The 230,686-nt window shown below is 48.4% G+C and carries 227 protein-coding genes, 1 pseudogene, 4 riboswitches and 1 other annotated feature (1 of these 233 cut by a window edge); of the genes and pseudogenes, 62 read left to right on the forward strand and 166 right to left on the reverse strand.

Going from position 1 to position 230,686, the window contains the following annotated elements:
- The coding region (locus KTG14_RS06585) for an ATP-binding cassette domain-containing protein (RefSeq protein ID WP_216970176.1) at positions 1–420 on the forward strand (420 nt) is incomplete at its 5' end.
- A 1,242-nt stretch (positions 421–1,662) separates the two neighbouring features.
- Here KTG14_RS06585 and KTG14_RS06590 read toward each other — a convergent pair.
- The 3 genes from KTG14_RS06590 to KTG14_RS06600 form a co-directional block, all read right to left on the reverse strand.
- Positions 1,663–3,111, reverse strand: a complete 1,449-nt coding sequence (locus KTG14_RS06590; protein ID WP_254178028.1) for a phospholipase D-like domain-containing protein — start codon at positions 3,109–3,111, stop codon at positions 1,663–1,665.
- Positions 3,112–3,221: 110 nt separating this feature from the next.
- Complete coding sequence (locus tag KTG14_RS06595) at positions 3,222–3,758, reverse strand: RNA polymerase sigma factor (RefSeq protein WP_216970177.1); 537 nt, start codon at positions 3,756–3,758, stop codon at positions 3,222–3,224.
- A gap of 138 nt (positions 3,759–3,896) precedes the next feature.
- Positions 3,897–5,171, reverse strand: coding sequence for a hemolysin family protein (locus KTG14_RS06600; RefSeq protein ID WP_216970178.1), 1,275 nt, complete (start codon positions 5,169–5,171; stop codon positions 3,897–3,899).
- Positions 5,172–5,321: 150 nt separating this feature from the next.
- Between KTG14_RS06600 and KTG14_RS06605 the strand changes: the two genes are divergently transcribed.
- The 4 genes from KTG14_RS06605 to KTG14_RS06620 all read left to right on the forward strand — a co-directional run bounded on the left by KTG14_RS06605 (position 5,322) and on the right by KTG14_RS06620 (position 9,434).
- Positions 5,322–6,701, forward strand: coding sequence for a dipeptidase (locus KTG14_RS06605; RefSeq protein ID WP_216970179.1), 1,380 nt, complete (start codon positions 5,322–5,324; stop codon positions 6,699–6,701).
- Between the two features lie 72 nt (positions 6,702–6,773).
- Entirely contained in the window at positions 6,774–7,349 is a 576-nt protein-coding gene (locus KTG14_RS06610; RefSeq protein ID WP_216970180.1) for a glycerol-3-phosphate acyltransferase, read from the forward strand.
- 102 nt (positions 7,350–7,451) lie between these two features.
- Positions 7,452–8,315, forward strand: coding sequence for a DegV family protein (locus KTG14_RS06615; protein WP_216970181.1), 864 nt, complete (start codon positions 7,452–7,454; stop codon positions 8,313–8,315).
- A gap of 99 nt (positions 8,316–8,414) precedes the next feature.
- Complete coding sequence (locus tag KTG14_RS06620; RefSeq protein ID WP_216970182.1) at positions 8,415–9,434, forward strand: DUF2804 domain-containing protein; 1,020 nt, start codon at positions 8,415–8,417, stop codon at positions 9,432–9,434.
- A gap of 59 nt (positions 9,435–9,493) precedes the next feature.
- On the opposite strand, the gene KTG14_RS06625 is transcribed toward KTG14_RS06620, so the two are convergent.
- Genes KTG14_RS06625 through kynA form a run of 3 tightly spaced genes read right to left on the reverse strand, consistent with a single transcriptional unit; the run spans position 9,494 to position 11,237 of the window.
- Complete coding sequence (locus tag KTG14_RS06625; protein WP_216970183.1) at positions 9,494–9,658, reverse strand: hypothetical protein; 165 nt, start codon at positions 9,656–9,658, stop codon at positions 9,494–9,496.
- Positions 9,655–10,365 carry a glycerophosphodiester phosphodiesterase family protein gene (locus KTG14_RS06630; protein WP_216970184.1) on the reverse strand — a complete coding sequence of 237 codons (711 nt, stop codon included), beginning with the start codon at positions 10,363–10,365 and terminating at the stop codon, positions 9,655–9,657. The genes KTG14_RS06625 and KTG14_RS06630 overlap by 4 nt, the downstream gene beginning before the upstream one ends.
- A 17-nt stretch (positions 10,366–10,382) precedes the next feature.
- The gene (gene kynA / locus KTG14_RS06635) at positions 10,383–11,237 is read right to left on the reverse strand and encodes a tryptophan 2,3-dioxygenase (RefSeq protein ID WP_216970185.1); all 855 of its coding nucleotides are present in this window, start codon (positions 11,235–11,237) and stop codon (positions 10,383–10,385) included.
- 148 nt (positions 11,238–11,385) lie between these two features.
- On the opposite strand from kynA, the gene KTG14_RS06640 reads away from it, so the two are divergent.
- Positions 11,386–11,904, forward strand: coding sequence for a YusW family protein (locus KTG14_RS06640; RefSeq protein WP_216970186.1), 519 nt, complete (start codon positions 11,386–11,388; stop codon positions 11,902–11,904).
- A gap of 46 nt (positions 11,905–11,950) precedes the next feature.
- On the opposite strand, the gene KTG14_RS06645 is transcribed toward KTG14_RS06640, so the two are convergent.
- From KTG14_RS06645 to KTG14_RS06660, 4 genes are all read right to left on the reverse strand, one after another.
- Entirely contained in the window at positions 11,951–12,799 is an 849-nt protein-coding gene (locus KTG14_RS06645) for a GNAT family N-acetyltransferase (protein ID WP_216970187.1), read from the reverse strand.
- A gap of 150 nt (positions 12,800–12,949) precedes the next feature.
- A complete protein-coding gene (locus KTG14_RS06650; RefSeq protein ID WP_216970188.1) occupies positions 12,950–14,773 on the reverse strand; it encodes an ABC transporter ATP-binding protein in 1,824 nt (607 codons plus the stop codon).
- Entirely contained in the window at positions 14,766–16,490 is a 1,725-nt protein-coding gene (locus KTG14_RS06655) for an ABC transporter ATP-binding protein (protein WP_216970189.1), read from the reverse strand. The genes KTG14_RS06650 and KTG14_RS06655 overlap by 8 nt, the downstream gene beginning before the upstream one ends.
- A gap of 165 nt (positions 16,491–16,655) precedes the next feature.
- Positions 16,656–17,567: a DMT family transporter gene (locus tag KTG14_RS06660; protein ID WP_216970190.1), complete on the reverse strand. Its 912-nt coding sequence runs from the start codon at positions 17,565–17,567 to the stop codon at positions 16,656–16,658.
- 267 nt (positions 17,568–17,834) lie between these two features.
- Here KTG14_RS06660 and KTG14_RS06665 point away from each other — a divergent pair, with 267 nt between their 5' ends.
- Positions 17,835–19,841, forward strand: a complete 2,007-nt coding sequence (locus tag KTG14_RS06665; RefSeq protein WP_216970191.1) for a sensor domain-containing protein — start codon at positions 17,835–17,837, stop codon at positions 19,839–19,841.
- 331 nt (positions 19,842–20,172) lie between these two features.
- On the opposite strand, the gene KTG14_RS06670 is transcribed toward KTG14_RS06665, so the two are convergent.
- The 5 genes from KTG14_RS06670 to KTG14_RS06690 form a co-directional block, all read right to left on the reverse strand.
- Positions 20,173–20,640, reverse strand: a complete 468-nt coding sequence (locus KTG14_RS06670) for a threonine/serine exporter family protein (RefSeq protein WP_216970192.1) — start codon at positions 20,638–20,640, stop codon at positions 20,173–20,175.
- A 12-nt stretch (positions 20,641–20,652) separates the two neighbouring features.
- Positions 20,653–21,408 (reverse strand): threonine/serine exporter family protein, encoded by a 756-nt coding sequence (locus tag KTG14_RS06675; RefSeq protein ID WP_216970193.1) that lies wholly within the window; start codon positions 21,406–21,408, stop codon positions 20,653–20,655.
- A gap of 93 nt (positions 21,409–21,501) precedes the next feature.
- A complete protein-coding gene (locus tag KTG14_RS06680) occupies positions 21,502–22,641 on the reverse strand; it encodes a zinc-dependent alcohol dehydrogenase (protein WP_216970194.1) in 1,140 nt (379 codons plus the stop codon).
- Positions 22,642–22,785: 144 nt separating this feature from the next.
- Positions 22,786–24,924, reverse strand: a complete 2,139-nt coding sequence (locus tag KTG14_RS06685; protein ID WP_308461971.1) for a beta-propeller domain-containing protein — start codon at positions 24,922–24,924, stop codon at positions 22,786–22,788.
- Positions 24,925–24,994: 70 nt separating this feature from the next.
- The gene (locus KTG14_RS06690) at positions 24,995–26,173 is read right to left on the reverse strand and encodes an alanyl-tRNA editing protein (protein WP_216970196.1); all 1,179 of its coding nucleotides are present in this window, start codon (positions 26,171–26,173) and stop codon (positions 24,995–24,997) included.
- Between the two features lie 94 nt (positions 26,174–26,267).
- On the opposite strand from KTG14_RS06690, the gene KTG14_RS06695 reads away from it, so the two are divergent.
- Positions 26,268–27,179 (forward strand): diacylglycerol/lipid kinase family protein, encoded by a 912-nt coding sequence (locus KTG14_RS06695; protein WP_216970197.1) that lies wholly within the window; start codon positions 26,268–26,270, stop codon positions 27,177–27,179.
- A 105-nt stretch (positions 27,180–27,284) separates the two neighbouring features.
- Here KTG14_RS06695 and KTG14_RS06700 read toward each other — a convergent pair whose 3' ends face one another.
- From KTG14_RS06700 to KTG14_RS06710, 3 genes are read right to left on the reverse strand one after another with little or no spacing between them, the layout of a single operon-like run.
- Positions 27,285–28,475 carry an acyl-CoA dehydrogenase family protein gene (locus KTG14_RS06700; RefSeq protein WP_216970198.1) on the reverse strand — a complete coding sequence of 397 codons (1,191 nt, stop codon included), beginning with the start codon at positions 28,473–28,475 and terminating at the stop codon, positions 27,285–27,287.
- A gap of 16 nt (positions 28,476–28,491) precedes the next feature.
- Entirely contained in the window at positions 28,492–29,658 is a 1,167-nt protein-coding gene (locus KTG14_RS06705; protein WP_216970199.1) for a saccharopine dehydrogenase family protein, read from the reverse strand.
- Between the two features lie 15 nt (positions 29,659–29,673).
- Positions 29,674–31,155 carry an aldehyde dehydrogenase family protein gene (locus tag KTG14_RS06710; RefSeq protein WP_216970200.1) on the reverse strand — a complete coding sequence of 494 codons (1,482 nt, stop codon included), beginning with the start codon at positions 31,153–31,155 and terminating at the stop codon, positions 29,674–29,676.
- Positions 31,156–31,360: 205 nt separating this feature from the next.
- Here KTG14_RS06710 and KTG14_RS06715 point away from each other — a divergent pair, with 205 nt between their 5' ends.
- Both KTG14_RS06715 and KTG14_RS17930 read left to right on the forward strand, forming a co-directional pair.
- Complete coding sequence (locus tag KTG14_RS06715) at positions 31,361–32,155, forward strand: MerR family transcriptional regulator (protein WP_216970201.1); 795 nt, start codon at positions 31,361–31,363, stop codon at positions 32,153–32,155.
- Complete coding sequence (locus KTG14_RS17930) at positions 32,148–32,276, forward strand: hypothetical protein (RefSeq protein WP_257785553.1); 129 nt, start codon at positions 32,148–32,150, stop codon at positions 32,274–32,276. Before KTG14_RS06715 ends, KTG14_RS17930 begins: the two co-directional genes overlap by 8 nt.
- Before the next feature lie 50 nt (positions 32,277–32,326).
- On the opposite strand, the gene trhO is transcribed toward KTG14_RS17930, so the two are convergent.
- The 13 genes from trhO to KTG14_RS06780 all read right to left on the reverse strand — a co-directional run bounded on the left by trhO (position 32,327) and on the right by KTG14_RS06780 (position 45,074).
- Positions 32,327–33,289, reverse strand: coding sequence for an oxygen-dependent tRNA uridine(34) hydroxylase TrhO (trhO, locus tag KTG14_RS06720; RefSeq protein ID WP_216970202.1), 963 nt, complete (start codon positions 33,287–33,289; stop codon positions 32,327–32,329).
- 155 nt (positions 33,290–33,444) lie between these two features.
- Complete coding sequence (locus KTG14_RS06725; RefSeq protein WP_216970203.1) at positions 33,445–34,395, reverse strand: 2-hydroxyacid dehydrogenase; 951 nt, start codon at positions 34,393–34,395, stop codon at positions 33,445–33,447.
- A gap of 46 nt (positions 34,396–34,441) precedes the next feature.
- Entirely contained in the window at positions 34,442–35,053 is a 612-nt protein-coding gene (locus tag KTG14_RS06730; protein WP_216970204.1) for a DedA family protein, read from the reverse strand.
- Between the two features lie 128 nt (positions 35,054–35,181).
- Positions 35,182–36,753 carry an acyl-CoA synthetase MbcS gene (mbcS, locus tag KTG14_RS06735; RefSeq protein ID WP_216970205.1) on the reverse strand — a complete coding sequence of 524 codons (1,572 nt, stop codon included), beginning with the start codon at positions 36,751–36,753 and terminating at the stop codon, positions 35,182–35,184.
- A gap of 21 nt (positions 36,754–36,774) precedes the next feature.
- Positions 36,775–37,329: a hypothetical protein gene (locus tag KTG14_RS06740; RefSeq protein ID WP_308461978.1), complete on the reverse strand. Its 555-nt coding sequence runs from the start codon at positions 37,327–37,329 to the stop codon at positions 36,775–36,777.
- Between the two features lie 12 nt (positions 37,330–37,341).
- Positions 37,342–38,988 carry a solute symporter family protein gene (locus KTG14_RS06745; protein ID WP_216970207.1) on the reverse strand — a complete coding sequence of 549 codons (1,647 nt, stop codon included), beginning with the start codon at positions 38,986–38,988 and terminating at the stop codon, positions 37,342–37,344.
- A gap of 3 nt (positions 38,989–38,991) precedes the next feature.
- The gene (locus KTG14_RS06750) at positions 38,992–39,261 is read right to left on the reverse strand and encodes a hypothetical protein (protein ID WP_216970208.1); all 270 of its coding nucleotides are present in this window, start codon (positions 39,259–39,261) and stop codon (positions 38,992–38,994) included.
- Between the two features lie 454 nt (positions 39,262–39,715).
- Positions 39,716–40,966: a mechanosensitive ion channel gene (locus tag KTG14_RS06755; RefSeq protein ID WP_216970209.1), complete on the reverse strand. Its 1,251-nt coding sequence runs from the start codon at positions 40,964–40,966 to the stop codon at positions 39,716–39,718.
- Positions 40,967–41,152: 186 nt separating this feature from the next.
- A complete protein-coding gene (locus KTG14_RS06760; protein WP_308461979.1) occupies positions 41,153–41,875 on the reverse strand; it encodes a sensor histidine kinase in 723 nt (240 codons plus the stop codon).
- Positions 41,876–41,884: 9 nt separating this feature from the next.
- Positions 41,885–43,300 carry a hypothetical protein gene (locus KTG14_RS06765; protein ID WP_216970211.1) on the reverse strand — a complete coding sequence of 472 codons (1,416 nt, stop codon included), beginning with the start codon at positions 43,298–43,300 and terminating at the stop codon, positions 41,885–41,887.
- Between the two features lies 1 nt (position 43,301).
- Positions 43,302–43,460 (reverse strand): hypothetical protein, encoded by a 159-nt coding sequence (locus KTG14_RS06770; RefSeq protein WP_216970212.1) that lies wholly within the window; start codon positions 43,458–43,460, stop codon positions 43,302–43,304.
- A complete protein-coding gene (locus KTG14_RS06775; RefSeq protein WP_216970213.1) occupies positions 43,438–44,130 on the reverse strand; it encodes a response regulator transcription factor in 693 nt (230 codons plus the stop codon). The genes KTG14_RS06770 and KTG14_RS06775 overlap by 23 nt, the downstream gene beginning before the upstream one ends.
- A gap of 80 nt (positions 44,131–44,210) precedes the next feature.
- Complete coding sequence (locus KTG14_RS06780; RefSeq protein ID WP_216970214.1) at positions 44,211–45,074, reverse strand: EamA family transporter; 864 nt, start codon at positions 45,072–45,074, stop codon at positions 44,211–44,213.
- A gap of 181 nt (positions 45,075–45,255) precedes the next feature.
- Here KTG14_RS06780 and KTG14_RS06785 point away from each other — a divergent pair, with 181 nt between their 5' ends.
- Positions 45,256–45,486: a MerR family transcriptional regulator gene (locus KTG14_RS06785; RefSeq protein WP_216970215.1), complete on the forward strand. Its 231-nt coding sequence runs from the start codon at positions 45,256–45,258 to the stop codon at positions 45,484–45,486.
- A 56-nt stretch (positions 45,487–45,542) separates the two neighbouring features.
- On the opposite strand, the gene metX is transcribed toward KTG14_RS06785, so the two are convergent.
- Positions 45,543–46,562 (reverse strand): homoserine O-acetyltransferase MetX, encoded by a 1,020-nt coding sequence (gene metX, locus KTG14_RS06790; protein WP_216970216.1) that lies wholly within the window; start codon positions 46,560–46,562, stop codon positions 45,543–45,545.
- A gap of 12 nt (positions 46,563–46,574) precedes the next feature.
- On the reverse strand, positions 46,575–47,864 hold the full coding sequence (locus tag KTG14_RS06795; protein ID WP_216970217.1) for an O-acetylhomoserine aminocarboxypropyltransferase/cysteine synthase family protein: 1,290 nt from the start codon (positions 47,862–47,864) through the stop codon (positions 46,575–46,577).
- Positions 47,865–47,964: 100 nt separating this feature from the next.
- Positions 47,965–48,079, reverse strand: a riboswitch (SAM riboswitch).
- Positions 48,080–48,265: 186 nt separating this feature from the next.
- Positions 48,266–48,378, forward strand: a riboswitch (SAM riboswitch).
- Between the two features lie 133 nt (positions 48,379–48,511).
- On the opposite strand from KTG14_RS06795, the gene KTG14_RS06800 reads away from it, so the two are divergent.
- The 5 genes from KTG14_RS06800 to pepT all read left to right on the forward strand — a co-directional run bounded on the left by KTG14_RS06800 (position 48,512) and on the right by pepT (position 53,660).
- The gene (locus KTG14_RS06800; RefSeq protein WP_216970218.1) at positions 48,512–49,543 is read left to right on the forward strand and encodes a methionine ABC transporter ATP-binding protein; all 1,032 of its coding nucleotides are present in this window, start codon (positions 48,512–48,514) and stop codon (positions 49,541–49,543) included.
- The gene (locus tag KTG14_RS06805; RefSeq protein WP_216970219.1) at positions 49,533–50,183 is read left to right on the forward strand and encodes a methionine ABC transporter permease; all 651 of its coding nucleotides are present in this window, start codon (positions 49,533–49,535) and stop codon (positions 50,181–50,183) included. The genes KTG14_RS06800 and KTG14_RS06805 overlap by 11 nt, the downstream gene beginning before the upstream one ends.
- Before the next feature lie 68 nt (positions 50,184–50,251).
- Positions 50,252–51,085 carry a MetQ/NlpA family ABC transporter substrate-binding protein gene (locus tag KTG14_RS06810; protein WP_216970220.1) on the forward strand — a complete coding sequence of 278 codons (834 nt, stop codon included), beginning with the start codon at positions 50,252–50,254 and terminating at the stop codon, positions 51,083–51,085.
- A 65-nt stretch (positions 51,086–51,150) separates the two neighbouring features.
- Entirely contained in the window at positions 51,151–52,356 is a 1,206-nt protein-coding gene (locus KTG14_RS06815) for a M20 family metallopeptidase (RefSeq protein ID WP_216970221.1), read from the forward strand.
- An 86-nt stretch (positions 52,357–52,442) separates the two neighbouring features.
- Positions 52,443–53,660, forward strand: a complete 1,218-nt coding sequence (gene pepT / locus KTG14_RS06820) for a peptidase T (RefSeq protein ID WP_216970222.1) — start codon at positions 52,443–52,445, stop codon at positions 53,658–53,660.
- 511 nt (positions 53,661–54,171) lie between these two features.
- Here the strand turns inward: pepT and KTG14_RS06825 are convergent.
- The 4 genes from KTG14_RS06825 to KTG14_RS06840 all read right to left on the reverse strand — a co-directional run bounded on the left by KTG14_RS06825 (position 54,172) and on the right by KTG14_RS06840 (position 57,845).
- Positions 54,172–54,594: a DUF4825 domain-containing protein gene (locus KTG14_RS06825; protein ID WP_216970223.1), complete on the reverse strand. Its 423-nt coding sequence runs from the start codon at positions 54,592–54,594 to the stop codon at positions 54,172–54,174.
- A gap of 114 nt (positions 54,595–54,708) precedes the next feature.
- Positions 54,709–55,653, reverse strand: coding sequence for a lipoyl synthase (lipA, locus tag KTG14_RS06830; RefSeq protein WP_121298558.1), 945 nt, complete (start codon positions 55,651–55,653; stop codon positions 54,709–54,711).
- Positions 55,650–56,489, reverse strand: coding sequence for a lipoate--protein ligase family protein (locus KTG14_RS06835; RefSeq protein WP_216970385.1), 840 nt, complete (start codon positions 56,487–56,489; stop codon positions 55,650–55,652). Before KTG14_RS06835 ends, lipA begins: the two co-directional genes overlap by 4 nt.
- Before the next feature lie 89 nt (positions 56,490–56,578).
- A riboswitch (TPP riboswitch) is annotated at positions 56,579–56,685 on the reverse strand.
- Between the two features lie 140 nt (positions 56,686–56,825).
- Positions 56,826–57,845 carry an STAS domain-containing protein gene (locus tag KTG14_RS06840; protein WP_216970224.1) on the reverse strand — a complete coding sequence of 340 codons (1,020 nt, stop codon included), beginning with the start codon at positions 57,843–57,845 and terminating at the stop codon, positions 56,826–56,828.
- A 134-nt stretch (positions 57,846–57,979) separates the two neighbouring features.
- Here KTG14_RS06840 and KTG14_RS06845 point away from each other — a divergent pair, with 134 nt between their 5' ends.
- The gene (locus KTG14_RS06845) at positions 57,980–58,210 is read left to right on the forward strand and encodes a hypothetical protein (RefSeq protein WP_216970225.1); all 231 of its coding nucleotides are present in this window, start codon (positions 57,980–57,982) and stop codon (positions 58,208–58,210) included.
- A gap of 67 nt (positions 58,211–58,277) precedes the next feature.
- Positions 58,278–58,700 carry a pyridoxamine 5'-phosphate oxidase family protein gene (locus KTG14_RS06850; RefSeq protein ID WP_211655137.1) on the forward strand — a complete coding sequence of 141 codons (423 nt, stop codon included), beginning with the start codon at positions 58,278–58,280 and terminating at the stop codon, positions 58,698–58,700.
- A 30-nt stretch (positions 58,701–58,730) separates the two neighbouring features.
- Here the strand turns inward: KTG14_RS06850 and KTG14_RS06855 are convergent, their stop codons facing one another.
- On the reverse strand, positions 58,731–59,165 hold the full coding sequence (locus KTG14_RS06855; protein WP_216970226.1) for an RrF2 family transcriptional regulator: 435 nt from the start codon (positions 59,163–59,165) through the stop codon (positions 58,731–58,733).
- A 216-nt stretch (positions 59,166–59,381) separates the two neighbouring features.
- Between KTG14_RS06855 and hmpA the strand changes: the two genes are divergently transcribed.
- Complete coding sequence (gene hmpA / locus KTG14_RS06860; protein ID WP_216970227.1) at positions 59,382–60,563, forward strand: NO-inducible flavohemoprotein; 1,182 nt, start codon at positions 59,382–59,384, stop codon at positions 60,561–60,563.
- Between the two features lie 98 nt (positions 60,564–60,661).
- Entirely contained in the window at positions 60,662–61,357 is a 696-nt protein-coding gene (locus KTG14_RS06865; RefSeq protein ID WP_254178030.1) for an IucA/IucC family C-terminal-domain containing protein, read from the forward strand.
- Positions 61,358–61,372: 15 nt separating this feature from the next.
- On the opposite strand, the gene KTG14_RS06870 is transcribed toward KTG14_RS06865, so the two are convergent.
- Complete coding sequence (locus KTG14_RS06870; RefSeq protein ID WP_216970228.1) at positions 61,373–62,236, reverse strand: VLRF1 family aeRF1-type release factor; 864 nt, start codon at positions 62,234–62,236, stop codon at positions 61,373–61,375.
- Between the two features lie 162 nt (positions 62,237–62,398).
- Here KTG14_RS06870 and KTG14_RS06875 point away from each other — a divergent pair, with 162 nt between their 5' ends.
- The gene (locus KTG14_RS06875) at positions 62,399–62,710 is read left to right on the forward strand and encodes a DUF3243 domain-containing protein (protein ID WP_216970229.1); all 312 of its coding nucleotides are present in this window, start codon (positions 62,399–62,401) and stop codon (positions 62,708–62,710) included.
- Between the two features lie 49 nt (positions 62,711–62,759).
- Here KTG14_RS06875 and KTG14_RS06880 read toward each other — a convergent pair whose 3' ends face one another.
- The 13 genes from KTG14_RS06880 to KTG14_RS06940 all read right to left on the reverse strand — a co-directional run bounded on the left by KTG14_RS06880 (position 62,760) and on the right by KTG14_RS06940 (position 75,326).
- Complete coding sequence (locus KTG14_RS06880) at positions 62,760–64,037, reverse strand: MDR family MFS transporter (protein ID WP_216970230.1); 1,278 nt, start codon at positions 64,035–64,037, stop codon at positions 62,760–62,762.
- Positions 64,038–64,068: 31 nt separating this feature from the next.
- Positions 64,069–66,198 (reverse strand): ATP-dependent helicase, encoded by a 2,130-nt coding sequence (locus KTG14_RS06885; RefSeq protein ID WP_216970231.1) that lies wholly within the window; start codon positions 66,196–66,198, stop codon positions 64,069–64,071.
- 77 nt (positions 66,199–66,275) lie between these two features.
- Positions 66,276–66,452, reverse strand: coding sequence for a hypothetical protein (locus KTG14_RS06890; protein WP_216970232.1), 177 nt, complete (start codon positions 66,450–66,452; stop codon positions 66,276–66,278).
- A 15-nt stretch (positions 66,453–66,467) separates the two neighbouring features.
- On the reverse strand, positions 66,468–66,668 hold the full coding sequence (locus KTG14_RS06895) for a YwbE family protein (RefSeq protein ID WP_211655146.1): 201 nt from the start codon (positions 66,666–66,668) through the stop codon (positions 66,468–66,470).
- Between the two features lie 93 nt (positions 66,669–66,761).
- The gene (locus tag KTG14_RS06900) at positions 66,762–67,886 is read right to left on the reverse strand and encodes a YsnF/AvaK domain-containing protein (protein WP_216970233.1); all 1,125 of its coding nucleotides are present in this window, start codon (positions 67,884–67,886) and stop codon (positions 66,762–66,764) included.
- A 123-nt stretch (positions 67,887–68,009) separates the two neighbouring features.
- A complete protein-coding gene (locus KTG14_RS06905; RefSeq protein WP_216970234.1) occupies positions 68,010–70,058 on the reverse strand; it encodes a catalase in 2,049 nt (682 codons plus the stop codon).
- 157 nt (positions 70,059–70,215) lie between these two features.
- Complete coding sequence (glsA, locus tag KTG14_RS06910) at positions 70,216–71,187, reverse strand: glutaminase A (RefSeq protein ID WP_216970235.1); 972 nt, start codon at positions 71,185–71,187, stop codon at positions 70,216–70,218.
- Between the two features lie 113 nt (positions 71,188–71,300).
- The gene (locus KTG14_RS06915; RefSeq protein ID WP_216970387.1) at positions 71,301–71,903 is read right to left on the reverse strand and encodes an alpha/beta hydrolase; all 603 of its coding nucleotides are present in this window, start codon (positions 71,901–71,903) and stop codon (positions 71,301–71,303) included.
- A gap of 121 nt (positions 71,904–72,024) precedes the next feature.
- Positions 72,025–72,894, reverse strand: coding sequence for an Hsp33 family molecular chaperone HslO (gene hslO, locus KTG14_RS06920; protein WP_216970236.1), 870 nt, complete (start codon positions 72,892–72,894; stop codon positions 72,025–72,027).
- 40 nt (positions 72,895–72,934) lie between these two features.
- Positions 72,935–73,144 (reverse strand): DUF896 domain-containing protein, encoded by a 210-nt coding sequence (locus tag KTG14_RS06925; protein WP_216970237.1) that lies wholly within the window; start codon positions 73,142–73,144, stop codon positions 72,935–72,937.
- A 149-nt stretch (positions 73,145–73,293) separates the two neighbouring features.
- Complete coding sequence (locus tag KTG14_RS06930) at positions 73,294–73,740, reverse strand: GNAT family N-acetyltransferase (protein WP_216970238.1); 447 nt, start codon at positions 73,738–73,740, stop codon at positions 73,294–73,296.
- A gap of 14 nt (positions 73,741–73,754) precedes the next feature.
- Positions 73,755–74,621, reverse strand: a complete 867-nt coding sequence (locus KTG14_RS06935) for a patatin-like phospholipase family protein (protein WP_216970239.1) — start codon at positions 74,619–74,621, stop codon at positions 73,755–73,757.
- 27 nt (positions 74,622–74,648) lie between these two features.
- Complete coding sequence (locus KTG14_RS06940; RefSeq protein WP_216970240.1) at positions 74,649–75,326, reverse strand: SOS response-associated peptidase; 678 nt, start codon at positions 75,324–75,326, stop codon at positions 74,649–74,651.
- A 164-nt stretch (positions 75,327–75,490) separates the two neighbouring features.
- Here KTG14_RS06940 and KTG14_RS06945 point away from each other — a divergent pair, with 164 nt between their 5' ends.
- The gene (locus KTG14_RS06945) at positions 75,491–75,922 is read left to right on the forward strand and encodes a hypothetical protein (RefSeq protein WP_216970241.1); all 432 of its coding nucleotides are present in this window, start codon (positions 75,491–75,493) and stop codon (positions 75,920–75,922) included.
- 119 nt (positions 75,923–76,041) lie between these two features.
- The gene (locus KTG14_RS06950) at positions 76,042–77,238 is read left to right on the forward strand and encodes an MFS transporter (RefSeq protein WP_216970242.1); all 1,197 of its coding nucleotides are present in this window, start codon (positions 76,042–76,044) and stop codon (positions 77,236–77,238) included.
- A 14-nt stretch (positions 77,239–77,252) separates the two neighbouring features.
- Here the strand turns inward: KTG14_RS06950 and KTG14_RS06955 are convergent, their stop codons facing one another.
- From KTG14_RS06955 to KTG14_RS06965, 3 genes are all read right to left on the reverse strand, one after another.
- On the reverse strand, positions 77,253–78,896 hold the full coding sequence (locus KTG14_RS06955) for an SLC13 family permease (protein ID WP_216970243.1): 1,644 nt from the start codon (positions 78,894–78,896) through the stop codon (positions 77,253–77,255).
- A 249-nt stretch (positions 78,897–79,145) separates the two neighbouring features.
- A complete protein-coding gene (locus tag KTG14_RS06960; protein ID WP_216970244.1) occupies positions 79,146–79,334 on the reverse strand; it encodes a hypothetical protein in 189 nt (62 codons plus the stop codon).
- 62 nt (positions 79,335–79,396) lie between these two features.
- Positions 79,397–79,873, reverse strand: coding sequence for a metal-dependent hydrolase (locus KTG14_RS06965; protein ID WP_216970245.1), 477 nt, complete (start codon positions 79,871–79,873; stop codon positions 79,397–79,399).
- A 104-nt stretch (positions 79,874–79,977) separates the two neighbouring features.
- On the opposite strand from KTG14_RS06965, the gene KTG14_RS06970 reads away from it, so the two are divergent.
- The 4 genes from KTG14_RS06970 (at position 79,978) to KTG14_RS06985 (ending at position 83,483) form a co-directional block, all read left to right on the forward strand.
- Positions 79,978–80,607 carry a YfbR-like 5'-deoxynucleotidase gene (locus KTG14_RS06970; RefSeq protein WP_216970246.1) on the forward strand — a complete coding sequence of 210 codons (630 nt, stop codon included), beginning with the start codon at positions 79,978–79,980 and terminating at the stop codon, positions 80,605–80,607.
- A gap of 84 nt (positions 80,608–80,691) precedes the next feature.
- Positions 80,692–82,008 carry a hemolysin family protein gene (locus tag KTG14_RS06975; RefSeq protein WP_254178031.1) on the forward strand — a complete coding sequence of 439 codons (1,317 nt, stop codon included), beginning with the start codon at positions 80,692–80,694 and terminating at the stop codon, positions 82,006–82,008.
- Between the two features lie 117 nt (positions 82,009–82,125).
- On the forward strand, positions 82,126–82,485 hold the full coding sequence (locus KTG14_RS06980) for a YolD-like family protein (protein ID WP_216970247.1): 360 nt from the start codon (positions 82,126–82,128) through the stop codon (positions 82,483–82,485).
- 107 nt (positions 82,486–82,592) lie between these two features.
- On the forward strand, positions 82,593–83,483 hold the full coding sequence (locus KTG14_RS06985; protein ID WP_216970248.1) for a YihY/virulence factor BrkB family protein: 891 nt from the start codon (positions 82,593–82,595) through the stop codon (positions 83,481–83,483).
- Between the two features lie 41 nt (positions 83,484–83,524).
- Here the strand turns inward: KTG14_RS06985 and KTG14_RS06990 are convergent, their stop codons facing one another.
- The 20 genes from KTG14_RS06990 to KTG14_RS07085 all read right to left on the reverse strand — a co-directional run bounded on the left by KTG14_RS06990 (position 83,525) and on the right by KTG14_RS07085 (position 102,037).
- A complete protein-coding gene (locus tag KTG14_RS06990; protein WP_216970249.1) occupies positions 83,525–84,496 on the reverse strand; it encodes a dipeptidase in 972 nt (323 codons plus the stop codon).
- Positions 84,496–84,858 carry a gamma-glutamyl-gamma-aminobutyrate hydrolase family protein gene (locus KTG14_RS06995; RefSeq protein ID WP_254178032.1) on the reverse strand — a complete coding sequence of 121 codons (363 nt, stop codon included), beginning with the start codon at positions 84,856–84,858 and terminating at the stop codon, positions 84,496–84,498. Before KTG14_RS06995 ends, KTG14_RS06990 begins: the two co-directional genes overlap by 1 nt.
- Positions 84,824–85,195 (reverse strand): hypothetical protein, encoded by a 372-nt coding sequence (locus KTG14_RS07000; protein ID WP_216970251.1) that lies wholly within the window; start codon positions 85,193–85,195, stop codon positions 84,824–84,826. The genes KTG14_RS06995 and KTG14_RS07000 overlap by 35 nt, the downstream gene beginning before the upstream one ends.
- 226 nt (positions 85,196–85,421) lie before the next feature.
- A complete protein-coding gene (rbsB, locus tag KTG14_RS07005) occupies positions 85,422–86,345 on the reverse strand; it encodes a ribose ABC transporter substrate-binding protein RbsB (RefSeq protein WP_216970252.1) in 924 nt (307 codons plus the stop codon).
- 12 nt (positions 86,346–86,357) lie between these two features.
- Entirely contained in the window at positions 86,358–87,302 is a 945-nt protein-coding gene (locus KTG14_RS07010; RefSeq protein ID WP_249222139.1) for an ABC transporter permease subunit, read from the reverse strand.
- On the reverse strand, positions 87,283–88,785 hold the full coding sequence (locus KTG14_RS07015) for a sugar ABC transporter ATP-binding protein (RefSeq protein WP_216970389.1): 1,503 nt from the start codon (positions 88,783–88,785) through the stop codon (positions 87,283–87,285). The genes KTG14_RS07010 and KTG14_RS07015 overlap by 20 nt, the downstream gene beginning before the upstream one ends.
- Before the next feature lie 26 nt (positions 88,786–88,811).
- Positions 88,812–89,198, reverse strand: a complete 387-nt coding sequence (gene rbsD / locus KTG14_RS07020) for a D-ribose pyranase (protein ID WP_216970254.1) — start codon at positions 89,196–89,198, stop codon at positions 88,812–88,814.
- Positions 89,195–90,070 (reverse strand): ribokinase, encoded by an 876-nt coding sequence (gene rbsK, locus KTG14_RS07025; RefSeq protein ID WP_216970255.1) that lies wholly within the window; start codon positions 90,068–90,070, stop codon positions 89,195–89,197. Before rbsK ends, rbsD begins: the two co-directional genes overlap by 4 nt.
- Entirely contained in the window at positions 90,070–91,050 is a 981-nt protein-coding gene (locus tag KTG14_RS07030; protein WP_216970256.1) for a LacI family DNA-binding transcriptional regulator, read from the reverse strand. The genes rbsK and KTG14_RS07030 overlap by 1 nt, the downstream gene beginning before the upstream one ends.
- 144 nt (positions 91,051–91,194) lie before the next feature.
- The gene (locus KTG14_RS07035; protein ID WP_216970257.1) at positions 91,195–91,563 is read right to left on the reverse strand and encodes a hypothetical protein; all 369 of its coding nucleotides are present in this window, start codon (positions 91,561–91,563) and stop codon (positions 91,195–91,197) included.
- A 78-nt stretch (positions 91,564–91,641) separates the two neighbouring features.
- Positions 91,642–93,054, reverse strand: coding sequence for an MBL fold metallo-hydrolase (locus KTG14_RS07040; protein WP_216970258.1), 1,413 nt, complete (start codon positions 93,052–93,054; stop codon positions 91,642–91,644).
- Positions 93,055–93,215: 161 nt separating this feature from the next.
- Entirely contained in the window at positions 93,216–94,037 is an 822-nt protein-coding gene (locus KTG14_RS07045) for an enoyl-CoA hydratase-related protein (RefSeq protein ID WP_254178033.1), read from the reverse strand.
- On the reverse strand, positions 94,015–94,917 hold the full coding sequence (locus KTG14_RS07050) for an NAD(P)H-dependent flavin oxidoreductase (RefSeq protein WP_216970260.1): 903 nt from the start codon (positions 94,915–94,917) through the stop codon (positions 94,015–94,017). The genes KTG14_RS07045 and KTG14_RS07050 overlap by 23 nt, the downstream gene beginning before the upstream one ends.
- Entirely contained in the window at positions 94,910–96,091 is a 1,182-nt protein-coding gene (locus KTG14_RS07055) for an acetyl-CoA C-acetyltransferase (protein WP_216970261.1), read from the reverse strand. The genes KTG14_RS07050 and KTG14_RS07055 overlap by 8 nt, the downstream gene beginning before the upstream one ends.
- A 122-nt stretch (positions 96,092–96,213) precedes the next feature.
- Positions 96,214–96,573 (reverse strand): MaoC/PaaZ C-terminal domain-containing protein, encoded by a 360-nt coding sequence (locus KTG14_RS07060; RefSeq protein WP_216970262.1) that lies wholly within the window; start codon positions 96,571–96,573, stop codon positions 96,214–96,216.
- Positions 96,545–96,997, reverse strand: coding sequence for an FAS1-like dehydratase domain-containing protein (locus KTG14_RS07065; protein WP_216970263.1), 453 nt, complete (start codon positions 96,995–96,997; stop codon positions 96,545–96,547). Before KTG14_RS07065 ends, KTG14_RS07060 begins: the two co-directional genes overlap by 29 nt.
- 44 nt (positions 96,998–97,041) lie before the next feature.
- Positions 97,042–98,094 carry a phosphotransferase family protein gene (locus KTG14_RS07070; protein WP_216970264.1) on the reverse strand — a complete coding sequence of 351 codons (1,053 nt, stop codon included), beginning with the start codon at positions 98,092–98,094 and terminating at the stop codon, positions 97,042–97,044.
- Between the two features lie 257 nt (positions 98,095–98,351).
- A complete protein-coding gene (locus KTG14_RS07075; RefSeq protein WP_216970265.1) occupies positions 98,352–99,578 on the reverse strand; it encodes an acyl-CoA dehydrogenase family protein in 1,227 nt (408 codons plus the stop codon).
- A gap of 447 nt (positions 99,579–100,025) precedes the next feature.
- The gene (locus tag KTG14_RS07080; protein ID WP_216970266.1) at positions 100,026–100,742 is read right to left on the reverse strand and encodes a YebC/PmpR family DNA-binding transcriptional regulator; all 717 of its coding nucleotides are present in this window, start codon (positions 100,740–100,742) and stop codon (positions 100,026–100,028) included.
- A 197-nt stretch (positions 100,743–100,939) separates the two neighbouring features.
- Positions 100,940–102,037, reverse strand: coding sequence for a nitric oxide synthase oxygenase (locus tag KTG14_RS07085; RefSeq protein WP_302054930.1), 1,098 nt, complete (start codon positions 102,035–102,037; stop codon positions 100,940–100,942).
- A gap of 322 nt (positions 102,038–102,359) precedes the next feature.
- Between KTG14_RS07085 and KTG14_RS07090 the strand changes: the two genes are divergently transcribed.
- Positions 102,360–103,160: an HAD family hydrolase gene (locus KTG14_RS07090; RefSeq protein WP_216970267.1), complete on the forward strand. Its 801-nt coding sequence runs from the start codon at positions 102,360–102,362 to the stop codon at positions 103,158–103,160.
- 53 nt (positions 103,161–103,213) lie between these two features.
- Here the strand turns inward: KTG14_RS07090 and serA are convergent, their stop codons facing one another.
- Both serA and KTG14_RS07100 read right to left on the reverse strand, forming a co-directional pair.
- Complete coding sequence (gene serA, locus KTG14_RS07095) at positions 103,214–104,800, reverse strand: phosphoglycerate dehydrogenase (protein ID WP_216970268.1); 1,587 nt, start codon at positions 104,798–104,800, stop codon at positions 103,214–103,216.
- Positions 104,800–105,957: a pyridoxal-phosphate-dependent aminotransferase family protein gene (locus KTG14_RS07100; protein WP_216970269.1), complete on the reverse strand. Its 1,158-nt coding sequence runs from the start codon at positions 105,955–105,957 to the stop codon at positions 104,800–104,802. The genes serA and KTG14_RS07100 overlap by 1 nt, the downstream gene beginning before the upstream one ends.
- A 78-nt stretch (positions 105,958–106,035) precedes the next feature.
- Positions 106,036–106,260: a binding site (T-box leader), on the reverse strand.
- 338 nt (positions 106,261–106,598) lie between these two features.
- Here KTG14_RS07100 and KTG14_RS07105 point away from each other — a divergent pair.
- The 6 genes from KTG14_RS07105 (at position 106,599) to KTG14_RS07130 (ending at position 112,790) form a co-directional block, all read left to right on the forward strand.
- Complete coding sequence (locus tag KTG14_RS07105; RefSeq protein WP_216970270.1) at positions 106,599–107,537, forward strand: glycosyltransferase family 2 protein; 939 nt, start codon at positions 106,599–106,601, stop codon at positions 107,535–107,537.
- Positions 107,527–107,922 carry a GtrA family protein gene (locus KTG14_RS07110; protein WP_216970271.1) on the forward strand — a complete coding sequence of 132 codons (396 nt, stop codon included), beginning with the start codon at positions 107,527–107,529 and terminating at the stop codon, positions 107,920–107,922. The genes KTG14_RS07105 and KTG14_RS07110 overlap by 11 nt, the downstream gene beginning before the upstream one ends.
- Positions 107,923–107,941: 19 nt before the next feature.
- Positions 107,942–110,557: a YfhO family protein gene (locus KTG14_RS07115; protein WP_216970272.1), complete on the forward strand. Its 2,616-nt coding sequence runs from the start codon at positions 107,942–107,944 to the stop codon at positions 110,555–110,557.
- A 70-nt stretch (positions 110,558–110,627) separates the two neighbouring features.
- On the forward strand, positions 110,628–111,293 hold the full coding sequence (locus KTG14_RS07120; RefSeq protein ID WP_216970273.1) for a superoxide dismutase family protein: 666 nt from the start codon (positions 110,628–110,630) through the stop codon (positions 111,291–111,293).
- Between the two features lie 143 nt (positions 111,294–111,436).
- Positions 111,437–112,312 (forward strand): SDR family oxidoreductase, encoded by an 876-nt coding sequence (locus KTG14_RS07125; protein WP_216970274.1) that lies wholly within the window; start codon positions 111,437–111,439, stop codon positions 112,310–112,312.
- 85 nt (positions 112,313–112,397) lie between these two features.
- Positions 112,398–112,790, forward strand: a complete 393-nt coding sequence (locus KTG14_RS07130) for a YndM family protein (RefSeq protein ID WP_216970275.1) — start codon at positions 112,398–112,400, stop codon at positions 112,788–112,790.
- Between the two features lie 39 nt (positions 112,791–112,829).
- Here KTG14_RS07130 and KTG14_RS07135 read toward each other — a convergent pair whose 3' ends face one another.
- The 4 genes from KTG14_RS07135 to ytvA form a co-directional block, all read right to left on the reverse strand.
- On the reverse strand, positions 112,830–113,522 hold the full coding sequence (locus tag KTG14_RS07135) for a YqjF family protein (protein WP_216970276.1): 693 nt from the start codon (positions 113,520–113,522) through the stop codon (positions 112,830–112,832).
- A gap of 70 nt (positions 113,523–113,592) precedes the next feature.
- The gene (locus tag KTG14_RS07140; protein WP_216970277.1) at positions 113,593–114,423 is read right to left on the reverse strand and encodes a manganese catalase; all 831 of its coding nucleotides are present in this window, start codon (positions 114,421–114,423) and stop codon (positions 113,593–113,595) included.
- A gap of 35 nt (positions 114,424–114,458) precedes the next feature.
- Positions 114,459–114,734, reverse strand: coding sequence for a hypothetical protein (locus KTG14_RS07145; RefSeq protein ID WP_216970278.1), 276 nt, complete (start codon positions 114,732–114,734; stop codon positions 114,459–114,461).
- Positions 114,735–114,954: 220 nt separating this feature from the next.
- Positions 114,955–115,728 carry a YtvA family blue-light photoreceptor gene (gene ytvA, locus KTG14_RS07150; protein WP_216970279.1) on the reverse strand — a complete coding sequence of 258 codons (774 nt, stop codon included), beginning with the start codon at positions 115,726–115,728 and terminating at the stop codon, positions 114,955–114,957.
- Positions 115,729–115,875: 147 nt separating this feature from the next.
- Here ytvA and KTG14_RS07155 point away from each other — a divergent pair, with 147 nt between their 5' ends.
- Positions 115,876–116,580 carry a type 1 glutamine amidotransferase domain-containing protein gene (locus tag KTG14_RS07155; protein ID WP_216970280.1) on the forward strand — a complete coding sequence of 235 codons (705 nt, stop codon included), beginning with the start codon at positions 115,876–115,878 and terminating at the stop codon, positions 116,578–116,580.
- A gap of 58 nt (positions 116,581–116,638) precedes the next feature.
- A complete protein-coding gene (locus KTG14_RS07160) occupies positions 116,639–116,866 on the forward strand; it encodes a hypothetical protein (protein WP_216970281.1) in 228 nt (75 codons plus the stop codon).
- 69 nt (positions 116,867–116,935) lie between these two features.
- Here KTG14_RS07160 and KTG14_RS07165 read toward each other — a convergent pair whose 3' ends face one another.
- The 4 genes from KTG14_RS07165 to KTG14_RS07180 form a co-directional block, all read right to left on the reverse strand.
- A complete protein-coding gene (locus KTG14_RS07165) occupies positions 116,936–118,108 on the reverse strand; it encodes a S1C family serine protease (protein WP_216970282.1) in 1,173 nt (390 codons plus the stop codon).
- 177 nt (positions 118,109–118,285) lie between these two features.
- Positions 118,286–119,689 carry a sensor histidine kinase gene (locus KTG14_RS07170; protein WP_254178043.1) on the reverse strand — a complete coding sequence of 468 codons (1,404 nt, stop codon included), beginning with the start codon at positions 119,687–119,689 and terminating at the stop codon, positions 118,286–118,288.
- Positions 119,679–120,359 carry a response regulator transcription factor gene (locus KTG14_RS07175; RefSeq protein ID WP_216970283.1) on the reverse strand — a complete coding sequence of 227 codons (681 nt, stop codon included), beginning with the start codon at positions 120,357–120,359 and terminating at the stop codon, positions 119,679–119,681. Before KTG14_RS07175 ends, KTG14_RS07170 begins: the two co-directional genes overlap by 11 nt.
- A 78-nt stretch (positions 120,360–120,437) precedes the next feature.
- Positions 120,438–121,451 (reverse strand): GTPase, encoded by a 1,014-nt coding sequence (locus KTG14_RS07180; RefSeq protein ID WP_101191574.1) that lies wholly within the window; start codon positions 121,449–121,451, stop codon positions 120,438–120,440.
- 148 nt (positions 121,452–121,599) lie between these two features.
- Here KTG14_RS07180 and KTG14_RS07185 point away from each other — a divergent pair, with 148 nt between their 5' ends.
- Positions 121,600–121,926, forward strand: a complete 327-nt coding sequence (locus KTG14_RS07185) for a CHY zinc finger protein (RefSeq protein WP_216970284.1) — start codon at positions 121,600–121,602, stop codon at positions 121,924–121,926.
- Between the two features lie 39 nt (positions 121,927–121,965).
- Here the strand turns inward: KTG14_RS07185 and KTG14_RS07190 are convergent, their stop codons facing one another.
- The 7 genes from KTG14_RS07190 to msrA all read right to left on the reverse strand — a co-directional run bounded on the left by KTG14_RS07190 (position 121,966) and on the right by msrA (position 126,788).
- Entirely contained in the window at positions 121,966–122,496 is a 531-nt protein-coding gene (locus KTG14_RS07190; RefSeq protein ID WP_216970285.1) for an RDD family protein, read from the reverse strand.
- A 108-nt stretch (positions 122,497–122,604) separates the two neighbouring features.
- Positions 122,605–123,084, reverse strand: a complete 480-nt coding sequence (locus tag KTG14_RS07195) for a GNAT family N-acetyltransferase (RefSeq protein WP_216970286.1) — start codon at positions 123,082–123,084, stop codon at positions 122,605–122,607.
- Positions 123,085–123,107: 23 nt separating this feature from the next.
- Positions 123,108–123,935 (reverse strand): metallophosphoesterase, encoded by an 828-nt coding sequence (locus tag KTG14_RS07200; RefSeq protein ID WP_216970287.1) that lies wholly within the window; start codon positions 123,933–123,935, stop codon positions 123,108–123,110.
- Between the two features lie 206 nt (positions 123,936–124,141).
- Positions 124,142–124,927, reverse strand: coding sequence for an ABC transporter permease (locus KTG14_RS07205; protein ID WP_216970288.1), 786 nt, complete (start codon positions 124,925–124,927; stop codon positions 124,142–124,144).
- Complete coding sequence (locus tag KTG14_RS07210; RefSeq protein WP_216970289.1) at positions 124,924–125,805, reverse strand: ABC transporter ATP-binding protein; 882 nt, start codon at positions 125,803–125,805, stop codon at positions 124,924–124,926. The genes KTG14_RS07205 and KTG14_RS07210 overlap by 4 nt, the downstream gene beginning before the upstream one ends.
- Positions 125,802–125,996 carry a PLD nuclease N-terminal domain-containing protein gene (locus tag KTG14_RS07215; protein WP_374939884.1) on the reverse strand — a complete coding sequence of 65 codons (195 nt, stop codon included), beginning with the start codon at positions 125,994–125,996 and terminating at the stop codon, positions 125,802–125,804. The genes KTG14_RS07210 and KTG14_RS07215 overlap by 4 nt, the downstream gene beginning before the upstream one ends.
- Positions 125,997–126,116: 120 nt before the next feature.
- The gene (gene msrA / locus KTG14_RS07220; protein WP_216970291.1) at positions 126,117–126,788 is read right to left on the reverse strand and encodes a peptide-methionine (S)-S-oxide reductase MsrA; all 672 of its coding nucleotides are present in this window, start codon (positions 126,786–126,788) and stop codon (positions 126,117–126,119) included.
- Between the two features lie 107 nt (positions 126,789–126,895).
- Here msrA and KTG14_RS07225 point away from each other — a divergent pair, with 107 nt between their 5' ends.
- Positions 126,896–127,480 (forward strand): protein-L-isoaspartate(D-aspartate) O-methyltransferase, encoded by a 585-nt coding sequence (locus KTG14_RS07225; RefSeq protein ID WP_216970292.1) that lies wholly within the window; start codon positions 126,896–126,898, stop codon positions 127,478–127,480.
- A gap of 20 nt (positions 127,481–127,500) precedes the next feature.
- On the opposite strand, the gene KTG14_RS07230 is transcribed toward KTG14_RS07225, so the two are convergent.
- Positions 127,501–127,986 carry a DUF2243 domain-containing protein gene (locus KTG14_RS07230; protein ID WP_216970293.1) on the reverse strand — a complete coding sequence of 162 codons (486 nt, stop codon included), beginning with the start codon at positions 127,984–127,986 and terminating at the stop codon, positions 127,501–127,503.
- A gap of 158 nt (positions 127,987–128,144) precedes the next feature.
- Between KTG14_RS07230 and KTG14_RS07235 the strand changes: the two genes are divergently transcribed.
- Positions 128,145–128,849 carry a Na-translocating system protein MpsC family protein gene (locus KTG14_RS07235; protein WP_216970294.1) on the forward strand — a complete coding sequence of 235 codons (705 nt, stop codon included), beginning with the start codon at positions 128,145–128,147 and terminating at the stop codon, positions 128,847–128,849.
- 43 nt (positions 128,850–128,892) lie between these two features.
- Here the strand turns inward: KTG14_RS07235 and KTG14_RS07240 are convergent, their stop codons facing one another.
- From KTG14_RS07240 to KTG14_RS07320, 17 genes are all read right to left on the reverse strand, one after another.
- Entirely contained in the window at positions 128,893–129,084 is a 192-nt protein-coding gene (locus tag KTG14_RS07240; protein WP_216970295.1) for a hypothetical protein, read from the reverse strand.
- Between the two features lie 165 nt (positions 129,085–129,249).
- The gene (locus tag KTG14_RS07245) at positions 129,250–129,459 is read right to left on the reverse strand and encodes a hypothetical protein (protein WP_216970296.1); all 210 of its coding nucleotides are present in this window, start codon (positions 129,457–129,459) and stop codon (positions 129,250–129,252) included.
- Positions 129,460–129,492: 33 nt separating this feature from the next.
- Complete coding sequence (locus KTG14_RS07250) at positions 129,493–131,601, reverse strand: type IA DNA topoisomerase (RefSeq protein ID WP_216970297.1); 2,109 nt, start codon at positions 131,599–131,601, stop codon at positions 129,493–129,495.
- Positions 131,602–132,278: 677 nt separating this feature from the next.
- On the reverse strand, positions 132,279–133,055 hold the full coding sequence (locus KTG14_RS07255; RefSeq protein ID WP_216970298.1) for a sulfite exporter TauE/SafE family protein: 777 nt from the start codon (positions 133,053–133,055) through the stop codon (positions 132,279–132,281).
- 60 nt (positions 133,056–133,115) lie between these two features.
- Positions 133,116–133,343 (reverse strand): sulfurtransferase TusA family protein, encoded by a 228-nt coding sequence (locus tag KTG14_RS07260; RefSeq protein WP_216970299.1) that lies wholly within the window; start codon positions 133,341–133,343, stop codon positions 133,116–133,118.
- Between the two features lie 52 nt (positions 133,344–133,395).
- The gene (locus tag KTG14_RS07265; protein WP_216970300.1) at positions 133,396–134,517 is read right to left on the reverse strand and encodes an MBL fold metallo-hydrolase; all 1,122 of its coding nucleotides are present in this window, start codon (positions 134,515–134,517) and stop codon (positions 133,396–133,398) included.
- 105 nt (positions 134,518–134,622) lie between these two features.
- On the reverse strand, positions 134,623–135,180 hold the full coding sequence (locus tag KTG14_RS07270) for a sulfurtransferase TusA family protein (protein ID WP_216970392.1): 558 nt from the start codon (positions 135,178–135,180) through the stop codon (positions 134,623–134,625).
- A gap of 44 nt (positions 135,181–135,224) precedes the next feature.
- Positions 135,225–135,521: a rhodanese-like domain-containing protein gene (locus tag KTG14_RS07275; RefSeq protein WP_216970301.1), complete on the reverse strand. Its 297-nt coding sequence runs from the start codon at positions 135,519–135,521 to the stop codon at positions 135,225–135,227.
- Between the two features lie 18 nt (positions 135,522–135,539).
- Positions 135,540–135,905 (reverse strand): rhodanese-like domain-containing protein, encoded by a 366-nt coding sequence (locus KTG14_RS07280; protein WP_216970302.1) that lies wholly within the window; start codon positions 135,903–135,905, stop codon positions 135,540–135,542.
- 29 nt (positions 135,906–135,934) lie between these two features.
- Positions 135,935–136,414 carry a DsrE/DsrF/DrsH-like family protein gene (locus KTG14_RS07285; RefSeq protein WP_216970303.1) on the reverse strand — a complete coding sequence of 160 codons (480 nt, stop codon included), beginning with the start codon at positions 136,412–136,414 and terminating at the stop codon, positions 135,935–135,937.
- A 160-nt stretch (positions 136,415–136,574) separates the two neighbouring features.
- On the reverse strand, positions 136,575–136,835 hold the full coding sequence (locus tag KTG14_RS07290; protein WP_216970304.1) for a metal-sensitive transcriptional regulator: 261 nt from the start codon (positions 136,833–136,835) through the stop codon (positions 136,575–136,577).
- A 172-nt stretch (positions 136,836–137,007) separates the two neighbouring features.
- Positions 137,008–138,126 (reverse strand): MBL fold metallo-hydrolase, encoded by a 1,119-nt coding sequence (locus KTG14_RS07295; protein ID WP_216970305.1) that lies wholly within the window; start codon positions 138,124–138,126, stop codon positions 137,008–137,010.
- A gap of 31 nt (positions 138,127–138,157) precedes the next feature.
- Positions 138,158–138,544 carry a DUF302 domain-containing protein gene (locus KTG14_RS07300; RefSeq protein ID WP_216970306.1) on the reverse strand — a complete coding sequence of 129 codons (387 nt, stop codon included), beginning with the start codon at positions 138,542–138,544 and terminating at the stop codon, positions 138,158–138,160.
- A gap of 139 nt (positions 138,545–138,683) precedes the next feature.
- Positions 138,684–140,063, reverse strand: a complete 1,380-nt coding sequence (locus KTG14_RS07305) for an SLC13 family permease (RefSeq protein ID WP_308461973.1) — start codon at positions 140,061–140,063, stop codon at positions 138,684–138,686.
- A gap of 11 nt (positions 140,064–140,074) precedes the next feature.
- Positions 140,075–141,577, reverse strand: coding sequence for a tripartite tricarboxylate transporter permease (locus tag KTG14_RS07310; protein WP_216970307.1), 1,503 nt, complete (start codon positions 141,575–141,577; stop codon positions 140,075–140,077).
- A 15-nt stretch (positions 141,578–141,592) separates the two neighbouring features.
- Positions 141,593–142,051: a tripartite tricarboxylate transporter TctB family protein gene (locus KTG14_RS07315; protein ID WP_216970308.1), complete on the reverse strand. Its 459-nt coding sequence runs from the start codon at positions 142,049–142,051 to the stop codon at positions 141,593–141,595.
- Positions 142,052–142,174: 123 nt separating this feature from the next.
- Positions 142,175–143,182, reverse strand: coding sequence for a tripartite tricarboxylate transporter substrate binding protein (locus tag KTG14_RS07320; RefSeq protein ID WP_216970309.1), 1,008 nt, complete (start codon positions 143,180–143,182; stop codon positions 142,175–142,177).
- Positions 143,183–143,406: 224 nt separating this feature from the next.
- On the opposite strand from KTG14_RS07320, the gene KTG14_RS07325 reads away from it, so the two are divergent.
- Positions 143,407–143,619: a hypothetical protein gene (locus tag KTG14_RS07325; RefSeq protein WP_216970310.1), complete on the forward strand. Its 213-nt coding sequence runs from the start codon at positions 143,407–143,409 to the stop codon at positions 143,617–143,619.
- Positions 143,620–143,759: 140 nt separating this feature from the next.
- Here KTG14_RS07325 and KTG14_RS07330 read toward each other — a convergent pair whose 3' ends face one another.
- The 6 genes and pseudogenes from KTG14_RS07330 to KTG14_RS07350 form a co-directional block, all read right to left on the reverse strand.
- A complete protein-coding gene (locus tag KTG14_RS07330; protein WP_216970311.1) occupies positions 143,760–144,428 on the reverse strand; it encodes a response regulator in 669 nt (222 codons plus the stop codon).
- Positions 144,428–146,020 (reverse strand): ATP-binding protein, encoded by a 1,593-nt coding sequence (locus tag KTG14_RS07335; RefSeq protein ID WP_216970312.1) that lies wholly within the window; start codon positions 146,018–146,020, stop codon positions 144,428–144,430. Before KTG14_RS07335 ends, KTG14_RS07330 begins: the two co-directional genes overlap by 1 nt.
- A gap of 150 nt (positions 146,021–146,170) precedes the next feature.
- On the reverse strand, positions 146,171–146,617 hold the full coding sequence (locus tag KTG14_RS07340) for an OsmC family protein (protein WP_216970313.1): 447 nt from the start codon (positions 146,615–146,617) through the stop codon (positions 146,171–146,173).
- Positions 146,618–146,634: 17 nt separating this feature from the next.
- Positions 146,635–147,573: a carbohydrate kinase family protein gene (locus KTG14_RS07345; protein WP_216970314.1), complete on the reverse strand. Its 939-nt coding sequence runs from the start codon at positions 147,571–147,573 to the stop codon at positions 146,635–146,637.
- A gap of 191 nt (positions 147,574–147,764) precedes the next feature.
- Positions 147,765–147,863: pseudogene (locus KTG14_RS18090) on the reverse strand (MetQ/NlpA family ABC transporter substrate-binding protein); the annotation flags it as partial.
- 15 nt (positions 147,864–147,878) lie between these two features.
- Positions 147,879–148,673 carry a carbon-nitrogen family hydrolase gene (locus KTG14_RS07350; RefSeq protein ID WP_216970315.1) on the reverse strand — a complete coding sequence of 265 codons (795 nt, stop codon included), beginning with the start codon at positions 148,671–148,673 and terminating at the stop codon, positions 147,879–147,881.
- 85 nt (positions 148,674–148,758) lie between these two features.
- Between KTG14_RS07350 and KTG14_RS07355 the strand changes: the two genes are divergently transcribed.
- A complete protein-coding gene (locus KTG14_RS07355) occupies positions 148,759–149,928 on the forward strand; it encodes a pyridoxal phosphate-dependent aminotransferase (protein ID WP_216970316.1) in 1,170 nt (389 codons plus the stop codon).
- 33 nt (positions 149,929–149,961) lie between these two features.
- Here the strand turns inward: KTG14_RS07355 and KTG14_RS07360 are convergent, their stop codons facing one another.
- Both KTG14_RS07360 and lepB read right to left on the reverse strand, forming a co-directional pair.
- A complete protein-coding gene (locus KTG14_RS07360; RefSeq protein WP_216970317.1) occupies positions 149,962–152,241 on the reverse strand; it encodes a purple acid phosphatase family protein in 2,280 nt (759 codons plus the stop codon).
- 268 nt (positions 152,242–152,509) lie between these two features.
- Complete coding sequence (gene lepB / locus KTG14_RS07365; protein ID WP_308461974.1) at positions 152,510–153,031, reverse strand: signal peptidase I; 522 nt, start codon at positions 153,029–153,031, stop codon at positions 152,510–152,512.
- A gap of 153 nt (positions 153,032–153,184) precedes the next feature.
- On the opposite strand from lepB, the gene KTG14_RS07370 reads away from it, so the two are divergent.
- From KTG14_RS07370 to KTG14_RS07380, 3 genes are all read left to right on the forward strand, one after another.
- Positions 153,185–154,087 (forward strand): acetamidase/formamidase family protein, encoded by a 903-nt coding sequence (locus tag KTG14_RS07370; protein ID WP_216970318.1) that lies wholly within the window; start codon positions 153,185–153,187, stop codon positions 154,085–154,087.
- A 107-nt stretch (positions 154,088–154,194) separates the two neighbouring features.
- Positions 154,195–155,214 (forward strand): SEC-C metal-binding domain-containing protein, encoded by a 1,020-nt coding sequence (locus KTG14_RS07375; RefSeq protein ID WP_216970319.1) that lies wholly within the window; start codon positions 154,195–154,197, stop codon positions 155,212–155,214.
- Between the two features lie 851 nt (positions 155,215–156,065).
- Positions 156,066–156,584: a DUF421 domain-containing protein gene (locus KTG14_RS07380; protein ID WP_211655231.1), complete on the forward strand. Its 519-nt coding sequence runs from the start codon at positions 156,066–156,068 to the stop codon at positions 156,582–156,584.
- Positions 156,585–156,592: 8 nt separating this feature from the next.
- On the opposite strand, the gene KTG14_RS07385 is transcribed toward KTG14_RS07380, so the two are convergent.
- Complete coding sequence (locus KTG14_RS07385) at positions 156,593–157,069, reverse strand: acyl-CoA thioesterase (protein ID WP_216970320.1); 477 nt, start codon at positions 157,067–157,069, stop codon at positions 156,593–156,595.
- A gap of 137 nt (positions 157,070–157,206) precedes the next feature.
- Between KTG14_RS07385 and KTG14_RS07390 the strand changes: the two genes are divergently transcribed.
- Entirely contained in the window at positions 157,207–158,025 is an 819-nt protein-coding gene (locus tag KTG14_RS07390; protein ID WP_216970321.1) for an AAC(3) family N-acetyltransferase, read from the forward strand.
- A gap of 74 nt (positions 158,026–158,099) precedes the next feature.
- Here the strand turns inward: KTG14_RS07390 and KTG14_RS07395 are convergent, their stop codons facing one another.
- From KTG14_RS07395 to adh, 4 genes are all read right to left on the reverse strand, one after another.
- A complete protein-coding gene (locus KTG14_RS07395; RefSeq protein ID WP_216970322.1) occupies positions 158,100–158,687 on the reverse strand; it encodes a Fic/DOC family protein in 588 nt (195 codons plus the stop codon).
- On the reverse strand, positions 158,680–158,868 hold the full coding sequence (locus KTG14_RS07400) for a hypothetical protein (protein WP_058382723.1): 189 nt from the start codon (positions 158,866–158,868) through the stop codon (positions 158,680–158,682). Before KTG14_RS07400 ends, KTG14_RS07395 begins: the two co-directional genes overlap by 8 nt.
- A 180-nt stretch (positions 158,869–159,048) precedes the next feature.
- The gene (locus tag KTG14_RS07405; protein ID WP_216970323.1) at positions 159,049–159,408 is read right to left on the reverse strand and encodes a DUF779 domain-containing protein; all 360 of its coding nucleotides are present in this window, start codon (positions 159,406–159,408) and stop codon (positions 159,049–159,051) included.
- 19 nt (positions 159,409–159,427) lie between these two features.
- A complete protein-coding gene (gene adh, locus KTG14_RS07410) occupies positions 159,428–160,948 on the reverse strand; it encodes an aldehyde dehydrogenase (protein ID WP_216970324.1) in 1,521 nt (506 codons plus the stop codon).
- 210 nt (positions 160,949–161,158) lie between these two features.
- Between adh and rluF the strand changes: the two genes are divergently transcribed.
- The gene (rluF, locus tag KTG14_RS07415) at positions 161,159–161,866 is read left to right on the forward strand and encodes a 23S rRNA pseudouridine(2604) synthase RluF (protein ID WP_216970325.1); all 708 of its coding nucleotides are present in this window, start codon (positions 161,159–161,161) and stop codon (positions 161,864–161,866) included.
- 11 nt (positions 161,867–161,877) lie between these two features.
- The gene (locus KTG14_RS07420) at positions 161,878–162,594 is read left to right on the forward strand and encodes a DUF6904 family protein (protein WP_216970326.1); all 717 of its coding nucleotides are present in this window, start codon (positions 161,878–161,880) and stop codon (positions 162,592–162,594) included.
- A gap of 87 nt (positions 162,595–162,681) precedes the next feature.
- Here the strand turns inward: KTG14_RS07420 and KTG14_RS07425 are convergent, their stop codons facing one another.
- The gene (locus tag KTG14_RS07425) at positions 162,682–163,107 is read right to left on the reverse strand and encodes a CBS domain-containing protein (RefSeq protein WP_216970327.1); all 426 of its coding nucleotides are present in this window, start codon (positions 163,105–163,107) and stop codon (positions 162,682–162,684) included.
- 194 nt (positions 163,108–163,301) lie between these two features.
- Here KTG14_RS07425 and KTG14_RS07430 point away from each other — a divergent pair, with 194 nt between their 5' ends.
- Positions 163,302–164,084 carry a SurA N-terminal domain-containing protein gene (locus KTG14_RS07430; protein ID WP_216970328.1) on the forward strand — a complete coding sequence of 261 codons (783 nt, stop codon included), beginning with the start codon at positions 163,302–163,304 and terminating at the stop codon, positions 164,082–164,084.
- An 81-nt stretch (positions 164,085–164,165) separates the two neighbouring features.
- On the opposite strand, the gene KTG14_RS07435 is transcribed toward KTG14_RS07430, so the two are convergent.
- The 4 genes from KTG14_RS07435 to KTG14_RS07450 form a co-directional block, all read right to left on the reverse strand.
- Positions 164,166–164,888, reverse strand: coding sequence for an amino acid ABC transporter ATP-binding protein (locus KTG14_RS07435; RefSeq protein WP_211655242.1), 723 nt, complete (start codon positions 164,886–164,888; stop codon positions 164,166–164,168).
- Positions 164,889–164,900: 12 nt separating this feature from the next.
- Positions 164,901–165,569, reverse strand: a complete 669-nt coding sequence (locus KTG14_RS07440) for an amino acid ABC transporter permease (protein WP_216970329.1) — start codon at positions 165,567–165,569, stop codon at positions 164,901–164,903.
- 31 nt (positions 165,570–165,600) lie between these two features.
- Positions 165,601–166,437, reverse strand: coding sequence for a transporter substrate-binding domain-containing protein (locus KTG14_RS07445; protein ID WP_216970330.1), 837 nt, complete (start codon positions 166,435–166,437; stop codon positions 165,601–165,603).
- A 73-nt stretch (positions 166,438–166,510) separates the two neighbouring features.
- The gene (locus KTG14_RS07450; RefSeq protein WP_216970331.1) at positions 166,511–167,350 is read right to left on the reverse strand and encodes a MurR/RpiR family transcriptional regulator; all 840 of its coding nucleotides are present in this window, start codon (positions 167,348–167,350) and stop codon (positions 166,511–166,513) included.
- Between the two features lie 268 nt (positions 167,351–167,618).
- On the opposite strand from KTG14_RS07450, the gene KTG14_RS07455 reads away from it, so the two are divergent.
- From KTG14_RS07455 to KTG14_RS07470, 4 genes are read left to right on the forward strand one after another with little or no spacing between them, the layout of a single operon-like run.
- Positions 167,619–168,371 (forward strand): carotenoid biosynthesis protein, encoded by a 753-nt coding sequence (locus tag KTG14_RS07455; RefSeq protein ID WP_308461975.1) that lies wholly within the window; start codon positions 167,619–167,621, stop codon positions 168,369–168,371.
- Complete coding sequence (locus tag KTG14_RS07460; protein WP_216970332.1) at positions 168,368–169,045, forward strand: lysophospholipid acyltransferase family protein; 678 nt, start codon at positions 168,368–168,370, stop codon at positions 169,043–169,045. Before KTG14_RS07455 ends, KTG14_RS07460 begins: the two co-directional genes overlap by 4 nt.
- Entirely contained in the window at positions 169,042–170,145 is a 1,104-nt protein-coding gene (locus tag KTG14_RS07465; protein ID WP_216970333.1) for a glycosyltransferase family 2 protein, read from the forward strand. Before KTG14_RS07460 ends, KTG14_RS07465 begins: the two co-directional genes overlap by 4 nt.
- The gene (locus KTG14_RS07470; protein WP_254178034.1) at positions 170,142–171,626 is read left to right on the forward strand and encodes a phytoene desaturase family protein; all 1,485 of its coding nucleotides are present in this window, start codon (positions 170,142–170,144) and stop codon (positions 171,624–171,626) included. The genes KTG14_RS07465 and KTG14_RS07470 overlap by 4 nt, the downstream gene beginning before the upstream one ends.
- Before the next feature lie 63 nt (positions 171,627–171,689).
- On the opposite strand, the gene KTG14_RS07475 is transcribed toward KTG14_RS07470, so the two are convergent.
- The 18 genes from KTG14_RS07475 to KTG14_RS07560 all read right to left on the reverse strand — a co-directional run bounded on the left by KTG14_RS07475 (position 171,690) and on the right by KTG14_RS07560 (position 196,437).
- Positions 171,690–172,523 (reverse strand): phytoene/squalene synthase family protein, encoded by an 834-nt coding sequence (locus KTG14_RS07475; protein WP_216970335.1) that lies wholly within the window; start codon positions 172,521–172,523, stop codon positions 171,690–171,692.
- Entirely contained in the window at positions 172,520–173,971 is a 1,452-nt protein-coding gene (locus KTG14_RS07480; RefSeq protein WP_216970336.1) for a phytoene desaturase family protein, read from the reverse strand. The genes KTG14_RS07475 and KTG14_RS07480 overlap by 4 nt, the downstream gene beginning before the upstream one ends.
- Entirely contained in the window at positions 173,968–175,494 is a 1,527-nt protein-coding gene (locus KTG14_RS07485; protein WP_216970337.1) for a phytoene desaturase family protein, read from the reverse strand. The genes KTG14_RS07480 and KTG14_RS07485 overlap by 4 nt, the downstream gene beginning before the upstream one ends.
- Before the next feature lie 1,048 nt (positions 175,495–176,542).
- Positions 176,543–177,106 carry a 3D domain-containing protein gene (locus KTG14_RS07490; RefSeq protein ID WP_374939885.1) on the reverse strand — a complete coding sequence of 188 codons (564 nt, stop codon included), beginning with the start codon at positions 177,104–177,106 and terminating at the stop codon, positions 176,543–176,545.
- Between the two features lie 232 nt (positions 177,107–177,338).
- Entirely contained in the window at positions 177,339–178,784 is a 1,446-nt protein-coding gene (locus tag KTG14_RS07495) for a DEAD/DEAH box helicase (RefSeq protein WP_216970338.1), read from the reverse strand.
- Positions 178,785–178,866: 82 nt separating this feature from the next.
- Positions 178,867–180,738 carry an alpha-E domain-containing protein gene (locus KTG14_RS07500; RefSeq protein ID WP_216970339.1) on the reverse strand — a complete coding sequence of 624 codons (1,872 nt, stop codon included), beginning with the start codon at positions 180,736–180,738 and terminating at the stop codon, positions 178,867–178,869.
- Positions 180,739–182,196, reverse strand: coding sequence for a circularly permuted type 2 ATP-grasp protein (locus KTG14_RS07505; RefSeq protein ID WP_216970340.1), 1,458 nt, complete (start codon positions 182,194–182,196; stop codon positions 180,739–180,741). It lies immediately after the preceding gene.
- Between the two features lie 140 nt (positions 182,197–182,336).
- A complete protein-coding gene (locus tag KTG14_RS07510; RefSeq protein ID WP_216970341.1) occupies positions 182,337–182,879 on the reverse strand; it encodes a hypothetical protein in 543 nt (180 codons plus the stop codon).
- A 118-nt stretch (positions 182,880–182,997) separates the two neighbouring features.
- Positions 182,998–183,912 (reverse strand): HD-GYP domain-containing protein, encoded by a 915-nt coding sequence (locus KTG14_RS07515; protein ID WP_216970342.1) that lies wholly within the window; start codon positions 183,910–183,912, stop codon positions 182,998–183,000.
- Positions 183,913–183,998: 86 nt separating this feature from the next.
- Positions 183,999–184,469, reverse strand: coding sequence for a hypothetical protein (locus KTG14_RS07520; protein ID WP_216970343.1), 471 nt, complete (start codon positions 184,467–184,469; stop codon positions 183,999–184,001).
- Positions 184,470–184,711: 242 nt separating this feature from the next.
- Entirely contained in the window at positions 184,712–186,199 is a 1,488-nt protein-coding gene (locus tag KTG14_RS07525; RefSeq protein WP_216970344.1) for a glutamate synthase subunit beta, read from the reverse strand.
- Positions 186,200–186,264: 65 nt separating this feature from the next.
- Positions 186,265–190,848 (reverse strand): glutamate synthase large subunit, encoded by a 4,584-nt coding sequence (gltB, locus tag KTG14_RS07530; RefSeq protein WP_216970345.1) that lies wholly within the window; start codon positions 190,846–190,848, stop codon positions 186,265–186,267.
- A gap of 467 nt (positions 190,849–191,315) precedes the next feature.
- A complete protein-coding gene (recQ, locus tag KTG14_RS07535; RefSeq protein ID WP_216970346.1) occupies positions 191,316–193,091 on the reverse strand; it encodes a DNA helicase RecQ in 1,776 nt (591 codons plus the stop codon).
- Between the two features lie 158 nt (positions 193,092–193,249).
- Positions 193,250–193,735, reverse strand: coding sequence for a DUF4334 domain-containing protein (locus KTG14_RS07540; RefSeq protein ID WP_216970347.1), 486 nt, complete (start codon positions 193,733–193,735; stop codon positions 193,250–193,252).
- 18 nt (positions 193,736–193,753) lie between these two features.
- Positions 193,754–194,539: an SDR family oxidoreductase gene (locus tag KTG14_RS07545; RefSeq protein WP_216970348.1), complete on the reverse strand. Its 786-nt coding sequence runs from the start codon at positions 194,537–194,539 to the stop codon at positions 193,754–193,756.
- A gap of 68 nt (positions 194,540–194,607) precedes the next feature.
- Positions 194,608–195,108 (reverse strand): hypothetical protein, encoded by a 501-nt coding sequence (locus tag KTG14_RS07550; RefSeq protein WP_216970349.1) that lies wholly within the window; start codon positions 195,106–195,108, stop codon positions 194,608–194,610.
- A gap of 158 nt (positions 195,109–195,266) precedes the next feature.
- Positions 195,267–195,620: a helix-turn-helix domain-containing protein gene (locus tag KTG14_RS07555; RefSeq protein WP_216970350.1), complete on the reverse strand. Its 354-nt coding sequence runs from the start codon at positions 195,618–195,620 to the stop codon at positions 195,267–195,269.
- A 187-nt stretch (positions 195,621–195,807) separates the two neighbouring features.
- Entirely contained in the window at positions 195,808–196,437 is a 630-nt protein-coding gene (locus tag KTG14_RS07560) for a pentapeptide repeat-containing protein (protein WP_216970351.1), read from the reverse strand.
- Between the two features lie 115 nt (positions 196,438–196,552).
- Between KTG14_RS07560 and KTG14_RS07565 the strand changes: the two genes are divergently transcribed.
- The 4 genes from KTG14_RS07565 (at position 196,553) to KTG14_RS07580 (ending at position 200,011) form a co-directional block, all read left to right on the forward strand.
- On the forward strand, positions 196,553–197,248 hold the full coding sequence (locus tag KTG14_RS07565; protein WP_216970352.1) for a DUF1538 domain-containing protein: 696 nt from the start codon (positions 196,553–196,555) through the stop codon (positions 197,246–197,248).
- A complete protein-coding gene (locus tag KTG14_RS07570; protein ID WP_216970353.1) occupies positions 197,245–197,988 on the forward strand; it encodes a DUF1538 domain-containing protein in 744 nt (247 codons plus the stop codon). Before KTG14_RS07565 ends, KTG14_RS07570 begins: the two co-directional genes overlap by 4 nt.
- On the forward strand, positions 197,972–198,661 hold the full coding sequence (locus KTG14_RS07575) for a P-II family nitrogen regulator (RefSeq protein WP_216970354.1): 690 nt from the start codon (positions 197,972–197,974) through the stop codon (positions 198,659–198,661). Before KTG14_RS07570 ends, KTG14_RS07575 begins: the two co-directional genes overlap by 17 nt.
- A gap of 201 nt (positions 198,662–198,862) precedes the next feature.
- A complete protein-coding gene (locus KTG14_RS07580; RefSeq protein WP_254178035.1) occupies positions 198,863–200,011 on the forward strand; it encodes a CDP-glycerol glycerophosphotransferase family protein in 1,149 nt (382 codons plus the stop codon).
- Between the two features lie 106 nt (positions 200,012–200,117).
- On the opposite strand, the gene KTG14_RS07585 is transcribed toward KTG14_RS07580, so the two are convergent.
- Entirely contained in the window at positions 200,118–200,882 is a 765-nt protein-coding gene (locus KTG14_RS07585; RefSeq protein WP_216970397.1) for an exodeoxyribonuclease III, read from the reverse strand.
- Positions 200,883–201,054: 172 nt separating this feature from the next.
- Here KTG14_RS07585 and KTG14_RS07590 point away from each other — a divergent pair, with 172 nt between their 5' ends.
- Positions 201,055–202,332 (forward strand): MFS transporter, encoded by a 1,278-nt coding sequence (locus tag KTG14_RS07590; protein WP_216970356.1) that lies wholly within the window; start codon positions 201,055–201,057, stop codon positions 202,330–202,332.
- A gap of 50 nt (positions 202,333–202,382) precedes the next feature.
- On the opposite strand, the gene KTG14_RS07595 is transcribed toward KTG14_RS07590, so the two are convergent.
- The 3 genes from KTG14_RS07595 to rlmN all read right to left on the reverse strand — a co-directional run bounded on the left by KTG14_RS07595 (position 202,383) and on the right by rlmN (position 206,223).
- Positions 202,383–203,141, reverse strand: coding sequence for a YkuS family protein (locus tag KTG14_RS07595; protein WP_216970357.1), 759 nt, complete (start codon positions 203,139–203,141; stop codon positions 202,383–202,385).
- Between the two features lie 595 nt (positions 203,142–203,736).
- Positions 203,737–204,861 carry an ABC transporter ATP-binding protein gene (locus KTG14_RS07600; protein WP_216970358.1) on the reverse strand — a complete coding sequence of 375 codons (1,125 nt, stop codon included), beginning with the start codon at positions 204,859–204,861 and terminating at the stop codon, positions 203,737–203,739.
- Positions 204,862–205,149: 288 nt separating this feature from the next.
- Entirely contained in the window at positions 205,150–206,223 is a 1,074-nt protein-coding gene (gene rlmN, locus KTG14_RS07605) for a dual-specificity RNA methyltransferase RlmN (RefSeq protein WP_068464943.1), read from the reverse strand.
- Positions 206,224–206,388: 165 nt separating this feature from the next.
- Between rlmN and KTG14_RS07610 the strand changes: the two genes are divergently transcribed.
- Complete coding sequence (locus KTG14_RS07610; protein WP_216970359.1) at positions 206,389–206,856, forward strand: VOC family protein; 468 nt, start codon at positions 206,389–206,391, stop codon at positions 206,854–206,856.
- A 42-nt stretch (positions 206,857–206,898) separates the two neighbouring features.
- On the opposite strand, the gene KTG14_RS07615 is transcribed toward KTG14_RS07610, so the two are convergent.
- The 3 genes from KTG14_RS07615 to KTG14_RS07625 all read right to left on the reverse strand — a co-directional run bounded on the left by KTG14_RS07615 (position 206,899) and on the right by KTG14_RS07625 (position 210,909).
- Positions 206,899–208,413 carry a succinyl-CoA:acetate CoA-transferase ScpC gene (locus KTG14_RS07615; protein WP_216970360.1) on the reverse strand — a complete coding sequence of 505 codons (1,515 nt, stop codon included), beginning with the start codon at positions 208,411–208,413 and terminating at the stop codon, positions 206,899–206,901.
- A gap of 245 nt (positions 208,414–208,658) precedes the next feature.
- A complete protein-coding gene (locus KTG14_RS07620) occupies positions 208,659–209,303 on the reverse strand; it encodes a LytTR family DNA-binding domain-containing protein (RefSeq protein WP_216970361.1) in 645 nt (214 codons plus the stop codon).
- Between the two features lie 100 nt (positions 209,304–209,403).
- Positions 209,404–210,909: a succinyl-CoA:acetate CoA-transferase ScpC gene (locus tag KTG14_RS07625; RefSeq protein WP_216970398.1), complete on the reverse strand. Its 1,506-nt coding sequence runs from the start codon at positions 210,907–210,909 to the stop codon at positions 209,404–209,406.
- A gap of 223 nt (positions 210,910–211,132) precedes the next feature.
- Between KTG14_RS07625 and KTG14_RS07630 the strand changes: the two genes are divergently transcribed.
- Together KTG14_RS07630 and KTG14_RS07635 are read left to right on the forward strand one after the other, a co-directional pair.
- Positions 211,133–212,338, forward strand: coding sequence for an MFS transporter (locus KTG14_RS07630; RefSeq protein ID WP_216970362.1), 1,206 nt, complete (start codon positions 211,133–211,135; stop codon positions 212,336–212,338).
- A 269-nt stretch (positions 212,339–212,607) separates the two neighbouring features.
- The gene (locus KTG14_RS07635) at positions 212,608–213,504 is read left to right on the forward strand and encodes a MerR family transcriptional regulator (protein WP_216970363.1); all 897 of its coding nucleotides are present in this window, start codon (positions 212,608–212,610) and stop codon (positions 213,502–213,504) included.
- A gap of 49 nt (positions 213,505–213,553) precedes the next feature.
- On the opposite strand, the gene KTG14_RS07640 is transcribed toward KTG14_RS07635, so the two are convergent.
- The 9 genes from KTG14_RS07640 to KTG14_RS07680 all read right to left on the reverse strand — a co-directional run bounded on the left by KTG14_RS07640 (position 213,554) and on the right by KTG14_RS07680 (position 225,012).
- Positions 213,554–213,739, reverse strand: coding sequence for a hypothetical protein (locus KTG14_RS07640; RefSeq protein ID WP_216970364.1), 186 nt, complete (start codon positions 213,737–213,739; stop codon positions 213,554–213,556).
- A gap of 450 nt (positions 213,740–214,189) precedes the next feature.
- Positions 214,190–215,488 carry an NCS2 family permease gene (locus tag KTG14_RS07645; RefSeq protein ID WP_216970365.1) on the reverse strand — a complete coding sequence of 433 codons (1,299 nt, stop codon included), beginning with the start codon at positions 215,486–215,488 and terminating at the stop codon, positions 214,190–214,192.
- A 267-nt stretch (positions 215,489–215,755) separates the two neighbouring features.
- On the reverse strand, positions 215,756–216,967 hold the full coding sequence (locus tag KTG14_RS07650) for a NupC/NupG family nucleoside CNT transporter (protein WP_216970366.1): 1,212 nt from the start codon (positions 216,965–216,967) through the stop codon (positions 215,756–215,758).
- 126 nt (positions 216,968–217,093) lie between these two features.
- Complete coding sequence (locus tag KTG14_RS07655) at positions 217,094–218,446, reverse strand: DHA2 family efflux MFS transporter permease subunit (protein WP_254178052.1); 1,353 nt, start codon at positions 218,444–218,446, stop codon at positions 217,094–217,096.
- 171 nt (positions 218,447–218,617) lie between these two features.
- Positions 218,618–221,716: an efflux RND transporter permease subunit gene (locus tag KTG14_RS07660; protein WP_216970367.1), complete on the reverse strand. Its 3,099-nt coding sequence runs from the start codon at positions 221,714–221,716 to the stop codon at positions 218,618–218,620.
- Between the two features lie 106 nt (positions 221,717–221,822).
- Entirely contained in the window at positions 221,823–222,068 is a 246-nt protein-coding gene (locus KTG14_RS07665) for a hypothetical protein (protein ID WP_211655283.1), read from the reverse strand.
- A 150-nt stretch (positions 222,069–222,218) separates the two neighbouring features.
- The gene (locus KTG14_RS07670; protein WP_216970400.1) at positions 222,219–223,385 is read right to left on the reverse strand and encodes a TraB/GumN family protein; all 1,167 of its coding nucleotides are present in this window, start codon (positions 223,383–223,385) and stop codon (positions 222,219–222,221) included.
- 127 nt (positions 223,386–223,512) lie between these two features.
- Positions 223,513–224,358 carry a KPN_02809 family neutral zinc metallopeptidase gene (ypfJ, locus tag KTG14_RS07675; RefSeq protein WP_216970368.1) on the reverse strand — a complete coding sequence of 282 codons (846 nt, stop codon included), beginning with the start codon at positions 224,356–224,358 and terminating at the stop codon, positions 223,513–223,515.
- A 57-nt stretch (positions 224,359–224,415) separates the two neighbouring features.
- Complete coding sequence (locus KTG14_RS07680; RefSeq protein WP_254178036.1) at positions 224,416–225,012, reverse strand: SAM-dependent methyltransferase; 597 nt, start codon at positions 225,010–225,012, stop codon at positions 224,416–224,418.
- Between the two features lie 148 nt (positions 225,013–225,160).
- A riboswitch (Lysine riboswitch) is annotated at positions 225,161–225,339 on the forward strand.
- Between the two features lie 126 nt (positions 225,340–225,465).
- On the opposite strand from KTG14_RS07680, the gene dapA reads away from it, so the two are divergent.
- Positions 225,466–226,356 (forward strand): 4-hydroxy-tetrahydrodipicolinate synthase, encoded by an 891-nt coding sequence (dapA, locus tag KTG14_RS07685; protein WP_216970369.1) that lies wholly within the window; start codon positions 225,466–225,468, stop codon positions 226,354–226,356.
- A gap of 41 nt (positions 226,357–226,397) precedes the next feature.
- Here the strand turns inward: dapA and KTG14_RS07690 are convergent, their stop codons facing one another.
- Complete coding sequence (locus KTG14_RS07690) at positions 226,398–227,234, reverse strand: STAS domain-containing protein (protein ID WP_216970370.1); 837 nt, start codon at positions 227,232–227,234, stop codon at positions 226,398–226,400.
- A gap of 132 nt (positions 227,235–227,366) precedes the next feature.
- Positions 227,367–228,374, reverse strand: coding sequence for a cell wall-binding repeat-containing protein (locus tag KTG14_RS07695; protein ID WP_216970371.1), 1,008 nt, complete (start codon positions 228,372–228,374; stop codon positions 227,367–227,369).
- 299 nt (positions 228,375–228,673) lie between these two features.
- Between KTG14_RS07695 and KTG14_RS07700 the strand changes: the two genes are divergently transcribed.
- Positions 228,674–229,504, forward strand: coding sequence for a DUF2382 domain-containing protein (locus KTG14_RS07700; protein WP_216970372.1), 831 nt, complete (start codon positions 228,674–228,676; stop codon positions 229,502–229,504).
- 49 nt (positions 229,505–229,553) lie between these two features.
- On the opposite strand, the gene KTG14_RS07705 is transcribed toward KTG14_RS07700, so the two are convergent.
- The gene (locus KTG14_RS07705; protein WP_216970373.1) at positions 229,554–230,192 is read right to left on the reverse strand and encodes a Yip1 family protein; all 639 of its coding nucleotides are present in this window, start codon (positions 230,190–230,192) and stop codon (positions 229,554–229,556) included.
- A 150-nt stretch (positions 230,193–230,342) separates the two neighbouring features.
- Positions 230,343–230,686 carry the end of an SDR family NAD(P)-dependent oxidoreductase gene (locus tag KTG14_RS07710; RefSeq protein WP_216970374.1) on the reverse strand. The gene runs 544 nt beyond the window's last position, so the window shows 344 of its 888 coding nt (coding positions 545–888); the start codon falls outside the window, past its right edge; it ends in the stop codon at positions 230,343–230,345.

The following is a 230,686-nucleotide window of genomic DNA, read 5'->3' on the forward strand; positions in this document are numbered from 1 at the left end:
AGATGGTGTATAAGAGACAGTAGCTATTTCGAGCAGGAAGTCAAAGCACCGACGCACCGCCCGATCGATGAAATCTGGGATGCGTATCCTTCGATGGATCAGGGGCAAGTGCGCGGCGCCCTTGCCCGCACTGGGTTGAAGAGCGAACACATCGGCCGCCCGATGAACCAATTGAGCGGCGGAGAGCAAGCGAAAGTGCGTTTATGTAAGTTGATGCTTGAAGAAAGCAACTGGCTGATCTTCGATGAACCGACGAATCACTTGGACATCGATGCGAAAGCCGAACTCAAGCGTGCGATGCAAGCTTATAAAGGCACGATCGTTCTCGTCAGCCACGAACCGGATTTCTACGACGGTCTTGCCACCAAAGTGTGGAACGTGGAAGACTGGATCGAAGCCGGCAAGCAAACTCAAGAGTAAACCAAACCAAAAACCCGCTGCACACATGAAATTATGTGTGCAGCGGGTTTTTTCATTGGATATAAACAGCTCATGGGAAACTCTGCGCGAATGAATGGCAGAAAAAAAGAGCGAGTATTTAATAGTAGAATCGTTCCCGCATTCTACTTTTGCTTCAGCTTACTAGTCGCCGCCCGGCTTTGGGTTGGCCTCTTACAATAAGCCAGGAAAAACGCCTGTCTTATTGCATCGGCTCACCCTTGGCGCTGGCCAGCTTGAAGATTTCATTGATTCAGATGCGTTTAAATAGATCTGCTTCTTTACCCGTTGCCGGCTAGCGGGGGAATCGCTTCCCTGGTCTAGTTTCGATTGAGATAATTGGAATTCGGTTGTGGAATCGTTCCGATGTTCCATTGGCGTTTCTTGCTAGTATTCACCGCCCGGCTTTGGGTTGGCCTCTTGTCGCAAGCCAGGAAGAACACCTGTCTTACGGCATCGGCTCACCCTTGGCGCATGGCAGCTTGGTGATTTCATTGTACGAAGACTGTTTAAGTAAATCTGCTTCTATACTCCGTTACCGGCTAGTGGGGGAATCGCTTCCCGAGTCTAGTTTCGATTAAGATGTTGGAATTTGATTGTGGAATCGTTCCCGCATTCTATCTTTACTTCGGCTCACTAATCGCCGGCCGGCTTGAAGATTTCATTGATTCAGGTGCGTTTAAATAGATCTGCTTCTTTACCCGTTGCCGGCTAGCGGGGGAATCGCTTCCCGGGATGCGGCATCTGATGATGTGATACTTGAATCAAAAACCTTACCGGAAGATTAGGCATGAAAGTTGTATTCTCTTTGATCCAAATGATATGAGCTATAAAATATGGCACAGTTTCACATTTATATTCAATGCATTGAAGAAATTATCCACTACTCTAAAACTAGAGACGGAGTGGAAGGGGTGAATGGATGGCGAGGGGAAGCTGAGTCCATTCATTTGCGACGCATCTGCGCAGCAGATGTTTTCGTGCGATGCCCGAACATAGTAAGGGTTGAGCAGATGTGGGAGCCACGCGTATCAAGCGATGCTCGAACACCGAGAAATTTGGCACATTGGCTAGGCACCCGCCCCATCTCCGGGCAGCTGAAAGCGCGACGTCCTGTCGCATCAGCTGCATGACTTGCATCCTACGAGCCCCAAGCGTGCCCCTGCAACGCAGTCGACTGGTGAGAGCTATTGCACTCGCTCTGTCATGTCTTTTTACTCCCCTTTAATAAGTCGTCAGCTTGAAGAGTTTTTGGAAGTTGTAGATGCCGCGCTGCCAGAAGGTGAACCCGTCTTGATATTCTTCTAGGTCGAGTGTGTACAAAGCGTCTTCATTGTTCCACAGCCGATCGAAATACGTATCCAGCTCGCCGACCAAATCGCTGTCGGTCGGTGCTTTGATCAGGATGTCCGACTCGAGGTTATAATCCATTAACGTCCGCTCGGTCATATTTGCGGACCCTCCCATAATAATCGTTTCTTCGCCGCTTTGAATCATGATGGTCTTCGTGTGGAATTGCCCGACTACCGGATTGTACCAACGGACTTCTAAGGAATCGCCCGCTGCATCGACCATGCCATTCACCGCCGGACGATTCGGCAAACCGGTCTTCTCATTGCCGAATGCATTTTCATTTGGATCGAGTACGAGCTGCACCTCGACACCGCGGTTCGATGCCTCTTCCAAGCTCTTGACTACACTCGTCTCAGATAAGTAGAACATAGCCATCTGAATGCTATCGCCTTTTTGAGTGCTGTCCAAGTGCTTTAACAGCTCCTCCAATATTTTCCTCTCGGTCAGGTATTGCACTTCATAATCGCCTGTTTTTTCGGGCATTTCTGCTCTTGGGAAATCAGGGCCTCCGGACAATTTCGAGACGGCTTCTTCGGCTTCTAGAATATCATCAAGCACGGGCCCACTAACACGAAATGCCATATTGCCGTGCAAACCGCTCGCATCGTGCGGATTGGCTGAACTGATGATTGCTTCCTGCTCTGAAACAACGGTCTTCCGGTGATTCGCCTTAATGTTCATCATTTGCATGTAAGACGAAAGCGTCATATCTGGTGCATCGCTCGACATGGCATTTGCTATCCAACCGTCCCCCGAATTATCGAACCTTTGAAAGATTACTCGGTACAAACCTGAATACAGCGGCATCGAATCGCGCAATTTATCGAGGTCGGTGATGATCACTTCAATCCCTTCTGCTTTCAGCGTTTCCAGCAGCAAACTTTCATAAGAGCCGTATCCAATATTCAACGGGTCGGTGATGAAATAGATCGGGAAATCGGGATCTTCTTTCTTTTTCTCGATTAAATGATCTGCCAAACGTTCTGCAATCGCTGGATACGCGGTTTCCGTATCGTTGTAATTATCGAATAAGAACAGATCAAGCACGAGAAATTCTTCCGCTTCATCGATCAGTTCATGGATTTCATCGAAAATCCGCAGTTCACTTTCTAAACCTGTGCCTTTCTTATCCTGTGCATAGCTGAGGTCATAAATCATCTCTACTTGATTGGCACTATGCATATCGCCCGCGAATGAAACCCCTTCCGGCAAAGGCTTAAATGTGTGCCAAATAATCACAATTATGTACATCGCAGCAAGCAACCCTATTACACCCATGATAATGCGCCGGCGCTTACTGTAATTCTTGATTCTTCTCATTAAACTTCCGCCCCTTTGCTTCATTATAAGCGGAAGATCTACAGAAAAATATAAGTTATTATTTCCCATATTAAAACCCCAACCAATGGATGGTCAGGGTTTTAAAAACATTAGGCAATGACTACATATTCACGCGTTCTTACATCTTCAATCAACATGTCTTTTAAGCGTTGCTTGCCGCGATGCAGACGGGATTTCACCGTGCCGATCGAGACTTTCATCGCCTCAGCGATTTCAACGAGTGAGTATTGATGCACGTAGAAGTAAACAATGGTCGTCCGGTAAATCGCATCCAGTTCCGAAATCTTGTGGCGAATCATGATAGAGACATCTTGTTTTTCCAGTAATTCAGCAGTCCCGGTCTCATCAGTCGGAATCAAATCCAACAGCGAGACATCGAGCCCTTCCGGCTGGTTGGCAATATGCTTGCTGCGGCGCACGTTCTTGCGGTAGCGGTCACGGAATGTATTCATGCAAATCGTTGTCAGCCATGCTTTGGCGTGATCGACTTGGGCGATCGATGATTCATAGCGCACGACTTTCAGCCATACTTCCTGCATTAAGTCTTCAGCTTCGGCTTTGTTGCGGGTAAGTTTCAGGCATAAATGATAGATATAGCGGTTATATTCGGCATATAGCTCTTCCATCGGTGTTACCTCCGTCCGGTGATCTTATGCCCTTATTGTGCCTGAGTTTAGGCTTACGCTCTATCGTTCCCTCTTTCAGTCTCCTTACAATGTTGTAAGAAACAAAAAAGCCGGCCCAGATTTCGGGCCGGCTTTTCGCTATTGCCTTTTGGCTGAGTTTTCGCTGAGCGTTTCCTGCTCTTCAGGAACAGCGATTTTCGTGATCGTTAACCGCTCGATGCGGTTTCTGTCCATTTCATTGACGACTACATGCAAATTCTCGTAAGTGAATTCCTCGCCGACTTCTGGCACATGGCCAAGCTGCTGCATGACGAATCCAGCAATCGTGTCATGGTCTTCCGGCACTTCGACTTCGAACATTTCATTGACATCTTCAATTTCCAGGCGGCCGTGGCAAGACAACTGGCTGTCGCTGATCTCAAAGACCAGTTCATCGTCTTCGTCGTCCGTCTCGTCTTCAATATCCTGCCCAATCATTTCCTCGATGATGTCCTCATGTGTGACGATGCCGAGCGTTCCTCCGTATTCATCCAAAATCACGGCCATGTGCTTTTTCTTTGCCATCATCAATTTGAATACTTTCTCGACGCTCACCGATTGTACAACGAATAACGGATTATCATCCATCAGTTCCGCTAAGGTCAAGTTCGGGTTCATCGACCATTCGATGAGCTTTTTGGAATAGAACAACCCGACGACATTATCCATGCTTTCTTCATAGACAGGATAGCGCGTATACGAGGAATCCAAGATCAAGTCACGGACTTCTTCATAGTTCAGGTCGATCGATATGCCGACTGTGTCCGTGCGGTGTGTCGACATGACATCTGATACGTCTTTATGCGGGAAATCGAGCACGCCTTTGATGCGTTCCGATTCGTCAGCTTCAAAGGTTCCTTCAGTCGATGCGATATCGACCATTGTCCGCAACTCTTCTTTGGTCATCGTCGCTTCTTTGACGCTGCCTTTGGAGATGATGCGGATGAAGATGTTCGTGAACTGGGCGAGCAGCCACGTCAATGGCTTAAAAAGTACGACTAGAAATCCGATGACCGGGGCTACGATATAAGCGATTTTATCCGCGAAAGTCGCAGCAATGGTCTTCGGCAGCACTTCTCCGAAAATAATCAGGACAACCGTCAAGATGGCTGTCGCCAATCCGACCTCCCACCCTTCCGTGATGGCGATGGTCGTGACAAGTGTAGGCAGCATGATATTGGAAATATTATTACCGATCAAAATAGTCGTGATCATCCGGTCCGGCTTCGCGATCAATTTTTCGAGCTTTTGGGCTTTAACATCCCCCTGCTCCGCGCGAAGATGGACCTTCATCCTATTAACTGCCGTGAGCGCCGTTTCGCTTCCCGACAGGAAAAACGACATGACCAGAAATAATGCCAATGCTATAAACAAATTTACTTCCTCCAGTAAAATACATATAAAATTTTTTCGTTCTGTTTCCGTATTATCCATAATACCACAGCAATTTTCCTCTTGTCGAAAAGGACAACTTAGCTATGCTATAATTTCCACATACTAAAAATATTGGAAAGCAGGGATTTTATGAACGCCACTCAAATCGATAAGTACTTCAAAGATCACCGCCAAGCCCATCTCGAAGAATTGAAAAGCTTTTTGCGCGTCCCATCGGTCAGCTCCCTTTCTGAACATAAAGCTGATATGCAAAAAGGTGCAGAATGGCTAGTCAAGTCCATGACAAAATCCGGGCTTGAAAACATCAGCATCGATGAAACCGACGGCCATCCCGTGGTCTACGCCGACTGGCTCCATGCTGAAGGCAAACCGACCATTCTCGTTTATGGCCATTATGATGTCCAGCCGGTCGACCCGCTCCACCTATGGGAAACGCCGCCTTTCGATCCGCATGTGCGCGACAATAAATTATACGCGCGCGGTGCCAGCGACGATAAAGGCCAAGTGTTCATGCATTTGAAAGCGGTGGAAGCTTTGCTTGATTTAAACGGCGAACTGCCCGTCAATATTAAATTCATCCTTGAAGGCGAAGAAGAAATCGGCAGCCCGAGCTTGCCGAAATACGTTGAAGACAACAAGGAAAAACTCGCTGCCGACATCATCGTCATTTCCGATACCGGCATGCAAGGCCAGGGACGCCCTGCAGTTTGCTACGGCTTGCGCGGGCTTGCGGGCATCCAGATCGACGTCAACGGCCCTAAAGGCGACTTGCACTCTGGCCTTTACGGCGGTGCTGTACAGAACCCACTCCACGCTATTGTGGGTATCCTTGAATCGTTCCGCGATAAAGAAGGCGTCATTCAAGTCGAAGGCTTCTACGACGATGTACGCCCCGTATCGGATGAGGAACGCGCGGAATTCGCCGCACTTGATTTTGATTTGGAAAATGAAAAGCAGGCAATCGGCATTACGGAAGATTTCGGCGAGAAAGGCTATTCGTTCGTCGAGCGGACATGGATCCGCCCAACACTCGAAGTCAACGGCATCACCGGCGGATTTTCCGGCGAAGGGATCAAAACCGTGTTGCCAGCTGAAGCCAGCTCGAAAATTACTTGCCGCCTCGTCCCTGACCAGGACCCGGACGACATCATTGCCAAGCTGAAAGCGCATGTTGAAGCGCATAAGCCAGCAGGTGTCACAGTCGACATTACCGAATTCGATAAAGGCAAGCCGTTCCTGACACCATATGACCATCCGGCTATCCAGGCAGCTGGCCGCTCATATGAAAAAGTCTACCAAGTGCCTACCGCCTTTACGCGCATGGGCGGCTCGATCCCGATCGTCGCTGCATTCGATGAAATTCTCGGATTCCCTGTCGTCTTGATGGGCTTCGGGCTTGCTTCTGAAAATTTCCATGCCCCTAATGAGCATTTTCATTTGGAGAACTTCGACAAAGGACTCCGCGTCATCAGCGATTACTTGTTCGAAGCATCAACATTAGGCCAATAATCTTCATAGCCTCCCCTGATTTGGGGAGGCTATTATTTTTATGAAATTGCAGTTATATGCTGGAGGGATACGATGGTTATTTTGTATTGGCTAGGCAGTTATTTACTTGGTACTGTTTTGACTGCACTATGGATAGGGAAAAGGAAAGATGTAGATTTGACTTCTTCAGGCAGCGGAAATCCCGGCGCCCGCAATGCGTTGGCTGTACTCGGGCGCAGGGCATCACTACTGGTGTTTCTCGGTGACTTCTTGAAAGGTTCGGTCGTCGTGTGGGCAGGGCTTTGGCTTGAATTCTCTTTATTGTCTGTCGCCATAGCTGGCTTACTTTCAGTCATTGGGCATATTTATCCGGTATGGCGCAAAGGCCGCGGCGGAAAAGGAATTTCGACATTTGCCGGTGTTGCATTTTGGCTGACGCCCGATCTATTTTTGGCGATGATCGTCTTGTCATTCGCTTTCTATCCGTGGCTGAAAAGCGCGACTTTGTCGATGCTCGCAGGGTTCAGTGCCTTTTTCGCCGTCGCTTTCGCGTTTCAGGTGCAATCAGTTGTCTGGCCGCTGTTTGTCGCCATTATTATTATTGTAATTCGCCACAACGTAGATATTAAAGTTTCGTTGGAAACACGTTTCCCTTCAAATAGAGCCTGAATGCACTGTATTTGCAGATTTTCATTCAAGAAAGCTAGGACTATATTATTATCCGTGTTATAGTTTTATTATTCAAAATACTTAATAGATAGGGGTTTTACGATGAAAAAGCCAATTGCGTGGATTATGGATACGACCGGGTATGTCACAGACCAATTCAAATCGCACCCCGATGTCTATATTGTGCCGTTGAATATCCATTTCGGCTCGGAAGAATTTATCGATGACGGCATCGATTTGTCGAACGATGAGCTCTATGCACATATGAAAAGTTCGAAGGATTTCCCGAAAACCTCCCAGCCTTCTGCAGGAAAGTTTGCGGAACTTTATGAAAAGTTGAAAGAGGAATACGAATGTGCCGTCGCAGTCCATGCCTCGGCCAAGTTGAGCGGCACGATCGCTTCTTCCATGACCGGTGCAGAAATGACGGATTTCAAAGTGTATACCGTCGATTCACTCGCTTTGTCATACGGGCTATCCGGGCTTCTTGAACGCGGGTTGGCGCTTCAAGATCAAGGCCTTTCCGCAGAAGAAATCACCCAGCGCCTCGAACAGGAAACCACAGATTTCCGCAATTTCATCCTGATCGGAAATTTAAGCCAATTGTATAAAGGCGGCCGGATGAGCGGTGCCCAGTATTATATCGGCAGTGTTTTGAAGATCAAGCCGATTGTCCAAATCACAGAGAAAGGCGAGCTCGAGCCGATCGACAAAGTACGCTCCCATAAGAAAGCGCTAGCATATTTGCTCGAGCGCGCCAAAACGGACCACGAACAATACGGCATCAATTATTTCCAAATCATGCATGGCCACATCCCTGAACAGGCCGAAGAATTGAAAGCGGAACTTTTGAAGTTCGCGCCTGAAGCGGAAGTGTTGATCGGCAACTTGAGTTCCTCTCTGGCCGTCCACGCTGGAGAAGGCACCTTAGCCTTTATGTGGAGACGGCCGCCTGCCCACGCATAAGAAAACGCTAGTCTTTGTGCCCATTTTGCAGCGTTTTTCCGAGGGAATCCGGGAATTTCTGATACAATAAGGGCATATGAAGACAGCGAGGTGGATTCGATGCAACACGTGGAACGGGAACTTACAGAGCACGTTAAATTATGTGATGCCAAAGGCCAATTGAATCCTAATGCCATCGGCTACGCAAAGAAGCCGCTCGTCGAATGCAATTTGAAAGGCAATTTTCTGCGCAAGAAAAAATGGAATTATTGGTGTGTGTTCGGTGATGAAATCGTTTTTTCGGCTACCATCTGTCATTTGGATTATGCTGCTGTCTGTATTGTTTATTTCCTTAATTATGAAACGCAGCGCTTTTTCGAAAAAATGGTCATGGTTCCGTATTCCAGGAATTTGCGTCTATCCGACAGTGTGTTGGACAATTCACTTTTCCACAATTCCGAAATATCGGTCCATTCCATCTATGAAGACGGCAAAACACGTTTGGCGGTAACCATCCCCGACTTTGAAGGGGAAAAATTACATGCCTCCCTGACAATCGCCCATCCGACGGAGATGGAGTCGCTGAATGTCGTCATTCCATGGAATCGCCAGACCTTCCAATTCACTTCAAAACATCATGCATTGCCGACAAATGGAATGGTTCAAATTGGGCCAAAGCGGTATGATTTTGACGAAATAGATAGCTTTTCCGTTTTGGATTACGGCCGGGGCATATGGCCGCGGACAGCCGTCTGGAATTGGGGAATGGCTTCCCAGCGTTCACTTGGAAAAGTGATCGGCTTAAATTTCGGTGGCCAATGGACGGACGGCACTGGCATGACGGAAAACGCTTTTTTCGTTAATGGCCACATGACCAAAATCAGCGAAGACGTCATTTTCCGTTATGATACGGAAGATTTTAAAAAACCGTGGCTGATTCACACAAAATTGACAGATGACGTAAAATTGACGTTCACCCCTTTTTACGAACGTGTAGCGAAATCGGATGCACGGCTCGTGAAATCGGAAATCCATCAATTGTTCGGCTATTATAATGGCTATGTCCGGTACGCAGACGGCAAGAAGCTAAAAATTCACCAATTGCTCGGTTCTACAGAAGAGCATTACGCAAAATGGTAATTAAAAACCAAATGAAAACCGCCTGATGGACGTCGCTGAGACTTCCATCGGGCGGTTTTCTATTTACGTTCGGCCGTTTTTCTTGCAAAACTTTCATACCAGGGCTTTCCGACGAAAAAGACAGGCAGCAGGATTAATCCTGTGATGAGCGGCCAACCTGTAGCGCCGGCAAACCCTAAAGTCAGTGCTGCAACCACCCAGATACTCAATGCAGCTAGTTTCATCCCAATTCCTCCATCATTTTTTTCGGATAATCAGTGAAGATGCCCGAGACGCCGATCTGCTGCAATTGTTTGGCGTGGTCCAATCGGTTGACTGTATAGACATAGACCTCGCAGCCTTTTTCGATCAGTTCGGTGCCGTGGCGAAGCGCATACGGCAGGGATAAATGAAGCCGTTTCGTCCCCACTGTCTCCGCGTAAGCAGCGATATCCACCAAAATATTGGAAGCCAAAATCGCTCCCGGCACGTGATGGCGATCCATCGCCAGCTTTACGTCCAGGTGGTTGAATGAAGAAATGACAAGCCGATGTTCCATGCCCTGTTCAGCCGCAAGCTTCACCACTTTTTCCACCGCCCCCGCATACGGGAAAACGTCTGTTTTCAGTTCCACATTCAGCACATGATGGGTGTTTTTAAATACCCCAAAGACTTCTGCCAATGTCGGAATTTCGGTTCCCGCCCATTCGCCTGCTTTCCAGCTTCCGGCGTCCAGTGTTTTCAGTTCGGCAAGCGTCATGTCTTTTACATAGCCTTTGCCGTTAGTGGTGCGGTTCACTTTTTCATCATGGATGACAACAAGTTCATCGTCTGTTGATAAATGCACGTCCAGTTCCACCCCGTGAACCGGCAAAGCTGCAGCTTCCATAAAAGCAGGCAGCGTGTTTTCCGGATGCGTGCCCGAACTTCCGCGATGCGCAAAAATTTCCATAAGCCAACCTCCTACTTTTAGACGTCTGTCCGGATTTGCCAAAGTTCCGGGAAGAAATATTGATCCAATACTTTCTTCAAATAATTGACGCCGGATGATCCGCCTGTCCCTTGTTTGAAACCGATGATCCGCTCAACCGTTTTCATGTGGCGGAAACGCCATTGCTGCAGCCAATCTTCAATGTCGACCAATTTCTCCGCCAATTGATACAGTTCCCAATGCTCATCGATATTGCGGTAAATTTCCTTCCACGCTTCCCGGACGCTGTCATTCGGTTCGTATACAGTGCTGACATCGCGCGATAGTACGCTTTCGTCAATCTTAAATCCGCTGCGCGCCAATTTTTGGATAGCAGCATCATACAAGCCCGGTGCGTGGAACGCTTCTGTTAATTGCTCGTGCAAGACTGGGTCTTTTTCATAGATGCTCAAGACATGCTTGGTTTTGTAGCCGAGCGCGAATTCGATCATGCGGTACTGATAGGACTGGAAGCCACTCGCATTGCCGAGGTCATCACGGAACTCCAAGTATTCGGCAGGCGTTAAAGTCGACAGCACATCCCAGCCTTGAATGATCTGAGATTGGATGCGCGATACGCGTGCCAATTGCTTGAACGCCGGCTGCAGGTCGTCTGCTTCAATATGGCGGATGGCCGCCGACAATTCGTGCAAGATCAACTTCATCCACAGTTCAGAAACTTGGTGGATGATGATGAAAAGCGATTCATCGTGGTGACCGCTGACCCCATCCTGTGCTGACAACAGCTTATCGAGATGCAAATAATCGCCGTACGTCATACTTTCCTTAAAATCGGTGCGGATATTCTGTTCGTTTGCAGCAGCGATATTCTGCCCGTTTTTGTATTTATCCATTTAAATGGCTCCATTCAAGCTCGGCTTGTGCTCGACTCTGCTATTGGTTCCTATCGTACAATATCTTTCTGCATTTTTCATTGCTTACTCCGCCTAATTTCGGGAATAGAACGGTAAACATTAAAAATTGAAAGGGAGTTTTCTCATTATGATTAACCACAAAAAAATGATCTTTCCAGTTTTGGTCATGTCCGCTACACTTGCCCTAGCTGCTTGTGGCGATGACGAGGAAGTCACGCAGCCTGTCACAGATGAGTCACCAGAAGAAACGACAGCACCGGAAGCGGAGTCGACTGAAGACGCTTCTCCAAGCGGCGGAACTGAAGTAACTACGGACGGTCAAACTTACGGATTTACTGACTTATCTGTTGAGGTCGATATGCCCGATCAGGATGACGCACTTGACATTAGCTACGAAGAAGAGCGTGGCCGAGTAGAAGCCGAATATGAGAATAAACCCGACGATGTTGACTTGACCGGCGATGACGCTTTCAATGAAATGGAACAAGGCTTGTCCCAGTTAAGCTTAACTCCTGACACACCGGATGATGAAGTCATCAGCCAAGTTGTCGAAGCTTTCGGCATAGACCCTGGCTTCAAGAAAATCGAAATTGAAATAGACTATGCGGACGGCTCCGATAAAAAATACGAACAAACAAATCAATAAGCGCTAAAACATAACTGTCCGGCTGAACCATCCGCCGGGCGGTTTTTTATTGCAGCGGGCGCTGCCAGTATGAAATCGTGTAGAGTTTTGAAAAACCAGCCTTTTCGTAAACCGGCCAGGCCCTATTTCCAGTTTCGACTTCAATCAACACGCGCGCTAAATCTTTTTCGTGTGCTGCATGCCTTGCCCACTGCAAAAAGAATTGCCCATTGCCTGAACGCTGTGCATCCGGGGAAACCGCAAGCGCCGTCAGCCACATGGCCTGATCTTCCATGCTCATTGTAGCTGTAGCTATAAGTTTTCCATTTTGGCGCATCACATAGACCTGGCGTTCCGGATCGGCGAGGTTATGCTCAAGGACCGGAAGAACCGACTCATCAAATGCCGCGCACAAAAGAACCTCTAACTCATCCAAATGCTTTTCTTCATATGGAATAACTTCCATTCCCTCAGCGAGTTCGTAAGCAGGAAGAGGGGCAGCTTCAAACTGTAACTCCTGGAAAGACCGTTTATATCCCAGGCTCATCAACCAAGCATCCGTTTCTTCATTTTCAGTAAAAGCCGCGAGTTCACTTTCCGCCCCGCGCTGTGCGAGAGAATGCTGCACGCCGTCAGCCAAAGCCGTCGCCAGCCCAAGCCGTCGGTAATCCGAAGAGACAAATGCAGACCATTCGTAATGGTGCACGCCGACCAAATCCGCTGCCGCCGCACAGGCCACCAGTTCCCCATTATTGGTATAGGCGAGCACCGCGAACCCTTTTGCGAAAGATTTTTGCCATAATTCATTTTGCAGCAATGTCCGGCATTCTTCCGGTTCGCTGGCAATTAACCGCTCCATTTCCCCGGCAGTCTCCGCGTCCAGCGGAAACGACGCAATCGACAGGGATAATTCCATTTCCATCCCGCCTTTCTTTTTCTTCTTATCATAACCGCCCAAAGCGCTGGCCGCCACCCAACCCCTAAAATTACAGTTCCCTTCACTGCCCTTTCATTAGAAATAAAAAAGCAGAAGTCGGGATCTCCCCCGCCTTCCGCTTAGGTTTCGCTATAATTTGGCATCTGCCAGCATGGTGGCATACAAGCCGCCTTTTGCCATCAATTCGTCCTGGCTGCCTGCTTCGACTAATTTGCCGAGCTCCATGACATAGACGAAATCCGCTTTCCTTACTGTATTCAAACGGTGGGCAATGACAAAACTCGTGCGCCCTTCCATGAGGCGTTCGAGCGCTTCCTGGATTTTCAGCTCCGTTACTGTATCGATCGAACTTGTCGCCTCGTCCAGCAGCAAAATGACCGGGTCTGCGATGAGCGCCCTTGCGATCGACAACAGTTGCTTCTGCCCTTGGCTGATCATCGAACCGTCGCCAGACAGCACCGTGTCGTAGCCTTCCGGCAGTTTGGAAATGAAATCATGGGCATTGGCTTGTTTCGCCGCCCCCACTACTTCTTCATCGCTCGCATCGAGCTTTCCGTAGCGGATGTTGTCGCTGACCGAAGCTTCGAACAGGAACGGATCCTGTAAGACGAACGCGATCTGCTTGCGCAAAGTTTCGCGCGGCATCGCCCCGATCGGCGTGCCGTCGATGCGGATCTCCCCTTCATCGACATCGTAAAATCTGGCGAGCAATTGCATGACCGTCGTTTTGCCGGCACCCGTCGCACCGACGAATGCCGCCGTCTGCCCAGTTTCCACTGTAAAGCTCAGATTACGGATGGTCCATTCTTCTTCCGCGCCTTCGTATTTGAAAGACACATGATCGAATTCGACTTTTCCTTCAAGCCGCTTTTCGGCGTTGTGTTTTGTATCATCGGCTTCTTCTGCTTCGTCCATGATGGCGAAGACACGTTCAGCCCCGGCAATGGCCGAGAGCACCGTATTGAATTGGTTCGCCAAATCGTTCAACGGCCGCGTGAACTGGCGGGAATACTCGGTGAAGATAACAATCACGCCGATTGTGACCGAGCCGTTCAAAGCAAGCAATCCGCCGACACCCGCCACGATTGCAAAACTGCCGTTGTTGAGGAAGTTCATCACTTTTGGGATAAAGCCGGCATAGGTCCAAGCCCAGAAACCGGTGCGGCGGAGGCGTTCACTTTTGACGAGGAACTCATCCATAACGCGGTCTTCCTGGGAAAAGGCTTTGACGATTTTCTGTCCCGAAATGGTTTCTTCGATCATGCCGTTCAGATCCCCGACCGCTTTTTGCTGTTCTTTATACAAACGGCCTGTGCGCTTCGTGATCCAACGAACGGACCAATACATGATTGGGATGATGATAAATGTCAAAACGGTGAGGATCGGGCTGAGAAACACCATGACTACTGCCGTCCCGACCAGTGTCAAAATACTAGAAAATACTTGAATGAACGAGGTGTTGAGTGTCGATGAAACGTTCTCGATATCGTTGGTCATGCGGCTCATCAATTCGCCATGCTGGCGTTTATCGAAAAACGACACCGGCAAGCGCTGAAAATGCCCAAACAGTCCCGCCCGCATTTGATAGATAACTTGCTGGGCGATGCCGACCATCCAGTAGTTTTGCAAGTAGAGAGTCACCGAATGGAGCACATAGACCACGATAAGCCAGCCGATGATCAAGCCCATGCCTTCGAATGCCCCCGGCACAATATACGTATCGATGATGTAACCGATCAAAAACGGCCCGAGCAGCGCCATTGCGGAACTGACGAACACAAGCGCCAAGACAATGATCAATAACGTGCGCTGTTCGTCCACCAGCTTCCAGACCCGCAGCAAGGTCGATTTCCAGTTTTTTGCGCGTTCATTATTCTTATCCGGTGATTTTTTCAAATCTTCCTTCGTCAATACCGGCTCGTAGCCAAAAGGCCGGCGGATTGCGTCAAACATATTCATCCACCTCCTCTGCTTGCTGGGACTGCGCGATCTCACGATACAAAGGAGACATTTCCAATAATTCGTCGTGTGTGCCATAAGCTGACGCGACGCCTTCCTCCAATAGCAGGATGCGATCTGCACGCATCGCCGTGCGCACTTTCTGCGTCACCAAGAGTGTGGTCGCTTGTTCTTTGTCGAGTTCCGCCCATAACGCAGATTCGGTCTTCACATCAAGCGCACTGGTACTGTCATCGAGAATCAAAATCGACGGTTTGCGGACCAATGCCCTTGCAATCGACAAGCGCTGCTTCTGGCCGCCGGATAAATTGACGCCTTTTTGGCCGACGCGCGTTTCATAGGCTTTCGGGAAGCGCTGGACCGTTTCGTCAATCTGGGCTTTTTCTGCGGCCTCTGTAAGTTCTAGAAGCTCCGCCCGCTCTTTGCCCCAAGCCAGGTTATTGGAAATGCTGCCGGTAAAGAGCATCGATTGTTGGGGCACAAGCCCGATCGTCTTGCGCAATTCCTGAAGGTCCCACTCACGAACGTCACGGCCGTGGACGGATACGCTTCCTTCTGTCGCTTCATAGAATCTCGGAATCAGCTGCAATAACGAGGTCTTTCCGGATCCCGTGGCGCCCATAATGGCGAGCTTTTCACGCGGTGCCAGTTCGAAGCTGATGTTTTCAAGCACTCTTCTTGAAGTGCCTGGATACTCAAAGGAAACATCGTCAAAACGGACGGCCCCTTCTCTAAGCGGCACAGTCGCCCCATTTACTGCCTCGCCGCCATCATCCGCCAAAAGCACTTCTTCGATACGGTCAGAAGATGCTTTGCCACGCGCAAAGGCCATGATAATGAACGAGAACATTGAAAATGCGCCGGTCATGCGCATTGCGTAATTGACGATGGCGACCAATTCACCGATTTGTGCGTCTCCACTCTGGATTTCAAAAGCCCCGAACCAGACAACCGCGAGTAGAGACACGTTCATGCCAAAAAGCAGAATTGGCAAAATAATTTCCATGATGCGGAACGCTTTGACCGTATCGGTCTTGAGCGCACCCGCCACTTCCGAGAAGCGGTTTGCTTCGTACTTGCCGCGCAAATATGCTTTGATCAGCCGAACCGCTTGCAGGTTTTCCTGCACCATTCGGTTGACTTTATCAAGCCGCCGCTGCACAAAGCTAAAATAGACCACGCCTTTTCTCACCATGACGTATAAAAACACCAGTAAAACCGGAAAGACAATGACCAAATAAATCGCCAATTGCGCATTGACGACAAACGCCATGATCATGCTGCCGATGACTATCAGCGGCGCGCGCAGCATGATGCGCAAACCCATATACAGCACTTGCTGAATCATCTGGACATCGCTTGTCAGCCGCGTGATGAGGCCTGATGCCGGAAACTTATTGAACATCGCAAGCGAGAACGACTGGACACGCTCATAGACTTGCCGCCTGACGTCAAACGAAAAGCTATGGGATACATGGGAAGCGAAATACGAATTGACAACGCCTGACATAAAGCCAATCAATGACAAGCCCATAAGCACAAGCCCCAAGCGAATGATCGTGTCCTGGTCTCCAGCCACGATCCCGTCATCGATGATGCTGGCAATGACCAATGGCTGCAGGAGCTCGACAACCAACTCCAAGAGCATCAGGAACAGCGCAACACCTATCAGGAAGGAATAGGGCTTGGTATAAGAGAAAACAGTTTTCATAAAGGTGCCTCCTGAACATTTCGAAACTCGAACTTTATTTAAAACTAGTATGCCATAATTTTCAGTTATCAGATAGAGATATCCCCTTTTTTTGTCATGCAAAAAAATGAATGCTTTTTGTGTTCGAATAAAAAAAGCATGCAGTATTTAGCTGCACGCCTGTACTCAAGAGCGGTCTTCGATGGGTTTGTCACTGCCTGCAAAAGATAGCCAAGTAACAAAGACCAGCATCAGCACAGCTCCCGCGATCTGCAATGGGGATAGAATATGGCCGAACCAGACAAGAGAGAGGGCCATTGCCGTCAATGGCTCTATCGCAGACAAAATGCTCGTCTCCACGGGTGAGATAAATCGCATGCTGCTAAGGAATAAAACAAACGCCATCGTACCAACCACAATAATAGCGATAATTGTCAAAATGAGCGTCGAATCTGCCAATAGCTTCCATTCATCCGACAGGAAAATCGGATTGAGGAGACCGAGAAAGATTCCGCCAAACAGCATGGACCAACCGACCACGAGCAGAACGCCCCACTCCTCCATCAGCCTAGCAGGATAAATTGTATAAAAAGTAAACGCCAAACCGACAAGGGCTCCCCAAAACAGCGCTTCACCACTGATGACCAAGGAATCTACTCGCCCGTCCGTCAATAATAAAAACAAGCCAGCCAGTGTGCCGAGCATGCCAAGCACTTGATAGACCGGTGGCCATTTGCGCAAGCGCATGGAAATGAAGACGATGACATAGACCGGCGCCAAAAATTGCATCAACGTGGCAAAGACGGCGTTGCTCGTATCGATTGCTGCGACAAAACTGTATTGGACGCCAAGCATGCCAGCCACTGAAAAGATCAACAAGGGGCGGGTCCATATCTTTTGCCGGAAAATCGATGTCACTTGCACCTTTTTCATTTTTAAAAACAACAGCAATGCGATGCCGGCCACAATAAGCCGGATGGTCAAAAGAAATGGCACAGAGATCGAGTAAACATCGAGTGTCCATTCCATAAGCGGCCCGGTCGCTCCCCAAAGCATTGCCCCTATCAGTACCATAGATACTCCTTTTAGACGTTCCATTCCCCATCACTCCTTGCAGATAAAAAAACCAATCTGTGACAAATTAGCTAATTCAGCTCTTTTTTTCACTACAAGCCTAGTAAATCGGGACAAATTAATCGATTTCCTCTATTTTCAACCGAATCATGTCTATTCTCTCATGAGGGGTAAAATAAAGGTAGTATGCTATCTGTGCTAAAATTCCCGTGTTATATTTTTGTAAAGTGGTGACGAAAGACCTTTTCTTCTTTATAATGAAAGTACAAAACGGTTAAGGAGCGTCAGTTAATGAGTGAAAAGCAGGATTTTTTGGCACAAACCCTAGCATATAACCATATTCCCTTCCCTATCATCATTTTCGATCAAGAAGGACTCATCACTTGGTTCAACGGGCACGCCGAACGCATCTTTCAACTAAATACAGAAACCGCTAAAGGCCAACCCTTTTCCTATATGAATCCAGAACAAGCCGCTTTCCATAAACAGCCCTGGGACATGTTGTTGGAAAGCACGAACCCTGTTCGATTCGAAAATATGGAAATCGGCCTTGGTAGCGGCGGACAAAACAATTCCACAGTCGTCACGAAAGCGTTCACATCGCATGGCGAACGTTTTCTTTTGACGATCTATGAGATCGATGACAGTTTAAGCGCTGATTCGGCGGCAAGAGAGTTGAGCCATCTCCGCCATGGGCTGGATGATTCGTTCATGATGACTTACTTCGATCAAGAGTTTCTTGTAACCTACGCGAATTCCCATTTCCTAAAACTTAGCAAATGGACCCCGAAACGCGTACTCGGCAAGCCTGTTTGGCAAATGTTCCACGACAGTGAAGAAGACCTTGAGTTTGTCGATTCGATTCTGGAAAGTTTGAAGAGTGGGCAAGTATGGAACGGCGAAGCAAAAAAAGCGACAAAAGACGGTGAAACTTATTGGGTTGACCTGACAGCGATTCCAATGCAACTATCAGAAGCAGACGCTTATTATATCTTCCTTGAAAAAGACATCACAGAAACGAAACACGCCCAAAAGCATCTTGAGGAAATTGCATTTATCGACCCGATTACAGGGCTAGAAAACCGCCATCGCCTTGAACAAGCTGTCGCGGAACACATCAAGGAAGGCCGCCATTTCTCTTTCCTGTTCCTCGATATCGACCGTTTCTACACCTTGCGTGACGTATCGGATACCGATACTGAAAATGAATTACTGATCGAATTCACCAAGCGTTTACGCATGTATTTCTCGGATTCATTGATCACAAGAGCGGGGCTTCATGAATTTGCGTTAATCACACCTTTGCCGAACTGGTTCATTGAGGGCTTCCTGCCTTATTTGCAGCAGCATCCAATCTATATCGGCAATGCAGCAGTTCCACTCACCGTCAGCGGCGCCATCACGAAATATCCGGAAGACCAGCAAAGCTTCGTCCACTTGATCAAAGCTTCCTATGCGACCATCAAGAAAGTCAAAGACCGCGGCGGCAGCGCCATTTCCACTTTGACAGCAGACGACCACGAACGCCTGAACCGGAAAGCACTCATTGAAAAACGCCTTGTCCATGCGTTGGACCGGAAAAACCTGCAGTTGCTTTATCAGCCGCAAGTGAAGCTCTCGACTGGCACTGTCGAAAGCGTAGAAGCACTCGTCCGTTGGAATGATGCTGAAGTCGGTATTGTGACGCCTGATGAACTTATCCCAATCGCGGAAGAGAATGGCATGATCCATGAAATTGGCAGCTTTGTTTTGGAGACCGCCTGTGCGCAACTGAAGGACTGGAAAGCGAAAGGAATCAATTTGCGCATCAGCATCAACTCATCCATCCGCGAATTTCGCGATAAGGACATGGCGAGCATGCTGATCGAGCAAATCAAGGCAAATAATTGTGATCCCCAATCTCTGACGATCGAAATCACAGAGAAGTTTGCGCTTGAAGCGGAAGCCGAACGCTCGATCATGCAACAAATGAACCGCTTGAACCAACAAGGCGTGCAATTTGCACTTGATGATTTCGGAACAGGTTATGCATCTTTCCGCTACATGCTGTTATTGCCAATTTCCTCGTTGAAGATCGATCAGACCATCATCCAATCGATTACAAAGCAGGAAAAAATGCAGAAAATGATCAACGGCATGATCCAGTTCGGTAAATCGCTTGATTTCCAAGTGGTCGCTGAAGGGGTCGAAACAAACGAACAGCTTGAATTGCTTCGAGTAATGGATTGCAATAGCATCCAAGGCTATATCGTCAGCCACCCGATGAACGCTCAGGAACTTGAGCAGTGGATTAAATAATCTTTCTTCCCAGACTGTGGAAATACTCCGCGGTCTGGTTTTTTTGTTGTGTGAGGGATCGATAAGTGGGAATTTATTATGGCATAACTGAGTTTTTGAAGTTGGCATCACGTGGCTACTCGCTGTCCTGCTTTGGGTTGGCCTTTAGCAGCTTGGACATTTCACTGACTATGGAGTGTTCACGGGCATTGGCTTTTTTACGAGTTGCCGGCTAGCGGGGAAATCGCTTCCCGGGATTAGTGGGAAATTGAGGCGTTATTGCCAGATCCTGCATACATTATTTTCAGAAAAAAAGGCTGCCCGTAAAGCTGGCAGCCTGTTGTTTAATCAATCATTCCTGAGTGAAGCCCATTTTTTTCTGTGTCCGTCTTGCTTGATACTTGAAATACAATTGCATGATGACTTCTGCGAAAACCAGGCCCATTGCGATGGCACCTGAAATCATCAATGCCTGCACGGCAAAATCGACTGCTTCCATGTAATCATTTTCCACGATATTGCGCATCGCATTATATGCACGACTTCCGGGAACGAGCGGAATGATACCAGCGACACTGAAGATGATCATTGGCATTTTAAAGGTCTTCGCCAAAATGTGTGCAACAATGGCGACAATAAAGGCGCCGGCAAATGTCGCTTGAATCGGATCATCAAACAAGAGGAAATAGCTCCGGTAGACAAGCCATCCGCTCATTCCGACAAGCCCGCAACTGATTAGTGTCTTTCTTGGAATGTTAAAAATGATGCCGAATGCGCCGGCTGCCAAAAAACTTAAAAATGCCTCCAAAGGCCAGTTCATTCGATCTCCTCCTTAAAATGACAATACGATGGCGATACCAGCCCCGATGGCGAATGCCGTAAGAAAAGCTTCCGCACCCATCGACAGCCCCGAGACAAAATGGCCTGCCATCATATCGCGTACAGCGTTGGTGATCAGCAAGCCGGGAACGAGCGGCATGACCGAACCAATGATGATGGTATCGGGATCATTGCCGAATCCGCTATACACCACTAATACCGCCAAAGTACCGATGGCGACTGCTCCGATAAATTCCGCGAAAAACTTGACCCTTGTTTTCACGAGTACCGTTTCCACAATATAAAATCCAATTCCCCCAATGAGAAAAGCGAATGGAATGTCCGCCCAGCCACCGCCCATCAAAATGAGGAAGCAGGCACTGGCAACTGCTGCTGCAAGTACTTGCAGCCACAAAGGGAACAAGTAATGGTTTTTTTCGATTTCCGTCATTTCTTCATACGCCTGCTGCAATGTCAGCTGTCCTGCTACGAGACGCCTTGAGACGGCATTGACGCGTGCTACCCGTTCGAGGTCGGTACGACGCCCGTGAATGCGTACAAAGCGCGTCGGTAAATCGTTGCTCGGGGAAAACATGATGCCCGCTGGAGTCACAAAGCAATGGGAATCCATCATATTTTGCGAAACCGCCATCCGGATCATCGTATCTTCCACCCGATATGTCTCCGCGCCGCTTTCCATCATGACTTTTCCGGCCAATAGAAAACAATCCAGCGCAAGTTCTCTTCTGACTTCCGATATTTCGGCCATCTGGTCTTCCCCCCTTTTTTCTTCTGTACCATCATACCGCAGGCAAGGCAAAAATAAAACGCTCCGGTTACCGGAGCGTTTCATCGGCATTTTTTAAGGTTTTAAAATGACTTTGGTGCATTCGTCTTCGTGGTCATTGAAAATCTGATAAGCCTTACTCGCTTGATCGAGCGGCACGATGTGGGAGATGATCTCACGCGGATCGAACTCCCCTTTTTCGATTTTATCGAACAACATTGGCATTAAATGAATAACCGGGGCTTGCCCCATCTTCATCGTCACGTTGCGCTCGAACAAATTGCCGAGTGGAAATTGATTATAGGTCAACCCATAGACGCCCGTCAATTGAATGGTCCCGAATTTACTGACGGCATCTTTGGCGATATCAATTGCGCTCAGCGTTCCGCCCTGTAGCATCAGCTTCTGCTGTACGGCTTCCGCAGTCGATTTCTTGCCGTCCATCCCTACACAATCAATGACGACTCGAGCTCCGCCTTGTGTGATTTCATGAATCAGTGCACCCGTGTTATCATGCTGGCTGAAGTCGACAATTTCTACATTGTTCATCTTTTTCGCTTTTTCCATCCGATACGGCAGTTCATCCACCGCAATAACCCGCGCTGCGCCTTTCATCCAGGCAAATTTCTGGGTCATGAGCCCGATTGGCCCACAGCCAAGAACAACAACCGTGTCGCCTTCTTTGACTCCGGCATGTTCAACGCTCCACCAAGCTGTCGGTAACACATCCGATAAGAAAAGTACTTGCTCATCTTCGAGCTCTGAAGATTCCGGAATGACAAATGGCACGAAGTTGGCATAAGGTACACGCAGATATTCAGCTTGGCCTCCTGAATAATCGCCATAGCGTTCCGTCAAACCGAAATAGGCACCTGTATCGAAATGAGGATTGCCGTTTGAGTTGTCGCATTGACTTTCCATTTCGTTCGAGCAATAGAAGCAATGCCCGCAGCTAATATTGAAGGGCAGGACGATGCGATCGCCTTTTTTCACTTTCGTGACATCCGGCCCTACCTCTTCAACAATACCCATCGGTTCATGGCCGATGACCGTATTCTTGGTAGTGGGCAATGCCCCTTGATAGATGTGCAAATCTGTTCCGCAAATGGCGGTAGAAGTGATTTTAACGATAATATCATCACGTTTTTGGATTTCCGGCGTTTTTACTTCTTTGACTTGCATATCTTTTGTTCCTTGAAATGTTACTGCCTTCATATTTTCCCCTCCCATTTAGTGATTTCAGAATATTTTTCTTATTCCCGTTTTCTGTCAGTGCAAACGTTCATTTTCCAATTATATTCCATCTGAAAAGCACAAATAGCGGATCTCCCTAAAGAGATCCGCTCACAGAAAACATATTCATTGCAGGGGTAACGTATCGAGTGGTTCGAAATCCGACAAACGATAGCTTCTGACTTCAGTATTAGCCACTGTATACAAAGCGTCTTTTGCATAAGCCAAGCGCTGGACCGATGTATTCCAGTCTTCATAAGGCTGGTCGGACGTTTGGGTTAAATCGGCTGATAGCTCAATTCCTTCTGGCGTGATCGAGTAAATTAAAGCCCCTTCTGCCTGAAATTCGATATATTCCATGCCGTCGCCCTCATAGATCGATACCGGGAAACCGAATAAGCTCTGCTGTTCATTACGGAATAAAGCCTTGTGGTCGTATTGCAAGGCAGAATAGGTTCCAGGGCCGCCGATGATTTCCGTATCGGTTTCCTTGGGGTCGCTCATATCGCTGACATCGAACAGCGATATTTTCATGCCGCCGGTCACGATCCGCGGCTCGCCGCCCCCTTTCGCTGGCTCGATTTTTGTATCGTAGCCAAAACCAATCAAATGCTTGTCATCAAGCGGATGCAAATAATTGGAAAATCCAGGTATTTTCAATTCACCTAACACTTCTGGAGCGGTAGGGTCTGAAACATCGATGGCAAACAACGGATCGGTCTCACGGAACGTCACCATATAGGCTTTACTGCCGATAAAGCGGACCGAATAGATGCGTTCACTCGGTGCCAAGTTTTCCACTGAACCGACTTGCTCCAATTGTTCATCTAAAATGAACAGATGATTTTTCGGCTCGGAAGCCGGTGTCCAGGCGGTTCCTTCTGTTGTCGCCAAACGAAAATACCCTTCGAATTCATCCATCGAAAATTGGTTCAACAAGGAACCTTTCACCCGAGCCGAAGCGATAAATTCTACCAAAGTGCCATCCAAGCCGAATTTGAAGATTTCCGTGTCCGCTTGCTGTGGCACCCAAAGCGCCGTATCTTCAAACTCCCCTTCAGCCGTCTCAAACGCAGAAGCCGTCAAATAGAGATGCTGTTCGTTCATATACAGCTGTTCATTGCCGCCCAAAAAGCCTTTTGTGGAAATTTTGTTTGACGCAGGCGCTTCCATGCTAACAGAGGTGATGACGCTATAGCTCCCTTCCATTGTCCCTGGCAAGATCGTCAGGTTTTCATAAGGCAAGGGTTCAAACTCTCCACCTTGCGCGGAATCGAATAGTGTTGGCCGCAATTCCATATCAGGCTGCTCCTCCAATATCCAGTAATTCAGAAACACATTACTGACATAATACAGGGTGCCATTTGATAGCCTCGCATTATTGAATGTGCCTTCATTGCCGAATTCGCGGATCAGCTCCGGCTTCTCAGGTGAAGTTATATCATAGAGAGAGACGACTGTGATACCGGAATAAGGCATAAAGCTTTCCACTTCCACATCTCCTTCGGTTCCCATGAGCGAAAAGCGGCTGGAAATGACAGCAAGCGTATCGCCGGATAAGAATAATTCCTCTGGATACGTTTCCCCGTCAAACTCCACCACTGCTGCAAGCTCCATGTTCCCCGGGTCTCTGATATCGGAAATCACCACACGCGACTCGCTGACGGAATATAAATATTCGCCGTCCGTTTGCACAATATCCCCTTCATCGATACCTTCGACCTGGTTATTTGTGGACGAATGGTCGCCGCCTCCCATTCCCCCTGACTCGCCTGAAGCGCTATCCTCCGCTTCCTCTACCCCTTCACCGAAGCCGCGATAAAACGGATTATCTTTTTGGAGATTCAGCAATCGCGTAAAATAAGTACGCAGTTCCTCTTCCCCGCTCAGGTTCTGGACTTCGTCTTGTATCGTGAACTCGAGTTGGTTTGTCGAAAAGCTTTTCAGGAAACTGCTCGATAAAGCGGCTTTGGTGACATGAAGCGTATAGTCTCCGCTAGCGATATCTGGGACTTCGAGCGTCTGCCCTCCATTCGCCAACCGCATATCGAGATCGAGCTTTCGGCCATCTGTGCTTGTGAGGTAAACGGCTCCTTTTTCAATCGCATCCGCATCGAGCGGTGCTGAGAAATTTGCCCGCCAGCCGGATTCTGAAAGGGCTGTGGAAGATCCACTGATGGCTACATTTTCCGTCAGCGTAATAAAAGCTATACCTGAAAACACCAAAAGAATCGCCGCTATCCACCACGCTCTGCTCCATTTCACAAACACCACGCCCTTTCCATGCCATTTCCCCATTAGACCCTTCACATCTTCAAAAGGTTACAGCTGATGTTCAGCCATTTGCATGAAGTTCGTTGAAAATTTCCCGGAAGTGTTCGAACGGTTTTTCGGTATTGCCGCCGCCCTGCGCAAGTGCAGGTGTTCCGCCTCCCTTGCCGTCTGTTTCTTGAAGCAAGCGTTTCAGGGTCTCTCTCATATCGGCAGAAGACTCTTTGCCTCTTGCACATACCAAGCGAATACCGCTTTGTGCCTGCGCTGCAAACAATAGGCAGACAGACGGGTATTCTTCAGTTATCAGGCGTGCCAGCTGCTGCAATTCCTTGACTGGCCGGTCACCGAAATTCCGGACCAAGATGCCATCTTCCGGCGACAAGGCTTTTGTTTCAGCTAGCAAAAGTTGTTTTTTCAATTCTACAATTTCTTTGTCGGCTGCAATTTTTTCTGACAGCAAAAGATCTGTAGCTTGCACCATTTCCGCAAGTGGGGCATTCAGCTTCCCGATCAATGCATCGCTCATGTCGCTCAACTTGCCGAAATGTTCGAGCGCTCGTTCTCCGCATAGAAAATAGAGCCGCGTGCCGCCTTTCGCTTTTTCTGTGCCAAGAATTTTCATAAGCCCGATTCCCGCTGTATTGTCCGGATGCGTGCCGCCGCAGGCATTCAAATCGGTCCCCTCTATTTCCACCAAGCGGATGTCGCCTGTGACAGCGGGCGGCTTCCGAAGAGCCAATTGCCCAAGCTGCTGTCCATTTACAAAACGGGTGCGGATCGGCAAATGCTGGCTAATGATCCGGTTGGCTTCAAGTTCCACTTGCTGCAATGTTTCACGGTCAATGGCCGCTTGATGCAAATCGATCGACACCCGCTCTTGGCCAAGATGGAAACTGGTGGTCTGGTAGCCATGACGATCTTCCAGTAAAGCGCTCAAAAGATGCTGGCCGGCATGTTGCTGCATATGGTCCCATCTTCTTTGCCAATCCAGCACCGCCTTGTATTCGCCTGGCTCCAGCTGCCGGTCCAAGTAATGGCGAATTTCCCCATCCTGATTTTGCACATCAAGCACTGCGGCCGGTCCAATCACTCCCTGGTCTGCTGACTGTCCGCCCCCTTCCGGATAAAAGCAGGTCTTGTCGAGGACTACATACTGCCCACTTTCGTCTACTGCCGAGTCAGCCACTTGAACTATTATTTCTTTTAAATGAGGATCTTCGTAATATAATTTTTTCGTCATATGAAATCTCCTTTTTACGGAATTCCGCTGATGCGTTTACTGCCTCTCCATAAGTGGAATGGTTGAGTAATGATGAAGAATGGAGGACTTACGCATGGCCGGATTCACACATTCCGTACTATTGTATAATGCTCAGGCAGGTGCGTCCACGTTAGATGCGGTAATGGGCTTGGCTGTACCGCAGCTCGCAGCATCTTCTAAAACATTGGAACTGATCAAAACCGATTCCCCGGAAGAAATGGAATCGCTCTGTCGTTCGGCCGCCGAACGCGCCGACGCATTGTTCGTCGCGGGCGGCGATGGCACCGTCCATCTAGCTGCACACGCACTCAGCTCAATCGACAACCCGCCTCCACTTGGCATCTTGCCGAGCGGAACGTGCAACGATTTTGCACGCACGATGAATATTCCGTTGTACCTGGACGAGGCAGCAAAAAGCTTAAGCCAAGGCACACTGCAACAAGTCGACACGGCTACTATCAACGAAGGGACTTTCCTGAACTTCGCAGGCATCGGATTAATCACGGATGCTTCCTTCAATATCGATCCCGACCTAAAAGAACGCTACGGTAAGCTCAGCTATTTCATGAGCGCAATGCAAACGATGAGACAAGCAGAGTCGTTTAATGTGTCACTGGTGATCGATGGGCAAGCATACGAAGAAGAAGCTGTCGTTGTGCTGGCCATGAACGGAAAATCCATCGGCACCCATTTATTTCCTATGCAAAGCATTGACCCTGCTGATGGGCTCTTGGATGTTTTCATCATCCAAAGTTCATCATTCGCCGCTATACGCGAATGGTTTTCATTGTCTAAACCCAATCTTACTGCAGAAGATCTCGAGCACATCATCCATTTGCAGGGACGAGAAATCGAAATCCAGACAGACGCGCCGATGGATATTGACACGGATGGCGAAATCTACATGAAGACTCCGGCATCGATTAGTGTTAAACCAGGAAAACTCAATTTGCTTGTGCCGAAAGAAGAAGATATTCTTACGTAAAAAAACTGCCGGATGCTACTCGGCAGTTGAAGGAACGGGCTCTACGCCTGTTCTTTTTTATTTACTTTGAATAGAGATCGATTCTTCTAGGCGTAGCATCCAACTTTACTCAAATGGCCAGGCAGGCAGCATGCGGTTCAATTCTTTGTCTTCCCGCTTGCCCAGCACATAATCCGCCTGCATGATTGTATGAATTTCCCGGGTGCCCTCGTAAATGACTGGCGCTTTGGAATTGCGCAGGTAGCGGGCGACCGGATAATCATCTGAATAGCCGTAAGCCCCGTGGATCTGCACCGCATCATCTGCCGCTTTATTGGCGAAGTTGCACGCCTGCCATTTAGCGAGTGAAGTTTCACGCGTATTGCGCTTGCCGCTGTTTTTCAATTCGCCCGCCCGATAGACGAGCAACCGGCTCATCTGATATCCCGCTTCCATATTGGCGAGCATTTGCTGCACCAGCTGATGCTCGCCAATCAACTTGCCGAAGGTCGTGCGGATCTTGCAGTAATCCAGGCTCGCTTCGAGGCAAGCCAACATCAAGCCGCATGCCCCGGCAGCGACCGTGAAACGGCCGTTATCGAGTGAAGCCATCGCAATCTTGAATCCTTCGCCTTCCTCCCCGAGCCGGTTGCTTGCCGGAATGCGTACATCTTCCATGAACAGTTCACCCGTATTGCCGGCCCGAATGCCGTATTTTCCTTTGATCGCCTTGGAGGAAAAACCTTCACGGTCACGTTCCACAATAAAAGCGCTGATCCCTTTATGAGATTGCTCTTTGTCAACATAGGCGAAAACGAGAAAATGATCCGCTTGATCGCACAGTGAAATCCATGTTTTCTGCCCGTTCAATACGTAATCGTCTCCGTCGCGTTTAGCGGTTGTCGAAAGCGCTGCAACGTCCGAACCGGCTCCTGGTTCTGTCAGGCCGAACGCGCCGATTTTTTCGCCTTTTGCCTGCGGCACCAAAAACTGTTGCTTTTGCTCTTCTGTGCCCCATTGCAGAAGCGATAGTGAATTCAGGCCGGTATGGACAGAAACAGCCGTCCGGAACGTGGTGTCGCCGCGCTCCAGCTCTTCGCAGACAATGGCCAATGAATTATAGTCCATTCCGCTGCCCCCGTAAGCTTCCGGAATGCATACGCCCATAAGCCCGAGATCGGCCAAGCGCTGCCAAATCTCTTCGGGAAAACTTCCTTCTGTGTCCCAATCTTTGATATGCGGCATTATTTCTTCATCGACAAATTTCCGGACGGTTTTGCGCAGCATCTCTTGTTCTTCGCTGTATTCAAAATCCATTCCGTTTTCCTCCCTGCTAGTTATAATGCGCTGCCCGTTGCACCGTTTCTTCGATGTTTACGCCGCGCTTCTTCATTTCCGTAATGTATTCAGCACCTGGCACAATCTGTTCTGGAGGATAGACCCCGCGTTTTTGGATGAGCCCACCCGCAATCATCTGCGCGACCACGGAAATGCTGTAGGCGGTGGCCTGCGCCATTGCCGTCACACCAGTTGATTCATCCCGTATCGTCACCATTTCATATTGGTACGTGCACTCCTCTTGTTGTTTCACCCCGGAAACTGTGACGCGCAAAAGCACGGCATCTTTCTCGTCGCCGAGTTCTGTAATTGGCTCGAGCACTTTTAACAACACTTCACGGAGTGACACTTCATGCCCACCAGCGTTCACTTTCCGTTCACGGTCGGTCAAGCCTAATTCGACGAGCAAACGGAATTTATTGGCATGCCCTTGGTAGCGGATTGTTTTGTATTCCAGCGAATTCACATCCCAAAACGTCTTTGTCAAGGTCGATGTGCCCCCAGATGTATGGAACGCTTCCAGTTCATTGAAGCCATCGAACGAGATCGGCTCGATTTCCGATAGCGACTCGACTTCTTCTAATTCACCGTCGCGGATGACGTGCGAGGTGTCCGTATAATGATCGAAAACGCCTTCAAGCGAGAAAACATGTTTGTATTCAAGCGGAGGTTTTGGATGCAGCGGGATGCCTCCGACATAAATGCGAATCGATTCGACCTCATCCAACTGGCTCGCACCATAGCCGGTTAAAATATTGATCATCCCTGGCGCCACGCCAAGATCGGGGATGATGGTCACCCCTTGGTTGGACGCTTGCTCGTGCATGGCAAGCACTTTATCCGTTGCACCGCCAATATGCCCACCGAGATCGACAGAATGAACACCACATTCAATCGCAATTTTGGCCACTTTCTCATTGAAGGTATAGAATAGCGCATTGATCACGATATCTACTCGCGCCATGACTTGCTTTAATTCGTCGTCTCGGCTTGCATCCATCTTGGCGATTTCAAGCCGCGGATCGTTCAATTGCTGGCGGAATGCCTCCGCTTTTTCTGTCGTCCGGTCTGCCAGAACGACTTTTTCCACCTGCTCATTGCGAAGTAAATCGCGCGCCGCTTGTTTTCCCATCAACCCTGCTCCGAGTACCGCAAATTTCATCTCCGCCGCCCCCTTCTATGCTTCGTTGTCGATCTGTGCCCGCTGCAATTTTCCACTGAAATCTACATAGACGCTCTTCCATTCGGTAAACACATCAAGCGCCGCGACGCCTGAATCGCGGTGGCCATTGCCGGTGCCTTTCGTGCCGCCGAACGGCAAATGGATTTCCGCGCCTGTCGTCCCGGCGTTGATGTAGACGATACCGGTATCGAGGTCGCGCTGCGCTTTGAATGCCCGGTTGATGTCCGCTGTAAATATCGAGCTCGACAAGCCGTAAATGACACCGTTGTTCACTTCGATTGCTTCTTCAAAACTTGCCACTTCAATCAAGGAAATGACCGGGCCGAAGATTTCTTCCTGCGCAATCCGCATTCCTGGCGTGACCCCTGCAAACAATGTCGGTGCGTAATAGTTCCCTTCATCGTAATGGCCGCCCGTTAATATTTCACCGCCCCTGACGAGTTCTGCGCCTTGTTCTTTGCCAATTTCAATATAGGAATGGATTTTCTCCAGCGCTTTCTTATTGATGACTGGTCCGACCTTGACGGATTCGTCCATCCCGTCGCCAATCGTTAATTTGTCCATCTTTTCGAGCAAGCGATGCTGAAGCTGTTCTTTTACATCCCGATGCACGATGACACGGCTGCAGGCGGTACAGCGCTGGCCAGCTGTGCCGAACGCACTCCATAAAATACCATCGACGGCGAGGTCCAAATCCGCATCGTCCATGACGATGACCGCGTTTTTCCCGCCCATCTCTAGCGACACTTTCTTCAAATGGCGGCCGCCGAGTTCCGCTACTTTGCGCCCCGTATCCGTCGAGCCCGTAAATGAAATAACCCGGATATCCCGGTGCTCGATCATCGCCGTCCCGACTTCTGAACCGGAACCGAAAACGATATTCGCAACACCATCCGGCAAGCCCGCTTCCTTGAAGATTTTGGCCATTTCATAGGCCATCATCGGCGTTTCAGTCGCCGGTTTCCATATGAAGGTATTGCCCGCAACAATCGCCGGGAAAGATTTCCAAGTTGCAATCGCTACCGGAAAATTCCACGGAGTGATGAGCCCAACAACCCCGATCGGCGCACGCACACTCATCGCAAACTTATCCGCCAGTTCCGAAGGCGTCGTCTCGCCAAACATCCTTCTGCCCTCGCCTGCCATATAGAACGCCATATCGATGCCTTCCTGAACTTCGCCACGGCCTTCCTCGATCACTTTCCCCATTTCTTTTGTCAGCACCGCCGCGAGCTGTTCTTTCCTTTCTTTCATCAAGCGCCCGATTTCATACAGATAATCCGCGCGTTTAGGTGCCGGGACAAGCGCCCACTTTTTTTGTGCCGCTTTGGCTGCTTTCACCGCTTCCTCTACATCTGCGGTAGTTGACCGCTGTACAGCTGCCAACTCTTCGCCTGTTGCCGGGTTGACAACTGGCACAAATTCGGCGCCCGCCTCTTGCTGGAACTCCCCATTTACAAAATTCGTCAGTTTCATCGAATTACCCCTTTCCACAATGCGTGTAAACGCTTTCACTATTTACTCTATTCCCTACAAAACGGAAAACTCCTACATGCTTTCATAACTTCCTTCCACAACTTTGCAAAGTCTGTCACATTCAAGCACCTTTGCAATAAAATTCTTCGGAAACGGTTGACACTGACCATTCGTCATAGTCTAATCAAGAGTAGAGGTGATTGAAATGTACAAAGTACAAGAAGTGGCAAAAATCGCGGGCGTTAGCGTACGAACGCTGCACCATTACGACAGCATCGATTTAATGAAACCGAGCAATAAAGGATCGAATCGATACCGCTATTATAGCGACGACGACTTGAAGTTGCTGCAGCAAATTCTATTCCTCAAAGAACTCGGGTTTTCACTAAAAAAAATTCAGGAAATCATAATAAATGGCTATGATGCAGAATATGCCATGGCGCGCCATATCGAATTGCTTGAACAGAAGAAATTCCGCATCGAGCAATTGATCGATAATGCACGCATGACTCAAGACGAGTTTTCATCCGGGGAGTCGCTAAGCAACGAACAGCGGTTTTCTGCGTTCTCCATCCGCCATACACCGGATCGCATCGATTTGTACCAGAAGCCGGAAATTGAAGTATCCGTCAAGGATGACCTTGAAAACATCAAGGAAGAGACTTCTGTCTTGGAGGCTTCAGAACCTGAAGCCGCAAAACCGCAGAAAGAAGCCGAGAACCTGGAAGAAATCGACCGTGAAGCGAACCGCATCTACAGCGCTGTTGCCAGCCTTATGGATTTACCGGTCGATGCACAGGAAGTCCAGAAAGAAATGGCCGCGTATTACCATTTGCTTGACCGTTTTTATGAATGCACGCCGAATATGTTCCGCAACTTAGCGAATCTTTATGCAAACGATAGCCGCTTCTCCCGGACCATCGATCAACACGGAGAGGGCTTATCCGATTATCTGAAAGACGCGATGCACGTGCACGCGGATGCGTTGCAGCATGCATGAACTCATCGGCCCTTGCAGCAATTGCGGCAAAGAAGTCTATTGCCGTGATGGATTTTTGGACGGCGTCTATATCGACGGCGAATTAATTTGCCATGATTGTGCAGAAGAACTCGACAATTGATCCATAAAAAAAAGCCTGAACGGGAATGCCGTTCAGGCTTTTTCAATTGCTTACGATTGTGCAGTTTCTTTTAACGCATCAAGGCGTTGTTGTACTTCCGCGCCTGTCAAACCATGCTCAAAAGCATAGCGATTGCGAGGATGTTCACGGCATTCGTCTGAACACGAACGCATGTATTTATGTTCATTTTCTTCTGAAGACAAAATTTTCGCGTTGCATTCAGGGTTCGCGCAGTTAACATAGCGTTCACAAGGTTCGCCTGTGAAATGGTCTTTCCCGACAATCGTGTGCTCAACGCGATTGACCGGTACAGCGATGCGCTCATCAAAGACGTATAACTGTCCGTCCCAAAGCTTGCCTTGTACTTCTGGATCCTTGCCATAAGTGACGATGCCGCCGTGAAGCTGGTTGACATCATCAAAACCTTCACGTTTCATCCATCCTGAGAATTTTTCACAGCGAATGCCGCCTGTACAATACGTCAGGATTTTCTTGCCTTCGAATTGCTCTTTGTTTTCGCGGATCCATTCCGGCAAATCACGGAAGGTTTCAACATCTGGCCGTACCGCACCACGGAAATGGCCCAAGTCGTACTCATAGTCGTTGCGTGCATCGATGACGACTGTATCTTGGTCTTGCATGGCTTTATAAAATTCTTCCGGCTCCAAATAATTGCCAGTCAATTCGTTCGGGTTGATATCTTCTTCGAGTCCAAGATGAACGATTTCCTTTTTCGGGCGGACATGCATTTTTTTGAAAGCATGGCCATCCGATTCGTCGATTTTAAAGACGATGCCCGCAAAACGCGGATCGTTTTTCATCATATCCATATATTGTTCAGTTTGCTCGATCGTCCCGGAGCAGGTACCGTTGATCCCTTCTTCGGATACGAGGATGCGCCCTTTCAATCCGATTTCCTTGCAGGCTGCCAAATGCTCTGCTGCAAACTCTTCCGGATTTTCGATTGGTGTGTATAGATAGTACAATAAGACATTATGTGTATGATTTTGCATGAATCATACCTCCTGATTTTCGATTTGGCCTATTCCTTTGACACAAGAAAAACCTAGCCTATTTTACCTCACCGCGCGAAAAAATTCAACTTCCCTTACTGTTTCACCCCTGAAGCCAACTAAAAAAATCAGCCCCGCTTTACGGGACTGATTTCTTAGCAAACCCGGTTCTTAACGGGCTTTTTGTTTGCGCAGGCTTGCAGCGCTTCTTTATTCAGTTCCATCATCGCATAGCGCGTCTGCACCGTTGCGCTTCCGATATGTGGGGTAACCGTCAAATTGTCGAGCGTTTGAAGCGGATGGTCCAGCGGCAGCGGCTCTTGTTCGAACACATCAAGCCCTGCTCCCCAAATGGATTTATTCTTCAATGCCACGTAGAGCGCGTGTTCATCGACAATTCCGCCTCTGCTGCAATTGATGAGAATCGCTGTCTCTTTCATCAAGGATAGCTCACGTTCGCCGACCATGCCTTTTGTCTGTTCGGTCAGCGGCGCCAGAATCACGACGAAATCGGAATGCTTCAATAGATCATCAAGTTCCGCATAGTCCGCATCTTCCAGACTTTTGCGCGTCCGGTTGTGATAGATGACTTCCATATTGAAGCCTTGCGCCCTCCTGCATACCGCTTCGCCGATGCGTCCCATGCCGATGATGCCGACCGTCGAACCATGCGCGTTCTGTCCAGTCATTCCCATCGGCGTCCATGCTTGCCATTCACCGCTTCGCACCGTTTTTTCCGCTTCGATCAAGCGGCGTGCCGTTGCTAGCATCAAAGCAAATGTTAAGTCAGCCGTCGTTTCAGTCAAAACATCCGGTGTATTCGTGACAATCACTTTATGTTCTCTTGCTGCATCGAGATCGATATTGTTATAACCAACCGCTAAATTCACGACGATTTTCAGGTTCGGCGCCGACTCAAATAGTTCACGGTCGATTTCATCGCCGAGCATCGTCCACAGTGCTTGCGCTTCCTTCGCTTCTTCAAGTAATTTTTCACGCGGCGCATTCCGTTCTTCTTCCGGCCACATGCGCACTTCGTAGACATCGTGTAGATCCGCTACTGCCTGCTCCGGCAATTGCTGTGTAATGAATAAAATCGGTTTCATGAAAACCCTCCACCCTTCTACTGATTAGCTTCCTGATCGATAAAACTTACTGCCCTGCGCCATGCCTTTTTCTAAACATCCATAGTCCTAAGATGGCACCGGCAAAGAGCACGATATAGACGATATTCGAATAAATGCTTAATTGGTCCAGGATTTCTTCCCGGTTTTCTCCGACAGCCCGCCCGGCATAAACGAGTACCGTATTCCAAATCAACGTGCCCGCTGTCGTAAAAGTTAGGAACAAAACGAACTTCATATTGGACATGCCTGCTGGAATCGATATGAGGCTGCGGACAAGCGGCATCAGCCGTCCGATCAATACCGCAAACGCTCCGAAGCGGTCAAACCAACGATCCGCTTTATAGAGATCCGTTTTCTTAAGGCGCAGCCAATTGCCGTATTTGTCGATAATCTGTTCGAGCCGTTCTACATCCAGGAGAAGCCCAAGCCCGTAGAGTACAACAGCTCCGGCCACAGACCCTACTGTGGCTGATAGGATGACCCCCCACACGGTGAGGCTGGTGGTTGACGTCATAAATCCGCCAGCCGTCAAGACCACTTCTGAGGGCACCGGCGGAAACACGTTCTCCAGCAAAATAAGCAGGAAGATTCCGAAGTAGCCGTAATTCTCCATAACCGATGTAATCCACTGCTCCATAGGATGCCCCCCTCTGAATACCCTGACGCCCGGATTTCCACACATATCCGTCTACCTATATATATTGACGAAACTCCACCCTCTTAAACAGCAGCAAAAAAGCCGCGCTTGTTTCAGCGCGGCTTTTTTTAAGTTTTCATTTTACGCAATTCAACACGTCGAATTTTTCCGGAAGTCGTTTTTGGCAGCTCCGTCAAAAATTCGATGACTCGAGGGTATTTATAAGGTGCAGTAATTCCTTTGACATGATCCTGCAATTCCTTGACCATCACCTCGTCTTGCTTGCCGCCATCTCTCAATACGACAAACGCTTTGACGATATTTCCACGGATCTCATCCGGCGCTGCCACGACTGCGCATTCTTGTACAGCCGGATGTTTCATGAGTGCGTCTTCCACTTCAAACGGCCCGATTGTATAGCCCGAAGAAATGATGATATCGTCGCTGCGGCCTTCAAACCAGAAGTAGCCATCTTCATCGCGTGAAGCCTGATCGCCCGTCAAATACCAATCGCCGCGGAAAGAAGCTTTCGTCCGTTCCGGGTCGCGGTAGTATTCACGGAACAGCGCTGGACAGCTTTTGTGTACGGCAATATCGCCGACTTCACCTGGCGCTGCCGGTTGGCCATCTTCATTGATGATATCGACCGGATTTCCAGGTGTCGGTTTGCCCATCGATCCGGGCTTCATCTCCATATCTTGCAAGATGCACACAAGCAATGTATTTTCTGTCTGTCCGTAGCCATCCCGCACATTCAATTGGAACGCTTCCTTAAAAGCATCGATCACTTGCCGATTGAGCGGCTCGCCGGCAGAAACAGCACTGCGCAGATGAGGCAATTTATAATTGTTCAAGTTTTCGACTTTAGCCATGATGCGATATTCAGTCGGCGTGCAGCACAGCACATTGACTTTTTCTTCTTTGAGGATATCTAAATATTTCAGTGCGTCGAAAGCGCCGTTATAGACGAGTGCCGTCGCCCCGAGGGTAATTGTCGAAAGGAATGGGCTCCAAATCCACTTTTGCCAGCCTGGAGCTGCGGTTGCCCAAACGATATCTCCGCTTTTCACGCCGAGCCATTCCGTTGCAGCTGTCCGGACATGCGCATAGCCCCAGCCATGTACATGCACGACGCCTTTTGGATTGCCGGTCGTTCCGGATGTATAGGATAGAAACGCCATATCTTCCCGGTTCGTATCGACCGCTTCAAACTGTTCTGGTTCTGCAGCAGCCAATTGTTCCAGCGATTTCCACCCCTGTTCTTTTCCGCCGACGATCAATTTAGTGTCCAACGCGTCATACTGCTCTTCAATGGAGTTTGTTTCAGCTGTCGTTTTGTAATGTGCAATAATCGCTTTCGCACCGGAATGCTCCATACGGTAGCTCAAATCTTTTTGGCGCAGCATTTCAGAACATGGAATAGCGACAAGCCCTGCACGCAAACAAGCTAGATACGTTATATAGGCCTCCGGAATTCGGGGCAGGATGATCAAGACGCGATCTCCTTTTTCAAGCCCTAATTTTATGAGTGCCTGTGCATACTGGTTCATTTTGGAAAAAAGTTCTTGATAAGAAAGCTCCGTACGGTTATTGTCCGCATCAAACCAGCGCACCGCAATCCGCTCAGCATCATTTTTATATGCTTCCAATTCAGAAGTAATATTGTATTGTTCAGGCGCGATCAATTGTTCAACGTTCATCTAATCTCCTCCTTTTCCTATTCAACTCGCAGGGATGACCAAATAATAGACGCTTGCCAGAAACAGGAATGCCATCCCAGCAGACAAATATGCTTTCGTTGCAGTAAATCCTTGAACCGCCTGGATGATCTTCACGCTGACCAGATACATCCACACCACACCGATGATCAGCAAGAAATTTATCCAAAACGCGCCATCGCCAAGACCTGCCAAGTGCGGTGCACCGAATAAGCCTGGTAGTAACGCAACCGGCGTTACCAAGCTGATGGCACGATATTTCGCAGTGCCTCCGAGCGCCTTGGAGCCCGCCCATAAAAGCGCGGACATGCCGACTTTTGTGATGAACGCGGTTAAGATTCCAAAAATGATGAAGATTAAAGGTACGACCACATTCTGCAACAAAGCGGAATCGAAACTGCTTATGTATGAGGCTTGCGACGCGATTGAAATCGCGCCGTAGCCTACTCCCACGATGAGCAGTAGAATTCGGCTCACTGTTTCGGTTTTCGGTAATTCTAGGAATGACCGGTAAGATGGATCATCCAGGCTTATCATTTTTCCAACCAACTTTGCCACTCCCTTTGCCATTTACATTCCCCAAGGCATTAGCGCCCAGATTGCGACTGCTGCAGAAACGACAACTGTGATGCCTGCGCCGATCGTGCTGTTATATCGGTAAGGCTTGATATCTTTCCAGCCATGAATACGTTCGATCAATTCGATATCGGCTTGTTTTGTCAATTTCTTGGAAAGTGCAGGAATACGATTGGTGATATAAGAAACTACAATCAATAAGATAAAGCTGATCGGTACCGCAAGCATTGCACCGGACAGCCCCATCCCGTCAGTCACCCCATGGCCCGTCAATACGATGCTTGGGAAAACGAATGGCGACACGATGATGTAGATGGCACCACCGACTACAGACGCTGCAATCGCACCGAATTTATTCGCTTCTTTCCACCAGACGCCGACGATAATCAGCGGCGCATTGGTAACGCCCGCCAAACCGAAAGCCCAGAGAATACTGACCACAAGGAATGCTGGCGGGTTAATCGCAAGCAAGATACTCGCAATCCCTCCTGCAAAAATTGCAATAAAGCCAATGCGCAAGTTCAAGCGCTGCGAGATGTTCGGTTTCAATGTAGAAATGATGTCCTGTGAAATCAATGCCCCGATCGCGAGCAAGTTTCCGCTCAAGGTCGAGAGGCCAGCGGAGATTGCACCAGCAATAACAAGCGCCGTTACCCATTCAGGGTTATAGACCATGTTCAAGATGATCGTTAATTTATCTGCATCTGCATCAGAAATCGTTACGCCTTGTGTAGTTGTTGCAAAGACGCCGACAAAGCCCATTGCATAAGTGGCCGAGAATACCAATCCAAGGATGAATGCGAACCAAACCATTGCAGAACGCGCACTCTTCAATGAAGAAGCTGTGTAGACACGCATCGCCAAGTGAGGCAATCCAAGTGCCCCGATCGTCAGCGCCGGAATGATGGAGAAATACCACTTCGGCGAGAATTGGTAATCAAAGAACGACGGCAGCGCGTCCATCATCGCTGGAACCATGTCCGAATACAGCAATGGCGGGAAATACCAGCCTGAAGCGCCGATCGCTTTCATGATCGCTGCAAGCGGCACGATGAACATCAAAGCGATGATGACCATTTGAATGGCAGCGTTATTCGTTGCTCCAGCCATCCCCCCGATCGTGATATAACCGACGATCAAGATGCCGAAAATAAATAGTCCCGTGATATAAGGAATGCCGAGCAATGTTTCAAATGTAATCGCGATTCCGATCATCTGGCCGAGCGCATACATGATCGATACGAGAATCATGAATAAAGCAGCAATGATGGAAGCTGATACGCCATAGCGATCACGGATGAAATGAGTCGGGGAAAACGCCCCCATGCGGCGCAAACTTGTTCCGTAAATAATCGTGATCAACGGAATCGCCAAAATCAATTGAATCCATAACATGATAAATGGAACCTGCAATTGCAAAATAAGGGCGGTAATGCCTAAAAATGTGGCCAAACTCATATATGTAGCAGCCATCGCCAAGCCGTTCGTAATCGCTCCGACGTTCGATCCCCCCACATACAACTCCTTAGCTGATTTGCTTTGGCGGTTCGAAATGAAACCGACGATGTAAAACAAGACGAATGTCGCACCTACGACCACGAGTCCCAGGATTGGATTATCCAGTTGCCAGCTCTGCTCCATCGCTTACACTTCCTTTACTTCGTCGGCACGGCCGAGCGTTTCATTTTCTCTTTCGATTTCATCATCAATCCGGTTACCGATTTTCCCTGCCACAAGGGTCAGCAGGAAAACACCAAACCATCCCATCAAAATGGGAACGATGTACATGACTGGAAAACCGAATAACATGGCGTCCACCGGAAAAATAGAAAAAATCAAGCCGACATTCCCCACCAGAATAAATGCTGCCGTCATCCAAATCGTAAATTGCACTTCTTTTTTGTAAGCTTTCATGATTTCCCCTCCAATTTGTGTAATTTCTCTCTTCATACACCCCAGACTGAGCGTTCGCTCATATTTTATACATGCGACCCTCCTTTGAAAACCAATATTCCAATAACCCCCTTGATTGTAACCGCTTGCATAAATGTTAGTCAACTGAATTTTTTTAAAATTTAAATAATTATATTAATAACCTTTTCGAACTATTTTTCTGCTTGTTGGTTCTAATAAATAAGCTAATTATCCCTTGATTACTTTTACATAAACCACTCAAATTGGTTATCCCCATTCTGACACTCGCTATATAAATATATAATTCATTCAAACTAAAAAAGGATTTTTCTGGCAAAAAACATGCATATTATTGCGTAATTATTCATTCTCACTAAACTCACCATATGCTATTGCCATATAACTGCATAAAAAAACTGCGCCTTAGCATATGCCAGGCGCAGCAGAATTCCGCTTACATATTTGGTTTATTGTCTTCTTCTTTCATTTTCTTTTCCATTTTAGCCAATTGGTTTTTTGCGAAGTCACGCCCGCCAATTCCAAAGGCGATGGCAAAGGCTACCGCAAGTCCTGCAATGATAAACAGGAAGGCAAGATTGACAATGTTCGAAGCAAAATTCAGTTGATCAAGCGTCATGAAAATCGCGATAATAAAGATCGCATATTTCACGATGCCGCCGAATAATCTATTGCCTGAAGCACGTGTAATGTAGTTTCCTAGCATACTGCCACCGATGAGCCCGAGACCCAGGATAATCAGGGAACTAATCAATAGCGGCAAATACGCGATGACCGCGTTGCCAATGGAATTCAATACATCGAGTTGCAGGACATTCATCGCTTCGACAACAAAGAAGATGATGATGATTGCCTGGACGATCTTGCCGATGATTTGGGCAATATCAAATGACGGTTCTTTGTTTTTGTCAGGGCTCAAATAGGAAGAGAAACGATTGATCCCTGTGCCATTCAATAGGCCAATCAACAAATCCGCAACGAATTTCGCGATGAAGACACCTGCCAGGATAAGGATGATGCCGACAAAGATATTCGGGATCATTCCGAGCACTTGGTCAAGCATCGATACGATCGGTTGCGAGATCGATTCGATGTTCAAGGTCTCGAGCGCTACCGTCACGATTGGGATAAGCACGATGACAAAAACTACATTTGCCAAAACTTTAGCGAGCGTGTTTTGGTCGCTTGGTGCCACCCGCTCATTCGTGCCGGATTTATTGGTCATTTTATTGAACCATTTGTCGATGTTCATCGTGGCCAATAAGCTCTCTACCAACTTCTTGACGAACTTCGCGATAAAGTAGCCAATCACCAGTATCAAGAGCGCCATGAACAGGTTTGGCAGGAATGCCAGGAACTTGTCCATCATGTTCGAAATCGGCTGGGCGACATTATTCATGTCGAGCGCTTGCAATACACTTGGAATGAACAGGATGAAAATCAAATAATAAAGAATTTTTCCGATAGAGTCCAGTTTGTCATCCGCGTCTTCCTTCGTTTTGGCCATATGGCCTTTGACCATGGCGTTGTCAGCACCGACTTTTTTTAGCCCTTTCGAGAAAATCGCTTTGACAACTGTTGCGACGAGCCACGCTACAACAAGCAATAAGAGGGCGCCAAGAATGTTCGGAATGTAATTGATGATCGTATTTCCGACATTCTGGAATGAATTGGTTACATCATTCAAATGTTTCATCTCCTTTACAATTTAATGGTTCATTTTTAGTATCCCCCCTTATATTTTTCCTAAACGCAATCTGATGCCATTCCAAGCTTGATCCCAACTTAATTTTATAGTGAAACAATGGTTTTCCCGAACTACGCAAAAAACCGAAGACAGCAGCCCCGTCATCGGTTTCTTATATTCATTCGCCTATTGATGATTCGGCAACAGGACGGTTACTTTGAACAGGTCACCGTCCACTTCCAGTTTCATCTGCCCGCCGTGAAGATCCACAATGGACTGGGCAATGGCAAGCCCAAGCCCCGAACCTTTGGTTTGCCGCGAAGCGTCCCCGCGCTTGAAACGTTCGAGCAATTCCTCCGTATTGTCGCCCAGTTCGTAGCGCGTGATATTTTTAATCGTTATGGCCAGTTCATCGGCTTGTTCTGCCAGCGCAATATAGACACGGCTTCCCGGTAATGAATACTTGGTGGCGTTCAAGATCAAGTTGTCGAGAAGGCGCCACCACTTCTGGCCGTCGACCGAAGCATACACAGGATGGTCCGGCGCTGTAATGCGGACGTCAAGTTCTGCTTCCTGCACCGCTTCCTCATGCTCTGCCAAGGCTTGTGTGACCAGTTGCTTCATATCCAAGTGCTGCTTTGAGAGTTCTACGTTTCCGCTAGCCATTTTCGAGACTTCGAATAAATCTTCGATAAGTACTTTCAAGCGCTCTGATTTCCGGTCGAGTATGTCGACGTATTTCCGCCGCTCTTCATCTCCTAGATCTTCATTTTTCAATAGATCCGTATAGGTGATGATCGAAGTGAGCGGCGTGCGGAGATCATGGCTGACATTGGTGATCAGCTCGGTTTTCAGGCGCTCGCTTTTTGCCCGTTCAGAGACCGATGCCTTGTAACCTTCACGCAACACATTCAAATGTTAGGCATGTCTACTAAGAGGTGACTTGCCTTTCACTTTCAATTCCGCCCCCAAGCTTCCGGCAGCCAACTGTTCCGTCCCTTTGAGCAGCCGGTTCAAATAACCAAAGCGCGTCATTAAAAACAGCAGCGATGGCAGCCCGAGCAATACTGTAGCCGGCAGCCAAACAATGACTACAACCGGTTGTAATATCATGAGTGCTGTTCCGGCGCCCCATAAAAACACTACTGCTAGCACCCAGGCCATCTGGAAGCCGATTGTGCGGTTGAGAAACGCATCTTTCGCCGAATAAACCTGGGAGGCGGTGAAACTTTGCAGAATTTCTTCTTTAAAGCAACTCCATTTGCCGAAATGCTGCCATAACCAAATTGCCTGCAATATAGTCAGCGCCCAGAACAGAACTGCGAGTGCCAGCGCAATGAAGACACTTGGAAGAGAGACACTCCCCCCTTCCCACGGCCTTGTCAATAACGCCGCGAAATGGTTTGCAGCTACCAAAGCGAACGCAGCCGATACGATGAATCCGATAAGCTTCCACTCGACAGCGAGTTTTCGCCAGTTGTGATAGCTGGTTAATCCGGTATACCACGCTATCTGGACCGGCCGCTTTTTGAACAGCCACCATGCACTAGCTGCTACTGCAGCCAATAGGAAATACAGAAAGAACTTGAGCAGTCGGAATTGGTTTATCCCGCTAATCACCGAAGCACCTGCTACTCCTTTTTCAGGTATTTGAATAACTCCTGAAAAGCGGTTATCGGCCAGCGTGCTGTTAGCATCGTCGTACGGAAAGTCAAAACTCCAATAACCATTACTGAAATAAAGCGGCTCTTGTGCAGAATACATTTGTTCGAAATAAGGCTCATCGCTAATTGTGCCTTTGGTGAATACTTCTCCGCTGTCCAAATCCCGTAATTGATAAACATACCCTGAAGCTTGGCCTTCAAATTGCCCTTGCTGTTCTGACAATTGCCGGAGCGATTCTTCATAATCCGCTTCACGTTGCTCGATAATCGCTTTTTTCGCAGCTTCGTCGTTGGAAAAATTTTCACGCACAGCGGAAATTTCCTCTCCGCGCTGCTCTTCCAATTCTGCCACTAAAGAGCTGTCACCTTCTTCCTCTGCCGCTGAAATCGCATCCGCATATTGATCCCGGACCATCTGAATCTGGTCAGTCAGGGAAGTATGATCCATGCGGTATTGGTCGAGTTCCCAGGAAGTGACCGATTGATCGACAGTGGATGTTGGCGGGGCCAGTTCGAACAGCAGCAGCCCGTCCGTAAACCTGTCAAAATCATAACGAAAAGATTGTGTGTTCGTATACGCCTTGCCGAAATAACCCGATCCTTTTTCCATGACGGTCCATAAGCATAAGAGCAATAAGGAAAGGCCGGCAAGCCACATCCATTTCTTCATATTATGTATCTCCCTTTGTTAAGTGGCGGAGTGTCGCAAGCAAATCTTCCGGCGACTTGATGACAAAGTCCAAAATAAAAGAAGAGCAGTAGATGAGGCATACCGCAGCAACCGCAATCGCAGCGACTGACCAAAGATCATTTTTCCATTTTGTAGCCAATGCCCCACACCACCTTCACATATCTCGGATTTTTCGGATCTGCCTCGATCTTTTCCCGGATTTTACGGATATGTACAGCGACGATATTCTCTGCATTATATGCCGGCTCCCGCCATACGCGCTCGTAGATTTCGCCGATGGAAAAGACACGGCCCGGATGCTGCATCAATAATTCAGTTATATTGAATTCCGTCGGTGTCATGCGGATTTCCTCACCGTCTATCGTCACCGTTTTCGACTCTGAATCTAGCCTCAACCCATCTATTTCAAGCGTATGGCTGGACTGACCATAGTTCCCAAGCATCACGTAACGTCTGAGTTGGGATTTCACTCGTGCCATCAATTCCATCGGATGGAAAGGCTTGGTCACGTAATCGTCTGCACCAATCGACAAGCCATGGATTTTATCGGACTCCTCGCTTCTGGCACTCAGCATAATGATCGGGATATTGCGTTTTTCACGGATCTTGAATGTTGAATGGATGCCGTCAAGCTTTGGCATCATAATATCCATGATGACCAGATGCACTTGCGTCGTTTCCAGCAAATCGAGCGCTTCCTGGCCATCTGCTGCCCCCACTACCAGAAAACCTTCATTTTTCAAATAGATGCTGATGCCTTCCCGAATTTCCTGGTCATCATCTGCCACCATGACTGTCAGCTGTTCCACACGTCCCACCTCTTTTCATTTCTGGTTTAAGTATAGAATGAAATTCTTAAGTGGAGCCCATTCAAATTCTGAAGAAACTCTTAAGCTTTGCGGTATTTGCCGAATGCAAGCAGCGCAATGCCACCGATCAACAATGCCACCCCTACCCAAGACTGCCCGCTTAGCGCTTCACCGACGACAGCAACTCCCAAAACAGAAGCTGTCAGCGGCTCTGCTAGCGATAAGGTGACCGCAGAGGATGAAGGAATGATTTTCAATCCGCTCGAGAATAATAGGTAGGCAAGACTCGTCGCGGCAAAGCCCAGATAAACAACGAGCATCAAGTTTTGCGGTTCCGCTAAATAGCCGGTATCTAGGAAAACCAGAAATGGCAATAAACCAAGACCGCTGAGGGAAAAGATCACGGCCACCGCGGGCACCACTTCCATGAGGACCAAAACATTTTTGCTGAACATGGCATACCCCGCAAATGCCAAACCGGCGAGCAGCCCGAGCATCACGCCGAATGGGTCGACGATGTAGCTATCGCGATTCGCAAAAAGCAAGATGCACCCTGTCACGGATAAGACACTTGAAAACGCCCAAACACGCTCAGGCTTGCGCTTCAATACGAGCGCTTCCAGGATTCCCGAAAAAGCTGGTGCGCTACCGATTGCCACGACCGTCCCAATCGCGACACCCGTCAATTGCACGGCTGAAAAAAAGAAAGGCTGGAACAAAGCCATGCACAATGCAGAAAGGCCAACCCACCGCCATGGAATTCTTACGCCTTTCAGCTGTCCTGAAATCCATACAAAAACCAGCAGGCCAAAACCGCCAATTGCGAGGCGAGCTGCCCCGATCGTCAAAGGATGGGCTTCTCCCACTATAAAAGTCTGGGCTGTCCCAGTCGTTCCCCAAAGCATTGCTGCGAATAACACCCATATGTATGCCTTCACTTGCATCAGTTTTCACCGCTTTCTCTCTCTAAAGTTTAAATGATCTTTATAGCATGGCTGAAAAAAATGGCCGCTCTTGTGCTAGATTATGGAAAATTCATTCATCCTCCCTAAACATACCACGGCACGGATGATTTGAGATAGGGCTCAAATAGCATTATAATAAAAGAAAAGAGGAGGCGATCGCATGTATATGACAGTCCCAGAAACTGCCTTTTTTTTGTCAATGCCGGAAGAGCAAGTCAACCGTTACGTACTTGAAGGCCGGATTCGCGCAGTCCATGACGGAGAACAATACTTGATCAACACCTCCCAGTTCGAAACCCACTTCCAACAGCTTGAAGTTGAGAAACTTGAGCAGGAAGAATGGAATAATACGCCGATCCCCAATGATGTTGATGTCAAAGACGAGGATTGACGAAACGAGAAAAAGATCGGAGCCTAAACGGCTCCGATCTTTTTTGATTAACAAGTTTATGCTAATACATGGCTTTTGGCATTCACCGTTTTCTGCAATTGAGCCTGTACGTGATGTGCCCATTTTTCAAATTCCACCAAGAACCCGTCATGGCCAAAATCCGTTTCGATCTTTTCCCAGTTGGCATTTAGCTGGTTTTCGACCCATGGAATCATCAATTCACCTGGATACAATAAATCATGGCTATAAGAGATCGAAAGCAGTTCAGTGGCTATTTCCGCCTCTTCCATATCGTGTGTATTCATGGCTTTTAGCAAAACGAGATAGCTATTCGGGTCGAAACGCCCCGCCAATTTGCGCCCTTGATAATCTAGATAGGACTGAACTTCAAAATTTTCTCCGCAGCGTGCACGGCCGAAGCGGCCATTGAATAATTGGCTGCTCCGGTACGTCACCATGCCGGCCATGCGCGCGATTTCAAATCCTTTCAGCCTGGTTTCTGGATGATAATCACCTGACTGGAATTCGGGATCGTTTTCGATTGCCTGAATGCCGATGTGATTGAATGCAACGCCATAATCGCCGTAATAGGGGGTCACCGCAAGTGCGATTGCCGTATCCAGAAACTCTGGGTACAGCCGTGCCCATTCCAAGGTTTTCATGCCACCGAGAGAACCACCGATTACCGCTGCCAGATGGTCGATGCCCAGTAGCTCCAGAGCTTTCCGTTCTGCTCTCACCATATCCCGGATGGTCAGTTCAGGAAATGACGCACGGTAAGGCTCACCGGTTTCTGGATTGACTGAAAGCGGGCCGGTCGAGCCATTGCAGCCGCCAAGTACATTGAATGTGATGACTTGGAACTGACCAGTATCCACTGCTTTTTCATGGCCGATCAGCCCTTCCCACCAGCCCGGTTGATCTGCAGTTCCCACTGCAAATTGATCACCAGTCAACGCGTGGCAAACCAGAATCGCCGGCGCAGAACTTTCTCCGACGCGTTCATACGCCAATTCCACTTCGGGCAATAGTTGATCAGATTCAAGTTTCAGCTGGCCGATGGATACTGTCGTCATCCGAATCCCTCCTTACGCGTTCTCGAGTACTGCCGCTTGGATCGCTTGCTCCAAATCGGCAATCAAGTCTTCGTGGTTTTCCAATCCTACAGACAAGCGGATCAATTCTTCCGTGACGCCTGACTTTTTCAGCTCTTCCGCCGTCAATTGCTGGTGCGTTGTGGACGCCGGATGGATGATTAATGATTTCGCATCGCCGACATTCGCCACGTGCGACCATAAATTAACGCCATCGATCACTTTGCGGCCGGCTTCCCGTCCGCCTTTGATGCCGAAATTGACGATCGAACCATAGCTGTCTTTCAAGTATTTATCAGCAAGTGTTTTGGATGGATGGTCTTCTAAACCAAGGTAATTGACCCACTCGACTTGCGGATGGTCTTTCAAATACTCCGCGACCTTCTGCGCATTCGTCGCATGGCGCGGAATCCGGAGATGCAAAGTTTCAAGTCCCTGGAGCAGTGCATGGGCGCTGTCCGCGCTGAGCGATGGACCGAAATCACGCAATAGCTGAACGCGCAATTTCGTTGCGAATGCCGCTTCTGGCACATCGATGCCGAAGCGGATGCCGTGATAGGATTCATCCGGCTCCGTGTAATTCGGGAAGCGCGGGTTGTCCCAGTTAAAGCGCCCGGCATCGACCGCTACGCCGCCGATCGTTGTCCCGTGCCCGCCAATCCATTTCGTTGCTGAATGGATGACCACGTCTGCACCGAATTCAATCGGGTTGCTGACGAAAGGCGACGCGAATGTATTATCAATCAAAAGCGGTACGCCATTTTCATGTGCGATATTAGCTATCCGCTCGACGTCGAACACGTTCAAACTTGGATTCCCGATAATTTCACCGAACAAGGCTTTCGTCTTGTCCGTGATCGCTGCACGGAAATTTTCAGGGTCGGTGGCATCGACGAATTTCACGTTAATGCCATAGCGCGGTAATGTGTTGGCGAATAGATTATAGGTTCCTCCATATAAATTGCTGTCGGCAACAATTTCGTCGCCTGCTTCCGCAATGTTCAAAACTGAAAATGCAATGGCGGCCATCCCTGAAGACAAAGCTACTGCAGCAGTACCGCCTTCAAGAAGTGCGACGCGCTGTTCAAACACATCGACTGTCGGGTTCATGATGCGCGAATAAATATTGCCCGTTTCTTTCAAGCCGAATAGATTTTGTGCGTGCTCGGTATCTTTGAATACATAAGAAGTCGTTTTGTGGACCGGTACGCCACGTGCGCCTGTCACTGGATCCGGTTCTTGGCCACCATGTAATAGTAGAGTTTCTGGTTTGAATTTTGTCATTGTCAATTCCTCCTGTTTTCTATTGGTTTTGTTCGGTTTGAGGAGGACACAAAAAGACCCTCTTCAGAAAGAAGAGGGCCGTTAGTTACGGATTTGCCTCCTCTTATCTTTCAGCGACGCAAATGCGCGCTGTAGGATTTAGCACCTTTCCAGACATGAGCCTGTTGGTTGCCGGGCATCGTAGGGCCTATTCCCTCCGCCTCTCGTGATAAGAGTATTCAGTTATTTTTTGCTTGTGGAAAAGTATAGAGGACAGCGCAAGATAAAGTCAAGTATATTTTTCTAAAAATTTTAACTATTACAAGCAATTCATCAGCCTGAAAAAAATATTAGGAAAGTCGTTGACTTTTTCGCTATTTCGAAATAGAGTAGGAATCACGAATTGAATAGCTTACATCACTTTCTTATCCAGAGAAACCGAGGGACAGGCCCTATGACGTTTCGGCAGCAGATTCGCAAACTAGCGAAAACTGTGCTAATTCCTGCAAATGCTTCAGCATTTGGAAGATGAGAATGAGGTGGTTTCATATTTTGGAGCCCTCTTTTTTCTTGCGTATAAGAAAAAAGAGGGTTTTTTTATTGTTATTTCAAGAAAGTGTTCGTTCGCACTCATTCGTTTTTTTATTTGTAGCCACAGGAGGGACACCATGATTCAATTTGAAGCAGTCAAGAAAACTTATGTATCCGGCAAACAGCAAGTCCACGCGCTCAATGGCATCGATCTGAACGTCGAAACTGGCGAGATCTACGGCGTCATCGGATTTAGCGGCGCAGGAAAAAGCTCGTTGATCCGCACGGTGAATTTGCTCGAGCGCCCTTCCAAAGGACGCGTGCTCATCCATGGAGAGGATATTTCCACGTTAAGCGCACGAAAAATCCGCGATACACGAAAAAATATCGGCATGATTTTCCAGCATTTCAATTTGCTGAACTCGAAAACAGTGCACCATAATATCGCGATGCCGCTACTCCTCGCCAAGACCCCGAAAGCGGAAGTCGACCGGAAAGTGGCGGAACTATTGGAATTTGTCGGGCTTGCCGAACAGGCTAAAAAATACCCTGACCAACTGTCCGGCGGGCAAAAGCAGCGAATTGGCATTGCGCGGGCACTCGCCACAAACCCATCCATATTGCTATGCGACGAAGCAACTTCAGCACTTGACCCGCAGACGACCCAGTCCATCTTGGATCTGCTGCGCCGCATCAATCAGGAATACAACATCACCATCTTGCTCATTACCCACGAAATGGGTGTCATTCGGGAAATCTGCGACAAAGTAGCCGTACTTGAAGAAGGACGCGTCATTGAGCAAGGCAGCGTGTTTGAAGTGTTCACCAATCCCCAGCACACGACGACGAAGCGTTTTGTCCGTTCGGTCATGAACGATGAATTGCCAGATTCGCTGCTTGAACAGATCCGTCACAATGACGGGGCGCGTCCGATCTACCGGGTGCAGTTCACCGGAAATTCAGTCGGCCAGCCCTTCATGTCACGGGTATCGCGTGAATTCCAGCTCGATTTAAATGTGCTGTTCGGTAATATTACAGAACTTCAAGGCATTCCATACGGCAATTTGATTGTGGAATTCGACGGCGCACACGCAGAAATCGATCGCGCACTCGCCTCGATCCGAAACGATAACATTCAAGTAGAGGAGGTGCAGCAACATGCAGGTTGATCAATCGCAAATTTTAGAAGCTTTATGGGAGACACTTTACATGACCGGTGCATCCTTCGTGTTCTCGCTCTTCATCGGCTTGCCCCTCGGCATCTTGCTGGTTGTCACGAGAAAAGGCCACCTGCTCGAAAACGAAGCGGTCTTTAACGTATTGAATATCGTCATTAACATCTTCCGTTCGGTTCCGTTCATCATCTTGATGGTCGCCATCATTCCGCTGACCCGCATTATCGTTGGAACATCAATCGGTACAGCTGCAGCCATCGTCCCCTTAGTATTTTACGCAGGGCCTTACATCGCCCGGCTCATCGAGAACTCTTTGCTCGAAGTCGATAAAGGCGTCATCGAAGCCGCTCAGGCGATGGGTGCTTCTCCCGGACAAATTATTTTTCGCTTCCTAATCCCGGAAGCGCTGAGTTCACTTGTTTTGGCGTTGACGATCGCTATCGTCGGCTTGATCGGCGCATCCGCTATGGCCGGTGCCATTGGTGGCGGCGGGCTCGGTGACTTGGCCATCACATACGGCTATCAGCGCTTCGACACATTGGTCATGCTGTTGACTGTCGCCATTCTGGTCGTCCTGGTGCAGGGCGTCCAATCGCTCGGCAACTTCATGTCCCGCAAAGTGCGCCGCAGTTAAGTTCATTTATGCACAGCAATACATTTCAATCAAATCACTTACTTAAAAAAACATTGGAGGATTTCATCATGAAAAAAATGACAGCAATTTTAGCTACAGCAGGATTGGCTACACTTCTTACCGCGTGCGGAGACGATAGCTCTGCCGGCGAAACCACGAAAGTGACACTCGGCATCAGTGGATCGGACACGACGATCTGGGATTATGTCGGCGACAAAGCGGCTGAAGAAGGCATTGAACTCGATATCATCACCTTCTCGGATTATGTTGCGCCGAACTTGGCACTCGCTGAAGGCGAACTGGACTTGAACGCCTTCCAGACCATCTCGTATTTCGATGAATTTGTCGAAGAGCACAATGTCGATATCGTACCGATCGGCTCTACCGTCATTGCACCGATGGGCTTATATTCTGATAAATACGAATCGGTTGAAGAACTACCGGAAGGTGCCCAAATCGCTATGCCGAACGAAGCGACCAACATGGGCCGCGCACTCCTCTTGCTCGATGAATCCGGGCTTATCACCTTATCCGATGATGCAGGATTGACCGGGACAGCAGAAGACATTATCGACAACCCGAAAAACATTGAAGTCGTCCCAATGACTTCCGCCCATACACCGCGCGCTATGGCTGACGTCGCTGCTTCCATCGTCAATAACGGCATCGCAGTGGATGCTGGATTAAATCCGACAGAAGACCCGATTGCCCGTGAAAGCGATACGGCAAAACCTTATATCAACTTGATAGCCGCGCAAGCTGGCGAAGAAGATAACGAAGCGTATCAGCGCATCGTGGAATTGTACCAGGAAGAAGACACAGCTGAATTTGTCATCGAGCACACAGAAGGCGCTCAAATCCCGACTTTCGTTTCGGTTGAAGAATTAGTTGATTACCAATAAGAAGACAGTCACTCTGCAGTTGCACGCCGCTGAAAAATGAAATTCCATTCGAGGGGGACCATTACATGACCATCATTAGCGAAGCACGCGAGACGATTACGGAATCGATCGACAAGAACCGCGCACAATATTTACGCATCAGCCATGCCATCCATGAAAATCCTGAAATCGGCAATGAAGAAGTGTTCGCGAGCGGGCTCTTGACCGGATTGCTCGAAGAAGCCGGATTCCAGGTGGAAGACGGTGTCGCTGGCCACCACACTGCCTTTTACGCGGTCCGCGACAGCCAAAAGCCAGGGCCGACCATCGCGTTTCTAGCTGAATACGACGCTTTGCCGGGTCTCGGCCATGCATGCGGACACAATATTATCGGCACGACCAGTGTCGCAGCGGCGATTGCGCTCAGTAAAACCTTGGAATTGACAGGCGGGCGCGTCGTCGTTCTCGGCACCCCCGCCGAAGAAGGCGGGCCGAATGGCAGCGCGAAAGGCAGTTTCGTCAAACACGGACTTCTAGAAAAAATCGATGCCGCATTGATGCTTCACCCTTCAGGCAATTCGGCTGTTACTGGCCCTTCGCTTGCTGTCGACCCGCTGAGTTTTCATTTCTACGGCAAGCCGGCCCATGCTGCCGGATCCCCTGAAAAAGGTATCAATGCACTCGATGCCGTACTCCAATTGTTTAACGGCATCAACGCCCTTCGCCAGCAATTGCCGGATGATGCGCGGGTGCATGGCATCATCACGCACGGGGGCGATGCGCCCAATATCATCCCGGAATACGCTTCTGCCCGCTTTTATATCCGCGGCGACTCTTGGAAAAAGACAGCAGAGACGGCGCAAAAAGTGCGTGCCATCGCTGAAGGCGCTGCCCTTGCAACAGGCGCCCGTGTCGACATCGAACGTTTCCAGAATGAAGTGAAAGACCTTGTCGTCACGCCTGAACTCGATGAAATCCTCAAAGCTGAACTTGAAGCTTTGGGCGATCAAGTAGCCGCTTCGCGTATTTCTGGACTCGGATCGACCGATGCCGGCAACATTAGTTACGAAGTGCCGACTGCCCATGGCTATATCAAAATAGGCCCCGAAAGCCTCATTGCCCATAGCGAAGAATTTCAGGAAGCCGCCCGTTCAAAAGCAGGCGATGAGGCATTAATCCGGGGCGCAAAAGCATTAGCCCAAACAGGTTACCGTTTGCTGACGGAACATGCTTTATTGGCTCAAGTCAAACACGCCCATACGCGGTCACTTGCCCACAAGCAACAAGAGTAGAAAAACAGCGTTGCGGCGCTGTTTTTTTCTATACCCATCAAATTTCGTGCTAAAATAGAAACATTACATACATAGGAGGCTTTACCATGATCGAGCATTTGATCGAACGCCTAGTGCGCTATGCTAAAATCGACACACAATCCAATTTCGAAAATGATGCAACACCTTCAACTCTTGGACAATGGGATTTACTGAACGAATTGGAAAAAGAAATGAAAAGTATTGGTTTAGAAGAAGTCGAAGTTGATGAGCACGGCTATTTGTTCGGCACTTTGCCGGCAAATACGGAAAAACCGCGCCCTGTCATTGGTTTCTTAGCACATGTTGATACAGCGACCGACTTTACCGGAAAAGACGTAAATCCGCAGCGTATTGAAAACTATGACGGCAAAGACATTCCATTAAGCGACAAGGTGTCGATGAAAACGGCGGATTTCCCGGCTCTGCAGAACTACATCGGCCATACCTTGATCACGACGGATGGCACTACCTTGCTTGGCGCCGACAATAAAGCAGGAATTGCTGAAATCATGACAGCGATGAAATACCTGATCGAACATCCAGAAATCGAACACGGCAAAATCCGCGTCGGCTTCACGCCGGATGAAGAAATCGGCCGCGGCCCGCATAAATTTGATGTCGCCCGCTTCGGCGCCGACTATGCATATACGATGGATGGAGGGCCGCTTGGCGAGCTTCAATATGAAAGCTTTAATGCCGCGAGCGCAAAACTGACTGTGCACGGAACGAGCGTTCATCCGGGTTCCGCAAAAAATAAAATGGTCAATGCCATCACGGTTGCCGCCCGCTTCCAAGCAGAAATGCCTGCTAATGAAGTACCTGAGAAAACAGAAGGTTACGAAGGATTTATCCATTTGAATAACTTCAATGGCACTGTCGAACAAGCGATGCTCCAGTATATCGTCCGCGATTTCGATAAAGATAAATTCGAAGCGAAAAAACGCCACATGGAACAAGTAGCGGCAAGCTTGCAAGAAGAATTCGGCAAAGAAGCAATCGAACTGGAGCTCGAAGATCAATATTACAATATGCGCGAGAAAATCGAACCGGTCATGGAAATTGTCGAGCAAGCAGCCCAAGCGATGAAGACAGTAGAAGTTTCTCCTGACATCCTGCCGATTCGCGGCGGTACGGACGGCTCGCAATTATCCTATATGGGCTTGCCGACACCGAATATATTCACTGGCGGCGAAAACTATCATGGCAAATTCGAGTTCATTTCTGCTGAAAACATGGAAAAAGCAACTCAAGTGATCATAGAAGTCGCGAAAACCGCAAAATAATTGATTTTCCCTACCCATTTCCCGGGAAATCTTTTCAGCACGATTCAACACAAAAAGCAGCGGCCGATGCCGCTGCTTTTCCATTTTGTCGAGAAAGGTAATAAATCGTATTTTCCGAAGCTTATCGCTCGCTTTCCTCGGGGCGGGAATCGAGCCTCCTCGTCACTAAAACCGTTGCTCCCACATCTGCTCTCACATTTGCAAGCAAATGCATCGCAAAAAATATTGCAAGCAGATGCGTCGCAAATGAATGTGCTCAGCTAAGCTTCGCTCCTTCATTGCCTGCGGGGTCTCTCAAACCCGTCACTTCGCTGCTCCCACAGGAAAGATAAGGTCGAACTACGTGAGAACTTATCTTTGCGAAGTAATGCGAAGCATTATTGAGCAGAAGGTTTTACGAGCGAACGCTTCTCCAAATACTTAGTAAGATCATTGATTATTGAATGTAGAAAAAACGACTTCATTCTAATTCGTAATGGATTAATAGATTTTTTTCAAGTTTCATGCAGTTTCAATATTGTGTTAGCAACGCGTCAATTTTTTGATTTTCATCCAAATACTGTGCGAGCAGCTCTTCCAGTTTTTCTTGCTCATCAATTCCGGCCAAATCCACTCCATACCAAGCTTGCAATTGTTCTCTCGTTAGCCGGTATTGCTCCACGCTTGCTCCTGTGTCGAAGTCAAATCGGACCCAATCCACATTGTCGAGCAGCGTAAATAAATAAGTCGCGTTATGTGCCGCTGTTTCCTTATCCGATAGCGCAGTCTCCTGCCAATCGTAAGAGGCGGTAATTCCGTAAGGCTGTTGTTTCGTCTCCAATTCAAAGCCTGTAAAATGCTCTGCACCCGGCAGCCGGTTAAAAGTGTTGAGGACGGCACTGTTATTCCCGACCGCCGCCCCTTCGTATTCGAAGAGGTCTGGTTCCTCTATCACAAGCAAAGGACTCCATGCGCTCATAACGAGTAGCACAGTGGATAACAGCATGGCCACAGTAAGTATTTTTCTCAATTCAAGCCCCCAAGGTTTATATACACTGGATTCGCTAATTTAAAATTCAATACGATCAATTTTTGCGCCTGTCGATTCGACGCCTTTCATGTATTTGATGCGTTTCTGCACAGCGGTTTCGTTCACTTGCTCATCCGCATGGTATGAAGAACGCACCATTGGGCCGGCCTCGCAATGCTTGAAACCTTTGGCCAATGCGATTTCCTTCAATTCCTGGAATTCGTCCGGGTGGTAGTAACGGACGACATCCAGATGCTTCAATGTCGGCTGCAAATACTGGCCGATCGTCATGATGTCGACTTTGTGCGCCAACAGGTCATCCATCGCCTCGATGATCTCTTCTTTCGTTTCCCCGAGCCCCACCATGATGCTCGACTTGGTCGGCACATGCGGTGCAATTTCCTTGACCCGCAATAACAATTCCAGTGAACGGTCATAGGTCGCTCTCGCACGGACGCGCTTTGTCAGACGCCGCACCGTTTCAATATTATGGTTGAAAATATCCGGTTCGCTGCTCATTAACATATGCAAGCTTTCGTAATCGCCTTTCATGTCGGATGGCAAGATCTCGACGGTGGTTTCCGGCATTTTCCGGTGGATCGCGCGCACCGTCTCCGCAAAAACTGCCGCTCCCCCGTCTTTCAAGTCATCCCGGGCCACTGCTGTAACAACCACATGTTTCAAGTTCATTATTTCCGTCGATTCTGCAACACGCTCCGGCTCGCCCCAATCGAGCTCATTCGGAAGACCGGTCTTGACGGCGCAGAATCGGCAAGCCCGTGTACAAGTGTCTCCTAAAATCATGAATGTCGCGGTGCGGCGCTCGCTCCAGCATTCATGGATATTTGGGCATCTCGCTTCCTCACATACCGTATTCAAGTTTTTCTCCCGCATCAATTTTTTCAAATCATTATAAGTTTCATTCGTGTTCAATTTTACTTTCAGCCATTCGGGTTTACGTTCACGCTGCTTTGTCTTTGTCATCGCATAAGTTCCCCTCTCTCTTCTCGTCTGTGGTTCCATTGTTCACTCGCGTATTTGGCTTCGAGCACGCGTACTTGTTCCAGCAATTCAGCTGGCGGTTCGAATTTTTCCAAGCGTATGCCAAGCCCTGTTTCAAATCCATCCTTGAATGCTTTCTGCACTTCTTCTAAGCTTGCCGGTTGTTGCACGAGCTCGTTGATCGCTACGGCGCGTGTACGGAAAGCTTGGCGTGCCCTTTCCTTCACTGCTTCACTCGGGTAGATGAACAATTCAAACAATCGGTTTTCCTCCAGCTGCAGCGGAATCGAGCCGTGCTGCAAAATGATGCCTTGTTTTCTTGTCTGCGCGCTTCCTGCTGCTTTCCTTCCCTCAACAGTCAGTTCATGCCAAGACGGTTCTTCAAAGCATACCGCTGAAGATTCTTTCGACCGCTTCTTGTCAGCAGCCAGTTGTGCTTGAATCCCTAAATTGCAGTAACCTTCAAGCAAGCCTCGGGAAATGACCAAATACGCTTCCTTTACTGATTTCGGCATGGATGGATGATGTTCCGGAATCACCACGCTGTAAGTCAATTCCTGATCATGAAGCACGGCTTTGCCACCGGTCTGCCTCCTGACCAAGGGAATGCCCAATTGCGCAGCTTTTTCGATATCGATGCTGCCGTTCAGCTTCTGGAAAAATCCTACTGAAATTCCGGCTGGTGCCCATCCGTAAAACCTGAGCACAGGCTTCATGCCCGTCTTGCGCTGCCAGTTCATCAATGCTTCGTCCATTGCCATATTGTAGGCTGGTGTGCAAAGCCCCGACTCCATATAGCCCCATGTTTCCTCCAAAATGTCTCAACTCCTCTCAGCTTATGCATGACTCCTAAAGCCCATAAAAAAACACCGCTTTCCCATGGGGAAGCGGTGTATGCAGGCATAAGGAAGCATACGCACCACTTCCCTACGCTGGCATGGTCCAGATCAGGTTCAAGGGGTCCAAGCATTCGCTCGTCTCAGCCAGTCAATCCCGGCTCCCCCAGTGGTCAGCTATGTATAGTTCTCCCAAAGCTTACCATTTGTGCAGAAAAATCTCAATATACTAAATAGTATTTCCTTTATATTTTTATCCATTTTATTCAAAAATACCATAAAAAGCTTTCCCTATGCGCTTTTGGGAAAGCTTCGCTATTAAATAATGGTCTTGCCGTTCTGCGCCAAAGCGAAGTGAATGCCATGTTGAAGCGTGCGGAAGCAGTCATAGCCTGAGAGGTTTACACCCGCTTCTGTGATTGTCATGCTGGTGTGAGGCGAAATGCCGGCCAGCACCGTCTTCGTGCCGATCAAATTCGCGGCAGAACCTAATTTTTCGATCAGCATCGCCGCATGCTGGTTGAAGCTCTCATTGAGTCCAGTCAAATCGAGCAGCAAATAGCGCGCTTTGTATTTCGGCAAATTCTCAAGCGTTTTGATGAATAACTCTTCGGCACGTGCTTCATCATAGCGCCCAAGAAGCGGAACGACGACAATATCTTCCAGCACTGGAATAAGCGGTGAAGAAATTTCGCGGATCATGTCATGAAGATCCGCTGTCTTTTCATCCACCAGCTGCTCGAGTTCGCGGATTTTCTCCGATTCCTTGCGGCGTGCCAGCGTATGGATATTCTTTTCAATCGTCTCATCTGACGGAAAATAGCGGATCAAGCATTCATCATGCCCTTCGATCTGCGAGTGGACCACTTCATACCAAATGCTGCGGTCCAGAAGCGAGCTGAAGATTCCTGCATAATGGGCCGGCAAAAAGCTGCCGCCGGTCTTTTTCCCTTGCGCCAGGTTGATCTGATATTCCCAGCTATTTTTCAGCGTCACTTCCAAGATGCCCGCTTCCACATCCAGGTTATGGATAGCAGCCACCCCCCAGCCAGCTGATGCGTATGTATTGGTAATGAGTTCGGAAGCTTTGAAAACTGAAATACCGCCCATTTCATGAAAATAATCCCCGACTACTTGGCCTTGGCGAAACCCAGTTGATTCCAAAACGACAGCTGCCGCTTCCTCACCCGAAATTTCCTCAATGGAATCAAAGAACATTTTCATCGCAGTGGAAGTCCAAAATAGTACGGAATTTTGTCCTTCAAAGAGGAAACGACCTTGCGCGAGATCCCATTCAAAATCCAGGCCACCCACGTTTACCTTTGTTTGTTGTGTCATTGTATAGCCACCCTCCTTATTTAGCCCTATTAAATAATCATACGACAGCCTGGAAACCCCAGCAAGTTCTAATGTTTTAAAGCACTTCAATTAAGGAATAGATAAAGAAGAACGCTAAAGGAGAGGTGCTAACCATGGCAGAAAAAGAACGTTTCAATGAAAAGGAACGCAAATCAAGCGACGGTGCTCCAATGGACAATCCTGAGCAAGTAAAAACCGACAAAGAAACGATGACAGAAATGCATGAAGAAGAAATGAACGTGGATTCCATTCCGTTGGAAGACCTAAAGCAGGACATGCAAGACGAAAAAAATCCGCGTGGTACAAAAAATGATTCCGCTAGCGAGGAAAAAAACCCTGACTGATTCCACCTGTGGGCTTCTCGCCCGCAGTTTCTTTGACAAATGATATTACCGCAAAGGAGAGATATGAATGGCACAAGAACAACTGAAACAGCAGGCACTGAAAATTTTGGAAGACAGCATGATTGGGACTTTGGCAACAATTAAAGATGAGAAGCCGCATTCCCGTTATATGACGTTTTTCAATGACGAGTTTACTTTATATACGGCTACAAGCAAGCAGACGCAAAAAGTAGATGAATTGGAGAAAAATCCGAACGCCCATATCTTGCTCGGCTACGAAGGGGAAGGCGTCGGTGATAGCTTCCTCGAAATCGAAGGGCAAATGTCGCTGCGGGATGACCGCGAGATGATCGATAAAGTATGGAATGAACATTTGACCGGTTGGTTCGACGGCCCTGAAGACCCAAACTTAATCATCCTGGCGATCACGCCGACGCGTGTCCGTTTAATGAACCGCAAAGGCAAAGACCCGCAAACTATTGAACTATAAAAATAAAAGCCTCCGACATCGGAGGCTTTTTTATGTGCGCAATAAATCGCGCAACCCTTCTTTATTAAATAACAGATCTCGCAGATTGTATTCATCCAATACCGATAAATAGGCATGTAAGGCTTTACCAAGAACACCGCGCAACCCGCAGATCGGCGAAATCGGGCACATATTGGTCTCTGGGTTGAAACACTCTACTAAGTGGAAGTCTTCCTCCATTTGGCGAACGACTTTCCCAACATTGATATTCTCTGGGAGATCTGCCAAACGAATGCCGCCTCCCCTGCCCCGGACCGTTTCGATAAATCCCGCTTTGCCAAGTTCGAACGTCACTTTCATTAAATGGTTTTTGGATATATGATAAGCATCAGAAATTTCCTGTATAGTTGTCAGCTTGCCGTCTTCTTTTGTTCCTAAATAGATGAGTACGCGCAATGAATAATCCGTATACATCGTCAATCTCATTGGTTTCACCTTCCCTGCACATTTATTATACGCGCCGCTATAATTTCTGGAAAGGAAACGCATCTGCCGCATTCGAGCTTTTTTAGGCTTATATTCAATGTGTGACTTTTCTGTGAAATGAATTGTGTCTAAATTTTAAAGATGTATTTTAAATATATCTTTAAAATACTTTACGGTTTATAGTGGGATTATAGAAAACAAAAGGAGAGATTGACTATGTTATCCGAACAAACAAGAACCATCGTCAAATCCACTGCCCCTGTATTAGCTGAACATGGAAAAACCATCACTACCGTTTTTTACAGCAATATGTTCGAAGCGCATCCAGAACTCTTAAATATCTTTAATCAAGCCAACCAAAAACAAGGCCGCCAGCAAGCAGCGCTTGCCAATACCGTATACGCCGCTGCTGTTCACATCGATAATCTTGAAGCGATCCTTCCAGCAGTTGTCCAGATCGCCAATAAACACGTGAGCCTCGGCGTTAAAGCCGAACATTACCCTATCGTCGGTGAATATCTGCTGAAAGCGATCAAAGAAGTGCTCGGCGATGCCGCAACAGATGACGTCATCAACGCTTGGGCAGAAGCATACGGCGTCATCGCCGATGTCTTCATCAGCATCGAAAACGGCATGTACGAAAAATCCGAAATCCAGGAAAACGGCTGGAGCTTCTTCAAAGACTTCACCATTGCCCGCAAAGTGAAAGAAAGCGAAAACATCACTTCGTTCTATTTAAAACCGGCTGATGGCAAGAATGTGCCAAGCTATGAAGCTGGCCAATACATCACAGTCCGTCTTGCAATCCCTAGAGAAGAATTCCTGTTCAACCGCCAATATAGCTTGTCCCAAGCATCGCGTCCGGATGAGTTCCGCATTTCCGTCAAACGTGAAGCCGATAACGATCCGAACGGAATCGTTTCCGTTTACCTACACGAACAATTGAACGAAGGTGACACCATTGAAGTGAGCGCTCCTGCCGGCGAATTCGTGCTCGATACAAAACGCGAAACGCCTGTTGCTTTCGTCAGCGGCGGCGTCGGCATTACTCCGATGATGAGCATGTTCGAAACGGTGGCAACCCAAACACCGAAACGCCCTGTTTCTTTCATCCATGCAGCACGCAATGAAACATTGCATGCTTTCGACAAAGACGTTCAAAAATACGTCTCGACGATGGACAACGCCAAATACAAAACTTTATATTCCGACGAACCACAGGGCTATATCACACGTGAAATCCTGGAAGACATGGTCGATGCAAGCGGCGAAGTGTACGTCTGCGGACCAGTGCCATTCATGGAAAAAATAATCAGCGAATTGCGCGCACTGGGCATGTCTGATGAGCAGATCCATTACGAATTCTTCGGCCCTGCTATCGCCCTGCAATCCGTCTAAACACTAAAAGGCGCTTCCTGATTCGGGGAGTGCCTTTTTTGATACTTGGCAGCCCAATGCTCTTCCGGTAGCATAGAGAAGAAAAGGGGGGAATCGAGTTGCATTTGCCTATGGCTGCCAAACAAACACTTCAAATGCAATCAGTCATCGCCGACCGTAGTTCTGCCCATCCCTTTTCTTCTAATCCCGAAATATTGATTGAAGAGTTAAAAGATTGGTGCGCGACGGAAAACAACGGTGTCGCAGTTTCTTATTTTTTCCGTCAAATCGCCTTGTTCGTAACGGCCCAATTCAGCTTAATCCATCAGCACGGAGGCTATTTCAAAACTCCTCCCGAAAACCTGCGCTATGGCCGTATGAATAATTACGGTTTGCCGCTCATTTCATTTCACGTCGATTCCGATGACTTCGTCGAAATACCTGCTGAAAAAAGAAGTGAAGCTTTCCGCTATGTATTGATCGGGCAAACAAACGCCTTGCTCGATCAGTTGCGCCGCCACGCAAATATTTCGCCGATTACGTGCTGGGAAAACGTTCTCGGTTCACTTGCTTGGTATTACGCTACCCTCCAACAGCAACACCCGCGAACAGTTGCTGAAGATATCGACTGGCTGATGGATGACCAGAATTGGGAACCGCTGCGCAAATCCCAGTGGCGAAATTTCATCGGCACCACACCGCTTGAACGGGCAGTTTCAGGACCGATGCGGAAAACTTGCTGCTTGTATAAAGAATTGCCTGCGTTCGGCACTTGTACATTCTGCCGCAGCCCAATTAAAAAAAGCTCCGGTTAGCCCCGGAGCTTTTTGTTATTTCTCGAATACTTCGTGCAAGATCTTATCTGCACTATTATTGATCAGGTTTTTGTGGATACAGCTGTTCGGCTTTTTGTGGAGCACTTTAGAAAACGACTGGGCATGTTCAGCTTCACCGATGACGTGGATTTCTTCCCAGCGCCGCTCTTTTTTCAGCTTCTCGATTTTCGAGCCCATGTCTTTATAAAAGCGGTCCAAGTTTTCTTTCAGGCGATGGTCGAGTTCGTCGGTCGGGCTTCCACCCCCGCTGCCTCCGATGACCGGACTATTTCCACCGGCAGCCCCGCCGCCAGTCGACCCGGCACCGCTGCGCCCTTGGATGCGCCCGGAGCTTCTGACGCCTTTTTGTTCTGTCCATACTTCCAAGCCGGCATCGAACTCATAATAGACTTCTTCATTGACGATGCCGACAGAGGTGTCGAGCACGCGTATGCCTTTAAAGCTCGGCAGGACCACGCCTGCATATGGATACGCTTTGTAGATATAGCGTAATTGGTCGAGCGCTGGTTTGTTTTCCCACTGAAAATCGGTTTTGACAGAAATTTGCAAATTCTTCACCCAAAACAAATCGTTTTGTGTAGATGCAAAAATAACGACACCCTTCTGGAGGTCGCCTTGATTATCCGTTATTTCCTTTTCCACTTTCTTGCGCAATTCTTTGTAGGCTTTCAATTCTTTTTCATCTTTTGAGGCGGTCAAGTATTCGTCGAGACGCTTCAGCCCATTCTTTAACTGGATCTTCCAGGCCCCGTTCTGCGCTTCACGGTCTGCTGGATTCGTATTGAGGTAGACACTTAGCACACAACGGTCTTCACACTCGAATTGTTTCAGTTCTTGGATTTCGTCGTATAATGTCATTCAGCCATCATCCTCCTTTAATCCTTACTTGTTATCTGAATACCCCAACCGCCCTTGCTTAAACGGCAGCCAGCTGTTCTTTTTTAATATTCTAACGTTTAAATTTTCCAGACTGTGGTAAACACTAACTAGCAACAAAAAATGACAAGGAGTGAATTATACATGGAAAACGTTGATAAAAAAGTTGAAGAGAAATTGAGCAATACAGATAACAAAAAGAAAGAACAAATTTTGGCTGAATTCTCGACTTTCATCGATTATTTAGGCAACAAAGTTGAAATGGGCGAGAAAATGGGCTTGAGCGAAGAGCGCCTGGCACAGCTGGCGACGAAAGTCGGAGACCATCTTTCCAAAAAAGAAGAACCAAAAAATAGTGAAGAGTACCTCTTGCAGCGCTTATGGCAAGTAGGCGACAAAGAAGAACAGCATATGCTTGCACATATGTTAGTAAAATTGGCAAAAGAACAGAAATAATTAATCATGCAAAAAGCCTGAGCTTAGCCGCTCAGGCTTTTTCTTATGCTCAGCTTGTACTGGCAACCGCTCTTTCTTTATATAAATGGAACATCCATAAATAAACGAAGCCGCTCAAGACCGCAAATGTCCCTAAGATGATAAAGGTCCATCCGAACCCGAACCAAGCGGTCATCGGAATCGAAACCGGCGCAATCATCCGCCCGATCGTATAGCGCAGGCTCGCAGCAGCGAAGTACTGGCCACGCATCGATTCCGGTGCAAGTTTGGAAATGAAGCTTTGCTGCAGCCCGACGGTCATCAATTCAGCAAAAGTGAAGACCGCCATCGCCACGACGAACATCCAAAACCACGAAGTCATCGGGAAAATCGCCATCGATAAGCCGAACAACAAGGCCGAGAAGAAGAACACCCATTTCTCCGGAAACTTGGTCACCCAACGTGTAATGACAACTGTCAAAAGCGCTACAATCAAACCGTTTTGTGCCAATAAAATACCGAAAGAAGTTTCTCCTGTCACAGACCATTCACGCCCTAGAAAATCGAGGATTGTTTGGCGGTCGATCGTCTCCTTCAAATAGACTGGAATGACGAGATCCAATTGCATGAAGGTCTGCGCCCCCATGACACCCGCTACGACAAACAGCAAAAAGACTCGGTCTTTCAAGATGATGCCGTAATCTTTTACTTGCGAAAGCAATGCGCCTCTCCAGCCCGCGGCATTTCCCTCTTTCCATTTATCCATGACTTCAGCCGATAAGGTCTCTTCCGTATAGAGGTGCAATAATAGCCCCAGTAACATCGAAATGACAGCAACTGCCAACAGCAATTCGAAGCGGTAAGAAAAGAACAGCACTGCACCGAACAAAGGCCCGATGACGACGGCAATATTCAGAGTTGTATAGAACACCGCGAATACATCGCTCCTGTATTTTTCCGGAATGACATCCGCGATCATCGCTTGGCTCGCTGGCCAGTACAACGAGCCGCACATACCAGCCAACGTGAACGCTACGAAGCTGAGCTCGGGCGAACTGAGCCATGGCGAGTTTGCCATAGCGAACAGCAAGAACGCAAAGCCTTGCGCCACTGCCGCTGACACGAGCATGCGCTTACGCCCGAAACGGTCAGCAAAATAGCCGCCAAATAAATTGGCAGCCACAGAAAATATTTGAGAGACGATCAATAAGAGGCCCGCCATCCCTTTCCCGAACTCTTCCGCGAAATAAATCGCTAGAAATGGGAACACCATCCAAAAACTTGTATTCATGAAAAACTCGCCCACCAGCCGGACTTTCAGGCTGCGGTTCCAATCCCTGATCTTCATCTATAATGCCTCGTTTCTGCGTCTGTCTTTCTTATACCAGTTCGAGCAATTGATATTGCAGGCAAATTTCCAATAGAAACTCTTTATGCTCTTTGGTAAATTGGATGCCGACTTTCTCTTCATCCAAATCCGTAATCCGGCCATTTCCGAAGACGCGGTGGCGTATACTCGCCCCCACCCGCAATTCCTCAACAGAACGGACTGCGTCGGGATTATCCGGCACAGTAATTTTTGCTTTCGGGGCTTTTGGTGCGGACGTTTTGGCTAATTCCGCCTGTTTCATTTTCGGTAAGGCGATGCGCCGCATTTCTTCTACAAAACGTGATTCTTTGTCGTAGCTCAGCAATTCCAGATGGCGTTTCGCCCGTGTCATGCCAACATAGAATAAGCGCCTTGCTTCCTCCAGCAAAGCGGGATCGTCGGCGTCTTCTTCTGTTGGCACAATCCCTTCGACCAAATCGATTAAATAGACTCGGTCAAACTCCAAGCCTTTTGAGCTGTGCATTGTGGACAATGTCAGCATATCGTCGCTCTTTTCGGTCTTCGCCTGCTTTGTCACTTCCTCCAGCTGCTTCAAGCGTTTCGCGAAATCCATCATCGTCGGCAAAGGTTCGGCAATTTGTTCGAGCGTGCTGAGGATCTGCTGTAAATAATCAAGCTTCATGCCGAATTTCTCCGCACGGCTTTTAAGCATCTGATCGTAGCCCATATCGCGACGGATCGTCTGGATCACTTTTAAAGGCGGCATATCCTGCAACGCGTCCATCGATTTCCGCTGTTCTGCGATTAGGCGTAGCTGATAATCCTTCATGGTGATGGCCAAAGTGATTTCTTCGAAGGCATGCTGCTTTGTCGGCTGCATCCGCCCTAATTGCTTAAGCTGAGAGGCCGACCAATAAGCATTCGTCTTCGAAGCAATCTTGGAATACAAATCCACCCGTTCCGGGCGCAGGCTGAAACGCATGAAATTTAAGATATCTTGGACAATCCAATGGCTGAAAAAGCGATTGTCGGCATCTTTCATATAGAAAGGAATACCAAGGCGATCCAACTCATCCATCAATAAAGTTGAAGAAGAGTTGTTTCGGTACAAGATCGCAGCATTTCCGTATTCCTCAAGAGCAGAAAGTTCTTTCAAGAGGTATTTCAACTGCGCTTCTTGTGAAGCGAGGCGCCGGATGACAATCGGCCCGCCTTCTGGCCTGTCGGTGAACATATTCTTATCATGCCGCAATTTATTCGCTTTGATGAATTGATTGGCCGTGCTGACGATGGCACCGGACGAGCGGTAATTACGCTCCATTTTCATGATATAGGCATCAGGATACACTTGGCGGAATTTGAGTAGATAGCTTGGCTCCGCCGCCCGCCATGTATAAATGGACTGGTCGTCATCCGCCACAACGCATAAATTGCGGTGGCTCTCGACCAGTTTTTCAACGATAGCATGCTGGACCATGGATGTGTCTTGGCTTTCGTCCGTCATGACATAGTCCCAGCGCTGCTGGTATTTTGACAGCAGCTTGCGGTCTGTGTTCAATGCCTCAAAAGCGATCGTCAGCATATCATCGAAATCCACGAGCCTCGGCTCATGGTGTTCTTTGAATTCTTCGTAGATGGTCAAAATGTCGATGGCGCTTGGGAATGGTTCGTCCAATGACTTCCACTTTTTCTTCGGTACCATTTTATTTTTCACGAAGCTGACGAATGATACCAATTCTTCTAATTGATCGTCGGTAATCGGCTCATCGTTTTCACGGGCGTAGATGTCTTTCAGCAGGCGTTTCTTATTGAGGCGATTCGAGTCACCCCCTTCGATCATTACATAATCACCCGCTGACAAGTATTCTCTCGTGATTTGAAAAGCTAGACTATGTATCGTCGAAAAATCCACTGGGGAAAGGCCAGGAAAAAACCTTGCGTAGCGCTCAAGCATATCGGTCGCAGATGCTTTGCTGAAGGTAATCGCTTTGATACGCTTCGGTTGGACAGCTTTTTCCTCAATTAAATAACCGATTCTCATGATCATGGTCGTTGTTTTGCCAGAACCTGGGCAGGCGAGAAGCAATAGCGGCCCTTCTGTTCTGATTACGGCTTTTTTCTGTATTTTATTCAGCTCGACACCGAGCTCTTGTTTTTTTCGTTCAAAAAAATCACTCATGGTAGACTCCTTTTTGCGTTGGCAATCTCTTTCATAATAGCACAAAAGCAGGCCCATTTAAGCGGCCTGCTTTCCATTCAAATAAAATTGCGTTCCTGTGGTTTGGCTGGGTCGCCTGTTGGGCGCTTGTCTTTTCTCGTTGCCAAATCTTCATGAACCCGCTCTTTTTCGTCTTGTTCTTTGCTCGTACGGTTCGCTCCGATCCTTCTCGGGTCAGAGGATTGCAGGTCGTCTTGGTTGTGCTGATCACTCATACAAATCCCGTCCTTTCACTTGCCGTTTAGAATTTCACAAACACGACCGACTTGCCCGTCTTCCAGGCGCACTTTAATGCCATGAGGATGCGTCGCAGAGTTCGTCAATAAATCTTTGACGACGCCTTGTGTTTTTTTACCGGTCCGCTGGTCTTTTTTCAAGATCACATTTACTTCAATCCCCGGCTTTACGTCACTTCTTTTTTTCCCATCCATTTTCATCCCTCCAAGCTTGCTTTCATTATAATCGAATTGCCTTAGGCATACAAAAAAGCGGAGGGGAGTCCCTCCGCTTTTCATCCGTGCTGCTTATAGTCTATCGCGGTCTGTGCGGTCTTTACGGTCAAATTCGTCGTCCTCGACTAAATCGCCATCTTTATGAATGTCAGCTTCTTCTTTACGGACAGTTTCGCTGACATGCTCTGTGTCCTGAACTTTATTTTTGCCGATGGAAATCTCTTCAGAGACAACGTCTTTTTTCGTGACATCGACGCGTTCTTCAGAAACCGGCACGTGAATATCTTCACCTTCCGTATAGTCATGCGTGCCGTTCGTCTCTTCCTCATTAACTGGGCGGCGCTCAACATATACTTCTTCACGTTCCACCGGTACTTCCAGTGATTGCTCTTCTTCAACGACATGCTTGTCGACATGGACCTCGCCCGTTTGAACGCGTTCTTTATTGACTTGCAGGCGCTCTTCATGCAAACGCAGGCGCTCTTCTTCCGAATCTGCACGATCTAGGTCGCGGTCGATATCTTCGACTGTACGATTACGGTTTGTCGTTTCATCATTGAAATCCGAAGTCGCACGGTGAGTGCCTGTTGAATCGGCATCGTCTGTCGTACTATCTTCAGTTCCAAGTCCGAACCCAGTGCCACGCTCTCTGTCGACACCGGCAGTTTCAGAGCCCAGCGAATCGCGTTCTGTATTATACGCTACATCATTTTCCTCGTTTGTATCGACTGTCAAACCGTCGCGTGCCACTGCCGAGTTATCGACTTTTCTCTGGCTCGTCGTGCTATCGACTGTGCCTGAACTTTCCGTGCTGTCGACGTTTCCGTAACTGGTGTTATCGTATGGCGCTTCACCTTCGTAGTTCGCGCCGAATTCGCGGTCGACGAACAACAGGATTTTGCCGTTTTGTACATCATTGTAGTAGCGGTCTGCTTCTGCTTCGTCTACACCCATATTGGAGAAGGCTTCGCGCGTCGGTTCATTGCCGGATAGGAAGCCCATGAATTTATCCATCCAGTTGCCTTCGGATGATTTATAATCCACGTCTGTGCGTCCGCGTACCATCGAAATCTGGTCTTCATTGCGGGCCATCACATACATGTCTTCTTCACGTGAACCTTGCTCTTTCATGTCTTCGATTTTTTTCAGCACTTCTGTTTCTGTCTCGAATGTTCCCATGAATTTATTGTTAGCCATTTCAAATTCCTCCATTTTTTTGAGAAGTTTTTTGATTTCTAGTCTTGAAATTACCCCTCAGGTGTGTTATTAAACATTTTTAGTTTGAAATGTGCCGAAATACTACTTTTCCACCGTATTTTATCAAATTTCACGATTCCAATGGCGATGTGCCGCGATGGCTTCGATAAATTTTTCCGCAAAGCCTTTCATGGAATCATCTGTAACAACGCCCGGCTCGCCGGTATAACCATTGGCCTCCAGCCATTTCTTGCCTTCATGCGTGGCGCCGATTGGTTTGAAATGCCCGAATGCTTCCGTTACATAGTAGGCGGCATTTCGTGCGAATTTCTTACTGATGTCCGGACCGCCGACTGCATAGATGGCATCGAACAATACTGGGTCCGCAGTTGTGAACGTATGATCGATTTTCACTTGCTTGCCGTTTCCTGCGTCCAATTTGCCTTGCTGTTCGCTGATGATTTCGTATTGCAGGCCTTTGGATTCTAGCTGATCGAGCACTTCCATAACGTCCTTGCTGTTAAAATCAGGTGCTATAATAACGCCCACTTTGCGTGTCTTCGCGGATTTGACGGTATTTTCCTGGCTTAATGCCGGTGATTTTTTGCTTGTGTCGGTATTTCCTGTCTCAGGAGCTTTTACACCGATGTTTCCGGCAATTTCCTGTGCCAGATTGAGGTTGACGTTCGCATACATGTCAACGACTTGTTGGCGAATATCGATGCTGTCGCATTTGCCCAGCTCGAAGCTGAACGCTTCGATAATATGTTGTTGTTCCGGCTCGCTCATGCTGTTCCAGAACATCGTAGCTTGCGAGAAGTGGTCTTTAAAGCTGTCGCTGCGCTTGCGCACTTTGCGGCCTTCCACTTTCTCCTGGTAATGGACGTATCCACCGTCTTCTTCGCTGACAGGTGCCGGCGTATGATTGGTGAACGAGCTCTTTTGATAAGATACTTTTCCTTTATTGATTGTCTGGCGGCCATAACCATCGCGCTGGTTGTTATGGAATGGGCAAACGGCTCGGTTAATCGGCAGTTCATGGAAATTCGGCCCGCCCAGGCGGATCAATTGGGTATCCGTATATGAGAATAAACGGCCTTGGAGAAGAGGGTCATTCGAAAAATCGATTCCCGGCACTACATGGCCTGGATGGAATGCCACTTGCTCGGTTTCCGCAAAGACATTGTCGACATTGCGGTTCAAGGTCATCTTGCCGACAAGATGAATCGGAATCTCTTCCTGAGGCCACATTTTGGTTGCATCGAGCAAATCAAAATCGAATTTGTGTTCATCTTCTTCTGGAACGATTTGGACACCCAGTTCATATTCCGGGTAGTCTCCGCTTTCGATCGCTTCATGCAAATCCGCCCGGTGGAAGTCAGGATTTTTCCCGTTAATCTTTTGTGCTTCATCCCATACAAGGGAATGGACGCCAAGTGTCGACTTCCACGTGAATTTTACGAAATGGGATTTACCTTCCGCGTTGACGAAACGGAATGCGTGGACCCCAAATCCATCCATAGTCCGGAAGCTTCTCGGAATGGCGCGGTCAGACATCGTCCACATAACCATATGGGCCGATTCCTGATTGTTGGCGACAAAATCCCAGAACGTATCGTGCGCTGTTGCTGCTTGCGGAATTTCGTTATGCGGTTCCGGTTTAATCGCGTGGACCAAGTCTGGGAACTTGATGGCGTCCTGGATAAAGAACACCGGAATATTATTGCCGACCAAATCGTAATTGCCTTCTTCAGTATAGAATTTTGTTGAAAACCCGCGTGCATCGCGCACTGTCTCTGCGGACCCCCGTGAACCTGCTACTGTGGAAAAACGGACGAAGACCGGAGTTTTTTTGCCTTTCTTTGAAAGGAATTTTGCTTTCGTTAAATGTTCAAGCGAATCGTAAGCTTCAAATTCACCGTGTGCTGCGAATCCGCGTGCATGTACCACGCGCTCTGGAATGCGCTCATGGTCGAAGTGGGTCATTTTTTCACGGAAATGAAAGTCTTCCATCAAAGTCGGCCCGCGTTCACCCGCTTTTAAGGAAAATTCGTCCTCCGATAATTTCAATCCTTGATTCGTCGTCAAATCCTTGCCGTTGTCATCTGAACGGAATTGTTCCAATTGTTCGTTCTTGCTGTTTTCATCGATTTTCTTCGGATCTTGTGCCATTTTTCCACTCCTCATCTGTTTATGTACTACTTAGTCTCTCTGTACCCCCTCACCATATCTGAAAACAAATAAATAGAAAAATCGAAAACAACTATGAAAAAAGGCCTTGCAGTGAGATCATCTCACTGCAAGGCCCTGCTTAATTTCGGCATTTTTATTAAAAAATGCTTAAATCCCACTCTTTTGAAATTTGGCGTAGCATCATCGTTCCAGCAGCGCTGTTTCCTTGGACGTCAATTGCCGGCGCATAAACGCCGATGCCCGCTCCTGCGCGGAATTCATAGGTTTGCGAATGGAGTTTTGGCGGAACTGCTGCCATAATGCCGCCTGAAACGCCGCTTTTCGCCGGAATGCCGACATGCGCTGCAAAATTACCGGATGAATTATACATGCCGCAAGTGACCATCAAAACTTTCGTCACTTGTGCGATTTCTTCCGAAAAATGCTTTACTTTCGTAATCGGATTGTAGCCGTCGTAAGCGAGAATCAAACCGAGAAGCGCCAAGTCCTTTACTGAAACTTTAATGGAGCATTGGCTGATGTAGATGTCGAGCGCTTCTTCCACTTCGAGCTCGAGGAAGTTCGCTTCCTTCAAATAATAAGCAAGTGCCCGGTTGCGGTGTGAGGTGGCCCATTCCGAATCATAGACTTCCTTGTCGATTTCAATAGGGTGGCCAAGGAGCTCTTCGAGAAAGCCCTTTAAATAATCGAACTTCTTTTGTGCATTCTGTCCCGGGAGCAAGGAAGATATCGTAATCGCTCCCGCGTTGATAAATGGATTAAATGGCTTGTTCGGCCGATGGATTTCAAATGGCACGATCGAGTTGAACGCTTCGCCCGTCGGTTCCACATCCACACGCTCCAATACGAACTCCAACCCGTAATGATGGCTGAGCGCCAAGAATGTCAATGCTTTCGATATACTTTGTAAAGTGAACTCCTTGTCTGTATCTCCTGCACAGTAATAATGGCCGTCTTCGTCGATCATGCAAATTCCAAGCTTGCCAGGGTCGACTTTGCCCAGGGCCGGTATGTATTGGGCTGTGGTGCCAAGAACGGCATGTCCTTTGTTTTCTTTCACCCAAGCTTCAAGCTGCTCGGTGATGCGCGGATTGTTTTGCACCGCCATCCCTCCTCCAGTTTGTTTTCATTAATCATGACCGAAGCATATCATGAATGTCAAAGCATGCGGAACAGAATTGGACAAAAGAAAAAACTCCTCCAGAATTGGAGGAGCTTTGTTCACCCTTTTTCATACCAAGCTTTTGCTGCAACCAATTCATCCATCGTCAGCTGGTGCCCTTGGTTTTCCCAATGCAGGTCGACCTTGGCGCCGGCTCCGCTTAGCAGCCTTTGCAGATCTTCCGATTCTTCTTTCGGGCAGATCGGGTCGTTGGTGCCAGCAGCGATGAAGACACGCGTCCCGTCCAGATTCGGCAATTGCTTATTGCGGTCCGGTACCATCGGATGGTGCAAGATTGCCGCTTTCAATGAATCGTTGTACGAAAATAACAGGTTTGCGGCAATATTCGCTCCATTCGAATAGCCCAGCGCGATGACGTTATTCCGGTCGAAGCCGTATTCATCAGCGGCCTGGCCGATAAATGCATGCAGCTCTTCCGTTCGTTCACGCAAATCTTCCATATCGAAGACTCCTTCAGACAATCGTTTGAAAAAACGCGGCATTCCGTTTTCCGAAACATTTCCGCGAACACTCAACACGCCGGCTTCCGGATCGATGTGCCCTGCTGCCGGCAATAAGTCCGTTTCTGTTCCGCCGGTTCCATGCAGCAGCAGGAATGTAGGCTTAGCCGCCTCTGCCGGTGGGTTGTAAATATGTTTCATCATACAAAAACCTCCTATTTATAATATCTTTAATTCGAGATAACTTTATCTTATCATATCTATCTAAAGCTTCCAAATCAAAAAGCCTGCGGAGTATTCCACAGGCTTTAAGTGCAATTATTTAAGACAACATTTCCTGCAATTGATCTTTCGTGAACAGATAGGTTTCGTTGCAGAAATGACATTGCGCTTCCGCCTTGCCGTCTGTCACAATCATGTCTTCGATTTCTGCAGTTCCAAGGCCCTGGATCGCGTTTTGGATGCGGTCACGCGAGCATTGGCATTGGAAATTCACAGGCATCGTATCAAGCGCTTTGACATTTTCTTTGCCCAGTACTTCGTCCAAAATATCTTCAGGCGTCAAACCTGCACGTACCATATTGGAGATGGTCGGAATTTCTGTTAGGCGCTTTTCAAGCTGGCTGATCACTTTTTCATCAGTACCCGGCATCAATTGGATGACGAAGCCGCCTGAAGCTAGGATGGTATTATCAGGATTGACGATAACGCCGACGCCAACTGACGAAGGCGTCTGTTCGGATGTCACGATGTAATGAGTGAAATCATCCCCGAGTTCACCCGAGATGATCGGCACTTGGCCGACATACGGATGCTGCAACCCGATGTCTTTAGAGACAGTCAGTGTCCCTTCTGTCCCGACTGCCCGGCGGACATCAAGTTTACCTTGCTCGTTTAAGTCGAAATGGGTTTGCGGGTTGGACACATAGCCACGTACTTCGCCTTTCGCGTTGGCGTCAACAAGAATGGTGCCGAGCGGGCCGCCGCCATTGATTTTGATGGTCAATTTTTCTTCACCTTTAAGCATCGCTCCGAGCATGACGCTTGCTGTCATGGAACGGCCAAGTGCTGCGGACGCTGTAGGCCATGTATAATGGCGGCGCTGCGCCTCGTTCACCGTTTCTGTCGTGCGCGTTGCGAAGGCACGGATTTGGCCGTCGTAGGCCAAGGCTCTCACTAAATAATCATTCATCTATTTTCTTCCTCTCTGAAATCGTTTGGGTTTATTCGTTTTATTTTAAGTCTTTGACTTTGCTTGGCGTGACATCTGCGCCGAGCGGGTCAATGACCGTCATATTCGTTACAGTCGTCTCGACTTGTCCACGGATTTCCTGGAGATATTCGCGGCGGAGCACTTGCTGCTCCCGGATTTCCGCATAGCTCAATCCGTAGCTGCGCTCTTTTTGTGCCAATTCATTAATGCGCGGCAAGATCTGAATCATCTGAATCGCACTCCTTTCTGTGCGGACAGGGACATATCCACTTCCTCCATTTTATATTATCTCGAATTAAAAATAAATAAATGTGCCTGCATCTTCCAAAAGCACAAAAAGCCGCCAGCAGTCCTCTGGAGAACTGTGGCGGCCGAAGCTTAAACAACCAGGCGGAACTGGGTGCATGTAACACCTGGCGCAACTTCGAAGGTTTCTTCTTCACGAAAGCCGAACGATTCATATAATTTACGAGCCGGGACATTCGCTGTGCCGGTACTGACAATGAACTCTGCTGCATTCTTTTGCTTGAGGAGATGATCCACCAGGCTACGGGCGATTCCTTGACGAAACTGGAGTGGGTCGACGACAAGCCGGTAAATATCGATGATATCATCTTCTTTTTTATAGGAAATGAACCCTTTCAAATAGCCGTCCTGATAGCCGAGAAAGGTCTCTTCGCTTTGCTGGATTTCATCGATTGTCTCGGATATGTGGGGAATATCATGAAACCCCATGAGTTCTGCTTCGATCCGGTAAGCGGGACGCTGGATCGACTGGATGTCGCGTGCAACTTTCTCATCTGTCGGGTCTATTATGGTAATCATCACAAGCTCCTTCCCTAACTTAAGGCATTTTGTACATGGATAAATTTTTTCGCACGGGACACGGCCAGTTCTGCATCCCGGTAACCTTGGACATACAAAGCCGCGAGCCGATCTTGGTCACGCTCGATGCCGCGTAGCTTATGCAAATTGCGCGGCCGAACGATAATGGCCTCATCTTGTGCTTCGAGCGCCTCTATGTGTTTGAGCGATTCGTTGTAGATGCGCTGCCGTTCCTCAAGCGCACGCGCAAGGCCCGGGTACTGCCGGGCAAATGTAGGGGCGAGGCGCATAAGGGGCGTCTGGCGCTTCCGGTAGCTCTTTTCACGCGTCATCACTACGATCGGCTTAGTCACGCCGTCCAAGAAGGCTTGTTTGATCGGCAGCGGATCGGACAGGCTTCCATCCATGAGCAGTCGTCCATTGTATTCCACTGGGCGCGACATGAACGGCAGCGAACTCGATGCCCGCACGACTGTGAGCAAATCTTCCGAGGGCATTGGCTTGCGGTAGTAGATTGCTTCTCCGCTCATGCAATCTGTCGTTCCAACAACAAATTCTTCTGCAGCTGCGCCAAATCCGCCATAGTCAAAAGGCACGAGCCGGTTCGGAATATCGTCGAAAATTAAATTCATGCCGAACAATTCCCGTTTCTTCAGCAGGTTTTTCATCGAAATATAGTCGGGATGCGTTACATAATCGATCATCACCGTCCGATTCCTGCCGCTTTGCCGGGAAAGATATGACACGGCATTGCAAGCGCCTGCGGATACGCCAATCACATAATCCGCAAACAGGCCCTCTTCCATGAACTTCTGCAGCACGCCAGCCGTATAGACGCCCCGCATCCCTCCGCCTTCCAAGATCAATCCGCTTTTCACCATGACCCTCCCCTTTGCATGAAAGTGTGATCATCCGATTTTCCGAATCAATTCTTGTCCTTTGTTTTTAGGGGAATTGACTGCGCCAGATACTTCGTAGGCTTCCAACTTTGCCGCATTGTAAGGCTTGAGGAGTTTTTGCAACAACTCGGGATCCTGGATATTCGGATCCAGCCAGGCCGTCTCATCGTGCTTTGATAAAATCACCGGCATGCGGTCATGAATATCCGCCATCAAGGCATTGGGCTGCGTCGTCAAAATCGTGCAGCTATGGATCAATTCCCCTTCTGGCGATTCCCACGACTCCCACAGCCCTGCAAATGCGAACAATTCATCGTCCTCCAAATGAATGAGCATCGGCGTTTTGCCTTCCTGTCCTTTTTTCCATTCGTAAAATGCATTTGCCGGAATTAGGCAGCGTTTTTTCTTGAAGGCGCTTCGGAAACTTGGTTTTTCTGCCGCTGTCTCCGCACGCGCATTGATCATTTTGTAGCCGATTTTTTGATCTTTCGCCCATGAAGGGATAAGCCCCCAACGGAATGTCCCCAGCCGATTGCGCTTGCCGTCATTGATAACCGCGGCAATCTGCTGGGAAGGCGCCACATTGTAATTCTCTTCGTAGGAAGCCCGGTCGAGCGCGGCTTCTTCTATCTCAAAACGCTCGAGCAACGCTTCGTAATCTGCATATAACGCAAATCTTCCGCACACTGAAATCCTCCCCTTCTTTAAAGTGGATTGGCTTACCTCCAATATAACAGATTTTTCAAACTTCTCTAGCAATCTGCTATACATTCCTTTAGTTACGCCCTTTCTGCGTACAATCCAAAAGAATGTTATAATGGGAAGACTATAAGGAAATGAGGAGGAATTGCATGGCTACTGCGCGCGAAATGAATTTGGTCAATAAGGATCTTTTGGTTGAGGAATTGGGCCTCAAGCAATTCGGCAACTCGAATGTGTTTTACAATGAGGACTTTTTTGTCCTTTCTCCGTCTGTGCAACGTTACGAAAAAGGCTTTGATGTAAGTGAGTACAACCTATCGAAATACGACCCCGAGAAGCATCAAGGATTTGTCATCGTCCGCTATATGGACACGTTCCTGATGGCTAAACTTGAAAGTTTCATCGATAAAATGATGCCGCCTGAACTGCAATTGAAGAAAAAGAACGTGAAGCCGCATTGGAAGTTTACGGTTGTCGAAAACCCGGCCTATCATCTCGTGAATACCCAAAACAAGGAATTACGCTATCGCCTGCAAGAACCTACCCGTAAACAAATCCTTGCGTATTTCAATAAGCTTTAACGTCCAGCCCGCATTTTTCCTGCGGGCTTTTTTACATCCTTTTGGCCGTTTCCGCTCATTGTTCCATGCGTGGTAGAATGGATGGCAGAGGTTTAGAGGAAATGGAAGTGATTGACTCCATGGAAAAACACAAATATACGGTACACGACCGTGAATTCTGGAAAATTATTGCGAGCCTGCTTTTGGCTTCGTTATTTATTTTTGCCAATATCTATGCCGTCCAGCCTTTGCTGCCAGTATTTGTTACGGATTTCGGGGTGTCGGTCTCGACTTCCAGCCTGTCTCTTTCCTTGACGATTATTGGATTGATCGCGGGATTGGTCATTCTCGGATTTTTCTCTGACCGCAACGGCCGCCGCGCCTATATCATCTGGTCGCTGGCCGGGTCTGCCATTCCTTTTTTCATCCTTCCGTTTGTCGAATCCTTCAGTATTTTTCTCGCACTGCGCTTACTCCAAGGCTTCGCGCTCGCCGGAGTTCCGGCTGCGGCGCTCGCCTATATCAGCGAAGAAATCGATCGCAAGAATATTGCCTATGCTACCGCTTTGTACATATCGAGCAATGCCCTTGGTGGCATGCTCGGACGGGTCCTGACAGGTTTTTTGACCGATGCGTTTTCCTGGCAGATGACCTTTTTCGCGTTTGGCTCGACTGGTCTTGCATTATTTATCGCTGTATTTTTCCTATTGCCCCACTCGTACCATTTTGAACCGAGCGAGCTGAGCTTTTCTAAAGATATCGAAGGGTTTTTGTTCCATTTGAAAAATCCGGCACTGCTTGTTGTGTTCGGCCTCGGAGCGATCCTCCAAATCGCTTTTACCGGCGTTTGGACCTATTTGCCCTTCCATCTCGAAGCGCCGCCCTTCTCCATGTCGCTGCAGGCCATTTCCTATCTATTCTTCGCCTACGGCATTGGGGTTATCGGTTCGCCGCTTGCCGGGCGCGCTGCTGAAACATTCGGTTTGAGGCGGGTGCGCATCATTGGGGTTTTCATTTTTTCAGCTGGCGTATTGATGACGCTCGGCACTGAACTGTGGATGGTAGCAGTCGGCTTATGCATCACTTGCCTCGGGTTTTTCACAGCCCATTCACTGACTGCCGCTTCTGTCGGCCAGCAAGCGGCACATCATAAAGGCAGCGCATCAAGCTTATATCTCGTGTCCTACTATATCGGCGTCGCCGCAGGCAGTTCATTGCTCAGCCCCATCTGGACCCGTTTTGGATGGAACGTACTGATCCTTCTTTGCGCAATAATGCCGGCGCTTTATGTGTTGATCGTTACGTGGTACAGAAAAAGAGCCGCCTCGATTGCATGAGGCGGCTCTTTATTTTATTCCAAGAACTGCGCAGGCGTGCTCAGTAAATCAATGCCCCAGACGAGCGGCAGGAAGTAGTAGACAGCAAGGCCGACAAAAACGATCCCGAAGACGTTCAGGATGAATCCGGCCCTCGCCATGTCGATGATTTTCAAATAACCTGAACCAAAGACAACAGCATTCGGCGGCGTCGCCACTGGCAACATGAATGCACAGGAGGCCGTCACAGCGGCCGTCACCATCAGCGCATATGGATGAATGCCGAGAGCGACTGCCAACGAAGCCATGATCGGGAACATCATCGACGCCGTAGCAGTATTGGAAGTGATTTCTGTCAGGAACAGCACGAATGCCGCAACGACAAGAACAATGATCAGGACATTAACTCCTTGCAAACCGATCAATTGGCCGCCTACCCATTCAGAAAGTCCTGATTGAGTGAAGCCTGCAGCAATCGCCAGACCGCCCCCAAAGAGCAGCAAGATGCCCCATGGCAATTTAACGGCTGTCGACCAATCCAGCAAATGGTCGCCTTGTCGGTTTTTCGACGGAATGGCAAACAAAATCAGTGCAGCAATCAATCCGACCATCGCATCGTTCAAGCCAGGCAAGAATTCCACCAGCAGGAACGAACGGGTGATCCAAGCAAAAGCTGCCAGCAGGAAGATCGCAAAAACGATTTTTTCTTCATAGGAAGCGTTGCCAAGTGCCGTCTTTTGTTCTTTAATGACGGCGCTGCCTCCTGGCAATTCTTTTAATTTCAACGGAAACGCTATTTTGATCAGATAAAACCAGGCCACAAAGATAAAAATCCAAGCAAGCGGCACGCCGAACAGCATCCACTCCGCAAAAGTGATTTCAATGCCATAGATTTCATTGACCGCACCGGCAAGCAACGTATTCGGCGGCGTCCCGATCAAGGTCGCGATTCCGCCGAGAGACGCGGAATAGGCAATGCCGAGCATGAGCGCTTTGCCGAAGCTGAAGTTTTCCCTGGATGTATCGATGGAGTCGTCGTGTTTCAGCGCTTCCGACACCTGGTAAATGATGGCCAACCCGATCGGCACCATCATCATGGCTGTGGCTGTATTGGAAATCCACATCGACAAGAACCCAGTCGCCACCATGAATCCGAGAATGATCCGTTCGGTATTCGTGCCGATCAATGCAATGATGGTCAAAGCAATGCGTTTATGCAAATTCCATTTTTCCATCGTCAAAGCGATCATAAAGCCGCCCATGAACAGGAAAATCGTATCGTTTCCATAAGCGGACGTGGTCGCTCCTACGTCCAATCCCCCAGTTAACGGAAACAGCACAATCGGCAAGAGCGAAGTCGCGGGAATTGGAATCGCCTCGGTGATCCACCACGTCGCAATCCATATAGTGCTCGCAAGTATCGCTTTTGCTTCCGGGGTCAAGCCTTCCGGATTCACGAACAGCATCGTTAAGAGGAATAGCAAAGGGCCGAGGAATAGCCCGATCAGCTGCGGCGTATTGTAACTTTTCTTTTTGAAGCGTTCATCGTATGTACCTGCGTCTTCTGCACGGTCACGCTCATCCCCCGGGGAAGTCGGGCCGGGCTTGGCGAAAAAGCGCAGCATGTCTTTTGCTTGATCGTGCTTTGCCCACATCCAGTGCCATGTCGTTGAAATCATTTTATCCCTCCATTTTTTCGAATAATGAAAATTGTTTAATTATTCCACTTGTTTAAGTGTAGCCGTTTTCATTTTCCTGGACAAGGGCTGCACTACTCTCTTTGCGTAGAGCTTTCACATTTCTTCATAGCGATTCTATTGTTTATATTTTTCTATAGCCAATATAGAATAGGCTGCTCGAACAAAGCTTGAAGCCGCAAAAAAGAAGCTGCCAATTAGTTTCGGCAGCTTCCCTCTAGGCAAAATTTATTATTTGCTTTCCGATTCGCCGATCGGATTCCGTTCATCACCGACGCCGGTATTGCTGTGGGCGCCTTCTTTTCTCATCTTCTGTCCATCTTCTTTGGATTCACGGTCAATCCCTTCGAACTCTTCACGTTTTCTTCGATCAGTATTCCTTGAAGGGTTGGCATCTTTGGAAAATTCGTCTCTAGGCATTACGCTTCCTCCTCTTGGACTGCTTGCCCTTCCTATTCCCTAAGGACACTGCTTAAAACTTATTACGCAAAGTTGAACAAATTATAGCCGAAATAAACCGACAGGACCGACAAGGCAGCAAATACCAGATGTTCCGTGAAGCTGCCGGTCGATGTCGTAAGCGGCAAGCGCACCGTCACGCGCAGTGGGAACAATAGTTTTACGCCTCTTTTCGTTGCCATGTCCAGTATGATATGACTGATCATGCCGACAAGAACGCCCATCGCCAAGGCTTCATTCGGCAACACTGACTGAAACAAGGCAGTCATGAGCAGCAAAAACAGCAGGCTGTGGGTGAAAGTCCGATGGCCAAACAATGTGCTGATCAGTTTTGATAAAATCGGCAGGCTCCTGCCGATCTTGCTCGAGCCGTGGCAAATATCCGGGATTAACGCTCCGGCAACTCCACCGATCAATAAGATAACTGGCTCGTAATGGGAAACTTGCGCAAATGCCAGACTTGCTGCGATGCCGCCCGTGATGTGTGTTTTTCCTGTCATAGCTATTTGTGCTCCTTTATCAATAAAATGGTTCATTGATTTCTATTATAACGTTTTTCGGGTATGCTGAAGACAAGGAAATTAGCAAAAAGGAGTCGTTTTTCATGGGAATTCACCGTTTTTTCACCTCATTAAATGATTTGGAGCGAATCAATCGTGCACCAGGGCGCTTTAAATTCGAAGAGCATAATGTTGCTGCGCATTCTTGGAAAGTCAGCCAGTATGCCATGTTCTTCGCCACTATCGAAGAACGCGAAGGCCAGCCTGTCGATTGGAAATCGCTTTACGAGCGGACGATCAACCATGATTTTGCGGAAGTCTTCATTGGCGACATCAAAACCCCGGTGAAGTACGCATCCCCCGAACTCAAGGAAATTCTGGCAAAAGTCGAGGAAGGGATGATGGAAAAATTCATCTTGAAAGAAATTCCGGAAGAATTTCAAGAAGTGTTTTTTGAACGCATGAAAGAAGGAAAAGATGAGTCGCTCGAGGGCAGGCTATTGGAGTTTGCCGATAAGCTCGACCAATTCTACGAAGCGTTTGCGGAGCTGAAGCGCGGAAATACCGACAAAGAGTTCTTGAAAATGTATCGGATTGCACTCAGCAAGATCCTCGGCCTGCCACTTACTGCCAGTGTAGATTATTTCCGCGATGTCATCCTGGACGACATCATGACAGAGGATACGGCAATTGATATCCGCAAAATCACCAAGCGCGTGCTCGAAGCCCATTAATGGATTTTCTGGGCATCCCTTGCTGACTTGTGATAAATTAGAACAAACTACCTCGGAGGTGAATCCCTTATTTAAGGGAATTTATTGGACCCCATACTTTTACTGAATTTAGCTCTTCTCGTCTTACTCATTGCATTAACCGCATTTTTCGTCGGCACGGAATTTGCCGTCGTCAAAGTCCGCATGTCGCGCATCGAACAACTGATTGAGGAAGGCAATAAACAAGCCGTCACTGTCAAAAAAGTCGTTGGCGACCTGGACTATTATTTGTCCGCTTGCCAACTTGGCATCACGGTGACCGCCCTTGGCCTAGGCTGGCTAGGGGAACCGACTGTTGAGCGCCTTCTTCACCCGTTATTCGACTGGCTCGGCGTGCCTTCAGCCGTGTCGACGATTGTCTCGTTCGCCTTCGCTTTTGCGTTGGTGACATTTTTGCACGTCGTCATCGGGGAATTGGCGCCGAAATCGCTGGCTCTTCAGTTTGCGGAACGGATGACTTTGTCGTTGGCGCCTGCGCTATATTTCTTCGGGAAAATCATGTACCCGTTCATTTTCGTATTGAACGGCTCTGCCCGTTTGCTGCTTCGTATGATTGGCGTCGAACCTGCGGGCGAACAGCAAGCCCATTCAGAAGAAGAACTGAAGATTATCATGGCACAGAGTTTCCAGAGCGGCGAAATCAACCAGACGGAGCTTTCCTATATGCAGAATATCTTTGCATTCGATGAGCGCAGTGCCAAGGATGTCATGATCCCGCGCACACAAATGGTCGCTTTTCCGGACGATTTGTCCACTGAGGAGTTGCTCGCTGAACTTCGGGAGCACCGCTTTACGCGCTACCCGATTGCACGCGACGGCGACAAAGATGATCTTATCGGTTTCATCAATGCGAAGGAAGTGCTGACCTATTATGCGATCAACAGCAATGTTCAAATGACGGAACTCATCCACGACCTGCCCTATTTCCACGAGACGACGCCTTTGCAGATGGCGCTCGTGAAAATGCAGAAAGACCGCACCCACATCGCCCTTGTCATCGATGAATACGGCGGCACGTCCGGCCTGATTACGATGGAAGATATTCTCGAAGAGATTGTTGGGGAGATCCGAGATGAGTTTGATGAAGAAGAAGAAGCTGAAATCGTGAAAGAAAGCGACACTCGTTATGTAGTAAATGGCCGCGTCCTGTTGAAAGATTTGGAAGAGCGATTCAGCCTAAAATTTGCAGATAGCGACGAAATCGATACGATAGCCGGTTGGATGCAGCATCAACTCATCGAAGCCGAAGCTGGGGATTCATTTGAAAAAGGCGGCTACCAATGGGAAATCGTTGCAATGGAAAACCACCACATCCTCAAAATCGCTTTCGAGACACTGGAAGAACCGGAAATCCACGCGTAAACAGGACTGCCTATCGGCAGCCCTGTTTTTTTTTTGGAAAAGAAGTGATTGACCATCCCCCATTACTTCTTTAACATAAGAACAAGTGTTCTTATATTAAAGAGAGGAGTGGTGAAGATGAAAAAGAATCAGCATTTGACGGTGAAAGGCGACATCTTGGACAGGGGGCAATTGAAATGGGGTGCACTAATGCTGCCGGAACATGTCCGAATGCTGCGGGAGTGGCGGGCCGATGAACCTTCCATGCATAAGCCCCATCTTGATGAAGAAGAACTTGGTTTATTGCAGGAGGAAATCAGCATTGCGCATCAGCGGCAATGCATGGTGGAACTGCGCTATTGGGACGGCGGGCTGGCAACCGCGACGGGTGTTATCGCCTCCATCGACCTGCTTGGCCAAACTATGACAGTAAAGTCTGGAGACAATGTGGTTCACATTATTTTCAACGATCTCATTGGCATCCGCTTAATCGATTAACCTGGTATAAAAAGGCGTAAAACGGTAAATTTACTTTTTCAGGGTTATCGCTTGGCTGCAACGGGCATATACTTAATAACTTTACTAAAAAATGGAGGTACGAAGTTATGAGCAAAGTGACGTCTTACGCTAAAGAACTAGGGTCGGAATTTAAGAAAGATAATGCGACGACACTTGCGGCAGCCCAGGCTTATTATTATTTATTGGCAATTGTTCCTTTATTGATATTGCTATTGGCTATCCTGCCGTATTTACAGCTTGACCCACAGCGGGTAGTCGATTTTATCGGCAGCATCCTGCCAGGCGAAGTTGCAGAAACCTTTCAAGAAAATATTATTAGTGTCGTGACGACACCATCCGGCGGTCTCTTGACTTTCGGTATTTTGGGTACTCTTTGGTCAGCATCCAATGCAATGACGGCGTTTATTGATGCGACGAACCAAGCATATGACGTAGAGGAAACGCGGTCGTTCATTAAGAAAAAAGCAGTGGCAATCATGTTAACGCTATTCATGTTAATTGCTGTAATCGTTGCGTTGGTCCTGCCTATTTTTGGCGGTGCAATTATCAATATGCTTACCGATTTACTGAACTTGCCTCAACAAACAGAAATTATCTTCCAAGTACTTCGCTGGGTCATTTCCATTGCGGTTATGAGCTTGGTACTGGCTATGCTTTACAAATTTGCACCGAACAAGCAATTCCCATTTAAGGAAGTTATCGTCGGGGCATTCATCGCTACGGTTCTCTGGCAGCTTGTTTCTCTTGGCTTCTCTTTCTATGTATCGAACTTCGGAAACTTTTCTGCTACTTACGGAAGCCTTGGTGGATTAATCATCCTAATTCTTTGGTTCTTCCTGACCGGCTTGATCCTGGTTGTTGGAGCTGAAATCAACGCGATTCTGCACCGCCGCAAGCATGCCAAGAGCGACACCGAAGAAAGCAAATTGCAAACTGCTGAATCGGGTAATACAGAGTCTTCAATGAATAAGTATTAATGCCAAAAGCCATCCGCTGATTCACTAGCGGATGGCTTTTTTTATATTTTCCGGTTTGCTTCTCCAATACCGGGCCGATGCGCCAGGAAGTTCCGAAACGCGAATCCTTCCACCTGGGTTTCCGAATAGCGTTTTTGCAAAGCATCGATTAAATTGGGGTAAGCTGAAGCATTTTCAAGCTTTGTGACATGATCGAAAATCCCATCGAAATCAGATCCCAGGCCGATATGGTGTTCTCCGCCGAGCGCACAAAGATGGTCGACATGGCGCAGCAAATCCTCAATCGTCGCCTGCTGGCTTCCGTGGTTGATGAACTCCGGACAAAACACGACATCAATCAAGCCGTTACGCGAGAACATCGCTTCGATTTGCTCATCATCAAGATTCCGTGGATGGTCGCATAATTTACGCACATTGGAATGGCTCGCAATCGGATACTCAGCGAGTTCCATCACGTCCCAAAATCCGTCGACTGACAAATGGGACACGTCCGTGAAAACCCGATGGTCATTATTCAGTTGCACCACTTGCTTGCCAAGCAGCGTCAACCCGCCGCCTCTCGGTTCACCGACCCCGTCCGCGCAGAGATTGGCGAAATTCCATGTCAGCCCAAGCGACAGTAGGCCAAGCCTGTAGAGGTGCCGAAGTTTCGCAAGATCATTTCCGAAGCCATCCGCCCCTTCGAGCGCGAGCACAGCACCGATTTCATCCGGGTCCAGCGTGTCGATATCTTCCCAATTGCGGATGTGTTTCATGAGCGGCTGCGCGAGCACTTCGCTATAGAACACATCGACCTGCTCCAATGCGTGCTGCCATTTCTCATTGTCCGGCAGTTCTGGATGCACGAACACCGCGAAAAACTGGACTTTCACACCGCCTTGCCGCAAGCGCAGAAAATTGGTGTCGAGCTCTTCCCCATCGAAAAAGCGCACCGGCTTTCCCCAAAACAATTCCTTGCGCTTCGCCACCTGCAGTTTCAATAGGGCATCGCAATGCGTATCGATGATCTGCACTATTCATCCCCCTCTTCCGTGCATGCGCGAACAAAGCCTTCGAAGATCCGTAGAGAGGCTGCCTCGCCTGCACACGCCATATTTTCCGGATGCCACTGCAGCCCAAGCGCGAAACCATGCTCTTTGCTTTCAATCGCTTCTATGACTCCGTCGCTTGCGATGCCGGAAACGAGATAATGATCCGGCACTCGGCGGTTCGACTGGTGGTGGCGGCTATTGACCTTGAGCTTCAGAGAATCTGTCAGCCTGTGCAACAGCGAACCTTCCGCTACTTCGACAAAATGAGAGCCATGCTCTCTCGGTGCACGCTGCTGGTGCTGCAACAGGTTACCCGCCAATTGTGACGGTGTATCCTGATACATGTCCCTGCCAGCTGGGATATTCAAAATCTGGGCGCCGCGGCAAATCGCCAGCGGTCTCCACGATGATCGACCCGGCATCATAATCTTTATTCGGTGAGAAAGTCAATACGTGATCGTATATCTTTTCCCCACTTTCCGCTTTTCGGATACTGACTGCTGCCAGCGCACCGTCCAAGCGTCCAGTTTGAAGAATATCATTTACTTGCGCAGTTAATGCTGCATATTCACTGTTTGCCCCTGCCCTCTTCCCATCCCTCCCCATCTGCAATGGAGATACCGCGTGAGTCCCTGCCAGCACGAGCAATCCCGCTGCTCTCCATCGATTCAATTTCGCCATTTTATTTCCTCCTCCAAATGGTTTACAAAAAATGTACCATAAATAAAATTAGAATTTTATGATATCTGAATAATCAGAACTAACGACTTACTACTATCTTATATTATTATTAAAAAAATCCAAATAAAATCTATGTTTTTCTTCAATTCTTTTTCGCTAGGTTCTTTCCGCCTAGCTCCATTAAAAAAACCGCCCCGGCAAAAATGCCGGTACGGTTTCATCTTTATTATTGCTGGATCAATTCCAATTCTACTGGAATCGATGCTTCCACTTCTTCGCCATCCAAATGCTGGATTGCTGTTTCAACAGCCATTTCACCGATCAATTCCGGTTTTTGGGCAATCGTTCCGGCAAGCCGGCCTTCTTCAACTGCTGCAACAGCGTCATTCGTTGCATCAAAACCGACAACTGTAACATCTTTTCCGGAAGCTTCGATTGCTTCAAGCGCACCGAGTGCCATTTCGTCGTTATGCGCAAACACTCCTGTTACATCAGGGTTTGCTTGCAGAATGTTTTCCATGACTGATAAACCTTCTGCCCGGTTGAAGTTCGCCGTTTGTTTGGCGACCACATCCAAGCTTTCTGTTGCAACATTATTGAATCCTTCTCCACGCTCGCGTGCTGCCGAAGATCCTGGTACGCCTTCAAGCTCCGCTACTTGCGCACCTTCACCCACAAGTGACAACAAGTAATCACCAGCCATTTCGCCGCCTGCTACGTTATCCGAAGCGATATGGGAAACAACTTCGCCGCTTTCTGCACTGCGGTCTACAGTAATAACAGGAATATTGGCATTATTTGCAGAGGCCACCGCCGAAGCTACGGCTTCAGAATCAACAGGGTTAATCAAAATCATATCTACACCTTGTTGGATTAAATCTTCTACATCACTCGCTTGTTTCGATGCATCGTCTTGCGCATCAACTACCGATAAGCTTGCGCCCAGTTCGGAAGCTTTGGCTTCCGCGCCTTCGCTCAATGTCACGAAGAACGGATTGTTCAATGTCGAAATCGAGAAACCGACTGTGTAATCGCCACTCGCTTCTTCACCGCCTGTTGTTTCTTCTGAATCTGAACCTGGTGCTTCCATCGAACATGCGGCCAAAACCATCATTGCCAAAAGGACGAACATCAATAACATTTTCTTCATTTCTACCACTCCTTATGCTGTTTTTTTACGGTCTAGCAATACTGCAAGCAATATAACGGCACCCTTCACCACTTGCTGGAAGAAGGAGGAAACCCCGATCAAGTTCAAACCATTGTTCAAGACACCGATAATCAAAGCACCTATCAAGGTACCGACAATCCAGCCGCGGCCGCCTGTCAAACTCGTTCCCCCAAGCACGACGGCTGCGATGGCATCGAGTTCAAACATCTGGCCGGCTGTCGGCTGAGCTGAATTCAAACGTGAAGTCAAGATCAGCGACGCCAGTGCAGCAAGTGCCCCGACCAAGGAATATACGTAAATTTTGATGCGGTCGGCGTTAATTCCCGAAAGCACGGAAGCTTCCTCGTTGCCGCCGACTGCGTAGACGCGACGCCCGAAGGTCGTTTTCTTCAAGATGAAATAAAGAATTCCAAAACTGATAAGCATTGTCACGACCGGTATCGGAATACCGAGGAAATAACCTTTACCGAGCATCTGGAAAGCCATGCTGTCGCCTAGCCCAGAAATCGGCCGGCCTTCTGTGTAGACGAGCGTTAAGCCACGATAAATGGTCATCGTCGCAAGCGTCGCGATGAATGGTGCCACCTTGCCTTTCGCGATGATGACACCGTTGATGGCTCCGAGAACTGCTCCGAGGAACAGCCCCAACAGCATCGCTAAGATCGGGTCAATTCCTGAAGCCATCATGCCGGCTGTCACAGCACCCGTAAGCGCCAAGATCGAACCGACCGATAAGTCGATGCCGCCGGTCAAGATGACAAAGGTCATGCCGAATGCGATCAACGCATTGATCGACACTTGCCGGAGGACGTTCAAAATATTGCTCATGGATAGAAAACTTGGATTTATTGCGGTAATGATAATGATGATTAAAATCAAACCAATAAACGGCGCGATTTTTTGGAACAAGCTTGTATTAGCGGACTTCAGCTTCAAGTTTTCCACCTCCTGTTGCATAATGCATAATCGTTTCCTGAGTCATTTTCTGTTTCGGCACATCTGCCGTCAGTTTGCCTTCGTGCATGACGAGCACGCGGTCGGCCATGCCAATCACTTCCGGAAGTTCGGAAGAAATCATCAAGATGGCGACGCCACGAGCTGCCAATTCGTTGATGATCGAATAAATCTCTTTCTTGGCACCGACATCGACTCCACGTGTCGGTTCATCGAGTATGAGCACATCCGGTTCGATGCCGAGCCATTTCGCAATGACGACTTTTTGCTGGTTGCCTCCGCTGAGCGATTTGGCCGCCTGATCAGGCCCTGAAGTCCGGATCCCGAGGCGTTTCACCATCCGGTCATACAGGCTGCGTTCTTTGTCTTTCGACAGCAGGCCCTTATTAGAAATCGATTCGAAGTTCGCCATGCTAATGTTTTCTTCTACAGTAAAATCGACGATCAACCCTTCGGTTTTGCGGTCTTCAGTGACGTAGCCGATCCCAAGCCCTTTCGCTTTTTGCGGATTGTCGATTTTCACTGGCTTGCCATCAAGTTCCACCGTTCCTGAATCCGCTTTCTTATATCCGAATAGCGACTGCGCCACTTCTGTGCGCCCTGCCCCCATCAGCCCGGCAATCGACACGATTTCCCCTTTGTGGATATCGAAGGATACATCTTCAAAGCATCCTTTACGCGTTAAGCCTTTAACTGACAGCTTCACGTCACCGATTGCCGAATTCCGTTCCGGGAAACGGTCGCCGAGTTCACGGCCGACCATCAACTGGACAATTTCTTCGAAGCTAGTTTCGCTAATCTTCCGTTCACCAACAAATTCACCGTCGCGCAAAATGGTGATGCGGTCACATAATGAAAAAATTTCTTCCATGCGGTGTGAAATATACACAAACGAGACGCCGCGCTTTTGCAGCTCGCGGATCGTCACGAATAGAGTTTCAATCTCGCGGTCTGTGAGCGCTGCCGTCGGTTCATCCATGATGATCATTTCCGCCTCCATCGACAATGCTTTGCCGATTTCCACCAATTGTTGCTGGCCTACTGACAACGTACTCGCTGGAAGGGATGGATCGATATCGAGCCCCAAATCCCCCAAGATCTTTTTCGTTTTCCGTTCCATGTCCTTGGTCTTCAGGATGCCTGTGCGGCCAACGGTTTCCTCGCGGCCGAGAAAGAGGTTGTCCGCAATCGACAGGTGCGGCAAGATATTCAATTCCTGGTGAATGACGGCAATGCCTTCTGCCTCTGCCTGTTTCGGCGAAGTGAATTCGACCTTTTTTTCTTTGACTTCCACCGTTCCCGAGTCACGGGTGTAGATGCCCGACATGATTTTCATCAAAGTCGACTTGCCGGCGCCGTTCTCGCCCATTAAGGCGTGGATTTCGCCTTTTTGCAGTGAGAAATGGACATTCTTCAAAACCATATTGCCGCTGAACGACTTGCAAATATCGGTCATGTTGATCATTTGAATCATTTCGTTCACCTGCCTCATTAAAAGATGACACCCGACTGGAGAATGACATTCGCATAAGGGCTTGCTTCCCCTGTGCGGATAATCAGTTTGGCGTTATGGCTCATCGCCTTTAGTTCCTTATGGCTTATGTAGCGGCAATCCAATTGCTCATGCATACCGGCTTCCAATCCTTTATTGTGATCGCTTATTTCCCGGGCAATATAAGCAACTTCTGCTTCAAAGTCCTCGAGCACGGCATCCAGCACCGTTTGAAAAGACGGCTCCCCGATGCGGTACGAAAGATCGACGCATGGCACATGCTCGGGCACTGGCAGCCCGCAATCAGCAATGACAAGCAAATCCGTATGCCCAAACCGTGCCAATTGACCGGCGATGTCACGATTGATCATGCCTTGTTTTTTCATTTTGCTGCCTCCATCCGGGAAACGACTTCTGCGTGGTTCGGCATGCCGCCTTGTGCGCCAAATTTCTCGACCGATATCGAAGCTGCTGCATTGGCGAAACGTACCGCATCCTTGAAATCACTGCCTTCCGCTAATGCCACTGCTAAGGCACCATTAAAAGTGTCTCCCGCGCCCGTTGTATCGACCGCTTGTGTCGGAAAGCCTTCGACTGTTACGTGCTTGTCGCCGTCGAAATAGCGGGCACCGTTTTTCCCGAGCGTCACGATCATGCGGTTCGGATAGCGTTCCAATTCCAATTCCCAGTTTTCTCCGAACAGCTCTTCCGCTTCGGTTTCATTCGGTGTCAAGAAGTCCGCTTGTTTCATCGCCTCCGTAAATCCACCGGCTGGGGCTGGATTCAAAATGGCCGGTACCCCGAGCTCTTTAGCAAGTTGCAATGTATATTCCACGACCGGAATCGGCAGTTCCAATTGCAAGATGACCATTGAACTTTTTTCGATCACTGATTGCTGTGCATCGACGTCCGATTTCGTCAGTTCGTGGTTTGCGCCTGGTACGACAATGATGCGGTTGTCGCCTTCTGATAAGAGGATATTGGCGATTCCGCTTGCCCCGTCGGTTTTTTTGATGCCTTGTGTATTAATCTGTTCTTTTTCCAGCCCTTCGAGAAGCTGTGTGCCGAACGCGTCGCTGCCGACTGCCCCGATCATATGGACTTGATCGCCGAGCCTCGCTGCGGCGACTGCCTGGTTGGCGCCTTTCCCTCCAGAGACGGTCGTATATAAATTGCCTAGCACTGTTTCACCTTGCTTCGGAAATTTTTCCGTTCCGACGACAAGATCCATATTGATACTTCCTACCACTGTAATCATCATTCCACACTCCTTGTTGTGCCACGTAATATCAACTTGACCGGAATTTCGTAGAAGCTTTCTTCCACAGGTTTGTTCTCGATTCGCTTGATCAGGACGCGCGTTGCGATCGCGCCCATTTTATAGACATCCTGTGCAACGGTCGAGAGCCCGGGCGACAGCATCTCACCCATTGCGATGCCGTCGAATCCGACGATCTGCAAATCATCCGGCACGTTTCTGCCGAGTATTGCCGCTGCCTTCAAAGCCCCAGCGGCTGACACATCACTCGAAGCGAAAATCCCATCGATTTTCGGGCCTTTCTGTAATTCATGTTCCACAATCTTTTGCGACTCCGCATAATGGAACGGGCAAGTGACGATGCGGTAGTCGACATCCGATTTTCCGATCGCTTCCATGAACCCTTCATAGCGGTCATTGGCAGGGTTCAGCGCTTCTGGTCCCCGCAGGAACAAGATGTTTTGGCATCCCCGCTCGAGCAACGCATTGGTCCCAAGCACTGCTCCTTCTTTATTGTTCGATGACACAATCGGAATATTTTCATTGATCGCACGGTCAAGTGCCACAATCGGCAGCTTTGTATCAGCGTAATGCGGCGCATCCAACTGGTTGGATGTGACGATAAAGCCGGCGATGTATTTTTTCTTCAAGGTTTCAATATAGTTTTTCTCTTTTTTCGGATCTTCGTCGGAATTGCACAAAATAACGGTATATCCGTAGCTCAGCGCTACGTCCTCTACGGCCCGCGCAAGTTCCGGAAAAAAAGGATTGGTGATGTCCGGTAAAATGAGCCCAATCAAATTGGAACGTTTCGTATTCAAAGAGCGCGCGACCGGATTCAATTCATATTCCAATTCCTCGACGGCTTCTGTTACCGCTTTGGCGGAATCTGCGCTGACATAGCCGCTGCCATTCAAAAACCGTGAAACCGTCGCAACGGAAACGCCTGCTTTTTTCGCTACATCTCTGATCGTTGTCATCGCTCTTCTCCGTTCTTAGGTTATATGTAACCGGTTACACATACTATAAAACTTCCTTTTCTTCTTGTCAACGCGGTTTTTCATTTCAGTTTCTTTCACAAGCACATAAAAATACCCCGACAATTGAAGTCGAGGTTTTAAATATTACTTAGCAATCATTCGCTCACCGCAATTTTCTTCGGTTAGGCTATAGCTGATGACATTCTTATCTTTCTTTCGAAGCAAGCGGACAGCCATATTCTTTTCCATTTTATCAGAAGCGATAATGTGGATCGGGCTGTCCTTTATTTCTTCGTAGCCACGGATGAAATAAGCGACCGGTAGTTCGAATGCGCCTTCGATGGGATCTTTATAGGAAATATTATAGGCTCTCACATCCAGCAAGAGAATATCACCATTTTCTTTCACGTTGTCAGCACAATCGTGCTTGACCCCTTTGGCCGTGACAAAGCGTTTATAGAAACCGTTGGAGCCGGCAAGAGCCAGCAGCGCAATCGGGATGCCAATGCTCATTGTTTCGATCTTCCCCTTCTGGATTGTGTTTTTCAAAGGAAAACCGCCGAAGCCAAAACTTAAGCGGTTGTGTCCCTATTATTGTTTAATGGATGCGACTTCTTGCTGCCATTTGTTATAGCCGCCTGCCATATTGACCAAGTTATCGATCCCGTTCGCTTTTAGGACGCTTGCCGCGATAGCGGAACGGGCGCCGGCCTGGCATTGGACAATGATTGTTTTGCCTGTAGCGACTTCATCCAGGCGATTTTTCAAGGTGCCAACCATGATGTGCTGGGCGTTGTCAATATGTCCTTCGTTGAACTCTGTCTGGTTGCGGACATCGAGCACGTACGCTTCGCCTTTTTCGACCATTTCATCCGCCTCGGATGGTGAGACGTTTTCATAAGAAGCCAAGTTTTCAGCTTGCGCCATGACATTTTCCGCCTCTGCAAAACCGTAGACTTCATCGATTCCGACCGAACGGAGGGCGACTAATGCTTCATCGAGCACTTTCGTATCGACAAGAAGATAGAGCGGCTTGTTGTAATCGACGACCCAGCCTGCCCAGTTCGTGAAGGAATTGTTGAATGGGATGTTGATCGTTCCTTGGATATGGCCTTTGCTGTAAACATCTGCCGGGCGCATATCAAGCACTTGCTTGCCTTCAGCAAGCAGCGCTTCGATATCTGCAGCTGATGTGATTTCTTTGAGTTCAGGCAAGTCTTGGATCAACTGTGGCCCGACTTTATTGACCGATTTCATCACCGCGAAATAATACGGCGGTTCCGGCTGTCCTTCGAGCAAGGCTTTTTTGAAAGAAGCTTCATCCTCGAATTGCATCGCCCAGTTAAAAGCTTTTTCGTAGCCGACTGTCGTCGATGGCACTGCACCGAGCGATTTACCACAAGCGGACCCTGCGCCATGCGCTGGCCAAACTTGCAAATAATCCGCAAGCGCTTTGAAGCGTTCGATCGACTTGAACATCGCAACAGCACCCGACTCGGAAGTTCCTTGGATGCCTGCAGCTTTTTCGAGAAGATCCGGGCGCCCGACATCACCGACAAAGACGAAATCGCCTGTAAAGATGCCCATCGGCTTGTCTGCAGATCCACCTTTATCGGTCAATAGGAATGAAATGCTCTCCGGGGTATGGCCTGGTGTATGCATCACGTCAAATATCAGGTTGCCGATTTTGAACTGGTCGCCGTCTGTCAATAATTGATGGCTGATTCCCTCCAGGTTCTGATATTTCCAATCGGCATCGCCTTCATCTGAAATATAGAGCTTCGCGCCGAAACGGTCATTCAGTTCCCGTGAACCGGATACAAAGTCAGCATGGATATGCGTTTCAAGAGCACCGACAATATTCAGTTTCTCTTTTTTCGCCAGTTCTTCGTATGCTGTGATATCGCGCATCGGATCAACGACGACTGCTTCGCCTGTTTTTTGGCACCCTACTACATAAGATGCGTGAGCCAATTTTTCGTCATAGAAATATCGTAATAACATGGAATCAATCTCCTTTTGTCTGTTTTCGTTTTCTTAAAACCAATATACCCCTAAGGGTATAAAATGTAAACACATATGCTTCATATTTTCCGCAATCTTCACTTACTCAATAAAAAAGCTGCTAAAGCGCAGTTACAGCGCTTTAGCAGCTTAAGAACAATTTATTTTTCAATGAAGAAATCCGGAAGTTCGCTCGCTTTCATCGGAAACTCCGCTTTACGCTTGTCGACAAAGGATTGGATGCCTTCATCCGCATCGGCATTGTTCCCCGCCCAGTGAAGGAATTTCGATTCCGCGAGATGCGACTCGTGCGGATGATCCGCCCCAAGCATCTTCCATAATAATTGGCGCGTGAAACTGTTCGATGTGGCGGCGGTATTTTCTGCAATTTCCCGGGCAATTTCATACGCTTTTTCAAGCGGATCTTCCGATTCATATTGCATAAGCCCTGCTTCCACCGCTTCTGCTGTCGGGATGTAACGCCCTGTCAAGGTCCACTCGAGCGCTTTTCCTATACCGACGATTCGCGGCAAAAACCAGCCGGATGAAGCTTCTGGGCCGATTCCTCGGCGCCCGAAGACGAACCCGATTTTCGCATCTTTTTTGACGATGCGGATGTCCATCGGCAAGGTCATCGTCATGCCGATGCCGACCGCTGGGCCGTTGATGGCGGCGATAATCGGTTTTTTCACTTCATACACCTGGTTGCTGACCTGGCCGCCAAGGTCCCGGTACTCTTCCGCGCTTTGTTCGGAAGCAAAAGTCGAGCCGCCGTCCGATAAGTCCATCCCGGCACAAAACGCGCGCCCCGCCCCCGTCACGACGATGACACGCACAGCGTCGTCGTCGTTAACGTTTTGGTAGAAATGAAGCAACTCATCGTTCATTTTTTCTGTATAAGCATTCATTTTATCAGGACGGTTCAATGTTAATGTGAGAATCCCATCCGAAAGTTCTATTTTAATTGTTTCGTACAAGCGCATTCACCCCCTCTTCATATTCCCTTTCTAGTTGCTCGACTGCTCCCTTGACTGTTTCGCGTTTCGTCACCGTCGTTACCCCATGCCCAGCTGACCAAATATCGCGCCACGCTTTGGCATTGACAAGATGGGATAGGTCGACTTCCTTTTTAGGCTTCAAGGTTTTCGGATCGATGCCTTGTTTTTCAAGGCTCGGGATGAGGACGTTCACCGGAACTCCGCTGAACGAATCGGTATATAAAATATCTTCGATCGAGGAATCGATGACCATCTGCTTATAGTCTTCTGGGGCGCTGCTTTCTTCGACCGCCAAAAAGCGCGTACCCATATAGGCATAATCCGCACCCATCAATAAAGCAGCCGCCACATCTTGCCCGCTGGACAAAGAACCTGACAGGATAATCGTACCGTCAAAAAAACTCTTGACTGAAGCAATGAAGGCGAAGGGATTGAGTGTGCCGCCGTGACCGCCAGCTCCTGCGCACACAAGAATCAATCCGTCGACGCCGCTCTGTGCCGCTTTTTTCGCATGTTTGACATTTGCAACATCTGAATAGACGAGACCGCCGTATCCATGGACGATTTCAAGCACTTCCGCAGGCGAGCCGAGCGAGGTGATGACGATCGGCGGCTTATGCTCACGGATCAATTCGACATCTTCATCGTAGCGCTTGTTCGAGCCGCGGTGGCTGATAAAATTGACCGCCCACGGAATTTCACCGAGCGCTTCTTTCACTTCGACAAGCCATTTTGCACATTCTTCGGCGGGGCGCGCATTCAGTAAAGGGAACGAGCCGATAACGCCCGCTTTCCCGGATTCGATGACCATTTGAGGCGTCGACACAAGAAACATCGGCGCCACGATAACAGGAAGTTTAGGCATGTTCGATCACCACCGCAATTCCCTGGCCGCCGCCGATGCACAAACTGGCGACTGCATATTTTCCGCCGCGGCGCTTCAGTTCATAAGCCGCCGACAGCAAGATGCGTGCACCGCTCGCGCCGACCGGATGTCCTAGAGCAATTGCTCCGCCGTTGACATTCACTTTCGAACGGTCCAGCCCGAGCTCTTTTTCCACCGCCAAATATTGCGCCGCGAACGCTTCGTTCACTTCGACCAAATCGATATCATCCATTGTCAGCTCCGCTTTTTCGAGTGCACGCTGGATAGCGGGAGCCGGCCCGATGCCCATGATGGTCGGATCTACACCAGCCACATGCCAGGACACGATCCGCGCAATAGGCGACAAGCCGTGCTTTGTAACGGCATCTTCCCCTGCCACGACAAGAGACGCCGCCCCGTCGTTGATGCCTGAAGCGTTGCCCGCTGTTACAGAGCCGTCTTTTTTAAACGACGGGCGCAGTTTCGACAAGCCCTCTGTATTAGCATCCGGTTTGATGTGTTCATCTTTGTCGACCACAAGCGTGCCTTTGCGCGTTTTCACTTCGACACCGACAATTTCTTCATCAAACTGTCCGCCCGTTGCCGCTTTTGCTGCCCGTTGATTCGATTCGACCGCAAATGCGTCTTGCGCTTCACGTGAGATGTTGTATTGCTCCGCCAATTTTTCCGCCGTCATCCCCATGCCGCTTCCCGTATATTGATCGGTCAGCGTCGCAAGAAGCATATCTTCAAACTGCATCGGTCCCATCTTCGCTTTGCTGAAACGCTGGGTAAAATTCGCATAAGGCGACATCGACATATTTTCGGCGCCGCCGGCCAAGACAATATCCGCTTCCCCGAGCAGGATATGCTGCGCTGCGGAAACGACCGCCTGCGCACCGGACCCGCATAGCCGGTTCAAAGTTAAAGCTGGTACTTCCTGCGGGACGCCAGCATTTAAGCCGATGTGGCGCGCCAGATAAGCTGCATTGACGTTCGACTGGATGACATTTCCGTAAATGACGTGATCCACATGTTCCGCTTTGACCTTCGCTCTTTTGAGCGCTTCCACCGCTGTCGCTGTCCCGAGCTCTGTTGCATCGGTATTGGCAAACGAACCGCCGAATGCCCCAAATGCCGTTCTTGCCCCATCTACTAGGTATACACGTTTCATGTTCATGTCTCCTTTTCCCGCCCGCATCAGAAGGGCTTACATGTTTTCGCTTAATTAACAGAAAGATTAGTCTCTAACTTTATCGTATCGTTCAGTAAATGTATTCACGGAACAACAGCCAGTTATTCCATCTCAAAGCTGCCGACGAGCTTTCCAGTACCGGAAGTATCTTTGATCTGCAGCTCACCTGCATTCTCTGTCGTCAGCATCCCTTCGATGACAAATGCCTCGCCTGCATGTGCCATACTGACAAAGCGCACGGTGAATTTATTTAACTTCCTGTCCGGCAACCATTCTTCTATCGCCTCTGCTGCCCAGCCCATCAATAACATGCCATGGGCGATCGGTTCCTTGAGGCCTTTTTGGCGCGCCACTTTCGGTACTGTGTGAATTTCGTTAAAATCGCCGGACGCACCTGAATAGCGCACCATATCGATTGGCGCGAGTGCGTCTTTATGAATGTTCGGCAATTTCTGCGCCATGCTGTTCCCGCCTTTCGATTAAGGTTGCCCGCCCGATACGGACCACTTCACGGTTTTGATTGCGGTAAGTGGTTTCAAACTGGTAAAAACGCTTGTCTTTTTTATCGAATTGGTCAGTGAGCACGGCTTTCGCTGTAATGACATCCCCGCTGATAATATCTTCTCCATATTCGAAACTTTGCTCGCCGTGCAGGATATCATTCGGATCTAATCCCCACTGACTGAACAATTGATAAAAATCTCGTTCATTCCAGAAATCGATGACTGTCGTGTATGTAGGTGGGGCGGGGATATCCCGGTATCCCGCATCCAATGCTGCTTGCCTGTCAAAATAAACCGGATTCTGCAAGCCGAGTGCCCGCGCAAATTCCCGTACCTTGCCGGCTTCTACGCGAAACGGCGCGTAGTGAAATTCTTGCTCCATTGCTTTTCCCTCCTCTTTTTACACTTCCATTAGCAAGACGCCTGCTATAGTACTTCGCCCCTACGCGTCCGGTTGGCCATATCTATTAGATTCGCGACCGCTTTGTTTAAATGGCGGAAACGTTCATCTTCGATTTCGCCATTTTTCCAGCGATAATAGATTTGCTGCAAAATTCCAGCCAGTTTATAGAACCCGAACGCTAGGTAATAGTTGATATTCGATACATCGCGTCCGCTTTGCTTCGCATACTCTTCCACGAACTCCTTGCGGCTGTAGAAGCCAGGTTGACTCGAGATGACGTGGATGCCGATATCCGCATCTTCCGCTTGTCCCCAATAGGCTAAAGTCGATCCGACATCGCTGAGCGGATCGCCGATTGTCGACAATTCCCAATCAAGAACGCCGGTTGCAAGGCCCGGACTTTCTTCATCAATCACCATATTGTTTAACTTAAAATCATTATGGACGATCGTCGTTTCCCCGTTAACCGGTATATTCGCCGTAAGCCATCGCTCCAGCTCTTCAAGCCCGGCGATATCATCAGTTTTGGAGTGATGGTGGCGCTTGATCCACCCTTTTACTTGGCGCTCCATGAATCCCTCGGGTTTGCCCATCTCAGCAAGTCCGGCTTTTTTGTAATCGATCGCCTGTAACTGAACCAATGTTGAAATAACATTCTTGGAGATGACTGGCCCTACTTGTTCCGAGCTTCCAAATACTTCAGGGAGTTCTTGATCGATGACGAGTCCCTGTTTTTTCTCCATGACGTAAAAATGCTTGTCCATCACTTCGGGGTCTTCACAATACACATATGGTTCAGGTGCCAGCGGGAACACCGGATGCACTTTTTCGAGCATCTTGAATTCCCGTTCCATATCATGTGCTTTTGGCGGGATCTCTCCAAACGGCGGGCGCCTCAAGACGCCTTCCCAGTCCCCGATCTGCAGCAAGTAAGTAAGATTTGAATAGCCTTCAGAAAACTGGCGGACCTTCATCTCGCCTTCTGGCAATTGCGGAATCGCCTTGCGCAGGAAACGTTCGACTTTTGTCCAATCGACTTCTTGTGTTTTTTTTGTTTTCGGTGTTGTCTCACTCATAGTAATTCTCTCCAAGTCATTCGTATTTGAAAATCTTTTTCTCGGTTTCTTACTGAGATTACTAGTCTGCACATATCTTATCGATCACGGCGCCGGTCATTAATTGAAAACAAGTCATCGACACCTATGACCCGATGAATCCGACTCATATTTTATCGGCTCGACGCACTTATCTCTCCCAAGATCCGTTACAAATCAGCGAATCACTTTTTTCGCATATTCCACTCAGCAACACTAGCCTCATCTTGCTTATAAAATTACTGCCGTAATTCATTCGCTTTCAACTGTTCACGTAACTCCATTCGCCCAACGTCGCGTAAATGGACTTGGTCCGGGCCATCAACAAGACGCAAGGTGCGTGCATTTGCGTAATGTTCGGCAAGCGGGAAATCCTCTGTCAGTCCGGCGCCGCCGAATACTTGCATCGCCCGGTCGATGACGTTAATCGATACCCGCGGCGCAGCAATTTTGATCATAGCGATTTCTTTGCGTGCAGCTTTTGCGCCATGTTCGTCGATTTTGTGCGCAGCGTTCAAGGTCAACAGTCTGACCTGTTCAATTTCGAGACGGCTTTCGGCGATGATTTCCTTGATGACGTCTTTCTCCGCTAGTGTTGAACCGAAAGCGACGCGGCTTTCTGCCCGTCTGCACAGCAGTTCGAGTGCGCGTTCGGCAGCGCCAATTGCGCGCATGCAGTGATGGATGCGTCCTGGCCCGAGGCGGCCTTGCGCGATTTCGAATCCTCTTCCTTCACCGAGCAGCATATTGCTCGCCGGAACGCGGACATTGTCGTAATGCACTTCTGCATGCCCTTGCGGCGCATCGTCGTAGCCAAATACAGTAAGCGGGCGGACAATCTTGACGCCAGGCGTATCGAATGGCACTAGGATCATCGACTGCTGTTTGTGTTTTTCTGCATCTGGGTCGGTTTTTCCCATAACGATCGCAATGCTGCAGCGTGGATCCATAGCCCCTGTTGTCCACCACTTTCTAGCGTTGATGATGTATTCATCGCCTTCACGGATAATGCTGCTTTGGATATTGGTAGCATCGGATGAAGCAACATCCGGCTCTGTCATGGAGAAGCATGAGCGGATTTCACCGTTTAATAAAGGCTCGAGCCATTGCTTTTTCTGCTCGTCCGTGCCGTATTTCACAAACACTTCCATATTGCCGGTATCCGGCGCATTGCAATTGAAGATTTCTGGAGCGATGAGCGAGCGGCCCATAATTTCACATAAATGAGAGTATTCGTAGTTCGATAAACCGGCTCCATATTCCGGGTGATCGAGGAACAAATTCCATAAGCCTTGTGCTTTTGCTTTTTGCTTCAGCTCTTCGATGACCGGCGCGATGGTCCAGCGGTCGCTTGCCGTTTTCTTGTATTCTTTCACTGTCTGTTCAGCCGGATAGACGTATTCATCCATGAATTTCAATAACTCTTTACGTAGTTGTTCTGCTTGTGGCGATAATTCCTTAAGCATTGGATCGGCCTCCTGTTTCTTTTAATGTGTTTTTCAAGTCTTTCCGGACGCAGTGCGCGGAAGGCATTCTAGGAGAACAAATTGATCAATCAGCTTGAAGTTTATTGTCCTGTAATGACCGCTTGTTTTCTCTGTTGCGCGCTGCTTTGTTTACAAACAATTGATCGAACAATGAATGGAAATTCACCAATATCTTCACGAGCAAAAATTCTATCGTTGCTTTGACTATCAAACGAAACTCTCTCGGGAGTAAATGAAAGCACTTACATATTATTTAAAAAAAATAAAACATCTAAACATTCACTAAACTATATTCAGAAAAAGTATATCTTTTCCTTTTTTGAATTACAAGTTTACTTTTAAATTATTTTAAATATTCTTTTTATTAACTATCGCAAAAAAACTTCTGTCCGTTTTGGACAGAAGTTGGCTTGTTCATAAAATTTCTTATGCCAAGTCTACGTTGTGATAGACTTGCTGGACGTCTTCGAGGTCTTCAATGGCATCGACCATCTTCTCGAATTGCGCCTGGTCTTCTTCTGACAGCGGCAATTCGTTCTGCGGAAGCATCGTCAATTCAGCGACCGTGAAATCCGTTACGCCGTCCGATTTGAATGCTTCTTGCACCAAGTGAAACTGATCGGGTTCTGCATAGACGATGACGATGCCTTCTTCTTCTAGGATGTCACGCACATCAATATCCGCTTCCATCAATAGCTCCAGCGTATCGTCAGCCGATTTGCCTTCTACGCCGATGACCGCCGTATGGTCAAACATATACGCAACCGATCCGCTGACGCCCATATTGCCGCCGTTTTTACCGAATGCTGCGCGCACGTCGGATGCGGTGCGGTTAACGTTGTTGGTCAAAGTATCGACGATAACCATCGACCCGTTCGGCCCGAATCCTTCGTAACGAAGCTCGTCGTAGTTCTCTTCCGATCCGCCTTTTGCTTTTTCGACGGCACGGTCGATGATGGCTCTTGGCACGTTATAAGTCTTCGCACGCTCCAGCACGACCTTCAATGCTTGGTTCGATTCCGGGTCTGGTTCGCCTTGCTTGGCGGCTACATATATTTCACGGCCAAATTTAGCATAGATTCGGCTTGTGTTGGCATCTTTGGAAGCTTTTTTCTCTTTAATGTTATTCCATTTGCGTCCCATTGTTATTCCTTCTTTCTCAAATTTCTTACGATGAAGAACATCATTTCACTCTATTATAATACAATACCTTCCGCTCTATCGACCTTCAGCCTCAAAAAACCGTCTTCCACCCGCTTATTTTCCTTGCCCTCATTTAAAATCGCCTTGGCTATCTCACTGCGGATAGCTCCAGCGGGACAGTCAAGGCGATTGGTTTTTCATTTTCCATAAGGAGCTTGCTGGTAAAAATAATTCGGTTTAACGATATCGTTTTTATACGGCTTGTGGAAAATATGCGTCGTTGCCGGCGACACCGGTGGGATAAGCCATGCCCAATTACCGGTGACTTGACGACCTTCCCGTTCTTCGATTTTCTCGAAACTCTTGAACTGCTTGGCGGCCGTATGGTGGTCCACTATGGTCACGCCCGCATTCGCAAATGATTCAAGCACTGCCACGTTCAATTCGACGAGCGCTTTATCTTTCCACAGCGTCCGCTGTGAACTCGTATCGATCCCCATAATGTTTGCCATTTGGGGCAACAAGTCATAGCGGCCTTCATCCGCTAGATTGCGTGCACCGATTTCAGTTCCCATATACCAGCCATTGAATGGCGCCATGGCGTATTCAATACCCCCGATTTCGAGTTTCATATCGGAGATGAGCGGCACCGCATACCATTTCACCCCGAGCTCCGCCAACTCTGGCCAATCCGGGTGACTAATTGAGACTTCAGGCTTGGCATCGGCTGGGAGCTCGAACCATTTAGGCTCTTTTCCGGTTTCACCAATCACTACTGGCAACAGGTCGAACTCACTTCCTGCCCCTTGCCATCCCAGTGCCTCGCATTGTTTGGTAAATGCAAGAGACGAAGAATCGCCGATAATCCGGCCGTCCCGCTCATACCCTGCATAGCGTAATAGTTGATGGTTCCAGATACGCATCCCGCTTTTGTCTGACTGCTTGAAAATCGTAATGGCCGGGCGAATTTGCCCTCCGTTGAATGCAAAGCGCAAATGGCGGACGATGGCCGAAAATACTTGTTCTTCCGTTTCCGCTTCACGTTCATCAAAGATTTCCAAAGTCTGCCAAAATAAACGCCCGATGCAACGGTTGTTATTGCGCCACGCCATGCGCGCCCCATGCTGCAATTCTTCCGTCGTATGTAAATAGCTGCCCGAAGACTCGATTTCCTGTTCAATCTCCACTACACGGCGGCGGATTTCCTGTTCGTTTTTTCCCAGTTCCACATAACATGTTTCGATGAAATGAGCGGCCTCTTCAAATAGAAGAGTGCTTTCTTTTAGCATTTCCATACATTTCACTCCTTTCCGTACATCGTACCACCAGAAGTTGCTGCCGGTCGGCAGATTTGTGACAACTCTTTGATTTTCAGCCGTGCTTTAGTACACTATATAAAGTGAATTAAACATTTCGACAATTAAAAGAGAGCGATAAATTCGTTCCAGGCGGACGCTTTTGGGCCCATAGGATGTGGGTGGTCATGAAGCTGGTAGGGCATAGACTCCTGTCGCTTCGTCGCAGTACTTTGTCGCTGCTTCTGCAGGAGTCGCCTTTCACTCTTTTATATGATCCATCTAATTGATACATAATACAAAAGCAAGGGAGCGGCGCGATATGGTGAAAGCGATTTTCTTTGATTTGGACGATACCTTATTATGGGATCAGCAAAGCGTAAAAGAAGCTTTCCGCGAAACCTGCGAGTGGGCAGCGAAACAGACAAGCGCTGATTGCAGCGGCTTGGAACAGGCAGTGCGGGAAGAAGCGCGCAAACTGTATGCGGGTTATCCGATATATGCCTTTACGCAAATGATCGGCATCAACCCGTTTGAAGGGCTGTGGGGGCGCTTCGATGATTCGGGGGACGATTTCCAACAGCTTAAAGAAGTCGCTCCTGGCTACCAGAAGCAGGCCTGGACGCTCGGGCTGAAACACCTCGGCATCGACAATCCTGTCTTAGGCCAACAACTCGCCGAGTATTTCCCGGAAGCCAGAAAACGCAACCCCATTCTCTACGAAGACACCCTGGAAGTGCTCGATCAATTGACAGGACGTTTCGATTTATTACTGTTGACCAATGGCTCGCCAAGCCTTCAGCAGATTAAACTCGACATCACGCCAGAAATCGCGCCGTATTTCGACCATATCGTTATCTCCGGCGCATTCGGGCGCGGCAAGCCTGACGCCTCTATTTTTGAACATGCTTTGTCGAAGTTCGGCTATCGCCCGGAAGAGGTATTGATGGTCGGCGACAATCCGTTAACTGATATTCTCGGCGCTGAGCGTGCCGGCATTCCATCCGTCTGGTTGAACCGCGAAAATAAAACGCCTCATGAAACGGTAGTTGCAACTCACGAAATTAGAGACCTGCGAGAGCTATTGCCTTTACTCGAGCAGTTGGAAACTGTATCTAAATAAGAAAAGCGCCCACACCGATTGGTCTCTAGACGATCGGTGCGGGCGCTTTATGTTTATAGGTCGATTGCTGTGACACTTTCGATTTCTTCGAGTTTCTTCAATTCTTCCAAGTCTTCCGGATCGGCGTGCTTATCGATGGAGAGCATCATGATTGCATCTCCCCCAATGTTTGAACGCCCAACTTGCATTGTCGCGATATTGATATCTTCTGCCCCAAGCAATGTGCCGACACGCCCGATGACTCCCGGGCGGTCGTTGTGGCGGATGAACAACAGGTGGCCGTTCGGCAGGAAGTCGACGATGTAATCGTCCACTTTGACGATGCGTGCGCCTTGTCCGTTCAATAGCGTGCCGGATGCTTTCCGCGTGCCGCTCTGCGTTTTCACTTCAACGGTGATGAGGTTGGTGAAGCCGCGGGATTCGGTCGATTTGTGTTCATTGACATGGATGCCTTTTTGATTGGCGATATACATCGCATTGACATCGTTGACATGCTTGCCGAGATGGCGCTTGAGCATCCCTTTGAGCATATTGCGCGTCAAGGGGCCGACTTCCAGGTTGGCAAGTTCTCCTGAATAATAGACGTTCACTTCATCTGCCGTTTCCCCGGTCAAGTCGGTAAGGAACGTGCCGATGCGTTCTGCCAAATCGAAATACGGCTCGATGCGTTTCATGATTTCTTTCGGCACGGATGGCAAGTTAACAGAGTTGCGGACGGTGCCATATTTGACAAAGCTGACGACGTCTTGGCTGACATCGACCGCAACGCTTTCCTGCGCTTCAAATGTGCTCGCCCCGAGGTGAGGCGTCGCGATGATTTCCGGCAATTCCAGCAAGCGGAAGTCGACCATCGGCTCCTGTTCGAATACATCGAGTGCGGCACCTGCCACTTTTCCGGATTTCACTGCATCATACAAGGCACTTTCGTCGATGATGCCGCCGCGTGCGCAGTTGATGATCTGTACGCCGTCTTTCATGATTTTGAAAGCTTCTGCATCAATCAAATGCTTCGTTTCTTTCAACAACGGCGTATGGACCGTAATAAAATCAGCCACTTTCAAGACATCTGCCACTGAGCCGAAATCGACGCCAAGCTTTTCCGCTTTTTCAGCGGTCAAAAACGGATCGTAGGCAATGATGTTCATCCGCTGGCCCTTAGCCCGCGCCGCCACTTCCTGGCCAATGCGGCCGAACCCGACGACACCGAGTGTTTTGTTTTTCAATTCGACGCCGACATAGGATTTGCGGTCCCATTTGCCGAGCTTTAAGGAGTTATAGGCTTGTGGAATTTTGCGCGCCATCCCCATGAGCATCGCCATCGTATGCTCAGCCGCAGAGTTGGTATTGCCGTCCGGTGCGTTGACGACGATTACGCCGTGCTCGGTCGCTGCTTCAAGGTCGATATTATCGACACCTACACCGGCGCGGCCGATGATTTTTAAATTGGAAGCTTTTTCGATAAGCTCACGCGTCACTTGTGTCTGGCTCCGGACGAGCAACGCGTCGAACCCGTCAATCCGTTCAGCAAGTTCAGTTTCAGATAAATTGGTCTCCATAACAATATTGATGCCGTCTGCATGGCGCAGTGGATATACGCCTTCTTCTGATAGTGGGTCACTGATCAATACGTGAAATGTCATTACTTATCCTTCCCTTCCAAAAAAACTTGCTGTGCGGCTGCGATGCCTGCGCCAAGCGTGATGTCTTGCCCAATCTTTTTCAAAACGATTTCCGATGCTGCGAGTGCCTGCAGCACTTCTGCCGGAGAGCAGTAGCCCATATGCCCAATACGGAAGATGCTTTTCGCGAGGTGTTGCTGTCCTCCCGCGAACTCAATGGCAAAGTCTTCTTTTAGCACTTTACGGAATTGTTCTGCGTCAAAATGTTCCGGATAGACGGCAGTAACGGTCGGCGATGCATCCTCGTCGCTCGTAAGCAAACGAACGCCCAAAGCCTTAAAGGCGGCGCGTGTCATGTCGCGCATCAAACGGTGCCGTCGATAAACATTTTCCAGCCCTTCTTCTTCCAGCAAGTTCAATACTTGCTGCAGGCCGTATAGAATGGAAATGGCCGGTGTGAACGGCGTCGTGTCTTTTTCGATGCTGTCGCGGTGCTTTTTCAAATCCAAATAAAAACGCGGTTGCGGATTCGCTTCAATTTTCTCCCATGCCCGTTTGCTTGCTGCGATGAACGCGAGCCCTGCCGGCAACATGAACGCTTTTTGGGAGCCTGTGACGACGACATCGACGCCCCATTTGTCCATTTCCGTTTCTGTCCCCGCTACGCATGACACACCATCGACGACAATCAAGGCATCCGATACTTGTTTCACTGTTTCGGCCAATGCTTGGACAGGGTTCAAGACGCCCGTTGAAGTTTCACAGAACGTAGAGAAAATGACGCGGATTTCCGGATGTTCACCGAGGAAATTTTTGACGGCTTCCGGATCCACTGCTTGGCCCCATTCCACATTGAAAACATGTGTCGCGATTCCGTAGGCCTGGCAGATTTTAGCGAAACGGTCTCCAAATGCTCCAGTGACGAGAACCAACACTTCGTCGCCGGGCGCCACCGTATTGACCACTGCGCTCTCGAGCGCGGAAGTTCCGCTGCCCGTCAAAATCATCACTTCTTCTTTGGTGCCAAATACTTTTTTCAATTTCGGGCGGATATCTCTGATCAAAGAATACGTACTTTCCCCGCGGTGGCCGATCATCGGCTGTGCCATGGCACGCCCTACGCTCGGTGGAATCGGTGTCGGTCCTGGAATTCGCAAAATTTGTTGATCTGTCAGCATGATCATGTCCCCTTTCGATTGGAAAAAATTATTCTGGAAATTTGGATACAAAAAGACTCTTCTCCCCACATCCAAGATGCAAGGGGCGAAGAGTCTCTAATCGCGGTACCACCCTAATTCACTGCCCCTTGTGCAGGCAGCCTCATTAATATCATGCGTAACGCGCATGAAGCGGATGGGCTTACTGCAGTTTCAGCACATCTATTCGGGAGTGCTGCCGCATGCTGGAACCACTGATTCACACCACCCATCAGCTCTCTTTGGATTCCTCTACACACGGCCTATCTCCGTCGCAATAGTTAGTCGATATAATTGAATTGAGTTCATCATATATACGAAAAAAGCTATTGTCAATATATAAAAAATATTTAGATTTCTTTGCAAGCGTTTCCAATGTTGCTAGCTCTGCAAGCATTGTGTTTTTTTAAAAAAATACTATTCGCGCTTCACTGTTCAGAGAATTCCGCATTTCAAGGTAATTCAATTGTAATGGCCTTGACATGTCAGCAAAGCGTATTTTGCGTATAATGAATAGAGCTTCCCTTTTCCTTCTTAGCATTTCCCAGGAATAATGTCCTGAAAAATGGGTAAATGGATTTTCAGGGAAGATTTTGAATGCCCATTGAAAGGAGAACACCATTATGAAGCTGATCTCTATTATTGTGCCAGCTTTTAACGAAGAAGCGAACATCGCTTCAATGTACAAGACTTTGGTGCAAGAACTTGAGCCGCTTCCTTACCTGTATGAAATCATGTTTATCAATGACGGCAGCAGTGACGGAACTTTAGATGAGATACTCAAACTCGCCAATGAACACGAAACCGTAAAATATATTTCGCTGTCCCGCAATTTCGGGAAAGAATCCGCGATGTTCGCAGGGATGAGACGAATCAAAGGAGACGCTGCCATCCTGATGGACAGTGATATGCAGCATCCCTCCACACTCATCTGCGAAATGATTAGGGGGTATGAAGACGGCTTCCATCAAGTCGTTGCCAAACGGTCTCGCAAAGGAGATTCGAAACTGCGCAGCGTATTTTCTTCCCTATACTACAAAATGGTTAATTCCGTAACCGATGTCAGCTTCGAAGACGGCGAAGGTGATTTCCGGCTCCTGAGCCGGAAAGCTATCAATTCCATCCTGTCGCTCAGTGAAAGCAATCGTTTTTCTAAAGGCATCTACTCGTGGATCGGCCTCAGCAAGAAAATCATCAACTACGAAAACGTCGCGCGCGCAGAAGGCGATTCCAAATGGTCCTTCGCAAGTCTCGTCAATTACGGCATCGACGGGATCATTTCATTCAATATGAAACCGTTGCGCATCTGTTTTTACACAGGATTTCTCGTTTTGTTCCTATCCTTGCTTTATATCACTTTTACGTTCTACCAAATCATGGCTCGGGGCGTCATCGCACCTGGTTATTTCACGACCATCACGGCGATCCTGCTGCTTGGCGGCATTCAATTGATCAGCCTTGGCGTCATTGGCGAATATGTCGGGCGCATCTATAACGAGACAAAGCAGCGGCCGCATTTCTTGGTCGAGATGAGCAATGTGGATGAATACGATGAATCTTAAGAGTTTGAATACGGAGTTCACCCGCTTTGTTTTTGTTGGGGTCGTCAACACACTCAGCTATTACTCTATCTACCTGTTTTTGCATAACGTACTCGACTGGGCCTATATGCTGTCCCATATCATCGGATTTTTGATCAGCTTGAATATCTCGTTTTTCTTGAACACTTACGTAACGTATCGTGTAAAACCGACTTTGAAGAAATATTTGTATTTCCCGCTGACACAAGTCGTCAACATGTCGGTTTCCACGTTCCTGATCTTCATATTTGTGGAATTTCTCCACATCAACAGCAACATCGCGCCGTTTGCCGCAGTGATTTTCACCATTCCCGCAACCTTTGTTGTTTCTGGAAAAATCCTTAAAGCGCCGGTGCAATCCAAATAATCATAAAGACGGTGGCATTATGCGTTCTTTTCGGCCCTATCTTCTACTGACAGTTGCATTCCTAGCCATGGCCATCATCGGCCATGGCGTCTTTCTGTTTCAATGGACTCAAAACCAGTTCATGGCCGGGCCCAACGATGGCCTTGCCCAAATGATGCCGTTCAAGCAATTGCTTTATGAGCAATACACCCACGGCGAGTTTTTCTATTCCTTCGATTTTGGGCTCGGTGCTGGCATATTCAGCGAGCTGTCGTATTATTTTTCTACGTCTTTCGTCTATATCGCAACACTCGTGATCGTTTATCTTTTCGATATCGTTGGGTTGATCGGGGACCCCGATGTTCTGTTTTGGGCCAATGCTTCTGTATTCATCAGCATCGCCAGGCTGACGATTGTACTGATCGTCACTTACACCTTGTTCCGCTATATGCGCATTACACGCCTATCGGCATTTGTTGGTGCAAGCATCTACGGAATTTCTGGCATGTACTTCCGCCACGCGGCTTTCTGGGAGTTTTTTGCGGACGCATTCATCTGGCTGCCCCTGTTGATTTTCGGTGCCGAAAAAATCTTCCGCGAACAAAAACCCAGTTGGTTTATGTTTGCGATCGCTATTTCGATGATCGACAATTTCTATTTCGCTTACATTAATTTCCTGCTGGTAGGCATCTATATTTTATTCCGTCTGTTCATTCCGCTTGAAAAGACAGAAACAAAATGGAAAAAGTCGATTGTATTGTTCTTGACTGCCGGATTGATCGGTGCCGGCATTTCCATGGTGTCGTTCATCCCTTCTGTCTATGCGTTCCTGAACAACCATCGTCCGGCGTTCCAACAGGATATTCTCTGGTTCGAAGAGACGGAAAACATCCTGTTCATGAGCCGCTATATCTTGCTGCCGGCCATGTTCATGCTGTTTTTGTTCATCCCATCGTTGTACAAATTGCAGCGTTTCCGGCTATTTGCATTGATTGGTATCGTCACAATCATGCTCTATCACAGTCCCATGGTTGGCAGTATTTTTAATGGCTTCTCTGCCCCGCAACATCGCTGGGAATATTTTATTTCTCTTGCTGCTGCCGGGGCTATTGCCAGCGGCTTGGATCGTTTCCATAAGCTGCACTTGAAGGAAGTTGTCCCAGCTGCAATTTTGACTGCCCTCTTTTATGGATGGTTCTCTTGGCGAGATGAAGCGCTTGAATTCACTACGCTTTATCCCCGCCTGGCAGTAGCGGGCCTCGTCTTGACCTTGGCAGCCACGTTGGCAGCTCTGGCCATTCGGCAGCAATTACAAAAACCACTACTGGCTGCTGTGCTGCTCGCTTTGGTGTTGACAACCGCCAATGTCTACCAAAGCGAAAAACTGCTCGATAACGCGGATGTCGCGGATGTCGATGAAGCCTTAATTACTGGGGAAAACTATGACAACGAGGAAGTACACGCTTTGATCGACGAAATTCAAGAACGCGAAACGAGCGAGATGTACCGCATCGACTGGATGGAAGGCGTGCGCAATAATACGCCGATTGTCCAGGATTTCCAGGGTCTTAGCGCCTATTCCAGCCTCTTGAACAAAAACTTGCTGTATTTTTACTTATACGATTTGGAGATCGATATGCAACGGGAAAGCGTCAGCCGCTATGCGACACTTGGCAACCGCAGCAACCTCCACAGTCTTTTGCAAGGCAATTATGCGATACGGACAAAGGACGACCCGAATGTACCGTTCGGCTTCCGCAAGTTTGCCGCTACTGAAAATTTTATCGCCTATCAAAACCGCTATCCGCTGCCGTTCGCAAGGCCGGCATTCCAGGTGTATCAGGAATCCCAGCTAACGGACGAGCCGCCTTTGTTGCGCGAACACGCCATGCTCAGCGGCATCGTCTTGGATGAAACAGCTGAAACCGAACCCCTTCCCGACCGCTTCCCGGGAGAAGCGGATTATGAAATCGAAGAAATGGGTGCGAGCTATGAAGACGGCGTGCTCGATATTTCCCAGGAAACCGGCGGAATTGATTTATTGCTCAACGAAGTCCCTGAAGAAGGCGATTTGTATATCTCCTTCCATTTGGAAAATATGGCCACAGACCAGGGCTTCCCTCTCGAAATCAATGAATACCGGACGACCCGCAAATCCAATCAATCGATTTATAAGACTTTCGTCGATGACTTGACGATTCGGGTAGAAGCTGCGCAAAAAATCCAGATCCGCATGCCTGAAGGAACCTACAAGCTTACGGATATTGAAATAGTGAAAGAACCCTATACCCTGTTAAGAGAGCAAAATGCGTTGGCTGACCGCACGAGCAACCTAGAGATCGACGGCAGCCGGGTTGACGTGGCATACGATAACCAAGAAGGCGCACCTTTCCTTAATTTGTCAATTCCTTATGAACGAGGCTGGCAAGCGGCCATTAATGGTGAACCGGTTGATGTGTTAAAAGCGAATTATGCGTTTTTAGCCGTTCCCCTCAAAGACGGCATGAACGAAATTGAGCTGCGCTATCACCCGCCGTTCTTTCTGTCTTCGCTTTTCATCAGTTTGTTATCGCTCGCCACCGGCTTATTTTGGCTGCGTAAGCGCAAAAGAAATTCCACTCATAAACATGAGCCAAAAGACACCATGACGAATTGATTGGTTTAACTCTTCTTCTACATGTGTAAGGTAAGGTAATAACAATTTTTAGGAGGAAGGAGAAAATGCGATGAAATCATGGTTGATGCTTATGCTTTTAGGCCTTTTACTGCTGCTGGCGGCATGTGGAGATGACACAACAGAACCTTCATCGGAAACGGATGGAGCTGAACCTCCAACGGAAACGGATGGAGCTGAAGCTCAAGAAGAGGAAGTGGAAGAACAGGAAGGTGAACCGCAGGATGGCTCAGGAGGCGAAGCTGAAGGAGCCAGTGAAATTCAATTGCTGACGGTTGAATTCCTGAATGCAGACGGTGATGCTACCGGCACTGCTGAATTGACGGAAGAGGACAACGGCGTTATGGTCACATTGAATGTAGAAGGATTGGAACCTGGCATGCACGGCATTCACTTCCATGAAGAGGGAATGTGCGAAGCGCCTGATTTTGAATCAGCAGGCGGGCATTTCAACCCGACCGGCGCAAGCCATGGACTAGATAACCCAGAAGGCCCCCATGCCGGTGATCTTCAGAACATCGAAGTTGGAGATGATGGCACTTCGACAGATGAACTGACAGCAGAAGAAGTCACTTTGCAAATAGGCGAAGATAACTCGTTGTTGAAAGAAGGCGGAACAGCGCTCATCATCCACGCTTCAGAAGATGATGGCCAAACCGACCCTTCCGGTGATTCCGGGGAACGCATCGCTTGCGGAGTAGTAACAGCTGAAAACTAAACGCTAAACCAGCCAGAGAATCTTCTCCGGCTGGTTTTTTATTGTGCCATTGAAGCTCTGCATCCGATATCGGATTTCTTCGCGTTTAGCCCGAATCGGAACGGGAATAACTATCCTATATTCAGATCGAGGAGGACGCTTACATGTCAAAAGATAAATACGAGAAAATCCATGATCAAATCGACCCGCAAGAACAAGACCATCAACCCGGGGTAGAAAGCGAAATGTCCCCGGAGCCGATATATGATGACGAGAATTATAAAGGTGCAGGCAAGCTCGAAGGAAAAGTTGCGTTGATCACAGGAGGCGACAGCGGGATCGGCCGCGCCGTTGCGATCGCTTACGCAAAAGAAGGCGCAACTATCGCCATCGCCTATTTGGATGAACACAATGACGCGGATAAAACCATCGAAGCCGTGAAGTCTTACGGCGCTGAAGCACAAAAATTTGCAACGGACGTGAGCCAAGTTAAAAACTGCCACCAATTAGTCGTTGATGTCATCGCCGAATTTGGGCAATTGAACATTCTCGTGAACAATGCTGGTAAGCAATTTCCGACAGAGGATTTCCTGGATATCAGCCCACAACAATTGCATGAAACTTTCGAGACGAATATTTACAGTATGTTTTATTTAGCACAAGCTGCATTGCCACATCTAACCAAAGGCGATACCATCATCAATACATCATCCGTGACGGCTTATCGCGGCTCACCGGCACTCATTGATTATTCATCCACAAAAGGCGCCATCATCAGCTTTACGCGTTCATTGGCCGCCAATGTCAGCGAGCAAGGCATCCGTGTCAATTCAGTCGCGCCAGGCCCAATCTGGACGCCGTTGATCCCTGCCACATTCGACGCTGAAAAATCCGGCAAACAAGGCGAAGGCACACCGTTAGAACGCCGCGGACAACCGGCTGAACTTGCTCCGGCATACGTTTATCTTGCATCCACCGATTCTACTTATGTGACAGGGCAGGCAATCCATGTAAACGGCGGAGACTTTATTACTTCGTAAGATTGCCGAAGCTAACATGGAAAAACCCCTGACGTCCCGAAACTATCGCGCCTACTGGAAAACAATCATTTTAGGAGGATATAAAATGAAACACATCGAAGCGATCTTGATGAAATTTGCCATGAGCTTTGCTGTTGTCTTCTTGATTCTTGGATTGATTTACGGAGTTTCTGTGTTCGATATTTTCGTTATTAGTTTGGTGATTACTGCGATTGGATACGCTGGCGATATGATAATATTCCCCCGCACCTCCAATAAGATGGCTACAGGTGGAGATTTGGTGCTCGCATTCTTGATCGTTTGGCTATTGGGAGAGTTTCTAATCGAAAATCCCGATTTCTCTTTACTTGCGGCATCAATTTATACAGCCATTTTGATTGCCATCGGTGAATGGTTTTACCATATTTATTTGAAGAAGCGTCTATGGGAGCAAAAAGAAACCTCTCATACTTTGAAACAGGAGCCAAACCGGAAATAATCATAACAAATAAAAGCCGATCGTTTTAGTGATCGGCTTTTATTTGTGCTCTTTTACAGGGGGATAAAACCGTGTTTTCTGCAGCGCCGAGAAATGGGCTAGTGGCTCTTCCGCATTCCATCCGGCAGGAAGGAAGCCGGCAAGCGAATTTTCAGCTATTTCTATATGAACCGTTTGCAGTTGCCACGGCGCATGAACAATATCCACGCGGTATAGGGCCGTTTTTGGCTTTGTCCATAAACAATAACGTTCTGTCAGCCATCGCTCGAGCTCTGATGACTCCAGTATTCCGGCGCTTGGCATGAAGCCCACCTGGAAACTCTCGCCAATAGCTGGTTTAGCGAGGTGGCTCGTAAATACATACCGTCCGTCTTTTTTTGCGACTTTCATACGCGCGTACCGATAAGGAAGGAATCCTCCTGCACTCGCCGCTTTTACCGCTGGCAAGCTATCGGCATCCAAGCTGAAAAAATAGACTCCAGACCGGCCGTTACACGGTACATAGGTCCTTACATTTAATTCGCGGTAAGTTCCTGCAATGGGAACTGGCAGAGAACAACGCAAACGCGTACGATCAGCAATAAACGGGACAACACCGACCCATGCCTGCCCGTCGAATAGATCGATTTCGAGCTCTGCTGGCACAAATGGCCTCAGGGCATTGGGCGAAATCGGCCAGTGTAAAAAAACAAGATCTCGCCATGTCTGCTCCATAATCCAAGGCTGTTTCATCTATACTCCCCCTTAAAATTATTCATAATGAAACGGGACGAAGAAAAATTCTTCGTCCCGTTTGATCTATCTATCCTTTTAATTTGTCTTCAGGCAGCGTGTCATGCGACTCAAGCGGCCCTGGCTTCAATGTGGGCTTTTGCCCGAAAGCTTGTGCCTGTTCGTATTTGAACGGGTGGCCGTCCGGTGCATTGCCGTTCATCCATGGCAATGATGCACTGTCTTCGCCTTCCGAGAAATTATAAAGTGTATGGGAATATTCGGTCGCTTCCCACTCTGGAGGAACGGTAGAAGGTGTAATCACGCCCCCTTCTTTTTCTTCCAAATCGCGTATCGCTGCGATCCACTGGTTTTGGTGCATCGTATCACGAGCCAGCAGGAATGACAGTAGATCTTTTACGCCTTTGTCATCCGTCAAGCTGTACAAACGCGCCACTTGCAGGCGGCCTTGCGACTCTGCGTTGACATTGGCACGGAAGTCAGCAAGTAAATTACCGCTTGCGATAATGTATCCGCCACTCCATGGCACCCCGGCACTGTTCTCCGGTGTTGCCCCAAGGCCTGAGACAATCGCATGGTGCGGGTTCATTCCGCCCATGATGGCTCCGATCACCGGGTCGCTCGCCGCTTTCTCTTGTTCATAAACCGGTGCCCCTTCCAGCAATTGGGCCACCATTGTGGCGAGCATTTCGATATGCCCGAGCTCTTCTGTCCCAGTGTCCATCAGCAAATCTTTGTATTTTTCGTTCCCTCTCGTGTTCCACCCTTGGAATAAATACTGCATCGCTACAGACATTTCGCCGAACTGGCCACCGATGACTTCCTGCAATTGCTTCGCAAATATCGGATCCGGTTTGTCCGGCTTGGCTTCGAATTGAAGTTCTTTTCTATTGAAAAACATTTAACTTCCTCCTCATATTTTTTGGGTTATTTATCTTAATCTATCCGTCCTTCACTGTCTTTCTTGGTGTCTTTCGGATGTCCGCCATCATAGTCGGAATCATTTCCTCCAGCATTGAACGCTTTCTTTCGCTGGTCTTTTTTTTCGTTTCCCTGTGTTTCGCCAACTCTGCCTTCACTGCCAGAAATGCTGTCCTGGGGCTGCCCGCCGTCGTAATCCGAGCTATTGCCCCCTGCATTGAACTGCTTATCTTCTTTATCCGGGTTCTCATGATTTTCAGGTCCTTCACGCTGGTTATGATCTGTTCCCATCGTTACGCCTCCTTGGAAAATCTGGAATTTCTGTTCCCTAATAATCTACCCAGCATTAAAAGACTAAAACCAAATAAACTATTTTTTCAGTTAATTAACCAAATAGTAATAGCATTGTTTAGGCAATAGATCAAAAAGCAATATTAAAATTCCTTTTATTGTAAAAATAAACGCATAAAAAAACCTCATTCTACCTGAATGAGGCTTATCAATTATTCATCTATTCATTAATATCAGCTAATGCCTTCTCGATGCTCGAATAAGTTTTCAGGATATTGTCCCGTTCCAGATCACGCACCAATTCGGTTGCCGCTTGCGGAGTAACTCCGGTGATGTACATATGGCTCCCCATAATGCGCAGCGCTTCGCAAATTTGTGTAAACCAATGGAGCGGAGATTCCTCGTCCCACGTCAATCCCGTAATATCGAGAAGCGCATGTTCAATTCGATGCTCGCTGACATATTCGCATAACTTCACTTTTAATGTTTCAAAACGCTGCAGGCTCATCGTTCCAACCAATGCCACTGTCGCAACGTTTGGCTGTATCGATAAAATTGGCAACATCAGTTTCTCTATTTCATTTTCATTAGCGGTAATCGCTTCTTGCTGCAAGGTTTCAATTGTGATGTCCGTCTGGGTGCCGATGAAATAGAGCTTTCCTTCGACAGTCACCGGCGAAATTGCCAGGCGGTTCCAAAACGGTGTTCCGTCTTTTCGGTAATTGCGCAAAATCACTGTTGCTTTCTCCTGCTTGTTGATGGCTTGCCGAATTTGGTCAACGGCTTCAGGAGCTGTTTTCGGGCCCTGCAGGAAACGGCAGTTCTGACCGAGCAATTCTTCTTTGCCATAACCGGTCATTTCCGTAAATGTGTGATTGGCATAAATGATTGGATTGTCTTCTTGTGCAGGATCCGTGACAATGGTGCCGACTTTGCTGCCGTCTAGCATGGCTTCAAGCAGTTGAATCTGTGTACCCGCTTCCATTTTTTCCATATAAATTAGTTCACCTCAAATTTTTACTCATATTATTTTAGCACAGCTTTGGATGCAGCCAAAACCGGGGCACCCGGAAGTTTCAGGAATCTGTCAAAGGGTAAATGTACAACAAGAGCTTTCTAATGAAATGGAGAGGATACCCAAATGGCAAAAGTATTGGCAGTATTATCGAGCGGCTATTCAAACGAAGAGCATAATTACGTAACTGGCTGGTGGGCTGAAGAATTATTCGAGCCCTTGTCGGAACTTGAAAAAGCGGGCCACTCTGTAGGGTTGGCTTCGATTGACGGCGGCAAACCGGTCGTTGATCCCTTGAGCCTTGATAAGGCTTATGATCCCGAAGGCAAATATAAGAAGTTATACGATTCCGGCATCGCTGATAAGACCACACCGGTTGTGGATGTCCGGGCAAGTGATTACGATGCCATTATGATCGTCGGTGGCCATGGTGCGATGTTCGACTTAGCACACGATGAGAATCTGCACGCTGTCATCAATATCGTCCACGAAACAGGCGGAATCGTTTCCGCTGTCTGCCATGGGCCGGCTCCACTGGTTTTCACAAAAATGAAAGATGGCAAACCCTTATTGCAAGGCTTGAAAGTGACAGGATATCCGAATGATATGGAACCTGAAGAAGTCGATGGGCTATTACCGTTCAGCCTTGAAGACGAAATGGCCAAAATTGCGCAATACGACAAGGGCGATGGACAAGACGAATACTTTGTTTGGGGCAGCGACCGCCTCCTGACTGGCCGCGATCCTGGTTCCTCACAAGCATTCGGCCATGAACTGGCGAAGAAACTGACCGAAATGGAAGAGCATCAACTCGACAAGCACTTGGACTAATCATGCGCTTGAAGCAATAAGCTCAACAACGATACCAACTATTGGAGGAGGAAATGGAATGGATAATAAAAACAATCAAAATGAACAAGACAGGGAACAGGAATACATGAAAACGAGTAAGCAGGAGGTGGACCACAAGAACCCGGAATACAAACAAGGTCTTGAAGAGCCGAAGAGAACAGGCTATCCGCCATTGCAGCTGGGATTGATCATTTTTGGTATCGCTGTTTTGGTGATTGTCGGATTTGCTATCGGTTTTGACTGGTTCGGCTTGTTTGGGAATTAATTGCATTATAAGGCTCGCGTAAAAGCGGCGGACAGGAATTTCCTGTCCGCCGCTTTTTTGTATGCCCTGTTAAATTTCCTCGCTCAACTGAACTTCAAATGTTTTCAATTCGCCGTTCCGGTAAGCTTTGACCGTTACAGACCCTTCTTCCACTTCCGTATAAAGATATTGACGGAGTTCCAAGACAGAAGAAACAGCTTGGCCATTCAATTCAACGATGGTATCTTTCGCTTCGATTCCTGCTTTATCCGCACCCGATCCTTCCTGTACCGATTGGACGACAATGCCGTCTTCCACTTCCCCCGGAAGATTTAATTCGGCATTTCTGATTTCTGCAGGTACCTGTTCCAGTTCAAGTAATGCAACACCTAAGGACGGACGGGAAACTTCCCCTTCTCCTTCAAGTTCTGAGATGATCGGGATTGCTGAATTGATTGGAATGGCAAGCCCGATACCTTCCACTGCGTCCTGTGCGATTTTCATCGAGTTGATGCCGATGACTTGGCCTTGGGCATTCAATAATGCGCCGCCGCTGTTGCCAGGATTGATCGCGGCATCGGTTTGAAGCACTTCTGACTGCCAGTCTTCCTGGCCGTCTTTATTGATATCGATCGGGATAGCTCGTTCCGTTCCCGAAATGACCCCTGTTGTCACCGACCCAGAAAATTGAAGGCCAAGCGGGTTGCCGATTGCAATGACCGGTTCTCCTGATTTAAGCACCGAAGAATCCCCAAATTCTGCAACTGTTTCAATCTGTGCTCCAGGGACTTTCAGGACGGCGAGGTCAGTCCATACATCCGAACCGAGCACTTCTGCCTCGAGCTCTTCACCGTTTGCCAAGGTCACGACAACTTCTTTAGCGCCTTCCACAACGTGATGGTTCGTAACAATGAATGCCGCGTCCCCTTGTTTTTTATAGATGACGCCAGATCCTGCCCCTGCTTCTTGTGTAGACGTTTGAGCAAATGGGTTATTGCCCGCTTGCAGGTTGGATACGCCGACCACAGCATCCGCTGTCGCGTCAACGGTTTCTGTGACGTCTGTCGTGACAATTGCGGATTCGCTTTGCAGTTCGCTGCTTTGGACGCCGGCAGTGGCAGATTCCGTTTCACCCAAATCGGTTCCAGTGACCAGCGTGCCTACCAGCAACGCACCTGCCAATACGCCTCCGAAACTGGAAGCCATATAGCGTTTCAATGGATTCTTCTGATTGTTTTGTGGTGTTGTATTGTAGTAGCCCATTATTTTTCCATTCCCTTATTGATTATTTGTCGTTTGCCTTGTGGCTTTCGATATTCTTATCATACAAAGCAGATATGAAAAAATTATGACCAAACATGCAACAGAAATGTAAAGTTTTTATAGTGCATGGATACGAGAAAGCCTGCCGGAACAAACGGCAGGCTTTAAGTATTTTCGTTACTTATTTGATTGTTTATGAGGCAGGCGGATCGTGAACTTGGTCCCTTTGCCTTTTTCGCTTTCCACCGAGATTTCCCCCTCGTGCAAATTGACCAATTGGCGAACGATGGAAAGGCCGAGCCCGAACTGGCCGCTTCCACGCGACATGTCCGCTTTGTAGAAACGGCGCCAAATCATCTCCAGTTCCTCGACTTCGATGCCGTCTCCCGTATCTTCCACTTCCAGCACAGAAAAGCCCGATTCCGCACGGGCGCGAAGGAAAATGTCGCCGTTTTTGGTGAATTGGATGCTATTTTTGACGATATTCACCAGGATTTGAATCAATCGATCCATATCCCCATAAATCATCTCACCTGGATCGGCTTCGATCAATAATCGATCGCCTTTTTCGTTTGCTTGCAATTGCAGCTGTTCTTGGATGATTTCCAAGAGTTCAGCCGCTTCGATTTCCTCTTTCATGAGCGTCACTTGATTCGACCGGATTTTCTCATAATCCAGATTTTCATTGACGAGGCGCATGAGCCGCTTCGTTTCATCGCTCACAAGCCGGATGCCTTTTTCGCGCTGCTGTTCTTCGATCATGCCGCTCTTCAATCCTTCGATAATGCCGGCGATGGTCGTAAGCGGTGTTCTCATTTCATGCGAGACATCAGCCATGAAGCGCCGCCTGCGGTTTTCGAGCTGCTCAATTTCTTCGCTGGAACGCTGCAGCTTATCCGCCATCATATTGAAGTCATGTGCCAAATCCCCAAATTCGTCAAAATTCGACTCCGGCAAGTTGACTTGGTAATGTCCTTCGCTGATCATCGACGTCGCTTTTCTCATGCGTTGCAGTCGCGTCACGTGAATTTTGGCCAGGAGCAGGCTGAGCAGCAAGGCAAACGGCAAGGAAATGGCAATGACGACGATAAGTGTTCGGTTCAGTTCCGCTACCATTTCACGGATGCCGCTTACAGGAGAAGCCAATAAAACACCTCCAGCAAGCGTACTGCCTTCTACATAAGGCAACGCGACGAACGTCATCGACCGCTCAAAGCGTTCGACATCCCGGTAGACGACCAAGGTTTCGCCGCGCTCGATGACATTCCATTCCTCCGGTGTCAATTCGACCGATGGAAAATTGCCGTTGATCGGATAAAGAATCCGGCTCTGCTGATCAAAGACGATGAAATTGATATTCTGCGCTTCAAGCACTGTTACATAGGCTTGCAAATCTGTCCCCGGGCGAGCCTGTTCCAGTTCCTGGAGGATCTGTTCGCCGTAGCGCTCCAACTCTTCCGCCTTGTCGGAATACGCCACTCGCTCACCGTAAAAAATAAATAGCGTGCTTAAAATGGCCACTGCAAACAACAAAACGCCCATATGGCTCGCGATCAATTGATAAAAATACTTAACCCGCAAGTTCTTCAAATTTATAGCCCACTCCCCATACCGTATGGAAGAGCTGGTCCCCTTCCGGAATTTTTTTGCGCAGCCGTTTGATATGGACATCTACCGTCCGTTCATCGCCGTAGAACTGGTAGCCCCATACTTGCTCAAGCAATTGTTCCCGACTGAACACTTGTTTCGGATGCTGCAGGAAAAAGACCAGCAGATCAAATTCCTTCGGCGTTAAATTGTCGATTGCTTGGCCGTCTTTGACGACTTCGCGTGTTTCTTTTTTGACATGGAAATGTGCAGTGCGGATCCCATCCTCGGCCACTTCACCTTTCCGCGCCCTTCTGGTCACCGCTTTGATACGAGCCATCAAGGTCAAGGGGCTAAACGGCTTGGTCACATAATCATCTGCTCCCATTTCAAAACCGATCACTTGGTCGGATTCGCTGTCTTTTGCTGTCAGCATGATGATGGGGACTTCGCTTCCTGTCTCGCGGATTTTCCGGCATAAAGCGATGCCGTCCATTCCCGGAAGCATCCAGTCCAGGATCAACAGGTCGAAATCCTCTTCCTGGAACTTGCGGTAGCCTTCCAGCCCGTCTCCGGCGAATTCACCTTCGAGCCCCTCTTTTGAAAAGAACAATTCTAGCATCGAGCTGACGCTTGGGTTGTCTTCTACTACTAAAATTTTCATGATTCCCACCTCCAAGTTCCACTCTTCTGTGTGTACAAAATCCAAAAAGCCGCCCTAAAAATGGGGCGGCCACATGGTTTAAGCATTCTTTTCGCGCTTTTTCAGCTTATCATAGAGGCTGCCGATCATTTCATAATCGATGGCGATATTGTTTTCGTATGCATATTTCACGCCGTAGCCGAGCGCCAGCGTCATGGAACTCGCCACTGTACCGCCGATGATCGAGCCGGCACCTGGTACAAACTTCAACGCCTGGCGGTAAAGGGTATGGCCGATGGTCTGCGTGGCTGTAATGACGATCATATCTTTCGCCGCTTTTTTCGTCAAAGGCTTATCGTACAGATTCGACAGTTTGACGATGAGTCCGACCTGCAGCGTCGTCAACGGCAAGACGTCCGACCCTGGAATCGGTGACGCGCCGATGATGCCCGCTGAGACCCCGGCCCCCACGATCCAACGCGTGGCGGCAGACGATTTCTCTTTCATGCTTTTCGCGAAGAGCAGGTCTTTCCCCTTCTTTTCCAGCAACAGCAAAATTTCCTTTTTCAGCAGATCCAAGTTTTCTCCCGTTTTTGAAGACACTGGGATCACTTTGTATTTATTGTTTGTGTGCCCTTTGATGAATCTAATGATCGATGGGATATCTTCTGCTGCATCAATTTTGTTCAAGACGATGAGGATATCTTTATTATGTTTTTCGATCTCGGCGAATTTTTGCTTTTCGCTATCTGAAAAGACCGTTCCAGCAGCATTCAGGAAAAACAGCACGACATCCGACTGCTGGACGAACTCCAAAGTCTTTTTCGGGTTTTCATCATTCGGATCATTGAGTCCTGGTGTATCCATGAACTTGATGTTCTCCAAGCCGCGGATATTATAAGGGTCCACGCTCACCGTTTCGCCAGGCATCGGGTTGGTGCTGGCGATGTCTTCACCGATGATCTTATTCACCGTTGTCGACTTCCCGGCATTGACTTCACCGATCAATGAGATCAGCAAATCCTGTTCGAGCGTGTCGCTCACTTTTTTCATCTCATCTTCAAATACTTTGTCCATCGCGCGCATGACTTCATCTTCGAATTCCTTAACCATTGCCCAGTCTCCTCCTTCAAGATACATATCTCTATTATAAAGGCTTCCGGCGTTCGCGACCATTTTCAGCTATCTCCCTACACTCGCCACTGGGTTCATTTCATAGTAGCATGAGAGAAATAGACGATTTTAAAAGGAGTGTCTGACCATGTGTGAACGCCCCCGTATCTTTGGGCTCGATGTCGATTCTGAAACCCGCTGCCGCCATTACCATTCGGAAATCGACCGGATCGCCATCCGCTTCCATTGCTGCGGAGATTATTTCGCTTGCTTTGCATGCCATGAAGCAGTCGGCTGCAACAACCCTTCCGTCTGGCCGAAAGAGCAGTTCCATGAAAAAGCGGTTCTATGCGGGTCATGCGACAACGAGCTGTCCATCCGCGACTATCTCGATTGCGCCTCTTCCTGTCCACGTTGCGCAGCTGCCTTTAATCCTGGTTGCAGCCTCCACAAGCATCTGTATTTTGAAACATGAATTTGTAAGTCCAGACATTTGCATGATGCTATAGGGGCATCATACTTTTTTTATCACTTTTGTTCCGCTCAAGAAATCGTAAAATGTACGCTTCTGTTTCGAAAAAAAGGCAGTTGCAATGTACAAAATCATTAATCCATAGATGCTTCCGCCGGTAATTGAAAGGGACAGAGGAATGCTCTCCTCTTCGGCCTGGACTAAGCGGTAGACGAGAAAATGGGACAGTTCCCAAGGCAAAAACTTAAATGCAACGCGAATGAACGAACGGACGATGCCAATGCCTTTGCCCTCAAGTCCGACCACTTGAAGCTTCATTTTCTTCTTGCCGAACGTGCCACTGAAATGCCTGGCATCAAAAACAGCGAAGTATAACGAAATCGGCAAAGTGACGAGCAAAAAACCAGTCAATTGCGCGATACCAAGAGAAGATTGGAAAAGATTTTGAATTTCCGGGGCTATAAAAACTGTCAGCACTGCGACCATAAGTAAATAAAGTACAATCCCTATATAATCCAGCATGAAAGCTTTCAGCCGTACCCACACTCCTGCTGCAAGCATCTGGCCACCCACACTTCCTTTCTTCTCTATTCTTCAACCTACTTGCCCTTTCCTTTTATCCATAGAAAATGCCCCTTCCCCAAATCCAAGTTGCGCATGGTTTTGGCGAAGGAGCATTTTTCATTTCACTTTCAGGCACATGGCGAATTGCTCGCCTTTTTTGCCCATGACTCTTCGGCCGGTGTCTTCAAATCCGGCTTTTTGATAAAGCTTCTGCGCAGCGAGATTGCGTGCGTTGACGCCTAGTACAATCTCGTCAAAAGTTTCGAATTCTTTTTGCAAAAAAACAGGCAAGGCTTCAAGAGAGCCGGTTGCGATGCCGCGCCCTTGAAATTTGGGATTGACGGAATAGCCGCGCAACAGCAAGGCTTTCGGGTTATCGGAATAGCGTTTCCGGTCCTCTGATTCATCGAGCTCGAAAAATCCGGCCACTTCGCCTCGCGCGCGGATGACGATCAAATGCTTTTCGGGATTACCCGCGTCCCGCTTGATGAGCTCCTGCGGCATCATCGTAAATTCCTGCTGGTCTGTCGGGAGATTATAGGAGACATTTGTTCTTTTGGTATAGCAATGCAATGTCACTTCACTTTTTCTAATCACGAAAATCGGTCCCCCTACACTAGTTATTCATTCTCTAACGTTACGACCACCACTTCGGGCAAATTGAAAACGCGCAGCGGAAATCCACTATTTCCAAGGCCACGGCTCAAGACAAGCTGCGTATCACCTGATTCGAAGACGCCTTCTGTCATGGCCGGAAACCAGCCTTGCCCAGGGGCAATCAAGCCGCCAAGCCCTGGGATGCGAATCTGGCCGCCATGTGCATGGCCGGAAAATACGACATCGATCCCTTCACTTGCGTAAGTGTCCAATTGTTCAGGCCGATGGGCGAGCAGCAAGGTAAACGCGTCGTTTAGACCGGCTTCTGCGATGCTGTTGCGCGTGAATTCCTCTTCATGAAGATAGATATCCATCAACGGGTCGTCGATACCCGCAATTTGTATAGCTTCCCCGTTTTCTTCCCACATGACTGAGCGATTGCGCAGCACTTCGACACCGCGCTCTTCCAAGGCTGGTACGATTTCATCATCCAGCCGGTTCGATGACACTTCGTGATTGCCGATGACGTAATACACTTCGCTCATCTCCACCAGTCCATCGACAGCTGCCAAACTTCTCTCTAAATCGTAGCGATTACTGTCGATCAAATCCCCGGTAATAAAAATCACGTCCGGATTCGCTGCTTCGACTTTCTCCAACAGTGCTTGCTGTTGGTCTCCAAATTCAGCATTGTGAAGATCCGATACTTGGACAATGCGTTTGCCGGAAAATGCATCCGGCACTTTTTCCGATTGGACCGAATATTCGGTCGTGACAATCCAATTATTATTGACCCAGGCGAAACCCACTAGGAGCAGTGCCGCAAAAATTAATGCAATCAGTTTCTTCATATTCCATTCCTCAATTCATTAGTATGGCCCGTGCGTCCATTTTATGGGCCACTGTGCACGAGTCATGGTTTGGCATCATAGCTTTTTTTCGCTGGAACGGTCAATCCATCGCAGCATGAAAGCTCTCTAGCATGTGCCAAATCCTGCTCTTATTCTACCAGCATTCCCCCAAAAGAAAAGCAATCAGCTAGCGCAGCTGGTTGCTTTTATACTTTCGTTTTAGCACGGTTTCTTTTCGAGAACCAAATGCCCAGTGCCGCCAGTCCTATCAAGCATGCAAGCGAGATGGCGAATGTCCAGATCAGCGCTGTCGCATCCGGCCCGATGTCCAGGAAGGACGCCGCATAATTTGGAAGCTTTAACGGCGACCATTCCCAGCGGCTGCCAAACAAGCTGTCGACAAGCTGTAGAATCAGCAATATGGCGAGCGTTAACCCAGCGGCCAAGCCCGCATTCGGCATAGACGCACTCGCGAATAACACCAAGGTGACGACCAGCACCATCCATAAACTATACGTCGCTGCAAAAGCCAGAAATTCGCCGAACGGCACAGCTGAAAACAGCACCGCCGTGTAATAATAACCCGCCAAAAAGCCAGCCCACACGCTGATCAGTGCCACAATGGAAGCCATCAGCCATTTACTGAGGAAATAGGATACATACGATAATGGCCGTACATATAACAGCGTAGCCGTCCCGTTTCTGCGCTCGCCAGCAATGCTGCCCATATAAGCGAGAGCGAGGACGAGCATGCCGATTAGCTGAAATTGGCCCATGACCGCCACTAGCAATTGTTCGGGTTCAGGATCCGGCAATTCGATGACAGCACCATCCGGCAAACCGCCTGTCGCATCAAGAATCTGAGGAAGGTAATAATTCGATAAAGGTTCTGTAACGCCCAACAGAATAAAGACAACAGGAATCCAGAATATCTTATAATTGCGCAGGTTCTCACGCCATTCCTTCAACAGCAGAGTTGAAAATTGTTTCATTTTTCTGCCACCACCTTCAGGAAAATATCTTCCAGGCTAGCGGTTTCTTGCTCGACCCCAACAATAGGAAAGCTCTTGACCGACAAGAAACGAAACACATCTTGCATGACCGGCCCTTCCGCCTTTATAGGAATAATGGCCGCTGTACCCTGAATGGCAGCTGGCCACGGTGATTCGCCCACAAACCTTTCCGCAGCGTTAGTGTTCTCGAAGCGAATTCGAATTTGCGGATCTGCGTAACGGCTGCGCACCTGATTAAGAGAACCGTGTTCCACCAAGTGCCCGTTCTGCAAAAACAACAGCTGGTCCGTCATTTCTTCCGCGTCGTTCAAAATATGTGTCGAGTAAAGGATCGTCGTTTGCCCGAGCAATGATTTCAACAGCTCCATCACTTCCCGCCGCCCGGTCGGGTCCAAGGAAGAAATCGGTTCGTCCAAAAGCAGCAAACTTGGCTGGTGCACCATCGCCTGCGCCAATCCGAGCCGCTGTTTCATGCCTCCTGAAAAGCCGCCGATTTTCTTATTGGTTACTTGACCAAGTCCGACAAACCCCAGTGTGCGTTCTGCCTGCTGGCGAGCTTTTTTGGAATCGACACCGCTCAGCTTGGCGGCCATCTCTGTAAATTCCAAAGCGCTCAGCCAGGGAAAAAATCGCGGATACTGTGGCAAAAAGCCGATCGATAAGTTTTTCTTGCGTTGGATTTCTCCTGCTGTCGCTTCCAGCAACCCTGCAAGCATCGACAATGTTGTGGTCTTTCCGGCACCGTTTGGCCCAATCAATGCCGTTGCACTGCCTTCTGCGAGCTCGAAGCCCAATCCGTCCACTGCCTGCTCAGTGCCGAAGCGCTTTGTTAATGACCTGACTTCCAATACGTTCAATAATTCCGCCTCCCTATGACAAAGTACAGAATCGGTCCGATAATATTCAGTAAAACGACGATCGCCGCCCACATCCACTTCGGACCGTTCGGATTTGGATTTCTAATCAAATCCACTAATGCGAATATCATCAACGCGATCTGCAAAACCAGAATGGGCAGCACCAATAGAATTGTGCGTTCATCCACCATGTTCATGTTCCTCCCCTGCACTTCTTTTGCCTCTATTGTTATTTCGCTGCGTCTGCCTGCTCTCCCTGCCACTGCATCAAAAAAGGACCGCCATCAGCGGTCCTTACAATATTCATCACATCACCATTTCAGCTTGAGCAATATTTGACGAAGAGCATCCCGATACTCATTGGCGATCGGCCATCCGCTGATTTCCTCCAGCAATTGCTGGCGGCTGCCGAATCCTTTAACAAATCCGTTCAGCCTGGCAGCAAAAGTCGACGGTGTCAGAAAAGCCGCATCGGGATAAAGTTCCGCCAATTGTTCGAGCGCTTTTGGATAGCGCTTTAAATAATATTTCTGATGGCGCTCTTCCGCTTCCGTAAAACCATCGAATGGCCGGATTTCCGTGTCGACTGGCTCATTCAATTGCTGCTCTTTTTCTATCTTCAATTTCTCGAGGATGTGCTGTTGCTCTTCGGACTGCCAAAATATCAAGGAAATATATTGGCGCCCTTTGTATGCGTCGCGGTTCGGGTAATGGCTGCGCCAAAATTCCCTGACGATTTCTTCAAAGCGGATCTGTCCGGGATCAAATTCCACTTGGATGGTTTCCGTATGGTCTCCCATCTGTCGGTATGTGGGACTTTCAGAAGTGCCGCCTGCATAGCCGGTCCGCGTCCGGATCACGCCGGGCAATGAACCGAACTGCGCATCCGGGCTCCAAAAGCAGCCCATCCCGAAGGTTGCGGTTTCTAGATTCGCTGTCTCTGGAAAATCCTGTTCAAGCGTTGAAATCATTGTGTTCTCCATATCCGTTTCCTCTCCTTAAGAGCCGCCCTTTGTGCTTCGGGCCATTTTTCCTTATGATAGTAGCAAGGAATCCATAAAACAAATCGAACGAAAGCAGGTGCATCTGTATGACTGCGCGTAAACAGGACATCACCGCTTATTTCCGCTCACTCGACCGGCGTTCGTTCATGGAACGCCACCAGCAAGATGCCGACCGTGACGAAGCTTTGCCGATCGGATACGGCCAGACGATTTCACAGCCTTCACTCGTATTGGGAATGACGGTTGCCCTCGATCTCGAAGACCATCACAAAGTGTTGGAAATCGGCACAGGATCCGGTTTCCAGACAGCGCTCCTGGCAGCTTTTTCACAGGAAGTCTATAGCGTTGAAAAGATTCCTCAGCTATATGAAAGCGCCAGAAAACGGCTCGAAGCGAAAGGATTCAAAAACATCCATTTCCTACTGGGCGATGGCAGCCTTGGCTGGCCGGAACATGCACCGTACGACCGGATCATCGTCACTGCTGCCGCTTCGGATATTCCAAAAGAATTGATGGACCAATTGGCAGTCGGCGGCCGCATGATTATCCCTGTCGGCAGTTTGTACAGCCAGGACCTTCTCGCCATCGACAAATCCAGCGATGGGAAATTGGAAAAAACAGCGCTTGAAGCTGTTCGCTTTGTGCCATTGAAGGGGAAATACGAAAATTAGGGTATATTAATATAAGGGGATTAATCGCCATCTTTTGAGGCGTTGCGCAAGACCGACCAGCCGAGCAAAAATAGGAAAGCAGCTGTTCCGAGCCACAGCGATTCATAGAAGACAGGGTCGCCAGTGTCCCTGACTGTATGAAGATTCAACAGCAGGCGGAACACCAGGCTGTCGAATATCAGCAGCACGCCGCCTCCAATCAACGCGCTTCCTAAAAAGCGCGCCGGCCAAAAAGCTTTTCGTCTGGCCAAGTCGGCAGCAATCCATAGCGACAAAACTGTCAATGCCCAACCGATGACCTGGTAAATTCCTTCCCCGATCAAAATCGCTCGGGGGCCATTGCCTTCGTAAAAATGATGCCATTGCAAGAAAAAATGGAAAATGCTTTGCTCGAGCACAGAAAACATTCCGGCTCCGAACAATAAACCCGCCCAAAAGTTCCGGGAAGTGTGGACACGCCGGTTTCTTGCTGTCGTAAGATCTGTCTTGCGTTCTGCCGAAACCATCCAATCCACTCCTTTTGAATTCCGTCCGTACCCGTTTTTCCATTTATACCCGCTCTCCCAGCCAATTAATCGTTGTTGGCCATTCAGGGCAGTGCAGCCCAAAATAAATGAACAATGTATCCCCTACACGTATTACATTATCCAAGGAGGCGACTCATTTGCAGAATTCCAAAACCATGCAAAGCGAAATCGGCGGCTATATTTCAACCATCATCCGCGAACACTTCGGGAAAGGCCCAACTTCTGTATTCGTTGTTGTGAAACCACCCTTTGTCATCGTCCATCTCAGAGGATTCCTAAGCCCCACTGAAAAGATTTTGCTCCAAAAAAACGAGTTCAGGCGTGTGATGGAAATTCGCCATTTGCTTATTGAAGAACTGAAGCCAGATATTTGCGATGCTTTCTCCCGTGCTTCGGGCGAAAAAGTGGAGTCGATCTATGCCGATTGGCATCTCGAAAACCAGACGGGCATGCTCATCGGGGTCATGGAAAATCGAGACGCTGCAGCTGAATTTGAGTGGCAGTCCAATGCGACGCAAAAAGCCCTCCAAGAGTCAGTCGTGGAAGCCAGCAGAAAAGCCGAAAAAAAACCCGAAAGTACTGAGTTGTTCTGGTTGAATGATCGCACCTTATTGATCGAACGGACTGGTTTCTTGGTGGAAATCGAACGTGAGCTCATACGCAGAGGCTTAGCAGAACAACTGAAACAAGTAAAAAGGCCGCTTGAGAAACGTTTGTTACTGAAAGAAACCCAGTTTCCGAAACTGCTCAATCGGGACATCCGTGAAATTTTTCTCGATTGGGAATTCTCGACGGACATCAGTTATATTCTCGTGCTGCTTGAACCGAGTAAATATTCTTAACATGAAAAAGCCGCCTATTAGGCGGCTTTTCTCTCTATCCAATTTAACCCACGGTAGATTGTGCAGTTTGGCAATGCGGACAATGTTCGTACTCCTCTTCTGCCAAGCTCTCCACATACTCCATTTTGTCGGTAAACTCCCTTTGCTCTATAGGCGTTTGCAAAAAGCCGCAGCTATCTCCTGCAAACTGGCTATGATGGATTTTTTTCGTTCGATGATCTACAAAATAACCCATTCTGCTTCCCCCCTATAAAAAAAGCCGAAAAGAGCCTCTCAACATGAAAGGGATCTTTTCGGCTTTGCCTCCGGCGCTATGGTCCGCGGCATTTGACCTATTATATATAGTTATTACTCTTCAATGGTTTATATTCTACATGAACAATCACCTTGTGGCAAAAAATCACTCCACGTGAAAGCCCGCTTCTTTAGTAAGACGGATAATCTGGCTTTCTTTAACCTTCGTTTCATCCAGCTCCAGTTTGACTTCGCCGTCTTCTACGCCGACCAACACCCGTTCAACTCCTGGCTCTTTCAGCAACAAATCCTCCAGTTCATGAATTGGGCGTTGTGATTTTGCTTCTTTTACATACATCGTCATTTTCCTCATCATCGACTCTCCTTCCTGTGTACTTCCTGGGAAATGTCAAAACTTCATTTTCAGTTTGCCTTCTTCCAATTCCAGGCTTGCATTGAACTTTTTGCCGTTTTTCGAAACGAAGCCTTTAATGACCGGAGTTTTACCTCTCGTACATAAGTATTCGATATGTTTGGCGGTTAGCCTTTTTTTCAAAAATACCGCCGGGAATGATTGCTTGCAACCATTGGCATGTTCCGTACAGCCATAGGATCCCCTGCACGAAACGATTGAGCCTTTTCGGCAACGAGGGCATATCGCAATTTCGCTCCCTTGCAATAAGGGCATTTCATCGGGCATGCCATTACTGCGCAATTGTTCCGGCACATCTTGCAACAGCTTCTCGATGAATTTCCCGATAGTGGCGAGAAACACATCCGAAGACCCTTCGCCTTTGCCGATTTTCTTCAGATAGCTTTCCCATTTTGCGGTCATCGATGGGCTCGACAGCAAATTCCCTTCAATGGCCTGGCACAGCATGCGCCCTTTTTCGGTGACTGACACAATGTTTCTCTTCACTTCGATATAATTATGGCGCTTGATCGTTTCGATGATGCCGCTGCGTGTCGCTTCAGTCCCGAGCCCCTCGACTTCCTTGAGGATTTCGCTGTCAGCTACATCTTCCGCGAACTTCCCGCAAGTTTTCATCATGGCGATCAATTGTCCTTCCGTATAGGGCTTCGGCGCGGTGGTCATGCGTTCGACAATGGCAACCGCTGCCGCTACTTGCTCATGAAGTGCCAATTCAGGAAGCGGTGGGTCCTGTTTCGCTTCTTTTGACGTCGGAAACAGCGATTTCCAGCCTTTATCGAGCTCTGTCCGGCCTGTCGTATGAAATTCGAGCCCTTTGACATCGGACACGACTTTCGTTTCGGCATAGCGGTAATCCCGGTGGAACATGCCGAGTGTCGTGCGCATCACTTCTTCGTATAAATTTCGTTCGTCCTGAGGCAAGCCATCGATTTTACGGGCCGTCGGCAAACTTTTCGTTGGGATGATGGCATAGTGTTCCTGGACTTTCGAATTGTCGACAAAACGCTTTTTCGGTGTTTTCGTTGCAATCGAAAATGGAGCATTGATGAGTTTTTGATAACTCTCCACTTGGGCTGACAAATAGCCGAACTCTGCCGACGTGATGTGGCGCGAATCAGTTCGCGGATAGCTGACGAGTTTTTTCTCATAGAGCTTCTGCATCGCCGCCAGCACTTTTTGTGGACTGTATTTCCATTTCCGGTTTGCGGCTGCCTGCAGGCTGGATAAGGAATGCAAGGGCTGTGGCGGGATGTGCTTCTCTGCCGTCTTCAATTCTTTGATATGACCTGTCGCTTTGCCATCCATCAAGTCGTGGGCAACCAAGAGTTCTTCCGCTTTTTTGCGCTCTTTCGCTTTCAGTTTGGCTTTGCCTTTATAGCTGCCTTTCGCCGCTTTGAACTTCCCTTCGATTTCGTAAAACGGCTCGGGTTTAAACGCTTCGATTTCCTTTTGGCGCTGATAGATCAAAAATACGGTCGGTGTCTGCACCCGTCCGATCGCAAATACTTCGTGGATGCCGCGCTCTTGAAGGAGCAGCGAATACAGTCGTGAGCCGTTCATGCCAACAAGCCAGTCGCTAATCTGACGCGCCCGCGCTTCTTCATAAAGGCGCAGGTCTTCTTTATTGTCGCGCAAATTACGGAAGCCTTCACGTACTTCGTCGACTTCGAGTGAATTGATCCACAACCGTTTGATTTGTTTGCCACGCACGCCAGTCTGTCGGTAGATGCTATAGAAAATATTCGAACCTTCGCGGTCTACGTCACAAGCATTGATGACGGTATCGGTTTCTTTCAGGAGTTTTTTGATGATATTGAATTGCTTCGACTTGCCGCGGGCTACTTGGAATTGGTATTCGACCGGCAAAATTGGCAAGGAAGCGAGCGACCATTTGCCCCATTTCGGGTCGTAGGCTTTCGGTTCTTTCAGTTCGACAAGATGGCCGATCCCCCAAGTGATGAACGCACCTTCTGGAAAGATCGGATTCGGCGCCATTTCCATATAGCCTTCCCGCTTCACCGTCTTGAACGCATCGCCATACGCTTTCGCCTGGCTCGGCTTTTCAGCTACAATTACTGGTTTCATGCTGTTCTTCCTTTCCCATGCTCTTTGTTTCATTGTACTCTTTCCACTGAAAAATCCAAATGAAAGCTTATTGGCATTTCAGTAGTTAACTGCTTTGTTGGGCCGGTTTTTAATGAAGATAGCGAAGGTTTGTTTGCGGAAATGTTCCTGAAGTTGAGTCGGACTTCATCTTCGTATTCGCCGCCCTGCTTTGGGTTGGCCTCTTGCAATAAGCCAAGAAGAACACTTGTCTTATCGCATCGGCTCACCCTTGGCGCTTGGCGGCTTGAAGATTTCATTGTACGAAGATTGATTAGATAGATCTGCTTCTATATTCAGTTGCCGGCTAGTGGGGAAATCGCTTCTCTAGTCTAGCGTAGAAATCGAGAATGGGGGTTTGCTTGCGGAAGTGTTCCTGAAGTTGATTCGGGCTTCACTTTGGTATTTGCCGCCTTGCTTTGGGTTGGCCTCCTGCAATAAGCCAAGAAGAACACTTGTCTTATCGCATCGGCTCACCCTTGGCGCTGGGTGGCTTGGAGATTTCGTTGGACCGAGTTTGTTTAAGCAGATCTGCTTCTGTATCCAGTTGCCGGCTAGTGGGGAAATCGCTTCCTGCGAAGCCTGAACAAAACCGGATATACTTAATTTCAAAGTGAAAACAAAAAAAGCTTCCGGCCACTGCCGGAAGCTTTTCGCTCTTATAGAATATCAAGCCAGATTTTGATTGCTGTACCTAGAATCAACAGCGACAAGATCCATTGCAATACTTTGGTGTTGGCTTTTTGGCCCACTTTTGCACCCAGTGGAGCGGCTAGAATACTGGCCACGATCATGACGGCAGCCGGCCCATAAAGGATTTGGTCAGTGACGATTTTGCCAACCGTTGAACCGATTGACGAAATGAATGTGATGGCCAGTGACGTTGCGATGGTCATGCGAGTGGGGATTCTTAAGACGACGAGCATGATCGGCACCAAGATAAAGGCGCCTGCTGCACCGACAATTCCTGCCGCAATCCCGACGATGAACGCGAGACTTGCAGCAATCCATTTATTAAATGTCACTTCATCCGCCGGTATGTCATCCAAACCTTTTTTTGGGATGAACATCATAACGACTGCGATGGTTGCCAGAATGGCATAGACGATGTTGATGGCGGATTCAGATAAGAGAGTCGAACCGTACCCGCCGATAAAGCTCCCGACTAAAATGGCGCCGCCCATATAGGCGATAAGTGACTTATTCAAATAGCCACTGCCCCGGTATGCCCATACCCCCGCGATTGTAGCGAAGAATACTTGAATGGCACTGATGCCTGAGACTTCATGTGCTGAAAATGCCGTGTATCCCAGCATGACCGGGATATATAACAGCATCGGATACTTGATGATGGAGCCGCCGATCCCAACCATTCCTGAGATGAAGGAACCGACAAAACCAATCAAGAAAATAACGATCATAAAATCAATACTCATGGCAACTCATCCTTCCTAAAAAAGCATTTCTGCTTTTCATAACTTCTGGTTAGTAAGAGCTTAGCCCTTTTTAATCCAGAACTTAAGTACATCGCCATCGACTTGCTGTTCCATGAGTTCGTGGCCGCCTGATTTTGCCCAAGCAGTCAAATCTGCTGAAGCGCCTTTATCCGTTGCTTGGATTTCCAACACTTGCCCGGAATCCATATCTTTCATTTCTTTTCTTGTTTTTACGATTGGCATTGGGCAAGCCAAGCCTTTTGCGTCTAGTACTTTATCTGCGTTCATCAAAATCTCTCCTTTAGAATGTTTTCTTTGCCTTACTTGCTAGTGTTTCAACTTAACGTACGGCACAGCGGTTCGGGCCGATTTCCATTTCACGCTGCATTTCGTCTTCTGGCGTGATCTGACCCATATTGGTTTTGCGGATATCTTCGTAAGCGTTTGGCTGCGGCGGCAAGTTTTTCGTGACCATATCACGGAACTCCTGCTCATCCGCAATGTTTAAGCCGTGGTTTTCTTTAAATAAATCACCTAATTTTTTCGCGACACTGCCGTCTTCATTCAGTTCGTCCATAATCATGAAATGTGCCGGCAATACGGTCAATTCGTTGGTGAGAGCTTGGTAGCGCTCGTAAAGAGATTCACGCAAATCGCCAACCCAATCTTCAGCTAGCCCGGCAAGGTCCGGACGGCCGATAGAGTCAATGAACAGGATATCGCCTGTCATCAAGTATTGGTCATCTACGATAAACGAAGTAGAGCCAATGGTGTGGCCCGGTGTATAAAGGGCTTCGACTTTCGAACTGCCGATGCCTGCTTCAAATCCACTTTCAAGAGCCGTGTAATCAAACGTTACGCCATTGGCATCAGCCGGCGGCAAGTAATAAACTGCACCAGTAGCTTCCGCAATGTAGCGTCCTCCTGAAATATGGTCTGCGTGAAGATGTGTATCAAATACATGCTTGATCGTTGCGCCTTTTTCCTGCGCGAAGTTCAAGAAGACATCCGTCATACGAGTGGCGTCGATAATTGCCGCTTCCCCGTTCGAAATCGCCATGTAAGACAAGCACCCTTTGCCGACGCGAACGAATTGATAAAGTTCTCCGCCATCTTTTAGATCGCTGACTTTAACGGGCTCTAAATGCTCGCTCCATGCTTTCATGCCACCTGCCAGGTAAGCCGTTTCCACGCCTTCTTCTGCAAGCATGTCTGCGACCATGATGGAAGATCCCTCTTTGGCACAGACGACCAAAATATCACGGTCATTTGGCAATTGATCGATGACTTCTTCAACGCCGTCCAATAAATCAAAATATGGAATGTTCAAATACTGGATGTTGCCGCCTTCGATTTTCCAATCGGCGAATGCGTCGCCATTACGGACATCGAGGATGAACAAAGGTTCGTTATCCATTACTTTGCGGGCTACTTGCGCCGCTGTCATTGCTTTTGCTGACATTTATAAATTACCTCCCGGGGTATATTTTATTTCAAAAAAAATTAACTTCTTAACTTCTCAAGCTTGTTGTATAGGAAGTTCCGGCTTGCGCCAGGACTGGCCCGATTACTCGGTTTTGCCAGTCCAATCACGCATGCCAGGCACTACATTATATAAAGTCTTGAAACCTTTTTTCGCCATCATGTCGCCAGCAACTCCGCTTCTGCGGCCTGAATAGCAAATGATATAAATTTCTTGGTCTTGCTCCAATTCGTCCATACGGGATTCCACTTCACCGAGCGGAATGTGCTTGACGCCAGGGATGTGCGCTTCATCGTATTCTTCCTGTTCACGGACATCAAGAATGTTCAAAGCTTCTCCGTTTTCAACGCGTGCATGGAAATCAGCGAGCGATACTTCAGGGATTTCGATCGTCTCTTCCACTTCACTTACGCCGTCTTTGCGCAAATAATGGATCAAGACGTCTCCTTCTGTTTCCGTGCCGATGTATTCATGGCCTGAGCTTTTCGCCCATGCCTGTAAATCGGCTGTTGACCCTTTATCAGTCGCTTGAACTTCCAATACTTCACCAGAATCCATGTCTTTCATCACTTTTTTTGTCTTGACGATTGGCATTGGGCATGCGAGCCCTTTAGCGTCCAATACTTTATCTGTTTGAACCATCAATCTTTTTCCTCCTTTTATAAACCCGTGCCTGTGATCAAATATTACTCGGTGTCGCCTTCCCAGTTCATCATGCCGCCGTCCATATTAATAACGTTATAGCCACGGTCTTCAAGAAAGCGTGTTGCTTGCCCACTGCGGTTGCCCGAACGGCAGACCATGATGTGCTCTTTTGATTTGTCGATGTCCTGCAAACGGAATTCCAGCAAACCTAATGGGATGTGTTCAGCTCCTGGAATTTTTCCTCCCGCGACTTCTTCCGTTTCGCGTACATCGATGAGTGATGCCTTCGGATTGTTTTTCATATATTCTTGAACTTCTTGTGTAGTCATGCTTTTCATAGTAAATTCCTCCTCCAATTATGCGCGGTAATTATTCATGCCGCCTCTGATATTCACTATATGGGTAAATCCATTTTTCTTCAATAATTGGCTCGCCCTGCTGCTGCGCATGCCGCTTTGGCAAATGACCAGTATTTCTTTGTCCTTCGACAATTCATTTACACGCTTCGGCAGATCATTCAATGGAATATTCTTGAAGCCTTTAATATGGTTCGCTTTGAACTCTGCAGGCGTCCTGACATCGATATACTGCTTATCTTTCTTGCCGAGTGCAGGTTTCAGTTCATCAGTGGACATCGTCTCGATTCCTTTAGTTGGTGCAGTAAAGCGGGAGATTGCGAGATAGGCAATGACCCCGACTGCAATCCAGAGCAACCATTCCATCTATACTTCATCCTTTCCACTTTTGGGAGTTAGATAAACAAGTTGACGTTGCCGTCTTCTGCGTCGCCAAGATATGCCGCGACTCCTGCATAGACGATATCATCGAGCAACTCTTCCTTCTGTAAGCCTAATAGATCCATGGTCATCGTGCAGGCAACCAATTTAATGTCTTGCTCCTGAGCCATGTCGATTAGGTCCGGCAACGGCATGGCGTTGTGTTTTTTCATGACTTGCTTGATCAGTTTCGGGCCCATGCCTCCGAATTGCATATTGGAAAGCCCAAGCTTATCGGCTCCGCGCGGCATCATTTTTGAGAACATCGTTTCGAGGCGCCCTTTTTTGATTGCTGGCGGATTTTCTTTGCGAAGAGCGTTCAATCCCCAGAATGTATGGAAAATGGTAACTTCGTGATCGTAAGCCGCTGCTCCGTTTGCGATGATGTAAGCGGCCATTGCTTTGTCATAGTCTCCGCTGAAAAGTACAATTGTTGTCTTCTTTTGTTCTGCCATTCTGTAAATTCCTCCGATAATTACCCCTTAGGGTATATTTTATTCCAAAAAAAAGAACGTTTTATAGTGGCGTCGCACTTCTTTCTAATACCCTATAGGGTATATTAAAGCATCTATTCTATTAAGTCAACAGCTAAAGTCTTTTTTCTTTTATCGTGCTTTAACGGCTCTTCACGAGAAGCTCGACTGCTTCTTTGACGACGTCTTCCGTGCTTTCGCCTTTTTCTAAACTATCGCGTACACAATTCTCCAGGTTTTCACTGACAATGACACCGATCGTCCGGTCCACTGCGCTTCTAACTGCTGACAGCTGAGTCACTACATCGCGGCACTCGCCGTCTGCTTCGACCATTTTGATGACGCCGCGCAACTGGCCTTCAATGCGCTTGAGGCGATTTTCAATCTTTTTATCGTATTCCATCAGACAAACCTCCTGTTCAAAATATATAATGAAGTTGTTATGCTCTACAATATACCCCTTAGGGTATTATGTCAAACGAAAAACTCATTAGCTTTTTTCGCTTTACTTGAGGGTATTTTATCACGAAAAGCCCCTGCTAATATAGCAGGGACTCTTGTATAGCCAGCATTCCTTAGACCGCGCAGTTGTTTGGGCCGGTTTCCATTTCTTTTTGTTCGTCTTCGGATGGGGTAACTTTCCCCATATTCGTTTTACGGATATCTTCATAAGCATTTGGCTGCTCTTTTAAGTTTTCCGTCACGCGCTTAATAAAGCGCTCTTCTCCGTCAATATTCAAGCCATCGTTTTGGTCATACAAATCACTGAGTTTTTTATGGACGCTGCCGTCTTCGTTCATTTCTTCAATGTCGCCGTAATGGGCAGGCAAGACGAGCAATTCTTTCGATAGATGGCCATAACGCTCATGGAGTGTTTCGTACAGGTCTTGCGCCCAATCAGTCGCTTTCCCTGCTAGGTCCGGCCGGCCGATGGATTCGATGAATAGGATATCGCCTGTCAGTAAATAGTCATCGTCGACGATAAACGAGGTGCTGCCGATCGTATGGCCAGGAGAGTAGAACGCTTTGATCTTCACTTTTCCTACCTCCACGGTCGTTCCATCTTCAAGCGGTTCATAGCCGAAGACTACCTCCTCCGCGTCGTCCGGCGGCAAGTGATACTGCGCCCCGAATTGTTCGGCCAGTTTTCGGCCTCCAGAAATATGGTCGGCATGGAGGTGGGTATCCAGCACATGGGTGATTTTCGCCGAATGCTCTTTGGCGAAGCTTTCATACGGCTCGGTCATCCGCGCGGCATCCACTACCGCCGCTTCACCTTCCGATTCGATCAAGTAAGACAAGCAGCCTTTGCCGACACGGACGAATTGATAGATCGCGCCGCCAGTCTTCAAGTCCCCTATCTTCACGGGCTCCAATTGCTCGCTCCAAGAAGCCATTCCGCCTTCTATCGAAATAACATTTTCAAACCCTTGATTTCGCAAGTACCCTGCCGCTTTCTTCGAGGTATTGCCTTTCGCGCATATCGTATACAGCGGTTTTTCTTTCGGCAGCTTATTGATTTCTTCGCCGCTTTCTTCTATTTTATTGAACGGAATATTATGCAGCTCAACATGGCTGCCTTCTACATGCCAATTCTCCACATCTTCTGTGCTGCGGACATCGAGAATGGCAACGGGCTCGTTGTTCATCACTTTTTCTGCAATTTTTTCAGCAGATGTAAATTGAACTGTCATACAAGAATCCCTCCATTAGTAGTTTTGAAATTTAAGCAGTCTGGTCAATGCATTTGATTAAGCGGTTTTCGATATCAGTAGCCACTTCAGTCAATTTCCCGCCATCTTCAGCCATACCAATCAGCGAAGTCGGCTTCGGCATGCCAATCTTTGTTTCTGCCCCGTCTTTATAAACAACAATTTTACATGGCAAGAAATAACCGACCATCAAGTTTTCAGAGAGTACGGTATTCGCTTCTTTCGGGTTGCACACTTCTAGAATCTTGTACGCCGTATCAAAGTCTTGGCCTTTTTCCTGAAGTTTTGCAGTCAAATCGAAGTTCCATAAGACGCCGAACTGTTCTTCTTTCAAGTTTTCCTCGAGTGATGCCGTTGCTTCCTCTACAGATTTGCTAGTCGTAACGGTATAATCAAACATTTTTTCCGCCTCCTCTAGTTTAAATTGCTTCTAGAATTACCCTACCCCCTATTTTTTCAACTAAACATATAGGCTCTTTGCAGTCAAAAAAGCCAACCTTCTTGTGAAGGCTGGCTTTGGCACTAGTGAATGGATTCCATCACCAGATGAAAACCGCAAAAACAATGGCAGTTACCGTGATGACCGCACTTGAAAAGCTGCCGATGAGCAATTGTTCACGCTGGGAAAATGCCCCTTTTTGAAAAGCTAAGAAAGTTGTGGGGGAATGAATCGGCAAAATGGTGACGCCGCCGATGATCATGATCAACAAGAACGCCATCGGCAAAATCGGCAAGCCCAGTATCTCCGCAAAGCTGACGATGATCGGAAAAATGACTATCATCGACGTAGAAGGCACGACAAACAAGAAGCGCAATAGGAAGATGAGGCCAGCAATAAAGATAGTATTTACCCCCTGGCCCATTCCTGCGGGCAATAATTGGATCAATTGGCTCGCTAGGACGCCGGCCGTTCCGTTTTCTTCTATTAAATAGCCAAGTGAAAATGAGGCACCGAGCAATAGGAAAGTTTCCCAATCGTAATCCCGCACGAGCTGGTCATCGACAAGCCCATTCACCGGCAATGCATAATAAACGAGCAGCAGGAAAGGCGCCACGATAAGCGGAATCTGTTCCTGGTCGATGACGATCCAACTGATAATCATGGCGAAAAATGGGATGATCACCCACCAGAAACGTTCCGGCAAACTGGCAGCAGGTGTAAATTCCATTTCTTCCATCTGAGGCTCTGCACCACTGCGGCGCTTGAAAAAGAACCAGACCCCAAAACTAATCAATAGCAGCGCCAGCCAAAGCGCCGGTGCAATGCGAACGAACCAGCCAAGCCAAGAAATTTGGATGCCCCCGAAATCGCTCAGCAATTGGGCCGCTAAAATCGGGAATCCGCCGCCCGTGAAAACGATCATCGTCGAGTTCTGATTCATCATCCCGATAACATAAAAGCTGAACTGGCGGAACAGGCTTCTCTTACCGAGCTCGAAACGGTCGTTCACTTGTTCAATGATCGGCTCAAGAATCCGGAACCTGGCGACAGCGGAAGGCAGCAAGATGGGCAAAAAGACAATCAATAACGGCAAGCCGACCAATAGCCGCTGGACTTTGCCTTTGCTCATTTTCAATAACACGCCGACAAATACTTGATCGGCTTGTGCTTTCACCAACACCTTTGAAATCAACGTCAGTGCCAGGATGAAATAAAGCGCATCCGACAGAAAACCGGCAAAAGCCTGCTCCGGCTCTTCCGTCAGGCGGAAAAGCAGCAGCAGGCCCAGCACCAGAAGACTCGATGCGGCAAGCGGCATGGCGCTTACCGTCCACAAACCGATAGCAATGCCAAGCAATAGCAGCGTCAATTTCTGGTCATCCGTATAAGCATCCAATAAGCCGAACATCCATAAAAGAGCAAATCCGGCGGCTAGCAGAAAAGCAAGAACACGCGGCACTAGCTTAGAGTTTCTCACTTCCCCACCCCTTAACGTTGTTTATATGCCAGCCGATTGCTTCTCCATTTCAGGAATGCCGGAACCAATAGGGAAATCAATGCAATCAAGAGCAGTGATAGCGGAAGCGGGCTATCGACAAAAATGCTCAAGCTGCCATTGGAGATGGTCATCGATTGACGGAAAGCCTGCTCCATCATGCCGCCAAGGATAAATGCCAAGATGAACGGCGGTGCGGGGAATGAAAAGATCCGCATCGCAAATCCTAACGCGCCGAATACCAGCAGCATGTAAAGATCAAAGACATTGAAGCTGATAGAATAGACGCCGATCAAACTGAACATGATGACGAGGGAAATCAGCAAAGGACGTGGAATGCTCAAGATTTTCGCCAAGTATGGAATCAACGGCAAGTTCAAGATCAACAGGAACACGTTCCCGAGATACATCGAAGCGATGATGCCCCAGAAGATTTCCGGACGGTCGGTCATCAAGAGCGGCCCTGGCTGCACGCCGAGCACAAGGAACGCGCCCAGCATGACAGCCGTCGTCCCTGAACCTGGAATCCCCAAGCTCAACAGCGGGACGAACGCACCACTTGTTGCGGCGTTATTCGAACTTTCCGGTGCGGCGAGCCCTTTGATGGCCCCTTTCCCGAACTCTCCAGGATTTTTAGCGATTCGTTTTTCAAAAATATAACTGATGAAAGACGCGATTGTTGCCCCTGCACCCGGCAAGACGCCGAGTAAAAAGCCGACGAACGACTGGCGGCTGACAGGCCCGCTCATTTCTTTCAGGTCCGCCTTGGACAACTTCAAGCTGCCCAGTTTCTGGTCGTCGCTCAAGCTGCGGTTTTTGCGGTTCAAGATGAGCATACAGACTTCAGCGACCGCAAAGAGCCCAAGTGCGATGATTAAAAAGTCGAAGCCGTCGAACAGGTTGACGTTCCCGAAGGTAAAACGCTGCGTCCCTGTCTGCGGATCGATGCCGATCGTGACGACCATGAAGCCTGCGACGGCTGCGATCATCGCTTTGATCGTCGAGCCTTCAGAAAGACTGGAAATCGCGGTCAAGCCCATGAACATCAAGGCGAAATACGCTGGAGGCCCAAAGGAAATCGCTACGCTCGAGAGCGCCGGCGCGAGCAGCATCAACAGGACAACCGAGACGGTCCCTCCGACGAATGAAGAAATCGCCGCAATGGCCAGCGCTTTCCCGGCCTTCCCTTGCTGGGCCATCGGATAGCCGTCGAAAGCTGTAGCGACGGTTCCGGAAATTCCCGGGGCGTTCAACAGGATCGAAGAAGTCGATCCGCCGAATACAGCCCCGTAATAGACGCCCGCCATCATGACGAGTGCCGGTGCCGGGTCCATCCCGTATGTAATCGGAATCATGATCGCAATGGCGCTGATCGGGCCTAGGCCTGGCATCATCCCGATCAAAGTACCGACGATGACGCCGATCAGCACGAACATGATCCCTTCTAGACTTAAGGCAACTTGAAAACCGGTCAATAGACCTTGAAATGCATCCATATGGAAACTCCCTCCTTAAAATGGCAAGATGCCGCGCGGCAAGACAATTCCCAGCGCGAAAACGAAAATAGCATACATAACAATCGGGAACAGAAGAGAGACCAATATATTTGTCTTCCATGCTCTATAACCCAAAAACCACGAACAGAAGAAAATGAACAATGTCGTCGTGATGATAAAGCCGATCGTTTCAAACAATAGAATATAAACAAAAATCATGGCAAACACCGCTGCAATGACTCCTAGTTCTTTTTTCGGGATATCGCGCTTCGCCTTTTCGGCATCCGTTTCCACTACGCGGGAAAAGAACAAGAAGACGGACAGCACCAATAACAAGATGCCTAAGCCTTTCGGAATGACATCCGCATCGATCGGTGCATATTCGTAATTGGGTAATTGAAAACTTAAATATAAATAGACGGCCGCAACAATGAAAATCAGCAGCCCCAACTTCCGGTTTATGCTTGCAAGCAAACGAAACGCCTCCTTTTGACTGAAAAGAGAGAAACCGAATGCTAAAGATCCGGTTTCACTTGTTGACTTTCTTTTCTTTTTAGCTGCCTTGACAGCTGTAATTTCTTTTAGTAAGTAACTGTATTATTGGCCTAATCCGATTTCCTCGAGCAATGCGGCAATTTCTTCTTTTTCGCCTTCGAGGAATTCGCTGTATTCTTCACTGCCCATGTACATTTCGGTCCAGCCGTATTTCTCGCGGACTTCCGCAAATTCTTCGGATTCACTCAATTCCTGGAATTTGGCTTCATAATAATCGACAGCTGCCTCATCCATGCCGGGAGGCCCGAAGAATCCGCGCCAGTTGACGAAGCTCTCATCGATGCCCTGCTCGATCGCTGTCGGGAATTCGGAAAGCACTTCCCCTTCCATGCGCTCTTCTGCCGTCACACCCAGAACCTTGATATTGCCGGCACGCACTTGCTCGATCGTTTCGCCGACACCTGTGGAGAAGACATCTACCGAGCCGTTCAGAACTGCTGTCAAAGCGCCGCCTTCTTGGTCAGAAACGTATTTGATCTTAGTCGGGTCCACGCCCGCCGCTTTGGCGATGCGGACAAATTGCATATGGTCCATGCTTCCTGGAGCGGAAGTACCGATGACCGTGATGCTTTCCGGATCGTCTTTCATCTGGTCGAATAGATCGTTCAAATCTTCAAACTCGCTATCTTCGCGGACAGCAAATGCGCCGTAATCCGCAATCATATTGGCAAGCGGCGTAAAGTCCTCATGGCCGTGTTCCGATTGGCCGTTGAGCGGCACGAACATCAATGGCGGTGAAGCGACGAACATGCTGTGGGCATCCCCTTCTTTTCCATGGACATAAGCCCAGCCGATCGCCCCGCCTCCCCCTTCACGGTTGATGACGGTCATATTTTCATCGATGATTTCCGTTTCGCCGAAGACACGGGCAACTTCACGGGCTGTCGTATCCCAGCCGCCGCCTGATCCGGCCGGTGCCACCATTTCGATTGTTTTCGACGGCTCGAAGTTGCCGTCTTCCCCTGCCGTATTTACTGCATCGTCAGATCCGCAACCCGCGAATGCTAAAGCGCTTACAGTCAAGACACTCGCAAAAATCGTTTTTTTCATTTTGTTTCCCCCTCAGTTCATGTAGTTTTCTTATGAGTTGAAGTATAACTTCGAATTTTCAGAATGTAACCGTTTGCAAAATAAGCTGTATAAAGGATTTTTTGATCATTTTGTTCATAAAGTTCACAGGAAGTGTTGATTTTGCTGATATTTCATTTATAGGAAACAGCAGGGAATTATGCTAGGCTAGAAATAGCATGAAATGAACCTTAAGGAGGCCCACAATGAAACGCCTACCAAGTGCAACTCCCGGCATGACGGCCATTGCGCTCGCCATCATATTAGTTCTCAGCATCGGAAGCGCCATTGCGGCACAGAGCTATTTCAGTTATGTAGAAGTGACGGAAGCAGCGGACCGTTGCTATGAGTTAGGCGGGTTTCCCGAAATCGAGAAAAGCGGTTGGCAAATGACCCATTTCGAATGCCACACCGACTGATTGCCAAAATGAAATGATAATGCAAAAAAGCAACTTCCCGGTTTAAGGAAGTTGCTTTTTCGTTTGTAAAACTGTATGGAATTGAGTTTTCCGAAGCTTGCCTTTGCTTTGAAGTTCGCATCGCCCATTCTACTTTCACTTCATTTAACGAAGTATTTCCGTTCCGGCCTGCCGACAATCCCATAGCCAAGCTCAGCGTAGCAATCATCCGTCGACACCAAATATTCCAGATAGCGCCTCGCGGTCGTGCGGGAAGCGCCCATCTCTTCGCCCATCTTCTCAGCCGTTACGCCTTCCTCATATTGCTCCAATAATTTCTGCACTTTCTGCATCGTCAGCGGATCGATGCCTTTGACTGCTGGCGCTTCTTTTTTGACTGCCTTGACGCCAAACAGTTCATCCAAATACGCCTGATCGATGGTTTCTTGGTTCGACAGCTTGTCCCTGTCTTTCCGGTATTTCTCGATAGTTGCAGTGAACTGGCTAAGTTCGGCGGGTTTTAAGATGATGCCTTTTACGCCTTTGCGCAGCGCTGTTTCGATATACTCCCGCTCGTTTGCTGCTGAGACGAGGATGATGTCGGTCTCCGGGCTTTCCTTTCTTAACTCATCGATCAACTCGATACCAAGCCCGTCCGGCATGTAATTGTCCAATAACACCAAATCCGGCCGCTCTTGTTTAACCGCCGCCAGCGTTTCGGCGCAGTCTTTCGCTTTTGCTGCCAGTTCTACTTGCTTAATCTTCGCTAAAAACTTCTCGTGTACTTGCGCAACACGAAAATCATCTTCTGCAATCACTACCCGCAGCATTATGCCACCTCCATCGTTTTTTTCGGGATAAAGACACTGAATACCGTCCCGCGCTGAGGCGTCGAATCCACTTCGATCCAGCCGTTCAAGTCTTCAACCGCTTGCTTGACGATTGCCAAGCCGTAGCCTCTGTCCGCTTTTTCCAGTTTCGTGGAGAATCCTTGCATGAAAAATTGATCGAGGTTTTCGGTTTCAATTCCGCGCCCGCTGTCCTGCACTTCAATGACCAAATCGTGGCCGATATCGGTAATGAAGAAAGACACTTCTTTCCGTTCGCTCGATTCGACTTCTTCAATGGCATTGTCGATCAAATTCCCGACAATGTGAATGACTTTGGAAATATCGACATGAGCAGGCAATTTGGCCAGTGAACTGTTTTCGTCCACCGACAGCTCGACTTTCGCTTCAGAAGCTTTCCCCATTTTACCGAGCAGAATTGCCTGAACTTTTTTGTCTTCGATATGATTCAGTGTATGCTTTGTCTGCTTTTCATGATGATGGGTCTCTTGCTGGATCAGCCGGACCGCTTCCTCGGTCTCTTCCAATTGCAGAAGCCCAGATATGGCATACAGCTTATTGGCATATTCATGTGTTTGCGCCCGCAGGCTTTCCGAGTATTGGCGGATTTCCGACAGGGTTTCCAAAACTTCTTGGACTTCCGTTTTTTTACGGAATGTCGAAACAGCGCCGACCATTTCCCCTGCTGCCCAAATCGGCTTTTGGTTGACGATAAAAACGGTTCCGCCAATGAGAATCTCTTTGTTCTTCCATGAATTCCCCGTCGTTAAAGTTTCGCCCATCCTGAGTTCCGGCAATATATCATCAGACGGCGTGTGGAGAAAACTTTGGTCCATGGCGAGCATCTTTTCTGCGGAACTGTTTAACTCCGTGATGCGGCCATCTTTATCGATGGCGATGACCCCTTCGATAATCGATGACAGCAACGCTTCCCGGTCCTGGTAAAAACGGGCGATTTCCCGCGGCTCAAGCCCCAGCGTATCTTTCCGGATATTCTTCGCGAGCAGGATGCTCCCCAATACGCCGATGACAAGCGTCAATAGGGCCAGCCCCATCACGTCCATGATATTGCCGAAAATGATCGCTTCAATGTCTTCAATCATATACCCCACCGAAACTACACCAATGATGCGTCCGTCGCCGTCATAGATCGGCGCTTTGCCGCGCAGGCTTCTGCCAAGCGATCCAAATGCTTCGGAGACATAGACTTTGCCTTCTTGGAGGGCGCGCTCGTTATCGCCGCCGACCATGCTTTCGCCGATCTTTTCCGGATCCGGATGCGAATAACGGACGCTTTCCCTATTGCCGATGACGATGAACTCGGCGCCCACTTGCTTGCGCAAATACTCAGCAATCGGTTGGATTTGCAGCGCCGGTTCCTCGTCATCCATCGCTTCGACGATCGTTGGCATAGCCGAAATGCCGATCGCTGTTTCCTGCGCGCGTTGGCCGATGTTCTCTTTGATTTCCGCAATTTCCTGATAGCTCAAAATTCCGCCGAAGACCACTGTCGTCAATAGCACGAGCGAAGTCGTCAGCAGGATGATTTTGGTTTGCAGCGATAACTTTTTCATGGCACCCGTCCCCTGTATAGCCCATTTTTCATTAAATGTAGTCTACCATATCCCGAAACGGCCGAAAGAGAAAATTCTTAGAATTCTCTAAAAACATCATTTTCTCAATAAAAAGCCCTATTCTCCAAAATGGAAAATCAGGGCTTCGCTTTATGCTCTTGTAATATCGGATTCCAGTTCGACCGCCACATTGCCTTGGATGGCGCGTGTGATCATGCAAGAAGACTCCGCTTTTTCCGCGAGTTTGTGCGCCAGCTTGAATTCCTTCTCCCCTGCATCAGCCGACAAGACGACTTTCGGGCGGTGGATGATTTTTTTATAAGTGATGACGCCATTTTCGACTTCCACGATTCCTTCCGACTCCATCGTCAGCGATTCTTTCGCCAGCTTGCTGCGCTCCATCATCGCGGCGAGCGTGATGATATAGCAAGTCGCTGCTGCACCGAGCAGCATTTCGTCGGGATTGGTGCCGGCTCCTGGGCCGTCCATTTCGGGGGGAATCGAGATTTGCGTCTTCAGATTCCCTGTTTCGATGGTCCCGACATCATTACGGTTGCCGGGCCAGTCTGCTGTTAAATGAAAACTATGCAAAGCCATTGCTGTTTCCTCCTGTTCTATTCCCAATCTTCCATATCTTCGCTTCGCGGCATTGCCGTGATGGCTCCAGCCCGTGTTGCACAAAGAGCACCCAGCTTATTGCCGAATCCAGCGCAAGCAATCAGCTCTTGCTGGTTTTGTGGCATGCCGCTTAAATGGACATGGCGGATGATGCCTGCCATAAACGCATCCCCGGCACCTGTCGTATCCACAGGCTGGACCGGTACAACCGGCACATGGATCGTCTCGTCTTTAAATACCGCATTCGTCCCGTGCTCACCGTCCGTGACGAAAACGACAGGAAGCCCGTAAGCTTTCAGGCGCTCAATGCCCGCTTCCATTGAATCAGCTTCCATGAGGAACAATAATTCTTCGACCGTCAGCTTCAAAATATCCGCTTGCGGCAAAAAGCGCAGAACCGTTTGACGGCACAACTCCTCGCTTTCCCAGCGCAGCGGCCGGATATTGACATCGTATGAACAAATCACACCGTGAGACTTGGCCAATACCAAAGCCTGCGCCGTCGTTTCACGCGCTTCCGGGTGAAACAGCGTTCCTGAACAGAAATGGAACAGGCTGGCCGATTCAAAGGCCTCACCTGCCAGTTCGTCTGCCTTTACTTGCAAATCAGGCGTTTCGTTATCATAGGAAGCGAAGACGCGATCGTTTGCTTCCGTTAAATGAATATACACGCCGCTGATACGCTTTTCCGGACGTTTGATTGAATGCGTCAAATCGACGCCTTCCGCCCGCAGCGCCTGGCAGAAAAAGCCGGAAATCTCATCGTCTCCGGTGATTGTGATGAATGCCGATGGAACGCCGAGGCGGCTGACGCCGGCAGAAACGTTAACGGTAGCGCCTCCGAGATACAAATCGAATAGATCATTGTTTTTGGTAGTTGCGATATAGTCGACAAACGCGTCGCCGTAAATCAGGACGTGCCTGTTAGCTTCCATACTTTTCTCCCCTTCTCCAAAGAACCCTTGTCCGTTGCAGATACTGCCTGCAGCGGCCTGTTAAAATTCACTTTCCCTATTATTTCAGCAGGAAACAGGCAGGGCAAGGAAAAAAGCTTGAAAAGCGCGGTGCGCCGGTTTTTAGCATAAAAAACAGCCGAAGAAAATAGCTCTCCGGCTGGGTTCTCCTATTATTCAGCCATCCACTCCGGTTTTCCGAAGCCTTCGAATTGCTCATCAATGACCGTTTCAAATTCTTCCGACTCGACGATTTCCACCAAATCCGCCGCCCGAGCGAGGGCTTGTCAATGCGATTTTTCAAACTTTTTGTACAATTCGACACGGCGGTCTTCAAACACCGGGATGCGGCCCCGTACTTCGTCTACTTCCGAGAGATCGATGTCGGTATAGCCGATGCCTTGTTCTTTCTCCATATCCATCCGCACTTCTCCCCACGGGGCGACGACCATCGAATGGCCGCCGAACTCATTTTTCGGGTCGCTGCCGATGCGGTTCACAGCGATGATGAAGCATTGATTCTCGATCGCGCGCGCCTGCAATAGGATACGCCAATGATCGATGCGTGCTGCGGGCCATTCCGCGGGCACGAAGATGGCTTTCGCGCCGTTCAGCACTTGCGCCCTCAGCCATTCCGGAAAGCGGATATCGTAGCAAATAACGCCGCCAAAAGTCTCACCGCCCAATTCGAACGTGCCGAGCGACTGCCCTTCTTCGAGGTGGATATGCTCATCCATCAAGCCGAAACGGTGTGCTTTATCGTACTCTGAAACGAGTGTGCCCGTGTTGTTGACCACATACATCGTATTGTAGAAACCGTCCTTTTTCTTCGTCGACACGGAGCCGCCGACGATATGGACGCTATGCTGTTCGGCAAACTGCTTTAAAAAATCGACCGTCTTGCCGTTGCCGTCCGCCAATTGTTCGAGCTCCGTCAATGCATAGCCGGTGTTCCACATTTCAGGCAGGACGATGAGCTCCGCACCATTTTCTGCCGCTTCTTCCAAATAGGTTTTTACACGCTGAAAATTCGTTTCGGGCTCTCCGAAAGCGATATCCATCTGCACACAAGCGATTTTCATGTTCTCTCCCCCTGTAGACAGTTTAGCTTAAACTCTATAAGATTTAAGGTAGAAGTGCAATTATTTAAAAAATGAGGAGGATTTCATGAACTTTTCAAATCGCTTACAAAATCTTCCTGATCAATTTTTCGCCCTGCTTGTTGCAAAAACGGCAAAAGCAGTCGAAGAAGGACGAGATGTCATCAATTTCGGCCAGGGCAACCCGGATCAGCCGACGCCTGCGCATATAGTCAAGGCCATGCAACAAGCGGTAGCCGATCCTCAAACACATCGCTATTCGCCGTTTCGCGGCCTCAGTTCATTAAGGAAAGCCGCTGCGGATTTCTACAAAAAAGAATACGATGTCGATATCGATCCTGATTTGGAAGTCGCTATTTTGTCCGGAACGAAAATCGGTTTTATCGAATTGCCGCTTGCGCTGCTGAACCCGGGCGATTCGCTGCTGTTGCCGGATCCGGGCTATCCTGATTACCTGTCAGCCGCACCGCTTGCGGATATCGAATTTGATTTGATGAAACTGAAACAGGAAACCGGCTATCTTCCCGATTACAACGATGTGACAGCAGCCGCGAAAGCACGTGCCAAACTGATGTATTTGAACTACCCAAACAACCCAACAGGCGCGACAGCAGACACCGCGTTCTTCGATGAAACGATTCAGTTTGCCAAAGAAAACGGCATCGGGGTTGTGCATGACTTTGCTTATGGCCGTATTGGCTTTGATGGTAAGAAGCCGGTCAGCTTCCTGCAATCAAAAGGCGCCAAAGATATCGGCATTGAAATGTATACCTTGTCCAAAACATATAATATGGCCGGATGGCGCATCGGTTTTGCGGTGGGCAATGCCAAAATGATCGAAGCACTCAACCTCATCCAAGACCATTTGTTCGCCGGTGTCTTTCCGGCTGTCCAACTGGCCGCTGTAGAAGCATTGAACGGCAGCCAGCAATGCGTCGAGGAACTGAATGCACTATACGAAAAAAGACGCCAGACGCTGGTGGATGAATGCCGTCGGATCGGCTGGGAATTCGAAGCGCCGAAGGGATCATTTTTTTCCTGGTTGCCTGTTCCGGAAGGCTATACGAGCATCGAGTTCTCTGACCTGCTGCTCGACAAAGTCGACATCGCCGTGGCGCCGGGCAGTGGATTTGGCCCTGGCGGAGAAGGTTTTGTCCGTATCGGGCTATTGGTCGATGAACAGCGCATTATAGAAGCAATCCAGCGAATCGAGAAATTAGGCATTTTCACTAAATAGGCACAAAAAAAGAAGGCATTGCGCCTTCTTTTTTTATTTTGTATTAACGACCATTTCCATATCCCAATAAAGGTCGGAACTGAAGCGGTCGTCTTGATGCACTTGGGCAGCCAGCACATTCTCGCCATCTTTGAGATGTGCCAAGGCCTCTTCATCCAAGTAGATGCGCTCGATTCGATCTTCGCTGCCAACGTCTTCATCGCTCACCGCTTCCTGGTAGTCCTCAAAGCCGAACTCACCGGTCTCCGGCATATTGAAGCGCATAATTTCTTCTCCATTCAAATACAGGATGACCGCATCATCAACACCGAATTCCACATAGCCGAGGTCGCCGATTTCTTCCGCATCTTCCACTTCAAATGCGGCTCTGAAATACGTCAATGCGATTTTTTCGGTCTCATCTCCGCCGTAACCGACGAGCGTTTCCACAGGACCAAATTCCGGCCGTTCTTCATCTTCCGGAAATCCTAACGGGCCAGCGCCTTGCGCCCACTCACTGTCATCGAAACCGGCTTCAATCCAGCCTTTTTTCTGGTCGCTGCCATCGTCTAGATAGCGCCACTCGCTGCCTGCTTCGAGCAGCGCGATTTCTTCGTGTGCCACCAATTCAAATTCAATCGCATTGCTTTCCCACACTTTATCGCCATCTTTTACTTCCGCAAACACTTCCACTTTTCCAAGCTCCGCACCTTCTGCTGCCAGGACTTTCCCGTCTTTTATTTGGATATCCTCACTGCTCGTGCGGTACGTGACCGAGTCAGGCGAAATATCGTATTGGCCGCCTTCGACGTTTTCGCCTTTCAGCTTCAATTCCGTTTCCGGATAGAACGAATTCTCTTCCGTTGCCAGCACGGTGCTGCTTGCTTCGAGTTCCACTTTTTCAAGTGCCGGCACGACCGTTTCGATGGACGGGTCTTTAATAATCTCGTAGTCATCGACCAGTTCTTCCGTATCCGTTCGGTAGGTTTCAAAGCGCAAACGCGTCGGCTCGACTTGGATATTCATATAAGTCGGCACGCCCCATTGTTCACGCACTGCCGAATACGGTTCGCGCTCAGTCTGCATCCCGTAGAATTTGCTGCCGCTCGCCGTGTTCCCTGTAATATAGACAGTGCCTTCCGGATTGACCGGCACCTCGCCATCCATCATATGATTTTTCAAGGGCTGAAAGTTCTCCATCTGATATGTTCTCACATAGGAATGGTCGTGTCCCATCAATACCGCATCAAAGCCGAGTTCATCGATTGTCGGCACGAGCTGATCGCGCAAGTTCAGCACCACTTCGCTTTGCGAGTGTGCAGCGGCGCTATAGATCGAATGATGGAAAACGAGGATTTTCCATTTCCAGTCCCGCCCGGCAGTCGCTTCAGCCGTTTCCTCCATGAACTGAATATGCTCTTCCGGATTCTGGCTATTGGAATTCAAATTCATGAACAAGGTATCCCCGTAAGAGAAATAATAATCACCACCGGAGTTATCGTAATTGCCGAGTTCCCAGTTTTCATTCGGGACATTGAAATGATAGGCGTAATGGTAGGTATCGTCATGGTTGCCGATGGTGGTAGCTGTTGGATAATTGCGCAGCGGCTCAGGTGCGAAATAAGCCGCGTATTCTTTTTCGGAATAGCGGGCATCAACTTGATCGCCTGCGGACAGGATAAAGCTCGCGTCTGAACTCTGGTCGATTGCTTGCCGCAAGGTCTTTTCCCATCCTCTTTGGTCTTCCGCAATATCACCCGATGCCCCGATTTGTGGATCGGCGACCATCAAAAATTCATACGACGAAGGGTCCTGTGTCTTGAAATGAAAAGCTTGCGTCCAATTTCCTTGGCCATCCCCTAGACGGTACATATAATCCGTTTCATTTTCGAGCTGGGTAATTACTGCTTCATGGGCAGAATAGCCATAAGTTGCTTTTTTTAATGATGCTTCGACCGTTACCGCAGCGTTTTCCGGAAAATCTTCGGTCTCGGAAGATACTTTTGCGTATTGCACCTGGCCTGCACGTGTTGTACTCGGTGAATACCACGAAAAGTTCATCTCCGACTCATCGCTCCCAGGCGCGAAGGCGATATGGGACGCAGGGTACGAATCATCCGCTTCGCTACCCAAAAAGCCCCTGTCCATAAATAACAGCGAGCTGGAAAGATGTGATTGAAAAGCCTGGCGCTGTCCTTCCATCAATTGCACTGCCCCTATTTCAAGTGCGCCTTGTGCTGCTTCCGCTTGCCCCTCACCCAGCTGAAAAGCCGCAGCTCCTGCAACCATCGCCATGAGAAAAACGCGTCCTGCACCCCGCCACATCGTCTTCATTTCCCCACCCCTTCATAAACAATACGATCTATTATTTTTCAAATATTCAGTAATTAAATTTTAGCATAATTCAATTGAACTAAAAAGAAGTAAAGCGTGAATATTTAGAACCATTTAAAAGAACTTGGAATTCTTTCTTTAGAATCTGGGCTATGCCTCAGGCAATGCTTTACCACTGTATAAAAAATAAAATTACAGTAATGCAAAAAAAAGCTTTTTCCGAAGAGCGCGTGCTCAACGGCAAAAGCTTTGGGTGTAAACATATCATTCATTCTACGAAGCCGAATTCCCTGAAAGGCGCGAAACGGAATTTCACTTCACCGATCACGTCTTGTTTCTGGATAAATCCCAGCACACGGGAATCCGTGCTATTGCCGCGATTGTCACCAAGGACATAATAACAATCGCGCGGAACTGAAAATTCACTGGCCAATTGAGGATGTGCCATGAATTCGTCATTTCCACCTCCATCCAGGTAGGGTTCGTCCAACGGCTTTCCGTTCAGCACAATCTCTCCGCCCGACATCTCGATATGGTCGCCTGGGACACCGATGACCCGCTTGATGAACCGGCTGCCGTCCGGTGCGAAAAAAACGATCGTATCGAAGTTAGAGATTGTTGTCGTTTTGCTCAGCACTAATTTATCGTTTTCGTAATAACTCGGCTGCATCGATCCACCTTCGACGATGACCGGCTCGAACAGGAATTGGCGAACCCCAAAGATGATCAATGCCGTCAGCAGCAGCACTTTCATCCATACAAGCATTTCTTTGACCGGATCTTCGAACACTGGCTCTCCCCCGCCCCGCTTTTTTCTATAGTTTACTATAGCGCCTCACGCCTTGCACCCGGAGATTTCTTGCTCGATAATGAAAGTAAGTAAGCTGAAAGAATTATCAGACACGTGGTTGATTTCTATTTTAATTTTAAAGGAGTGGGATTGATGAAAACATTACCTGCACAAGATGTCATTTACGCTTTTTCCAACACATATGAACCGAGCTTGCGGGCAGCGGCCGGCGATACCGTGAAGATCGATACCTTTGATTGCTTTAAAAACCAGCTCCAGTCGAGCAACCAGGAAGTCGCCGCCATCGACTGGGACCAAGTGAATCCCGCGACAGGGCCGGTCTTCATTGAAGGTGCCGAGATCGGCGATGTGTTGAAAGTGGAGATCAAAGACCTCGAAATCGGCGAGCAAGGCGTCATGGTCACCGGTCCGGACCTCGGCGTGATGGGCCACCGGATGGAAACGATGGAATCGAAAATCATCCCCATCCAAAATGGTAAGGCCATCTTCAATGAACGCCTGCAGCTGCCGCTGAATCCAATGATTGGTGTCATAGGTGTTGCACCGGAAGGCGAGCCCGTTTCATGCGGTACGCCAGGTGCACATGGCGGCAATATGGATACGAAATTGATCACAAAAGGCGCAACGCTTTATTTCCCTGTGGCGGCTGAAGGCGCGCTGTTTGCACTCGGTGATTTCCACGCGGCGATGGGTGACGGCGAAATTAGTGTTTCCGGCATTGAAGTGCCTGGCAGCGCCACCGTCCAATTCGATGTCATCAAAGGCAGCCACCTGAAGCACCCTTTGCTTGAAAACGAAGAGGGCTTAGCATTTCTCGTCTCAGCGATGACCTTGGACGAAGCCGTTTCCACTGCGGTTGAGGAGATGATCGATCTATTGCTGCCTCAATCCGATCTGTCCGTCAGCGAAATGACCATGCTCATGAGTGCAGCAGGTGAAACGCAGATCAGCCAAGTCGTTGACCCTCTTGTAACGGCCCGGTTCTTTGTTCCACATCATGTACTGCAAGGACTAGGATTCCGTTTATTTTCTTAATATGGGAATAACAAGGAGATATACGACCATCTAGACGTCTGAATCGTCAGACTTTTGAGCGACGAAAGATTTTATGTTACACTCAAGAAAAAATGTAGGTGATTAGAATGGTAGGAAGAAATGATCCGTGTCCATGTGGCAGCGGAAAGAAATATAAAAAATGTCACGGGAAACAACAGACAGTTTCCATCAATGATCTCGTGAACGAAGAGCTGTTCCAAGTCAGACAGCAATTCTTCTCGGAAAACCCGAACCGTGACCAGCTAACGGATTTCCGCGCGCTCCAGCAGGAATGGCAGCCGCGCTTGATGAAATCGATGGCGGAAAACGATGCGCAAGCTTTTGTCATCGAAAACTTCCTGTTCATGCAAAAACCGGAACTATGGCAAAACTTCCTGGCTAAGCAGATCGAACAGACTCAGCGCCCAACAACGCAAGAAGTGTTGGAACAATGGTCAAACTTCCGTGTATTCTTAGGCCAATTGGTCTCAGGCGATACAGAAAAAGCGGAATTGAAAGATGCCTTTACCGGCGAAACGTACGTCATGGCAGACCAGCCGCCGACGGATATGGAAGAAAACCAAGGGCTTCTTGCGATTCTTCTGCCGGATGCGCGCGCAGGCGAGCAAGGCATCCTGTTCTTGAACGGCTATTTGACGATTGTCGGCAAATTTGCCCCATTCTTTGAGCAACTGCAAAAACGCATGGAAGAAAAAGGCGCATCTGCAAACGAAGATTATCTTCGCGAGCATTATCTCGAAGTGGTCGAGCATATCGTCCAGTATTCTACAGGCGCTGTCGAGGAAAGCCTCGAGCTATCCCCTGAGCACCAATCCGTCATGGACGAATTGAAAAAACACATCGACGAAGCGGACTTCGATGAAGAAACCGTGACGAATGTGACAAGCATCCTCAACAGCTACCTGGTCAGCCAGCAGCCGACCGTCCAAAAACCGGAAGCACTTGTTGCCGGCTACTGGCGCTTCTTGCAAGACCACGAACTGATTCAAGGGCCGATGCTTTCTGCAAAAGACTTGAGTGAAAAATTCGGCGTTTCGTCCAGCACGATCTTGAAACGCTCTAAAGAGTTCGGTTCTTATTTTGAAGAACTGCTAGCTAAAAAATAATTGAGAAAAGCACCGGAATGCTTCCGGTGCTTTTTCAGGCTGTCGAGAAAGGTAAGAAGTCGTATTTTCCAAAGCTTATCGCTCGCTTTCCGTGGGGCGGGAATCGAGCCTCCTCAGCCGCTATCGCGACCTGCGGGGTCTCTCAAACCCGCTAGTCCCACAGGAGTCGAGCGAACGCTTCTCCAAATACTTATACAGTCCACTAGTTTTTAGGTTGTAAAAAATCATCTACTTCTCGTGGTTTTTAGTGGATTCTATACTTATTCAACACTCTGGAAAAGCACCGGAATGCTTCCGGTGCTTTTTATTTGCCATTTTTCCGTCTGAACGTGATCAGGATATACAATAAAATACCAGAAACCGCGAAAAACAAGTATACGCGCCAAAACGGCCCACTTAGCCAAGTCACGGAGGCAAAGCCGAACCCATTGTTCAATAGCGTAAAAAGAAACAGGATGATGCTCAGGAAAAACACTCCCATGCCTAAAAAGCGAAAAAAATTCAGGACAGCTTTCATCTTTTCATCTCACCTCAATTCTCTTACTCTCCTATTCCCGAAATCGCTTAACTTGAACAAAAACCAGGCCGTTTCTTAAATTCTATACTTATAAGGTGCCGCCTCTTTCGCTGCACTTATTTCGCAACTATCCACAAAATTCCGTTTAATAGCCGATTCTGGGGGAAAGCTGGTAATGACCGCGAAAAAACGGCAGTTATGCACAATATTTATCAAAAACCGTGGGTTATGTGGGTAAATGTCTAAATTCAAAGTCGATTTCTACCGGAAGTTGACTTATCCACATGTTGATAACCCATTCATATCATTCACATTACGGAAGGAGGAAGAGATTATGTTTGAAATAACTTGGGATAGTTTTATCCGAATCATCACTGTAGGGGTTCTGGCGTATATTGGGCTGCTGATTTTTCTAAGAACTTCGGGCAAGCGTACTTTGACGAAACTCAATGCGTTTGATTTGGTCGTCACTGTAGCTCTTGGTTCCACTTTAGCGACGATTCTGCTTAACAGCCAAATCAGCTTATGGGAAGGCTTGACTGCATTTGCCGTCCTGATCGGGTTGCAGTATTTATTGACATTTACAGCTGTCCGCTTGTCGTGGTTTAACGATTTGATCAAATCCGAACCGCGTCTTTTGTTTTTGGAAGGTGAATTTCTCCAACAAGCTATGCGCAAGGAACGAGTTAAGGATATTGAAATTATGCAGGCTGTACGCAATTCAGGTGAGGGCGATCTGCAAAATGTCAAAGCTGTCATTCTCGAAACAGACGGCAGCATGTCCATCATCTCCAATAAAACAGGTTCAGCTCTTGCGAACGTCAAAGGGCATACAAAAAAGGATCCCGTATAGGATCCTTTTTATCTTGGCGTTTTTGCGCGTTGTTTCCGGTGTTCCCGGCGTGCTGGCGCTGATTCGAAAAACAGCTTCTCGCCATCCGTTTCCGGATAGACCGGCGGTACCGGCGTCGGCTTCCCATCGTCGCCGATTGCGACTAAAGTCAAAAACGATTCGGTCGTCAAATGTTCTTCCCCGGTCTCCAAATTCTTCGATTTAACACGCACATATACTTCCATCGACGTTCGGCCAGTCGAAGTGACATTCGCCTCCAATTCCAGTACGTCGCCGACTTTCGCAGACGATAGAAAGTCCACCGAGTCGATCGATGCGGTCACCACAATATGGCGGCTTGCATGCTTCATTGCGGATATTCCGGCAATTTCATCGATATAGGCGAGGACTTTCCCGCCAAAAATCGATTCCATGTGATTGGTGTCAGGCGGAAGCACCAGCTTTGTTTGTATCGTCCGTGATTCACGCATAGGTTTCGTTTCCATATATGTTCCTCCTCTTTCTTCTTTAAGGTTATTCCCGCTGCAGAAAATTCTCAATCCACTACGGGTTTATTCTAACCGAAAAACAAAAACCGAAATTCCTCCTTATGGTAAAGTGGAAAAAAGGAGGAATCAAGTCCATGTCTGATCTTTTTCAAATTTTGAACACTCCCAATTTTCAATCCAAGGATTCACTAAAGCGGCAATTGAAGGACCTCGGAATTGTTGCGGGCGACCACCTGATGGTCCATTCCTCACTGAAGTCGATGGGCTGGATAGCCGGAGGCGCGCAGGCAGTCGTTGAAGCCTTGATGGAAGTCATCACTCCTGCAGGCACTCTCGTCATGCCTTCACAGTCTGCCGATAATTCCGATCCCGTCTATTGGATGGCTCCGCCGATCCCTGAGAATTGGCATCAACCGACACGCGAGCAGATTCCTGCCTATGACCCAGACCTGACGAATATGCGCGGGATGGGGAAAATACCGGAATGTCTCCACCGCCACCCGGCAACGATCCGCAGTCCCCATCCAACTCATTCTTTCATCGGCTGGGGGCGTCTTGCCGCTGAGTGGATGGCTGAACAGCCGCTGGAAGATTCTTTCGGGCCCGCTTCGCCTCTTGGAAAAATGATGGCGCATCAGGTGAAAATTCTGCTTATCGGTACTGGATTCGATTCATGCACCGCACTCCATTATGCCGAATTTTCACAGCCGGAACGCACCACTTCCCCGCAAGGCGCGGCGATGTACATAAACGGAGAGCGGCAATGGGCAACATACGATTGCGTCGATATGGATTCTGACCGTTTCCCAGAAATCGCCAAAGACTTTCCCGGCACTATCGCTGAAGGAATTCTCGGGCAGGCTGAAACCCAGCTCACTGAAATGCGCCCGCTCGTGGATTTCGCTAACGAGTGGCTCAAGCGAAATCCAGCCCCACAGAAACAGGAAAGTTAAAAAATAGGCTGAAGCGACAGGCAACTGCCCCGCTTCAGCCTATTTTGCTGTCGAAATACACCCGGTTAACGCATTCAACTGATGATTTCTCCTAATAAAGCTTCCAGCCGCTCATTGTCTTTATTAAATGAGTCCACAAATGCATTGATGATGTGGGCAGGTTCTTCAATCTTTGCCCAATCCAGCCGGTAGCCGGCATTCAATGCAAGTTGGCGGGCAAATTCCCGGACCGTTCTGCCATTGCCCTCACGGAAAGGATGGAGTGCATTCAATTCCGCTAAATAATGGGCAAGGCGCACAATAAAAACATCTTTGCCTAGATCCTTCAGATAGGCCTCCTCAGCCAATTCATCGAAAAGTTGCTTCAACTGGCGAGCCAAGTGTTTAGGATGGGCGAATGTCGAACTTCCTTTGGACGTCATTTCCTCACGAAGCTTTCCAGCAAACGGATAGACGTCCTGCAGCAGGCAACGGTGAATACCGAGGAACACCTTGAGGTCGGAGGGATCTTTCGGGTTTTTTAATTGCAGTTCCGACAAGCGGTAAAGCGCATAGACCGTTTCCAATTCCTTCAGCTTGTCTTCGTCGCGGATATTGAATGCATTGATCAACACATCGGTTCCAGGGTAGCAATACATGGAAGTATGCTGGTATTTAGACATCGAAGCGTGCTTTGATGGCCTGATGGAATTGAGCTTCCGTCCGTTCTCCGGTCAGGACAGAGCGGACAAAATTCCGGTCTTCGTGGGTCACATCAAACCCTTCCGTTACAAGAGAGTGTGCGGCGCAGGAAATCGCGTGATTGGCTTGTTCATGGGATACCCGGTTAGCTAAATTCGTCACATGGATGACCACCTTTCATTCTCTTATTATAGCATTTTGGCGCCTTTTTTTCTACGATTGCCCCTCTTCAAAAATAGTAAAAACGGCTTCACGAACACCTTTTTTCATCTCCGTTTACTGTGCTTTCTTCCAGCTGATAGACACAAAAAATCCCGGATGCCGACCATCCGGGATTTCTACTTATTGCCTTTGCAGTTCTTCGGTTTCTTCTGGCGTAAAGACGCGCGAACGGGTCAAGAATCGTTTTCCTTCTGCTCCTTCAAGCGAAAACATCCCCCCGCGCCCAGGAACGACATCAATGATCAATTGCGTATGGCTCCAATAGTCAAACTGGCTTTTATGCATATAAAACTCGCTGTCGCCGATGACACCCATCAATACATCTTGATCGCCGACCATCAAATCACCTTTTGGATAGCACATCGGGGAACTGCCGTCGCAGCAGCCTCCCGATTGATGGAACATTAATGGCCCGTGTTTCTCCTTCAATCTGTTGATTAGCTTCAAGGCGGCGTCTGTGGCGATTACCCGTTCTGTCATGGCTAGCCCTTCTTTCTGATCAGAAGAACCCAAGCTTGTCTTCGCTGTAGCTGACAAGCATATTCTTCGTGTTTTGGTAATGGCTAAGCATCATCAAATGGTTCTCACGCCCGAAGCCGGACATTTTGTAGCCTCCGAATGCTGCGTGGGCAGGATACTGGTGGTAGCAATTTGTCCATACACGCCCTGCTTGGATGCCGCGGCCGAAACGATAAGCCGTATTCGTGTCGCGTGTCCAGATGCCAGCTCCAAGTCCGTAAAGCGTGTCATTGGCGATTTCCATCGCTTCTTCTTTCGTTTTGAAAGTCGCCACGGCTAGTACCGGACCGAAAATCTCTTCCTGGAAAATACGCATTTTGTTGTCGCCTTCAAATACAGTCGGCTGGATATAGAAACCTTCTGAAAGATCGCCCTCCAACATATTGCGGTCACCGCCGGCTAGCACTTTTGCGCCTTCCTGCTTGCCGATTTCGAGATAGGATTGGATTTTCTCCAATTGCTCAGTGGACGCCTGGGCTCCCATCATCGTCGCCGGATCCAGCGGGTTTCCGGTCTTGATTTCTTCTACACGTTTGATGGCGCGCTTCATGAATTCCTCGTAAATGTCTTCCTGGATCAATGCACGGGATGGGCATGTACATACTTCGCCTTGGTTCAATGCGAACATAACAAATCCTTCCACTGCTTTATCGAGGAATGCATCATCTTGGTCCATGACATCTTTAAAGAAGATGTTCGGTGATTTTCCGCCCAGTTCGAGCGTTACCGGAATCAAGTTTTGCGAGGCATATTGCATGATCATGCGGCCAGTCGTCGTTTCACCCGTAAAGGCGATTTTGCTGATGCGCGGGCTCGAAGCAAGCGGCTTGCCTGTTTCGATCCCGAATCCATTAACGATGTTGAGGACGCCTGGAGGAAGCAAATCGCCGACCAATTCAGCCCACACGAGGATGCTGACTGGCGTTTGTTCAGCTGGCTTCAGAACGACGCAGTTTCCGGCTGCAAGTGCAGGAGCTAATTTCCATACCGCCATGAGCAACGGGAAGTTCCAAGGAATGATTTGGCCGACTACGCCTAGTGGCTCATGGAAGTGATAAGCGACTGTATCGTTATCGATTTGGCTAATGCCGCCTTCTTGTGCACGAATCGCGCCGGCAAAGTAACGGAAATGGTCGATTGCAAGCGGCAAATCGGCGTTCAAGGTTTCACGGACTGCTTTCCCGTTGTCCCATGTTTCAGCGACCGCCAGCATTTCCAAATTCTCTTCCATGCGGTCAGCGATCTTCAAGAGGATGTTGCCGCGTTCTGTCGTGGACGTCTTGCCCCATGCTTCTCTCGCAGCATGCGCAGCATCTAGCGCCGATTCCACATCTTCTGCACTTGAACGCGCCACTTTCGTGAACACTTTTCCGTTTACCGGCGATAAGTTCTCAAAATACTGGCCGTTTTTCGGCGCCTGAAAGGTACCGTTTATATAATTATCGTATTGCTCTTTGAAATTCACTTTTGAACCGTCTGTATTTGGAACTGCATATACCATTGCTACATCTCCCCTTTGCTTGTTTTGGCCCGGTTATGCATACGCTTTCATTTTTCATTTGGCGTACCATTTATTTCAGGGCTCGCCTCTATATATTGTCAAATAAATCGGAAAATTGCAACTGTTAGCCTACAAATTTTTTTCTTATAAGGGTCATCTGGAGTATAATGGGACCAGACAGTGGAAATATACAACCGAAAGGATTTTTTTATGCGAATCAATAAATTCCTCAGCGAAACAGGTATCACTTCCCGCCGCGGAGCGGATAAATTCATCGAAGCCGGCCGCGTCGAGATCAACGGCCAAAAAGCGGAGCTCGGCAGCAAAGTCGAGCCCGACGATGAAGTACGGGTCGACGGCAAACCGGTCCAGCAGCCAAAGCGCGCTTACGTTTACTTGGCACTCAATAAACCGGTCGGCATCACCAGCACCACCGAGCGCCATATCGAAGGGAATATCGTCGATTTCATCAATCACCCTGAGCGCATCTTCCATGTGGGGCGTCTCGATAAAGATTCAGAAGGGCTCATCCTCATGACCAATGACGGCGATATCGTCAACGAGATCTTGCGAGCTGAGCACGAACACGAAAAAGAATACATCGTGACGGTCGATAAACCGGTTACTGATGAATTCTTGGATAAAATGGCAAGCGGCGTCGAGATCCTCGACACGGTGACACTTCCCGCAAAAGCTGAACGGATCGCCAAGCACGTCTTCAAACTGACTTTGCAGCAAGGGCTCAACCGGCAGATCCGCCGCATGTGTACGGCGCTTGGATACGAGGTGAAACGCCTGCAGCGCATCCGCATCATGAATATTCGTCTTGCCAATTTAAAAGCCGGCGAATGGCGCGATCTGACAGAAGAAGAAAAACAAGAATTATTCCGCCAGCTTGATTATCAGCCGAAACGCTAAGGAGGCATTTTATGCTAAGCATGAAAACGACGCCGAACCATACCGGCGTCAAGATCAGCGGGGATTATTTCGATTTGGACGAACTGAACCAAGCCATCTACAAAGTCATTGGTAAAGAAGGCCTATACCACAGCTATGAAGGATCGCGTTTGCGGATACTTGGCGTTTCCTACGAAATCCGCCACGCCGCACAAGGCGACCGCAATGTCGACTTTGTCTTCAACGGCTTGCACGAGCACACGAAAAAACAGCATGGCTTTATCGCCCCCGATAAGAATATTTATTTCTCTGTGGAAGTGCTGTGGCCAGAGCTTTTGTATGCAACTTATGCACTCCGCGACTTTATGCGACTCTATGAGGAAAAGCGCGGCGACTTGCTGGCTGATGCCTATGCGCCCGTGGTTGCAAAATTCCAGGCACTCGTCCTTGAATGCCTGCAAGGCCATGTGCCGAATGAAGAATATGCAGCGATCCTCGAAACGTTCCGCAAATCGCCGTCAGTCAACGATTATGCCATTCAGTACGTGGACCTGTTGAACCTGAAGTACATCGGCATGACCAGGCAACAGCGCGAAAAAAGCTTATCTGCCATCGCCATGAAACTCACGCTCCAGGATTCCGAGTACCAAGCATTCCGCAAACAAGTCCTCAGCGCGGCAGCTCCCGGAAAACAGCCGATCCATGAAATCGGCATCCAGGCAGAATATCCTGAACAGGTTGAATGGTAAAAAAACCCTCTCGAGTATGCGCTCGAGAGGGTTTTTACACTTTAATTTGAATTACCAGCCAATCGCTGTCTTGATGTCGCGAGGCCTTCAACGCCGTGGCTTTGCTGGTCCCGAAACTTTTTCAAGTGCCGTTTCCGCTTCACCTGGCGTCTTGCTCCTAAGGGCGATATCGCCGAGCGAGACGATGCCGACGACTTGCTCTTTGCGCACAATCGGCAACCGGCGGATTTGGTGCCTCGCCATCAACAAAGCTGCCTCCCCGACCAGCATCTCTTCCGTTCCGGTAATCAAAGTTTCCGAAAAAATCTCTGCAATGGGCGCATTCATCTCAAGTTCCTCTGCGATGCCCCGAAGGACGATATCTCGGTCAGTGACGATGCCGACAATCCGCCCTTCTTCACAAATCGGAATCGACCCGACATTAATTTCACGCATCTTGGCGGCAATGTCTTGAATGGTTACCGTTGGCAGGCAGGTCTCTACATCAGTTGTCATTATTTCCGCTATTTTCATGCCGTCTCCTCCTCGAATTCACTCTGTTAATAGTCTTTATCCTCTTTTAAGAGCTGAAAACGTCATTAGTAAAAAGAATAGGCATTTCCGACCTTTTAATTTGCATTGCTTCAAGCGCTTGAGGATTCTGGCTTCCCATCAAATTCCAGCCTATGTTACACTACCGGACATTATGCGTTGGAAGGAGAATGACAATGATTAAGAAATGGTTTTTAGGGCTCTCCCTTGGCACCTCACTCATCGTCTTATCAGCATGCGGCGGTGCCGATGAATCTGCAGAAAACGAAAACGCGCAACCGGAAACTGAAGAACAAGCCCCTAGCGGCGAAGAAAATGCCGCGCAACCGGAAATGCCCGAACCTGATTTGGAAGGCGTCCCTGAAGTCGTCGCACAAGTGAACGGCGAAGAAGTCACTAAAGAGGAATTTGAAACAGCTTATACAGGGCAATTCCAGCAAGCGGCAATGCAAGCGCAAATGTCCGGACAGGAAATTGACCAAAATCAATTGAAAAATCAATTGGCAGAAATCATGGTTGGCCAGAAATTACTAGTTCAGGAAGCTGAAAAGCAAGAATTAACCGCGTCCGATGAAGATGTTGATCAAACTTTGGAACAATTAGCACAACAAAATGGGCTTGAGTCTAAAGATGAATTTCTGGCGGCATTAAATGATCAAGGCATGGCAGAAGAAGAAGTCATGGCTCAAATTGAAACACAAGTGAAAGTAGATCAATTGATCGTTGAGTCGGCTGGAGATACTAACCCTAGCAACGAAGAACTGGAAGCGGCCTATGAGCAAATCAAAGCCCAACAGGAACAAATGGACAGTGAAGAAGAGCTCCCTGCTTTTGAGGAACTGAAACCGGAACTTGAAGAACAAGTCAAAGAACAAGTCAAAATGCAAAAAGAAAATGAAGCCACACAAACGCTCGTCGCAGAACTCCGTGACGAGGGAGACGCCACCATTAATCTGTAATACAAAAAACCAGATTCCGATGCGGATCTGGTTTTTTGTATTACCTATAAGCGATAACTATTTCATGGACTGCCGAAACTCCTATTCTACCAATTGGATAAATTGGCGTGTCCGTTCGTGCTGAGGATTCCCGAAAAAGTTCTCTGGATCCGCTGATTCGATGATAGTCCCTTGGTCGATCATGATGATGCGGTCCGCCACTTCTTTGGCGAACTTCATCTCGTGGGTCACGACGACCATCGTCATGCCTTCTTCAGCAAGCTGCTTCATGACCTGCAGCACTTCCCCCACAAGTTCCGGGTCGAGCGCTGAGGTCGGCTCATCGAAGAGCATCACTTTCGGTTCCATCGCAAGTGAACGGGCGATGGCGACACGCTGCTTTTGCCCGCCTGACAATTTGCTTGGGTAGACATCCGCTTTGTCGCTCAAGCCGACTTTCTCCAACAGTTCAAGGCCGAGCTTTTTCGCTTTTTCCTTGTTCATCTTCTTGACCGTAAGGGGTGCTTCGATGACATTCTCAAGCACCGTCTTATGCGGGAACAGATTGAAATGCTGGAAGACCATACCCACTTCGGCGCGGATCTTCGTCAAGTTGTCTTTTTTCGGATCGACTTTCTTGCCGTCGATCGTAATGGATCCTTCGTTGATCATCTCCAGGAAGTTAAAGCATCTGAGCAGTGTACTTTTGCCGGATCCGCTGACCCCGACCAGAACAACCACCTCTTGGGGCTGGACGTGGAGATCCACGCCCTTCAACACCTCGAGATCACCAAAGGATTTGTGTATATTCTCTCCAATAATCATAATTGCTCCTCCTTAGGTTTTGTCCACATCAAGCCGGTTTTCATACCAGCGCAGCAAGTACGTGAAAATCATGACGAGCACGAGGTAATAAAGTGCTACGACAAGGAACGATTCAAACGGCTGGAATGATTGTGCCGCTTCCCGGTTGGCAAGGGAGAAAATCTCCGAGACGCCGATAATATAGACAAGCGACGAATCTTTCAGCGTGATGATGAACTGGTTACCGAGCGGTGGGATGGAACGGCGCAGCGCCTGCGGGAATACAATCCGCTGCATTGTCTGCTTACGGTTCATCCCGAGCGACATACTCGCTTCGCGCTGCCCAGGGTCGACCCCTTGGATCGCCCCGCGGAAAATTTCCGCGATGTAGGCGCCGTTATGGACGCCAAGCGCAATGGCGCCGGCCCAGAAGTTCGACATCGTATAAATTTCCACGATACCGAAGTACAGGAACATGATCTGTACGATTAACGGCGTTCCGCGAATAACTGTAATGTAGACATTGGCGATCCACTGCAAAATCTTGGATCCAGAAATTTTCATCAAGGCAAATACCAGTCCGATTACTGTCCCTAAAATGACACCAATCGCTGTCAGCTGAAGCGTAACGACTGTAGCCTCAAGGAAGCCCGGATATGTCCGCATGAATACTTCAAAGACTGTCCCAAATAATTCAAACATAGTCGAATCTCCCTTCTCTTCTCAGCTGATTTTAATTGAGAATTTCGACGCCTTCAAGATCGACATCAAGGAGATCGCGTCCGAACCATTTTTCCGAAATCTCTGTATAAGTTCCGTCTTCGATGATTGCTGCCAACGCTTCATTGATCGCCGCTAGCAATTCTTCATCTTCAGGACGTACAGCTACAGCCGCCTGCTCAATCCATAGCGGATCGCCGACCATTTCGATTTCGAGTCCCGCATTTTGTGCTTCAAAGCCAACAACGTCTGCTGTGATGACGGCATCCAAACGTCCTTCTACCTCTAAATCCTGCAAAGCGACGACATCACTATTGTAGTATTGGATATCATCTGTATACTTCTGTGCCGCCGTGTCATACGTACTTTGCCCGACTACGCCGATGGTCGCCCCTTCAAGGTCTTCTTCCGACTGGATTTCGGTATTGCCTTCACGCACGAAAATAACACCGCCTGAGTAATAGTATGGATCTGAGAATGAGACCTGTTCTTCACGCTCTTCTGTGATGGCCATCGACCCCAAGATCGCATCGAAGCGGTTCGTCGTTAATCCTTGAATAATCGTTTCCCAAGGCGTTGTGACCGGGTTTGGTTCAAGTCCCATTTCCTCCGCGAGGGCATTGCCGATTTCAATATCGAAGCCTGTCAAATTGCCGCCTTCCTCGTAGTTGAATGGCTTGTACAAACCGCTTGATGCAGTAGTGAACTTGCCTTCTTCCACAAGATTCAAGTCGCTGCCTGCTCCTTCGCTTGATCCTTCCGAGCCGGTGGTTGAGTCATCCGATCCACAGGCTGCCAAAAGCATGCCTGCTGTTAAAATTACGCCTGCTGTTGTAAATTTTTTATTCATACTGCTCTCCCCTTTTCGTTTATGTTTGACCAAAACGCCGGAGCGATTCGGGACGTGCCTGCGATGGGTGGAATTATATGAAGATGTCCTGGTCGGTGTAAGCCGCTTCGAGCTGTGCGAGCTTTTCCTTTACCTTCGCGTGTTCTTTGACGTACAAAAAGCGCATGACCGAAGTCAACAATGCATGAACAGCCGTATAGGAGTCGATATTCAAATTCGCATTAATCGAAACGGTAAGCACCACATCCGCGTGCTTGGCGGCCGGTGAATCTTCCTTGTCGGTCAAGACGATGACTTCCGCTCCTTTGCGCTTCGCTTGCCCCAAGGTTTCCATTAAGATCCGCGTATAGCGCGGGAAGGCGAAAGCAATGATCGTGTCTTGTGAGCCAATCTCTGCCATCTGCCCATAGTAAGCGGCAGTGCCCGGCTGCATCATCGCTGTATTCCCAAGCGCACTGCCGAGCCAGCCCCCAAACCACTCGGCTAAGCCGAAATCGAAGAAATTACCAGTGACGTAACGCTGTTCAGACTTGCTGATACGGTCGACCACTTGAAGGAGGTTTTCTTCATTGATTGTTTGCTTGAGCTTCAGGATGCTGGTGATGTCTGCATCGAGCAGGTTTTCAAGAAACGACTGGTCCGCAGCAGCGGGCTGTTCCTGCTGCGCATTGTCCAGCCGCTCTTCCGCCAATTTGCGCTGGAGCGTATGCTGAAACTCTGTATAACCCCTGTAACCGAGTTTCTGCGTCCACCGGATGACGGTCGACTCGCTGACCTGTACCCGCTTTCCCACTTCCAATGCGGGTGAAAAAGCAATGAAAATCGGTTCGCGGAAAAAGAGGTCTGCTATCTTTTTTTGCCCGGAACTGAAATCCTTATAAGAAGCTGATACATTTCGCATTAAATCCTGCATATTCATTCCCCCATCGCAAGAACACGCTTAGTTGCTTGTAATATAGTATATACTTTTGCAGGATTCCCTGCAATATTTTACTGAAAATTCTGCCATAATTTATGACATTGTCCTCATAAATATACTGTCAAATCAGTCTTCGCAGCAAAAAAACACAATGTGAAAAAAATTTACCATCCACCCTATTGAGTGCGCTGCCCTTTTCTTTCGTCTTTTCCATCTATTGTTGTACACTATTTGTATAACTAATTTTGATGAGGTGCTGCTTGTGAAATGGGAAGATCGGATTTTTAAGTTATTCATTTTTTGGTATATTTGCGGCGTTGTCTTGCTAAGTTTCGATTTATTGCCGCCTTGGCTGGAATGGGCCAACGCCTTCTTCCTCATCCTTGCAGGAACACTCGGCTTCCTTTATTTATGGCGGCGCTTCGGCCCTGGAATCGGTGGGTCGATCGGCGTGCTCATTTTCTTCTCGACCTTCATCGTCGAATGGGCTGGCGCCGACAGCGGCTTCTTGTTTGGTTCTTACGATTATACCGACCGCTTCGCTCCGAATGTCTTCGGCGTGCCGGTCGCGATCGGTTTTGCCTGGCTCATGGTCATGGCGACGAGCCATGTCATTGCGCGATGGATCGTGCCTAGCGGCGGCATTTTGTATGCCGCCACTGGAGGCATGGCAGCGGTCATCATCGACTTGATCATCGATCCGGTCGCCTATAAGGTGAAAGGCTATTGGCTATGGGAAGATACAGGGTTTTACTACGATATCCCTTGGACCAATTTCACCGGCTGGTTTATTGTGGCGTTTATCCTTCACCTTATTCTCGATGCCGCCTTCAAGAAGCAAGGGCTTGAAGTGTCAGCCGGCCAGGCAGAAAAGCGCATGGCTCTTTTGTATGTATTGATGATCGTCTTGTTCGTGCTGCTCGGGCTGATCGGCGGGCTATGGCTTGCAGCCGCATTGACTTCTGCCCTCACGGCAGCAATTGTCGCCTTGGCATGGAAGAGGCGCCCGCAATGATCCAAGCAAAAAAGTCAGCGCTTTTTGAACGCGCATTCGCCCTGTATTTGATGCCATCGATCCGCAGGTCTTTTTCACATCTGTATGCCAGAAACATCCGCCCGCCTAAAGGGCCGGCATTAATTATTTCCAACCACAGCTCCTGGTGGGACGGGCTGCTGTTCTTTTTCCTGAATCGGCGCGTGTGGAACTTGGATGTTCACATCATGATGCACGAACGCGGACTGAAGGAATTTCCTTTTTTCCGCCGGCTCGGCGCCTTTTCAATCGATCGAAGCAATCCAAAAGATATTTTGGCTTCATTGCGCTATGCCGAGAATTTATTGAAACAAGGCAAAACGGTCATCTTGTTTCCACAAGGCGATGAATACCACTTGGAGACGCGTCCCTTGGAATTTCATACAGGCGTTCTTTACTTGATGGAGAAATGCCCCGACATTCCACTTGTCCCCGTACGCTTTTATTATTCAATGCGCCGTGAAAAACATCCCGAAGTGTGGATCGACCAAGGCGACACCCTGATACTTAATGACATCCCGGCGGGTTCAAGACACGATAGGACGCTATGGCTGCAGGAACGGGAAACCGCTGCGCTTGACCAATTGAAACAGGAAGTGCTCAAAGAAAATTACAGCGAATTCCCGGAGATGCTGAAAAGGAGGCGCACACCATGATCACGGCTTTGATTGTCATCCATATTGCCTTTTTCTTGTGGATTGTCTTCAACCGTTTGTTCCTGCCAGTGCTGCCCAAACAGCCTGTAGTAAAAGCAGAGCCACTGGTATCCATTCTTGTGCCGATGCGCAACGAAGAACGCAACGTGCCGACGATTGTCCGTTCGTTAAAAGAGACAGACTGGGAACGAGCGGAGTTCATCGTCTTGAATGATCAATCAACAGATGACACTCAAGCGGCACTCGACCGGGAAATTGCTGGCGACAAGCGCTTCACCGTATTGCAAGGCGTTGAACTGCCTGTAGGGTGGATCGGCAAAGTCCATGCCTGCCACCAATTGCAGAAACACGCTTCCGGCGATTACTTATTCTTCGTCGACGCCGATGTCCGCTTCCGTAAGCAGGCAGTGCGGCAGACACTCGCTTTGATGGAAAAACAGCGCGTTGCCCTATTGTCTGGATTTCCTGCTTTTGAAGTGCCGGTATTCTTGAGTAAACTGCTCGTACCGATGCTTCATTTCGTTATTTTATTCCACTTGCCATTGGCGCTGGCGAATTACGCAAAATTTCCTGCAGCGACCGCAGCAAATGGCATGTGGATGGCATTTGAACGAAAAGCTTACGACGCGATTGGCGGCCATGAAGCCGTGCGCACCTCGCTCGTCGAGGATGTACATATTGCGCGTACTTTGAAGCAAGCCGGCCATAAAGTGCTACTTGCCAATATCACCGCTTCGGTCAAATGCCGGATGTACGAAACGCCAGCCGAAGTATGGGAAGGCTTCTTGAAGAACAGCTACACAGGTATCGGGCGCTCGCCTCTGATCGCCGTCCTGCTGACCGTATTTTACAGCGTCTTTTATATCTTCCCGCTGTTTCTCGCAGCAGCCGGCCTTGTGACGGCCAACTGGATCTGGCTCTTGCCATACGCGCTGACCGTTTTGCAGCGCTGGTATGTCGATATGGTGACCAACCAGCGTTGGTATTTGGCATTCCTCATTCCACTTCAAGCCGCAGCAATGCTAGCAGTCATGCTCACGGCCATGAAAAAATCACTAAAAAATGAGTCCTATACATGGAAAGGCAGGCATTATTCATGAACCGACCACATATCGCCATCGTCGGCGGCGGGCTCGGCGGCTTGTCTGCTGCCATCACGCTCGCAACCGCCGGGATGCGTGTCAGCCTATTCGAGAAGAATAGCCATTTCGGCGGCAAGTTGATGCCTGTTGAACTTGGCAGCTATCATTTCGATTTCGGCCCGAACACGATCACCATGCCGCACATCTTCCGCGAAGTCATCGAACAGACCGGACGCGATGCTGATCAATATTTCCAGCTCGAAAAACTCGCCGTCCATACGCGCAACCATTTCACGGACGGCAGCCACATCGACTTTACGGCGGACCGCACGCAAATGATCAGCCAGCTCGAAACGCTGGATCCTTTTGCCGCTGGTAAATACGATGCGTTCCTGGCTGAAGTCGCCCGCTTGTATCAGTCATCCGAACAGTATTTCTTTCCGCTGAGCTTCCAGTCGTTCCGGGATTATCTGTCCCCATCACTCGGAGCGGCGATGTTGAAAGTGCGCCCGCTTGAATCGATGGACCATTTTTTCAGCCGCTACTTCAAGCATGAGGGGCTGCTTCAGGCAGTCGGGCGCTACGCTACCTATATCGGGTCATCGCCCTATAAAGCCCCTGCCACCTTCGCGATGATCGCCCACCTCGAACTGTCGCAAGGCGTCTTTTACGCAAAAGGCGGAAACGTATCGATTGCACAGGGCTTTGCACAGGTAGCAGCGGAATGCGGCGTGGATATGCACCCTGCAACGGCTGTCACCCGGATTTTGACGCAACAAGGCGCAGCATGCGGCGTAGAACTCGCAGACGACGAACAAATTTCGGCAGATGCCGTCATCTTGAACGGTGATTTATTGTCGGCGTTTCCTGAGTTAGTGGATGAAACCGAACGCCCATCTTTCCTCAATGCAAAGCGTGACCGTTTCGAGCCTTCGATTTCGGCTTTTGTCATCACTGCGGGGCTGAATGTCCGCTTGCCAGGACTGAAGCATCATAACGTCTTCTTTTCAGCCGATTATCCGCGTGAGTTCCGCGAATTATTTGCCGACAAGCAATACAGCGGCGAGCCGACTATCTACATCAGCAACTCATCCTACTCAGACCCGTCCGTTTCGCCGCTCGGGGACAATTTATTCATTCTCGTCAACGCACCTGCCCTGACAGCGCAAGGCGATTTACAGATCGATCCGGAACAATACAAAGAGCGGATTTATGATTTATTGGAACATTATGGAATAAATGTCCGCAAGCACTTGCAACAAGAACGGATCTTCACTCCTGAATTTATCCGCGATATATTTGGTTCTCACCGCGGGGCTTTATATGGGCCATCTTCCAATCGCCCCAAAGACGCCTTTTTGCGTCCGTCAAATGCGAGCCGCGACATTAAAGGATTGTTCTTTGTCGGTGGCAGCGTCCACCCAGGCGGCGGCTCTCCGATGGTCACCTTGAGCGGATTGAATGTGGCGCGGCGCTTGATTGAAAATTATTCATCTTAAAACGAACAAAAAAGCTGTTTCCATCCGTCAGTTGTGGCGGATGGAAACAGCTTTTTTCTATTCTCATAAGCATTGCAAAATGGACTGCTTGGAATCATCTGTTACATAATGCTTTTCGTGAAACACCGTATATTCTTTCGAGCGGATCGTCGACAGGATTTCTCGATAGACAAGCGCAGCCCCTTTAACCGGAACGCGGGAAGATAAAGGATAATCGTTGATCGTTTCAAACGCACGGTCATAATAGAACTCAGCTATGCTGGCGAGTTCTTCCCAGACCTGGATGAACGATTCCGACACCGTGCCGGTTCTAAGCTCTTCCTCGGCAAGGCCGTATTTCCGCATGATGTCCTGAGGCAAATAAATGCGGTCCATAGCCAAGTCTTCGCCGATATCGCGGAGGATATTGGTAATTTGCATGGCATAGCCAAGCGAAATCGCACCGTCTTTTAACAGGGCGGTGCGTCCCGGTGCCAGTATCGGCAACAGCATCAGCCCGACTGTACTCGCGACATGGTAGCTATAGTCCAAAAGCTCATCCAGCGTGCGGTAGCGATTGATCGTCAAATCCATTTCCTGTCCTTTAATCAATCCGTAAAACGCACTGGCATCCATATCGTAGCTTTCAAACACATCTTCGAGCGCCAGCCACATCGGGTCGTCCCATTGAATTGAACCTGCTAAAAATTCGTCGAAGTTTTTTCGGAATGCCTTCAGCTCAGGCTCAGGATGACTGCCTTCATCGACGATATCGTCGACTTTCCGGCAGAAGGCGTATACTGCCCATACGGCTTTGCGTTTTTCTTTCGGCAATAGGGAAAATGCTTTATAAAAACTCTTCGAATTGTCGGCGATAATGCGTTCGCAATAGCTATAGGCTTGCTTCAATTCCATCATGAACCGCCCCTTTCTTTCAAATCGCTGTGAATTCTGTCGGCCAGCAATTTAGCTCCTTGCATAACGATCGGTATGCCGCCGCCCGGGTGGACAGAAGCACCCACTGCATACAAATTCTCCGTGTTGTCCGGTTTGATCTGCGGGCGGAAAACCCCGGATTGCCGTAATGTCGGCCCAATTCCGAAGCTACCTCCCTTGAACAAGCCGAACGCTTCCGCATCTTTCGGCGTGCGCACATCCATCCACTCAATCGATTCCCGTATACCTGGGAATGAGAGTTCGTCCATCCGGTCTAAAATACGGCCGACCCACTGTTCATCATTTTCCCAGTCGATTTCCGTGCCCGAAGGAACCGGCACCAGTACATAAAGCACAGATTTGCCTTGTGGAGCAAGAGAATCGTCAATGACTGAGGGGTGGAATGTGTAGAACGCCGGATTTTCCGTTTTCTGCCCTCTGACAAACACATCTTCCATATGTTCTTTGTAATCATCACCGATAAAGAATTGGTGGACATTTACGTCTTCATAAACCTTATCCAATCCGAAATACAATAGCACACAGCCGGAAGAAGGCGTAAATTCCTTCTGCTTTTTCATCGGTGCTAATTGGTTGATCCCTGGGAAATCCCCGTTATAGACAATAGCATCGTACTGCTCTGTGCCAGTTTCCGTTTCGACCGCTGTCGCACGGCCATCTTTTTTCACGACGCGCTTAACGGCCGTATTCAGACGGATATCAGTTCCGCGGCTGCGCAATTCCCGTTCCATGACTGGAATGATGCTCGCATAACCACCCTTCACATAGTGCACTCCGTGCTCATGTTCGCTGAACGGCACGAGTGAATACATGGCCGGCGCCCGGTAAGGATCCCCACCGATATAAAGCGCCTGAAGCGAGTAGGCTAACTGCAGCCGCTCGTCCCTGAAATAATTCTCCATCAATTGATGGACAGATTGCTGGGGTTTCAGTTTCATCAAATTACGGATATTTCGAAAGGTCCAAAAATCCGCTTTGCGCACAAAATCATGTTCCAGAAAAGCAGGCTTGCCGATATCGAAGCGTTTCTGTCCTTCATCCATAAAGCGGATAAATCCATCTTTATCTTCCGGAAACTGCTCTTCAACCTCCTGCAATTGCCGCTCACGCCCTGGGTATTTCGTATACACTTTGCCGTCTGTAAAGCGGATTGTATAAAGCGGGTCGCATAATAATAATTCGATGCTTTCGGGGCTGATTCCTGCCTGAGCGAATAAATCGCGGAACATTTTTGGCAGCAAGACGATGGTCGGTCCTTCATCGATTCGAAAGCCGTCCCGTTCCACGAACGCCATCCTGCCGCCGAGTTTATGTTCTTTTTCGTAAATCGTGACTTCATAGCCCAGCTTCGTTAAGTATAGCGCGCCCATCAAGCCTCCGACTCCGCCTCCGATCATGGCTATTTTCATACATATCCCTCCACTTTCGGAAGCGGGCCAATCGGAATTCCGGATTTGCCGTCTTCTTTCAAAATGCCGTTCGCCGTGATGCGGGCAGATTCCAAAATGGTCGGCAAGCCGCTGCCAGGATGTGTTCCGCCTCCGACCAGCCAGCAATTATCGAGCTCTTCAAATTTATTGTGCGGTCGGAATACCATCATTTGGGATAATTGATGCCCTAAATTGAATGTAGCACCGCGGTATACAGAGTAATCCGATTCCCAGCCAAACGGCGTCAACATCTTCTCGACTTCAATATGCTCACGCAGGTTCTTGAAATCGGTTTTTTCTTCGATAATATCCAATACTAACTCACGGAAGGCTTCCTGTTCGTGTTCCCAGCCGATATCGCTGAAATTATTCGGCACCGGCGCCAATATATACAACGCCGACTTGCCGTCCGGAGCTAAAGTCGGGTCTGTCACGCTGGCATTTTGGATGTAGATCGACGGGTCCGCTGATAAGATGCGGGATTTCGTCATTTCCTCGACGTTCTTCTTGTAGTCTTTTGAAAAAACGATTGTGTGATGAGACAAATCGTATTTCTTGTCGAGCCCTAAATAAAGCATGAAAGTAGAACATGAATATTTTTTCTTGTCGAGCTTTTTGGCAGTGTATTTCTTCAGGATGCCCGGCTCCACCAGATGGGTCATTACGTGTGCAAAGTCACCATTGATGATTACTTCATCCGCTGCTTCGCGGCTGCCGTCATAAAGGTCGACACCTTTCACTGTACGCCCTTCTATCCATAATTTCTGGACGCCCTTATTGAGATGGATGCGGCCACCCATTTCTTTGACTGCCTTCGCCATCGCTGCAGACAATTGGTTGACGCCGCCGATCGGATGGTAGATGCCATACGCGTGCTCCATATAGGACAGGATCGTGAACGCGCCGGGGCATTCCCAAGGCGACATGCCGAGGTATTTCGACTGGAACGCAAACGCCATCTTCAAGCGCTCGTCTTTGAAATAACGGGATAGCACGTCGTAAAGCGTCTTGCCTGCTTCAAGTTCAGGAATCGCTTTGATCACTTTCGGCTGCATGAGGTCTGTCATGCGGTCCATTTTCGTCTGCAAAAGCGGAGACATTGCTTCGAGCTTCTTGCCCGTGTCTTTCATGAAACGCGCATAGCCTTCTCCGTCGCCTTTGAAGTTTTCATCGATTTGTTTGCGCATTGCTTCAGGGTCGCGCGTCATCACCAAGTTCTGATCTTCAAAACGCAATTCGTACATCGGGTCCAGTTCGACCGCTTCCATATAATCATGGACATTGCGTCCAGTCGTTTCGAATAATTCCTCCACCAGATGAAGCATGCTCAAAAACGTCGGTCCTGTGTCAAACGTGAAATCACCTAATGTCAATGCAGCATTGCGCCCGCCGATGCGGTCGTTTTTTTCGTAAATGTCGACTTGGTATCCTTTGCTCGCCAACAGCATTCCTGCTGCCAAGCCTCCTGGCCCCGCTCCTATAATAATCATTCGTTTTGCCATTGCGTAAGCCCCCGTTTCGCCTCTTAAAAGTTATACAATATCTATACAAACAGTATATACATCTCTTCCCTAAAAGACTAATTATTTAACCTGTTTATGGTGCTTGTTTTTTTATTCAAGGTTTATGCCGAATCAAAGCGGTGTTTTCGGGGGAATCGCTTTCAGAGCCGCGTAATAAAGAGGATAACGAGAGTTAGGTTGTGGAGTTGTTTCGATGCTTGGAATGAAGCTTCGTTTGGTTATTCGCCGCTCTGCTTTAGGTTGGCCTTTAGCCGTAAGCCAGGAAGAGCACCTGTCTTACGGCGTCGGCTCACCCTGGGCGCTTGGCGGCTTAGTGATTTCATTGAGTCGAGTTTGTTTACATAGATCTGCTTCTTTACTGAGTTGCCGGCTAGTGGGGGAATCGCTTCCTGTCCTGCATCCGGCATATGTGAAGATAGCGAGGATCTGCTTGTGGAGTCATTTGGATACTTGGAATGAAGCTTCGTTTGGTTATTCGCCGCTCTGCTTTAGGTTGGCCTTTAGCCGTAAGCCAGGAAGAGCACCTGTCTTACGGCGTCGGCTCACCCTGGGCGCTTGGCGGCCTAGTGATTTCATTGAGTCGATTTTGTTTACATAGATCTGCTTCTTTACTGAGTTGCCGGCTAGTGGGGGAATCGCTTCCTGTCCTGCATCCGGCATATGTGAAGATAGCGAGGATCTGCTTGTGGAGTCATTTGGATACTTGGAATGAAGCTTCGTTTGGTTATTCGCCGCCTGGCTTTGGGTTGGCCTTTAGCCGTAAGCCAGGAAGAGCACCTGTCTTACGGCGTCGGCTCACCCTGGGCGCTTGGCGGCTTAGTGATTTCATTGAGTCAAGTTTGTTTACAGAGATCTGCTTCTTTACTGAGTTGCCGGCTAGTGGGGGAATCGCTTCCTGGGTGATGTAGTATTTAAAGCGAAAAGCTATCTGGATAGTGAATGCTCTGAGCTATGGTGTAAGCTTCCTTTTCAGATCCATCCCCATATCCACATAAAAAACCCAGCTGATGGATCAGCCGGGTTTAGCTTATTTTAGGATTTTAATTTTTACGTTCTTGCGTCCCCATTTAAGCGCTTGGCTTTGAGTTGGGATGAAGACGTCGATTTTCTTGCCTTTGATTGCGCCGCCTGTGTCTCCAGCGATTGCGTTGCCGTAGCCTTCCACCCATACTTTAGAACCGAGCGGAATGACTTTCGGGTCGACCGCGATGACTTTGAGTCCTGGATTCTTTTTCAGGTTGATACCGGTTCTCGTGATCCCTGAGCACCCTTTGCAAGAGGCCGTATAAGCTGTCGCCGACACAGTGAATTCTTTCACTACTGTACCTTTGCTGGAAGATGGTGTTGATGGTTTAGAGATAGTTTGTGCTGTTGTTTTTTTCAATTTTAGTTTTTGCTTTGGATAAATCAAGTTGGATTTCAATCCGTTCCAGGATTTCAGGTTATTAACAGAGACTTTCGTTTGTTGGGAAATTTTATAAAGCGTATCACCGCTTTTAACTGTATAAACATTCGATGCTGCAGAAGTCGTAAGTGAAGTGCTGAGTAATAAAAGCAATGCCATTCCTAAAGCCGCCAATAATTTTTTCAAGTTCCTATCCCCTTTGCGTATCGGATAATTGCGCCTTGCGTAAATCGGTTGAAAGCTTTTCAGTAAAAATAAAATAGCACGGCAAGGTTACAATCATGTGACAGCATTAGGCATATTTGATTACAATTGCACTTTTTTTCATGACAAAAGAACCCACCCCATTAATATTCTCCACTCAACTATAGAAAAAAGGCCCTTTCCAAAGCTTTCACAGCTCGGAAAAGACCTAAGTTTATTTTTTTGCTTTATGAACTTTCAAAGTTTTGCCTTTGACGGTTTTGTCTTTCATCGCCTTTAAGACGTGCAGTCCTTTGCCGTTCAATATATCGATATATGTGACAGTGTCCTGAATCTTAATGATGCCGATATCTTCCGCCGTGACGCCCGGGATGCTGGTCAGCGTCCCGACAAAATCGACAGCGCGGAGTTTTTTCTTTTTGCCTCCGTTGAAATAGAGCTTCATGATGTCTTGGTTGAGGGCAGCAGCTTTGTGTTTTTTCGGCTTTTGGCGGCTCTCGATCTTGTCTTCGAACGCCGGTTTTGCCAAAGCGACCTGCTCTCTCGACGGCCGTTCAGTACGCGTGATTTCAAAACCTAAATAGTCTTCCGTTTCTTTCAGGAATTTATCCTCGAATGGCGTGACGAATGAAATGGCTTTGCCGCTCTTGCCAGCACGCCCTGTGCGTCCTGCGCGGTGGACGTAGCTTTCCTTCTCGAGCGGAAAATCGTAGTTGATGACATGGGTGATGCCATCGATATCAATTCCGCGCGCAGCGACATCCGTCGCGACCAAATAACGAAACTCGCCGCGTCGGAAATCATCCATGACGCCGAAACGATCTTCCTGGGTCATGCCTCCGTGCAATTGGTCGCTTGTATAGAACAGGCGTTCAAGCCCTTCCGACACAGCATCGACCTGGTCTTTCGTGCGGCAGAAAATGATGCAGCTATCCGGATTCTCCACTACGGTGACGTCGCGCAGCAACTGGAATTTATCCTGTTCTTTCACGATAACAAGTGAATGTTCGATCCGTTCTTCCAAAGTATCAGCTGCTTGGATTCCGATATAGCGCGGGGAGCGCATGAAATCACGCTGCAGTTTCTCCAGATGCTGGGGGAATGTCGCCGAAAACAGCATCGTCGTCCGTTCTTTCGGAAGCTGCTTGATGATTGATTCCACTTGTTCGATAAAGCCCATATTGAGCATTTCATCAGCTTCATCGAGCACCAGATATTCGATTTTCTCAAGCTTCAACGTGCCTTTTTCAATATGGTCGAGCACACGCCCCGGCGTACCGACGACGATATGGCATTTTTGCTTCAATTCTTCCTTTTGATACGCAAAAGGATGCTTGCCGTAGATCGCTGCCGCTTTGATACGCTTGAAGCGGCCGATATGGGTGATGTCTTCTTTCACTTGGTCGGCAAGTTCACGTGTCGGGGTCAAGACCAGCGCTTGCGGCTTGTTTTCGTCCCAGTCGACAAGTTCACAGAGCGGAATGCCGAATGCGGCTGTCTTGCCGCTGCCGGTTTGCGATTTGACGGTCAAGTCGTGTTGTTCAAGAGCAGCTGGGATGACTTGCTGCTGTACTTCGGTCGGCTGTTGGTACCCCAGGCCTTCCAACGCTTTTACGATCGGCTCGCTGATGCCGTAATCTTTAAATTGGTTCGTGTTCATAAGTTCTCCTTCTCCGTTCATCTGTCTTATCTCTACATTATGGCACGGATCGGGCAGTTTTGCAGTTGAGCGATTATTGGCATTATTGGTCGAGTAAGCTGACGGAGACTTTCACATCGAGCGACTGGCTGCCGCCTCTGTAGACGCCTTGAACCGGGCTGACATCGTTGTAATCGCGGCCGACGCCGACACGGATATGGTTTTCCAGCGCTTCGACATTATTGGTCGGATCGAGCCCGACCCAGCCAATGCCGGGCACCATGAATTCCACCCATGCATGGCTTGCCGCGTCGCCGACAAGTGCCGAATCTTCCCCTACGTATAAATAGCCGCTGACGTAACGCGCCGGGATATTCTTGCTGCGCAAGATGCCGAGCATGACGTGCGTAATGTCCTGGCAAACGCCCTTTTTCAAACCGAAAGATTCGCTCGCTTTGGTCGTAACCGTGGTTGACTCGCCGTCATATGTGAAGTGGTCAAAGACATATTCCGTCACATCAATAGCGTATTGCACCGGGTTAGTCATCGCCCCAAGCTCGCGGTCGACCAGTTCCATCTGCTCCGGAGTGATGTACGTATAAGCCGTATTGCTCAGATAAGCCATATAATGCTCGGTGAATAATTGCGAATGGAAAATAATATTCATTTCCGGCGAATAATCGATGCGGTGAATGAACGGGCTTTTCTGGATGCTGACGATTGATGTCGATTTCACTTCCAGGTGCTGGTGATGTTCAGCAATGAAAAACGTCTCGACGTTATTGCCAAAAATATCAACATGTTCTTTCGTTAATGTCGCGGGCGTAATATCCGCGCGGTAAGACAGAAGGCGCTGGCATTCATCCGTTCTTGGTTTCAGGCGGATGGTGTTCATGCTTTGGTCGACAATTGTTTCATAATCAAAAATATTGGTATGCTCGATTTTGTATTTCATAGAAGTTATTCCTTTCATATCCATCCCTTGGGATTGGAACGCCATCGCTGTTTCCGCTTCGGGATCGGTCAAATAATAAGTGCTGGAGAAAATCCGGCTGATTTCGTTGCAGCCATCCTGGAAACGGTTCAAAAAATGCATCAATTCATCCGAATCCAACGATTCGATATCCGTCTCACTGAAGGAAGTCCGGACTTCATCGAGTTTGGCATATAACTCCCATGAATAATGCGAAACTTTGCCTTCTTCAAGTTCTTCAACCGCAGCCCGTACATGGTCAAGGCAATAGCGGATCGACCTCGGAAAGGTTTTGTCCGAGATCAAAAAGCTCAATACTTTCTTCGGCTCCATGCGTGGCGGATTGCTCTTCAAGTACGCGTTGTAGCCGTTCGTCATCCTGAGAGCCGCCAGCCAGAAATAATAATCATCTGTCTTTTCTTTTCTGACGCGTTCACGCGTCCGCTCGCAGACGACATTCAAAATGCGTGCCGTCTTTTCTGCCCGCTCGAGCCATTTGGCGATTTTAATCATTTGATACGCCACACCCCTGGACATCGAAGACTCGACAATTCCCTGGGAAATAAGTGAAGTCGTTTTGATGTTTTCAAGGAATGACCTCATGTCACGGACTGAACTGTTTTTCAAATCCATTTCATTAAGCGCCAAATATGAACGGTTCCAGGTTTCCCAATAATCATCCGGGATATGGTCGCGGCTGATGCGGGCATTTTCACGAACGACCATGGCGCAGCTGGCGACTGAATTGGAATTTTCCTGCGCCATCGCCAAATATTGCACCAGCTCCGATTCTTCATACGTTGGATTGGCTTTGATCCGCCGCATCGTCTCCGTCGAATCACAAATCTCAAAAATCAGCCGCCAATCCGAATCGCGTACCAACTCTTCATCGGCCGCTTCGATCATCTGAAGCAATTGTACGTCGAGGATGCGCGCATTGTTCTCCGCCCGCTCGACATTCCGGGACATCCAATACAATGAATTTGCAACACGGCTTAACATTTACGCATCCTCCCCTTCTTCTTTCTTTTTGAATACCCACGTGTCTTTTCCGCCGCCGCCTTGAGAAGAGTTGACAACAAGCGAACCTTCTTTTAGCGCAACGCGGGATAATCCGCCAGGCAATACGTGGGTCGTTTCGCCTCTCATGACGAATACCCTCAAATCCACGTGGCACGGGTAGAACTTGTCTCCTTGATAAGCGGGTGCGCGGGACAGCTTGATTGTCGGCTGCGCTATATACTGATGAGGCGTTTCGATGATTTTCTCCCTGAACTTTTCGATCAGCTCCTTCGATGCGTGTGGGCCGACGAGCATATCATACCCGCCGGATGCCCCTACGTTTTTAACGACGAGCTCTTCAAGATGCTCGAGTACCCATTCCCGATCTTCGGGCTTATCAAGCAAATACGTTTTCACATTGTCGATGATCGGTTCTTCGTCCAAATAATAGCGGATCATCTCCGGCACATATGCATAGATCGCTTTGTCATCTGCGACGCCGTTTCCGACCGCATTCAAAATCGCGACATTGCCTTTTTGGTAAGCTTCCATCACACCCCTGACCCCGAGTGCAGAATCTGAACGGAATGCTTCAGGATCCAAGAAATCATCATCGATTCGGCGGTAAATGATATCGACGCGCTTCAGCCCACGGATCGATTTCATATAGACGATATTATTTCGGACGACCAAATCACGGCCTTCGACTAAATCCATTCCCATCTGCTGGGCCAGGAAAACGTGATCGTAATAAGCCGAGTTGTACATGCCGGGAGTCAATAGCACCGCAAACGGTTTGTCTTTTCTCCCTTTTGGGGCATGGTCCAAAATCGAATCATGCAGGAAGCTCATTTGATGCTCGAGCGTCCTCACCGAATGATTGACGAAAAACTCAGGGTACACTTGCCGCATAACATAGCGATTCTGGTAGACATAAGACAATCCTGACGGGTTGCGCAAATTGTCTTCAAGTACATGGTATTTGCCATTTTCGTCACGGATTAAGTCGATTCCCGCCAGGAAGATATGATTGCTGAGCGGGATATCGACGCCTTTCATTTGTTTTTCGTAATAATAAGGATTGTCTTCGACCAAATGCCGGGGCACAATCCCTGCTTCAATAATATTTTGGTCGTGATAGACATCATCCAAAAAACGATTCAGTGCCTCTGCACGCTGCGTCATTCCTTTTTCGACGATCTCCCATTCTTCCGGCGGGATGATGATCGGCACAAAGTCGAACGGCATTGTCCGCTCAGTCCCTACATTATTATGGTAGACAGTGAAAGTGATGCCTTGGCGGAGAAACGCTAACTGTGCTGTTTCGTGTTTTTCCTTTAATTCATCTTCTGAAAATCGCTTGATCGCTTCATGGAAAGTCTTGTAGTGGGCTTTCGGTTTTCCATCGGGCATAAACATCTCATCAAAAAATGGACTGGTTTTATAATCGTTAAACACGTGGCCGAACCCCCTCTGTTAGAATACCGCCAGTAACTTCCGCTGATTTTTAAAAGATGTGAATTTTCTGTCTACTGGAGGGAAAGAAAAAGCCATGCCCATGCTCGGCATAGCTGTTCTTTGTTCTATTATAACCGAAGTTATTTTTTTGTTGTGTCATCGTTTAAAGATTTGTCAGAAGATGAACCAGTTTCCGGATTCTTTTTCAATGAATCCGTATAGTCGGTGCTGCCGCCGAATGCGCCGCCGCTCGGCTTGTCCGACTCTGTAGAGGAGCCAGTAGAAGAGAACGAGCCGTTGTTCGACGAAGATGTCGTTTTGCCCGTCGCAGAATCCGATCCTTTTGTTTCCCCGACTTCATCTTGGACAGTCTTATTCGCTTGGTCGAGCGCGTCTTTTTCCTTATCCATCATTTGCTGTTGCTTCTCGATGGTCGTCTTGACTGTATCGACTGCTTTGTTGATATGGGGCTTTACTTTATCGACCATGCCTCCCGATTGTTCGTTGAAGCGGTCCAAATTCTTCTTGATGTTTTCTTTCATGTCGGCTTTATTCGTTGAAGAGCTGCCGGTACTTTGCGTGCTGCCAGTTTCTGATTTTTTCTGTGTCATTGCTGCCCCGATTGCTGCTCCTACACCAAGCAATACAAGTTTGCTGAAAAATCCACCTGATTTTCTTGCCATTTTATGACCTCCTTCTCAAATTTTATAAATCTTAGTGTAGTAAGTATAGACGGAATTGCCTATTTTCAAACATCGCTTCCCTAAAAAGGAAAAGGACACTCTTGTGGAAGAGCGTCCTTTACGGTGTATCTGTTAATTTTCCTTCTTCTAACAATACTTGCTTAAATGCTTTTACAACTTCTTCATCATATTGTATACCGATCAATCGCTCGATCTCGTCCATCGCATAACCGGCCGTGAACGCAGAACGATAAGCGCGGTCTTCTGTCATCGCATCAAAAGTATCGCAGACGCCAATGATTTTCGCCTCAATCAGGATCTCGTCGCCTTTCAAGCCGAATGGATATCCGCGCCCATTCAACCGTTCATGGTGCTGCTCCACAATATCGGCAATATCTTTATAAGGGGTGTCGCGAATCATATCTGCCCCATCCCCTGGATGTTTTTTCACTAGATCAAACTCTTCATCCGTCAATTTGGAAGGTTTTTTCAGTACTTCTTCAGGAATATTGATTTTGCCGATATCGTGGAGGATGGATGCTAAAAATAAAGATTCCATATGCTCTCTGGTTAACTTTAGCTTCGCAGCTGTTTTAACAGCATAGTTAGCTACTCGAGCGCTGTGATTAAAAGTATAACGATCCTTTTGCTCAACTTTTTCACCAATTTTTCTTAACTCTTCGATAATTTTGCTCAAGTAATGAAAGACAGGAACCGTCGATACTGAGAAAAGCGTCACCGTTTCTGTAACTCCGAAAGAAACAGGCACTTCTAATTCATTGCATGAAAAGAACCTACCTTTTCCTAATGTAATGATATCTCCTTCGACTTCCGCCTGAATCTCTCCATCCAATATGTAATAAAATTCATAAGCATCAGCAACTTCACTTGGAAAAAGGATAAAACTATTATCTTTTAAAATTGTTTGTTTGAGGAGTTCTAACCCACCCCCTCGTCCTAATAAAGACAGGGTTGTGGTATCATTTTCAATCTTTTCCAGATAGTTCCCATTCAATATATCCAAGCCTCTCACACATTCACTTCCCTTATATAAAAAAAATGAGAGCAAAGTTACCTCTACTCTCATACTACTCTTTTTGTAGGTTATCTACAATATTCTTACCAAGAAACTACTACGATCGGGTCGATTTTAGCAGTTTTGTCTGCGAAATCTTCTTGAACTAGGACGATGTCTGCGACGATTCCTGAAGCTGTGGCACGTTCAATTCCTTCCAATGTAATTTCTTCAGCTTTTTTCTGCAAAGCTTTAATCAATTGCGCGATTTCTTCTTCGTAATTAGCTGTAAGTTCAGCTTGTTTCGCTTCATCTTCTTCAGAAGCTAATTGATTGATATATTTTTCGTGCAACTCTGCGGCTTTTTCTTGTTCTTTCACGATTTCAGCTTCAATTTTTGCATTTACGCCGTTGATGTCTTTGATAGCTGCCTGCACTTCCGCACTCATGCCTTCCTCGATTTCATAGTACGGAACTTCCGATACTACGAGTAATTCTTCTGCAAAAGCTCCTGTACCTAACGATAAAATCATTAAAAATGAAAAAGCGACAGCTGCAATACTTTTCTTAAACATTACATTTCCTCCTGACATTTAGTTAAATTCGTAGGTTATGAATTCCTGCTGCGACTATATGCGAGGTTAACTATAGTCCTACAATGACTAGTATATATAAACCAGGACTTTGGCACAATACGAATGTAAAAATTAACAAAAAATAAATATTTGTATTTTCTGAAAAGATAATGAATATCTTTTTTCTTTCGTGAAAAAGAGCCCGCCACTATAAAGTGCGAACTCTTTTTATTGATATTCAGTTAAGGCAATACAGTGCTGCCCATCAAATAACGGTCGCATTCCCGCGCAGCTTCACGGCCCTCGTTGATCGCCCAGACGATCAAGCTCTGGCCTCTGCGCATATCTCCTGCCGCAAAGATCCCTTCTACATTCGTGCGGTAATCGCCGTATTCGGCTTTGACGCGTGAATTGGCGTGCGTTTCTACATTCAACTGATCAATCAGCAACTGTTCCGGCCCGCTGAATCCGATTGCGATCAGGATTAAGTCCGCTTTCCATACTTTTTCCGTGCCCGGAATTTCTTCGCGAATGCGGTTGCCCTGCTCATCGATTTTCAACTTGACGTTGACAGTATGGACTTCTTTGACGTGTCCGTTTTCATCACCGACAAATTTCTTCGTCATGACCGCATAGGCACGCGGATCGTCGCCGAAAGTTGCTGCGGCTTCTTTATGGCCGTATTCTACGCGGTGGATTTTCGGATACTGCGGCCATGGATTGCCTTTTTCGTCACGGAGTGCGCCTTTTTGATCGTAGACATCGAATTGCACCAGGCTCTCGCAGCCGTGGCGTACGGAAGTTGCGAGACAGTCTGTCCCCGTATCCCCACCGCCGATAACGATGACGTTTTTCCCTTTTGCCGAAATATAATTGCCGTCTTCCAAATCGGAATCGAGCAAGCTTTTCGTGCTGGCATGCAGGAAGTCCATTGCGAAATGCACGCCTTCTAAGTCACGCCCTTCGACGTCGATATTGCGGTGCACAGTCGCACCGGTCGCCATGATGACCGAATCGAAATCATCGCTTAATTTCGTTGCGGGATAATTTTTGCCGACTTCGACATTCGTCACGAAGGTGATGCCTTCTTGCTCAAGGATTTTGACACGGCGCGTGACCATGTCGTATGGCAACTTCATTTCAGGGATGCCGTACGTCAGCAGGCCGCCGATGCGGTCGCTTTTTTCGAACACTGTTACGGTATGGCCAGCTTTGTTCAATTGGGCTGCCGATGCAAGACCTGCTGGACCTGAACCCACAACAGCCACTTTTTTGCCGGTGCGGTGTTTCGGCGGTTCTGGAACGACCCAGCCTTCCGCAAATCCGCGTTCGATGATGGACCTCTCAACCGTACGGATCGCAACAGAGGGTTCGTTGATGCCGAGAACACAAGCCCCTTCACACGGCGCTGGACAAGCGACACCGGTGAATTCCGGGAAATTATTCTTTAAATGCTCGCGGTGAAGCGCCTCTTTCCATTGGCCGCGATAGACAAGATCATTCCACTCCGGAATCAAGTGATTGACCGGGCAGCCGGTCGTGCCGTTGTCAAGATCCATGCCGGTCTGGCAGGTCGGAACGCCGCAATCCATGCAGCGCGCTCCTTGCTTTTGCACTTCCTGTTCAGATAGCGGAATCGTATAATCTTTCCAATCACGTGTCCGCTGTGCCGGGTCGCGTTCTTTTACAGTCTGACGGTTATACTCCATAAATCCGGTTATCTTCCCCATTGTTTCCCTCCAGTTCGCATATTTTTCAAGCTGTTCTCTATGAAAGGCAGCTGTTACCGGCCTTGTTACTTACCGGCTGAAGCCATTTTACTTTCTTCGAATGCGGCCATTTCAGCATCAAATTTCGCCATGCCGCTATCCTGCAGCTTGCTGATGCGTTCGTTGATCTTCAAATAGGCTTTCGGAATGACCCGGACGAATTTGGCAGACAGAATCTCCCAATGCGTCAATACGCGTTTGCCGTTGAGGCTTCCTGTGTAGCGCACGTGGTTTTCGACCATTTCTTTCAGTTCCGCAATTTCAACAGGGTCTGCGAGCGGCTGCATATGAACCATTTCAGGGTTGCAGCGTTCGCTGAATGTCTCTTCTTCATCAAGGACATAGGCGACACCGCCTGACATGCCAGCTGCGAAGTTTTTGCCGGTCTCTCCGAGGATGACGACGCGCCCGCCGGTCATGTATTCACAGCCATGATCGCCGACACCTTCGACAACGATTTTCGCGCCTGAATTACGGACCGCGAAACGCTCGCCGGCCATGCCGTGGATATACGCTTCCCCAGCCGAAGCACCGTAAAACGATACGTTGCCGATGATAATGTTCTTCTCAGGAAGGAATGTCGAATCTGCTGCCGGCTTGACGATGATCTTGCCACCGGATAAACCTTTTCCGACAAAGTCATTGGAGTCGCCGATCAGTTTCAGCGTCATGCCTTTTGGAATGAACGCACCGAAACTTTGACCTGCAGAACCTTGGAAGTTGAAAGTGATTGTGTCTTCAGGCAGGCCTTCCGCCCCGTATTTACGGGAAATGGCACTGCCGATAATCGTTCCGGTCGCACGGTGGATGTTGCGGATCGCCGTCGATACTTCGACCGGCTCTCCCGTTTCGATCGCATTGCGGCAGCGAGGCAAGAGCTCCTGCACGTCAAGCGTATGCTTCAAGCCATGGTCTTGCTTGATCGTCGCATAGCGGCCGACTTTATCCGGAAGATCCGGCTGATAGAGCAGCTGCGTCAAATCCAGCCCTTCCGCTTTCCAATGCTTGATGGCTTTATTCGTTTCCAGCACATCGGTGCGTCCGATCATTTCATTGATGGTGCGGAAGCCGAGCTCTGCCATCAATTCGCGTGCTTCCATGGCGATAAAGCGCATGAAGTTCGCAACATGGTCTGCTTCGCCTGTATATTTTTTGCGCAGTTCCGGGTTTTGTGTCGCAATCCCAACTGGGCATGTATCCAAATGGCAGACGCGCATCATGACGCATCCAAGGACGACGAGCGGTGCTGTCGAGAAGCCGTATTCTTCTGCTCCGAGTAGCGCTGCCGTGACGACATCGCGCCCAGTCATCATCTTGCCGTCTGTTTCGACGACGATGCGGTCGCGCAGGCCGTTCAATAGCAATGTCTGATGCGTTTCAGCAAGGCCGATTTCCCACGGCAAGCCGGTATGCTTCAAGCTCGTTTTCGGCGCAGCACCTGTGCCGCCGTCATAACCGCTGATCAAGACCAGGTCTGCACGGCCTTTGGCGACGCCTGCTGCGATCGTACCTACACCGACAGCTGATACAAGCTTGACGCTGATGCGCGCATGCGGATTGGCATTTTTCAAGTTGAAGATCAATTCCGCCAAATCTTCGATCGAATAGATATCGTGGTGAGGCGGCGGTGAAATCAATTCAACACCCGTTGTCGAACCGCGAACTTCCGCAATCCAAGGATATACTTTCTTGCCTGGCAAATGCCCGCCTTCTCCAGGTTTCGCTCCTTGTGCGACTTTGATCTGGATTTCGTCAGCATTGACTAAATAATGGCTCGTGACGCCAAAGCGGCCAGATGCGACTTGCTTGATGGCGCTTCTGCGGCTGTCGCCGTTATCGTCCGGGATAAAGCGCGAAACTTCCTCTCCGCCTTCTCCGGAGTTGCTGCGGCCGCCGATTTTATTCATGGCGATCGCCAATGCTTCGTGGGCCTCTTTACTGATCGAGCCGTAGGACATGGCACCTGTTTTGAATCGTGCGCAAATCTCTTCGACCGTTTCGACTTCTTCGATTGGGATCGGCGTGCGATCTTTGAATTTCAATAAGCCGCGCAAGGATTGGAGATTGGCTTTTTCATCCGTTAATAGCTTTGAATACTTGCGGAAGGTATCGAAATTATTCGTCCGACACGCCTGTTGAAGCGTATGGATGGTCATCGGGTTGTACTGATGATCTTCGCCATTTTCACGATATTGATACTCATCGCCCGACTCAAGCGCCGGGTTCGCTCCCTCGCGTTCCGGATAAGCAGACGCGTGGCGCAACAGGACTTCCTTGGCAATGATATCGAGTCCAATACCGCCAAGACGTGAAGATGTCCGTGTAAAGTATTTGTCGATGACGTCCATATGAATGCCGATCGCTTCGAAAATTTGTGCACCTCGGTAACTTTGAATCGTTGAAATGCCCATTTTAGACAAGATCTTGATAATTCCATCTGTTACAGCTTGAACATAACTCGCTTCGGCTTGCACCGCGTCCATGCCATGGATATCGTCTTTCGCCACCAAGTCTTCAATCGATTCGAATGCTAGGTAAGGGTTAATCCCCTCTGCTCCGTACCCAATCAACATGGCAAAATGATGCACTTCGCGCGGCTCTGCGGATTCCAGCAAAATGCTCATACGCGTCCGGGTGCCTTGGCGGATTAAATGGTGATGAAGCCCGGATACTGCGAGCAGTGCAGGAATCGCCGCATGCGTGCTATCAACTCCCCGGTCAGATAAGATGACAAGCGTTGCGCCTTTTTCGATGGCTTCGTCCGCTTCTGCAAATAATGCTTCCAAGCGCGCTTCCATCGCTTCTGCGCCTCCGTCTGCTTCAAACAAGATCGGCAAGGTGACGGCCTTGAACTCCGGGAGGTTCTGCTGGCGCAGCCTTTCAAGCTCTGCATTCAGCAACACCGGTGTTTCTAGCCGGATATGGCGGGCACTTTCCGGTTTCGGATCCACCAGATTGCCTTCAGCCCCAATGGTTGTCCGCGCCGCCGTGATGATCTGTTCCCGGATGGCGTCAATTGGCGGGTTGGTGACTTGTGCAAACAATTGCTTGAAATAGTTATACAAAAGCTGTGGTTTTTTCGACAACACCGCAAGCGGTGAGTCGTAACCCATCGAGCCGACCGGATCTTTTCCGTCGGACGCCAGCGGTTTGATGATTTTCTGAATTTCTTCTTGCGTATAGCCAAAAGCAAGCTGCTGTTTCAACAGCCCTTCGCTATTTGGATGCACAACTTCTTTCGGGTCCGGCAAATCAGCCAAATCGAATAAATTGTTTTCGATCCAGTCTTTATAAGGGAGCTCGGAAGCAATCTGCGTTTTGATTTCGTCGTCTGGGATGATCTTGCCGGCTTCCAGATCGACCAGAAGCATCTTCCCTGGGCGTAGGCGGTCTTTATAAATAATGTCATCCGAAAAGATATCAAGCGCCCCAACTTCTGAACCGAGGACGATCATGCCGCTTTTCGTAATATAATAACGCGCCGGGCGCAAGCCGTTGCGATCGAGGCAGGCTGCAATCTGGCGTCCGTCTGTAAATACCAGCGCTGCCGGCCCGTCCCACGGCTCCATGAGCGTGCTGTGGTATTCGTAGAAATCACGTTTTTTCTTGTCGATCGATGTATCGTTGACCCATGGCTCCGGCACCATCATCATTGCCGTATGCGCAAGCGAACGGCCTGAAAGATGGAGGAATTCGAAGCAATTGTCGAACATCGACGAGTCGCTTCCTGTCTCATCAATGACCGGCAGGACTTTTTGCAAGTCTTGGTCATTGAAGTAAGGGGAGTTGCAAGCGAGCTGGCGGGCTCTCATCCAATTGACGTTTCCGCGAAGCGTATTGAATTCGCCGTTATGAATGGAGTAGCGGTTCGGGTGGGAACGCTGCCAGCTCGGGAAGGTATTCGTACTGAACCGTGAGTGGACGAGTGCCAACGCCGATTTGAATTCGGGATGGTTGAGGTCGATATAAAACGAATCTAGTTGTTCCGGGATGAGCATGCCTTTATAAACAATCGTCCCGGCAGACAAGCTGCTGAAGTAAACGTCCTTGAATTCTTCCACACCGCCCATTTCCTGCTCAATACGTTTGCGGATAATATACAAACGGCGTTCCAAATCGATGCGCGTTTCAAGCTCGGCTGATGCGCCGATGAAGATTTGGCGGATGACCGGTTTGGTTTTCGCCGCGACATTGCCGACAAACGAATCGTTGACCGGCACAGGGCGCCAGCCGAGTGATTTTTGGCCTTCTTCTTCAACGATGCGCTGGATGACGTCTTTTGCTTTCATGCGGAGATCGTAATCCTGTGGCATGAAGATCATGCCAATGCCATATTTTCCTTCATCCGGAAGAACGATGCCTTCCTTTTCACATTGCTTTAGGAAAAAGCGGTGCGGAATCTGCGTTAAAATGCCCGCGCCATCTCCGGTGCTCGTATCGGATGATTGGCCGCCGCGGTGCTCCAAGTTGCAGAGGATGTTCACTGCGTTCTGAACAATACTGTGAGATTTTCTACCGTCTATATTAGCGATCATCCCAATACCGCAAGCTTCGTGCTCCTGGTCGGGATGATACAGTCCTTGTGCGATCGGATACTCTTTCTTACTCAATATAACCGCCTCCTTTTACACGCTAATTTGTCATAATATTATGATAGTATACCATATAACTGAATATATATACAATTTCATTTTGTGAAAATTTTATCAAGCGCATGAAGATTCATTGCCAGATCTAAGATTCCGAGTGAAAACGCTTTCAAGTAAAGATGTATAGCGATTCTTCTTTATTCGCCATTTGTGTATATTGATACAGTATTTTTTTCGTCTCCTTTTCCGTGCAGCTATTTTTCCAGTAATTATACAATTTAAGATGGCATCTTTTGATTGATCACTCGGAAAAAGCTGTCGCGCGAAATTATTTTTCAGCCGCGCCCCATAGAATTCTCTATAAGAAAAGAGCGTAGAAAATGATTCATTTTCCGCGCTCTTTTCTTATAGCTATTAACTTTTCTTGATTTACTTAATTTTTCATATTAGTACATAAGACAAATGCTTTTATTGAAGCAACTGAATTGCTACGAATTATTCACCGTTTCATACATGCGGATCGCTTCAAGAAAGTATTCTCCGTATTTCTCCAACTTATTCGCTCCCACTCCGCTGACTTCCAGAAAAGCCTCTTCATCTTTCGGTTTACGTGCCACCATGTCCTGCAAGCTCTTGTCGGAGAAGATGACAAACGGCGGAACTCCCGCTTCGTCTGCCAATTTCTTGCGGACTATACGCAATTCCTCAAACAACGGATCGTTCGTGGCGATACGTTTCGTCACGACAACACCTTTTCTCATGACACGGCGTTTTCCAAGCAGGACATCACGCCCCCCGTCAGGCACAAAAATGGTCGGAAAGCTGCCTTGTTCAACGGCCAGCAATTCTTGTGAAATCATGAATTCGATAAGGTTTGACACTTCCTTCGAATTCATATGCTTCAACACGCCGTAAGTCGACAATTGATCAAAGCGAAAATCGAGCACTTTTTTATTGCGTGAGCCAGTCAATACTTGGGCAGTCATCGTTTTGCCGAATTTCTGGCCCATGCGGATGACACACGACAGCACTTTTTGGACATCTTCTGTGACATCCTGCCCTTCACGTTCATCGACGCAATTGCCGCAATGGCCGCACGGTGCGGCGCTTCCGTCACCGAAATAATGAACAATGAATTGCTGAAGACAATTTTCTGTATGACAGTAATCTACCATGCCTTGGAGCTTTTTCAACTCTCCTGGAATACGCGAAGGATCTTGTGCCTGATCAATCAAAAAGCGCTGCGTCTGGACATCCTGCGAAGCGTAAAGCACGATGCATTCACTCGGTAGTCCATCCCGCCCCGCACGCCCAGCCTCCTGATAATAGCTTTCCATGTTCTTGGGCAGCTGGTAATGGATCACGTACCGTATATTGGATTTGTCGATGCCCATTCCAAATGCATTGGTCGCTACCATCACCGTCACTTCATCGTTCAAAAAGCGCTCTTGTCCGAGGCGCCGTTCTGCGTCCGGCATGCCGGCATGGTATTTAGCCGCCTTGACCCCGCGTTTGACAAGCGATTCATAGACCGAATCCACTGTTTTGCGCGTCGCTGCGTAAATGATGCCAGCTTCATTGTCGTTTTTCTGAACGTAATCCCGGATAAAGCGTTCGCGATCCTGTCCTTGAATAACTGAAAAACTTAAATTTGCCCGTTCAAATCCAGTGATGACAGTATTTTGTTCCTCGATATCCAGGATGCGGCAAATATCTTCCCGTACTTGGGGTGTCGCTGTCGCTGTCAACGCCAGCACCGTCGGATTGTCCGGGAAAATTTCCAGCATGCGGCTGATCAAGCGGTAGCTCGGCCTGAAATCGTGCCCCCATTGCGAGATGCAATGCGCTTCATCGACTGCGATGAGCGGAACCTTGACGCCTTGCAAGCCATCCAAAAACATTTCCGAATCAAGGCGTTCTGGCGCGATATATAATAATTTGATGATGCCCATTTGCACCTCATGAAGAATTTCACGGACTTCATAGACGTCGAGTGAACTATTAATAGAAGCAGCTGGAATTCCGGCTGCCTGCAATGAGTCGACTTGATCTTTCATCAGGGAGATCAACGGCGAGACAACGATGGTTGTCCCTTCCATGGCAAGCGCAGGAATCTGGTAGCACATCGATTTCCCGCCGCCTGTCGGCATGACGCAAATCGTATTTTGGCCATCGAAAACTTGCGTGATGGCCTGCTCCTGGCCGGTCCGGAAGCTATCATACCCGAAATGCGACTGCAGTAGTTTTCTTGCTTGTTCCAACAACTTTGAACACTCCCCATACTGTTTTACTATGAACGTAGCTTACCATATTTAGAGGGCTATTTCTTTTTTGACATACGAAAAGCCACCCCAGAAAATCGATTGGTTTCCAGGGTGGCTGAAAAGGCCTTTTTATTCGAATCATGCCAATGAAAATAATCTCAGTCGTACACTCTGGCCAACAGGAAGAAATATGGCCGCTTCATCCCTTTCCAATCCATCATGCCCAAAAGGACATCATCGTTCACTTTGCGGAAATGGTCATGAATCGGCAATTGATCGTAAATCATCACCGCACTCACTTTTCCTCGCCATTCCATTTTCCTGAGGCGGGCTGCACCTCTTGCACCGCTCAGGTGGTTAGCGATCAGCCCGGGCGGAAACGGATGCAGCGGGAACGGTTTTCCAAAAGGGGTGTTAAACAATAAAGGATCGACATGCTCGATGCTGTGGAAAGCTTTGCCGTACCAGCCCGATTTTATAAGCCAGCCGTCCAACGGGTGTCCTGATGGCAACTCGCGCCCTCTCCATATCCCGAACATTTCATGCGGGTCGACTGGCACGAGCGCATCGAATAAGCGGCAAACTTCGCCTGCATTGCCTGCACCGTGCTCCATCAATTCCCAAGCCCAGTGTTCCGGCTTCATGGCCCTCTTCCTTTCAGCTTAAATTTCGATCTCCCACTGTTTAGCTTCTTCGTCTTTCATCTGTTGTTCGGTCTCTTCTGGATACGCTGTGCGGAATTTGTGAGAATCTTGCGGGATGATCTCCACCATTTTATCGATCATGTCCTGCGGATCGAATTGGTCTTCCAAGCCCTTCTCCATTTCCTTCATGTCTTCAGGACGTGTAAAGTGGATTTTCTCATCGAACCATTTCCATTTGGCTTCTGCACTGCGATCGTTAAATCCTGTAGCGAAAGCTCCCGGGTTGATCGTCGCTACTTGCACGCCGAACTCTGCCATTTCTTTGCGCAATGTTTTTGCAATGGCTTCAATAGCGTGCTTCGTCGCTGTATACGGGCCGACGTAAGGAGTCGACATGATCCCTGCCATGGAAGATAGGAAAATAATCTTGCCTTTGCCCTTCTCGACAAATTTACGTGCTGCGATTTGAGCGGTTTCAAGCGTTTGGAAGACGTTCACTTCGAATAATTCACGGAAGTTTGCCATTGGCACTTCCCCGAGTGGGCCACCTTCATTGATGGCAGCATTTGCTACAAAGATATCAAAATCATAGTCAAGCATCTGTGCCAGGTCCTGTGGATTTTTAATGTCCATTTTAAACGTCGTCAATTCTACGCCGGCTTCAGATGCCGCTTCACGGAGTGATGTTACTTGAGGGGCTGTTTCAACTGGCGCGATGACTTTATGGCCTTTCGCCGCCAGTCCAAGTGCCGTACCTTTTGCGAGTCCGCTTCCAGCTCCTGTAATGAAAATCGTTTTAGTCATTATTTTCTCCTCCTGATTCTGTAAGTTGCTATAATTTGTCTTCCCCATAGCAAACAGAATAAACAGGTTTAATTGAGCCACCATTCTTTGCGGTCCATTTCCTCCGCAAAATGGGCATATTCAGCGAGTGTCTCCTCCAATACCTTTTCACTGCGGGCAAGCATGCGCTCTCTTGCTTTTTTCCGTTTAAAGCGCCTCCCATAGACGGCTTGCAATTCATCATAGGAGGATTTTAATTCGCGGAAACTTGCCGCAAGTTCATCGTCTTCATCTGATAACAGCGAAGCCAGCATACCGATTTTTCCGTACAGCTCTTCCACCGTATAACGCGCGCGATCTTTGTACAGGATACCGGCGACAATCGATGCCGGCAGCTCTTCGTCGACACCTCGCGCTAAATCTGTCAGCAATTCAATCATGATGCGGCGGTTGCTCGAAAGCGACAGGACATAAAAGATATGGGGAATCTGGTCAACTTGCGTGTCTTCAATATATTCATCGATTTGCCTGATCAAGTCCTCCGCCTTTAGATGGTCGATGAGAATTCCCAGCCGATATGTTTCGTACATTATGTATCTTCTCAAACCCTCACCGCCATTTCCTTGAGTCTCTTTTTATTTTGACAGATAATTCTGTCAAATACAATTCATCAATTACTTTTATCGTACGAAAAAACCTGCTCTCCTTATTACAGGAGAACAGGCTCATGATTTCACGGACATATTCATCAAGTCGCCAAGCCATAACTGCCCATGCGACGTTTCACTTGGATAAAAGAAGCCGCTTCGGCGAGTTCCGCTTCATTCAATGGCTGGTCATCGAGCATCACTGTATATTCGTTCAGGAAATTTGTATTTTGAAGGTTAAAATTAATTATGCGGTCGTCGCGGTCCAATAGGCTGTCCACAGAAATCTCAAAGAAATCGGCGAGGCGTTCCAGATGCGCGACTGACACTTGTTTCTTGCCGCTTTCGTATGCCCAAACCGTGCTTTTCGCAAAGCCCAGAAGGTCTGCAAGCTCTTCCGGAGAATGGCCTCTCGCTTCTCTTAAATCTTTTATTTTTTTGCTTAACTGCTTCATAGTTGATTCCTGCTCCTTTTAATAGATTTCGATTTCTAATTATTTTAAATATACTGCAATTAAATTGAATGAGCAATCATTTTATGGAAATATTTTAAAATATAATGAATATTTAGTGAACTGTATCTATTTAATGTAATAATTGGTAAATTAACATGTCATAAAGCTTATAAAAAGACAAAAAAATTTATTCTATGATGTTTAATCCCAATTTCCGGGCAAATAGCAATGCTTGATCCGTAGATACTTTGCACCCTGAAAGCAATTCCGTAGTCAATTGTAGCTCATTAAAGTGGCTTGAACTGAAATCGGTTCCTTTGAGGGAAGTTCCCGTGAAATTGGCTTCGTTTAACTCACTATTGAGAAACTGCGCATTTTGTAAGTCTACTTCATAGAAGTCTGCTTGCTGCAGAATACTTTTCTCGAATGTCACGTCGTTTATATGGGAAAACCCGAAAATCGCATAATCGAGTCGGCATTCTCTAAAACGCGTATAACGGATTGTACTTTCCGTAAAATCCGTGCCGAGCAACCGGCAATTTTCGAACTGCACCCGATGGAACACCGCACGGCTCATATCAGCATTCGATAAATCGCAATTGATGAATACCACATCTGCAAACTCGCTGCGTTCCCATTCGCCATCCAAAAAACGGGTATTTTCGAACTGCACGCGGTCAAAATGAATTCTTCCTGCCGTTAATTCCTCGGAAACAATCCGGCAGTCATGGACATATCCATCATCTAATGCTTCAATAAAAGAAAAAGTTTCTAGCTTTGCGGGAAGCATCGGTTCGGTCTTCTTGTTTTTTTTCATCTTCATTCCTCCTGGCTCGGATATATTCTTCTTTATCTTAACGACTATTGTAGTTCCTTGTCCCAACCGCCGCGTGAATTGCATCAAGCCAAATCCGCTGTAAAGGAGATGCTGCATGGAAAATGTCAAAAGTACTTTCAAAGAAGTCGCCTCTGCCATTCTTCCTGTCACGATCGTCGTCGTCTTGCTTCAAGTCCTGATCATTCGTCTGCCACTCGAAGCGTTGCTGCAGTTTTTGATCGGCGTTGTTTTTGTTGGAACCGGTTTTTTTCTGTTCCTGCTCGGTGTCAATGCAGGGTTGCTTCCGATTGGTGAACTGATTGGCAAAAAGCTGCCCTTGACCCGCAAGCCATGGCTGATCATCGGGACTGGCCTAGTGCTCGGACTCGCCGTCACAATTGCCGAACCGGACGTCCGTGTATTGGCCAATCAAATCGATAACGTTTCAGGAGGGGATATCTCAAGAAATATCCTTATCTTATCCGTCTCGGTCGGCCTGGCGATTTTCGTCGCTTTGGCGATGGTCCGGACGCTGTTTAGCATTCCGATCCATTATATGCTGATCGGTGGGTACACCCTTGTCTTTCTGCTTTCCTTTTTTGTCCCTGAGGCATTCATCCCAATTTCCTTCGATGCCGGCGGGGTCACGACCGGCCCGATGGCAGTGCCTTTCATTTTGGCGCTGGGCATCGGTGTTGCCTCCGTCCTGCGCTCCGATAAGCCGAGCAGCGGCGAAGGCTTCGGCTTGATCGGGCTGGCCTCGATTGGCCCCATCATCGCTGTCATGCTGCTGGGGGTGCTATACCGGTGAACTTGCATATTTTTCAAGGTTTCGGGGAAGTGCTGATCGAAGTCAGCATGGCTCTCCTTCCACTTATCGTATTCTTTAGTGTATTCCAATTGTTCATGCTTAAATTGCCAAAGGAACGCGTGTTGCAAACCGGACTCGGCTTCGTGTTAACGTTTTTCGGATTGGCTTTTTTCCTGCAAGGCGTCCATATCGGCTTTATGCCCTTTGGTGAATTAATGGGTGCGGAACTTGGCGAATGGCAATATCGCTGGGCAATTGTCCCGATTGGATTTGTGCTCGGCTTTGTCGCGACATTTGCCGAACCGGCTGTCCGCATCATGAATGAGGAAGTCGACCGCGAAACGGGTGGTTACATTTCCTCGCAGATCATGCTCTACACTTTATCGACAGGGGTCGGCTTATCTATCGCTTTGTCGATGCTGCGGATTTTGACGGGCTGGTCGATCTGGTATTTCATCGTACCGGGTTATATTCTCGCCCTTATCCTGATCTTTTTCTCCACACGCACGTTTATCGCCATCGCCTTTGACTCAGGCGGTGTCGCTACCGGGCCGATGACCGTCACATTCATCGTCTCTGTGGCAGTCGGCATCGCTTCTGTCACCGAAGGGCGGGATCCGCTTGTCGATGGCTTTGGAATGATTGCCATCGTGGCATTAACACCGATCATTTCCGTACTAGTTGTCGGTTTACTCTTTAATCGAAAGGCAGTGAAACAAAACCATGAATCTGAATCATAGACTGATGATTGCCATCGTAAAACGCGGTGCTTCGAGGGATGTCATTGCAGCGGCGAAAGAAGCTGGCGCAGATGGGGCAACGGTGTTATATGCGGAAGGAATCGGGAGAAACGAAAAGCCCACTTTCCTCGGGCTTCCCGCTACGCATGAAAAAGATGTCGTCTTTATTGCTGTCGACGGAGAAATAGAACTGGCCGTTGCAGAAGCGATTAGCCATGCCGGGAAATTGGGTAAATCAGGCTACGGCCTCGGCTTTACTGTCCATCTCAGCAAGTTGCTGGGGGTTCCCCATCTTACCAAGCGCGAAGACGACCGAAAAAAGAAGCGAGGGGTGGAAGAAATGCCAGAACCGAAAGATTTTCAATTGATCGTAACCATCGTTAATTCCGGAGATTCCGGACAAGTTGTCAAGGCAGCCGCAAAAGCCGGCGCTGAAGGCGGCACTATCCTGGAAGGTCGCGGTACTGGGGTTAATGAACAAAAAAAGTTCATGAACTTTACGATCGACCCGGAAAAAGACGTTGTACTGACATTAGTACCGTCCATATTTGCAGAAAAAGTAGTCGCAAGCATCGAACAGGCAGTCGACCTGGATGCTCCCGGAAAAGGCATCGCCTTCTTGATCGACGTGGAAAATGTGTTCGGTGTCAATCATTCTTCTTTGAATCCATAAGAAAGACCGGTGAGTCCTAAACTCACCGGTTTTTTCTATTTAATCATGTTCTGCCCGGGGCCCTTTACCGTTTGAAATTAAACCCGCCTCTCTTGGAATAGACAAATCCAGCTGGATATGGAAAACTAGAATGGAATCGACTAACAGAAAGCAGGGCTGGAAATGAGCGTTACCTTGAAAGAGAAAGGGAGATGGGACCCTTTGAAAGTTTTTTTGAAAGTATCAGCGGCCTATATTCTCTCCCGGTTTTACCGAAATGCAAAAGGCCCGAAAATCGCCCTGGTAGGAGGAAACCTCGGAGAAAAATACGAAGACAATGCTTCCGTTTTCCATAAATATTTGGTGAATAACCATGCAAAGCAAGTCACGGCTTATTGGATGTATGACCCGTCGACCGACTATGCCAAGAACGGGCGAGTTCCAAACGCCGTAGCGCTTGGCAGTTTCCGCAATTATTTGCTGTTTTTCCGGGCTGATTACACGTTTCACGGGCATTCTTTGCTTTACGACATCGTGCCATCCGCCGACAAATTCTTGAATTTGAATCGCCGGACAGTCATCACGCATGTCAGCCATGGCATCGAAGGCTTCAAGAAAATCCTAATCCAAAAAGAGGATGTTCCACTCCTCAAGCGGACGGATTATTTCAACTGCGCATCGCGCTATGAATACGAATTGAAACGCGATAAATGGAAAATCCCTGAAGAGAAACTCATCATCACCGGATTCCCCCGTTTTGACCGCTACTTGCCAAACCAGCCGCCAAAAGAAATGAAGCGCATCCTCATGATGATGACTTGGCGTGAATGGCTGTTTGACCTCTCAAGGGAAGAATTTCTCGAAAGTAATTATTTTCGCAGCACGATCGGCTTATTGAAGCACGAAGGGATACGGGAACTCCTGAAATCCAACGGCATTCACCTCCAAATCGCTCTGCATCCTTTCATGAAGCGATTTGAAGAACATTTCTTTCCACTCGCCGACCAAGATTACGGTATCGAATTTCTGGACTTTAACCACGCCTCCATCGAGCGATCGATCGAAGAAAATGATATGCTGCTGACAGATATCACAAGCGTTTCTTGGGACTTCCTGTATTTGAATAAACCAATCATTTTTTTCATGTTCGACCAACAGGAATATACGGAGAAGCGCGGTTCCTATCTCGACCTCGATAAAGACCTGTACGGTTATAAATCCTCGACTGTAGAAGATGTCTTTAACACGCTCTCCTATATGGTTGAAAATAATATTGCTCATAACGAATGGTACGGGAAAGCCGATGAATACATCGATTATTTCGACCAAGACAATTGCAAACGCCTAGCACAACGTGTGATGAACGTTTAAATGTTTCACGTGGAACTCTATTATGAGACAAAAAACCGGCAAACCTGAGATTGTTTCAGGCTTGCCGGTTTTTTTAATTTAACAGATGAATACTATGAATAATTCTTTAAGCCGATAAATCGTTCAGTTGCAACTCTACCGGGCAATGATCCGAGCCTCGTACATCTTTATGGATCATTGCACTCTTCATTTTCCCAACGAGCCGGTTGGATGCGATGAAATAATCGATGCGCCATCCGACATTCTTTTCCCGGCAATTCGAACGATAAGACCACCATGAATAATGGCCGCCTTCATCAGGATGGAAATGGCGGAATGTATCGACGAAACCACTATCGAGGAAACCACTCATTTTCCCGCGCTCTTCTGGCGTGAAGCCTGAGTTCTTTTTATTGGCTTTCGGGTTTTTCAAATCGATTTCCTGATGTGCCACGTTCAGATCCCCGCATAAAATGACGGGTTTTTCGAGGTCCAACTGCTGGATATATGAAAGCAGCTTGTCTTCCCATATTAGCCGGTAAGAAAGACGCAACAGCCCGTGCTGGGAGTTCGGCGTATAGCTATTGACCAAATAAAATTCAGGGAATTCCAATGTGATCAACCTGCCTTCTGTATCGTGCTCCTCAAGGCCGATTCCGTACTGGACATTCAATGGGCGCTGTTTAGTGAAGATAGCGGTACCTGAGTAGCCCTTCTTCTGCGCATAATTCCAATAGGTATGATAACCCGGGATCTCCAAATCAATTTGGCCTTCCTGCAATTTGATTTCCTGGACACTCAAGATATCGGCATCTACTGTCTCAAAGAAATCCATAAATCCTTTTTTCATCACGGCCCGCAAGCCATTTACATTCCATGATACCAATTTCATTCCATTCACTCGCTTTCTTCCATCAGTGTAGCTGAATAAAGACTGCGCCTCAAATGCGAAGGTTTCGATTCATCTTGCATTATATTGTAAATTTTCAGCAAATATTCAGTCAAAAACACCCTTTTTTACATCCTGTCTTGTACAATAGACTTAAAAAAGGGGGCCTTGCGCTATGGCGAAATTTACGAAACCGGAAAAAAGCTGGGCGCTATACGATTGGGGCAATTCCGCTTACTCCATCATCATCACGACGGCAGTATTTCCGCTTTTCTATAAAGCAGCCGCAACAGATGCCGGTGTGGAGCTGGCTGATTCTACCGCTTACTTAAGCTACACTATCGCTATTTTTACATTCATCTTGGCCATGCTCGGCCCGCTGCTCGGCACAATTGCCGATTATGAGGGAATGAAAAAGAAATTCTTCACGGTGTTTTTCCTGCTGGGTACCATTTCGACGGCGATGCTCGCTTTCGTGCCGGAAGGCCAGTGGCTGTGGCTCCTGATCTGCTACGTCTTCGCCGCCCTTGGAGCAACAGGTGCAAACCTATTCTATGACGCCTTTATTGTCGACATCACAACTGAAAAGCGCATGAACCGCGTTTCCGCATTCGGTTACGGGCTTGGCTATATCGGTTCGACCATTCCGTTTGCGCTCGCCATCCTGATTATCTTACTTGCCCAAAATGAAGTGTTGCCGCTGTCTGTCACGAATGCCAGCCGGCTTGCGTTCTTGATCACCGCTGTTTGGTGGGCCCTGTTCTCGATTCCGCTGTTCCGCCATGTCAAACAGCATCATTTCATCAAACGTGAAGCGAATCCAGTTGCCCAGAGCTTCCGCCGGCTCAATAAGACGATCCGGGAGATCCGGCAATACCGCGCTTTGTTCCTGTTCCTTATTGCTTATTTCTTCTATATCGACGGTGTTGGCACGATTATCTCATTATCTACCGCCTATGGGACCGATCTTGGGTTAAGTGCCACCAGCTTGTTAATCGTTTTGTTCGCCACTCAAGTTGTCGCTGCGCCTTTCGCGATTCTCTACGGCAAGCTTGCCGATCGCTTTACCGGAAAGAAAATGCTGTATGTCGGTATCTTTGTCTATATTATCGTGTGCGTCTATGCAGTCTTTATCGAAACCATTCTGGATTTCTGGATTCTTGCGATGCTGGTCGCTACCAGCCAAGGCGGCATCCAAGCTTTGAGCCGCTCTTATTTTGGCAAACTAGTGCCAAAGCAAAATGCCAATGAGTTTTTTGGCTTTTATAATATTTTCGGCAAGTTCGCAGCAATTACGGGGCCTTTACTGGTCGGTATCACTTCCCAGATTACCGGCAACTCCAGTTTAGGGGTTTTGAGTTTGGTCGTACTCTTTATTATCGGCCTGGTCGTCCTCATATTCGTTCCAGAGCCTGTGTCGCATGATCCAATCGACAAAGTCGCTACTGAATAGTTCAAACAGACAAAAGGCCTCCCGCAGCTGTGGGAGGCCTTTATTCATGATTAATTATTCTTTTTTGCATCGGTTGGCTCGACTTTAATCTCGCCGTCTGAGTTTTTGCCGAGTGATGACTCGCCGAATTCCACGACATCTACGCCACCCGCATCTTTCTCAGCTTTCTTCACTTCTTTTTCTACTTTCTTTTCGGCCTTATCATGCTCTTTTTGGGCTTTTTCTTCTTTCTTCTCTTCTTTTTCTTCTGCTTTTTCTTGCTGCTTCACTTCTTTTTCGATCGCTTTTTCTTGCTTCTTCACTTCTTTTTCTTCTTTCTTCTCATCACGCTTCGTTTTCAGTTCATCAGCTTTCACTTTCGCCTGTTCGATGGAAGTGTTCACTTTTTCACTTGAATCCGAAGTCTTCGCTTTCACTTGCTCCTGCAGTTCCTTACCGCTCTTAGGGGCAAGTAAGAGGCCTGCTGCAGCGCCGATCAAAGCACCTGTCACAGCGCCGGCAACGAAGCTTCCGCCGCCTCCGCCTGATTCAGAGCCGTATTCCGTTGCCATTGGCTCAGGCGACTGGATTTTGCCTTGACGCACGAGACGCTCTTCGACTTCTTCCACAATTTCAAACAATGTGCGCCCTCTTGCTTCAACTAATGAAACGCTCATGTGGAAATCCGTCAAATCTTCTTGGTCACGGACGACCACTACGTCGTAATCTGTAGCATCTGTTTTCTTTTCAAGCATTTCTGCACGATACCCTTTTTGTGCTAATGCATCGCGTACTGATGTAAATGGATGTTCAACTGCAATTTTCACCATTCTGTGTCCACTCCTTTTTTTTGAAAACTCTATGTTAGAATGTTTTCCCCTAATCCTCCTCTCTAAACTTATCCTTTGCGAACTCCCCCATTTTTTTCAAATTTTCACGCTTTGAATAGCTTAATGAGTTTACTTATTCATAATGAGGTGTTTTGGGATCGGTTTTAGTATCAGGTGGAGAGTCGCCGGCCTACTTTGGGTTGGCCTCTTGCCATAAGTCAGGAAAAGCACCTGTCTTATGGCATCGGCTCACCCTTGGCGCAGGTCGGCTTTAAGATTTCGTTGAGACGTGTGTGTTTAATTGGGTGTGCTTCTCAAGTATTCATCGAACTGTGGGGGAATCGCTTCCTGCTTCACGGTATTAGGTGAGGCATTTTATATTCGCTTCGAGCATCAGGTGGGGAGTCGCCGGCCTGCTTTGGGTTGGCCTCTTGCCATAAGCCAATGGATTGGCGGAAGGAAGTTGAGCTTATACATTGGTTAAGCTTCTTATTGACGGCTTCAAATTATTATTAATCCTCCCGATTAGCGGTTATTCGTCGATTCGATACAAAGAACCCCAACCGGCGTTTGAGCCGGTCGGGGCCTATGGATTTTATACGGTTACTGCTGTACGTTCTAATGCCTTGATGCGTGTTCCGGTTTCGGCATCAAAGAAATGAACGTGCGTCATGTCAAAGGCGAGGGTCGCTTGATGCCCTGCTTCGATTATAGTTGCTGCGTCGACGCGGGCGATGAATTCCTGGTCTTCGTAGACTGCGTGAAGAATCGTCTCCGCGCCTGTCAGTTCGGATACGGTGATCGTTGCATCAAATTCGCTTGCCGGTATTCCGGACAGATCTTCGTTATTGACGTGGATATGTTCTGGGCGGATGCCAAGTGTGATCGGCTTATTGTCATAACCTTCCGCTTTCAGCATATCCAATAATTTTGAAGGAATCGCCATCTTTTTAGTGCCTACAGCAAAAGTGCCATCGATTAACTGCCCTTCAAAGAAGTTCATTGCCGGTGAACCGATAAAACCCCCGACAAAGCGATTTTCTGGGAAATCATAGACTTCTTTTGGCGTGCCTACTTGTTGGATTAAACCGTCTTTCATAACGACGATGCGTGAAGCCATTGTCATCGCTTCTGTTTGGTCATGGGTGACGTAGATCGTTGTTGTTTTCAGGCGGTTATGCAATTTGGAGATCTCAGCGCGCATTTGCACACGTAGTTTTGCATCCAGATTTGATAAGGGCTCGTCCATCAAGAAGACTTTGGCGTCCCGAACAATGGCACGTCCGAGAGCTACACGCTGGCGCTGCCCGCCTGAGAGTGCTTTCGGTTTTCTGTTCAGGTAGTCTTCCAGTCCGAGGATCGCGGCAGCTTCATCTACACGTTGTTTAATCTCCGACTTTTTGAATTTTCTCAGCTTCAACCCAAATGCCATATTTTCATAAACGGTCATATGAGGATACAAAGCATAGTTTTGAAATACCATGGCGATATCGCGTTCTTTTGGCTCCACATCGTTCATGCGTTTTCCATCGATAAAGAATTCACCTTCTGAAATCTCTTCCAATCCCGCAATCATTCGCAAAGTTGTTGATTTCCCACACCCCGAAGGGCCGACAAACACGATAAATTCTTCATCTTTTATATGTAAATTGAAATCACTGACTGCCAATGCGCCTTTGTCATAGCGTTTGCCTAATTGCTCAATTTTAATTTCTGACATTTCCCATTCTCCTCTAAAGCGTTTTCTTTCATTATAGAGAATTTGCAGTAAATTACAAATACAATTGTGCAAACGTTTTCCTAAATACATTCTATAGAGTCAATATCCCCGCATTTCGGGAGGCTGCCGATTAATAAAGTCCTTTTTATGGCGTTTTTTTCAAAATTGCACAAGTTCTGTTCCACCCCATTAAACCTGCATTACTTACTCCCCATCAAATTCTGGCCCCCTTTTCGGTCAATGCAAAAAGCCCCCGAAAAATTCGGGAGCTTGCTGCCTATCATGCAATTAGACCGTTGCCGGTTTTTTCTCTTTTTTGATTTGCTTGCTGCGAAGTTGTCCGCAGGCAGCGTCGATATCTGCACCTTGTTCGTGGCGGACACCGCAATTGATGCCTTTTTTCTTCAATGCATCATAGAATGCACTGATGGCTTCAGGCGTGCTTTGCTGGTATTGGTCGTGCTCATCGACCGAGTTGTAAGGGATCAAGTTGACGTAAGATAAATGACGCTTGTTTTCAAGCAATTTCGCCAGCTTGTTCGCTTCTTCGACATGGTCGTTGACATCGCGCAGCATAATATATTCAAAAGTGATGCGGCGATTCGATTTTTCCAAGTAATAATCGATAGACTCCATCAATTTTTCAACTGGGTACGCTTTGTTGATCTTCATAATGCGTGAACGCAATTCGTTCGTCGGGGCATGGATGGAAATCGCCAAGTTGACTTGCAAGCCTTCGTCCGCATAATCGTAAATCTTCGGTACGATACCGCTTGTTGAAACTGTGATGTGACGCGCTCCGATTGCCAATCCTTTTTGGGAATTGACGACGTGGAGGAAATCCATCAAGTTCGTGTAGTTATCGAATGGTTCGCCGATACCCATGACAACGATATGGCTGACACGCTCTTCTTTTTGCTCTGCGTCGAAATGCGCTTGTACTTGCATGATTTGTTCAACGATCTCGCCTGCGTTCAAGTCACGGCTTTTCTTCAACAGGCCGCTTGCGCAGAAACTGCAACCAATGTTACAGCCGACTTGTGTCGTTACACAGACCGAGTTGCCGTATTTAAAGCGCATGAGAACCGTTTCGATCAAGTTGCCATCCTGCAAACGGAAAAGGAATTTGATCGTGCCATCAGACGATTCCTGCTTAACTGCCTGGTCCAATGTACGGATCGCAAAATTGTTTTCCAAAAGCTCAATGCAATCCTTCGATAAGTTCTTCATCTCCGAGAATTCAGTGACACGTTTAATATAAAGCCAATCCCACACTTGTTCTGCGCGGTATTTCTTCTGGCCATTTTCCACAAACCAATCTTTTAATTGTTCTATCGTCAATCCATAGATGGAATTTTTCATATTAGGACCCTCATTTCAGAATTTCACAATTGCTTATTATAATACTAAAAATCCAGTCTGGCAACAACTATTTTTGACTGATTCATGCAGGACAAGCTGTATTTCTGCATATTTCCGCACGCAGAAGGGTACAGAATCAGTACAGCAAAAAGGAGGAGAATCATCATGGCAGCAATTACGCATGTGGGGCTGGCGGTCCCCGATTTAGACAAGGCAATTAAATGGTACCGAAAAGTATTCGATTTTCACATTTTGGCGGGACCGTTTGAATTTGATGCAGAAACAGAAGGCCCGGAGTCAATGACAAACGATCTACAGGGGCCAGAGATCCGCAAGATGCGCAATGTTCATCTTATGTCTTCGGACGGCTTCGGCATCGAGCTATTCGAATTCCAGGACCCTTCTTTTTCTGAAGAGCCGCCGCGGCATGCAGGATTTTTCCATATTGCCTTGGTGGTCGATGATATCGTCGAAACGATTGAACGCATCGTCCAAAATGGCGGGCGCCAGCGCAGCAAAATGTGGAACATCAACAAAGGCAAGCCGCATTATTTGGTCTATACCGAAGACCCATTCGGCAACATCATTGAACTGTATTCCCGCAATACTTCCGAAATGTACGGAAATCGTTGAACAAAAGAAACCGGATAGCCACATAGGCTATCCGGTTTTGTTTTAGACTAATTGTTCTTTTTTTGCGAGCATCGTGCCGTTTTTTGCGAATGATTCGTGCCATGAGAAAGCTTTCTCGAGCACGTGCGGCGTCTGGCCTCCGCGTGTCAGCGCTTCTTCGTAATACTCACGCATTTGCGGACGGTAATCCGGGTGTACGCAGTTTTCGATAATGACTTCCACGCGTTGACGGGGCGCCAGTCCACGAAGATCGGCATAGCCTTGCTCGGTGACGACTACATCGACATCGTGCTCGGTATGATCGATATGCGTAGCGAACGGTACTACGCTTGAAATCTTGCCGTCTTTCGCGGTGGATTTCGTGACAAAGATGGCGAGGCGCGCGTTGCGGGCGAAATCGCCTGAACCACCGATGCCGTTCATCATTTTCGTGCCGGAAACATGTGTAGAGTTGACGTTTCCATACACATCAAATTCCAATGCCGTGTTGATCGCAATCAGGCCGAGTCGACGAACGACTTCTGGATGATTCGAAATTTCCTGCGGGCGCATAATGATTTTGTCGCGATACTGGTCAAATTCACTGAAAACCTGCTCCATCTTCGGTTCCGATAAAGTAATCGAGCAGCAAGAGGCAAAATCGACTTTTCCTGCATCCATCAACTCGAATACGGCATCTTGCAAGACTTCCGAATAGACTTCCAAGTGCTCGAACTCCGAATCAATCATACCGTGCAACACTGCGTTTGCCACAGAGCCGATCCCCGATTGAAGCGGAGCCAGTTTTTCCGTCAAGCGGCCGGACGCAATTTCGCTGCGGAAAAAGTTCAGCAGATGGTCAGCCATGATTTTCGTGTCTTGATCCGGCGCCATAATAGTTGAAGGAGAATCTTCCTGATGGTTAAAGACGATACCGCGCACGCGATCCATATCCATCGGGATGCCTGTTGTGCCGATGCGCTGGTCGACAGAAGTTAACGGAATCGGGTCACGCTCGCCTTGTGTGCCAGTATCGTAAATATCGTGAATGTCCTCGAATAATTCAGGCTGCGCTGTATTTATTTCCACGATGATATTTTTGGCGTGTTTCACGAATATGGAAGAGTTGCCGACAGAGGTAGTCGGAATGATCATGCCGTCTTCTGTAATGGATAAAGCCTCCACGATCGCGAAATCGATTGGTTCGATGGCCCCCGTACGGATCCATTCTGCGGTGTGAGACAAATGATGATCCAGAAAATACATGTCCCCTGCATTGATCGCTTTACGCATGGCAGGGTCTGCTTGGAAAGGCAAACGCTTATTGACGATTCCCGCTTCTGCGAATAGCCGGTCAACATCAGAGCCCAGAGAAGCTCCGGTAAAGACGTTAACTCTAAAGTTTTCAGTTTTCGCACGTTCCACCAGCGCGTACGAGACCGCTTTTACATCGCCTGCTCTTGTAAATCCGCTAAGTCCGAGTGTCATGCCGTCTTGAATCCACCCAGCCGCTTCTTGCGCTGTGACTACACGATTCTGTAATTCTGCCGCTTTGATCCGCTCGAGGTTCTTTTCCATTCCATCCACACTCTCTTTCTGTATGTTTAATCTAATATATGCCATTTTTTGAAGCGTTTTCATAATATTGAACGGTATTGTGTTGCTTCCACTAAAAAAACAGGATGCAGAACACCCAATTTACTTGTGTGACTAATATTAATGATAACGCGCAGCAGAGCGAAACAGGAAATATTGGTACAGAAAAGTAGATACCCTGGGCCAAACAGAAAATCGGCTGTCCGAGGCAGCATTTTCATGCGTCCTCAGAAGCCGAGTAGTTTGCGGAAATAACTGGAATACGATTGGCTGACTGGCAAGCGTTCTCCGTTATCCATCGCTAGCAAAAATGTCGAATGGGTATCGGGATAAATTTCTTCAATATGATGGACATTGACGATAAACGACCGGTGGCAACGAATAAATGAATCCCTCGGCAGCAAATATTCGAATTCCTGCAGGGAGTTTTTATTGGTTCCGGAGAAATCCGCGGCATGGACATGGGTTTTTCGATCCTTCACTTCGAGATAGCGGACATCACTGAATGGAATCGGTTTCCAGCCATCCGGGCTTTTTACCGTCACGACCGATTTCCCTTCTGTATAGGCCGGGTAGATCGCCATGACACAGCCCGCGAGCACGCCGCCTTCTTCAAACGGCACCGCCATGCCATGATAAGGCACCCCGAACACTTCACGGTTGATGAATTCCGATGCTTTTTGGCCGGTCGTCAGCGCTTTATGGGCGATGGTGCCTTCACGCACTTTATCCCCTGGCTTGATCTTCAAATCAATGCGTTTGCTCGGGCGATAATAGGTATACTCTTCCATATCAGAGACCGCTATCGAGACTTCGTCGGAGAATAGCTCCCCCATCACATCCAATAGCGGGCCGGGTGTAATTTTTTCCATCGCGCGCGAGCCTCCAATAATATTTAAGTGGTATTAGTATACATGACTTTGCATGAACAGAAAAGTTGGCCTCACGGCTGTCGCATCAGTTCCTTGGAAATTATGGCGATTTCTTTAACATCGTACCGGTGCGCATGTATCTTGCATGCCATGACAATGCTTCATCCAGGATATGCGGCGTATGCCCCCCTTGAGCGATTGCCTCGTTAAAGTAATCCTGCAGCTGCGAACGGTAATCCGGATGGACGCAATTCGCGATGATCCGCTCCGCCCGTTCACGGGGCGCCAAATTGCGGATATCGGCAAAGCCGTGCTCTGTGACCAACACGTCTACATCATGTTCTGTGTGGTCGATATGGGAAGCGAACGGCACAACACAAGAAATCCTTCCATTCTTGGTGGTGGATTTGGTGACGAAAATGGCGAGCTGCGCATTGCGCCCAAAATCACCCGATCCGCCGATGCCGTTCATCATTTTCGTTCCGGCAATATGAGTTGAATTGACATTGCCGTATAAATCGAATTCCAACGCGGTATTGATGGAAATAAGCCCGAGGCGCCGAATGATTTCTGGGTGATTGGAAATTTCCTGCGGCCGCAGCACCAATCGATCTCTGTAGCGGCCGAAGTTTTGATAGATCCTTTCCATATAAGGCTCGGATAAAGTAATCGCCGAAGCAGATGCAAAGACTGCCTTGCCGGAATCGAGCAAATCGAACACAGCATCTTGCAGCACTTCGGAATACAGTTCCAACCCGTCAAATTCCGAATTGATCAAGCCATGCAGCACCGCATTTGCAACAGATCCGACACCCGATTGAAGCGGAGGGAGACTTTTGCTCAAGCGGCCGGCCTGCACTTCGCCACGCAGGAACCTAAGCAAGTGTCCCGCCATGATGTCCGTTTCCTCATCAGGCGGATCGATTGGCGAGGGCGAATCCGCTTGATTGGTCCAAACGATGCCTTTGACTTTCGATGGATCGACCCGGATGCCATTCGAGCCAATACGGTTCCTCGGCGAGACGAGCGGGATCGGCTGGCGCTTTCCAAGCGCTTCCGCCTCGTAGCAATCGTGGAGCCCTTCGAGTTCCAAGGGCTGTGCTGTATTGATCTCGATGATGACCTGTTTCGCATGACGGGTGAATACCATCGAGTTGCCAACGGAAGTGGTGGGGATTATCAAGCCTTCCTGCGTGATGCCAAGCGCTTCAATAATCGCAAAATCTAAAGGCCCCGTAACTCCCCCTCTGACCCATTCCGCTGTTTGGGATAAATGGTGATCTACAAATTGCACCTCGCCCGAATTGATCGCAGAACGCATGACCGGATCGGACTGATACGGCGCGCGTTTTCGGACGATGCCAGCCTGTGCGAAGCGCCCGTCGATTCCGGAGCCGAGAGAAGCACCAGTGTAGACATCGATTTGAAAACGCTCTTGCTCCCTGCGCTTGGCTAAGGCATTGGGTACGGCCTTGGCGTCGCCTGCTCGCGTGAATCCGCTCAGCCCAATCGCCATGCCGTCTGTTACCCAGGAGGCTGCCTGTTCAGCACTAACGATTCGTTCATGCAAAGCCGTTAATTTGATTCGTTCGATTCGTTGTTCCATCGTCATCCCCTTCCCCTTGTCCATCTTGGATATTATCTTATACCCTTGTAGACACACCCCTCAACCCGTTTCGTTTTTCAGCATCCGATATGCTTTCAGACTGACAGAAAAGAATATTTTTTACCGATTGCAAAGTGATTGACAAGCTTCAGAAGTATCCATAGTATGAGGAAGTCAATACAACTGTCATGTATACGTATATATAAGAAAGAAGGCTCTCCCAATGTCCAAAGACCAACGCAAAAAGATCTTGATTTTGATGATCAATATGTTCATTGCCATCGCCAGTTTCGGCATCATCATCCCGATCCTGCCGTCTTATCTCGTGTCCATCGACCAAGGCGGCATGGCAGCCGGCTTGATGATCGCCATCTTCGCTGCTGCCCAGTTCCTGTTCTCGCCGATCGCTGGTAAATGGGCAGACCAATACGGACGCCGCATCATGATCATCTGGGGTCTTGCGGGACTGACCTTATCAATGTTTATCTTCTACGCTTCCGACTTTATTTGGGTGCTGTATTTCTCCCGCGTCATCGGGGGAATCGGCGCTGCCATGCTTGTGCCGGCCATTTTCGCTTACATCGCTGACATCACTACTTTCGACCAACGCGCTAAAGGCACAAGCCTTGTCTCTGCGGCCATGTCACTCGGCATCGTTATCGGGCCCGGGATCGGTGGATTTCTCGCCGATTACAGCATAAAGCTGCCATTTCTCGTATCAGCGCTCGTATCCCTTGCAGCGGTGCTGTTTTCGGTTTTCGTCTTGAAAGACAGCGACGCCGAAAAAGCGGATCCGGACCTCGCCTTGACAATGACCCAATCCGAATCGATGTTCAAAAAGATCGGCCGCTCGACGTCGGTTCCTTACTTTTTGCCGTTGGTCATCACGCTGGTCATGAGTTTCGGCTTGCTTGCCTACGAATCCGTCCTCGGGCTTTATCTCGACAATCAATTTAATTCCACTGCGAAAGACATCGCCTTCATGATTACCGCCACCGGTACGGTCAGTGTCATCGTTCAATTGTTCGTCGTTGACCGCATCGTCTCGCGCTTCGGTGAGATCGGCGTATTGATTACGTTCCTCGGCGTCGCAGCGGGCGGCTTTCTCGCATCGCTATTTGCGAGCAGTTACGTCATGTTTTTCGGGGTGTCACTGATCATTTTCCTGGCAACTTCGATTTTGCGTCCGGTCTTGAATACATTGATTTCAAAACTTGCAGAAGGCGAAGTCGGTTTTGCCATGGGCATGAACAATGCCTATATGAGCATCGGCAACGTCATGGGACCGCTCCTGGCCGGTATTCTATTCGACATCAATATCATTTTCCCGTTCATTCTCGGTCTATTATTACTGTTGGCTACACTTATCATCACAGCCGGCTGGCAGCGCTCAAGATCTGCTAAGCAGGCACGCATAGTCGAACAATGATTCGAAGCTTCACCCAAACACTTACTACTGGATAAGTTTGTATCACTTTTATATTCGAAAAAAGACAGAGCAGCCGATAAGCTGCTCTGTCTTTTTTTCCAAAGAAAGGGTTTACTGTAAGGCTTTACACCAGTAGAAGGTGGGTTTTGTCTAGAGATTTGTTTTTTCTTGCCTTTTTCTGCTAACTGGAAAAGCCAATAGCTTTACGCTGGCGATAGATGGTTGTATAATATTTGTATAACAAAAAACTACGGAATGAAGGTCATGCTATGTACAACATCAAAGCTGCAGCCAAAATACTCGACATGCCTAAAGTGACCATCCGCTCCTGGGAGACGCGCTATAATGCCATTACGCCTGCGCGTACAGAATCGGGTCATCGCCTGTATTCCGATCAAAACTTAGAGGATTTGAAATGGCTGAAAATCCAAGTCCAGGAAAATGGCATGAAAATCAGTGAAGCTGTAAAACAATTGCACACTTCAAGGAAACAATTTTATCATCCGGAAGTTACCGATTCACATGAACCCATTGAGTATGCCAGGCAAATTGAAGAGCTGTACCAAGCCGCTGTAGAAATAGACATTGACCGTTTTAATTATTTGCTTGATTTGAAGTTCTCGCTATTTCACCACCAAACCGTCTTCTTCCATATCATTGCGCCGCTTATGGTGCGGATCGGTGCAGAATGGGAAAATGGCCAAATCAGCGTAGCCCATGAACATATGATCACCAATATCATCCAGCAGCGCTTCAACCAGTTTTTCCGGGTCTTCCCGGTAGCGCCCCATCTCCCGAAAGTTCTGGCGCTTAGCCCCAGTGGCGAACACCACCAGCTAGGATTGTTATTGTTCTCGTTGTTCTTGCGTGAAAACGGCTTCCAAGTCGTCTACACGGGACCGGATACGCCGCTTGATGGACTTGCTGAAATGGTGGCCAAGCAGGATTTTCAGTTGATTTGCATGTCAGTGATGACGCCAAAAAGCCGGCCAGTTGCGGAACAATACATCAAAGAACTTTCTGATGCTACGCCCGGCCTTCACTTTTTACTGGGCGGCCAAGGCATCGATTGCGATGATGAAAAAATCAACCGTTATTGCATCGGTACTTCACTTGAATCCTGGCAGCAATGGCTCGACGAATTTAAAACCGCCCGCTCATCTTAAACAAACACAAAAGCCATATGCGAAGGATTCCTTCGCACATGGCTTTTTTTTACTGGTTGTCGAGTTCCTGGTACTGTTTCATGAACGGCCCGCTGTCCGCCACTTCAGAATGGTAGAGCGCCTTCAATGCAAAGCTTTTCTCAAGCTCCATTTCCTTCATCAATACCTTCAGCCGTTTTTTCAGTTCCGGCTCCTGGTTGACCAATTTCTCCATATTCGATTTAAAATAGCGCATCGTGATCCGCTCCTTTTCTTTTATTATAACACGGCAAAGCAAAGAAAAAGCGCATCCATCAAACGGATGCGCTTTTTCACATGTCTGGATTCTTGAATCGTGTTTTCCGAAGCTTAAACCGACCGCTTTCCGTGGGCTCGCGCCCAAGCCTCCTCGGTTTTCGCTACTTTCGCTTTCGCTCAAGCATCACAAATGAATGAACTCGGCGTTGCCTCGCTCATTCATCCCCTGCGGGGTCTCGGTCGTCTCGCTGATCCACAGGAAAGATAAGATCGAACTCCGTGAGACCTTATCTTTGCGAACGTAATGCACAGCATTATTGAGCAGAAGGGTTTGCGGGCGGACGCTTCTACAAACACTTAGAAAGTTTGCAGACTATTTGTTGTGTAACATTAGTTGCTTTCTAATTTTAGCGACTTATTCTCAGTGTTTAAAAAATATGCGCTTTTTTTAGCCGACCACGTGAAACACATAATTGACGAAAAACAGACAAGCAATCACATAAAGAGCCGGGGAAACTTCACGCCATTTGCCGATCGCCACTTTCAGCACCGGATACAGGATAAACCCGATCGCAATGCCATCTGCGATGCTGTACGTAAACGGAATCAGCGCGATGATCAACAATGCCGGAAAAGTCTCGCTCATGTCCTTCATATCGAGATTCTTGATGTTTTGAAGCATCAACCCGCCGATGATGATTAAAATCGGCGCAATCGCGCTGTCGGGAATGATCTTGATCAGTGGAATGAAGAACGCTGCACCCATAAACAAAAAGCCGGCCGTCAGTGAAGTCAAACCGGTGCGTCCGCCAGCAGCCATCGCCGCTGCGCTTTCCACACTGGCCACCGTCGGACTAGTGCCCAGAAATCCTGAAGCCATCGTCGAAACGGACGTCGCCTGGAACGCACGCGAATACTTTTCCGAGCGGCCGATGAAATTCACCTGTCCGTGGACAAGGCCGATGTTTTCAAACACCAGCACCATCGTCAAGGAAAAGACCGCTACCCAGAACGTCGTCGACAAAAAGCCAGCGAACGACATCGAGCCGAACACCGCAAATGCTTCTGCTGGATTGACGCCTGGCTCGCTCACTTGGCTGAGGTCAATCATGCCGAAGAAATAGGCAATGACCGTTCCCAGCACAATAGTGATCAAAAAATTCCCCGGCACGTTGCGGATGAATAAAATGATCGCGAGCAAAAACGTCACAATCGTCGACAGCACAAGCGGATCCGATAGCGAACCGAGCGAAAGAATCGCGCCGTCGCCAGGACCCACAAGGCCGCCTTTTTCCAGACCTAACAGCATCAGAAATAGCCCAAGCCCAACCGTAATCGCTTCTTTCAGCGAATTTGGAACAGCCTCGCTGAGCATTTTTGAAAAGCGCGTAAACGCGACAAAGACGAAAATGACACCAGAGACAAAGACAACCGCAAGCGCTTCCTGCCAGCTCAAGCCCATCGACTGGACGAGCGTATAGGAGAACAATGCATTGATACCCATGCCTGGAATGAGCAGGATGGGCGCATTGCCCCAAAAGCCCATCAACAACGCTCCAACGACAGAAGCGGCAATGGTGCCGATAATGGCGTACTCGATCGGCATGCCGGACTCCGATAAAATCAGTGAGTTGACGGCGATGATGTACACTACAGTGAAAAACCCGATCAAGCCGGCTGTCATTTCCCGCTTGATGGTCGTCCCGTTTTCGTTAAGACCGAAAAATTGGTCCATCCAATTTGCCATAAGACATACCTTCTATGAAATTAGCCCTCTCCCTACCCGCTCTGCCTGAAAAATCAGGTAAGCCAAGATAGAAGTGTAATCCTAAAAAAAGCTACTGTCAAGGCTTTTCTCTTGAAAGGGATGGAGCCGATATGCAGGCCCCCAGCTCCACTTTCAACCAAACGATTGAAAATTCAGTAAAGAAAAAAACCGCCTGTTCCCTGCTCATCACATTAGATGAAAAAGGGAACGGACGGTTTTTAATGTAATTGAAGATGGAGCTATTGCTTAAACGAACATCCCAGCGATAGCCGCGCTCAAAAGCGACGCTAGCATACCGGCTGCAATGGCACGCATGCCGAGACGCGCGATTTCCGGGCGGCGGCTTGGCGCCATCGCACCGAGACCGCCAAGAAGGATGGCGAGTGAGCTGAAGTTAGCGAATCCACAAAGCGCGAAACTGACAATAATAACCGTTTTCGGGGATAGATTCGCAATTTCCGGCGCAAACGCCGTGTAGGCGACAAACTCGTTCAAAACGAGCTTTTGGCCGATAAAGCTTCCGGCCTGGACCGCTTCTTCCCACGGCACACCGATCGCAAATGCAAGCGGCGCGAAGATATAGCCGAGTATACCTTGGATGGTGATGTTTTCAGCACCAAAGTATCCGCCGATGCCACCAAGGACACCGTTCAATAAGGCAATTAACGCGATGAACGCAAGAAGCATCGCCCCGACATTCAATGCCAACTGAAGGCCATCTGAAGCCCCTCTTGCCGCGGCATCGACGACGTTGACCGATTGCTTGTCTTTTTCCATAACAAACTCTTTTTCTTCGACTTCTTCCTGTTCCGGAATCATGATTTTCGCCATGATCAAACCGGCAGGCGCCGCCATGAAACTTGCAGCGAGCAAGTATTCAAGCGGGACACCGAGAAGCGCATAGCCCGCAAGTGTAGAACCTGCGACCGATGCAAGCCCACCTGTCATGACCGCGAACAATTCCGACTTGGTCATGTTCGGAAGGAACGGGCGCACGACAAGCGGCGCTTCCGTTTGGCCGACGAAGATATTGGCCGATGCGGAAATCGATTCCGCTTTACTCGTACCGAGCAGCTTCGACAATGCCCCGCCGAGCAAACGAATGATCAATTGCATGATGTTCAAGTAATAAAGCACAGAAATTAGTGACGAGAAGAAAATGATGATCGTCAGCACTTGGAAAGCGAAGACGAACCCGAATCCTTCGGTGTCAGCCGCAGGACCGAACACAAACGCGATTCCTTCACCGGCGTAGTTGATGATGTTCTGGACGCCTTGCGACAATTTGAGCAAGGCCTGTCTGCCAAGTTCCCATTCCAACACCATAAACGCAAACGTAAGCTGTATGGCCAATCCGCCGAGAATCGTTCGCGGCTTGATGGATTTTTTCCCATCAGAGAATAAGAAAGCGATTCCAAGAACGACGATGATACCGAAGATGCCCCACAATAAATTCACAACTTCACCTCATTAGAAATATTTTTATCAGAAAATTGAACAAATTTTTATCATTCATTGTCTGTCGTCAGACATCTTACCAAATCTAATGGGATAAGTAAACATACATATTGTGACACCTTCTCATCACCCTTCGCTATGTTCCGGCTCTTTTGGATTTTTCATAAAAAATGCCAACACAATGCCAATGGCACTCAATACCCCGGTCACCATGAATGAAATATTGACCCCACGGATTAGCCCTTCCACGCCGTAGCGGCCCGGATCGAGCGCTGCGCTTGTCATGATGGTCACTAGCAGCGCCGTGCCGATCGACCCCGATACTTGGCGCATCGTATTGCTCATCGCCGTACCGTGCGGAATAAGGTCATCCGGCAATTGATTGAGTCCCGCAGTCGTCACAGGCATCATAACGAGTGCGACGCCAAGCATGCGGATGGCGTGCATGACGGTCAGATACACAAATGCAGTCTCTGCCGTCAGCACGGTAAACTGGAAAGTCGAACCGGTGACGATCGACAACCCGGCAACAGCCAGCCACTTCCCTCCGACTTTATCGAAAATCCGGCCGGCAATAGGGTTCATGAGCCCCATAATGATGGCACCCGGCAATAACATAAGACCCGATTCAAGAGCCGTAAACCCATGCATGTCCTGCATATAGATCGGCAAAATCGTGGCACTGCCGATCATGGTCACGAAGACGATAATGCTGAGAATCGTCGATAAGGTAAATATACCGTATTTAAAGACACGGAATTCCAGGATCGGCTGCTTGAGCCTGCCCTGCCGGCGGATAAAAAACGACAAAGCGATAGCCCCGACACTGATCGAAGCAATGACCGGCGTACTAGCCCATCCGGCGGCTCCGGCGCTTGAGAATCCGTAAAGCAAACCGCCGAACCCTAAAGTCGACAGCATGATCGATAAAATATCGATTTTCGGGAAAGTCCGTTCCGTTACATTGCGCAGGAAGAAATACGCCAGCACCAAATCAATGAGCGCAATCGGGATGACGATATAAAATAAAGACCGCCAAGGATATTGGCCAACCAAATAACCAGACAATGTTGGCCCGATCGCCGGTGCAAAGGAAATGATCAATCCGAACATGCCCATTGCCTGACCTCGTTTTTCAATCGGGAAGATGACAAACAGCACAGTTTGTGCGAGCGGTATCATGATGCCTGCACCTGATGCTTGAACGATGCGCCCAACCATCAAAGTTGCAAAGCCCGGCGCCAGCGCACAGATAATCGTTCCGGTGGCGAATAAGCCCATTGCCACAAAGAACAAATGGCGGGTCGTGTATTTATTAATTAAAAAAGCAGTAATCGGAATCATGACGCCATTGACGAGCATGAACACCGTCGTCAACCATTGCGCCGTGTTGGCAGTGATATCGAGATCTTCCATTATATGTGGCAAAGCGGTGGCGAGCAGCGTCTGATTGAGTATCGCCACAAACACGCCGGCCATCAATACCGCAAGCAACGGTTTCCTATATTTTTCTTCTAACTCTAAAGTCCCCAAACACATCGTCCCCTTTTTCAAAAATTGCCCTTTCTCTCCTGCTTACCCCATCAGGCAAGCTTTACTCTGCCCATAAAAACAAAAAGCCGCAAAGTCCGAAGACCTTGCAGCTTTCCATCAGGCGGTTTGTTTCTTGCCCTTGCGGTTGAATAAATAATACAAGGCCGGAATCATGATGAGTGTGAAAATCCCTGAGAACATGAGACCCGCAATGATGGTCACGGCCAAGGGTTCAAACAAAGGATCACCAGAAAACGCGACCGGCAAGAGTGCCACAATCGATGTTAAGGATGTTAACACAATTGGTTTGATACGCGCATATCCTGATTCGATAATCGCTTCTTCAATATTGAAATCTCCCGTCAAGCGGCGCGTTTCAACAAAGTCGATGAGCACAACCGCATTCCGTACGACAATCCCCGTCAAGGAGACGATCCCCATGACACCAAGGAAGCTGAGCGGCGTTTGCGTTAGGAACAAGCCTAAGATTGCTCCTGAGATACCGAGATAAACGGCAATCAAGACGAGGAACGGCAGGCCGAACGACTTGAACTGGAATGCGATGACCAGATAGACCAGCAACAGAACGACTAGGAACAAGATACCGATTTCAGCGAAGAACGCTTCTTGATCGGAGTTCTCCCCCCCGGTGGATAGTTCATAGCCTGCTGGCAAATCCGCGCGCGCATTGTCGACAACATCAAGCATCTGCGCTTCAAAGTCATCCGCTTCACCAAACGCACGAAGCGTGATGGCACGGTCTCCTGATCTATGTGGAACTTGTGCAAGCGATGTTGTTTCCTGTGCTGTCAATAGTTCATCCAGACCGATCAATTCAGGCGGCCCTGGCTGTGCAGCAGCTGGCGGTCCAGCTTCGCTGCCGGCTTGCGCTTCTTCACCGCTAGCAGCAGAACTGGCAGCCGGCAAGCTGAATTCAGAAAGCACGATCGGCTCGCCTTCTGTGATGCCTGCCTGCTTCAAGACCACTTCATAAGGCGTTTGCCCCTCATACAATGTATAAAGCGGCACGCCTTGCGTCAATAGCTGCAATTGATTGGTAACGGTCGACAAGGCGATGCCGTTGTCTTCGAGCGTTTGCTGTTCCGGCACATATTCAATCGCCGGTACCGCAGCCCCGAGGTTATCAGTTACAACACTCGCACCGTTTGCGAGCATCTCTTCTTCGAGCGTGTCACGGAGTGCGGCGAGTTCGTTGATGTCTTCACCTGTCGCCGTTACGGTCACTGGTGCGCCGACTGGCGGGCCTTGGACAATCGTCTCGAGGAAGATTTCCGCATCCGGGTAACGTTCGCGAAGCTCTGGCTGCCATTTATCGATAAACGCAGAAGCGGAAGTCGCTTCACGGTCGATACGGAATGCCACTTGGCCCGTATTAGCGCCTGTGTTGTCCATGGAGGCGGCAAAGAGATTTGGCAAGCCTTCTCCTGTAAAGACAGCCGTTTCGTTGACATCCGCGTCTTCAGAAGCGACTTCTTCAGTCACTTCCTGAATGAATGCATCGGTTTCTTCAATAGTTGTGCCTTCTGCAAGACGGACATTCATTGTCACTTCTTCCCGGTCTGCTTCAGGGAAAAATTCGAATGGCGTGAACAGTGCCAGCGATAGCAAGGCTGTCGCAATGACCAATCCGCCAACCCCGGTCAGCCAAGGATGTTTCAAAACGCCTTTTAATACTTTTTCGGAATACACTTGCGCCAGTTTTTCAAGCGGCTTGCCCAGGAAGCCTGGGGTATCCGAAATTTTACGTTTTTTGCGTTTCGTGCGCAAATATTGCATCATCGGCACGAGTGTAATCGACAAGACCGTAGAAGCTAAAATAGTCGTGATCAAGACACTTGGCAAGGCTTTGATGAACGCACCATTTCCTCCCGATAGCAATAACAGCGGAGAAAACGTCACGACAATGGCCAAACTGGACGACACGATCGAAGGATAGACTTCTTTGACGCCATTGATGGCTCCTGTCATCGCATTATCGCCCAGCTTGTAGCGCCGCTGGATGTTATCGTTGACGACGATGCTGTCATCGACCAATATCCCGATGGCAATAATCAAGCCGATGACCGAGATCTGGTTTAAATCGACACCGAGCGCCGGGATCGGAATAAGCCCGATCAACACGGATGCGAGTACCGTCAGTGCGACGGCAAATGCCCCGAAAAGCGTCAGTCCAGCGGTCGTAACAATTAATACTGCCAGCACCGCGATCAATAAAGAAACATAAAGCGAACTAAAAATTTCATTAACATTCTCAGCTTGTGAGACATAGCGTTCAGCTGAAATGCCAGAAGGCAAGTCTTCATTGAAGCCATTGATCACTTCGCTGACACGGTCATCGACAGACGGCACATCTTGTCCTGTCTGCAAAAAGACCGTATAGGAAACAGCCGGCTCGCCTTCAAATGTGACAATATCTTCCGCCGGCACTTCGGACAATTCGACTGACGCTACATCCGCAAGCGGCACAGCTGCCTGGCCGACCTGCAGTTCTCGCAATTTTTCAATGCCCTCGCTTTGCTGAACAGTCAAAACGAATTGCTGCTCGCCGTCGCTATGCGCGCCAAGAGACAAGGGCTGATTCGCCTGTTGCAAGCTTTGCAGCACTTCGAACGGCTGCAATTGATTTTCAGCAAGCGCATCGCCATCAAGCTCGATGACAACTTGCTCACCGTTCAACCCTTTTATTTGCGTTCCAGCCACACCCGCTACGGCTTCCACTTCGTCTGAAAGCCCGGCAAGCGGTTCTTCAAGTTCGGCAAGCCCCGCTTCATCTCCATAGAACATATAGGAAACCAATGGGAAAGTCAGGTCCAGCTTCTCGACGCTGATGTCCTGTGCTTGATCGGGGAAGCTGCCTGCTGCGCGCTGTGCCTGCTGCTGAATCGTATTGATCAAGCCGTCGGGTTCAATGCCATCTTCAATTTCCAGCGTAATGATGGAAGCGGAATTTGCAGAAATGGAATTCATCGAGACGATGCCGTCGATGCTCTGCAACTGCCTTTCGATCGGATTCGTGATGCTTGTCTCTACTTCTTCCGGCTCTGCACCTGGCAAGATCGTGGAGATCAGCACAAGTCCTGGAGGCGTTTCGGGAATTTCCCGCTGCGGCAGTGTAAGAAATGTATAAACACCGACCAGCATGAAGATCAGAATCAGAAAAATGAATAATTTGCTGCGTTCGAGTATATACTGCATAAGGATTCTCTCCCTCCAATTATTGTATAACTATTGTATAACTGCTAATCAGAAAGTACCACTTAAAACACTCGAGAACCGACCGAAAATTTCGGCCGGTTCTCAGTTAAATTTTTTCAGGGCGTCGCTGTTTTAGCAGGTATGCCCCGATAAACATTAAGAGAGGCGGCAAGATGCTTAATTTGAACACCCAGCTGTCATCCCCCATGAAGATGAGACCCATCGGCAACAGCGATGCAAGCCCTCCCCAAAACAACGCTTTCCACGATCTTTTCCAAACTCCATACAATCCGAGCAGCAGTGCAGCAATCACCAGCGACCACAATAAGATCCCCATCAGCAGGAAATCCATCTCCATGCGCCTCCGTTCGGTTATATACTTTAGTTATACTCCTTTTTATGATAAAAATCACTCATCAAGAGTGCTTTTTTACATTTTTATGCGAATATCCGGAAATAAAAAGCTTCCGCGGGATGTCCCGCAGAAGCTCTATAAATCCAATTATAAGTTTTCGAAAAACAAACGCAGCACGTCGGCCCCGCCGATAAATGTGCCGAGCGAACTGCCGAGGTTAGTCAAGACGATGACCAGCAATACACGGGTTACTTTATTGTCCCAAAAGCCTTTCACCGTGAAGACGTCTTTCGACAAAGTATCGAAGTCCCCAACATTCGGGCGGCGCACAAACGCTTGCGTCAGCCCTGAAAACCAACCGGCCGCAACGAGCGGATTGAGCGAGGAGATCGGCGCGGCGACAAAGGCGGTGAGAATTGCGAGCGGATGGCCGAATGCGACCGCAGATCCGATGGCGGCAAGCGTCCCGTTCCAAAGAATCCAGCTAATGGCCTGGTCAAAGCCCGCTGCTGGGTTGGCATAGAACGTATAGGCAATAATCGACAAGATCATTATCGGAATCGCCCAGCCGATGATTTTCGGCCAGTTCGATTTTTTCGGCACTTCATTGAGTGCCTTCAAATCTTGGTCACGGTAAATTTCTTGCGTGATGCCGGGAATGTGTGCAGCCCCGAGTACCGCCACTATCTTTTGGCCAGGAGCCTCTTTGATTTTTTGCGCCAAATATTGGTCGCGTTCATCGATGAGCGGTTTTTTGATGCCCGGAAAGGCTTTGGTGAAATCGTCCATGACGGCATTCAAGGTGTCTTGCTTTTTCATCTTTTCGAGTTCTTCTTCGGAAATCGATTCCTTGCTGAAGATGCTGAAAAATACTGAAGAAATCAGCTGGACCTTGCCCATCAATCCAATACCGTCCCAGATGCGGGAAAACGTCACTTGGATATTACGGTCAGCGAGCACCAGTTCCGCCCCGGTCTCTTCTGCTGACCGGATGCCTTGGATCATTTCAGAACCAGGCTTAATGCCGAACTGGTCAGCCAGACGGTTCTGAAATGAGGAAATCGCCAAGTTCATCAACAGCAAACTGGCTTTCTTGTCTTTGATGATCTTGAAAATATCGGTCTCTTTCCATTTCTTGTCCTGCGTCACCGATTCATAACGCTGTGCATCGAGTTCGATACACACCGAATCCGGACGTTCGCGCTCGACCACTTCTTTTACTTGCTCTGCGCTCAGTTTGGATACGTGCGCAGTGCCGATCAAAATCACTTGCTTGCCATCCACTTCAAGACGGGTAATATTGTCTTCTGTCATTAGCTCTTCTGTCATGAGTGTACTTCCTTCATAGAATAGGATTTCTTCTTCATTTTTTCATGATGAAAAAGACTGTCTATTCTTTATAATGAATCACTAAGCGCAAAATATCAATCTTTTCGAAAGCTTATAATTCCGGTGCGTCAAAGGTATTGCCGCTATTCAGATCCCCCGCGCGGAAGCCTTTATAGAACCACTCCTTGCGCTGTTCGGATGTGCCGTGCGTAAAGCTTTCCGGAACGGCATAGCCGCGCGTCCGCTTTTGGATCGTATCATCGCCGACCGCGCTAGCCGCGTTTAAGGCTTCTACCAAATCGCCTTCTTCCAAATAACCCATGCCTTGAGCATGATGCGCCCAGACACCCGATAAATAATCCGCCTGCAGCTCGAGGCGCACTTGCAATTGATTGTATTCGGTCTCGCTCAGCTGGTTGCGTGCCTGCTGAACGTCTCCAAGAACACCGAGCAGACTCTGGACATGGTGGCCGACTTCGTGCGCTACGACATACGCCATGGCAAAATCACCGGGCGCATTGAACTGGCGCTCTAATTCGTCATAAAAACTTAAGTCGATATACAATTTGGAATCAGCCGGGCAATAAAACGGCCCTGTCGCAGCACCTGCCATGCCACAAGCTGACTGGACACTCCCAGAAAACAGCACTAAAGTCGGCTCGACATACTCCATGCCTTCTTCAGCGAACACTTCCGCCCAAACTTCTTCTGTATCCGCGAGAACGACCGATACGAAATCGGCAAGTTCTTCTTCCCGCTCACTCGCCACATATGGTTCGGAGCTAGAATCCCCTCCGCCCTCGCCGCCAAGGATCGCCCCCGGGTCACCCCCGAGAAATGTGATCAACAAGACAATCAGTAAGCCGCCAATTCCGCCGCCGGCAAGGACTGGACCGCCGACGCCGCGCCCTCTCCTGTCCTCTACATTCTTACTGCCCGCTCGCCCTTTCCATTTCATAACCGAAACCCTCTTTCCGCATCCATTTTTAAAGCTATACCCCCTTCACCAGAAACTTTAATCCCATCTCGGCAAACGGTAGACCAAAAATCGTTCGCGCGGATCGTCTGTCTCGACTGGGAGCGCAATGTCACTGATTAATTCAAAAGCGCTGCGCCGTTCAAGAAAGTCGGTATACTCGATGGCCGGATAAAACAATATCACTTCGATTTCTCGCGGATAATCAGCTGCAGATGCCAAAATCCGGTCCACAACAGTCATGAATACCGGATCGGAAAACGGATTAAAAAAATAAAACCAGCGGTCTTCCGGCTGGATGCCGTAATCCTGTGCATAGCCGTTGATGAACTTGATGTCTGCTTTCCCCTTAAAGCTCTTTAAATTCCGCAGCGAGGCTTCATGAAGCGATGGGTCGACTTCCACACCCGCAGATGGTGTCCCGAACAGATAATGCGCAAAGAAATTCAAGCGCCCTTTGCCGCTCCCGAAATCCACCAGCCTGCCTTCTCCTTTCAGCGAATGCTCCTTGAACAAGATATCCAGCCATGCATAAGGCGTCACTTCAAAACGGTGCTCGTGCATCGACGCATTAAAGCCCATTTGTTCGCCACCGGTGTGGATATTCAATTGCCGGTCCATTTGATGATCGTTCATTCTGTACCTCCTCTTGTTGTGAATACTAGTTAAAGCCTCAGCTTTCTATTTCCACATTTTGCAAAATTAAAAATGCTTTTTCTCTTGCCATTCCCTTTTCATTCTGCTATATTACAGCTAATTCAATAATTTCTTGCTTCCTTAGCGGAGCGAGGATAGAGGCGCAAAAACCATCAGTACGCAATCCGAGGAGTATGAGCTCTTGGGACGATTGCCGACAGGGGGATTTGCCGAAGCGGCAGGATGCTCATATTCCTGTGCGCTGGTTCTGCACTGAAGAAGTGCCGGACTGTCATATAGGAAACTATATGGAGGGCTATCTGACGAACAGGAACGATTGGTAAACATTGTTTCTAACGGCAGCAACGGGCCCCCGTTGCTGCCGTTTTGTTTACTCCGGACCGGCCCCCACCTCTAACTTTTGAAAAAAACTTAGAAAAGGGTGTGTTCTCTATGAAATTCGGTCAAGTGATCACTGCGATGGCGACACCATTCGACTCAGACGGTGAAATCGATTTTCAGGCAACAACAAATCTCGTGGAATACCTGATCAATAACGGATCGGACGGCATCGTCGTCGCTGGGACAACCGGCGAATCACCGACTTTGTCGACAGATGAAAAAGTGGCACTATTCGTCCATGTCGTCACTGTAGCGGACGGGCGCGCGAAAGTCATCGCGGGCGCCGGCTCAAACAATACGCGCGCATCGGTCGCTTTGACCGAGCAAGCAGAGCAAGCGGGCGTCGATGGCGTCATGCTCGTCACTCCTTACTATAACAAACCGTCACAAGAAGGCATGTACCGCCATTTTGAAGCGATCGCAAACGCCACGGCGCTTCCGGTCATGCTCTATAATATCCCGGGCCGCAGCGTCGTCAATCTATCGGTCGATACCATCGTCCGGCTATCGCTTATCGATAATATTACTTGCGTCAAAGAAGCAAGCGGCGATTTGGATGCCGCTTCTGAAATCATCGAACGCACGAGCAATGACTTCGCCGTCTATAGCGGCGATGACAGTTTGACTTTGCCGATGCTTTCTATTGGCGGAACGGGCATCGTTTCGGTCGCTTCGCATATTATCGGCAATGACATGCAAGAGATGATCAAATTGTTCCGGACCGGTGATACAGCCGGAGCCGCGGCGCTTCACCGCAAATTATTGCCGACGATGAAAGCCTTGTTCGCAGCGCCGAGCCCTAGCCCGGTCAAAGCGGCCCTTAACCTATCAGGTGTCCCGGTTGGCGGCGTGCGCTTGCCAATGCTTGCGTTAACAGCAGAAGAAACCGCCACTTTGCAGCAATTCCTGCCTTCCGCTAAACAAGACGCGGTCACCAATTAAAAGAAGCTTCGCAGATCCGTTACAGGGTCTGCGAAGCTTTTTCAGTTATAGACATTTTCCAAGGCACGCTTCAAGCTGCCCCCGATGTTCAAAGTCCGCACATCCACGCCGAGTGTCGTCAACGATTGCGCCGTTTCCGGCCGAATTCCCGTCAACACCGCTTCGACGCCGATGAGCCCGAGCGATTGGATGATTTTGATGACTTGTTCCGCCACCATCGTATCAACACGGATTACTCCAGACAAATCAATGATCAAGGTACTGATTTTCAGTTCGCTCGCAGAAAGCAGTGTCCGCTCGAGAATATAGCGTGCACGATCGATTTCAACGCTGCCGATAAGCGGCAGTATCGCCACTGAATCGCTAATGGGCACAACAGGTGCCGACAATTCCAGAAACTCCTGGCGTGCTGTCGCCAGATTGCGTTGATAGGAAGTCGTATACGCATGTGTATAGGAATACGTTGCATGATCCAAAAGTGCATGCAATAATTCTGCCGCATCATAAGTTATTTCCGGGGAAATAGCCAAGCGGCGGCCTTCGCTTTTAATCAAAGTAGCGATGTGCTTCCGGTACAAAGCCGTTTCGGCAAGCGCCACATCCAGGGTCATGCCATGCTCTAAGAAAAAGTTTCCGGTGGCGGTTCCCCATTTTGCCATATCCGCCATAATTTCTTCCTGGCGGCAGCTGTTCTGCATCGACTTTCCGAGTAATTCAATGAAGCGAATGCGCTCATTCAACACCAGTTCCAAAAACTCCTGGTTACTGACAAGAACTTCCTCCGATAAATCCGCATGCCGCTCTTCCTGAATCAATTCCGCAATCATATATTTTTCTTCTTCCACTCGTCTACCGAATAACACCATTTCTTTTTCCATTGGTACCTCCGTCAATTGTTGCTGGCTTTATTTCTTGCAACAGATTCATTATACCTAATCTTCTATACAAGAAGTAGCCTTTTGCTTTTACTCAGAAAAAAATGCCCGCCAGGTGGCAGGCATTTTCAGGTATTATTTTGCGAAAAGCTGTTTCAAAGTTGCTGAAGAAACGGCTCCTTCGCCACCCAAAATTGTGTAGAAGGAATATGGCGTTTCGAAATTCTTGATTTGCTGTTTAGAAGCTTCAGATGGCGTTTTTGCCGTCAGAACTAATGGCCCTGCGTATGAAGCGGCTAAAGAACTTCCTGACAACGCATCTGGATAATTGGCGCCAGTTGCGATGAAGATCTCGCTTTCATCTAGCAACAACTCATTTTCCAATGCAAATTCGTTAAATTCCTTGTTTGTCTCATAGCGGGTTGCACCTGCGAGACGAATCGGTTCTTCCATGAACAATTCTTCAACTGCCGGCTTGACTGCGCCTTTACCACCGATGATGATCGGCAATTCCGGCTGGTTTTCTTTAATGTAATCCGCAACGACTGCCGGGACAGTGCCATTTGCCGGTACAAGGAGAATAGGATCGGCATTAAGTGCTGCTGCCGGGGAAACCGATAATGAGTCGGCAAAGTTTGCGCCTGTTGCTACGTATAGAGTATTAACCTTACCAACTTCTTCAGCAATGTTAACAGCCGTTTCATAACGGGTTTTTCCGCTGATACGCTCAACTTTCACGCCGAGGTCTGTGATTTGTTTTTTGACATTTTCAGAGATAGCGCCTGTACCGCCGACTAAGATGACGTTTTCTGCACCCAGTCGCTTCAATTCAGCAGCGAATCCTGCAGGCAGTGAATCTCTTTTTGTCAAAAGCAAAGGAGAATAATGGAAACCTGCTAGTGGTGCTGCAGCTAATGCATCCGGGAAATCGGCGCCAGTAGCTACCACAACTGTCTCAACACTGTTATCTCCCCAACCATACCCAGAAACTTCCAAGCTTGTCTGGTAGCGGTCGCTGCCGGAAATGCGATCTGAATTGTCTTCTGCCAATGCTGCTGCAGAAGCAGCGCCAGTCGGTAAAACTGCCCCAAGTGCCAAAGCTGCAGTCAATGCTGCAGTCGTCAAAACCTTGCTGTAAATCATTATTAATCGTTTCCCCATTCTGTAATGTATTCATTTCTTTTCCAATTATATGATATTTTACGAACATTACAATAGGTTTACAAAAATATTTTTTCTTAGGCATAAATACTTTTTCACCATTCAGATTTAAATAACATTTTTGCAACTCCATATATTCTTCTTTAACTTTTGATCCGCAACTTCCGCGTCCTTCTCAGCACGCTGGAAACAATGCTTTAGGTTTATGACCTCTCGCTTTCCGGGTACACAAGCCATAACGCAAACACGGCAAAACATTGACCTTACAGGAGGATGCTATTATGCAAAAACATGGCCATAAATTAATCGGCACATTCGATGTGCAGGCGGAAGTGATCCATGAGATCGGCGAATTAAAAGCACAGGGATATAAAGAAGAGGATATTTACGTCGTCGCTTTGAACGGCCAGCAACTGCAGATGGTACAAGGACAGACGGATGTCCATTTGAATACGGATGAGAATGATTTCATGGACAAGTTCAAATCGTTCATTTCCGGGGAAGACCCGACAAAAGATGCACTCAAACAAATGGGCCTCTCTGATTCTGAAGCGGATGAATATTACAACCAAATCCAAAGCGGCAAGATTATCCTTTACGTCGACAGCGAATACGGCATGAATTATCAAAACTTCGATGCCGCAGCAGCTAGCCTATCTGGAACTGGGCACGCAAAGGAAGATCGTAAAAAAACCGAAACGCCCGATTTGAGTGATGAACAACAGATGAAGCTTCACGAAGAACGCCTGGCAGTCGATAAAAATTGGGTCGAATCCGGAAGCGTCGACATCCATAAGAACACTGTTGAAGAACAACAGACATTTGAGGTTCCGTACGAACGAGAAGAAGTCGAAATCGAACGCCGCCCAGTCAACCAGGAACTGGCCGCATATGAAGCGAGCGGCCACTCCGCCGAGACATACGAAAAAGACGGCCTGTGGCACATTCCCGTCATCGAAGAACGCCTGGAAGTGCGCAAAGTGAAATACGTCAGCGAAGAAATCATCGTCCATAAACGCAAAATACAGGAAACAAAGCATATCAGCGAAACAGTGCAGCGCGAGACAGTCGACATCGATGAACACAATGTCCAGCGCCACGAAAAGCCGTAAACACAAAAAAGACGATTCCGTAAATCCGGAATCGTCTTTTTTCTTTCCATTAAAGTACAGCAAATAATATGAACACCAAGAAAAAGATAATGACGAAAGCTATTAGCAAGGCGGGAATCACGATTACGAAAAACCCTTTCCACGCTGAAAATCGCTGCGCTTCTCCCACGCCCTTACACTGGATCACGAAGGTCCAAATACCGACGAAAAAAGCGGCAAGCAGTAGCACAAGGCCTATTACCATGCCAAGTCCCGTATCCGGTTCTGCTACACTAGGTTCGATTGTTCTATAGAATGTCGAAGGCGATGTTAACAGCCAAATCAGCCACATCGGCACTAGCCAAATTTGTGGAATACTTGATGTGACAACCGCACGGAACATTTCAGAATATGTTCCGACACCACCAAATAATTTGCCCAAGAGCTTATAGACTCCTGACATAATCGCGACCCCAGCGACTGCAGCAAGCGGGCCTAGCAGCAAGGCGCCAAGAATCACCCCAACGGCAGGAAACATTTCCTCTCCATTGGAAGCTCCAGAAAGCGCACCTGCAAATCCCGTCAAGACCAAAAGCAAGACAATAAAGCTTGTCGGCTTTTCTTCAATAACATAACGTACGGTCTCGCGCGGACGCGTCCATATCGCCGTAAATGGATTCAATTCAGCATATGCAGTTGGTTCATTCATACCATAGCCCGCCTTGCTTTCCTTTTTCTGTATAATTCATTAATTACTCCCCCTTTTATTTCCATCTAATCACATTCTCCTACACTTGTAAATGACTGGAAAGAGGATAGCTGGCTGATGGCTAATAAAAAAAGCCTAAGCGGCTGCGGCTTAAGCTTTCGGGTTTCCGTCTTCTGGTTCTTTCTTTTCCTGTTCAGGTTCGTTCAGCGTTCCGCTATGCGGTGCTTCAGGCGGTGTTTTCTCTAAATTCAGCTTGATAAATCTTGCCGAACGCTTCTCCAACATCTTCGGCGCAATCCGCGTCAACAAACGCACGGTTTTCACCTTCCGTCCGACTTCCACGACTTCTTTCGGTTCATCGATTAAATCGATGATGGCCTTGACTGCCTGCATCGGGTCATCCATTGGCTTCATATCGACCACATGGCCCGAGTAGTTTCCAGCGTGTTCGAACCACGGCGTGTCAGTCGCCCACGGGAGCACGGAACACACGT

This window comes from Planococcus sp. CP5-4_YE, assembly GCF_019042655.1.
Lineage (GTDB): Bacteria > Bacillota > Bacilli > Bacillales_A > Planococcaceae > Planococcus.

Bases quoted from the DNA above. Each gene is read 5' to 3' on its own strand.
- KTG14_RS06590 (WP_254178028.1), bottom strand. From the start codon at position 3,111: ATGAGAAGAATCAAGAATTACAGTAAGCGCCGGCGCATTATCATGGGT.
- KTG14_RS06595 (WP_216970177.1), bottom strand. From the start codon at position 3,758: ATGGAAGAGCTATATGCCGAATATAACCGCTATATCTATCATTTATGC.
- KTG14_RS06605 (WP_216970179.1), top strand. From the start codon at position 5,322: ATGAACGCCACTCAAATCGATAAGTACTTCAAAGATCACCGCCAAGCC.
- KTG14_RS06610 (WP_216970180.1), top strand. From the start codon at position 6,774: ATGGTTATTTTGTATTGGCTAGGCAGTTATTTACTTGGTACTGTTTTG.
- KTG14_RS06615 (WP_216970181.1), top strand. From the start codon at position 7,452: ATGAAAAAGCCAATTGCGTGGATTATGGATACGACCGGGTATGTCACA.
- KTG14_RS06620 (WP_216970182.1), top strand. From the start codon at position 8,415: ATGCAACACGTGGAACGGGAACTTACAGAGCACGTTAAATTATGTGAT.
- KTG14_RS06625 (WP_216970183.1), bottom strand. From the start codon at position 9,658: ATGAAACTAGCTGCATTGAGTATCTGGGTGGTTGCAGCACTGACTTTA.
- KTG14_RS06630 (WP_216970184.1), bottom strand. From the start codon at position 10,365: ATGGAAATTTTTGCGCATCGCGGAAGTTCGGGCACGCATCCGGAAAAC.
- kynA (WP_216970185.1), bottom strand. From the start codon at position 11,237: ATGGATAAATACAAAAACGGGCAGAATATCGCTGCTGCAAACGAACAG.
- KTG14_RS06640 (WP_216970186.1), top strand. From the start codon at position 11,386: ATGATTAACCACAAAAAAATGATCTTTCCAGTTTTGGTCATGTCCGCT.
- KTG14_RS06645 (WP_216970187.1), bottom strand. From the start codon at position 12,799: ATGGAATTATCCCTGTCGATTGCGTCGTTTCCGCTGGACGCGGAGACT.
- KTG14_RS06650 (WP_216970188.1), bottom strand. From the start codon at position 14,773: ATGTTTGACGCAATCCGCCGGCCTTTTGGCTACGAGCCGGTATTGACG.
- KTG14_RS06655 (WP_216970189.1), bottom strand. From the start codon at position 16,490: ATGAAAACTGTTTTCTCTTATACCAAGCCCTATTCCTTCCTGATAGGT.
- KTG14_RS06660 (WP_216970190.1), bottom strand. From the start codon at position 17,567: ATGGAACGTCTAAAAGGAGTATCTATGGTACTGATAGGGGCAATGCTT.
- KTG14_RS06665 (WP_216970191.1), top strand. From the start codon at position 17,835: ATGAGTGAAAAGCAGGATTTTTTGGCACAAACCCTAGCATATAACCAT.
- KTG14_RS06670 (WP_216970192.1), bottom strand. From the start codon at position 20,640: ATGAACTGGCCTTTGGAGGCATTTTTAAGTTTTTTGGCAGCCGGCGCA.
- KTG14_RS06675 (WP_216970193.1), bottom strand. From the start codon at position 21,408: ATGGCCGAAATATCGGAAGTCAGAAGAGAACTTGCGCTGGATTGTTTT.
- KTG14_RS06680 (WP_216970194.1), bottom strand. From the start codon at position 22,641: ATGAAGGCAGTAACATTTCAAGGAACAAAAGATATGCAAGTCAAAGAA.
- KTG14_RS06690 (WP_216970196.1), bottom strand. From the start codon at position 26,173: ATGACGAAAAAATTATATTACGAAGATCCTCATTTAAAAGAAATAATA.
- KTG14_RS06695 (WP_216970197.1), top strand. From the start codon at position 26,268: ATGGCCGGATTCACACATTCCGTACTATTGTATAATGCTCAGGCAGGT.
- KTG14_RS06700 (WP_216970198.1), bottom strand. From the start codon at position 28,475: ATGGATTTTGAATACAGCGAAGAACAAGAGATGCTGCGCAAAACCGTC.
- KTG14_RS06705 (WP_216970199.1), bottom strand. From the start codon at position 29,658: ATGAAATTTGCGGTACTCGGAGCAGGGTTGATGGGAAAACAAGCGGCG.
- KTG14_RS06710 (WP_216970200.1), bottom strand. From the start codon at position 31,155: ATGAAACTGACGAATTTTGTAAATGGGGAGTTCCAGCAAGAGGCGGGC.
- KTG14_RS06715 (WP_216970201.1), top strand. From the start codon at position 31,361: ATGTACAAAGTACAAGAAGTGGCAAAAATCGCGGGCGTTAGCGTACGA.
- KTG14_RS17930 (WP_257785553.1), top strand. From the start codon at position 32,148: ATGCATGAACTCATCGGCCCTTGCAGCAATTGCGGCAAAGAAGTCTAT.
- trhO (WP_216970202.1), bottom strand. From the start codon at position 33,289: ATGCAAAATCATACACATAATGTCTTATTGTACTATCTATACACACCA.
- KTG14_RS06725 (WP_216970203.1), bottom strand. From the start codon at position 34,395: ATGAAACCGATTTTATTCATTACACAGCAATTGCCGGAGCAGGCAGTA.
- KTG14_RS06730 (WP_216970204.1), bottom strand. From the start codon at position 35,053: ATGGAGCAGTGGATTACATCGGTTATGGAGAATTACGGCTACTTCGGA.
- mbcS (WP_216970205.1), bottom strand. From the start codon at position 36,753: ATGAACGTTGAACAATTGATCGCGCCTGAACAATACAATATTACTTCT.
- KTG14_RS06745 (WP_216970207.1), bottom strand. From the start codon at position 38,988: ATGGAGCAGAGCTGGCAACTGGATAATCCAATCCTGGGACTCGTGGTC.
- KTG14_RS06750 (WP_216970208.1), bottom strand. From the start codon at position 39,261: ATGAAAGCTTACAAAAAAGAAGTGCAATTTACGATTTGGATGACGGCA.
- KTG14_RS06765 (WP_216970211.1), bottom strand. From the start codon at position 43,300: ATGAAGAAATGGATGTGGCTTGCCGGCCTTTCCTTATTGCTCTTATGC.
- KTG14_RS06780 (WP_216970214.1), bottom strand. From the start codon at position 45,074: ATGCAAGTGAAGGCATACATATGGGTGTTATTCGCAGCAATGCTTTGG.
- KTG14_RS06785 (WP_216970215.1), top strand. From the start codon at position 45,256: ATGTATATGACAGTCCCAGAAACTGCCTTTTTTTTGTCAATGCCGGAA.
- metX (WP_216970216.1), bottom strand. From the start codon at position 46,562: ATGACGACAGTATCCATCGGCCAGCTGAAACTTGAATCTGATCAACTA.
- KTG14_RS06795 (WP_216970217.1), bottom strand. From the start codon at position 47,864: ATGACAAAATTCAAACCAGAAACTCTACTATTACATGGTGGCCAAGAA.
- KTG14_RS06800 (WP_216970218.1), top strand. From the start codon at position 48,512: ATGATTCAATTTGAAGCAGTCAAGAAAACTTATGTATCCGGCAAACAG.
- KTG14_RS06805 (WP_216970219.1), top strand. From the start codon at position 49,533: ATGCAGGTTGATCAATCGCAAATTTTAGAAGCTTTATGGGAGACACTT.
- KTG14_RS06810 (WP_216970220.1), top strand. From the start codon at position 50,252: ATGAAAAAAATGACAGCAATTTTAGCTACAGCAGGATTGGCTACACTT.
- KTG14_RS06815 (WP_216970221.1), top strand. From the start codon at position 51,151: ATGACCATCATTAGCGAAGCACGCGAGACGATTACGGAATCGATCGAC.
- pepT (WP_216970222.1), top strand. From the start codon at position 52,443: ATGATCGAGCATTTGATCGAACGCCTAGTGCGCTATGCTAAAATCGAC.
- lipA (WP_121298558.1), bottom strand. From the start codon at position 55,653: ATGACAAAGACAAAGCAGCGTGAACGTAAACCCGAATGGCTGAAAGTA.
- KTG14_RS06840 (WP_216970224.1), bottom strand. From the start codon at position 57,845: ATGACACAACAAACAAAGGTAAACGTGGGTGGCCTGGATTTTGAATGG.
- KTG14_RS06845 (WP_216970225.1), top strand. From the start codon at position 57,980: ATGGCAGAAAAAGAACGTTTCAATGAAAAGGAACGCAAATCAAGCGAC.
- KTG14_RS06850 (WP_211655137.1), top strand. From the start codon at position 58,278: ATGGCACAAGAACAACTGAAACAGCAGGCACTGAAAATTTTGGAAGAC.
- KTG14_RS06855 (WP_216970226.1), bottom strand. From the start codon at position 59,165: ATGAGATTGACGATGTATACGGATTATTCATTGCGCGTACTCATCTAT.
- hmpA (WP_216970227.1), top strand. From the start codon at position 59,382: ATGTTATCCGAACAAACAAGAACCATCGTCAAATCCACTGCCCCTGTA.
- KTG14_RS06870 (WP_216970228.1), bottom strand. From the start codon at position 62,236: ATGACATTATACGACGAAATCCAAGAACTGAAACAATTCGAGTGTGAA.
- KTG14_RS06875 (WP_216970229.1), top strand. From the start codon at position 62,399: ATGGAAAACGTTGATAAAAAAGTTGAAGAGAAATTGAGCAATACAGAT.
- KTG14_RS06880 (WP_216970230.1), bottom strand. From the start codon at position 64,037: ATGAAGATCAGGGATTGGAACCGCAGCCTGAAAGTCCGGCTGGTGGGC.
- KTG14_RS06885 (WP_216970231.1), bottom strand. From the start codon at position 66,198: ATGAGTGATTTTTTTGAACGAAAAAAACAAGAGCTCGGTGTCGAGCTG.
- KTG14_RS06890 (WP_216970232.1), bottom strand. From the start codon at position 66,452: ATGAGTGATCAGCACAACCAAGACGACCTGCAATCCTCTGACCCGAGA.
- KTG14_RS06895 (WP_211655146.1), bottom strand. From the start codon at position 66,668: ATGGATGGGAAAAAAAGAAGTGACGTAAAGCCGGGGATTGAAGTAAAT.
- KTG14_RS06900 (WP_216970233.1), bottom strand. From the start codon at position 67,886: ATGGCTAACAATAAATTCATGGGAACATTCGAGACAGAAACAGAAGTG.
- KTG14_RS06905 (WP_216970234.1), bottom strand. From the start codon at position 70,058: ATGGCACAAGATCCGAAGAAAATCGATGAAAACAGCAAGAACGAACAA.
- glsA (WP_216970235.1), bottom strand. From the start codon at position 71,187: ATGGCGGTGCAAAACAATCCGCGCATCACCGAGCAGCTTGAAGCTTGG.
- KTG14_RS06915 (WP_216970387.1), bottom strand. From the start codon at position 71,903: ATGAAACATATTTACAACCCACCGGCAGAGGCGGCTAAGCCTACATTC.
- hslO (WP_216970236.1), bottom strand. From the start codon at position 72,894: ATGAATGATTATTTAGTGAGAGCCTTGGCCTACGACGGCCAAATCCGT.
- KTG14_RS06925 (WP_216970237.1), bottom strand. From the start codon at position 73,144: ATGATTCAGATCTTGCCGCGCATTAATGAATTGGCACAAAAAGAGCGC.
- KTG14_RS06930 (WP_216970238.1), bottom strand. From the start codon at position 73,740: ATGATTACCATAATAGACCCGACAGATGAGAAAGTTGCACGCGACATC.
- KTG14_RS06935 (WP_216970239.1), bottom strand. From the start codon at position 74,621: ATGGTGAAAAGCGGATTGATCTTGGAAGGCGGAGGGATGCGGGGCGTC.
- KTG14_RS06945 (WP_216970241.1), top strand. From the start codon at position 75,491: ATGGCTACTGCGCGCGAAATGAATTTGGTCAATAAGGATCTTTTGGTT.
- KTG14_RS06950 (WP_216970242.1), top strand. From the start codon at position 76,042: ATGGAAAAACACAAATATACGGTACACGACCGTGAATTCTGGAAAATT.
- KTG14_RS06955 (WP_216970243.1), bottom strand. From the start codon at position 78,896: ATGATTTCAACGACATGGCACTGGATGTGGGCAAAGCACGATCAAGCA.
- KTG14_RS06960 (WP_216970244.1), bottom strand. From the start codon at position 79,334: ATGCCTAGAGACGAATTTTCCAAAGATGCCAACCCTTCAAGGAATACT.
- KTG14_RS06965 (WP_216970245.1), bottom strand. From the start codon at position 79,873: ATGACAGGAAAAACACACATCACGGGCGGCATCGCAGCAAGTCTGGCA.
- KTG14_RS06970 (WP_216970246.1), top strand. From the start codon at position 79,978: ATGGGAATTCACCGTTTTTTCACCTCATTAAATGATTTGGAGCGAATC.
- KTG14_RS06980 (WP_216970247.1), top strand. From the start codon at position 82,126: ATGAAAAAGAATCAGCATTTGACGGTGAAAGGCGACATCTTGGACAGG.
- KTG14_RS06985 (WP_216970248.1), top strand. From the start codon at position 82,593: ATGAGCAAAGTGACGTCTTACGCTAAAGAACTAGGGTCGGAATTTAAG.
- KTG14_RS06995 (WP_254178032.1), bottom strand. From the start codon at position 84,858: ATGTATCAGGATACACCGTCACAATTGGCGGGTAACCTGTTGCAGCAC.
- KTG14_RS07000 (WP_216970251.1), bottom strand. From the start codon at position 85,195: ATGGCGAAATTGAATCGATGGAGAGCAGCGGGATTGCTCGTGCTGGCA.
- rbsB (WP_216970252.1), bottom strand. From the start codon at position 86,345: ATGAAGAAAATGTTATTGATGTTCGTCCTTTTGGCAATGATGGTTTTG.
- KTG14_RS07015 (WP_216970389.1), bottom strand. From the start codon at position 88,785: ATGATCAACATGACCGATATTTGCAAGTCGTTCAGCGGCAATATGGTT.
- rbsD (WP_216970254.1), bottom strand. From the start codon at position 89,198: ATGAAAAAACAAGGCATGATCAATCGTGACATCGCCGGTCAATTGGCA.
- rbsK (WP_216970255.1), bottom strand. From the start codon at position 90,070: ATGATTACAGTGGTAGGAAGTATCAATATGGATCTTGTCGTCGGAACG.
- KTG14_RS07030 (WP_216970256.1), bottom strand. From the start codon at position 91,050: ATGACAACGATCAGAGATGTAGCGAAAAAAGCAGGCGTTTCCGTTGCG.
- KTG14_RS07035 (WP_216970257.1), bottom strand. From the start codon at position 91,563: ATGAGCATTGGCATCCCGATTGCGCTGCTGGCTCTTGCCGGCTCCAAC.
- KTG14_RS07040 (WP_216970258.1), bottom strand. From the start codon at position 93,054: ATGTTATTACGATATTTCTATGACGAAAAATTGGCTCACGCATCTTAT.
- KTG14_RS07045 (WP_254178033.1), bottom strand. From the start codon at position 94,037: ATGCGCTTGTACGAAACAATTAAAATAGAACTTTCGGATGGGATTCTC.
- KTG14_RS07050 (WP_216970260.1), bottom strand. From the start codon at position 94,917: ATGCCTAAACTTCCTGTTATCGTGGCGCCGATGTTTCTTGTGTCGACG.
- KTG14_RS07055 (WP_216970261.1), bottom strand. From the start codon at position 96,091: ATGAAACGTGTATACCTAGTAGATGGGGCAAGAACGGCATTTGGGGCA.
- KTG14_RS07060 (WP_216970262.1), bottom strand. From the start codon at position 96,573: ATGGCGCAGAAATTGCCGAACATTCATAAAGACGCACTCGCGCCAATC.
- KTG14_RS07065 (WP_216970263.1), bottom strand. From the start codon at position 96,997: ATGGAGCAAGAATTTCACTACGCGCCGTTTCGCGTAGAAGCCGGCAAG.
- KTG14_RS07070 (WP_216970264.1), bottom strand. From the start codon at position 98,094: ATGAGTGAGACAACACCGAAAACAAAAAAAACACAAGAAGTCGATTGG.
- KTG14_RS07075 (WP_216970265.1), bottom strand. From the start codon at position 99,578: ATGCTTAAGGAATTATCGCCACAAGCAGAACAACTACGTAAAGAGTTA.
- KTG14_RS07080 (WP_216970266.1), bottom strand. From the start codon at position 100,742: ATGGGACGCAAATGGAATAACATTAAAGAGAAAAAAGCTTCCAAAGAT.
- KTG14_RS07085 (WP_302054930.1), bottom strand. From the start codon at position 102,037: ATGGAAATGCTAAAAGAAAGCACTCTTCTATTTGAAGAGGCCGCTCAT.
- KTG14_RS07090 (WP_216970267.1), top strand. From the start codon at position 102,360: ATGGTGAAAGCGATTTTCTTTGATTTGGACGATACCTTATTATGGGAT.
- serA (WP_216970268.1), bottom strand. From the start codon at position 104,800: ATGACATTTCACGTATTGATCAGTGACCCACTATCAGAAGAAGGCGTA.
- KTG14_RS07100 (WP_216970269.1), bottom strand. From the start codon at position 105,957: ATGCTGACAGATCAACAAATTTTGCGAATTCCAGGACCGACACCGATT.
- KTG14_RS07105 (WP_216970270.1), top strand. From the start codon at position 106,599: ATGAAGCTGATCTCTATTATTGTGCCAGCTTTTAACGAAGAAGCGAAC.
- KTG14_RS07110 (WP_216970271.1), top strand. From the start codon at position 107,527: ATGAATCTTAAGAGTTTGAATACGGAGTTCACCCGCTTTGTTTTTGTT.
- KTG14_RS07115 (WP_216970272.1), top strand. From the start codon at position 107,942: ATGCGTTCTTTTCGGCCCTATCTTCTACTGACAGTTGCATTCCTAGCC.
- KTG14_RS07120 (WP_216970273.1), top strand. From the start codon at position 110,628: ATGAAATCATGGTTGATGCTTATGCTTTTAGGCCTTTTACTGCTGCTG.
- KTG14_RS07125 (WP_216970274.1), top strand. From the start codon at position 111,437: ATGTCAAAAGATAAATACGAGAAAATCCATGATCAAATCGACCCGCAA.
- KTG14_RS07130 (WP_216970275.1), top strand. From the start codon at position 112,398: ATGAAACACATCGAAGCGATCTTGATGAAATTTGCCATGAGCTTTGCT.
- KTG14_RS07135 (WP_216970276.1), bottom strand. From the start codon at position 113,522: ATGAAACAGCCTTGGATTATGGAGCAGACATGGCGAGATCTTGTTTTT.
- KTG14_RS07140 (WP_216970277.1), bottom strand. From the start codon at position 114,423: ATGTTTTTCAATAGAAAAGAACTTCAATTCGAAGCCAAGCCGGACAAA.
- KTG14_RS07145 (WP_216970278.1), bottom strand. From the start codon at position 114,734: ATGGGAACAGATCATAACCAGCGTGAAGGACCTGAAAATCATGAGAAC.
- ytvA (WP_216970279.1), bottom strand. From the start codon at position 115,728: ATGGAAAAAATGGAAGCGGGTACACAGATTCAACTGCTTGAAGCCATG.
- KTG14_RS07155 (WP_216970280.1), top strand. From the start codon at position 115,876: ATGGCAAAAGTATTGGCAGTATTATCGAGCGGCTATTCAAACGAAGAG.
- KTG14_RS07160 (WP_216970281.1), top strand. From the start codon at position 116,639: ATGGATAATAAAAACAATCAAAATGAACAAGACAGGGAACAGGAATAC.
- KTG14_RS07165 (WP_216970282.1), bottom strand. From the start codon at position 118,108: ATGGGCTACTACAATACAACACCACAAAACAATCAGAAGAATCCATTG.
- KTG14_RS07175 (WP_216970283.1), bottom strand. From the start codon at position 120,359: ATGAAAATTTTAGTAGTAGAAGACAACCCAAGCGTCAGCTCGATGCTA.
- KTG14_RS07180 (WP_101191574.1), bottom strand. From the start codon at position 121,451: ATGGTTAAGGAATTCGAAGATGAAGTCATGCGCGCGATGGACAAAGTA.
- KTG14_RS07185 (WP_216970284.1), top strand. From the start codon at position 121,600: ATGTGTGAACGCCCCCGTATCTTTGGGCTCGATGTCGATTCTGAAACC.
- KTG14_RS07200 (WP_216970287.1), bottom strand. From the start codon at position 123,935: ATGAAGAAACTGATTGCATTAATTTTTGCGGCACTGCTCCTAGTGGGT.
- KTG14_RS07205 (WP_216970288.1), bottom strand. From the start codon at position 124,927: ATGAAACAATTTTCAACTCTGCTGTTGAAGGAATGGCGTGAGAACCTG.
- KTG14_RS07215 (WP_374939884.1), bottom strand. From the start codon at position 125,996: ATGGTGGATGAACGCACAATTCTATTGGTGCTGCCCATTCTGGTTTTG.
- msrA (WP_216970291.1), bottom strand. From the start codon at position 126,788: ATGGAGAACACAATGATTTCAACGCTTGAACAGGATTTTCCAGAGACA.
- KTG14_RS07225 (WP_216970292.1), top strand. From the start codon at position 126,896: ATGACTGCGCGTAAACAGGACATCACCGCTTATTTCCGCTCACTCGAC.
- KTG14_RS07230 (WP_216970293.1), bottom strand. From the start codon at position 127,986: ATGGTTTCGGCAGAACGCAAGACAGATCTTACGACAGCAAGAAACCGG.
- KTG14_RS07240 (WP_216970295.1), bottom strand. From the start codon at position 129,084: ATGGGTTATTTTGTAGATCATCGAACGAAAAAAATCCATCATAGCCAG.
- KTG14_RS07245 (WP_216970296.1), bottom strand. From the start codon at position 129,459: ATGATGAGGAAAATGACGATGTATGTAAAAGAAGCAAAATCACAACGC.
- KTG14_RS07250 (WP_216970297.1), bottom strand. From the start codon at position 131,601: ATGAAACCAGTAATTGTAGCTGAAAAGCCGAGCCAGGCGAAAGCGTAT.
- KTG14_RS07255 (WP_216970298.1), bottom strand. From the start codon at position 133,055: ATGAGTATTGATTTTATGATCGTTATTTTCTTGATTGGTTTTGTCGGT.
- KTG14_RS07260 (WP_216970299.1), bottom strand. From the start codon at position 133,343: ATGAACGCAGATAAAGTACTAGACGCAAAAGGCTTGGCTTGCCCAATG.
- KTG14_RS07265 (WP_216970300.1), bottom strand. From the start codon at position 134,517: ATGTCAGCAAAAGCAATGACAGCGGCGCAAGTAGCCCGCAAAGTAATG.
- KTG14_RS07270 (WP_216970392.1), bottom strand. From the start codon at position 135,180: ATGGTTCAAACAGATAAAGTATTGGACGCTAAAGGGCTCGCATGCCCA.
- KTG14_RS07275 (WP_216970301.1), bottom strand. From the start codon at position 135,521: ATGAAAAGCATGACTACACAAGAAGTTCAAGAATATATGAAAAACAAT.
- KTG14_RS07280 (WP_216970302.1), bottom strand. From the start codon at position 135,905: ATGGAATGGTTGCTCTGGATTGCAGTCGGGGTCATTGCCTATCTCGCA.
- KTG14_RS07285 (WP_216970303.1), bottom strand. From the start codon at position 136,414: ATGGCAGAACAAAAGAAGACAACAATTGTACTTTTCAGCGGAGACTAT.
- KTG14_RS07290 (WP_216970304.1), bottom strand. From the start codon at position 136,835: ATGGAATACGATAAAAAGATTGAAAATCGCCTCAAGCGCATTGAAGGC.
- KTG14_RS07295 (WP_216970305.1), bottom strand. From the start codon at position 138,126: ATGACAGTTCAATTTACATCTGCTGAAAAAATTGCAGAAAAAGTGATG.
- KTG14_RS07300 (WP_216970306.1), bottom strand. From the start codon at position 138,544: ATGTTTGATTATACCGTTACGACTAGCAAATCTGTAGAGGAAGCAACG.
- KTG14_RS07310 (WP_216970307.1), bottom strand. From the start codon at position 141,577: ATGGATGCATTTCAAGGTCTATTGACCGGTTTTCAAGTTGCCTTAAGT.
- KTG14_RS07320 (WP_216970309.1), bottom strand. From the start codon at position 143,182: ATGAAAAAAACGATTTTTGCGAGTGTCTTGACTGTAAGCGCTTTAGCA.
- KTG14_RS07325 (WP_216970310.1), top strand. From the start codon at position 143,407: ATGAAACGCCTACCAAGTGCAACTCCCGGCATGACGGCCATTGCGCTC.
- KTG14_RS07330 (WP_216970311.1), bottom strand. From the start codon at position 144,428: ATGCTGCGGGTAGTGATTGCAGAAGATGATTTTCGTGTTGCGCAAGTA.
- KTG14_RS07335 (WP_216970312.1), bottom strand. From the start codon at position 146,020: ATGAAAAAGTTATCGCTGCAAACCAAAATCATCCTGCTGACGACTTCG.
- KTG14_RS07340 (WP_216970313.1), bottom strand. From the start codon at position 146,617: ATGGCTTTGCATAGTTTTCATTTAACAGCAGACTGGCCCGGCAACCGT.
- KTG14_RS07345 (WP_216970314.1), bottom strand. From the start codon at position 147,573: ATGGAAGCTAACAGGCACGTCCTGATTTACGGCGACGCGTTTGTCGAC.
- KTG14_RS07350 (WP_216970315.1), bottom strand. From the start codon at position 148,673: ATGAAAATCGCTTGTGTGCAGATGGATATCGCTTTCGGAGAGCCCGAA.
- KTG14_RS07355 (WP_216970316.1), top strand. From the start codon at position 148,759: ATGAACTTTTCAAATCGCTTACAAAATCTTCCTGATCAATTTTTCGCC.
- KTG14_RS07360 (WP_216970317.1), bottom strand. From the start codon at position 152,241: ATGAAGACGATGTGGCGGGGTGCAGGACGCGTTTTTCTCATGGCGATG.
- KTG14_RS07370 (WP_216970318.1), top strand. From the start codon at position 153,185: ATGAAAACATTACCTGCACAAGATGTCATTTACGCTTTTTCCAACACA.
- KTG14_RS07375 (WP_216970319.1), top strand. From the start codon at position 154,195: ATGGTAGGAAGAAATGATCCGTGTCCATGTGGCAGCGGAAAGAAATAT.
- KTG14_RS07380 (WP_211655231.1), top strand. From the start codon at position 156,066: ATGTTTGAAATAACTTGGGATAGTTTTATCCGAATCATCACTGTAGGG.
- KTG14_RS07385 (WP_216970320.1), bottom strand. From the start codon at position 157,069: ATGGAAACGAAACCTATGCGTGAATCACGGACGATACAAACAAAGCTG.
- KTG14_RS07390 (WP_216970321.1), top strand. From the start codon at position 157,207: ATGTCTGATCTTTTTCAAATTTTGAACACTCCCAATTTTCAATCCAAG.
- KTG14_RS07395 (WP_216970322.1), bottom strand. From the start codon at position 158,687: ATGTCTAAATACCAGCATACTTCCATGTATTGCTACCCTGGAACCGAT.
- KTG14_RS07405 (WP_216970323.1), bottom strand. From the start codon at position 159,408: ATGACAGAACGGGTAATCGCCACAGACGCCGCCTTGAAGCTAATCAAC.
- adh (WP_216970324.1), bottom strand. From the start codon at position 160,948: ATGGTATATGCAGTTCCAAATACAGACGGTTCAAAAGTGAATTTCAAA.
- rluF (WP_216970325.1), top strand. From the start codon at position 161,159: ATGCGAATCAATAAATTCCTCAGCGAAACAGGTATCACTTCCCGCCGC.
- KTG14_RS07420 (WP_216970326.1), top strand. From the start codon at position 161,878: ATGCTAAGCATGAAAACGACGCCGAACCATACCGGCGTCAAGATCAGC.
- KTG14_RS07425 (WP_216970327.1), bottom strand. From the start codon at position 163,107: ATGAAAATAGCGGAAATAATGACAACTGATGTAGAGACCTGCCTGCCA.
- KTG14_RS07430 (WP_216970328.1), top strand. From the start codon at position 163,302: ATGATTAAGAAATGGTTTTTAGGGCTCTCCCTTGGCACCTCACTCATC.
- KTG14_RS07435 (WP_211655242.1), bottom strand. From the start codon at position 164,888: ATGATTATTGGAGAGAATATACACAAATCCTTTGGTGATCTCGAGGTG.
- KTG14_RS07440 (WP_216970329.1), bottom strand. From the start codon at position 165,569: ATGTTTGAATTATTTGGGACAGTCTTTGAAGTATTCATGCGGACATAT.
- KTG14_RS07445 (WP_216970330.1), bottom strand. From the start codon at position 166,437: ATGAATAAAAAATTTACAACAGCAGGCGTAATTTTAACAGCAGGCATG.
- KTG14_RS07450 (WP_216970331.1), bottom strand. From the start codon at position 167,350: ATGCAGGATTTAATGCGAAATGTATCAGCTTCTTATAAGGATTTCAGT.
- KTG14_RS07460 (WP_216970332.1), top strand. From the start codon at position 168,368: ATGATCCAAGCAAAAAAGTCAGCGCTTTTTGAACGCGCATTCGCCCTG.
- KTG14_RS07465 (WP_216970333.1), top strand. From the start codon at position 169,042: ATGATCACGGCTTTGATTGTCATCCATATTGCCTTTTTCTTGTGGATT.
- KTG14_RS07470 (WP_254178034.1), top strand. From the start codon at position 170,142: ATGAACCGACCACATATCGCCATCGTCGGCGGCGGGCTCGGCGGCTTG.
- KTG14_RS07475 (WP_216970335.1), bottom strand. From the start codon at position 172,523: ATGATGGAATTGAAGCAAGCCTATAGCTATTGCGAACGCATTATCGCC.
- KTG14_RS07480 (WP_216970336.1), bottom strand. From the start codon at position 173,971: ATGAAAATAGCCATGATCGGAGGCGGAGTCGGAGGCTTGATGGGCGCG.
- KTG14_RS07485 (WP_216970337.1), bottom strand. From the start codon at position 175,494: ATGGCAAAACGAATGATTATTATAGGAGCGGGGCCAGGAGGCTTGGCA.
- KTG14_RS07495 (WP_216970338.1), bottom strand. From the start codon at position 178,784: ATGAACACGAACCAATTTAAAGATTACGGCATCAGCGAGCCGATCGTA.
- KTG14_RS07500 (WP_216970339.1), bottom strand. From the start codon at position 180,738: ATGTTAAGCCGTGTTGCAAATTCATTGTATTGGATGTCCCGGAATGTC.
- KTG14_RS07510 (WP_216970341.1), bottom strand. From the start codon at position 182,879: ATGGCAAGAAAATCAGGTGGATTTTTCAGCAAACTTGTATTGCTTGGT.
- KTG14_RS07520 (WP_216970343.1), bottom strand. From the start codon at position 184,469: ATGTTTAAGAAAAGTATTGCAGCTGTCGCTTTTTCATTTTTAATGATT.
- KTG14_RS07525 (WP_216970344.1), bottom strand. From the start codon at position 186,199: ATGGGGAAGATAACCGGATTTATGGAGTATAACCGTCAGACTGTAAAA.
- KTG14_RS07540 (WP_216970347.1), bottom strand. From the start codon at position 193,735: ATGAAGCCGGAACACTGGGCTTGGGAATTGATGGAGCACGGTGCAGGC.
- KTG14_RS07545 (WP_216970348.1), bottom strand. From the start codon at position 194,539: ATGACTAAAACGATTTTCATTACAGGAGCTGGAAGCGGACTCGCAAAA.
- KTG14_RS07550 (WP_216970349.1), bottom strand. From the start codon at position 195,108: ATGTACGAAACATATCGGCTGGGAATTCTCATCGACCATCTAAAGGCG.
- KTG14_RS07555 (WP_216970350.1), bottom strand. From the start codon at position 195,620: ATGAAGCAGTTAAGCAAAAAAATAAAAGATTTAAGAGAAGCGAGAGGC.
- KTG14_RS07560 (WP_216970351.1), bottom strand. From the start codon at position 196,437: ATGAAAAAAAACAAGAAGACCGAACCGATGCTTCCCGCAAAGCTAGAA.
- KTG14_RS07565 (WP_216970352.1), top strand. From the start codon at position 196,553: ATGGAAAATGTCAAAAGTACTTTCAAAGAAGTCGCCTCTGCCATTCTT.
- KTG14_RS07575 (WP_216970354.1), top strand. From the start codon at position 197,972: ATGAATCTGAATCATAGACTGATGATTGCCATCGTAAAACGCGGTGCT.
- KTG14_RS07585 (WP_216970397.1), bottom strand. From the start codon at position 200,882: ATGAAATTGGTATCATGGAATGTAAATGGCTTGCGGGCCGTGATGAAA.
- KTG14_RS07590 (WP_216970356.1), top strand. From the start codon at position 201,055: ATGGCGAAATTTACGAAACCGGAAAAAAGCTGGGCGCTATACGATTGG.
- KTG14_RS07595 (WP_216970357.1), bottom strand. From the start codon at position 203,141: ATGGTGAAAATTGCAGTTGAACATCCATTTACATCAGTACGCGATGCA.
- KTG14_RS07600 (WP_216970358.1), bottom strand. From the start codon at position 204,861: ATGTCAGAAATTAAAATTGAGCAATTAGGCAAACGCTATGACAAAGGC.
- rlmN (WP_068464943.1), bottom strand. From the start codon at position 206,223: ATGAAAAATTCCATCTATGGATTGACGATAGAACAATTAAAAGATTGG.
- KTG14_RS07610 (WP_216970359.1), top strand. From the start codon at position 206,389: ATGGCAGCAATTACGCATGTGGGGCTGGCGGTCCCCGATTTAGACAAG.
- KTG14_RS07615 (WP_216970360.1), bottom strand. From the start codon at position 208,413: ATGGAAAAGAACCTCGAGCGGATCAAAGCGGCAGAATTACAGAATCGT.
- KTG14_RS07620 (WP_216970361.1), bottom strand. From the start codon at position 209,303: ATGGAAAAAATTACACCCGGCCCGCTATTGGATGTGATGGGGGAGCTA.
- KTG14_RS07625 (WP_216970398.1), bottom strand. From the start codon at position 210,909: ATGGAACAACGAATCGAACGAATCAAATTAACGGCTTTGCATGAACGA.
- KTG14_RS07630 (WP_216970362.1), top strand. From the start codon at position 211,133: ATGTCCAAAGACCAACGCAAAAAGATCTTGATTTTGATGATCAATATG.
- KTG14_RS07635 (WP_216970363.1), top strand. From the start codon at position 212,608: ATGTACAACATCAAAGCTGCAGCCAAAATACTCGACATGCCTAAAGTG.
- KTG14_RS07640 (WP_216970364.1), bottom strand. From the start codon at position 213,739: ATGCGCTATTTTAAATCGAATATGGAGAAATTGGTCAACCAGGAGCCG.
- KTG14_RS07645 (WP_216970365.1), bottom strand. From the start codon at position 215,488: ATGGCAAATTGGATGGACCAATTTTTCGGTCTTAACGAAAACGGGACG.
- KTG14_RS07655 (WP_254178052.1), bottom strand. From the start codon at position 218,446: ATGGCCGGCGTGTTTGTGGCGATACTCAATCAGACGCTGCTCGCCACC.
- KTG14_RS07660 (WP_216970367.1), bottom strand. From the start codon at position 221,716: ATGCAGTATATACTCGAACGCAGCAAATTATTCATTTTTCTGATTCTG.
- KTG14_RS07665 (WP_211655283.1), bottom strand. From the start codon at position 222,068: ATGGATTTCCTGCTGATGGGGATCTTATTGTGGTCGCTGGTGATTGCT.
- KTG14_RS07670 (WP_216970400.1), bottom strand. From the start codon at position 223,385: ATGACAGAAGACAATATTACCCGTCTTGAAGTGGATGGCAAGCAAGTG.
- ypfJ (WP_216970368.1), bottom strand. From the start codon at position 224,358: ATGAAATGGAAAGGGCGAGCGGGCAGTAAGAATGTAGAGGACAGGAGA.
- KTG14_RS07680 (WP_254178036.1), bottom strand. From the start codon at position 225,012: ATGAACGATCATCAAATGGACCGGCAATTGAATATCCACACCGGTGGC.
- dapA (WP_216970369.1), top strand. From the start codon at position 225,466: ATGAAATTCGGTCAAGTGATCACTGCGATGGCGACACCATTCGACTCA.
- KTG14_RS07690 (WP_216970370.1), bottom strand. From the start codon at position 227,234: ATGGAAAAAGAAATGGTGTTATTCGGTAGACGAGTGGAAGAAGAAAAA.
- KTG14_RS07695 (WP_216970371.1), bottom strand. From the start codon at position 228,374: ATGATTTACAGCAAGGTTTTGACGACTGCAGCATTGACTGCAGCTTTG.
- KTG14_RS07700 (WP_216970372.1), top strand. From the start codon at position 228,674: ATGCAAAAACATGGCCATAAATTAATCGGCACATTCGATGTGCAGGCG.
- KTG14_RS07705 (WP_216970373.1), bottom strand. From the start codon at position 230,192: ATGAATGAACCAACTGCATATGCTGAATTGAATCCATTTACGGCGATA.